Here is a 230,686-nt window from a genome sequence, read left to right as displayed (position 1 = left end):
ACGCGCCGAAGTGATAAAGCGCAGTATTGCACAAGCAAAAACACAGGCAGGCGGAGAAACTGTTAAACTTGGCGTTAACGTGACGTTATCGCCGCAGGCGACTAATGCTTTGCCGCCGCAGGGGACGCTGGTAATCTCGGTGACCGATGGTGCCAATCCGGTGCCGGTGGCGGTAAAACAGCTGCCTTTAAGCCGTTTCCCGCTATCATTCTCTCTGGATGACAGTAATGCCATGATGCCTGAGCGGCTGCTTTCGGCCCAGCATCAGGTCAAGGTGCGGGTGCGGATTTCTCAGGACGGTCTGGCCACGCCACAGGCGGGTGACTGGTTCGGTGAGAGTGCGCTGCAGAATTTCAGCGGTAAAGAGCAGATTGACGTTCAGATAAACAAACAGGTCCCCTGAATAAAAAGACCGAACGTGTTTTCATGGAGAAGAATATGAACTTTCGCCTGACTGGGCTGGCTTTCACAACGGTGTTATTGGTGGGCTGTGCCAGCACGCCACAAGATGAACCACAAGGGCGATCCGATCCTCTGGAAGGATTTAACCGGACGATGTTCAACTTTAACTATAACGTCCTGGATCCGTATGTCCTGCGCCCGGTGGCCGTGGCCTGGCGTGACTATCTGCCGATGCCGGCGCGTAATGGCATCAGCAACTTCACCTCCAACCTGGAAGAGCCGGCCAGCATGGTCAACTCCTTCCTGAAAGGTGATCCGTACAAGGGGATGATTCACTTTAACCGTTTCTTCCTCAACACCCTGTTGGGGATGGGCGGCCTGATCGACGTGGCTGGCATGGCTAACCCGAAACTGGCACGCGAAGAGCCGAACCGTTTCGGCAGCACTCTGGGGCACTACGGTGTCGGCTATGGTCCTTATGTGATGTTGCCGGGCTATGGTAGTTTCACCCTGCGTGAAGAGGGCGGTGACTGGGCAGATGACCTTTATCCGGTGCTGAGCTACCTGACCTTCTGGATGTCGGCAGGCAAGTGGGTGGTTGAGGGGATTGAAACCCGTGCCGAGCTGCTCGATTCCGACGGCCTGTTGCGTAACTCTTCCGATCCATACCTGATGGTGCGTGAGGCCTACTTCCAGCGCAACGATTTCCTGGCGAACGGTGGTTCACTGAAACCGGAAGTTAACCCGAACGCCCAGGCGATCCAGGGTGATTTGGACGAGATCGACTCGCAATAACCTCGGTTAGCGAACAGAAACAACCCGTCGACTGGCGGGTTTTTTTTCGCCCGGCAAATAGTAGGCAATAAAAAAGCGCCCCGCAGGGCGCTTTGGCTTCATCGTCGAAAGGATTAGAAGCGGTAGTTGAAGTTGGCGCCGTACAGCCAGGCCTTGCCCACGGATTCGAAGGTGTATGGACCTTCTTTGATGGTGACTTTCTGGCCGTGCATGTAGGAAACACCGACGTCAACAGAGGCGTCTTTGTTGAATGCGTAGCTGGTACCTGCGCTCAGCCAGAAGCGGTCCTGATCCGGGATAGAGATAGAACGGTTCTGGGCCGGCACCGGGCTGTCATCAAAGGCGATACCGGTACGGAAGGTCCAGTTATCGTCATAGAAGTAGGTGGTACCCAGTGCGATACGGTAAGCGTCTTTAAAGCCTTCATGCTTCTCGAACAGCGTCTGACCGTTGTTTCCGGTAGCTTTCAGCTCCTGGAACTGGCTCCAGCTGGTGTAAGCCAGGCTGTAGTGGATGGCCCACTGCGGTGCAACCTTGTTGTAACCCGAGATTTCCCACATTTCCGGCAGGTTCAAGTCCAAAGAACCGGGGATGGTGGTGCCGTCGGTGCCCATAGGCAGACCGAGAGCGCCCAGCAGCGGGTTATAGGCGGATGGCAGGCTGCTCTTGTAGTCGCCGTCAAACTTGATTTTGACTTCGGAACGGTAGGTGAAACCGTAACGGTTATTTTCATCCACTTCATACAGAATGCCGGCGTTCCAGCCAAAGCCCCATTTGTCACCCTTCAGGTGAGATATTTGGGTATCAGCCGGGATCTGTGATACCGGGCCTGCCAATTGCGGAGGCAACTGGCCAGAGCCTGCGATCAATTTCGGCAATTCGCCAGCATAACGCTCAAGTTTGGCTTTGGCGTAAACCGCATCGAAGCCCAGGCCGAAGCTGAATTGTTGATTGAGTCGATAAGCCCCGCTCAGGTTCAGGTTCACGGTGGTCAGGTCGGTTTTACCACCGTAAGCCCCGGCGGTGTAACCGTCGTTGAATTCGGTCGCCAGGCCATAGTTGCTGGTGACAGAGCCGCCCACGGCAAACTGATCGTTAATCGGTTGAACATAATGCAGGTTTGGCACCCAGGCGGTAGGGGCGATGTTCTTGGAGTCAAGGCTGGCACCGGAAGGTGACTTGCCGGTAATGTCTACGTCCGGATCGATAAATACCGCGCCAAGGGAGAGTTCCGGGCGGGTGTACATCATCAACAGGGCCGGGTTACGGCTGGCGGAAGCCGCAGTATCTGCCATGGCGCCTTCGCCAGAATACGAACGTCCTAAACCAGCTGATGAAAACTCATTCAGCTGGAATCCTGCGGCAGACACGTTTGAAGAAATAATTGCCACTGCAGCTGCGAGAGCTGATTTAGTAAATAGGTTTTTCTGGCTCATGACCAAAACCTCATTATGTGTTTATTATTTAAACATGTTACATAAGGTAACAAGGAAGCGCGCGATTGTAGGGTCCGATCTCATTCAGACAAATCAGACCAGTGGCTGAATTATAGGTCCGACCTGTGAGAATGTTGCAACATTGTTTTTGAAATATTTCCAAATTGATATCAAAAGAGAGATCTGGCTAACAAAAAACCAGTGGTACATAACAAAATTCTTACCATTCCTTAGCAGACAACGATTTTCATTTGTGATTTCCATCACTTAAAACACCTATAAAAAGTAAGTGCTAGTGATCGGTTTCGCCGCAGAGTAAAATAGGCGCAGAACCTTGTATCTTTGCGCCAGCGTTTAAATGGCAATTTGGATGCGCGTAATGGCGGTCCCTGAGGAGAATTAACCATGTCAAATTCACTTAATAAATGTAGCGCCCAGGAAACTGCCGCTTGTTGCTGTGTTGACGTTGGCACCGTCATGGACAATACCGATTGCACCGCGTCCTACAGCCAGGTGTTTAACAATCAGCAGGATGCAGAGAAAATGTTGGCCGCGTTGACTGAAAAAGCCCGGGGTGTGGAATCTGACCCTTGCGACATCAGCAGTAGCATTAAACCGGTTGACGGTGGTGTAGAACTGGTGGCTGATTTCACCTTTGCCTGCCAGGCAGAAACCTTTATTTTCCAGCTCGGCCTGCGTTAATTGCTGCTTTAAAAGGGTGCGGGGCTTACCCGCACCTTCACCTGTCCGATAATCCCTCCCTGGAAAGTTGCTCCTGCTCTCAGTTTTCGCTTCTGACGGTTTGCCAAATGTAAACATTTGGTTAACAATGGCCCCATCAGGTCAGACCTCTTTTGGCCGTTGTGCTGACGTTATTCTCTTCAGGAGCGTTTATGAGTAAGGCACTGCCGTTGGTGACCCGTCACGGTGACCGTATTGCGATTGTAAATGGACTGCGCACCCCCTTTGCCAAACAGGCGACCGCTTATCACGGTATTCCGGCGGTAGATTTGGGTAAAACGGCGGTGAGTGAACTGTTGGCCCGCACTGGCATCGATCCAGCGCTGATCGAGCAACTGGTGTTCGGCCAGGTGGTGCAAATGCCTGAAGCGCCGAATATTGCGCGTGAAATCGTGCTCGGTACCGGCATGAGCGTGCATACCGATGCCTACAGCGTGTCGCGTGCCTGCGCCACCAGTTTCCAGGCGATTGCCAACGTGGCGGAAAGCATCATGGCCGGTAGCATCAGCATCGGTATTGCCGGCGGCGCTGACTCTTCTTCCGTTTTGCCTATTGGCGTCAGCAAAGCGCTGGCACGCACGCTGGTGGACGTTAACAAGGCCCGAACCCTGTCACAGCGCCTCAAATTGTTCAGTCGACTGAAGTTCCGTGATCTGATGCCGGTTCCTCCGGCGGTAGCGGAATACTCTACGGGTCTGCGAATGGGCGATACCGCCGAACAAATGGCGAAAAGCCACGGCATCACCCGTGAAGAGCAGGATGCGTTGGCGCACCGCTCGCATCAGTTAGCGGCCAAAGCCTGGGAACAGGGGCTGCTGCACGATGAGGTGATGACCGCCTACGTGCCGCCGTATCGCACCCAAATTAGCGAAGACAACAACGTCCGCAAAGACTCCAGCCTGGCTTCGTACGCGAAGCTGAAACCGGCATTTGACCGCAAGCATGGCAGCGTTACCGCAGCCAACAGCACCCCCCTGACCGACGGTGCGGCGGCGGTACTGATGATGAGTGAATCGCGGGCGAAAGAGCTGGGCTTACAGCCGCTGGGCTACCTGCGCAGCTTTGCCTTCTCCGCCATCGACGTGTGGGAAGATATGTTGCTTGGGCCGTCCTACGCCACGCCGCTGGCGTTGGATCGCGCCGGTATCGGCCTGGCGGATCTGACGCTTATCGACATGCATGAAGCTTTCGCCGCACAAACCCTGGCCAACCTGAAGATGTTTGCCAGTGACGAGTTTGCCCAGCAAAAATTGGGTCGCAGCCGGGCGATTGGTGAAGTGGATATGGATAAATTCAACGTATTGGGCGGCTCAATCGCCTATGGCCACCCGTTTGCCGCTACCGGCGCGCGCATGATCACCCAAACGCTGCACGAGCTGAAACGCCGTGGTGGCGGGCTGGGGTTGACCACCGCCTGCGCGGCCGGGGGGTTAGGGGCCGCAATGATCGTAGAGGTGGAATAATGAGTTTTGAAAACGCATTGCACGAACAGCGAGCCAAACCCTCAGCCTTTCAGCTGACGATACGTCCGGACAACATAGGCGTGATCACCATTGATGTCCCCGGCGAGAAGGTCAATACGCTGAAGGCCGAGTTTGTCGAACAGGTCAACGACGTACTGATCCGCGCGCAGCAGCATCCAGCGCTGGAAGGGCTGGTGATCGTTTCCGGCAAGCCGGACTCGTTTATTGCCGGTGCGGATATCACCATGATTGCCGCCTGTACCACAGCCAAAGAAGCCGAAACGCTGGCGAAAAAAGGCCAAAGCACCCTGGCACAGATTGCAGCATTCCAGGTTCCGGTCGTGGCAGCCATTCACGGTGCCTGCCTGGGTGGCGGCCTGGAGCTGGCTTTGGCCTGCCACGGCCGCGTCTGCTCACTGGATGATAAAACCGCACTCGGTCTGCCGGAAGTTCAGTTGGGTTTGCTGCCGGGTTCCGGCGGCACTCAGCGCTTGCCGCGGTTGATTGGTGCCAGCAAGGCGCTGGACATGATCCTGACCGGCAAACACATTCGGGCGCGTCAGGCGCTGCGTCTGGGGCTGGTGGACGACGCGGTGCCACAATCGATCTTGCTGCAGACCGCCATCGAACGAGTCAAACAGGGCTGGCAGAGCCGACGCGAATTGCCATGGCAGGAGCGTTTGCTCAACGGCCCCTTGGGTAAAAGCCTGCTGTTCAGCATTGTACGTAAGAAAACGCTGGCGAAAACGCACGGTAACTATCCGGCGGCGGAGCGCATTATTCAGGTGGTGCGTACCGGCTTGGATAGTGGTAGCGCCAGCGGTTATGAAGCCGAGGCCAGAGCCTTCGGCGAGCTGGCTATGACCCCGCAGTCAGCGGCGTTATGCAGCCTGTTCTTTGCCTCTACCGCGTTGAAGAAAGAGCGCGGTGGCAATGCGCAACCTCACGCATTGCATCGTATCGGTATCCTCGGTGGCGGCTTGATGGGCGGAGGGATTGCCTGCGTGACCGCTACGCGCGGCGGCCTGCCGGTACGAATTAAAGACGTTAACGAAACGGGCATTAACCACGCATTAAAATACAGCTGGGATGTGCTCAGCAAACGGGTTCGCAGCAAACGCATGCGCCCGGCAGAGCGACAAAAACAGATGATGCTGATCTCCGGTTCGACCGATTACACCGGTTTTGATCAGGTGGACGTGGTGATTGAGGCGGTGTTTGAAGATTTGTCGCTCAAGCAGCAGATGGTGGCCGAAATCGAACAACACGCGGCCCCGCACACTATTTTTGCCTCCAATACGTCATCGCTGCCGATTGGCCAGATTGCCGCCAAGGCGCAGCGGCCGGAGCAGGTGATCGGCCTGCATTATTTCAGCCCGGTCGATAAAATGCCGCTGGTGGAGGTGATCCCCCATGCCACGACCAGCGAAGAAACCATTGCCACCACCGTGGCGTTGGCGCACAAGCAGGGCAAGACGGCGATTGTGGTTGCCGATCGCGCCGGTTTCTACGTTAACCGCATTTTGGCTCCTTATATAAATGAAGCGGCGCGTTGTCTGTTGGAAGGCGAGCCGATCGAATCTCTGGACAAGGCGCTGGTCGATTTCGGCTTCCCGGTCGGGCCAATAACCCTGCTCGATGAAGTGGGTATTGACGTCGGTACCAAGATAAGTCCGGTACTGGTGGAGCAGTTGGGTCCGCGCTTTGCCGCCCCGGCGGCCTTCGATGCGGTGCTGAAAGACGGACGTAAAGGGCGCAAGAACGGCCGTGGCTTCTATCTGTATCCGAGCGAAGGCCAGCAACGTCAGCGGCACAAACGCGCCGATACCTCGGTATATGTTCTGCTTGGCATTACACCGAAGTCGCATTTGCAGCAGGCGGTTATTGCCCAGCGCTGCGTGATGATGATGCTGAACGAAGCGGCGCGCTGTCTGGATGAAGGTGTGATCCGTAGCGCACGCGACGGTGACATCGGCGCAGTGTTCGGTATTGGCTTCCCACCGTTCCTTGGCGGGCCATTCCGTTATATGGATCAGCTGGGTGTCGAGAAGGTGGTTAAAACGCTGGAGTACCTGCAGCGCCAGCACGGGGAATATTTTGCGCCCTGTGAACGTTTGCAGCGCATGGCCCAGCAGGGCGAGCGCTTCTATCCGCAGGGGTCTTGAGCAGCGCGGTGACGTGATTTGTACTAGAGTAGGATCAAGGGGCTTTGTGATCGTTATCACTCCTTGCACTACCGGCAATTCCACTCGCTGTACAGGGGGATAGGGACGAGGTAACGTAGCCCGATGGCGGTGTAAAACTTGCCGCCATCAATAAAATTCATGTTGAGAAGGTTAAAATTTAACCTGTTGAATTGGTTGTTATGTGAGCATTGAATTCGTGTCGAGACGCCTTTGATGTAAAAAACAGCGTTTTCTTTACGTGAACTTTCAGGCAAAATGCCCGGCCGCCATAGAGAGACGGCGCGTTATCGTTTCAAAGCTTTTGCTTTGGGGTTGTAAAACTCGGCGATACAGCACGCTCGGCGTTTCTGTATAGCGTTATTTTGTCAACAACAGCGGTGCAATATGCAAGTTTTGATTATGCGTCACGGAGAGGCGGCACTCGATGCGGCCAGCGATTCGGTAAGACCTCTTACTGTTTGTGGCCGTGATGAGTCACGTCAGATGGCGGCCTGGTTAAATACCAAGTCTGTGGATATTGAACGAGTGCTGGTCAGCCCCTATCTGCGGGCCGAGCAGACGCTGGCCACGGTGCGCGAAGCCTTGACCTTGCCGGCGAGCGAAGAAGTGCTGCCTGAGTTGACGCCGGGCGGGGACGCCAGCCTGGTGGGCAGTTATTTGCAGGTGCTGGCACAGCAGGGGATCAGCTCGGTGCTGATTGTCTCTCACTTGCCGCTGGTGGGTTACCTGGTGGCTGAGCTTTGCCCGGGTGAATGTCCACCGATGTTTGCCACCTCGGCAATCGCCAACGTTGATTTGGCGGCAGACGGTAGCTACGGTAAATTTGAATGGCAGGTCAGTCCGTCGCAGGTGATGGCTAAAGTGTAGGGGCCGCAGGCCGGTTCCAAACAAAAGGGCGATGTTAAATATCGCCCTTTTGTCATTTCTGCAGTTTACTCGGCCAGTTCGACCAGCAGCAAGATGGCCGCGGTCCCGCCCCATTCCTTGGGAGCCTGGTGGAACACCAATACGTCGGGATGCTGCGCCAGCCACAGCGGTGTTTGCTGTTTAAGGATATGCTTGCCGTGGCCGTGCATCACACAGGCACAGTGCACGTGTTCGCGGCGGCAAGCGGCGATCAGTGCGCCCAGTTCCTGCTTGGCCTGCATTTGGGTCAGGCCGTGCAAATCGAGAAACAGCTCCGGTGAATAGTCACCGCGGCGCAGTTTTTTCAGCTCAAAAGCACTGTAACCGGGGCGAACATAGCGCGTCGGGCCTTCCTCTTCCAACTGCGGTTGGTATTCATCCGAGAAATAATGACTGGCGTCCACCTGTTCCTGCAGCAGGCGCTGCGGGGCAATCTGTTTGGTTTTTGGCTTGGGTTTACGGTGGACAATGGTGTCCTGACGCAGCTTTTTTGCGTCTACTACCGACTCTCTGAAGAGCTGCAATTCATCTTTGCTCAGAGGGTGCTTGTTCTTCATTTTTCATTCACCGGAAATCATTTATCGCGGTAGTTTACCGTGTCGCGGGTATCTGTCGACGCAAAATTCGCGCCAAAATGAAAAGCGCAAGGGGTTAGCGTGATTTGTCGCGGGCTTCATGGCAAACTATGCGGCTAAATCATGAATCACAGTGCCTGCCGGAGGGCAAATTGGACAAAATTTTCGTCGAGGAAGCAGTGAATGAACTGCACACCATTCAAGATATGCTGCGTTGGACAGTAAGCCGTTTTAACGCCGCCGATATCTACTATGGTCACGGAACCGATAATCCGTGGGACGAAGCGGTGCAATTGGTGCTGCCAAGCCTGTTCCTGCCGCTGGATATTCCAGAGGACATGCACACTGCACGTTTGACCTCCAGCGAACGCCACCGCATCGTTGAACGCGTGATCCGCCGCGTCAACGAGCGCATTCCGGTAGCCTACCTGACCAACAAAGCCTGGTTCTGCGACCTGGAGTTTTATGTCGATGAACGCGTGCTGGTACCGCGTTCCCCGATTGGCGAATTGATCAACGATCGCTTCAGCGCACTGATCCCTCATTCGCCGAGCCATATTCTCGACATGTGTACCGGCAGCGGCTGTATTGCCATTGCCTGCGGCTATGCTTTCCCGGATGCGGAAGTGGACGCGGTAGACATCTCCGCCGACGTGCTGGCGGTGACCGAGCGCAATATTCAGGCGCTGGGCGTTGAACAGCAGGTGACTCCGATCCGTTCCGATCTGTTCCGCGATCTTCCGGCGATCCAGTACGATCTGATTGTCACCAACCCACCGTACGTTGATGCAGAAGACATGTCCGATCTGCCGGAAGAGTTCCGCTTTGAACCTGAACTGGGTCTGGCGGCGGGTAGCGACGGTCTGAAGCTGGTGCGTCGCATTCTGGCCTGTGCGCCGGATTACCTGAGCGACGACGGCGTGCTGATTTGTGAAGTGGGTAACAGCATGGTACATCTGATGGAACAGTATCCGGATATTCCGTTCAGCTGGCTGGAGTTTGAAAACGGCGGTGACGGGGTGTTCATGCTGACCAAACAGCAACTGGTAGATTGCAAAGAGCATTTCAGCCTCTACCGCAGCTAAGCATTCTCCGGGCCTGTCCTCGCGGGCCCAACAAAGATAATAATTAAGGGTAAGGATCCGCGATGGCAGGAAACAGTATTGGGCAGATTTTCCGCGTCACCACATTTGGTGAATCTCACGGTGTGGCGCTGGGCTGTATCGTAGACGGTGTGCCACCGGGCATTCCGCTTACCGAAGCTGATTTGCAGCACGATCTGGACCGCCGCCGTCCAGGCACCTCGCGTTATACCACCCAACGCCGCGAGCCGGATCAGGTCCGTATTCTTTCCGGCGTGTTTGAAGGTGTGACTACCGGTACCAGCATCGGGCTGATAATCGAAAACACCGACCAGCGCTCGCAGGACTACGGTGCCATTAAAGACGTGTTCCGTCCGGGGCATGCAGACTACACCTACGAACAAAAATACGGCGTGCGCGACTATCGTGGCGGCGGCCGTTCTTCGGCGCGTGAAACCGCCATGCGTGTTGCAGCGGGGGCGATTGCCAAGAAATACCTGCAGCAGAAATTTGGCGTACAGGTGCGTGGCTATCTGGCGCAGATCGGCGACGTGGTCTGCGAGCTGAAAGACTGGGAGCAGGTCGAACAGAACCCGTTCTTCTGTCCGGATCCGGACAAGCTGGAAGCCCTGGACGAACTGATGCGCGCATTGAAGAAAGAGGGCGACTCCATTGGCGCCAAGGTCAGCGTAGTGGCAGAAAACGTGCCGGTAGGCCTTGGTGAACCGGTGTTTGACCGCCTTGACGCGGATTTGGCACATGCGCTGATGAGCATCAATGCGGTAAAAGGCGTGGAAATTGGCGACGGCTTTAGCGTTGTGACCAAACGCGGCAGCGAAAACCGCGATGAAATCACCCCGGAAGGTTTCCAGAGCAACCATGCGGGCGGCATCCTCGGCGGTATCAGCAGTGGGCAGGCGGTGATCGCCCATCTGGCGCTGAAACCGACCTCCAGCATCATGGTGCCTGGCAGAACCATCAATCGCCAGGGCGAAGCGGTGGAAATGGTTACCCGTGGTCGCCATGACCCTTGCGTAGGCATCCGTGCGGTACCAATTGCCGAAGCGATGATGGCGATTGTGCTGATGGATCACCTGTTGCGCCAACGTGCGCAGAACGGTGATGTAGTTTCTAACGTCCCACGCTGGTAATCACCATGAAAAACTGGATGTTGGGCATCCTTGCCCTGATGGCTTCGGGCTCCGCCATGGCGTTGACGCCGTGGCAGAAAATCGAGAACCCGGTGGCCGGTTCACCGCAGGCGGTGGGTGGTTTTGCCAATGGTTGCATTATCGGTGCCCAGCCGCTGCCGTTGAACTCGCCGGATTATCAGGTGATGCGCCCCGATCAACGCCGCTATTTCGGCCATCCGGATCTGCTGGCGTTTATCCAGCGCCTGAGCAGTAAGGCGAACCAAAAAAACCTCGGTACGGTACTGATTGGTGATATGGCGATGCCGGCCGGTGGCCGCTTCAGCAGTGGCCATGCCAGCCATCAGTCAGGGCTTGATGTCGACATCTGGTTACAGTTGCCGCGTCAACGCTGGAGTGCACAGCAATTGCTGAAGCCGCAACCGATCGACTTGGTTTCCAGTGACGGCAAGCAGGTGGTCGCACGCCAGTGGCAGCCGCAGATTGAAACCTTGATCAAAGCGGCGGCGCAGGATCAGGAAGTGACGCGGATCTTCGTCAACCCGGCGATCAAGCAGCGCCTGTGCCTGGATGCCGGTGCCGATCGTGACTGGTTGCACAAGGTGCGGCCGTGGTTTGGCCATCGTGCGCACATGCATGTGCGCCTGCGTTGTCCGGCCGGTAGCCTGGAGTGTAAAGAACAGGATACCCCACCGCCGGGCGACGGCTGTGGTGCCGAACTGGCAAGTTGGTTCATTCCGCATCAGCCGAGTGCCAAGCCGGGTAAACCGGTACCGCCGCCATTACCGCCTACCTGTCAGGCTTTGCTGAATAACCATTTCGCTGCGGAATAATAAATGGATTGGTTCGTCGTTGGCCCCGAGATGCTCGGGGTTTTGTTTGTGGTGGCATTGCTGGCGGGCTTTATCGACTCCATTGCCGGTGGGGGTGGGTTGTTGACCGTACCGGCACTGCTGGCGGTGGGAGTGTCTCCCGCGCAGGCGCTGGCAACCAATAAACTGCAGTCGGTGGGTGGTTCCTTATCCGCCAGCCTGTACTTCATCCGCCGACGAGCCGTTGATCTCAACGATCAAAAACTGACAATTCTGTTGGCGCTGATCGGTTCTGTCGCCGGGGCGATCCTGGTGCAGCACATGCGTGCCGATCTGCTACGGCAAATGTTGCCGTTACTGGTGATCGGCATCGGCCTGTACTTTCTGCTGACCCCACGTCTGGGGGAGAGTGACCGACAGCGTCGTTTGAGCGCCTTGCCGTTCGGGCTGGTGGCCGGGGGCTGCGTGGGCTTTTATGACGGCTTCTTTGGCCCTGGCGCCGGTTCCTTCTACGCGCTGGCCTATGTGACGCTGTGCGGCTTTAACCTGGCCAAATCCACCGCTCACGCCAAGGTGCTGAACTTCACTTCCAATTTTGGCAGCCTGGTGTTGTTTATCATCGGCGGCAAGGTGGTGTGGAGTATCGGTCTGGTGATGTTGGTAGGGCAGGTGCTGGGGGCGCGCCTCGGGGCGCATATGGTGATGACCCGTGGGCAAAAGCTGATCCGCCCGATGATCGTCATCGTTTCTCTGGTGATGAGCTGCAAGCTGTTGTACGACAATCACGGTACGGAAATTCAGCAGTGGCTGGCGCTGCATTTTTAGCATGCCAAGCGAGCGGTAACATGAAATAATTACCGCTTTATTTTTGTGGTTATTGGATTTGTTTATGTCAGACACACAGGCTACCCATCAATACGAACAGCTGATTGATATCTTTAATCAGTGCTTCAGCGATGATTACAACACCCGGCTGGTTAAAGGCGACGATGAGCCGATTTATTTGCCGGCCGACGACCAACTGCCGTACCACCGCATTGTCTTCGCTCACGGCTATTACGCCAGCGGCATGCATGAGATTTCTCACTGGTGCATTGCCGGTGAGCAGCGCCGTAAACTGGTCGATTTCGGTTACTGGTACTGCCCGGACGGGCGCGACGCACAGACGCAAAGCGAATTTGAAGCGGTAGAAATTAAACCGCAGTCGTTGGAGTGGATGTTCTGCGTGGCGGCGGGATTCCCGTTCAACGTCAGTTGCGACAACCTGAACGGTGACTGCGAACCGGATCGCATCGCCTTCCAGCGTAAGGTACGCGAACGGGTACTGTTGCTGTTGGAACAGGGAATACCCACAAGACCTGCGCGCTTTATTCAGGCGTTACAATCGTTTTACAATACGCCACCGCTGACGGCTGAGCTTTTCCCCTATCCGGAAGATCTCAACTGACCGTCAGTTTGTTATTTAATGAGGAAATTTGATGATCGCAGAATTCGAAGCGCGCATTTTGGCGCTGATTGATGACATGGTAGAGCACGCCAGCGATGATGAACTGTTTGCCGGTGGCTACCTGCGCGGTCATCTGACGCTGGCGGTTGCCGAAGTGGAAGAGCTGGGCGAACACAGCGCCGAAGCGCTGAAAACGCAGGTGGAAAGCAGCCTGCATAAAGCCATTGCTGCCGGTGAGCTGTCGCCGCCGGACCAGGTGTTGGTGTATGGCATGTGGGAAAATCTGTACCAAACCGCACTGCCGACCGCCTGATCCGTTTTACGAGGCGCTGATAACAGCGCCTCGTAACACCGCCATTAAACCGCACGTCCCTTCAGTAGTTTCCTTACCCACATCCGATTAGGATTCAATGCTGCCAGCATGTCTGCGTCGCCCGGCAAGGGTTCGCCGAACAGCTGCGCCGCCAAAATTTCCGCCGCCAGCGGTGCTGAGCACAGCCCACGCGAACCCAACGCGCCAATCACAAACAGATTGGGATAGCTCGGTGCATTGGCGATAGCCTCGCCGCGTTGATGCTGGCGCTGCAGATGCTGATACTGCGTCAGCGTAGCCTGATAGTCCGGTACTGCGCCGATCATCGGTAGATGATCGCGGGTGGCGCTGCGCACGCCGCAGCGGGCCTGCTGACCGCTGACATCAACCTGTGCTGGCCAACTCTGCTCCGGCAGGCAGCGCAGCAGGCGAGCACGGTTGTCCTGCTGTTCTTCCTCGCGGTATTCGGTGGCGGTTTCGCCGCGCTGGTAACTGGCACCGATGCAGTGCTGTTGGTTGTTGACATTGACCGGCGTCAGATAGCCGTCGTAACACAGCACCTGTTTCAATTCGCTCAGCGCTGGGGTGGTGGGAATATGGGAGACTTGACCGCGCACCGCATAAACCGGCAGCGCTTCGCTGGGCGCCAGTTCGCCAAGCCGGTGGCCGTTGGCCAGGATCACCGTCGCATGCTGTCGGGTTTCCCCCTGGTTGAAACTGAGCTGCCAGCCGGTGTCGGTGGCGGCCAGGGCTTGGACGTCAGACTCATAGTGACAGCTTAACCCCTGATGTTGCGCCAGGGCTATCGCATTGCGCGTCAGCTCGGCCGGGCACAGCCAGCCACCCTGTGGGTAGTTAATGCCGCCAAAACCACTGTCGATACCGCACAGGGCGCTGAGCGTGGTGCGATCGGCCGCCACGGCCAGTTGTTGTGGCCATTCAACTGCCAGCATATTGGCAATCTTCCCGGCACTTTTTTCATCATAGGCCAATTGGCTGACGCCACACCACTGGTGGTCAAACGTCACGCCCTGTTTTACCAGCGCATCGTACTGGCGGCGGGCAAAAAGGAAAGCGGCGCTGAAGAAGTTTTCCAGTGCATCTCCCCGACCGTTCAACAACGGATAAAGCGCTCCCTGACGGTTGCCCGATGCCCCTTCGGCCGCCTGAGGATCGGCACAATACAGCGTGACCTTCGCACCACGGCGCAGCAAGGCGAGGGCAGTCAAGGCGCTGGCAACGCCGCCGCCAATGATAGCAATATCGTCGGTATTGTCGGCTGCCGGGCGCAGTAACCAGGGCGTGGGATGGGCCACCGCTGGTGCATCGGCAGGCAACTCGCCAATCAGCATTTCACGTTTCTGGCCGAAACCTTTGCTTTTTATGACTTCAAATCCGGCCTGCTGCAGCCCGCGCCGAACAAAACCTGCTGCGGTGAAGGTGGCCAGGCTGCCCCCCGGCCGGGCAAAGCGCGCCATGGCGGCGAACAATTGCTCGGTCCACATATCCGGATTTTTCGACGGGGCGAAGCCGTCGAGGAACCAGGCATCGATTTGGCGGTGCATGCTGGCGTCGAAGTGCGGTAGCAATTCGTTCACGTCACCGAACCACAGATCCAGCGTAATGCGGCCTTCCGCCAGCAACAGGCGGTGGCAGCCCGGCAGCGGCAACGGCCATTGGGCGCGTAACTCGTCGGCATAGGGAGCCAGCTCTGGCCAACGGGCATGTGCCGCCGCCAGATCGGCCTGCAGCAGCGGGAATTTTTCAAAGCTGATAAAGTGCAGCCGCTGCAGCGTGGCATCCGGCGTTGTGGCATGAAAATCGGCATAGGCCTGCCACAGGGTTAAAAAATTAAGTCCGGTGCCGAAGCCGGTTTCCGCCACGATAAACAGCGGGCGAGGGTGTTCGGCAAAACGTGACGGCAGCCGGTTGCCCTTGAGAAACACGTAGCGGGTTTCTTCCAGCCCATCCTGATTAGAAAAGTAGACGTCATCAAACTGTTTCGAAACAGGTGTACCCTGTTCATTCCAGGATAACGCTGCGGTTTGGATCGGGGCGTGGCTCACGGTTGGTTGCTCGTAACTCAAGGGGTGACGGGATTCTAACGGCGCTGGCGCTATGGCGCAAACTGGATAAGAATAAAGCTGAAAAACGCTGATCGGACTTGTTCGGCGTACATCTGTACGCTAAAGTGCGATGCAAAATCCCGAATGTAAAAATGTGGAAGAGGTACTGAATGAAACGTGCAGTGATTACTGGCCTGGGAATCGTCTCCAGCATTGGTAACAACCAGCAGGAGGTCCTGGCGAGCCTGCAGGAAGGACGTTCTGGGATCACTTTCTCCCAGGAACTGAAAGATTCCGGCATGCGTAGTCACGTATGGGGCGATGTTAAACTGGACACCACCGGTCTGATCGACCGTAAAGTGATGCGCTTTATGAGCGATGCGTCCGTTTATGCCTATCTTTCCATGGAAGAAGCCATCAAAGACTCAGGTCTGGCTGCCGATCAGGTTTCCAACGATCGCACCGGTCTGGTAGTTGGCTCAGGTGGCGGCTCTCCGCGCAACCAGGTTGCCGGATCCGACGGCATGCGTGCCAAAGGCCTGCGCGGCGTTGGCCCGTACATGGTGACCAAAGCCATGGCTTCAGGCGTTTCCGCCTGCCTGGCAACCCCGTTCAAAATTCGTGGCGTTAACTATTCCATCAGCTCTGCCTGCGCAACCTCTGCACACTGCATTGGCCACGCGGTTGAACTGATCCAACTGGGCAAGCAGGACGTAGTCTTTGCCGGCGGCGGTGAAGAACTGTGCTGGGAAATGGCCTGTGAGTTCGATGCGATGGGCGCTCTGTCCACCAGCTACAACGACACCCCGGAAAAAGCTTCCCGTACCTATGACGCAGCGCGTGACGGTTTCGTCATCGCCGGCGGCGGCGGTATGGTGGTAGTAGAAGAGCTGGAACATGCTCTGGCGCGTGGCGCACACATCTACGCTGAGATCATCGGCTACGGTGCGACCTCCGACGGTGCCGATATGGTTGCGCCATCAGGCGAGGGCGCAGTGCGCTGCATGAAGATGGCAATGCAGGGCGTTGACACCCCAATCGACTACATGAACGTGCACGGGACTTCTACGCCGGTTGGCGATGTGAAAGAACTGGGCGCTATTCGTGAAGTGTTTGGCGACAACACCCCGGCAATCTCCTCCACCAAGGCCATGACCGGTCACTCACTGGGCGCCGCCGGCGTGCAGGAAGCGATCTACAGCCTGTTGATGGTTGAGCACGGCTTTATTGCGCCGAGCATCAACATCGAAAACCTGGATGAGAAAGCCGCAGGCATGAACATCGTGACTCAGCCGACTCAACGCGAGCTGACTACCGTGATGTCCAACAGCTTCGGTTTCGGCGGCACTAACGCCACGCTTGTAATGCGTAAGCTGCAGAAGTAACTCCGGCTTCAAGATTGTGGATCAAGCCCGCGCTTTTCGCGGGCTTTTTAATGCCTGTCGATCCTGCCGGTTGGCCGCTCGGAGTTATCTCAAATTACATCTTCTGACGGATCATTAACGCTTCGTTCAGCCTTTTGCGCATACAATGGCTCAATAGCGCGAATATCACTCGGCGTAGCATTTCAGAGTGACCGAACATTGAGGCAATAGTATGAAAAAGTTAATTGCAGTTGGGCTGCTGTCGGTATTTTTGGCTGGGTGCGCGACTGAATCACCTTGTGTCCCGGTCTATGACGATCAGGGGCGTTTGGTGCACACCAACACCTGTATGAAAGGCACCACTCAGGATAACTGGGAAACCGCAGGCGCTATCGCCGGTGGTGCAGCGGCGGTTGCCGGTCTGACGCTGGGTATTATCGCGTTAACCAAATAACCTTCCGTCGGTGAGTTTCCCCGTATAAAACCCAGCCTCCGCGCTGGGTTTTTCTTTGGCTGAGACACCGCCGGTTGATTGATATCAAAGTATTTTTATTTCCAGTCAGTTGGCAAACACGGCTTTGTCAGCGGGTGTAAATTCCATTCCTGCGCAGGCACTTGGCCGATATACTCCGGCTATCCCACACTCTGGAATCACCTGATGTCGGCTTTGGCGTCCATCTCTTTATCCATGCACCGTTTGCGCTTCGCTAAAAAGCGGGCCTGTGCATGGCTATTGGTCGTCAGTTGGCTGTTGTTGAATACCCAATTGGCGTTGGCCAGCCATAATTGCAACCTGCAGTTCAGCGGTGAAGCCCCCATGGCCCAGCATATGATGCATATGCAAAACAGCCTGCCTTCGTCAGACCAGATGCAAACCCAGGGGCCGCTGTGCGAGAAACATTGTGTCCCTGAGTCCGCCCAACAGGATCATGCCAGCCTGACGTTAGCCGCCCTGCCGGTCAGCAGCGAATTGGCCGTTATTGCTCCTTCCCCGTCACTTTCTATCCCACTTAACACCTGGCAAACGCCACCGATAACAGGCCCGCCGGCGGAGATTGTTTTCTGCCGGTTCCGTGAATAGCTCTGACAACCGTTTTGCCGTCCCTGACGGCCACCCGCGTTTGTTAACTATTAAATGGAGTACCCGTTATGCGTAATTTATTTGCCGCTGTACTGATCACCCTGTTTTTCTCCTCTGCCGTCAGCGCCGCTGATATGGCGATGCAGCATTCTGCCGTAAAACCTACCGTCGAAATCCATAGCCAGGGCGTCATCAAGGCCTGGGATGAGCGCAAGGTATCCATCGCCCACCAGGCCATTCCGGCGCTCAACTGGCCGCCCATGACCATGAGTTTCCAGCTCCCCTCATCGCCATCGCTCACCGTACTGCCTGTGGGAACGGCGGTTGATTTCAGCTTCCTGCCGGTCGACGGCGGTTATCGGCTGATTGCTATCGCAACCGCTCGGCAATAACGGAGGCGTCATGACCATTATCTTTTCTCACCCATTACGGGTGGGCTGGCTGCTGCTTGCCTGTTGGGCTCCGGCCAGCCTGGCAGCGGAATTGACGCTGCAACAATCGTTGACGGCGGCTGAACGTTATTCGGCGGAACTTTCGGCCAATCGGCATCAGGTGAATGCCCTGGAGAACATGGCGGATTCGGCGATGCAATTGCCCGATCCCAAGTTGAAGTTCGGGATTGAAAACGTGCCGGTACAGGGTGGCAACGCCCGGCGACTCACCCGCGAAGGCATGACGATGGGGCGGGTCGGCATCATGCAGGATTACGTCAGCAGTACCAAACGCCAGCGCAAGGCGGATACCCTGCGTGCCGAAGCCAGCCAGACGGATGCCGGCAGCGCTACCATCCGTGCCCGTTTGCAGCAGCAAACCGCGCAGGCGTGGCTGGAACTGGCACTGAGCCGGCAAACCTTGCGTGACGCCACCGCACTGGTTACGGAGAGTGAACGTCAAATTGCCACTCAGCATGCCGGTGTGGCCGGTGGCGGCACTCCTGCCAGCGGCGTGCTGGACGCCAGATTGACGCTACTGGCCATGCAGGACCGCATCAGTGAGGCACAGCGCGACGTTGCGGTAGCGCAGGCACGCCTGACTCAACTGACCGGTCAGGCAACCACGGATACTGCCGGGGCGATGCCACGCTTTGAACGTTTGCCGGCCGACAGCGACGTCTTGCGCCAGGCGATCAAACAACATCCTGAGGTGCAGCAGGCCAGTCGCGAGGCCGACGTGGCCAGGGCGCGTTCGGCACAGTCAGAGGTGGCGGCCATACCGGACGTGGGGGTTGAGGTGTATTACGGCAAGCGCGCCGACGATTATGAGGATCTGGCCGGGGTGATGTTTACCGTTGATCTGCCGCTGTTCCGTTCGCAGCGGCAGGATAAAGACTATGCCGCTGACGTGTCCCGCAACATGGAGGCCAACGATCGGCTGACGTTGCTGATCCGCGATCATCAGGCGCAGCTCGACACGCTGTTGGCACAGTACCAGGCGGCGCAGGCGCAATGGCAGCGACAGCAGCAACAAGCGATCCCCCTGCAGCAACAGCGAGTGACTTTGCTGTTGGCGCAATATCGCAGTGGAAAAAGCGACTTGTCTGCGCTGCTGGAGGCACGGCGGGCGCTGCTCGACAGCCGCCTCAGCGCCGGTAAAGCCGCCCGTGGACTGGCGCAGATTTGGGCTGCCATCCGCTATCTCACCCCTCAGGAGGCAATGTAATGAGAATGCCATTTAAGCTGGCGCTGTTAGCGGCGTTAATCGGCGGTGGGCTGGCCGGATATGGGTTGGGTTCAGCGGGGGAGGCCGCGCCGCAGCCAGACAAAACGGAACGACAGGTACTGTATTGGTACGATCCGATGATGCCTGCCCAGCGCTTTGATAAGCCGGGGAAATCCCCCTTTATGGATATGCAACTGGTGCCGCGCTATGCCGATGAGGCCGAGACGCAGGGCGGTGTGACCATCAGCGCGCGCCAGCAGCAGAATCTGGGGGTACGTATTGAGACCGCTCAGTTGCGCGCGTTGGATCAGCAGCTTGACGCTTTTGGCAGCGTAGCGACGGATGAGCGTGGGGTGCAGATTATTGCCGCCCGTGCCAATGGGCTGGTGGAAAAACTCTATGTCCGTGCCAGCCAGCAGCAGGTGCAAAAAGGCCAGCCGCTGGCACAGTTGTGGATCCCGGAGTGGAGTGCGGCGCAGCAGGAGTATTTGGCGATACGGCAACTGGGCGATCGCGCATTGACCGCCGCCGCCCGCCAGCGGTTGCAGCTGTTATTTATGCCCGAGGCGGTGATACGGCAGGTTGAGCGCACGGGCAAGCCCGAGCCACGTATTAAGATAGTGGCGCCGGAGAGCGGATATGTGAACAAGCTAAGCGTGCTTGAGGGCGCTCAGGTGACCGCGGCGCAGGGGTTGTTTGAGCTGGCGAGGCTGGATCCGGTGTGGATCGTGGCCGACTATCCGCAGGCGCGGGCCGGGTTACTCAAGGTGGGTGACAAGGTGCAGGCCGCCTCTGCCAGCTGGCCGGGGGAAAGGTTTGCAGGCGAGGTGAGCGAACTGCTGGCCAATGTCGATCCGCTAACCCGCACCTTCAAAGCGCGCATCCTGTTAAAGAATCCTCAGCAAAAGCTGCGGCCAGGCATGTACCTGCAACTGACGCTATCGCAGAACGCCGTCGGCAAACCGGTGCTGGCAATCCCGCAGGAGGCGCTGATAGATAACGGCGATCGTAACCGGGTATTGGTTGCCGAAGGTAACGGCCATTTCACGCCGGTGGAGGTGGTGGCCGGGCGCGTACAGGATGGCTGGGTGGAGATCAAACGCGGGCTGAGCGCCGGGCAACAGGTGGTGACCTCCGGTCAGTTCCTGATCGACTCCGAGGCCAGTATGCGCAGTGCCTTGCCGCAGATGGCGGCACAAACCGAAGTTAAACAGTATCAGGCCGAAGGGGTGATTGAGGCACTCAATGGCGACACCATGACGTTGTCCCACGGACCAGTGCCTGAATTGCAGTGGCCGGCGATGACCATGGATTTTGCTCTGCCGCCGGGGGGATTACCGGCAGGCATCAAGCCTGGCGACCGGGTAAAAATTCACTTTAGCGTCGACGACAGCGGTTCACATATCAGCCAGGTTCTGCCGATCAATGCCGGGCACGGAGGCCACTTATGATTGCATTCGTGATCCGCTGGTCGCTGCGCAACCGGCTGCTGGTGTTATTGGCCTCGGTGTTGTTGGCCGGTTGGGGTGTGTGGGCACTGCAGAAAGCGCCGCTGGATGCGCTGCCGGACCTGTCCGACGTTCAGGTCATCGTCCGTGCCACTTACCCTGGCAAGGCACCGCAGGTGATTGAAGATCAGGTCACCTATCCGCTGACCACCACGTTGTTGACGGTGCCGGGGGCCAAAACGGTGCGTGGTTTTTCCATGTTTGGCGATGCCTACGTCTATGTGCTGTTTGAGGACGGCACCGATCTTTACTGGGCGCGTTCGCGGGTGCTGGAATCGCTCAGTCAGGTGCAATCTTCATTGCCTGAGCAGGTGAAGGTGGCGCTGGGGCCGGATGCCACCGGTGTGGGCTGGGTTTACGAATATGCCCTGGTGGATAAAACCGGCAAGCACAGCCTGGCCGACCTGCGTGCATTACAGGACTGGACGTTGAAGTTTGAGCTTAAAACCGTCCCTAACGTGGCAGAGGTGGCCAGCGTGGGCGGTATGGTGCGCCAATATCAGGTGGTGTTGGACCCACAAAGCCTGCGTGCGTTGAATATCACCCATCAACAGGTGGTGACGGCCATTCAGGACGCCAACCAGGAAGGCGGCGGGGCGCTGCTGGAAATGGGCGAGGCGGAATACATGGTGCGCACCTCGGGCTACCTGAAAAAACTGAGTGATTTTGCCAATGTGGTGATCACCGTGCGCGATGGTGTGCCGATCCTGCTGTCGCAGGTGGCGACGCTGCGCGAAGGGCCGGAGATCCGCCGGGGCGTGGCGGAACTGAACGGGGAAGGGGAAGTAGCGGGCGGCATTGTGGTGATGCGCTACGGTAAAAATGCGCTGGAAACCATTAACGCGCTGAAGGTGAAACTGCAGGAGGTTCAGCGGACGCTGCCGCCGGGAGTGGAAATCGTTACGGTTTACGATCGCTCTCAGCTGATTGAACACGCCATCGAAACCCTGTCCCACAAGCTGCTGGAAGAGTTTATCGTGGTGGCGCTGGTCTGCACTCTGTTTCTGTTCCATTTCCGTTCGGCGCTGGTGGCGATGATCACGTTGCCGCTGGGTATTCTCGGTGCCTTTGTGGTGATGCATTATCAGGGAGTGAACGCCAATATCATGTCGTTGGGCGGGATAGCCATCGCGATAGGGGCGATGGTGGATGCGGCGATCGTGATGATCGAGAACATGCATAAGGTGCTGGAACAGTGGCGACAGCGTCATCCAGGACAACAACCGACGTCAACGGATTACTGGCGCATTTCGGAGCAGGCGGCGGTGAAAGTGGGGCCGGCGCTGTTTTGCAGTTTGCTGATTATCACGTTGTCCTTCATTCCGGTCTTCACCCTGCAGGCGCAGGAAGGGCGGATGTTCTCTCCGCTGGCCTACACCAAGACCTACGCCATGGCGGTGGCGGCCGGGCTTGGCATTACGTTGGTGCCGGTGTTGATGGGTTACTTCATCCGTGGCCGCATTCCCGATGAGCATGCCAACCCGATCAACCGCTGGCTGATCCGTTGCTACCAGCCGGTGCTGGCGGCGGTGTTGGCACGCCCGAAAACCACGCTCGGGGTTTCGTTACTGTTGCTGTTGTTGACCCTGTATCCGCTTAGCCGGTTGGGCAGCGAATTTATGCCTCAGCTCGATGAAGGCGATCTGTTGTATATGCCATCGTCATTGCCGGGCATGTCGGCACGCGAAGCCAGCAGGCTGCTGCAACTGACCGACCGGTTGATCAAAACCGTGCCGGAGGTGGCGACGGTATTCGGCAAGGCAGGGCGGGCGGAAACCGCTACCGACCCGGCGCCGCTGACCATGCTGGAAACCACCATTCGCTTCAAGCCGCGTGACCAATGGCGGCCGGGCATGACCATGGACAAACTGGTGGCGGAGCTCGATAGCGTGGTCAAGGTGCCGGGCATCGCCAACGTCTGGGTGCCACCCATTCGAAATCGGCTGGATATGTTGGCCACCGGCATAAAAAGCCCGGTCGGCATCAAGGTCAACGGCAATAACATGGCCGATATCGAACGGATTTCCGGGCAGATTGAACAAGTGGTGAAACGGGTGCCGGGCGTCACCTCGGCATTAGCAGAGCGCATCACCGGTGGGCGCTATGTGGATATTGATATCGACCGTCAGCGGGCTGCGCGCTATGGCGTCTCGGTGAAGGAACTGCAATCGATGGTGGCGACGCTGGTGGGCGGTGAAAACATTGGCGAAACCATTGAGGGGCGGGCGCGCTATCCGATCAATGTGCGTTACCCACGCGAAATCCGTGATTCGGTGCAACAACTGCAGGCATTGCCGGTACTCACGGCCAGTGGAGGTCAGGTGCCGTTGTCGATGTTGGCGGATATTCGGGTGACCGAAGGGCCGCCAATGCTGAAAAGTGAAAACGCACGGCTCTCCAATTGGATTTATGTCGATCTGCGCGGACGCGATCTTAAATCGGCGGTGGAAGAAATGCAGCAGGCGGTCGCGCAGCAGGTCAGGTTACCGGCCGGTGTCTCTTTGAGCTGGTCCGGACAGTTTGAATATCTGGAACGCGCCAGCGCCCAGTTGAAAATCGTGCTGCCGGTGACGCTGGCGATCATTTTCGTGCTGCTGTTTGTCACCTTCAGCAACGTGCGCGATGCGCTGTTGATCATGGCGACGCTGCCTTTTGCGCTGATCGGCGGCGTGTGGCTGCTGTACCTGCTGAACTACAATCTTTCGGTGGCCGGGGCCGTCGGCTTTATTGCCCTGTCGGGCGTGGCGGCGGAGTTTGGCGTGATCATGGTGTTGTATTTGAACCATGCGCTGGAAAAACACCGTCAGCCGGGGCAACCGTTAACCCAACAACAGCTGATGGCGGCCATTAGCGAGGGGGCGGTACTGCGCGTGCGGCCGAAAGTAATGACCGTCGCCACCATTATGGCCGGGTTATTACCGATTATGTGGGGCGATGGTGCCGGCTCGGAGGTGATGCGGCGCATTGCGGCACCGATGATTGGCGGCATGGTCAGTGCACCGCTGCTGTCGATGCTGGTGGTGCCGGTGGTGTATTTGTTGTTGCACCGTAAGGGATGATGGAGCGGGGGCGCGGTATGCTGCGCCCCCGAGATTGATGACAAAGTGTTTTCTAGCTCGAGATACCCGGGCCTAGCGCACCGAGGGGCACTCCGACGGCCAAGGCCGTTACGACCCCTTCGGCACGCTCTCCCTAATAACGGGCTTTGTCAGTCGTTCAAGGGGCGCGGTATGCTGCGCCCCTTAATACCGAACCAGAAATTACTTTACCAGGAAGGCTTTAAACTGCGGTGTCATCACGGCGCTGAATCCCTCGTCGGTTTTGCTGATCAGATAGACCGCCAGCCCTTTTTCCTGCGCCAGTTTCAGGGCCTTTTCCGTCCCCAACACCATCAGTCCGGTATCCCAACCGTCGGCTTCCAGCGCGGTCGGGGCGATCACCGTGGCGGACACCAGACGGTGGGTTATCGGCCGGCCGGTGGTGGGATCGATGACGTGCGAATAGCGCTGGCCATCCTGTTCGAAATAGTTGCGGTAACTACCGGCGGTACTGATGCCATAACCCTGTAAATCCACCAAAGCCTGTACTGCATTTTCGCGGTCGGTAGGCTTTTGGATCGCCACCCGCCAGGCTTTGCCCTGGCCGTTAACGCCGCGGGAGGAAACCGCACCGCCAACCGAGACCAGATAGTTGGTGATGCCGTTGCGCGCCATCAATTGCACCAACTGGTCAACGCCATAGCCTTCACCCAGCGTTGAGAGATCAACATACATTTCAGGCAAGTCTTTTTGCAGCCATTCGCCGTGGTTGTCAGCGATCAGTTTGAGGTGCCGCAAGCCGACGTTCTTTTGCGCCGCTTCTATTTGTTGTTGGCTCGGTACCTTGACCACTCGCTTATCCGGGCCGAAGCCCCACAAATTGACCAGCGGGCCGACGGTAATATCCATTGCGCCCTGAGTGTCGCGGCCGATGCGTTGGGCCATCAGGATAATGTCCGCCATGCCGCGTGGGATCGGCTGTGGCTCTGTGCTGCTGCTCTGATTAAAGCGCGACAGCACCGAATCATTGCGGTAGGTGGAGATATCGTCGTTGGCGCGTTCCAGCACGGCATCGATCTGCTGCTGTAACTGTTGTTTATCGACTGCCACATCACCGCTGACCTTGACGCTGTAGAAGGTGCCCATGGTTTTGCCGTCGATGTCCATCTGCGGGCGGGTATTCTGGTCATTACAGGCGGTCAGCAAGCCGAGCGTCATGCTCAGTAACAGCCCTTTGGCGAAAACGTTAGCCATAAAGAAATCCTTCAAATCTGGGAAAGGCGCTACAAATAAAGCAAAGTGCGGCGAATGAAAAGCAGATAAAGGTAAAAGAGCATTTTACTGGCGTTGCCGTCGCGCTTGGGCTAACTTCTGGCTCCTGATCCCCGGTTGTTTTTTAGAAGCGCTCAACATGAGTTCAAATTCCCTGGTCCGGCTGTTCCAGCCGTTCCTGAAAGATCGTTTTTTACATATTCTGCTGGTGGCCGGCGTGTTGATGCTGGCTATTAATCCGCAACAACTGCCTGCGCTCAGCGGTTTTATCGACTGGCGCACCATTATTACCCTGCTGGGACTGATGCTGCTGACCAAGGGGGTTGAGGTCAGCGGCTATTTTGACTTTATTGGCCGCAAGATAGTCAATACGTTGCATAGCGAACGGCGGCTGGCGCTGTTTCTGGTGTTTTCAGCCGCGCTGTTGTCGTCATTCCTGACCAACGACGTGGCGCTGTTTATCGTTATTCCGCTGACCATCACGCTGAAAAAACTGTCTTCGCTGCCGATTAGCCGGCTGATTATCTTTCAGGCGCTGGCGGTCAATGCCGGTTCGCTGCTGACGCCGATTGGTAACCCGCAGAATATTTTGCTGTGGAGTAAATCCTCGCTGTCGTTTCTGGCCTTTATTGCCCAGATGGCGCCCTTTGGCGCAGCGATGCTGGCCAGCCTGCTGCTGTTAACCTGGTTCAGTTTCCCGGCGCGGGAGATCGTTAAAGCTCCACATACCGAAGGTTATCCTTACCAGCGACGCCTGTTGCTGAGCTGCGTGGCACTGTACGTGATTTTTCTGCTGTGTCTGGATATCGATCTGCCGCTGTACGGCCTGTTGGCGGTGTTCGCCGGTTTTTTACTGTTGGCACGCCGGGTGTTGTTGCAGATTGACTGGAGCCTGATTTTTGTCTTTATCGCCATGTTTATCGATGTGGGGCTGTTCACCCGCCTTGAGGCGGTTCAGCCCTGGTTTGCTGACATCGCCAGGCTGGGCGAGGGCGGTATTTATGCCCTGGGGATCGGCCTTTCGCAGGTGATCAGCAACGTGCCGGCGACCATTTTGCTGCTTAACTACGTGCCTTCCAGCCAACTGCTGGCCTATGCGGTCAACGCCGGTGGCTTTGGCTTGGCGATCGGTTCACTGGCTAACCTGATTGCACTGCGGATGGCGGGTGAGCGAAAAATCTGGCTGAAATTCCATTACTACTCGCTGCCACTGCTGGCATGGAGTGGTTTGCTCGGCTGGTTGCTGGCTTAAGAGCGATATTTCTACTTGAAATACCGCTCTCCTCTGGCGCGTCCGTTAGCCGCGTGCGGCCAGCAAACAGATGCTGCGGGTGACCTGATAGGACTTCACAAAGGCGCTGACCGGTAGAAATTCAAAGCGCGAATGGAAATTGTGCGCACCGGTGAAGTAATTGGGGGTCACCAGCCCGCGGCTGGATAACGCCGCACCGTCGGTACCTCCGCGCATTGGGATCACCTTTGGTGGAATACCATGGGCGGCGAGGGCGCCGAAAATCAGTTCGATGGCACGTTTATCTTCGCCGATAGAGTTACTGATATTGCTGTAGATATCCGTGACGCTACAGCTTACCCTCGCACGCGGATAGTTTGCCGCCACCTGCCGGACCACCTCCTGAATACGCTCTTTACGCGCATTGAAACTCGCCAGATCAAAATCACGGATCGACACTTTTAGCGTGGCGAGGTTGGCGTTGGCCGTCAGGTCGTTGAACCAGAAATAGCCTTCTCGGCCCTCGGTATGCTCCGGCGTATCCCGGCTGTCGAACTGATTGATGATGTCGTTGGCGATAAGAATCGGGTTGATCAGCACATTCTTGGCCGACATCGGGTGAGCGGTCACCCCCTCGATGCGGATTTCCGCTGCCGCGGCGTTGAAGTTTTCATACACCACTTCGCCCAGTTCGCAGCAGTCGATGGTATAGGCGAAGTCTGCGTCAAAGCGTGCCAGATCCAGCGCCTTGGCACCGCGCAGACCAATCTCTTCATCCGGCACAAAGGCCACCAGGATATCGCCGTGACGGTCGGTGGCACTCAGGTTAGCCAGCAGGGTCATCACTACCGTCACCGCCGCCTTGTTATCGGCGCCGAGTACGCTGGTACCGTCGCTGAAAATAATCTCTTCATTCGGGTAGGCCAGGATCTCCGGGTGCTCGGCAGTGCGCAACCAGATGTCATGCTCTGCGTTCAGGCACAGATCCTGGCCGCTAAAGCGCAGGCGCTGTGGGTGAATATCTGCCGACAGGCCGACGTCAACGGTATCAATATGGGTAATAAAACCGATGCGCGGCGCACCGGGCTGGTTGCCGGGTTTACGTGCGGTTACGGTGGCGTGCTCATCAATTTGCACATCAGTCATCCCCAATTCGCGCAGTTCGGCTGCCAGCAGTTTGGCCATATCGTGCTGACCCGGAGTACTGGGCAGGGCCGTGGCGGCGGCATCGCTCTGGCTGGTTACCGCCAGATAACGGAAGAAACGTTCGGTGAGCTGTTCGGCTATGGCGCTGGTCATGCGGGATCCTCTCGGTAAGCGGTCTATCGGTTTTAATGGTAAATCAGCCGGTTGTCCAATGGTGCAATGCTTTAGCCGTCGGAATGCGAGACACCGCGCAGAATAAAAAAATAGCGGGGCAACTAGGAAATAGTCGCGGGTAACTACGGCAAAATCGTTGTTAGCTCTGGGGTGCGGATGCCCCAACAACAATCTGAATGCTAAAGGAGAATTCATGCGCTCACGTCACGCTTTGCTTATTTCTTTGTTATCCCTGGGAATCTCTCAGACTGCCTGGTCCTCCACCGACGGTGGCCATGCCAACAGCAACGCCAATAGCCGCGAAGTGGCCAGCGCACTTGGCGGCCTGAAGAACAAAACCTATAGCCTGGAGCAGGCACCGAAGATCCGCGTAGCCAGCTTCAATATTGCCGCCGGTAAAGTCAGTGATATGACCGCCATCGCCAAGGCGATCAAGGCGATGAACGCTGACGTGGTGGCGCTGCAGGAAGTAGACAAGCTGACCGGCCGCAGCGGCAAGCTGGATCAGGCTGAGGAACTGGCCAAACTGACCGGTATGCACGTGGTATTTGGCCGCGCGATTGATTATGACGGCGGTGAATATGGCCTGGCGTTCCTGTCAAAATATCCGCTGCATGACAGCAAGATTTACCCGCTGCCCTCCGGTCAGCGTGAACAACGCATCGCCTTCAGCGCCCAGACCGACGTGCCCGAGTTTCCGGCGCCGATTACGCTGATCAACACTCATTTGGATACTAAAGAAGATCCGGCCATGCGTTTGGAGCAGGTGCGCGAGTTGAACGATCGCACCATCGAAATGCGCGGAATCAAGCTGCTGTTTGGCGATATGAACGACGTTCCGGGCAGCGTTACCTGGACCGAACTCAGCCGCTACTGGAACGACATTATGCCTGCCGCGCAAGATGGCCGCAGCTGGCCGGCGGAAAATGCCGAAATCAAGGTCGACTACATCTTTAGCGGCAATGCCCAGCGCTGGCATCTGGACAGCCTGACGGTGCCGAACGCCAGCGGCGACTGGAACGGCATTCACTGGCCGGCGGTCAGCGATCACCTGCCGGTGGTTGCCGAACTGCGGCTGACCGAGCAGTAATTTAATCAAAAGCAGTATTGTCAGCTTAAACGGGTGAGATCCGTGCCAGTCGTTCGATGGCGGCGCGGATTTCACCGGGTGTCAGGGCCGAAAAGCCCAACAGCCAACCGTCGCGCCGCCCGGCTGACGTGAGATACTGGGCTGCCAGCCCTGGCGTCACGACACCCAGGCCTTGCGCCTGACGAGAGAGAGCCACTTCCTGACCGGGTGGCAGCCAAACGCTGAGTTGCAATCCGCCACTTGCCGGTTGTGGGGTGGCAAAATGCCCCAGTTTTTCCTGCACCTCCTCCAATAACCGGTCACGACGACTGCGGTACAACTGACGCATATAGCGGATATGAGCGGCAAAATGCCCCTGCTGGATAAACTCGGCGGTTACCGCCTGCGTCAGTTGGGCGCTGTGGCCGTCGTAAACCGTGCGTGCGGTGGTAAAGGGTTCCGCCAACGCAGGGGGCACCACCAAATAGGCCAGCCTCAGTGAGGGAAACAACACCTTGGAAAAGGTGCCAAGATAAAGCACGTTGCCGCGTCGGTCCAATCCTTGCATCGCAGGCATGGGCTGGCCGTCATAGTGAAATTCGCTGTCATAATCGTCTTCAATAATCCAGGCCCGCTGGCGTTGCGCCAGTGCCAACAGTTCGAGACGGCGTGCCAGACTGAGCGCCACGCCGGTGGGGTATTGATGCGAAGGTGTCAGATAAATCAGCCGCGGTGTCGGAAGTTGTTCATCCTGCCGTATCCCGGCTTCATCAACGCTGACCGGTACCAGCTCGGCGCCAGCGCTGGTAAAGGCGTTCCTGGCTCCGCGATAACCGGGCTCTTCCATCCAAACCTTATCACCGTGATCCAACAGCAGGGTGGCAATCAACTGCAGGGCCTGCTGTGAGCTGGTCAGTACCAGCACTTGTTGTGCATCACAATTAACGCCACGCGCTTGGCTGATATAACCGGCTATGGCCTCGCGTAACGGCAGATAACCTTGTGGATCGCCATAGCGCATCAGGGTTTCGCCCCGCAGGCTTAACTGCCGTGCGGTGAGCTGTTTCCACAGTTTTAGCGGGAAGGCGCGGAGATCCGGCGAACCGGCGGCAAAGGGCAAGGGCTGTTGGGGATCGCGACAGCCCCCGGTTTGTACGATCTGTCGGCCGCGCAGTGACAGACGCGGCTCGCCGCTGACTTTGGCTACAGGCACTGATTTGACGATGCCAGCCGCCACGAAGGTGCCTTGACCCACCCGGCGCTGTAGATAGCCCTCGGCCTCCAGTTGGCCGTAGGCCGCCTCGGCGGTCACGCGTGAGATCGCTAAATCTGCCGCCAGTACTCTGGATGAGGGCAAACGTTGCCCGCTGATCAACGTCCCGTTATGGATAGCCCGGCGCAGCGTGCTGCATACGCGCTCACGTAAGGTCCCGTTGGCGTGTTCCGGCAGGTGAAAAAGAGTGAGTAGCGTGCTGGCCATAATGGGACTTATCAATGGGCGAAAATGGGTATCAATCATAAGACCAAAATCAGGCAATATTGTCATCAGTGTTTATCAACAGGAGTGAATTACATGGCGGTATCTTCATTGGTTTTGGCCTTTCCACCGGGGACGGCGGCGCAGAGTCTGGATTATCTGGCCGCGAAGCTGAGTTATTACGCAGATGCGTGGGACGTGGCGGAAGATCTGCGCAACGGCGTCAGTGAGATCCTGGTGATTGATACCCGTGCGGAAGCCCTATACGCGGCCGGACATATTCCTGGTGCCATCAGTTTGCCCCATCGCCAGATTGACGAGGCCGGTACGGCGCATCTGGCGCGCGATAAAGTCTATGTCACTTATTGCGATGGCATTGGCTGTAACGGCTCCACCAAGGGGGCGTACAAGCTGGCGCTGCAAGGATTTCGGGTGAAGGAGTTGATTGGTGGTTTGGACTTCTGGCTACGCGATGGCCATCCATTGGCCACCGGTGAACAGCCGGGCTCGCTGCAGGGAAGTGCTATTGGCGAAGACTGCGGCTGCGCTTGATGCGGTAAAAGAGTCGTTCTGGTTGGGCGACACAAGGGGAGGTTACCCTTGTGTTGTCTCGAGCAGCGTTATTTGAATAAAGTATAAGATAATCCCCATCATTTAATCGTAAACCAATGATATGTTAAAATTTATTTAACTTTCATCTTTGTTTTACCTCTCATTACCCATTTAATAAAATCAATTTTTAACGATGAAACTGGCTATCTAATATTAGTCAACCCCTCCCTCAATGGCGGCGGCGAGCCCATTATCGACAGTGCTGAGGATGCCATTACTTTCTTTAGGCATAATGATGAAGTCGATTTATTACTTCTGGGAGATCGCCTTATATCCAGAAATAAAACCAATTGGTTGCGGATTTTTAAGGCAGGACATACAATTAAACTGAGTGATGGCACATTAACCAATGTTGTTTTTTCTAAGGGACAGCGATATGTTTTCTTTATCAAAGGCCGGCTGTCTGCGAGTGTGAGTGTGAGTGTGAGTGTGAGTGTGAGTGTGAGTTTGGATATCTTTGATTCAATAAACAAGAATGGTGGTTCGTTGTCTTATGACTTACTCGAAAATAACAGTAATTCTGTCATTAAATCTCTGTTTACAGCCATGATGTTAGGGTTAATGGAGTTCGAATCGTGAGCTTTAAACTAATTGAATCTATAACATCAGATTTATATATATTGGAACCATTAGAAAAATGGCATGCGCATGGCATGTATGCGGGGTTGTGTATTGAGGATGATTATAAGTTTATACCTTCCGAACCCCCGAAAACGTTGGGTGAACTGGAGTCTCGCTATGAGCGAGTATCTCAACGCTATTCGGCGGATAAAAAGGAAATATGGTTAAATTGGGTCATTATAGATCGTGAGTCTGGTCAATATCTGGGGTATGTCCAGTCGACAGTTATGATTGATAAAGGCTGGGCATATATTGCTTACCATGTATTTAGTCAATATCAGAAAAAAGGCGTGGCAAAACAGTGTGTGTCTATGCTGGTGGATTTCTTATTCAATAATTATAAACTGTCTCATGTCGATGCATTGATAGATACGCGCAATATTGCTTCCATTGGTTTAGTGGAGTCTCTGGAACTTAAGAAGATTAATGAATTGAAAAATGCAGATTTTTTCAAAGGATCTACAAGCGACGAGTTTCATTATAGAGTGTTTGATAGGGAATGGGCTACGAAGAACTAAGACTTTAACGTTAATGAATATAGCTATGGGAATATTATGAAAGAGAAAATATCACTATGGCAAAATGGAACATTCAATAAGCTATGGATTTCTCAAATACTAACTCAAGTAGGCGCTGAGGTTTCCCTGTACGCCTTGCCCATTTTTCGATAACGCAATTGTATATAACGCCAATAAAAATGGGGTATTTAGTGTTTTCAGAGCAGTTAGCGCCGATCGTATTAGGGGGGGGCTGGCATTTTACTTTTCTCATGCAAATTTTTATACTTTGGCTATCTCTGCATTCCTGTTGGGTACGGGTAAGTTGTTTTTTGATGTTTCGTACCGCAAGCTGATTCCGCGCGAGGCGATATTTATCGCCACATTGGGCCTGATGTTTTCAGCCTTTATTCTTGCACTGCCGCAGGTGCGTCAATTCAAGCTTGAAGCCTCCGAGCACCATACCCAGTCTGGCCTTGGATAAGGGTTATCCGCTGGCCAGTAAATCGGTTGCCAGGAAGTCAAAAAGTTAAAACACCAGCGCCAGTACCAGGGCCAGCACCAGAATAAACAGGATCAACGCCACGGCCGGTTTGCTCAGCGCTTTTTGCAGCGGTTGGGGCAGGGCGGCAATCAGTGGGTTGAGCAACGGCTGCGGTTCGGCGTGGCTGCCGGACAGCGGCTGTGCCGGGCCGGTCTTTTCCAGACGACGCGCAAACAGCTGGTTGATCAGGTCGCTCATCTGCGGATGGGTCAGCGGTGCGCCGGCATTGCAGTGAAAACGTGACTTACAGTAGTCATTCAACTGTTGCTGCTCCTGCGGATCCGCAGGATGTTTCAGTGCGGCCAACAGATTGTTCAGCGTCGGTGCGGTTTGTGGACTCAGCGCTACCTTCACCTGCAAAAACTGATTCAGCAGTTGGAAATGGCGAGCCGGCAGCGGATCGTTGGTTTTGACCCCGCTGAGATCAAACAGCGTCTGCCAAATTTTGACCGGTGATTCGCCGGTGGCGGCGCTCAGCTTGGTCACCTGCAGCTGCAGGCTCTGATGTTCGGCAGGCAACAGCGGACGATCGCTGGTGGTGGTTTGTTGCGGGAGCGGGATGGTCAGGCTGCCGGTCTGCAACAGGTTCAGTACCTGCTGCAACTGCGGGTGGCTCAATTGACTCAGCACCGTATGGCCAAACTGCTGGCGAATAAAGTCGCTGACGGCCTGGCGGTTATTGCCCTGCGGCAACAGATCGGTGAGTTGCTGCAACAATTGGCGGTTGGCATGGCTTTGCTGCACCTGTGCCAGACGGTTTTGCAACAGTTGCTCGGCCGGTTGGAAATGGCGTGCCAGTAGCTCACTGTTGTTGTCCGTTTGCAGGTCATGACGCAGCGTGACCCAGATCTCTGCGGACTTGGCCGGGCTGAGCGCCATGATCTTGACGACCAGCTTCTCCAGCGTCGTGCGTTGTGCCGGGGAGAGCGGGCTACCGTCAGTGGTGGTGGTTTTGTCCGGGCTAGGGGAACGATCGCTGGCGATCGGGGTGCCCGGTCCACTCAAAGGTTGCATATCACCTGTCCTTCGCTGTGTAGAAAATCGTCGTACCCGGCGAAAAGCGCAGGATTGTTCTTATGATACCTGTAAACGGCCGCGACCAATACCGTCCTCAGACATTTCTTTACAGGCAAAACATTGCTAAAAGCGTCTGCGCCGCTAAGATAAGCGCAGACTTGGAATTGAGGACGGCATGGTTAAACAGCAGCGGATTGCGAAATGGTTTTTATGCCTGGCTTGCCTGGTGGTGCTGACCTGCATGACTCAGCGCATGGCGAGCCTGCATGCGTTGCAGCAAGTGATGGGCCTGCCTGTCGCCAGCACTCTCACCTCCGCCACCGATGACGCCGCCGAACTGCAACCCACTCCCTGCGAACTGAGTGCCAAATCCCTGTTGGCCTCGCCGCCGGTAATGTTCGAAACCCTGCTGTTCGGCCTTGGCATGTTGCTGGTGCTGTTGGCACCGACCGTGGCCGCGCGTCTGCGCATTCCCCCTCCCAGAGTTATTTCCCCCACCACCCTCAGGGTACATCTGCGATTATGCGTATTCCGTGAATGAGTTCATCGCCCGTCTGTTTTGGTGATTGATTCATTTATGGAGAAAAAACATGTTAAATATCATCAGGTCGGCATTAGCCTGCCTGTTACTGCTGTGGCTTCCTGTTTTGCAGGCTGCGGACAGCGGCTGGCTACAAAGCCCGACTAACGATCACGCCAAGGTGCGGCTGCGCGCCGATACCTCGCACAGCGGGGAAACCCGTTTGCTGCTGGGCATAGAGCTGCAAAAAGGTTGGAAAACCTACTGGCGTTCGCCGGGGGAAGGCGGAATTGCGCCGACCATCGCCTGGCAGGGTAATCCACCGCCGGCAACCTGGTTCTGGCCAACGCCGCAGCGTTTTGACGTTGCCGGTATCTCCACCCAGGGTTATCACGACCGGGTTGAGCTGCCGATGGTGATGAAAGGCGCGGTACCACGCCAGTTGGCGGGCACCTTGACGCTGTCTACCTGCAGCAACGTCTGCATTTTGACCGACTATCCGTTCAGTCTGGATCTGGACGCGCCGTCCGACGCGCAGTTTACCCATGACTTTGCCCAGGCAATGGGGCAGGTACCTATTGCCGATGGGTTGGTAGAGAGCATTAAAGCCGGTTATCAGAACGGGGAGCTGCAGATCAGCGCCGAGCGTGCCGCCGGTTGGCAGCAGCCTGAGTTGTTCTTCGATACGCTGGAGGATGCTGATCTCGGCAAGCCGAAGGTCAGCAGCGACGGAACCCGGATGTTCGCGCGGGTGCCGGTGAGTGATGGCTGGGGCGATAGCGCACCGGATCTGCGTGGCAAAACCCTGACGTTGGTGATCGGTGACGGCGGCGTGGCGCAACAGGTGACGTTACCTATTGAAGGGCCACTGGCTTCACCGGTTGCGGCGAGTTTCTCGCTGTGGCAGGCGGTGCTGATGGCGCTGGTCGGTGGCCTGATCCTCAACCTGATGCCGTGCGTGTTGCCGGTATTAGGCATCAAACTGGGCTCGATTTTGCAGGTCGAACAGCGTGATCGGCACAGTATTCGGCTACAGTTCCTGGCCTCGTCGTTCGGCATTGTGGCGTCATTTATGGCGCTGGCGTTGCTGATGACGCTGCTGCGACTGAGCAACCAGGCGCTTGGCTGGGGCATTCAGTTCCAAAACCCGTGGTTTATCGGTTTTATGGTGCTGGTGACGCTGTTATTCAGCGCTAACCTGTTCGGCTTGTTCCATCTGCAACTTTCCTCTTCGCTGAACACTAAACTGGCGACCCATAACGGCCGTGGCCTGAGTGGGCATTTCTGGCAGGGCGCTTTCGCTACCTTGCTGGCGACGCCGTGTTCCGCGCCCTTCCTGGGTACCGCTGTGGCCTTTGCTCTGGCAGCACCGCTGCCGGTGCTGTGGGGCATGTTTGTCGCGCTGGGCATCGGGATGAGCCTGCCCTGGCTGTTGATTGCCGCCTGGCCGGCGTTGGCACTGCGTTTACCTCGTCCGGGGCGGTGGATGAACAGCCTGCGGCTGGTGATGGGGTTGCTGATGCTGGCTTCTTCGTTGTGGCTGCTAAGCCTGATGGCCAACCATATCGGTGGCGTCCCGACACTGGTGGTGGGTGTTCTCGCGCTGTTGGCCCTGTTGCTGGCGGTCGGTTGGCAACATGGGGTTCGCCTGGCGGCCAAGTTGGCAGCTGGTACCCTGGTGCTGGTTGGGCTGGTGCTATTGGCCGGTTCGCTGACCGCCGGGCTGTGGCGTCAGCCGCTGCACGACAATGTGGCCTGGCAACCGCTGAGCGAGGAGGCGATCACCCAGGCGCTGGCCCAGAACAAACGGGTGTTTGTCGACGTCACCGCTGACTGGTGCGTGACCTGTAAAGCCAACAAATTCAACGTACTGCTGCGCGATGACGTGCAAAAAGCGCTGAGCGCCGAGGACGTTGTCGCCCTGCGGGGGGACTGGAGCCGTCCATCGGCCGAAATTAACGCCTTCCTGCAACAACGCGGCAGCGTCGCCGTGCCTTTTAATCAAATTTATGGCCCCGGCAGCCGCGACGGCGTGGTGTTGTCCCCACTGTTGACCCGCGATGCCGTATTGCAAACCCTGTCCGCCGCCAAAGGAAATTCACAATGAAAAAATTAATGATTTTACTGATGTTGATCGCCACCCCTGTCTGGGCCGCTGCCCCGTTTACTCCAGAACAGGAAGTCCGCATTAAAGAGCTGATCCGCGAAACGCTGGTGTCGAACCCGGATATTCTGGCGCAGGCGGTCGATGCCTGGCAGCAGCAAACCGCCGGCCAGCAAATCAGCCAGGCGATCAAGCAAAACGCCAAAGCCCTGTATGAAGACCCGGCCAGCCCGCGTCTGGGGGCGACCAACGCCAAACTGACGCTGGTGACCTTTACCGATTACAACTGCCCGTACTGCAAGCGTTTTGATCCGATGCTGGAGAAGATCGTCAAACAATACCCGGACGTCGCGTTGGTGGTGAAATTATTGCCGTTCAAGGGCGAAAGCTCGGTCAGTTCGGCACGGGTGGCATTGACTGCCTGGCAGCAGCATCCGGACCAGTTTTGGGCGTTACACCAGCGGCTGATGGCGAAAAAAGGTTTCCACGACACCGCCAGCATTGCCGCTGCCCAGCAGAAAACCGGAGTGAAAGAAGTAGCACCCAGTGAGCTGAGCATGACCACGCTGCGCACCAACATGGAACTGGCTGAAAAATTGGGCGTGCAGGGGACGCCGGCGACGCTGATCGGCGATCAGATGTTGCCGGGGGCTGTGTCTTACGAGGAGCTGGAGGCGATGGTGAAACAGCAATTGGCGAAGGTCAAAAATGGCTAGGCTGCGGCGTTGGACGCGGGAACTGCTGATCCTGTTGTTGATTGTCCTGGTAGCGGCGTTCGGCATGGACTGGCTGCGTGCACCGCAGGCTCCGCCAGCCTTCGATTCGCAGGTCCTGACGACGCTGAGTGGTGAGCAGGTGTCACTGGCGCAGCTCAGTCAGGATAAACCCTTGCTGGTCTATTTCTGGGCCAGCTGGTGCGGTGTTTGCCGCTTCACCACGCCCTATGTCGCCAGACTGGTCGGCGAGGGGGACAACGTGCTGACCGTAGCGCTGCGCTCCGGTGACGATGCTCAGGTGGCGAGGTGGCTGGCAGGCAAGAGGGTGACCTTGCCGGTGGTTAACGACCCGCGTGGCGAGCTGTCGGCGCAGTGGCAAATCGGCGTTACCCCGACGCTGGTGATTATCTCCAAAGGCCAGGTGGTGCAGAGCACCACCGGCTGGACCAGCTATTGGGGCATGAAGCTGCGGCTGTGGTGGGCCGGGCTGTAATCACCGGTTTATTCTGCTGCTATCACCTGACTAATCGCCCGGCACAGCCGGGCGATACCTTCTTCAATCAGCGGCGGCGTGTTGGCGGCGAAATTCAATCGCAGGCCGTGCGCGCCACGCTGTTCCTCGGCATAAAAACATTCTCCGCGTGCAAAAGTCACGCCTTGTCGCCAGGCCACCGGCATCAGTGCTTCGGTGCTGACGGCGGCGGGCAGCGTCAGCCAAATAAACAACCCGCCCTCCGGCGTTTCAAACCGGCAGCCTGGCGGCAGTTGCTGCTGTAATGCAGCGACCATCACATCTCGGTGCTGGCGATAGACTCGTCCGGCACGCCGCAGTTGCTTGTCGTAGCGCCCGATGGTGACGAAGGCGTCCAGCGCGCGCTGGATCAGGTTGGAACTGGTAAAACTGTCGACGTGTTTCAATCGGGCGATGCGTTGATAGTGTTCGCTGTCCGCCACCAGATAGCCGATGCGCATGCTGGGCAACAGCATTTTGGAAAATGTGCTGACATAAATCACCGCCCCCGGTTGCGCAAGGGCCCGCAGCGAGGGCAATTGCTTGCCGTTGTAGCGCAAATCGCCGACAAAATCGTCCTCGAGGATCACCACCCCGGCATGCTGAGCCAGTGCCAACAGGCGACGCCGCCGGGCTTCACTCATGCAGCGCCCGGTAGGGTTATGGAAATTGGGTATGGTGTAAATCAGCTTCGGCCGGTGTTTTTCCAGCAGGGCGGGCAGTTGGTCAACCAGCATGCCGTGCCGATCGCTGGGAATGGTGACGATATTGATGCGGTGCAGGCGCAGTAGCCCCAGGGCTTCGGCGTAGGTCGGCTGTTCGACGATCACCGTATCGCCCGGCTCCAGCAGGCTTTGCACAATCAGGCTGATGGCGTGTTGTGAACCGTTGGTGATCAGCAATTGTTCCGCATGGGTCGGAATGCCCTGCGCGGTGAGGATCCTTCCCAGCGTATCGCGCAGCGGGTAGTAGCCACAGTATTCGCCATAGCTGAAAGCCTCTTCCGCATGGCGGCTGAGCACCGACAGCAAGATCTTGCGGAACTCTTCCTGCGGGAAAACTTTCGGACTGCCGACACCGGCAGCAAAGTTGATGATGCTGTCCGGCAGCGGGATATCGGGGTAACCATCCAGCCGTGAGGTCAGGGTGGTAAAACGCTCCGCCGGGAAAGGGACATCGGTTGCCGGTTGTGGCTGTGCGGGCTGTGTCAGCGGGTGCTGGACATAGGCACCGCTGCCGCGTCGCTGGCGTAAAAAGCCTTTGGCTGCCAATTCGGCATAGGCGCTGTCCACCGTCAACCGGCTGACGGCCAATTCGCCGGCAAGCTGGCGTGTGGAGGGCAGTTTGTCACCATCAACAAATACGCCGCTCAGGATTGCCCGCCGCAACGCCTCCTCAATTTGCAGATACAGCGGAACATCCTGCTGACGGTCTAACGGAATATGCATGCAAAATTGGCTCGGTAGTTGGTGGCACTTTTTACTATACCCCATAGCAGCAGGCCTTCAAGCGGATAAAAGTGGCCTGTATAACATCGGGGGAAAGTGGCTCTGGCGGCAAAATAGCGCGGCGTTAGAATCTCTGCCTGAGTCTATTACTGCCGTTTTTTGAGGGTGTCATGTCATTACCATCGGGTGTTTCAGTCAGGCCGGTTTTCCCCGGCGCGCGCATTTTACAGGGCAGCAGTCAGGGTTATGTGATTGCCATTATCAGCGCCATGTTGCTGGCCTTTACCGCCATTATTATCCGCGTGCTGACGCAGTATTATCACCTGCCGACCTTTGTGCTGGCCTTTTGGCGAGCGGCATTGGTGGCGCTGGTTTTATTACCGGCGTTGTTGCTGTTCAAGCCTGAGTGGGCACGCTTACGGCGTTCCCAGATCCCGTTTTATGCCTGTTATGGCCTGCTGTTGGCGGTATTCAACAGCCTGTGGACGCTGTCGGTGGCGCTGAACGGCGCGTCGGTGGCGACCATCCTGACTTACTGCTCGGTGGGTTTTACCGTTTTCCTCGGCTGGATGATCTACAGCGAACGCCTGAACCTGCGCCAGTTGGTGGTGATTGTGGTCAGCCTGGGCGGCTGTTTTCTGGTCAGCAACGGTGACAGCATGGGCAACAGTCATTTCAACCTGCTGGGGTTGTTGGTCGGTATGCTGTCCGGCATCGGTTATACCCTCTACACGCTGGGCGGACGGGTGGCGACTGAACGCCATTATCCGGTGTGGAATACCATTTTGTACGTGTTCGGTTTTTCCGCCGTCTATCAGTGGCTGTTCAACATTGCGCTGACGTTATACCCGCTGGCGGCATTCCACGGCATGACCGGTTCTTTGTGGTTCCTTTCCGAGGGCGTTCAGGGCATCGAGTGGCGCGGTTGGTTGTTGCTGTTGACGCTGGCCGCAGGCCCGACGCTGTTGGGGTTTGGTTTGTACAACATCAGCCTGAAAACCCTGCCGCTGGCGGTAGCGAACCTGATTTTGTCGCTGGAGTTGGTGTTCACGGCGGTGATCGCCTATTTCCTGCTGGGGGAAAACATGAACTCGTTACAACTGCTCGGCAGCGCCCTGGTGATGGGCGGGGTGCTGATGTTGAAAAGCAAGACGGCCGAGGCCTGATTTGTTAGCATTATGCCGAGATTTGGAGGCAATAATGACCAATAACCCAAGATTAAAACGGGCGTTAATCGCTTAAAACGGCAGTGTTTTGCGACCAAAAAACACTGCCACAGACTTTAGGCTGTGGCTCTTGCAATGAATATAGAGAAAGCGCCATGACTGAAAAACACTGGTCAAAAACAGAACTGCTGCACCAAACGGTGACCAACCCCAATATTATCGTCAAAGGGACCCACAGCTATTACAGCGACTACCTGGATGACGGTTTTGAACGCTCCGTGGTGCGTTATTTGCACGGGGACGAGGTCAGCCAACAGTGGCAGCCGCTAGGAGTGATAGACCAATTGCTGATCGGCGATTATGTCTGCATTGCCGCCGAGGCCGTGATCCTGATGGGGGGTAATCATACTCACCGTGCCGATTGGTTCTGCCTGTACCCGATGATGGAAAGCATTCTGGCTTCCTATCAGCCGAGGGGCGACACCCGGTTAGGGGACGGTTGTTGGATCGGGATGCGGGCGATGCTGATGCCGGGTGTGAGCATTGGGGAAGGGGCGATAGTGGCTGCAGGCAGTATTGTGACCAAGGATGTTGAACCTTACACCATCGTGGGCGGCAATCCGGCACGGCCAATCAAGCTGCGGTTTAGCCCGCAGACCATCGCCCGGTTATTGGCTTTGCGTATTTATGATTTGTCGACCGAGGAGTTTGCCCGCGTGCAGCCCTTGCTGGCCGATGATGATATTGCGGCCCTGGAACGGGCGATAGCTGAAATTAAGCGTTAACTGAAAAGGGCGGGAATAACCCGTAATGCCGGTCAGTTAAGCAAAGTTCTGAATAATAATGTACGACTTTGCTAAAGTGATAGTCCCCCTCTCCAGAGGGAGAGGGCCGGGGTGAGGGGCTTTCGCGTCAATATGTATCCCCTCACCCTAACCCTCTCCCAAAGGAGAGGGAACAATACACCTTAACTGACAAGCATTACGGGAATAACCCCGCCCTTTGACTTATTCGGCCTTGGCCGCTTCCACCGTTTGGCGACGTTTGCGCACTATGCGCAACACCAGCGGCAGTACCAGCACGGCTACCGCCAACACCAGCAAGGTTTGCGCGATGCTGCTGCTCCACAGGATGCCAAACTGTCCGTTGCTGATGGACAGCGCGCGGCGCAGGTTCTGCTCCAGCATCTCTCCCAACACGAAGCCCAGGATCAACGGCGACATCGGGAAGTGCATTTTCCTCAGGATGTAGCCAAACACCCCCAGTCCGACCATCAACAGCAGGTCAAAGGTGGTGCTGTGCACCGCATAAACACCGACCGCCGACACTGCGGCAATCGCCGGTACCAGGAACCACAGCGGAATGGTCAGCATGCGGGTGAACAGACCAACCAACGGCAGGTTCATAATCAACAAGATGACGTTGGCAATCAGCAGTGCGGCGATCAGCCCCCAGACAATATCCGGCTGCTCGGTGAACATCGCCGGGCCAGGTGTGATGTTGTACAGAGTCAGTGCGCCCATCATCACCGCCGTGGTACCGGAACCCGGCACGCCCAGCGTCAGCATCGGAATGAACGAGCCGCAGGCCGAAGCGTTATTGGCCGCCTCAGGAGCCGCCACGCCGCGAATATCCCCTTTACCGAAGGTATCGCTGTTGCCGCTGATTTTCTTTTCGGTCATATAGGTCAGCGCACTGGCGATGGTGGCACCCGCACCCGGCAGAATGCCGACGAAGAAACCGATCACCGAAGAACGCAGCGTTGGGCCAACGCATTCGGCAGCCTCTTTACGATTAAACAGTAAGCGACCGGTTTTGCGCACCAGCTTCTGCCCGGTGCTGGTGCTTTCCAGCATCAGCAGGATTTCACTGACCGAGAACAGGCCGATCACCACCACGATAAACTGCACGCCGTCGGAGAGATGAACGCTGTCGAAGGTGAAGCGATAAACGCCGGTGTTGGCATCGACCCCGACCGTCGCCAGCCCCAGGCCAATCAGCGCCGCCAGCAGCGACTTCAGCGGGTTCTGGCTCATCATGCTGCCCAGGCAGGCGATGGCGAACACCATCAGGGCAAAATATTCCGCCGGGCCGAACGCCAGCGACCAGCGTGCCAGCAGCGGGGCGAACAGGATAATGCCGCCGATGGCGATCATCGAACCGACGAAAGAGCTGACCGCCGAGATCGACAGCGCCACACCGGCGCGCCCCTGTTGCGCCATCGGATAGCCGTCCAGGGCCGTCATGATCGCCGCCGCGTCACCCGGCACGTTGAGCAGTATCGAGGAGATGCGACCGCCGTATTCGCAGCCGATATACACCGTCGCCAGCAGGATCAGTGCGGACTCTGCCGGCAGTTTGAGAGCGAACGCCAATGGCAGCAAAATAGCCACGCCGTTGATCGGCCCCAACCCCGGCAGCAGGCCGACAATGGTGCCAACGAAGCAGCCGATCAGGGCGATAATCAGGTTCTGTGGCACCAATGCCACCTCGAACCCTTGAGACAAATACATCCAGGTTTCCATCATCGCCCCCGTTAGCTCAGCCAAACGCCGAGTGGCAGTGTCACATCAAGTAAGCGGTCAAAGGCGTAATACAGCGCCACGCCCATCACCACGCCGGACACCAATGCCGCTTTCAGGCTGGCCTGGAACAGCAGGCCAATGCTGAAGGTCAGCAGTGTGGTTGCCAGCGGGAAGCCCAGCCATTCGAAGCCCCAGGCGTACAGCACCAGCGTAATGACCAGCACCAGCAGGCGTTGCATCACTTTGTTATGCGGCCATTCAACCACCTGCGGCTTGTTCAGCAGCAGTAACGCCGCGCACAGCGCCATCAGGCTGAGAATCGCCAGCGGGAAGGGACGGGGGCCCAGCGGTTCGTAGCTGTATTCGCTCTGAATACCCCAGCCGATAAACAGGCCGCCAATGCACAGCAGCAGCCAGAAACCGGCGAAAATGCGATCGCTCATGGTAGCCTCCGGTTACTTGGCCAGGCCGAAAACTTTGGCCTGTTCGCGGTACTGATTGACCTGGTTTTTCACGTAGGCATCCAGTTCCTTGCCGGCCAGGTTGAATTCAAACAGACCACGCAGATCGCGCTGTTTTTTGAACTCGTCGGTTGCCATCATTTTTTGGAAGGTGTCGAGCCACCACTGGTACTCCTCTTCGCTGACCTTCGGGCCAACGTAGAAACCGCGGATAATCGGCCATACCAGATTGAAGCCTTGCTCTTTGGCGGTCGGCACATTGGCTAACTGGCCCGGCAGGCGTTGATCCGAGTACACCGCCAGCACGCGAATTTTGTCGCCCTGCAGGTAAGGCACCATTTCGCTCAGATCGCCGGAAACTGCCTGAATGTGGTTGCCGAGCAATGCGGTAACCGGCTCGCCGCCGCCTTCGAATGCCACGTAACGCATCTTGTGAGGATCGACCCCGACCTCACGCGCCAGCAGGGCGGTTTTCATCCAGTCCTGGCTACCGATCGAGGCACCCGCGCCGAACACCACGCTGTTCGGATCTTTTTGGAAGGCGTCCATCAGGTCTTTCAGGGTTTTGTATGGCGAGTCGGCACGGACCGCGATCATGCCGTAGTCGGTACCGACGGCGGCCAGCCATTTCACGTCGTCCACGTTGTAGCGGCCGAATTTCCCTTGTGACAGGTTCAGCAACGAGCCACCGGAGAAGGCGACAACCGTGCCGAACTCTGCCGGACGTTGGGCAACGATGGCGTTGTAGGCTACTGCGCCAACGCCGCCGGGCATGTAGGTAACGCGCATCGGTTTATCGATGGCTTTGGTTTCCTGCAGCGAAACCTGAATCAGCTTGCAGGTCAGGTCGAACCCTCCGCCGGGCTTGGCAGGGGCGATACATTCGGTGCGTTTCGGTGCTTCGACGGCAAAGGCCTGATTGGCTGCCAGCAGCAGGGCGGTGGCGGTCAGAGTGCGGGTGATTATTTTTTTCATTGCTTTCCCCAAGGTATTTTTCAGTCGGTGCGGATCCCCGCCGATACGGGTTGCTGGATTGTTAAATCAACAACCTTTCATTTACCTTTCAACCGGCGGAAAAGTTTCCGGGATGTGATACGCATCTCCTGCCTGGAGTTATAATGTCGTACTGAGTGGCCAAATTGACTGTTGCGCTAACACATGCCACGGGGCAATAACAGCCCGTAAACCTTGCTTAAAGTCTGCGTAATATCATTTTTGCCTTTTCGACCTTGGGATAAAATGGCTAAAAATAAAATCATGACAGGTGTGCGTTTATGTTTTCATTAGGGAAGTTATTCGGTGGCAGGGACAGCGATAAAGTTAAAGCTATCAAGATGTTGCCGTCGGTGTATGCCGACATTTATGGCGATGAAGGTGAGTGCCGGCTGAAACGTCTGCGCCCGGAGCTCGGCGTTTTTGAGCTGCATTTCGCCGATCCCAAAGGCGATAAATACGTTTGCCATATGACTGCCTGTATTACCGGCATTGATATTGTTTTTGCTGCCAATAATCGCTCGGTCTTGGTTTCCCCTCCGTTCACGCCAGCCAAATTGCAGCCGGTGTTGGATATCGCCCTGGCTGATAGAAAAAAATAACGGCGAACCAACGCAATAAACCGCAGTTGCTGGCCGACTGTGGTTTATTCCATGTTGCAATTGTGCCCCAGCTCCCAAAACTGGCCCGGCGTAACCCTTCTTTCCCCGCGTTTTCCATGCCATCCTGCTGTTATAAATATGTTAATTGGCCGTCATCCTGGCCTGGTGGTTATTTCACCTAGGGCATAGGCATAGATAAATCAATGGAATGGAAATATGCGTCTGTTATTGGTTGAAGACCATCCCGAGTTATCCCACTGGCTGCAAAAGGCGCTGACCGGCGTCGGTTTTGCTGTCGACGTCGCGCCTGACGGGCTGGCGGCCGACCACATGTTGTTAAACGAGAGCTATGCGCTGGTGGTACTGGATGTAGCGCTGCCGCGGCTGAATGGTCTGGAACTGTTGGCCCGGCTGCGCAAGCGCGGGCAGGATTTGCCGGTGCTGTTGCTGACGGCCAGAACCGACGTTGCCGATCGCGTCAAAGGGCTGAATCTGGGGGCCGATGACTACCTGACCAAGCCGTTCGAACTCGATGAATTGGAAGCGCGTATTCGGGCATTGCTGCGCCGCAGCGTCGGCGTCACCCAGCAGGCGCTGCAGTATGGTGCGCTGACCTATCACGATGAAGGTTATTTCCAACTCGACGACAAACCGCTGCAGTTGACGCCCCGAGAGTTGGCGGTGCTGACCGCCTTGATCCACCGGCGTGGCCGCCCGGTTGCCAAACAGCAACTGTTTGAACAGGTATTTACCCTGTCTGATGAAGCCAACCCGGAAAGCATCGAACTCTACGTTCATCGGCTGCGGAAAAAGCTGCAGGGCAGCAATGTGGCGATCATCACCCTGCGTGGTCTGGGCTACAGCCTGGAGCTTTGCAATGAGGTGGTTTAACGCGCCACGCTCACTGTTTTATCAACTGTTGTTGTTCTTTGGCCTGCCGCTGCTGGTGCTGGGCGGCATCTCGATATATACCCACTACTTTAGCGCGATGAATGCTGCCACGCTGGCCTACGATCGCACGCTGCTGGCTTCGGCGCGCACCGTGGCGGAGCGGCTGGTGGTGCGCAATGGTCGGCTGGAAGCGGACGTGCCCTATGTGGTACTCGACAGTTTCGAGCGCAACATGAACGATCAGCTTTATTACGAAGTGATCTCCCCGCAGGGCGACAGTATTTCAGGCTATAACGATTTGCCGCCGATGCCACCCCATATCCTGCGTTCCAGTCTGTATCCGGCACTGGTGCATTTTTATGATGCCCAATATCGCGGCCGGCCGATCCGCGTGGCCGCGCTGTATCAGCCGGTCAACGAGTCGGGTGTGATGGGCATGGCGACCATTCTGGTGGCGGAGACGCTGGAATCGCGCCGCTATCTGGCGCGGCAAATGATGCTTTCCGCCTTGCTCAGCCAGGGAACGGTGGTGGTGTTGACCATGATCCTGGCCTTTGCGCTACTCAAACGGGTGCTTAAGCCGATGCGTAAGCTTTCCGGCATTATGCTGCGACGCGATCCGGGCGAACTGACGCCGTTGCCGATGGTGTTGCCCTGGTCGGAAATGCAGCCGCTGTTGCTGGCATTCAACCGTTATATTGAACGACTGCGGCTGATGGTGGCGCGTCAGGAACGTTTCAGCGCCGACGCTTCGCACCAGTTACGCACCCCGTTAACCGTGCTGAAAACCCAGGTGGGGGTAGCGCTGGCCAGTGATAAACCGGAGCAGTGGCGGGAAAGTCTGTTGGCGATGAGCACCACGCTGGATAACACCGTGGCGCTGACCGATCGTCTGCTCTATCTCTCCAGGCTCAAAGCCCATGAACATCTTGCCGACCACAAGTTGCAGCCGGTGAATCTGGCGCAGGTACTGCGCGATGCCTGTTTTTCGCGGTTACCGCAGGCACGCAGCAAACGTATTGATCTGGGATATGAGGGGGAATCCGTCTGTTGGGTTGGAGGGGAGGCACTGCTGCTGACCGAACTCTGTGCCAACCTGCTGGACAATGCGCTGAAATACACCCCGAATCAGGGCACGGTCACGGCCCGGTTAAGCATCGATAAACTGGCTGGGGAGTGCGTACTGGAAATTGAAGACAGCGGCCCGGGCATTGCCGAACAGGATACGGCGCAGGCGCTGCAGCCGTTTCATCGGCTCGATAACGTGGGTAATCAGCCCGGTGCCGGTTTGGGGCTGGCGCTGGTCAGCGACATCACCCGTTATCACGGCACCCGCCCGGAACTGTTGACCTCGGCCACCCTGGGAGGCCTGTTGGTGCGGGTGCGTTTTCAACTGCTGCCTTAACACTAAAGCCACAAACTCTCGGCCAAATAGATGTCGAGCCAGGAAAGATAATTTCACTACGCTGAAAGAAGGATAAGTTTGAGGTCAATAGATGCAAAAAAGCCCCTTTCGGGGCCCTTTTTAGATTTCCTGGAGCTCTCGTTCGAGAGTTGTCTGATTCAACTTGCGGCGTAGCAACGTGGCAGAGGATTTTTTCTGCCTATCCTGAAAGTCATGACGGAAGACATCGCTTGCCCCTTGAATACTAACAGTAGACAGAACATCATCAGAGACGGTCGCAGCAAGTCCCTGCAGCAATCGTTTCTCGTCATTTTCTGCTTGCAAGTACATGGTTTTACGGCGTAACGACATAATAAGCCCTCCCGGTCGAATCGTTTTTGAAAGCTTTCAAGTAATCTGGCAGTAGCTTTCTGGGTTTCCCTTTTGGTAAACCCGTTTCTTCATTGTATCGCTGTTCGTCTTTTAACCCAAGAATATAATCGTACGTCTCTTCGAGCGATATACTCCTTCCAAAATCGGCAATAGCACCGCCCGCCGCCTGAAATACAAAACCACCTATGTTAAAGGTTTGATAGTGCTGGAGCATAGCCAATGCAACCTGCTCTAACACAACGCCGCCAGCAAGGCCTTTAAATTTGACATGCCGGAAGTCACCAAAAGACTCTCTATCTATCCAGAGGTCAAAGTAAACTTCAGACATACCATTTTGTGGAAAAGGTATATTTAACGGCATCGTGTAACCAATGTCCGTAAATTTCTGCAGTTCCTTCAAACTGCCAAAAACCACAGTGTAAAGCTTACCGCCAGCGATAAAAATGTAACTATGATGGACTCGTCTATCGTAGGTAAATCTTTTGCGCCGAAACCCTGATTCATCCAGGCGAATATCTTCTTCTATTGGCAGTTGAAAACTCATGGGCACCTTCCTTGGTTGATGGATAGTTATTGTCCTACATATACAACCTTTTAAAGGAACGTGCCCGTTTCCCCGAATTCAAGCGTAAGTACGGAGAATACCGGCGATGCGGCTGAGCTATCACTTTTTGCACGGTGCCGCTGTGGGAGTAGGGACTGGTACCTTACGGCCCAGCGGCGTGCGCAGACGCTGCGACAGGATCACACCCAACAGGGTAATGCCGCCGCCGATCAAGTGGTAGCTGTGCAGATGTTCATGCAGGAACACCACCGCAATGATGGCGGTAAATACTGGAGCCAGATTCATAAAGATCGACGCGGTATTGGCACCCAGACGCATCACTCCGTGGATCCACAGATATGGCGCGACGATCGAGGCCGGGATACCGGCGAACAGCACCAGCGGAATATTTTGGCTGGTCAGCGCAACGTCCTGCGCCATCAGGAAGTTCGGCAGCAGCAACACCACGCCGAACACAATCTGTACATACAATGACTGCCAGTTCGGCAGCGCAATCGCCCAGCGCTTGGTCAGTACGCCGTACAGCGCATAAGCGGCGGTGGCGGCAAACATCATCAACTCGCCTTTGCCGATGCCATGTTGCAATAACTCGCCTGGATTACCGGCGCTCACCAGCCAGATCAAACCGGCCAGCGACAGCAGGCTGCCGATCGCGATGCCCACCGTAGGAGCCACTCGCAGCAGCACTATGCTGATCAGAATAGTCAGTAACGGGATCAGGGAAACAATAATGCCCATAAACAGCGCGCTGACGCTGTGCGCCGCGTAATAAGCCAGACTCTGATACAACACCATCCCCAGCATGCCGAGAACCATTAATTTCCACCAGTTGGCGCGTATTGCCGCCCAGTGACGGATCACGCCGGGCAGCACGAAAGGCGTCAGCGTGATCAGCGCCAGTAACCAGCGATAGAAGGAGATGGCGGCCGGATCGATGGCGGTAGCAGAGAGTTTGCTGACCACGGCATTAATTGACCAAATCAACACCGCCAGCAGAGGGAACAGCATATTCATGATAATTATTCTCATTAACAACGGACATGCTGGCTAGTTTACCCGTGTCCGGTTTATTATATATAGTGATATCCAGACAATATTTGCCCTAAACAAGACAAGTCACGGGACGAAACCATGCCAGAAATCCGTCATTACCCCGAAGCACTGATCCCGGCACCACGACCGGTGCAGTTCCGCTGCGAGGAGTTCAACGCCCGCACGGAGTTCCAGCCGCATCGGCACAGTTGGGGGCAACTGATGTGGGTCAAGGCCGGTGTTATGGTGCTGCGCATCGGCGGTCAGCGTTTTCTGGCACCGCCGGAATTTGTGCTGTGGGCGCCGGCAGAAATTGAACACTCTTGTTATAACCAGCGCCTGGCGCAGTGCCGCATGGTCGATATTGCGTTGCCGCTGTGCGCCGGGATGCCGGTCGATCCCTGTCTGGTCAGTGTGACGCCCATTTTCCGCGCCATTGCCGAAGATTTTTACGCACGCAAACAATATATCCCGCAGAGCAAACAGGACCTGCGGCTGTGCCGGGCGCTGATCGACCAACTGCATCTGTCGCCGGTTCAGCAAACCTACCTGCCGTCATCCGAAGACAAATTCCTGGCACCGGTGCTGGAGGCGCTGGAACACTGTCCTTCGGACAATACATCGCTCGCCGCCTGGGCTGCCCGGGTCTATACCACCGAACGTACGCTGTCGCGCCGTTGCCAGCAGGATCTGGGCATGTCATTTAGCGAATGGCGCCAGCGTTTGCGTTTCCTGCATGCCGTGTCCCTGCTGGAACAGGGCAAAACCGTGCAGGAGGTGGCGCTGGAGGTAGGGTACAGCTCGGCCTCGGCGTTTATTGTCATGTTTCAGCAAATCGCCGGTACCACCCCCGAGCGCTTTCGCCGGGCATGATTCAGTGGCACACTATTTCCCAGCGAAATAGCCGTAAACCGTCGGAGCAATAAGTGAAAATCCTGGTTGATGAAAATATGCCGTACGCGACTGAGTTGTTCAGTCGTTTGGGGAATGTGCAGGCGGTGCCTGGCCGCCCGATTCCGAGTGATGCGCTGGCCGATGCCGATGCGCTGATGGTGCGTTCGGTGACTAAAGTGAATGAAGCCTTGCTGGCCGGTACCCGCATTGGTTTTGTCGGCACCGCGACCGCCGGTACCGACCACGTAGACGACGTTTGGCTGCAACAGCAGGGCATCGGTTTTTCTGCCGCACCGGGCTGTAACGCCATTGCGGTGGTGGAATATGTGTTCTCCGCGCTGATGCTGCTGGCCGAACGTGATGGTTTCCAACTGCGGGATAAAACCGTCGGTATTATCGGTGTTGGCAACGTAGGCTCACGCCTGGATGCCCGGCTGAAAGCCTTGGGCGTCCGTACCTTGTTATGCGATCCGCCGCGGGCTGAACGCGGTGATGCCGGTGAGTTTTGGCCATTGGAAAAGCTGGTGGCGGAAGCCGACGTGCTTACTTTCCATACGCCATTGAATAAATCCGGCCCTTACAACTCGCTGCATCTGGTGGACGCGGAACTGCTGGCGGCGTTGCCGGACAATCGCATTCTGATCAACGCCTGTCGCGGTGCGGTGGTGGACAATGCTGCGCTGTTGCAGGCACTGGAGAAAGGCAAAAAACTGAGTACCGTGCTGGACGTGTGGGAGCCGGAACCGGAGCTTTCGCTGCCGTTGCTGGCGCGGGTGGATATTGGCACCGCGCATATTGCCGGTTACACGCTGGAAGGCAAGGCACGCGGCACCACTCAGGTGTTTGAGGCCTTCAGCCGCCACCTGGGCCAGCCGCAACAGATAGAGCTGGCCTCGCTGCTGCCGGTGCCCGAATTCAGCCAGATCCAACTCAATGGGCCGCTGGATGAAGGCAAATTAAAACGATTGATGCACTTGGTGTATGATGTGCGCCGCGATGATGCGCCGCTGCGCAAAGTGGCCGGGCAACCGGGCGAGTTTGATCGTCTGCGCAAGCATTACCAGGAACGCCGCGAATGGTCTTCATTACGCGTCCAGTGCGATGACAGCGCCAGTGCGGAGCTGTTGCACAAGCTGGGTTTCCTGACGGCATAAGGCTTTCTTAAGCCACGGCGACTAATTTTGTTATCAGGGCGGTGCAGTAGCCGCCCATCTGCATTTGAATAAATACTCTGGAGAAACCCAATGTCTGACGGCTGGAATATCGCTCTGCTTGGCGCCACTGGCGCGGTAGGTGAAGCGTTGCTGGAATTATTACAGGAACGCCAGTTCCCGGTGGGCGAACTCTATCCATTGGCAAGTGAACGCAGTGCCGGTGCCACGGTGCGCTTCAACGGCAAATCGGTACTGGTGCAAAACGCGGAAGAATTTGACTGGTCACAGGCGCAGTTGGCGTTCTTCGTCGCCGGAACCGAGGCTTCGGCCCGCTACGCGGAAGAAGCCGGCAACATGGGCTGCCTGGTGATCGACACCAGCGGCCTGTTTGCGCTGGAGCCGGACGTGCCGCTGGTGGTTCCTGGGGTGAACCCACAGGTGCTGGCGGATTACCGCAACCGCAATATCGTTGCCGTGGCCGACAGCATGGTTAGCCAGCTGCTGACCGCGATCAAACCGCTGACCGAACAGGCCGGGCTTTCCCGTCTGCACGTCACCACCCTGATGTCGGTATCGGCACGCGGCAAAGTGGCGGTCGACGATCTGGCCGGTCAAAGTGCACGCCTGCTGAACGGCATTCCGGCTGAAGCGGGCGTTTTCGCCAAGCAGTTGGCGTTCAACCTGCTGCCGTTGCTGGCCGACGAACAGGGCAGCGTGCGCGAAGAGCGTTTGATTGTCGATCAGGTGCGTAAAGTGCTGCAGGACGAAGGGTTGCCGATTTCCGTGAGCTGTGTGCAGTCGCCGGTATTCTACGGCCATGCGCAGGTGGTTCACCTGGAAGCGTTGCGCCCGATGTCTGCGGAAGAAGCGCGCAGCGAGCTGGAACAGGTGGATGATATCCAACTGAGCGAAGAAGACGACTACCCGACCCAGGTGACGGAAGCCTCTGGCAGCGATGCGCTGAGCGTCGGCTGTTTGCGTAATGACTATGGTATTCCGGAAATCCTGCAGTTCTGGTCGGTGGCAGACAACGTGCGTTTCGGCGGCGCGCTGATGGCGATCGAAACCGCAGAGCGTCTGGTGCAGGAGCAGATGTACTGATGTCTGAAGTTGTCTTGCCCACCCAGCCGACGTTGAAAATCGCGCTGGGGATTGAATATGACGGCAGCCAGTATTACGGCTGGCAGCGTCAGCAGGAAGTCGCCAGCGTGCAGGCCTGTCTGGAACAGGCGTTGAGCAAGGTGGCGGATGCGCCGATCAACGTGTTGTGCGCCGGACGTACCGACGCCGGAGTGCATGCCACCGGTCAGGTGGTGCATTTCGAAACCACCGCGCAACGCAAGGACGCGGCCTGGACGATGGGTGTCAACACCCATCTGCCGCCGGATATCGCCGTGCGTTGGGTGACTGGCGTGAATGAAGATTTTCATGCCCGTTTCAGCGCGACTGCGCGTCGGTATCGCTACATTATTTATAACCATCGCTATCGTCCGGCGGTATTGCAGAAGGGAATGACCCACTTTTATCACCCGCTGGATGCCGAACGGATGGAAAGGGCGGCGCAGGCGCTGCTGGGCGAGAACGACTTTACTTCGTTCCGCGCCGTGCAATGTCAGTCACGCACGCCGTGGCGTAACGTAAAACACGTTAAGGTTACGCGCTATGGCGAATATATTGTGGTAGATATCAAGGCGAATGCCTTTGTGCATCATATGGTTCGCAACATTGTCGGTAGCCTGATGGAAATTGGCTGCGGCAATCAGGATGAGAACTGGATGGCCGAATTACTGGCGCTGAAGGATCGTAATCTGGCTGCGGCGACGGCGCGGGCCGACGGGTTATACCTGGTTAGCGTTGATTACCCTGAGCACTTTGCCATACCCCGGCCGGCAATGGGGCCGCTGTTTTTACCCGACGACTAAATACTGGCGCGCCCGACGCGTTACTCCCTTGTGTAGCTGCCGGGTGGGTGAGACACCCGGTAAAAGAGAGAACCTATGGACATCATCAAGTTTGTAATTGATTTTATTTTGCATATTGACGTGCATCTGGCCGAGCTGGTGGCGCAATACGGTATGTGGGTGTACGCCATTTTGTTCCTGATCCTGTTTTGCGAAACCGGGTTGGTGGTGACGCCGTTCCTGCCGGGTGATTCTCTGCTGTTTGTTGCCGGTGCGCTGGCGGCATTGCCGACCAACGATCTGAATGTACATACCATGGTTGCGTTGATGATAGGCGCGGCGATACTGGGCGACGCGGTGAACTACACCATTGGGCGGCTGTTCGGGGAAAAGCTGTTCAGTAACCCGAATTCGAAAATTTTCCGCCGTAGCTACCTGGATAAAACCCACCAGTTTTATGAAAAACACGGCGGGAAAACGATTATTCTGGCGCGATTTGTGCCGATCGTGCGTACTTTTGCGCCGTTCGTCGCCGGTATGGGGCATATGTCCTATCGCCATTTTGCAGCCTACAACGTGATTGGTGCACTGGTTTGGGTGCTGCTCTTCACTTATGCTGGCTACCTCTTCGGCGATCTGCCGATCGTGCAGGAAAACCTGAAACTGTTGATCGTGGCTATCATCATTGTTTCAATTCTGCCGGGCATCATTGAAATTTGGCGCCATAAACGCGCGGCTGCCCGCCAGCAAAAACAGTAAAAACATCGCTTAACCTGTCGGTTCGACCAGTTTTTTATCCACAGTGTCGGGCCGATATGGTTTAATGAGCGACATTTATGGTCTGTTCCTGTTAACAACCTTGAAACCAGTGCCTCGCGCGCGCTAGCCGCGTTTTGCTCAGGCATTTTTCATTAGGGGTGTTTTCGGGGGGATTGTTAAAGCATGAACAGCGGACTGGCATTTGCCAGGTTCAAACAGAAAGGTCATCGATGAGCTGGATTGAACGAATTCTTAACAAGAGCAACATCACCCAAACCCGCAAGGCAAGTATTCCTGAAGGGGTCTGGACTAAATGCGATAGCTGCGGCCAGGTTCTCTACCGCGCCGAGCTGGAGCGTAATCTGGAAGTATGCCCAAAATGCGACCACCACATGCGCATGACTGCGCGTATGCGTCTGCATACTCTGCTGGATGAAGGCAGTGAAGTGGAGCTGGGCAGCGAACTGGAGCCGAAAGACGTTCTGAAGTTCAAGGATTCCAAAAAGTATAAAGACCGCCTGGTTGCCGCACAGAAAGCGACCGGTGAAAAAGACGCGCTGGTAGTAATGAAAGGCACGCTGTACGGCATGCCGATTGTCGCTGCTTCGTTCGAATTCGCCTTTATCGGCGGTTCCATGTCGTCCGTGGTCGGTGCGCGTTTCGTGCGTGCGGTTGAGCAGGCGCTGGAAGACAACTGTCCGCTGGTGTGTTTCTCAGCCAGTGGCGGTGCCCGTATGCAGGAAGCGCTGATGTCGTTGATGCAGATGGCGAAAACCAGTGCCGCACTGGCGAAACTGCAGGAGCGTGGTCTGCCGTACATTTCGGTACTGACCGATCCGACCATGGGTGGCGTTTCCGCCAGTCTGGCGATGCTGGGTGATATCAATATCGCCGAGCCGAAAGCGCTGATCGGCTTTGCCGGCCCACGCGTTATCGAACAGACGGTGCGTGAAAAACTGCCGCCGGGCTTCCAGCGCAGTGAGTTCCTGATTGAAAAAGGCGCGATCGACATGATCGTACGCCGTCCGGAAATGCGTCAGACCCTGGCGAGTATCCTTTCCAAGCTGACCAACCAGCCGCAGCCGCATTTCGATGAAGCCGCGCCGGTGTCCGAGCAGGAAAATCAGGCCGACGCCTGAGATCAATAGGTTCCCCGCGCCGGTAGCCATCGGCGCGGGGTTCAGCCGCCATTTTGTGGCTAAATGACGGTTGATAACGGAGAGCATCGCCTTTACCGCGGTGAGGGTGGTGCCCTGATGGATTAATGAACCCAAGTTCAGTGACGGGACTCATGCAAAACCACCAAATTCCCCAAGCCACGTCGCCATTGAGCTCGTGGCTTTTCTATCTGGAACGTCTGCACAGCCAGGCGATCGAACTCGGCCTGGAACGCGTACAGCGCGTTGCGGCGCATCTTGATTTACTCACTCCTGCACCGACGGTATTTACCGTAGCCGGTACCAATGGCAAAGGCACCACCTGTCGCACCCTGGAAACCATCCTGATGGCGGCCGGTTTGCGGGTTGGCGTCTACAGCTCGCCGCACCTGGTGCGTTATACCGAGCGGGTGCGCATTCAGGGCGATGAACTGAGTGAGGCCGAACACTGCCGCTCGTTCGCCGCCATTGAAGCGGGCCGGGGTGAAACTTCACTGACCTACTTCGAATTTGGCACCCTGTCGGCGCTGCAACTGTTCAAACAGGCTAAGCTTGACGTGGTGATCCTGGAAGTCGGGCTGGGTGGCCGCCTGGATGCGACCAACATCGTCGATCCGAGCGTGGCAGTGGTGACCAGCATTGCGCTGGATCATACCGACTGGCTGGGCAACGATCGCGAAAGCATTGGTCGTGAAAAGGCTGGGATCTTCCGCAGCGGCAAACCGGCGGTGGTGGGGGAACCGGATATGCCGGCCACCATTGGGCAGGTGGCGGAAACGCTGGGTGCCCAACTGTATCGCCGCGGCGATGCCTGGAGCTTCAGCGAACAGGGCGAACGCTGGCAGTGGCAAGGCGGCGGTACCTTGCTGACCGATTTGCCGATGCCCAACGTGCCGTTAGCCAATGCGGCGACGGCACTGGCTGCACTGCATTTTTCTGCGTTGGAAATTGATGAGCGGGCAATCTTTACCGGCTTGCAGCAGGCGACATTGCCTGGACGTTTCCAGATTGTGCGACGCGATCCGATGCTGATCCTCGACGTGGCGCATAATCCCCACGCGGCAGGTTACCTGGCCGGGCGTCTGGCGAGCTTACCGCGTAATGGCGGCAAGGTGCGAGCGGTGGTGGGGATGTTGTCGGATAAAGACATCGCCGGCACCCTGGCCTGTTTGAGTGAGCAGGTCGATGAGTGGTATTGCGCGCCGCTGGACGGGCCGCGCGGGGCCAGCGTCGAACTGTTGGCGCAATATTTGACGGAACCGCGGCAGTTTGCCGATGTCGAAACTGCCTGGCGTCAGGCTATGCAGGACGCAGATATTCAGGATATTGTGATCGTCTGTGGATCGTTCCACACCGTTGCACAGGTTATGGCGGCGTTAGACGAGCGGGGAGTGTGAGTGGCAAGTAAATTTCAAAACCGATTGGTCGGTACCGTGATTTTGGTCGCGCTGGGAGTGATTATCCTGCCAGGGCTGCTGGACGGTAAAAAGAAACATTATGAAGACGAATTCGCCGCCATTCCATTGGTGCCGAAGGCCGGTGATGTGGAAGAAAACGACGTGGTGCCACCGGTAAGCCAACCGCTACCGGCACAGCCGCCGGAAGGCGCGGGCGCTCTGGTTGAGCAGCAGGCGGCCAATGAGGCAGCAGCGCAGCAGGCAGTTCGCCAACCGACGCAGCAGCCGACGCTGGTGACCCCGCCGGTCGAATCCCGTCCACAACCGACGCCGCAGCCGCAGGTGAAGCCTAAACCGGTAGAAACCAAACCGGTGGAAGTGAAACCAAAACCGGTACCGCAACCGAAACCGGTGGAGACGAAGCCGGTGGTGAAACCTGAGCCAACGCCAGTACCCAAGCCTGAGCCTGCACCCGTGCAGAAACCGGCGGAAGAGAAAGCGCCGGCAGGGCAGGCTTATGTGGTGCAGCTCGGTGCGCTGAAGAACGCCGCCAAGGTGAACGAGGTGGTGGCATCGCTCAGGCTGTCCGGTTACCGTGCCTTTACCGTGCCATCAACGCCGGTACAGGGCCAGATCACTCGGATCTACGTCGGCCCGGATGCCTCAAAACAGAAGCTGCAGTCTTCTCTGTCCGCGTTGAACTCGATCAGTGGTTTGAGCGGTCAGGTGAAGCCATACGGCGTACGTTAAGTTTATGGGGTGCAGCATGCTGTGCCCCATAATCGAGTCATGCCGATATAATCATTAAAAATAATGTGCCTTTCGTAGCTGAAATGGCCTATGTAGGCGCGGCGATTGGGAATTTTTTTATCGCCGCTTTTTATTTGTAGCGGGGCAGGAAAACCCCTACGCAAACGTTTACGTTTTCTGTTAGAATTCGCCGCGAAATGGATGCAGGGGCGATTCATCATTGGAATAGTTCATGGTCTGGATTGATTACGTCATTATAGCGGTGATTGGATTTTCGGCTCTGGTGAGCCTGATCCGAGGGTTTGTTCGCGAAGCATTGTCACTTGTGACATGGGGATGTGCGTTTTTTGTTGCCAGCCATTTCTACTCTTACCTTGCGGTCTACTTCACTCGTTTTGAAGATGAACTGGTGCGAAACGGCATCGCGATTGCCATCTTGTTTATCGCGACCCTGATCGTAGGCGCTATTGTTAACTATGTGATTAGCTCACTGGTAGAGAAAACCGGGTTATCAGGCACCGACCGGGTGCTGGGCGTCTGTTTTGGCGCACTGCGCGGCGTGTTGATCGTTTCGGCGATACTGTTTTTCCTGGATACCTTTACCGGCTTCTCACAAAGTACCGACTGGAAACAGTCGCAGCTGATCCCCCAGTTCAGTTATATCATCAGGTGGTTCTTTGACTACCTGCAGAGCACGTCGAGTTTCTTGCCGACCCATTTACCGGGGCGGTAGCGCTGATGAGGAAAAGACAACATGTGCGGTATTGTCGGTATCGCCGGTTTTATGCCGGTAAACCAGTCGATTTATGATGCGTTGATGGTGCTTCAGCACCGTGGCCAGGATGCCGCAGGCATCGTCACCATAGATGCCCACAATGGGTTCCGTCTGCGTAAGGCAAACGGTCTGGTGAAGGATGTGTTTGAGGCACGCCATATGCAGCGCTTGCAGGGCAACATGGGTATTGGCCATGTGCGCTACCCAACGGCTGGCAGCTCCAGTGCCTCAGAGGCTCAACCCTTTTATGTAAACTCGCCGTTCGGCTTGACGCTGGCACACAACGGCAACCTGACCAACGCCCATGAGCTGCGCCAAAAGCTGTTTGAAAGCGGCCGCCGCCATATCAACACCACCTCCGATTCCGAGATCCTGCTGAACGTACTGGCCAGTGAGCTGGATCGTTTCCAACATTATCCGCTGGAATCCGACAACATTTTCACCGCCGTTGCCGCCATGCATCAGCAACTGCGTGGCGCTTACGCCTGCGTAGCGATGATCATCGGTCACGGTCTGCTGGCATTCCGTGACCCTAACGGTATCCGCCCGCTGGTGATCGGCAAGCGTCAGCTTGAAGATGGCCGCAATGAATATATGGTGGCTTCCGAGAGCGTCGCACTGGACACGCTGGGCTTCGAATTCCTGCGCGACGTAGCGCCGGGCGAAGCGGTGTATATCACCGAGAAGGGCCAACTGTTCACTCGCCAGTGTGCAGAGAACCCGAAAACCAACCCGTGCCTGTTCGAATACGTCTACTTCGCTCGCCCAGACTCCTTTATGGACAAGATTTCGGTCTACAGCGCCCGCGTGCGTATGGGGCAGAAGTTGGGTGAGAAGATTGCCCGCGAGTGGGAAGATTTGGACATCGACGTGGTGATCCCAATCCCGGAAACGTCCTGTGATATCGCGTTGGAAATCGCGCGCATCCTGGATAAGCCGTACCGTCAGGGCTTTGTGAAGAACCGCTATGTTGGCCGTACCTTTATTATGCCGGGCCAACAGGCGCGCCGTAAGTCGGTACGTCGTAAGCTGAACGCCAACCGTGCCGAGTTCCGCGACAAGAATGTGCTGTTGGTGGATGATTCCATCGTGCGCGGCACCACTTCAGAGCAGATCGTAGAGATGGCGCGTGACGCCGGGGCGAAACGAGTTTACCTGGCTTCCGCTGCGCCGGAAATTCGCTTCCCTAACGTCTACGGCATCGACATGCCGAGTGCCAACGAACTGATCGCCCACGGCCGTGAAGTGGATGAAATCCGCCAGATCATCGGTGCCGATGGTCTGATCTTCCAGGACCTGGACGATCTGATTGAAGCGGTACGCGAAGAGAACCCGGACATCACCCAGTTCGAATGCTCGGTATTCAACGGTATCTACGTCACCAAAGACGTCGACCAGAGCTACCTCGAGTATCTGGAATCTCTGCGTAATGACGACGCCAAAGAAATTCGTGGTCAGACCGAAGCCGAAAATCTGGAAATGCACAACGAAGGTTAAGTTTCATTCTTGACCAAAACAGTGCACCGCGGTGTTCGCTGCGGTGCATTATTCCTCCCTGACTTGCTTATGTAGCCCCATTGCGGCAAAGTCTGCCTGATCCTATTTTTCCTTGGCAGAGGCCAGCTTTATGAAACGACTCATCATCGGTATTTCCGGCGCCAGCGGCGCAATCTACGGCGTGCGCCTGCTACAGGTATTGCGTGACGTCGCAGAGGTGGAAACCCATTTGGTGATGAGTAATGCGGCGCGACAGACGCTGTCGTTGGAAACCGATCTCAGCCTGCGTGAAGTGCAGGCGCTGGCCGATGTGGTGCATGACTCGCGCGATATTGGTGCCAGCATTTCTTCCGGCTCGTTCAAAACGGCCGGTATGGTGATTTTGCCCTGTTCAATCAAAACCTTATCCGGTATTGCCAATAGCTACAGTGACGGCCTGCTGACGCGTGCCGCCGACGTGGTGCTGAAAGAACGCCGCCGGCTGGTGCTGTGCGTGCGCGAAACCCCGTTGCATATCGGCCATCTGCGTCTGATGACCCAGGCGGCGGAAATGGGCGCGGTGATCATGCCGCCGGTACCGGCGTTTTATCATCGTCCTGCCAGCGTAGAAGACATCATCGATCAAACGGTAAACCGGGTGGTCGATCAGTTTGACATTGAATTACCGCAAGATTTATTTGCCCGCTGGCAAGGTGCCAATTAACAAATTTCTCCCCAATTTAGCACATTTGTGCAACACCGCACTGAATTAGGGCGGCGCATGCACCATAATGATCCCACTTCATCACGCTCACTGTTTCAAGGCTCTGGTATTTATCCATTGCCCGTGGCGCGGCCAACACTGGCCGATTTAATTTTGCGGTTATCGTCCCAGGAAACAGTTTTGTGAAGGCCGGAGCCGTTCCCTCCGCCTACAGCAACAAATGTGGCACGATTACTGCAAATTGATTTGGTGGAAAAGTAATGCCCGCAGTGGCATCAAAAAATCAATTTGAGGGTGATTTATGAAAAAGCTGGTTAAGGTTCTTCCTTTAGTCTTGGCTTTAAGCGCGGCAAGCAGCGCATTTGCCGCAGTACCATCAACGCTGAAGATCGGCACCGATCCGACCTATGCACCCTTTGAATCCAAAAATGCCAAGGGCGAGTTGGTCGGTTTTGATATCGATCTGGCCAAAGAGCTGTGCAAACGCATAAATACTAAATGTACCTTTGTGGAAAGCGATTTTGACGCGCTGATCCCTTCCCTGAAGGCGAAGAAAATTGACGCCATCATCTCTTCTCTGTCGATCACCGAAAAACGCCAGCAGGAAATTGCCTTCACCGACAAGCTGTATGCCGCTAACGCCCGCCTGATCGCGCCGAAAGGTTCCAAGCTGCTGCCTACCGTAGACGCGCTGAAAGGCAAGAGCGTCGGCGTGCTGCAGGGGACTACCCAGGAAGCCTATGCCAATGCCATGTGGCAGCCTAAGGGCATCACCGTCGTACCTTATCAGAACCAGGATTTGGTGTATGCCGACCTGGCATCCGGCCGTATCGATGCCGCCTTCCAGGACGAAGTGGCGGGCAGCGATGGCTTCCTGAAACAGCCTCCAGGCAAGGATTATGCTTTTGCCGGTGAATCGGTGAAGGATGACAAATTCTTCGGCGTGGGGACCGGCATGGGCCTGCGCAAGACCGATACCGAGCTGAAGGCGGCGCTGGATAAAGCCTTTGCCGAAATGCGCAAAGACGGCACTTACGACAAGTATGCGAAGAAATATTTCGACTTTGACGTCTACGGCGGTTAATGCCGCTTACCGTTCCATGTTGTGACTACGGGGCTGGCCCGCCGGCCCCGATGGTTCGGGATCCAATGACGACAGGGTGAAGTAAATGCTGCAAGGCTATTCCCAATTGATATTAGAGGGGGCTCTGGTGACGCTGGAGCTGGCCCTCAGTTCCGTACTGCTGGCGCTGGTCATCGGTTTGATCGGTGCCGGCGGCAAGCTTTCCCAAAATCGCCTGCTTTCTACCGTGTTTGGCGCTTATACCACGCTGATCCGTGGCGTACCCGATCTGGTGCTGATGCTGCTGATTTTCTACGGCCTGCAAATTGCGCTCAACAACCTCACCGAACTGCTTGGCTTCGCGCAAATCGATATTGATCCGCTCAGCGCGGGCATTATCACCCTCGGGTTTATCTACGGCGCTTATTTCACCGAAACCTTTCGCGGTGCCTATATGGCGGTGTCGAAGGGGCAGATTGAAGCGGCAACGGCCTACGGCTTCACCGGTTCACAAATTTTCCGCCGCATTCTGTTCCCTGCGATGATGCGCTTTGCCCTGCCGGGCATTGGCAACAACTGGCAGGTGATCCTGAAGGCCACGGCGCTGGTGTCTATTCTTGGCCTCAATGACGTGGTGAAAGCCACTCAATTGGCCGGCAAAGGCACCTATCAGCCGTTCTTCTTTGCGATCGTGGCCGGTGTGGTTTATCTGGTTTTCACTACCGTTTCCAATGGTGTGCTGCTGTGGCTTGAACGGCGTTATTCCCTGGGCGTCCGGAGGGCTGAGCTATGATCGAGATTTTACAACAGTACTGGCAATCGCTGCTGTGGAGCGACGGTTACCGTTTCACCGGGGTCGCCGTCACCCTGTGGCTGCTGATTTCCTCGGTGGTGATGGGCGGTTTGCTGGCGATCCCGATGGCGGTGGCACGCGTTTCCTCCATCACCTGGGTGCGTTTCCCGGTTTGGCTCTACACCTATATATTCCGTGGTACGCCGCTGTACGTGCAGCTGCTGGTGTTTTACTCCGGTATGTACAGCCTGGAAATCGTGCGTGGGACGGACTTCCTCAACGCTTTCTTCCGCAGCGGGCTAAATTGCACCATTTTGGCGCTAACGCTGAACACCTGTGCTTACACCACCGAGATCTTCGCCGGGGCTATACGCTCGGTGTCGCACGGTGAAATCGAAGCGGCCAATGCTTACGGTTTCTCACGTTTCAAAATGTACCGCTGTATCATTTTGCCTTCAGCACTGCGCACCGCGCTGCCGGCCTACAGCAATGAAGTGATCCTGATGCTGCACTCGACCGCGCTGGCGTTCACCGCCACCGTGCCGGACCTGCTGAAGATAGCGCGAGACATCAATGCGGCGACCTACCAGCCGTTCTATGCCTTTGGCATTGCAGCGGTGCTGTATCTGATCATCTCTTACGGATTAATCAGCCTGTTCCGCAAGGCGGAAAAGCGCTGGATGGCACACGTTAATCACTGATAATGACGGGAACCTACTATGTCTGAGAATAAATTAGCCGTCACCGAACTGCATAAACGCTATGGCGAACACGAAGTGCTGAAAGGCGTCTCGCTGGCGGCCAACGCAGGGGATGTGATTAGCATCATCGGGTCTTCCGGCTCCGGTAAAAGTACCTTTTTGCGCTGCATTAACTTCCTGGAGAAGCCAAGTGAAGGCGCCATCAGCCTGAACAATGAAGATATTCGCATGGTGCGCGACAAGGATGGCCAGCTTAAGGTCTTCGATAAGAAACAGCTGCAATTGCTGCGCACTCGCCTGACCATGGTGTTCCAGCATTTTAACCTGTGGAGCCACATGACGGTGCTGGAGAACGTGATGGAGGCACCGGTGCAGGTTCTGGGGCTGAGCAAGACCGAGGCGCGTGAGCGCGCGATACGTTACCTGGACAAGGTGGGTATCGACGAGCGTGCCCGTGGCAAATACCCGGTGCACCTGTCTGGCGGCCAGCAACAGCGTGTGTCTATCGCACGGGCGTTGGCGATGGAGCCGGAGGTGTTACTGTTTGACGAACCGACCTCGGCACTGGATCCGGAGTTGGTGGGCGAAGTGCTGCGCATCATGCAGAAGCTGGCGGAAGAGGGCAAAACCATGGTGGTGGTGACGCACGAAATGGAGTTTGCACGCCATGTTTCCAGCCACGTGATCTTCCTGCACAAAGGGCTGATCGAAGAGCAGGGGCCACCGGCTGAGCTGTTCGGCAATCCGAAAAGTCCTCGCCTGCAGCAGTTTCTTTCCGGCGCGTTAAAATAACGGGCTTTTGGGGCCAGATCTTTCTGGCCCCGATCGGATCCTCAGCGGGCTGCTCCCCGCTGATTAATCACATCATCCAAGGCCTGTTCCAACTCCAAAAAGCGGAAGCTGAAACCGGCTTCTTCCAGCCTTTTCGGTACCGCTCGCTGTCCACCCAGCACCAATACCGCCGCTTCCCCCATCAATAAACGCATGGCAAAGGCCGGCACGCGTAAAAACGCAGGTCGGTCGAGCACGTTGGCGAGCTGAGCGGCAAACTGTTCGTTGTGAACCGGGTAAGGGGCCACCATATTAAATGGCCCTTGCAGGGTTTGGTGATCCAGTAAATAAACGATGCCATCAACCATGTCTTCCAGGTGGATCCACGGCAGATATTGGCGGCCGTCACCTATCGGCCCACCCAGCCCAAGGCGGAATGGCGGTAACATTTTAGCCAACGCGCCGCCTTTGGCCGCCAGCACCACGCCGGTACGCAGCAAACAGACGCGAGTGGCGTCGCTTTGCGCTTGCAGAGCCAGAGACTCCCAGCGTTGGCATAGCTGATGGGTGAACTCGTCATGCGGGGCTTCGTCTTCGGTGACCACCGCCTGGCCCTGATCGCCATAGTAGCCGGTTGCGGAACCGGAAATCAGCACGCCGGGCGGAGTGCTGCTGGCATTAATCAGTTTGACCAACTGTTCGGTCAGATCCCAGCGGCTGTGGCACAGGCGTTCTTTCTGCGCTTTACTCCAGCGTTTGTCGGCGATAGGCTCACCGGCCAGGTTGATTACGGCGTCAAAACCGTCCAGCGAGGGCTGATCCTGCAGCGTTGACCAATAGCTGACCTGCTCGCCAAAGCGCTCACGTGCGCGTTGCACGTTGCGGCTCAGCACCGTAATTTGATGAGAAAGGCCCAGCAGCCGTTGCGTCAGGCTGCTCCCTATCAATCCTGTGGCGCCGGTTATCAGGACTCGCATGGTCGATTCTCCCTGAAACGGTGGTTTTCAGGCCCGGCGATAGCTCATGGTCATCGAAACCGAGTCGGCGTAGCGCAGGGCCAATAGTTTATCTATCTCCACTTCAGCATAGGTTACCCAGGCGTGTTGTTTCACGATATCGAGCACATCCTGAGTTAATTTTTCCAGCAGGGCGAAGCGGTTATCTTCCACGTGACGAATGATGGCCTTGGTGATGGTGCGGTAGTTGAGCGCGTCGTCGATGTTTTCACTGTCGCGCGCCTTATCCGCCGGGTAGTGGATCACCACGTTAATCAGGATGTCCTGACGGTTGTTGATTTCTTCTTCCTTGATACCGATGAATGTACGCAACCGCAGATTTTTTATACGAATAATGGCGTCGGGTTGACTGAATGACATCAGAGAATCTCCACAGGTCTGATTATTGGTGCTCAGAATACACGGAAAGCAGGGAAATGATAACGAGCCGGGGGAAACTCCCCGGAGGCCGGGGAGTCGGAAAATTAACCCTGCTCAGCCAGCTTGTAGGCACGCTCGGTGGCCGGGCGGTTGCTGATGCGTTCGAACCAGTTGCGTACCGCCGGATAATCCGCCAGATCGATGCGCTGACGCGGGTGTGACACTACCCAGGGATAAGTGGCGATATCGGCAATGCTGTAGTTGTCACCGCCCAGATAAGGGTGCTTTTGCAGCTCGGCTTCCAGCACCGCATACAGACGTTTGGTTTCCAGGTGATAACGTTCGATGGCGTAGGGCACCGGCTGCGGCGCGTAGTGGTTGAAGTGGTGGTTTTGCCCCAGCATCGGCCCAAAGCCCGCCACCTGCCAAAACAGCCACTGTAGCGTGGCTGCACGCTCGCGTAGCCCTTTGCTCAGCAACTTGCCGGTTTTCTCCGCCAGATACAGCAGAATTTCGCCGGACTCGAACAGACTGATTGGCGCACCGCCATCAACCGGCTGCTGGTCGACGATGGCCGGGATTTTGTTGTTGGGTGAAATGCTCAGAAAATCCGGCTTGAACTGATCGCCGGCGCTGATATTTACGCGGTGGATACGGTAGGGTAAGCCAACCTCCTCCAGAAACAGGGTAATTTTGTGACCATTGGGAGTAGGCGCGTAATACAGGTCAATCATGTTGCCTCCTGCGGTAAGGTGATCTGTAAGCCATTACACGTTGTTGCGGTCTTCGCCGCGCACAAAGGTATATCAGAGATCTTTCTATAGGGTTACCAACAATAGCAGCTAAGAATAGCAGGCTATGTGAGATTCGTCCGATGCTATCACCACAAGATGCATTACAATTTTCCGCATGTACATCTGTGGGTTGTCGCGCAGCGATGGCGCGCTAAAATAGGGCCTATTTGCTTATCAGGGACAAGGTTATGAAGCTGATATTTGCCTCGGATATACATGGTTCGCTTCCCGCCACCGAAAGCCTGTTGGCGCATTTTGAACAAAGCGGTGCCGACTGGCTGATCCTGTTGGGTGATTTGCTGAATCACGGGCCACGCAATGCGCTGCCGGTGGGGTATCAGCCGGCGCAGGTTGCCGAACAATTGAATCGCTATAGCGACAAGATCATCGCCGTTCGCGGCAACTGCGACAGTGAAGTCGATCAGATGCTACTGTCCTTCCCTATCACCGCGTCCTGGCAGCAGGTGCTATTACAAAAAAGACGATTGTTTTTAACCCACGGTCACCTTTATCATCCTTCGGCACTGCCGCCGTTATCTGCCGGAGATGTGCTGGTCTATGGACACAGCCATTTGCCGCAGGCGGAACGGCAGGGGGATATTTACTGCTTTAATCCAGGGTCGGTCAGCATTCCGAAGGGGGGCTTTCCTGCCAGCTATGGCATACTGGAGGACGGCGTTTTAAGTGTGGTCACTTTGCTCGGCGGCAAGGCTGTTGCAGAGGTGGCATTAACGCACTAATTTATACACACACAATAAAAATCTTTGAAAAACACTCATTGATTAACCAGTGCGCGGGATGCATCGCGCCAAAATAGAAGGTTTTAGAGGATGGCGGAACAGGATCAGGCTGCAGATACCGAGTGGGTTGATATCGTCAACGAGCAAAACGAAGTGATTGCTCAATCCAGTCGCCAACAGATGCGTGCCCAACGGCTGCGTCATCGTGCTACCTATATTGTGGTGCATGATGGAATGGGAAAAATTCTGGTGCAGCGTCGCACCGATATTAAAGATTTTTATCCGGGCTGGCTGGACGCCACTGCGGGTGGGGTGGTGCAGAGCGGGGAGAACGTGCTGGATTCCGCCCGTCGCGAAGCGGAAGAGGAGCTGGGCATTGCCGGCGTGCCTTTCGCCGAACACGGCCTGTTCTACTTCGAAGAAGATCAGTGCCGGGTGTGGGGCGCATTGTTCAGTTGCGTATCGCACGGCCCGTTTGCGCTGCAGGAAGAGGAAGTGGTTGAGGTGAGCTGGCTGACGCCGGAAGAGATCACCGCCCGCTGCGACGAATTCACGCCGGACTCGTTAAAAGCGTTGTCGCTGTGGTTGACGCGTAACAACGAGCAGGCTTATGGCAAGCCGCTACGCGATAGCGATGAAAATGCCTGATGTGTTCGCGCAAATAAAAAAACCGGTCAATTGACCGGTTTTTTTTATCTGATAATTCAGGAATTATCAGGCTTTGACTGCTGCAGCATCAGCCTGGGAAGACTGGATGGCGGTCAGCGCCACGGTGTAAACGATGTCGTCTACCAGTGCGCCACGCGACAGGTCGTTCACCGGTTTGCGCATGCCTTGCAGCATTGGCCCGATGGACACCAGGTCAGCAGAGCGCTGTACCGCTTTGTAGGTGGTGTTACCGGTGTTCAGATCCGGGAAGATGAACACGGTAGCCTGGCCTGCAACCGGCGAGTTAGGTGCCTTGGACTTGGCTACGTCGGCCATGATCGCGGCGTCATACTGCAACGGACCGTCGATGATCAGGTCAGGACGTTTTTCCTGCGCCAGACGGGTTGCTTCGCGCACTTTCTCAACGTCGCTGCCCGCACCTGAGTTGCCGGTGGAGTAGGAGATCATCGCTACGCGTGGTTCGATACCGAAGGCGGCAGCAGAGTCGGCTGACTGAATGGCGATCTCGGACAGCTGCTCGGCGGTTGGATCCGGGTTGATCGCACAGTCGCCGTACACCAGAACCTGGTCAGGCAGCAGCATGAAGAACACGGAGGACACCAATGAGCTGCCCGGTGCGGTTTTGATCAACTGCAGCGGTGGACGGATGGTGTTGGCGGTGGTGTGAACCGCGCCGGAAACCAGCCCGTCAACTTCGCCTTTCTCCAGCATCAGGGTGCCGAGAACCACGTTGTCTTCCAGTTGCTCACGCGCAACCACTTCGGTCATGCCCTTGCTCTTGCGCAGCTCAACCAGACGCGGCACATACTGTTCGCGGACGGCGACCGGATCAACAATCTCGATGCCTTTGCCCAGTTCAACGCCCTGAGCGGCAGCAACGCGCTGGATCTCTTCTGGATTACCCAACAGCACGCATTCAGCGATACCACGTTCGGCACAGATAGCCGCCGCTTTCACGGTACGTGGTTCGTCGCCTTCAGGCAGTACGATGCGTTTGCCGGCTTTACGTGCCAGTTCGGTCAGCTCGTAACGGAACGCTGGTGGCGACAGGCGACGTGAACGCTCGGAGGTGGCGGTCAGAGACTCGATCCACTCGGCGTTGATGTGGCTGGCCACGTAGTTCTGCACTTTCTCGATGCGCTGGTGGTCATCCGCCGGCACTTCGAGGTTAAAGCTTTGCAGGCTGAGCGAGGTCTGCCAGGTGTTGGTTTCAACCATAAATACCGGCAGGCCGGTCTGGAAGGCACGTTCACACAGTTTTCTGATAGGTTCGTCGATGGCGTAGCCACCGGTCAGCAGGATGGCGCCGATCTCTACGCCATTCATCGCTGCCAGACAGGCAGAAACCAGCACGTCAGGACGGTCTGCCGAAGTTACCAGCAGTGAACCCGGACGGAAGTGTTCCAGCATGTGCGGGATGCTGCGCGCACAGAAAGTCACGGACTTCACGCGGCGGGTCATGATGTCGCCTTCATTGACCACGGAGGCCTTCAGGTGACGGGCCATGTCGATAGCGCGGGTGGCGATCAGATCGAAGCTCCACGGCACGCAACCCAGCACCGGCAACGGGCTGTTGGCGAACAGTTGCGCCGGGTCAACGTTGGTCACGCTGGCCTTGGTGGAATCGTCGAAGATTTCGGACAGGTCAGGACGGGTGCGGCCCTGCTCGTCAACCGGAGCGTTCAACTTGTTGATGATCACGCCGGTGATGTTTTTGTTTTTGCTGCCGCCGAAGCTGCTGCGTGCCAGTTCGATACGCTCTTTCAACTGTGCAGGGGAATCGTTGCCCAGCGCCAGCACGAAGACGATTTCTGCATTCAGCGTTTTGGCGATTTCATAGTTCAGCGCGTTGGCGAACTGGTGCTTACGGGTCGGCACCAGGCCTTCGATCAGCACCACTTCTGCGTCTTTGGTGTTCTCGTGGTAGCGAGCCACGATCTCTTCCATAAGCACGTCTTGCTGGTTGGAGCTCAATAGGCCCTCAACGTAGCTCATGCGCAGTGGTTCTGCCGCCGTGATGGTGGAGTTGCTGCTGCGGATGATGGTGGTGGTCTGGTCGAGCGAATCGCCGCCAGTACGTGGCTGTGCGATAGGTTTGAATACGCTCAGGCTAACGCCTTTTTGCTCCATGGAGCGAATGACACCCAGGCTGACGCTGGTCAGGCCGACGCTGGTGCCAGTGGGGATCAACATAATAGTACGTGACACAGAATAGTCCTCTTCACGATTTAACATGAGGCTAAAACAGCACCGTCAGCCTGGGCTGACGGTGTCGGAGAGCGTTACGCGGTCAGACGGGATGCGTCTTGCGCGATGACCAACTCTTCGTTGGTCGGGATTACCAGCGCCAGGCGGCTGCCGTCTTTGGTGATGGCACCGGATTTACCGAAGCGAGCAGCCATGTTGCGCTCGTGGTCAATCTCGAAGCCCAGCAGGCCCAGTTTGTTCAGGGTCAGCTCACGCACCATACCGGCGTTTTCACCGATACCGCCGGTGAAGATGACCGCGTCCAGACGGCCGTCCATCAGCGCGCTGTAGGCACCGATGTATTTGGCCAGGCGGTGGCAGAATACGTCCATCGCACGCTTGGCGTCGGCTTTGCTTTCGTAGTTGTCTTCAACATAACGGCAGTCGCTGGTGACTTCGGTCAGGCCCAGCAGGCCGGACTCTTTGGTCAGCATTTTGTTGATTTGATCAACGCTCATGCCCAGGGAGTCGTGCAGGTGGAAGATGATGGCCGGATCGATGTCACCGCTGCGGGTGCCCATGACCAGACCTTCCAGTGGGGTCAGACCCATGGAGGTGTCAACGCATTTGCCGTTGCGCACTGCGGTAACGGAACCGCCGTTGCCCAGGTGGCAGGTGATCAGGTTGACTTCTTCAACCGGCTTGTTCAGGGCCTTGGCCGCTTCCTGGGTTACATAGAAGTGGCTGGTGCCGTGTGCGCCATAACGACGAACGCTGTGGTCGCGGTACAGGCTGTACGGCAGGGCGTACAGGTAGGATTCTTCAGGCATGGTCTGGTGGAATGCGGTGTCGAACACGGCAACGTTTTTATCCGCCAGTTTAGGGAAGGATTTCAATGCTTCAGCGATACCGATCAGGTGCGCCGGGTTATGCAGTGGTGCAAAAGGCACCGAATCTTTGATACCCTGCAGAACTTCGTCGTTGATCACGGCAGAGGCGGTAAACTTCTCGCCGCCGTGCACAATGCGGTGACCGATAGCGGTCAGCTGTGCAGAAAGCTCCGGTTTTTGTGCCAGAATAGTATTAACAATGTAGTTCAGTGCTTCGCTGTGCGCAGCGCCGGCACCCAGAGCCGCTTCGTGTTTGGCGCCGTCCATCTTCCATTTGAGGCGAGCCTCAGGCAGGTGGAAACATTCGGCCAGGCCGGAGAGGTGTTCTTCACCGTTGACAGCATCGATGATAGCGAACTTCAGGGAAGAACTGCCGCAGTTCAGGACCAGTACTAGCTTACTCGACATGGAAGTACCTACTTAAATAGTTCGTGTTGTTAAAGGAAAGACCAAAACACGTGGTGAATTAATCGTCAATCAGACAACAAGCGTAGCGCATAATGCCGTTGACATTTATGATTAACATCATGTGAATTGAACAAACCACATGACGATGAAAAAACCGATGATTTCTCTGCGGTTTAAATAATCTTGATTTTTATAGGGCTAAAAGTTGACAGAATTCTTGTCATCTTCTACCGGCCAAAAGGCCGGCTTAGGATACCGATAGCCTGAGGCAAACACAAAATAAATTTAAAGCTTCAACTTTTTTAGTATTGTGTTGGCTGTGTCCTTATTTTCTTTGTGACGTTGAGGTACGCGATGACGAGCAAACCGTCCGGTTCCGTAAGCTGGTTTCAGGTGTTCCAGCGCGGGCAGCATTATATGAAAACCTGGCCGTCAGACAAACGTCTGGCTCCGGTCTTTCCGGAGAATCGCGTTGCGAGTGCCACCCGTTTTGCCGTCCGCTTTATGCCGCCGCTGGCGGTGTTTACCCTGACCTGGCAGATTGCCCTGGGCGGCCAGCTTGGCCCGGCGATCGCCACTGCGCTGTTCGCCTGCAGCATGCCGATGCAGGGGTTGTGGTGGTTGGGGCGCCGTTCGGTCACCCCGTTGCCGCCAACGCTGCTGCAATGGTTCCATGAAGTGCGTAACAAGCTGACGGAAGCCGGCCAGGCTGTCGCGCCGGTAGAAGGTACGCCGACCTATCAGGCGTTGGCGGATCTGCTGAAACGCGCGTTCAAGCAGTTGGATAAAACCTTCCTGGATGATCTGTAACTGCAAAAATGGCCGCATTGATTGCGGCCTTGTTACCTGTTCCGGCCAATAACCCCGGTTTAAATCAAAGAACCGGTGAGTTGTGATTTCCTGCGATATTGCGCTGTGCGATGCTTCCGCCATAAGTAATTTATCGAGGAAATTATGATGGAAATGACCCACGCCCAACGGCTGATCCTGTCGAACCAATACAAGATGATGACCCTGCTGGATCCGGATAACGCCGAGCGTTATCGCCGCCTGCAAACTATTATCGAACGTGGTTTTGGCCTGCAGATGCGCGAGCTGGACCGCGACTTTGGCGAAATGAGCGAAGACGTGTGCCGCAGCATTATCAACGTGATGGAAATGCACCATGCGTTGCAGGTTTCCTGGGACAACCTGAAGGAAAAACAGGGGATTGAGGCGCGCCGCCTGGCGTTTCTCGGCTTTGATGCCGCAACTGAAGCGCGTCATCTGAGCTACGTGCGTTTCCTGGTGACCACGGAAGGGCGCTATACTCATTTCGATTCCGGCAGCCACGGCTTTAATGCCCAAACCAAAATGTGGGAAAAGTACCAGCGGATGTTGGCCATCTGGCTGTCATGCCCACGCCAGTATCATCTGAGCGCCGTAGAGATAGCGCAAATTATCAATGCCTGATTAAAAGAGGTTTCCTGTGGAGTGTAAGGGTTTTCTGTTCGATCTTGATGGGACGTTGGTTGATTCACTGCCGGCGGTAGAGCGCGCCTGGATTAACTGGGCCAAACGCCGCGGCATTAATCCGCAGGACGTACTGGATTTTATCCACGGTAAACAGGCCATTACCTCGTTGCGTCACTTTATGCCGGGAGAAAGTGAGTCGGCCATTCAGCAGGAATTTCTGCTGCTGGAGCAGGTAGAAGCGCAGGACACCGACGGCGTCACGGCATTACCGGGGGCCGCTGCCTTGCTCGATTGCCTGAATCGCCTCGACATCCCTTGGGCGATCGTTACCTCAGGGTCGATCCCGGTTGCCAGCGCCCGTCGTAATGCCGGTGGTTTGCCGCAGCCGGAGGTGTTCATTACCGCCGAGCAGGTGAAGCATGGCAAGCCGCAGCCGGACGCGTATTTGCTGGGTGCCGAGCGCCTGGGGTTGGCACCACAGGATTGTGTGGTGGTGGAAGACGCCGCCGCAGGCATTCTTTCCGGGCTGGCCGCGGGCTGCCAGGTGATTGCGGTCAATGTACCGGCCGATGCACCCAAGCTGGAGCAGGTTGATCTACTGTTAACCTCGCTTGAACAGATTGCGGTAAGTAAAACCGAGCAGGGCGCGACGATTAGCCTGGTGGCATAACCGGCCTATCTTCACCCGAATTGATTAGACCCCGCATCGGCGGGGTTTTTTTATGCTAATTTTTAAGGCCCTAGATATCTCAGTTGGATGAGGCCGTTTTGAACAGCGAATTACTGTGGGTGCTAAGTTTACTGTTGATTGCCATAGTGCTGTTCACCACCAACAAACTGCGTATGGACGTAGTGGCGTTGCTGGTGATCATTGCCTTTGTGCTGAGCGGCACGCTGACCCTGTCGGAGGCCACGGTGGGCTTCAGCGATCCCAACGTGATCCTGATCGCCGCGCTGTTCGTGATTGGTGAAGGGTTGGTGCGTACCGGCGTGGCATATCAGGTCGGTGACTGGCTGGTGAAGGTGGCCGGCAGTAGCGAAACCAGGATGCTGATGTTGTTGATGGTCACGGTGGCCGGCCTGGGGGCTTTTATGAGCTCGACCGGCGTGGTGGCGATCTTTATCCCGGTGGTGCTCAGCGTGGCGGCGCGGATGAAAATCCCCCCCGGCAGATTGATGATGCCGCTGAGTTTTGCCGGTTTAATTAGCGGCATGATGACGCTGGTGGCGACGCCGCCGAACATGGTGGTGAACAGTGAACTGGTGCGCGAGGGTATTGGCGGCTTTGGCTTCTTTGCCGTGACGCCGGTCGGCCTGGCGGTGCTGGTGCTGGGCGTGGGTTATATGCTGGTGGCCCGGCGCTGGCTGGGCAATGACGACGGTGATAAAACGCGTGAAACCTGGCAGCGACGTACCTTCCGCGATCTGATCCGCGACTATAAGTTGACCGGCCGTGCCCGCCGACTGGCGCTGCGCAGTGGCTCGCCGCTGGTTGGGCATTCACTGGACGAATTGCATCTGCGCGCCCGTTACGGTGCCAACGTGGTGGGGATTGAACGCTGGAAGCGCTTCCGGCGGGTGATGGTTAGCGCGTCCGGCAGCACCGAGCTGCGCGAAGGGGACGTACTGTTGCTCGACATGTCGGACAGCCAGGTCGATCTGCGTGAGTTCTGCAGCGAACAGCAGCTGGAGCCGATGGTTCTGCGCGGTGATTATTTCTCCGAACAGTCGCGCAACGTCGGCATGGCGGAAGTCTCGCTGATTCCCGATTCAACGTTATTGGGCAAAAGCCTGCGCGAATCCACTTTCCGCAGCCGTTATGATTTGAACGTGGTCGGTATTCGCCGCAATGGCGAAACCCTGCCGGGCAAACTGGTGGATGAGCCTCTGGCGTTGGGCGATATTCTGTTGGTGATCGGCGACTGGAAGGCGATCCGCCAACTGCAGGCGAAAACCCATGATTTTATCGTACTCAATCTGCCGGCCGAGGTTGACGAGGTGGCGCCGGCCATCACTCAGGCACCGCACGCCTTGTTCTGCCTGGCGCTGATGGTGGCGATGATGCTGACCGATGAAATCCCCAACCCGATCGCCGCGCTGATTGCCTGCCTGCTGATGGGCAAGTTCCGCTGCATCGACATGGAAAGCGCTTATAAGTCGATTCACTGGCCGAGCATTATCTTGATTGTCGGCATGATGCCGTTCGCTCAGGCGCTGCAAAAAACCGGTGGGGTGGATTTGATCGTGCGCGGGTTAATGGACGTCGCCGGAGATGCCGGGCCGCGGGTGATGCTGGTGTGCCTGTTTGCGCTGTGCGCGACTATTGGCCTGTTTATCTCCAATACCGCCACCGCCGTATTAATGGCACCGATCGCCATTGCCGCTGCGCGTGAAATGGGCGTTTCGCCGTATCCCTTCGCCATGATTATTGCCATCGCCGCTTCGGCCGCGTTTATGACGCCGGTTTCTTCGCCGGTGAACACGCTGGTACTGGGGCCGGGGAATTATAAGTTCGGGGATTTCGTGCGTATCGGCGTGCCGTTCACGCTGTTGGTGATGTTGGTCAGCGTGATTATTGTGCCCTGGCTATATGCATTTTGATTAACGGCGCAGCGTGCTGCGCCATGAAAATTACAGGGAAGAGTCCAGGCTGATTTCATCCAGCGACAGGCTGAAGCTGGGGATAAACACCTTCATGAAATAATCCATCTCCGGGCTGCTGCGCTGTTGCAGGGTCTTTTCCAGCCGCGCTTTTGCCAGTTTGAATTCGTTATTGCCGGCAGATAACTCCTCCAGACATTTCAGGTAGGCGCACAGCGCATCGGCCTGTTTAACCACCAATTTTTCGTCTTCGGTGTAATAGTGTTCATCGAGGATCGAGCGGAAATCGTTACGCAATTCTTCCGGGATCATATCCAGCAGTTTCTGTTGGGCGATCTTTTCGATCTTCTTATACTCGTGGGCGATCTGCGGATTGTAGTATTTGATTGGCGTCGGCATGTCGCCGGTAATCACTTCGCTGGCATCATGGTACATCGCCAGCAGGGCGACGCGATCGGCGCTCAGGTTACCATTGAACTTGCGGTTTTTGATCACCGCCAGCGCATGGGCAACGAATGCCACCTGCAGGCTGTGCTCGGAAACGTTCTCGGTGCGGACATTGCGCATCAGCGGCCAGCGGTTAATCAGTTTCAAGCGGGACAGATGGGCAAAAAAGTGGCTCTGGCTCATGGTGCTCTCTTTTACAACGGCAAGTGAGAACTCCATTGTGAGCAGTGATGGCGGGTTATGCAACTCGGGCCGTGCGGTTAGGATTCGGCGGAGGGGAAGGGGCGCAGCATGCTGCGCCCACAGAGACTACTGGCGATAACCTTCCAGGAAACGCCCCAGTTTGCCCACCGCCATTTCCAGTTCATCCACACGCGGCAGCGTTACTATGCGCACGTGGTCCGGGTACGGCCAGTTGAAGGCGCTGCCCTGCACCAGCAGCACTTTTTCCTGCAGCAGCAGATCCAGCACCATTTTCTGATCATCATGAATATTAAAGCGCTTGGCATCGATGCGCGGGAACATATACAACGCGCCCTGAGGTTTCACGCAGGAAACCCCTGGGATCTGGTTCAACAGCTCCCAGGTGCGGTTGCGCTGTTCATACAGACGGCCGCCGGGTTGAATAAATTCATTGATACTCTGGTAACCGCCCAACGCCGTTTGGATCGCGTGCTGCATCGGCACGTTGGCGCACAGACGCATCGACGCCAGCATTTCCAGCCCTTCGATATAGCCCTTGGCATGTTTCTTCGGCCCGTTCAGAACCATCCACCCCTGGCGGAAACCGGCCACGCGGTAAGTTTTGGACAGCCCGTTGAAGGTGACGGTCAGCAGATCCGGCGCCAGCGCCGCGATCGAATGGTGCTCGGCTTCGTCATACAGGATCTTGTCGTAGATCTCATCGGAGAAGATGATCAGGTTGTGCTGACGGGCGATCTCAACAATCTGCTCCAGCAGTGCTTTGCTATAGACCGCGCCGGTCGGGTTATTCGGGTTGATGATCACAATGCCACGGGTGCGTGGGGTGATCTTGCTGATGATATCATCCAGATCCGGGAACCAGCCGGCTTCTTCATCACACAGGTAGTGCACGGCTTTGCCGCCGGACAGCGAAACCGCCGCGGTCCACAGCGGATAATCCGGTGCCGGCACCAGCATTTCGTCGCCGCTGTTGAGCAGCGCCTGCATGGATTGCACGATAAGCTCGGAAACCCCATTGCCGATGTAGATATCCTCAACGGTCACGTCACGTATGTTGCGCGCCTGGTAGTGCTGCATGATCGCTTTACGTGCCGAGAAGAGCCCTTTGGAGTCGGAATAGCCTTGCGCCGTGGGCAGATTGCGGATCACGTCGACCAGGATTTCGTCAGGGGCGTCAAAACCAAACGGGGCAGGGTTACCAATGTTCAGTTTGAGGACTTTATGGCCTTCTTCTTCAAGACGTTTAGCTTCTTTGAGCACCGGGCCGCGAATGTCATAGCAGACGTTGTCCAGTTTGCTGGATTTCTCAATGGGGGACATAGAAAGTTGAGCCTTTTGCTGGGATGGGGGCGTTCCTACCGTGGAACACCGCAACCTGCCCAATGTACTCCTGGCGCTGACGCTTTTGAAGGGTTGTGCACGCCTTTGGTGCAAACGAAGGGCTCAGAGGTTGATTTCAGGGATGATAAACAATGTTAAAGTATTTTTCTGGTGTTTAATTCTTGTTTTTGTTTTATTTGTAGTTATTTAATCTGATTTGATGCGGGTGAGCAGAGCTATAAAGGCCCATGCCATCGACGCTGAGCTAACTGAAGGGACTTTACTGTTAAGCCACAGAGGGGATTTAACGGAGTTAAAATGTAAAGAAATGATAATGCCAGAGTCGTCTGATGGCCGCTTGTCCATCGGCGATCCAAACTGAATCATAAGAAAATTCACATTAGCGCTATTTTAGTTTCTCTGTTAAGCCGCATTTAAGTAGTTATTCCTTAGTTATTGACGGGATAAATGTTACTGATTGAATTTATTAAAATCATTAAAAAATGTACCGGCCGTTACAACAGAAACTTCTTACTCTTTCGCGTATAGGAAGACGCTCAGGCCAGTCTGGCTGCGGAGGTTGTGCAGCACAATTGGTGTGGTAATCCCGCTATCTGAGTGAGTAAAATATATTGTTCGGTAAAAATGAAACAATTGCACCACTTATAACGTCAGTCGTTGTATAAGCATTCTCGATAGATCACATTTTAAAAGGCGATAGAGGTAACGAAATAAAAGTAATTTTTTTGCCCTCCACTAATGAGTGGGGTACTGTCATGTCTGACATCGTCCCTTTTAAACGATGTCTTAGAAACACACCAGGGTAGTTTGTAAATTAGAATTTAAAAAGTGAAGAAAACACTATGACAACTGCAAATCGTCCGATACTCAATCTCGACCTCGATCTGCTAAGAACCTTTGTAGCTGTTGCTGATTTGAATACTTTTGCGGCGGCGGCAGTCGCCGTTTGTCGTACTCAATCAGCCGTCAGCCAACAAATGCAGCGGTTAGAGCAACTGGTTGGCAAAGAGTTGTTTGCCCGTCATGGGCGCAACAAATTACTGACCGAACACGGTATTCAGCTTCTCGGCTACGCCAGGAAAATCCTGCGCTTCAACGACGAAGCCTGTACTTCTCTGATGTACAACAATATTAAAGGTGTTCTGACTATTGGCGCTTCTGATGATACCGCCGATACCATCCTGCCTTTCCTGCTTAATCGCGTCACTTCGGTGTATCCAAAACTGGCGATTGATGTCCGGGTGAAACCCAGCTCGTTCATGATCGACATGCTGGAAAACGGTGAAGTCGATCTGGCTATTACCACTATGGCTACCGCGGATCGCCCGCACATTGTGCTGCGTACTTCGCCAACCCTGTGGTATTGCGCGGCAGATTACCATTTCCAGGCCGGCGAACCGATCCCGTTGGTGGTGATGGACGAACCCAGTCCGTTCCGCTCGATGGCGATCAAACATCTGGATGAAGCCGGGATCCCATGGCGGATTGCTTATGTGGCTTCGACGTTGTCCGCCGTTCGCGCAGCCTGCAAGGCCGGATTGGGCATCACCGTTCGGCCGATTGAAATGATGAGCCCGGACCTGCGGGTGCTCGGTGCAATGGAAGGGCTACCGGCCCTGCCAGATACTCAATATAGCCTGTGCCAGGATACCCAGTGCGGCAATGAGCTGGCGATGGCGATATTCAGCACCATGCAGAACGGCAACGACAACTACAGTTTCAGTGGGCCGAGTCCCTCGCTGGAAGATGACGCCTGTCTGGTTGACGATGAGGAATAACGCCCAAAAGCGTTAAACCGGGTAATAAAACCTCTGCTTCGGCGGAGGTTTTTTTTGCCCTGAATTCGATGAAAGTTAGATTTATGAGGGTTTAGATTGGTTTTAAAAGTGAAGGTGTTATTTGTTGGGCTTAAAGATTGTTAATGAGAACGGTTATCAGACGAAAAAATAGTCTTTCGGTCATTTATTGAACGAATAATTATAAAGGTAAAGGCCTGGAATCAATATGGTTATTTTGGTAGTTTGTGGCGGGCCGATTTGACCGGCGGGATTGACAAAAATTATTAAAGGGCCACACTTTTTTTGAGGGTTTATGCTGAAAACGTGTCCTGGATCAAAAAAATACCCCTAGGTAGTGAGTGGAAGAACAGGAGATTCCTGAGACAATGGTATAGTAAAACTGAAATGAGCATGTTGGTTTATATCTATCTGTTTCTACACATCAATTAACTGACACGATTTAGCCTAAGCCGGTCGCATCAAATGTTAATTAAATGATGAGTATGTAAACTAGTGTGTAGATACTTTTGTCAAAGTTGACAAAAGGTTATAGAAAGGAGTAAAAAGCCCACAGTAAAACGCTGGCTAACTTGCTGTAATAGCAGTTTGTTTGTGTGGTTTATTTATCCTTCCCTTAAATCGATGTGGTGCACTAACTGCCAGAAACAAGAGCAGAGCGATCGACGCCACTTTTGATGAGTAAGCATAGAGTATGTCAACAACCACTGAAGTTATCGCTCATCACTGGGCGTTCGCCGTATTTTTTGTCGTGGCAATCGGGCTTTGCTGTTTAATGCTGATGGGCGCGTTCTTCCTGGGTGGGAGAGCCCGTGCGCGCGCCAAACATACCCCGTTTGAATCAGGCATCGACTCGGTCGGCACGGCGCGCATGCGTCTGTCCGCCAAGTTCTACCTGGTCGCCATGTTCTTCGTTATTTTCGATGTTGAAGCCTTGTACCTTTACGCCTGGTCGGTCTCCATACGTGAGAGCGGTTGGGTAGGCTTCATCGAAGCCGCCATTTTCATTTTGGTGTTATTGGCTGGGCTGGTTTATCTGGTGCGTATTGGCGCATTGGATTGGACTCCGGTGCGCTCCAGGCGCCAGAGCAAGCCAGGCACAATCAAAAACGCCACCAACAGTCACCCGCAGTAGTCGGTTAAAAACGAGGCATTAAGATGGACTATACGCTCACCCGCATAGACCCGAACGGTGAGAACGACCGTTACCCCCTGCAAAAACAGGAGGTCGTCGCCGATCCCCTGGATCAACAGGTTCACCGCACGGTTTACATGGGTAAACTCGAACATGCATTGCATGACATGGTGAACTGGGGGCGTAAAAACTCTATTTGGCCGTATAACTTCGGTCTTTCGTGCTGCTACGTGGAGATGGTGACGTCGTTTACCGCCGTTCACGACGTGGCCCGCTTTGGTGCCGAAGTTCTGCGTGCATCGCCACGTCAGGCAGACCTGATGGTGGTGGCCGGTACCTGCTTTACCAAGATGGCCCCGGTTATTCAGCGTCTGTACGAACAGATGCTGGAGCCAAAATGGGTGATCTCCATGGGTGCCTGCGCCAACTCCGGTGGCATGTACGATATTTATTCCGTAGTACAGGGCGTGGACAAGTTCCTGCCGGTCGACGTGTACATTCCTGGCTGCCCACCGCGCCCGGAAGCTTACATGCAGGCACTGATGCTGTTGCAGGAATCTATTGGCAAAGAACGCCGCCCTCTGTCCTGGGTTGTCGGCGATCAGGGTGTTTACCGCGCCAACATGCAGTCTGAAAGAGAGCGTAAACACGGCGAGCGTATCGCGGTGACCAACCTTCGGACGCCTGACGAGATTTAAGACGTTCATTTAACGTCCATCTTAGTGCGCTATTGGTTAACACAGCGAAAAGTGAACTTGCGGCGAAATAACCCTTCAGTGTGGTGAAAAAAATTATGACAGATTCAACGACGCACGACGCATTGCCGGCCTGGCAAACCAGAGATCACCTTGACGACCCGGTGATTGGCGAACTGCGCAACCGTTTTGGGCCGGAAGCCTTTACTGTTCAGCCCACCCGTACCGGAATGCCCGTGGTATGGGTCAAACCTGACCAGTTACTGGAAGTAATGACGTTTTTGAGAAAACAGCCGAAGCCTTACGTCATGCTGTTCGATCTGCATGGCGTGGACGAGCGTCTTCGCACCCACCGCGACGGTTTGCCGGCTGCGGATTTTTCTGTTTTCTATCATCTGATTTCTATCGAACGCAACCGCGACATCATGCTGAAAGTGGCGCTGTCTGAAAAAGACCTGCACGTGCCCACAGCGACCAAGGTTTTCCCTAATGCCAACTGGTATGAGCGTGAAACCTGGGAAATGTTCGGTATTACCTTCGACGGCCACCCGCACCTGTCGCGCATCATGATGCCGCAAACCTGGGAAGGCCACCCGCTGCGTAAAGACTACCCGGCACGCGCCACCGAGTTCGATCCCTTTGTGTTGACCAAACAGAAAGAAGATCTGGAAATGGAAGCGCTGACCTTCAAACCGGAAGACTGGGGCATGAAGCGCGGCACCGAGAACGAGGACTTCATGTTCCTTAACCTCGGCCCGAACCACCCGTCTGCGCACGGTGCATTCCGTATCATTCTGCAGCTGGATGGCGAAGAGATTGTCGACTGCGTACCGGATATCGGTTACCACCACCGTGGCGCCGAGAAGATGGGTGAGCGTCAGTCCTGGCACAGCTACATTCCGTACACCGACCGTATCGAGTACCTCGGCGGCTGCGTGAACGAAATGCCTTACGTGCTGGCGGTTGAGAAACTGGCCGGTATCAAGGTGCCGGATCGCGTTGATACCATCCGCGTGATGCTGTCCGAACTGTTCCGTATCAACAGCCACCTGCTGTACATCAGTACGTTCATTCAGGACGTCGGCGCCATGACCCCGGTGTTCTTCGCCTTTACCGACCGTCAGAAAATCTACGATCTGGTTGAAGCGATTACCGGTTTCCGTATGCACCCGGCCTGGTTCCGTATTGGCGGTGTCGCACACGACCTGCCGCGCGGTTGGGACCGTCTGTTGCGCGAGTTCCTTGAGTGGATGCCAAAACGTCTGGATTCCTACGTCAAGGCTGCGTTGAAGAACAGCATCCTGAAGGGCCGTTCCGTCGGCGTGGCATCCTACAATGCTAAAGAAGCGTTGGAGTGGGGCGTCACTGGTGCAGGCCTGCGCGCCACCGGTATCGAGTTCGATGTGCGTAAATGGCGTCCGTATTCCGGCTATGAGAATTTCGACTTCGAAGTTCCGGTCGGTGACGGCAACAGCGACTGTTACACCCGCGTAATGCTGAAGGTGGAAGAGCTGCGTCAGAGCCTGCGCATTCTCGAACAGTGCCTGAACAACATGCCGGAAGGCCCGTTCAAGGCCGATCACCCGCTGACCACGCCGCCGCCGAAAGAGCGCACGCTGCAGCACATTGAAACGCTGATCACCCACTTCCTGCAGGTTTCCTGGGGCCCGGTGATGCCAGCCAACGAATCATTCCAGATGATTGAAGCCACAAAAGGGATCAACAGCTACTACCTGACCAGCGACGGCAGCACCATGAGCTATCGCACCCGGGTACGTACGCCAAGCTTTGCGCACCTGCAGCAAATCCCAGCGGTAATCCGTGGCAGCCTGGTCTCCGACCTGATCGTCTATCTGGGTAGTATCGATTTTGTAATGTCAGATGTGGACCGCTAACTATGCATGATCAAAAAGACAATCACGCGAATAACCAAGCGCTTGAACCTATCAATGCGGCCGCTCCCCAGAGCGGCGTTGATGCATTTGAGCTGAGTGCGGAAGAACGTGATGCGATCGAGCACGAAAAGCACCATTACGAGGATCCACGCGCTGCCTCCATTGAAGCACTGAAAATTGTGCAGAAGCAGCGTGGCTGGGTTCCGGATGGGGCGATTCATGCCATCGCGGAGCTGCTGGGCATTCCTGCCAGCGACGTAGAAGGCGTGGCCACGTTCTACAGCCAGATTTTCCGTCAGCCAGTAGGGCGCCACGTGATCCGTTATTGTGACAGCGTTGTTTGTCACATCACCGGTTACCAGGGTATTCAGGCCGCCATTGAGAAGAAGCTGAGCATCAAACCGGGTCAAACCACCTTTGATGGCCGTTTCACTCTGCTGCCAACCTGCTGCCTGGGCAACTGCGATAAAGGGCCAACCATGATGATTGATGAGGACACTCACAGTCAGCTGAAGCCTGAAGATATCGAGACGCTACTGGAGCAGTATCAATGATTAAAGACATTGTACGCACTCCCGAAATGCACCCGCTGACCTGGCGGCTGCGCGATGACAAACAGCCGGTCTGGCTGGATGAATATCGCAGCAAGAACGGCTATGCCGGTGCTGAAAAGGCGATTAAAGGCCTGGCTCCGGACGAGATCGTCACCCTGGTGAAAGACGCCGGGCTGAAAGGTCGCGGCGGTGCAGGTTTCTCCACCGGTCTGAAGTGGAGCCTGATGCCGAAAGACGAATCCATGAACATCCGTTACCTGCTGTGTAACGCCGATGAAATGGAGCCGGGCACCTATAAAGACCGCTTGCTGATGGAGCAACTGCCGCACCTGTTGGTGGAAGGCATGCTGATTTCGGCGTTCGCGCTGAAGGCTTATCGTGGCTACATCTTCCTGCGCGGTGAGTACATCGAAGCTGCGGTGCATTTGCGCCGAGCGATCGCCGAAGCCACCGAAGCCGGTTATTTGGGCAAGAACATCATGGGCAGCGGCTTCGACTTCGAGCTGATTGTTCATACCGGTGCCGGTCGTTACATCTGTGGCGAAGAAACCGCCCTGATCAACTCGCTGGAAGGCCGCCGTGCCAACCCGCGTTCCAAGCCACCTTTCCCGGCTTCCTCCGGCGTTTGGGGCAAACCGACCTGCGTCAATAACGTAGAAACCCTGTGTAACGTTCCGGCGATCCTGGCGAACGGCGTTGAGTGGTACAAGGGGATCTCCGCCGGCAAGAGTAACGATGCCGGTACCAAACTGATGGGCTTCTCCGGCCGGGTGAAAAACCCAGGCGTTTGGGAGCTGCCGTTTGGTACCACCGCACGTGAAATTCTGGAAGATTACGCCGGTGGTATGCGTGACGGTCTGCGTTTCAAAGCCTGGCAGCCAGGCGGCGCGGGCACCGACTTCCTGACTGCCGATCACCTCGATCTGCCGATGGACTTCGAGAGCATCGGTAAAGCCGGTAGCCGTCTCGGCACTGCACTGGCGATGGCAGTAGACCACGAGATTGGCATGGTTCCGCTGGTGCGCAACCTGGAAGAGTTTTTCTCTCGCGAGTCCTGCGGCTGGTGTACGCCATGCCGTGACGGTCTGCCGTGGAGCGTGAAGATCCTGCGTGCGCTGGAAAACGGCGAAGGGCAGCCGGGGGATATCGAAACCCTTGAGCAGCTGTGCCGTTCTCTCGGCCCGGGCAAAACCTTCTGCGCCCACGCGCCAGGTGCCGTAGAGCCACTGCAAAGCGCAATTAAATATTTCCGTGAAGAGTTCGAAGCGGGCATCAAAGTGAAGCACTTCAGCAACGCGCATGCGATTGGCGGTATTCAGGCCAATAATCTGCTGAAGCAACGCTGGTAAGCCGACTCGCCCCGACGACACGGCCAGAATTTTTGATTAACGCCTGCCGCAAGGCAGGCCACTTGGAAGCATGCTGACTATGGCTACGATTCATGTAGACGGCAAAGAATACGACGTAGATGGGGCTGACAACCTGCTGCAGGCTTGTCTCTCCCTCGGGCTCGATATTCCTTACTTTTGCTGGCATCCGGCGCTGGGAAGCGTCGGCGCTTGCCGCCAATGTGCGGTAAAGCAATACCAAAACGCGGAAGATACGCGTGGCCGTTTGGTGATGTCTTGTATGACACCGGCATCCGATGGAACCTTTATTTCCATCGACGATGGCGAAGCCAAACAGTTCCGCGAAAGCGTGGTTGAGTGGTTGATGACCAACCACCCGCACGACTGTCCGGTATGTGAAGAAGGCGGTAACTGTCACCTGCAGGATATGACAGTAATGACCGGCCACAGCTTCCGTAAATACCGTTTCAGTAAGCGTACTCACAACAACCAGGAGCTGGGGCCGTTTATCTCGCATGAGATGAACCGCTGTATCGCCTGTTACCGTTGCGTGCGCTACTACAAGGATTATGCGGACGGCACCGACTTCGGTGTGTACGGCGCGCACGACAACGTCTACTTCGGACGCGTCGAGAGCGGCACGCTGGAAAGTGAGTTTTCCGGCAACCTGGTGGAAGTGTGCCCGACTGGCGTGTTCACCGACAAAACCCACTCCGAGCGCTATAACCGTAAGTGGGACATGCAGTTTGCACCGAGCATCTGCCAGCAGTGCAGCATCGGCTGTAACACCAGCCCGGGCGAGCGCTATGGCGAACTGCGGCGTATCGAAAACCGTTATAACGGCAGCGTGAACCACTACTTCCTGTGTGACCGCGGCCGCTTCGGTTATGGCTACGTGAACCAGAAAGATCGTCCACGTCAGCCACAGCAACTGCGTGGCGACGACTGGATCACCCTGAACGCCGAGCAGGCGATGCAGGGCGCGGCGGATATTCTGCGTCAGGCGAAGAAAACCATCGGCATTGGCTCACCACGCGCCAGCCTGGAAAGTAACTTCGCACTGCGTGATTTGGTGGGTGCCGAGAACTTCTATACCGGTATCTCGCAGGCCGAACAGGGCCGTCTGGACCTGATGCTGAACGTGCTGCAAAACAGTGGCGTTCACACGCCTGCGCTGCGCGAAATCGAAGGCTATGACGCCGTGCTGGTGTTGGGTGAAGACTTGACCCAGACCGGCGCACGTATTGCCCTGTCGGTACGTCAGGCGGTGAAGGGCAAGGCTCGCGCCATGGCTGCGGCCCAACGCGTTGCCGACTGGCAGATTGCTGCGGTGCAGAACATTGGCCAGCACGCCAAACACCCGCTGTTCGTTACCAACGTGGATAACACTCGTCTGGACGATATCGCGGCATGGAACTACCGTGCACCGGTGGATGAGCAGGCGCGCTTCGGCTTCGCCATCGCCCATGCGCTGGACAACGCGGCTCCGGCAGTCAACGATTTGGCTGACGGCCTGAACAAGAAAGTCGATATCATCGTGCAGGCGCTGACCGACGCGCGTAAACCGTTGATCATCACCGGCAGCAACGCCGGTAGCGAAGCCATCATCGAAGCGGCGGCCAACATCGCCAAGGCGCTGAAGGATCGCGGTTCTGACGTCGGCATCACCTTCGTAGCCAGCGCCGCCAACAGCATCGGTTTGTCGATGATCGGCGGCGGTTCGCTCGATCAGGCGCTGATCCAGTTGGAAAGCGGCGAAGCCGACACGGCCATCGTGATGGAAAACGATCTCTACCGGCATGCGCCGGCGGCGAAAGTGGACGCTGCACTGGCCAAGGTCAGTAACCTGATCGTGGTCGATCATCAGCGCACCGCCATTATGGATAAAGCTAATCTGATCCTGTCGGCGGCCAGCTTCGCGGAAAGCGACGGTACTCTGGTCAATCAGGAAGGCCGCGCTCAGCGTTTCTTCCAGGTTTACGATCCGGCGTACTACGACGACGCGAAGAAAGACGTTTACACCGTAATGCTGGAAAGCTGGCGTTGGATGCACTCGCTGCATTCCACCTATACCAGCCGCCACGTGGACTGGACGCAGCTTGATCATGTGATCGAAGCCTGTGTTACCGCGTTGCCGCAGTTGCAGGGCATTGTGGACGCCGCACCGGACGCGAGTTTCCGTATCCGCGGTCAGAAACTGGCGCGTTCTCCGATTCGCTCCAGTGGCCGTACGGCGATGCGCGCCAATATCAGCGTGCACGAACCGCGTCAGCCGCAGGATAAAGACACCATGTTCGCCTTCTCAATGGAAGGGAACAACAGCCCGTTCGCCGACCGCCAGCAGATCCCATTTGCCTGGGCACCAGGTTGGAACTCACCGCAAGCATGGAACAAGTTCCAGGCCGAAGTGGGCGGCAAGCTGCGTCATGGCGATCCGGGCGTGCGTTTGATCGAAGCGGGGGAGGGCAAACTGGGTTACTTCGACCGCGTGCCTGCCGCCTTTGGTCAACAGCAAGGCTGGCGTGTTGCGCCTTATTACCACCTGTTCGGCAGTGATGAAATGTCACAGCGTTCCGGGGTGATCCAGCAGCGCATGCCGGATGCCTATGTGATGGTCAATCCGACCGATGCGGCTGCGCTGGGCGTCAATGCCGGTGCGCTGGTGGAGTTCAGCTGTGCGGGCCAGACCCTGCGTCTGCCGGTGCGTCTGAGTGAAACCCTGACCCAGGGCCAACTGGGCTTACCGCTCGGCTTGCCAGGGATCCCGCCGGTACTGGTGGGTGCAACGGTTGAAAATCTGCGGGAGGCGACACGATGAGCTGGTTTACCCCTGAGGTGATCGACATTCTGATCTCCATTGTTAAAGCGGTAGTGATCCTGCTGGTCGTAGTCACCTGTGGGGCATTCATGAGCTTCGGCGAACGCCGTTTGCTCGGTCTGTTCCAGAACCGTTATGGACCAAACCGTGTCGGCTGGGGTGGCTCGCTGCAGCTGGTCGCCGACATGATCAAAATGTTCTTCAAGGAAGACTGGGTACCGAAATTCTCCGACCGGGTGATCTTTACCCTGGCGCCGATGATCGCCTTTACTTCCCTGTTGCTGGCATTTGCCATCGTCCCGGTCAGCCCGACCTGGGCGGTGTCCGACCTCAACATCGGTATTTTGTTCTTCCTGATGATGGCCGGCCTGGCGGTATACGCCGTGCTGTTCGCCGGCTGGTCGAGCAACAACAAATACTCGCTGTTGGGGGCGATGCGTGCTTCTGCGCAAACCCTGAGCTACGAAGTGTTCATCGGCCTGTCGCTGATGGGCGTGGTGGCACAGGCGGACTCCTTCAACATGCAGGCGATCGTTGAATCTCAGGCGCATATGTGGAACGTCATCCCGCAATTCTTTGGTTTCATTACCTTTGCGATTGCCGGTGTGGCGGTGTGTCACCGTCACCCGTTTGACCAACCGGAAGCCGAGCAGGAACTGGCTGACGGTTACCACATTGAATATTCCGGCATGAAGTTCGGGCTGTTCTTTGTGGGTGAATACATAGGTATCGTCACCGTTTCTGCCCTGATTGTGACGTTGTTCTTCGGTGGCTGGCAGGGTCCATTCCTGCCGCCATTCGTCTGGTTCGCGCTGAAAACGGCTTTCTTCATGATGATGTTCATTCTGATTCGTGCTGCTCTGCCACGTCCGCGCTATGACCAGGTGATGTCCTTCGGCTGGAAAGTGTGTCTGCCGTTGACGCTGCTGAACCTGCTGGCGACTGCCGCCGTCATTTTGTACAACGCTCAATAAGGGGTGAATAAACCATGACATTGAAAGAGTTATTGGTTGGTTTCGGCACCCAGGTGCGCAGCATTTGGATGATAGGCCTGCACGCCTTCGCCAAGCGCGAAACCCAGATGTATCCGGAAGAACCGGTTTACCTGCCGCCGCGCTACCGTGGCCGCATCGTGCTGACGCGCGATCCGGACGGCGAAGAGCGCTGCGTGGCTTGTAACCTGTGTGCGGTTGCCTGCCCGGTGGGCTGTATCTCGCTGCAAAAAGCAGAACAGAAAGATGGCCGTTGGTACCCGGAGTTCTTCCGCATCAACTTCTCGCGCTGCATTTTCTGCGGCCTGTGCGAAGAAGCTTGCCCAACGACCGCGATCCAGCTGACGCCGGATTTCGAAATGGGTGAGTTCAAGCGCCAGGATCTGGTGTACGAAAAAGAAGATCTGTTGATCTCGGGGCCGGGTAAATATCCGGAATATAACTTCTACCGGATGGCCGGTATGGCGATTGACGGCAAAGCCAAGGGCGAAGCCGAAAACGAAGCCAAACCGATCGACGTCAAAGGTCTGTTGCCTTAAGGAGCCAGCAAGCATGGAAATTGCCTTTTATCTGGCAGGTTTTATTGCGGTGATCGCGACAATTCGCGTGATCTCGCATACCAATCCTGTGCATGCGTTGCTGTATCTGATCGTCTCGTTACTGGCGATCTCTGCAGTCTTTTTCTCACTCGGCGCTTACTTTGCCGCGGCACTGGAAATCATTGTCTACGCCGGTGCCATCATGGTGCTGTTCGTGTTCGTGGTGATGATGTTGAACCTCGGCAACGCGGTGCAGCAACAAGAGCGCGATTGGCTCAAACCGTCGGTGTGGATCGGCCCTGGCATCTTGTCGCTGGCGCTGTTGGTGGTGCTGATTGTCGCTATCCGCAGCGTGTCCGATCAGGGCATCAGCGGTGAGATGGTTGACGCTAAAGCGGTGGGGATCAGCCTGTTTGGTCCTTACGTTCTGGCGGTTGAGCTGGCTTCAATGCTGCTGTTGGCAGGTCTGGTTGTTGCCTTCCACATTGGCCGTGAGCACAAACCGGGTGAGGTGTTGAGCAACGCCCCGGCCGGTAGCGAAATGGCGAGAAGAAAATCGGAGGAGCAAGCATGATCCCTCTTCAACATGGCCTGATCCTGGCGGCAATTCTGTTCGTCCTGGGTCTGACCGGGTTGCTGGTGCGTCGCAATCTGCTGTTTATGCTGATCAGCCTGGAAGTGATGATCAACGCCGCGGCACTGGCGTTTATCGTGGCGGGCAGCTATTGGGGCCAACCGGACGGGCAGGTGATGTATATCCTGGCGATCAGCCTGGCAGCCGCCGAGGCCAGTATTGGTCTGGCATTGCTGCTGCAGCTTTACCGTCGTCGTCATACCCTGAATATTGATACTGTCAGTGAGATGCGCGGATGAACCTATTATATTTAACTATTCTGCTACCGCTGATCGGGTTCCTGCTGTTGGCCTTCTCCCGAGGCCGCTGGTCTGAGAACACCTCGGCAATCGTCGGCGTAGGCTCTATCGGCCTGGCTGCTCTGGTCACGGTCCACGTGGGTATGGACTTCTTCGCCCAGAAAGCCACGGGTGTGCAGCTGTTTGAGCAAAACCTGTGGAACTGGATGAGCGTCGGTAATTTCAATATCGGCGTGACCCTGACGCTGGACGGCCTGTCGCTGACCATGCTGTCAGTGGTGACCGGCGTGGGCTTCTTCATCCACATGTTCGCTTCCTGGTACATGCGCGGTGAAGAGGGCTACTCACGCTTCTTCGCGTACACCAACCTGTTTATCGCCAGCATGGTGGTATTGGTGCTGGCAGACAACCTGTTGCTGCTGTACCTGGGTTGGGAAGGCGTGGGCCTGTGCAGCTACCTGTTGATCGGTTTCTATTACAAGGATCCGGCCAACGGTGCGGCGGCAATGAAAGCCTTCATCGTGACCCGCGTCGGTGACGTGTTCCTGGCATTTGCGCTGTTCATCCTCTACAACGAGCTGGGCACGCTGAACATCCGCGAACTGATGATCCTGGCACCGCAAAAACTGGCGGTCGGCGATACGGCGATCACCTGGGCTACGTTGATGTTGCTGGGTGGTGCGGTCGGTAAATCGGCGCAGTTGCCGTTGCAGACCTGGCTGGCAGACGCGATGGCGGGTCCAACCCCGGTTTCTGCACTGATCCACGCAGCAACCATGGTGACCGCGGGCGTTTACCTGATTGCCCGTACTCACGGCCTGTTCCTGATGGCGCCGGAAGTGTTGCATCTGGTGGGCATTATCGGGGCGGTGACCCTGGTGCTGGCCGGCTTTGCCGCGCTGGTGCAGACCGATATCAAGCGCGTGCTTGCCTACTCCACCATGAGCCAGATTGGCTACATGTTCCTGGCGTTGGGCGTGCAGGCGTGGGATGCGGCTATCTTCCACCTGATGACCCATGCGTTCTTCAAGGCGCTGCTGTTCCTCTCCTCCGGTTCGGTGATCCTGGCCTGCCACCACGAGCAGAACATCTTCAAGATGGGCGGCCTGCGCAAGAGCATTCCGCTGGTTTACGTCTGCTTCCTGGTGGGTGGCGCTGCGCTGTCGGCACTGCCGCTGATCACCGCAGGCTTCTTCAGTAAGGATGAGATCCTGGCCGGTGCGATGGCTAACGGTCACATCAACCTGATGATTGCCGGTCTGGTCGGTGCGTTCATGACCTCGCTGTACACCTTCCGTATGATTTTCATCGTGTTCCATGGCGAAGAGAAAATCAAAGCGCATGCCGGTAAAGGCATCACTCACCACCTGCCGCTGTTGGTTCTGCTGGTGCTGTCCACCTTCGTTGGCGCGATGATTGTTCCGCCATTGCAGGGCGTACTGCCAGACACCACCGAGCTGGCGCACGGTAGCGTGCTGCAACTGGAGATTACCTCCGGCGTAGTGGCTATTGTCGGCATCCTGCTGGCGGCGGCGCTGTGGCTGGGCAAACGTAGCCTGGTGACCCGCATTGCCAATAGCGCACCGGGGCGTTTCTTCTCGACCTGGTGGTTCCATGCCTGGGGCTTCGACTGGCTGTACGACAAAGTGTTCGTCAAGCCGTACCTGGGTATTGCGAAGTTGCTGCAGCGTGATCCGCTGAACTCGATGATGAATCTGCCGGCCATCTTCTCCCGCTGGGGGAACCGTGGTCTGACAGTGAGCGAGAACGGTCAGGTGCGTTGGTATATAGCGTCTATGGGTGTGGGTGCAGTGGTCGTATTGGCTCTGTTGATTCTGGTTTAATTGAATAATTTAAACAGACGCATTTTTCGGGCGTAGCGCCCTGCAGGGCAGGCGCTACGTACAAAGTTTGAAATTATTCGTATAAGGGACACAAAACGCCATGCTATTACCTTGGCTAATTCTTATCCCCTTTATTGGCGGTCTGCTGTGCTGGCAGTTTGAGCGCTTCGGTACTAAGGTGCCGCGCTGGATTGCGTTGATCGCAATGGGGCTGACATTGGCGCTTTCTCTGTATCTGTGGATGCAGGGTGGCTACACATTGACTACGCCGAAAGGCATTCCGCAGTGGCAGTCTGAATTCCTGCTGCCGTGGATCCCTCGCTTTGGTATTTCCATCCACCTGGCGCTGGACGGCCTGTCACTGCTGATGGTGGTGCTGACCGGCCTGCTGGGCGTGCTGGCCATTCTCTGTTCCTGGCGTGAAATCCAGAAATACCAGGGCTTCTTCCACCTGAACCTGCTGTGGATCCTGGGTGGGGTAATCGGCGTGTTCCTCGCCATCGACATGTTCCTGTTCTTCTTCTTCTGGGAAATGATGTTGGTGCCGATGTACTTCCTGATTGCACTCTGGGGTCACAAGGCGTCGGACGGGAAGACCCGTATCACTGCGGCTACCAAGTTCTTCATCTATACCCAGGCCAGCGGTCTGGTGATGTTGATTGCCATCATGGGCCTGGTGTTCGTGCACTATAACGCGACCGGCGTGTGGACCTTCGATTACGAAGACCTGCTGCAGACGCCAATGTCCCATAACGTGCAATACCTGTTGATGCTGGGCTTCTTCATCGCCTTTGCGGTGAAAATGCCGGTGGTGCCATTGCACGGCTGGTTGCCTGATGCGCATAGCCAGGCACCCACCGCAGGTTCTGTTGATCTCGCGGGGATCTTGCTGAAAACCGCGGCCTACGGCATGTTGCGTTTCAGCCTGCCGCTGTTCCCGGAAGCGTCGCACGAGTTTGCGCCAATCGCCATGTGGCTGGGCGTGGTCGGTATCTTCTACGGTGCCTGGATGGCATTTGCGCAGACCGATATCAAGCGTCTGATTGCTTATACCTCGGTTTCCCATATGGGCTTCGTGCTGATTGCCATCTACACCGGCAGCCAACTGGCTTACCAGGGTGCGGTGATCCAGATGATTGCGCACGGTCTGTCTGCGGCCGGTATGTTCATCATCTGTGGCCAGCTGTACGAACGTCTGCATACCCGCGACATGCGTGAAATGGGCGGCCTGTGGGGGCGTATCAAATACATCCCGGCGCTGTCGCTGTTCTTCGCAGTGGCGACCCTGGGGATGCCGGGTACCGGTAACTTCGTCGGTGAATTCATGATCCTGTTCGGCAGCTATCAGGTTGTGCCGGTGATCACCGTGATTTCTACCTTCGGTCTGGTGTTTGCTTCGGTTTACTCGTTGATCATGATGCAGCGCGCCTATTACGGCAAAGCCAAGTCTGACCAACCGTTACCGGGCATGACCGCGCGTGAGCTGTTCATCATTCTGCTGTTGGTGGTGTTGCTGGTTCTGCTGGGGGTTTACCCGCAGCCGATTCTGGATACTTCCAATGCGGCGATGAGCAACGTGCAACACTGGTTTGGTTCGTCAGTTTCAGCAATTTCAACAACAAGGCCGTAATTCGCCATGACAATAACTCCTCAACAACTGATCGCATTGTTACCACTGTTGATCGTCGGATTGACGGTGGTGGTTGTGATGCTAGGCATTGCGTGGCGACGCGACCACTTTATCAACGCCACCCTGACCGTGATCGGTCTAAACCTGGCGCTGCTTTCGCTGTACTTTGTCGGCCAGGCAGGCCCAATGGACGTCACCCCGCTGCTGCGGGTTGACGGCTACTCGATGTTCTATACCGGGCTGGTGATTCTGGCGAGCCTGGCGACCTGTACCTTCGCCTATCCTTGGCTGGTCGGTTACCCGGACAACCGCGAAGAGTTCTACCTGCTGGTGCTGATTGCTACCCTGGGTGGCATTCTGCTGGCGAGCGCCAACCATCTGGCGTCGCTGTTCCTCGGTATTGAACTGATCTCGCTGCCGCTGTTCGGTCTGGTGGGTTATGCCTACCGCCAGAAGCGTCCGCTGGAAGCGGCCATCAAGTATATGTTGCTGTCCGCTGCCGCGTCGTCATTCCTGCTGTTTGGTATGGCGCTGCTGTATGCCGAGTCCGGCGACCTGTCACTGGCCGGCCTGGGCAAAAGCCTGCAAGAAAACATGATGCACCAGCCGCTGGTCCTGGCGGGTATGGGCATGATGATTGTCGGTCTGGGCTTCAAGCTGTCGCTGGTGCCGTTCCAACTGTGGACGCCGGATGTGTATCAGGGGGCGCCTGCGCCGGTTTCAACCTTCCTGGCGACCGCCAGCAAGATTGCAATCTTCGCCGTGGTGATGCGTTTGTTCCTGTATGCACCGGCCGCCGACAACGAAGCGCTGCGCATGGTGCTGTCGATCATTGCCGTCTGCTCCATTTTGTTCGGCAACCTGATGGCCATCAGCCAGACCAATATCAAGCGTCTGCTGGGTTACTCGTCGATCGCCCACCTGGGTTATCTGCTGGTGGCGTTGATTGCGGTGCAAACCCATCAGCTGTCGTTGGAAACCGCCGGGGTTTACCTGGCCGGTTACCTGTTCAGCAGCCTGGGCGCGTTTGGCGTAGTCAGCCTGATGTCCAGCCCGTACCGTGGCCCGGATGCCGATTCACTGTTCTCCTACCGTGGTCTGTTCTGGCATAAGCCAATTCTGTCTGCGGTAATGACGGTGATGATGCTGTCACTGGCCGGTATCCCGATGACTCTGGGCTTTATCGGTAAGTTCTTCGTTATCGCGATGGGTGTCAGTGCTCACCTGTGGTGGTTGACCGGCGCAGTGGTGCTGGGTAGTGCCATCGGTTTGTACTACTACCTGCGTGTGACCGTCAGCCTGTTCCTCAGCGCGCCGGAAGCGCTGCAGCGCGATACCCCGAACAACTGGGCGTTGACCGCAGGCGGTGTGGTGGTGTTGATCTCCGCCGCGTTGGTGTTGCTGCTGGGGGTTTATCCGCAGCCGCTGATTACGCTGGTGCAGATGGCACAGCCGATGTTCTGATTGGCATCAAGGCAGTAAAAAAGGTCGCTTCGGCGACCTTTTTTTATGGGGATGGGGAACAGATTAAAGCGTCATCTGCGCCGGGCGACAGTGGTACAACTCTGCCAGCTTTTCCCTGGTTTTTTTTTGCGGTTTGGAGTCGATGGCTTCCCACTGAGAAACGGCAGATTGGGTAGTGCCCAGTTTTGTCGCCACATCGTACTGCGAGAAGCCGCGGAAAACTCGCCATGCGGCGATCAGGCTGATGTTCTGATCCAACATGATAGAGACCACTTCGTGAGGAACCGTTTCATCATCGTGCGCGTCGCTATTATAGGGGATAGACTCATAGTCATCTTGCCGGCCTACCAGCTTTTTATATTCATCGAGAGGCAATACCACGTACAGCGGTTTGCCTGATTCATCATGGATATACTGTAACTTCGCCATCTGGCATACCTCTGGTTGTAAATTTCGGCTCAACGCTGTTCAGTACGTTGTCGACGTTCTGCGCTTCACCTGTTGGATCAGACAGACAATGGGTTCATCATCAGTCATCTCAAAAATAATGCGATAGCTGCCGACGCGCAGGCGGAATTGGCTGTCAGCACCCTGCAATTTTTTGATATCCAGTCTGACGGCAGGAAACGTGCTTAACAGCCCAACCTTGTTTTTAATGGCTGAGCGATCCTGTGTAGGTAGCGTCATCAATTGCTTAAGTGCTTTGCGCGACCAGTTAACCTTTGCCATCATTCCCTCGACTGTGGGGGCACGTCCTGTGCGTTAATTAGATAATAAGTTTTTAATCTAATAATGGCAATGCGGTGAAATGAGATAAGAGGGGCGGGTACATCACCCTAACCCCTGAATGGGTGAGATCAGCCGGGATTGTTTTTAAACGAGGTTTCCAACGCCTGCACTACGGCACGTACCCGCGCGGCGCGCTGCAGGTCGGGGTGCAGTACCAGCCAGATATCTACCCAGTCTTTATTCTCCGGGAAGATACGCACCAGATCCGGGTCCTTGTCCGCCAGGAAGGAGGACAGCAGGCCGATGCCCAATCCGTTACGCGTTGCCGAGCGCAACAGCAACTGTGAATTGCACTGCAAAACTACATTGGGGTCGATCAGCGCTTCGCCACAAAAGTCGTTCCAGTGGCGCGGCACCAGCTCGCGTGGAAACATCAGCAGATCATGGCCATTCAGGTGGTCGCCCTTGGTCGGCAGTCCGTGTTTGTCGAGATAGTCCTGAGTGGCATACAGCCCCATTTCGATGGTTGCCATACGTTTGATAATCAGCTCATCGGACTCGGGCCGGGCGCCACGGATCGCCAAATCCGCTCCTCGGTAGGAAATATCAGAGATATTCACCGCCGTCAGCAGGGTGACGGTGATTAACGGATGTTGCTCCCGCAGCGCTTTCAAGGCCGGAATGACAAAGGCCTCGGCCATGGTGTCGGTGGTGGCGATGCGCACGTTACCGCACAGGCTGTCGTCGCCGCTGGTGGCCTTGCGGCCAATCGCCTGCACGGCATTTTCCATATTCATCACGTCTGCCAGCATTTCCTCACCCAAAGGGCTGAGGGAGAATGATTTCGGCGTGCGGATAAACAGCTTGGAGCCCAGGCTCTCTTCAAAAGCGGTAATACGCCGTCCGACGGTGGCCTGGTCGACGTGTAGTTCATTGGCGGCCTTTCGTAAAGTGCCGCAGCGGGCTACTGCCAGGAAGAAGCGTGCGTCATCCCAATTCATCATGCCATTTCCTTTATGCTGGCTTATCGGCCTTGTTGGTGTTCATTCTTGCGCAACCTTACGGGCACGGGTTTAGGCGACAAGTCAGGGCTGGTATCATAATTATTTATTATGTTTCAGGATATGAATAAATGCATTAACGTGAAGCGATTTTGCATCTTTATTTTTACCCGACAATCTTTATCCTTATCAACGTTTATGCTGTGATCTGGCGCACGTTTTGTGCCAATGTTACCCTAAACGCGAAAGCAGATGCGCATGAGAGCCTGTCTCTGTTGGCTAACAGCCTGGTGGGATCGACTCTGAATCAGGTTGGCCAACCACGACTGGACATTAAAAATGGAGTCTCACGCAGAGAAGTTATACACCCCCGTAGCACTGGCAACTGCGGATGGTGTCAGGGTTATTGCCACGCCCGGCACGAAAGCGGCGGAGCAAACAAACGCTGATGTGATTATCCAGGGTCTTGAAGCTCGGGGCATTCAGCATATATTCCTGGTACCCGGCAAGCTGGTGTACCCACTGATTAAATCCATTGAACATTCAGCCATTAGCGGCATCGTCGGCGCTCATGAAACCGCCTGCGGCTTTATGGCCGACGGCTACGCCCGCGCCAGCCGCAAGTTTGGCGTTTGTCTGGGCATCTCCGGCCCCGGCACCATGAATTTCCTGCCGGCAATGGCCGCGGCCCAGGCCGATAAAATCCCGGTGCTGTATCTGGCCGGCGGTATCGCCACTTATCATGAAGCGCAGGGCGCTTTCCAGGACGGCAGCAATAGCGGCATTGATGAGCTGACTATCGTCAAACCGCTGCTTTCCGCCGCGATAGAAGTGAAAAATAATCTTACGTTGCAGCACGAGCTGCGGCGCAGTTTGTCCTGCCTGAACACCCAGCGTAAAGGCCGCGCTTATTTAAGCGTGCCGGTCGATATGCAAAAGAAAACGGTAGCCGGCAATTATGAAGCCAGCCCACAGCGTACGCCACAGTGCCGTGAAGCGGCGATCGACCAACAGGCGCTGGAGCAGGTGTTGGATGATTATCTGCTGCGCGGGCTGAACGTTGCCTGCCTGGTGGGTAACCGCATGAATAATCCGTTGGATGCCGCACTGCTGCTGCGCCTGGCGGAGAAATACCGCTTGCCGGTTGCCACTACGCTGTCCGGCAAGGGCGCTTTTCCCGAAGGGCACGAGCTGGCGCTGGGGCTGTATGGTTTCGCCGGTCATACCCGGGCGGTGGAAACCATCAATGGCGACGAGGTCGACGTGCTGCTGGTGCTGGGCTGCGATCTCAGCCAGCGCGACAGCCTGAACTGGAATTCACGGCTGCATGGCACCAAAACGCTGGTGGTGATCGATGAGGATTTTGACAAGGTCAGCTCGCATTATCAGCCGGACATGCAGATTTTCTCCAGCCTGACCGATACGCTGCGGCACCTGCTGGATGCGGTCAGCGATGAAGATCAGCATCTGGTCGCCATCAAGAGCCTGCGCAATGGCTGGCTTGAACAGGTGCGCCAACTGCCGTTGGAGCAACAGCAGCCCGATTTACAGGCGCGCCTGGCCTTGGGTGAAGCCAATATGTACCCCGGCGACGCCATCAAACGCATTCGCAGCCGAATGGGCCCGGACACCAACGTAGTGGTCGACTCCGGCGCGCACCGCATCTTTATGGCGCACCATTGGCTGGCCAGCGGGCGTGGTGATTACCATACCTCAAGTTCCCTGGCACCGATGGGCTGGGCGATTTGTGCCGGCATTGGTATCAAGCTGGCGGCGCCGCACCGCGACTGCGTGGTGGTCAGCGGCGACGGATGCATGTTGATGCACGGTATGGAGATCCAGACCGCCGCCCGTTATCAGGTCAAAATGACCTTTGTGGTGATGAACAACTGCGCCCACGGGGCGATGCATATCGACACCTTGCAGAACCGCGGCGTCTCGGCGGACTACACGGCGTTGCCAAACCACGACTGGAAGGCCTTCGCCAACAGTCTGGGGGTTTCTTCTGCCAGGGCGTCAACGCTGGAAGAGCTGGATGAGGCACTGGTCGCGGCGGCTGAGCACGAAGGCCCGTTCCTGATAGAAGTGTTGGTAGGAAATCATGTGGCACCTAATCGCTACTATGCCGAGAGCATCGTAGAATACGAGCAGCGTATCAAAGGCTTGTAACGACGTAGCCCTGTTATTGCGGGAGTCGTCATTATTGTCCTTTGTATCACGCCATTCTATTTTACTTACAGTAGTCATGGAGCGATAACGATGTATAAACTGACACTTCTGGCATTAATGATGGCCTTTCAGGGCTATGCACAGGCCGCTGACGACCACGGCGAAGGCATTACCAAAGAAACCCTGCTGAAAACCGAGACCTCGTGGGAAGGTTCGCCGTACCAGCACTATCCGGCCGGTGCTCCGCAGATCACCATGCTGAAAGTCACCGTGGAACCGAACAAGGTGCTGGCCTGGCATACCCATCCGTGCATCAGCGCGGTGTATATGACCGGCGGCAGCGTTTCGCTGACGGTAAAGAAAACCGGTGTGAAGCACACCTTTAAGCAGGGCGACTCCTTTACCGATACGGTAGATATCGTGCATCAGGGCGTTTCCGGCGATAAAGGGGCCGAAATGCTGGTGTTCTTCGCCTGTGCCGATAACAAGCCGTTGACGGTGAAAGCCGCCGAATAATAGCCGTCGTCTTTCACACCGCGATGCTGTTGCCGTAGGGGCGAATAGATTCGCCCCGTTTTATTTTTGTCGCCCATTGGGGCGGCACTCCGAGGAAATCATGGTTGCTTTGTGGATGGTTGTCGCCAGCGGGTTCTTTGCGCTGATGGGGGCCAGCATCAAACTGGCTTCGGCCAAAGTCGGCTTTTTCGACATCATTTTTTATCGCTCTGTGATTAACGTGCTGATCGTTGCCGCGTTAATTCAGGTTAAAAACCTCGGTTTTCGCACCCGCCATCTGGGTCTGCATATGAAACGCGCCGCCATCGGCAATGCGGCAATGTACTGTGGCTTCTACTCGCTGATCCATTTGCCGATCGCCACTGCCACCACGCTGGGCTACACCAACCCGATCTTTCAGTCGGCGATCGCCTTTGTCACCTCCAAAGGCCAGTTGACCGGCAAGCTGCTGTTCTCGGTGCTGCTGGGGTTTATTGGCATTCTGGTGCTGCTGCGGCCCGATACGCCGAACGGTGAGTATGCCGCCACGCTGATTGGCCTGCTTTCCGGCCTGCTGACGGCGCTGGCCTATTTTAACGTCGGCAAGCTGGTGCGCACGGGCGAGCCGGAGCTGCGGGTGGTGTTTTACTTCTCGCTGGTGGGCACGATAGTGGGCGCCGTGATGACCACGGTAGTGGGGTTCAGTACGCTGGATAGCGCCATGATACTGTGCGTCTGCGCCATCGGCGTGTTCGGCAGCCTGGGGCAAATTACCATGACCCGTGCCTATGGCAGCGGTAATGCGGTGATAGTCAGCATTCTTTCCTACAGCACCATCATTTTCTCCACGCTGCTCGGTTATCTGCTGTTTGGCGAGAAACTGTCTTATATTGCCGCGGGCGGCATGGCGTTGATTATTCTTTCCGGTGCGCTGGCTATTTTGAAACGCGCCCCGGCGAAGGTCACCAAAGCTGAAGCCGTGTAATTTTGCATTCAACAGAATGCATTAATGAATCACTATGATGCATTCTTGGCTATTTTGACGGTTATACCCGAAAGGTATGATAAACGCGTTTCCTGATGAATTTGGTTTCAGGGCTTGGTGTTTATCCAGATTGTTTCGGGAGAGAAAAATGTCTGAAGGTGTGGCTGTTGATGAAGCGGCTAAAGCGAATTCGGGCACGTCGCATTTTGCCATTCTGCTGTTTTTAGCGCTGGCATTAATGTCTGCATTGCTCAACAGCAGTGCACCGACGCCGCTTTATCCGCTTTATCAACATGAGTTGGCGTTAAGCTCGGTCAGCCTAACGGTCATTTATGGCGCCTATGCCGCTGGCGTACTGATCTCACTGTTCGGCGTGGGCAACATGGCCGGCAAGGTCAAAGACTTGCGCAGCATGATTGTGCCGGCTTTGCTGGTGGTGCTGGCCGGGGCTTTGCTGTTCTCGATGGCCGATTCGTTTTTGATGATGTTTATGGCGCGTTTGCTGGCCGGGATCGGCACCGGGGCATTAACCGGTGCGGCCAATATTGCGCTGGTGCGTTTTGGGCCGAAAGACGGCGGTAAAAATGCGGCGCTGATTGCTACGCTGTCGTTTACCACCGGCCTGGCGTTGGGGCCGATTTTCAGCGGTGTGGCGCTGCAAACCGGGTTCCATACCACTTCGCTGCCGTTCATTATCATTATGGCGGTGGCGGCAGTGGCCGCGCTGGGCGTGATGCTGAAATGGCCGGTTGAAGTGGTGGTCGCGCCGTTAAGCGGGGCGGCGGCGGTTGATGGCGCAGCGGAAAAAAGCTCATTGGCTGACGGCCTGCGTGCGACCGGTGGCAAGTTCTACCTGTGTGCCGGTGCACTGTTTATCTGTTGGGCGGTGGCTGCCAGCATTTTGGCGATTGGCCCGAGCGTGTCGGAAAAGCTGCTTGGCATGCACAGCCGCGGTATTTATGGTTACGTGATCGCGGTTTACCTGGTGATTGCCGGTATCAGCCAGATCCTCAGCCGTCGTGTTAATGCACGTCACTCGCTGATGTTTGGCTGCTTGGCGCAGGCGTTGTCGGTGGTGGTGTTCGCCGAAGCGATTCAAATTCACTCGTTGGCCCTGGCCAGTGCCGGTATGGTGATTGCGGGTTACGCCTACGGGGCAATTTTTGTCGGCAGCGCCACGTTGGTGAACTTGATTTCGCCGAAGGCCAGCCATGCAAGACTGATTTCGCTGTTTTATGTTATTGCTTATATCGCCAACTGGGTACCGATTCTGTTGGGGGTAGTGATTGACCATGCCAGCCTGCATCTGGCGGTCAACCTGTTATTTATGGTCAGTGCCGTGGTGTGCTTGATTTTGAGCTTTATGGTGACCCGTGCGGGCTTCCCGCGTTGAAATATTCTTGTTCTTTTAAGCGGAAGTCTTGCTGACTAAAACTTGAAATAAATATGTTCTCGCTGCGCAATGTGGCGAGCCGATTTCCCTGGTGTTGTTGTGTGTCATTTCCAGCGTGCTTGCCACGCTGGTTTTTTTTGTGACAAATTCCACATACCTGTAATTATCTTGTTTCTCATTACATATTTTATGTGAAATACATCACATGAAAATGCCGATTTTCGAGTAAACTGCGCGCTTTCTCTGCTGCGGGTCGGTTTATGAACGTTATTTTTGCCATTGCTGTGACAACCGGGATCCTCTCCGGTGTTTGGGGCTGGGTGGCCGTCAGCCTGGGGTTGATTAGCTGGGCCGGTTTCCTCGGCTGCACGGCCTATTTTGCTTGCCCACAGGGTGGGTTGAAAGGCTTGTTGATAAGCTTGCTAACCTGTGGCAGCGGGGTATTTTGGGCAATGGTGATTATTCACGGTAGCGAATTGGCCCCAGGCTTGAGCATAATCGGCTACCTGCTGACCGGCGCCGTGGCTTTCCTGATGTGTATCCAGGCAAAACAGCAGTGGTTGGGGTTTGTGCCCGGCACCTTTATTGGCGCCTGTGCCACCTTCGCCGGTGGCGGCGACTGGCCGCTGGTGAGCCTCTCCCTACTGGTGGGATTGGTGTTCGGCTACGCGATGAAAAACAGCGGTCTTTGGCTGGCGGCACGCAATGAGAAACCCAAACAAGCTGGCGCTGTTACCGAGCATGTTAACCGCTGATTTAAATGGTGCCGCCGAGTGAAATGCGGTAGTGCAGGTCGACGCGCTCGATGCACGGCACCCCTTTGATGCGTTTGAGTAAAATCTCTGTGGCGACTTTGCCCATATCAAACCTTGGGGTGATCACGCTGGCGATGCCCGGCGTGGTGGCCTTGCCAATATCCAGACCGTGAAAACCTGACAGCGCAATGTCCTGTGGCACCTTTAGTCCGAGCCGCAGACACGCCTGCAACACGCCAACCGCCAGATCGTCATTGGTGCACAAGATGCCGTCCAGACTGGGGTAGAGCTGGCGGGCCATGGCCAGCATGTCAGAACCGACCGAGACCGACGAGACCCGATGCGGCGTGATTTGCCGTGGTGTCAGCCCCTGATTTTCCATCGCCCGGCAATAGCCCTGGAAACGTTTGGTGTCGCGTGCGTCGGACATGGCACCAAAGTAAACCACCTGGCGTTTCCCGCTGGCGAGCAGCGCTTCGGTCATGTCAAAACCCGCCTGATAGTTATCAAACCCCACGGCGATCCGCCCCTCGGGCCCTTCAAGACTCATTACCTGCGCCACCGGGATTTTGGTTGCCGCCAGATATTTTTCCGCCCGCAGAGTGTGCTCCGAATCGGTGAGGATCAACCCGGCGATGGGGTAGGCCAGCAGTTGGATAATCTGTTCTTCTTCCCGCTGCCGGCTGTAGTCATAGTTAACCACCAGAGTTTGATAGCCGTGTTCGAGGGTGATGGATTCGATGCCGGCCAACAGATCGGCAAAAATCTGGTTGTTGAAGGAGGGGATCAGCACGCCAATGCGCGGCTTTTGGGATGAACGCGCCTCATCGCTGTCGGTGAAGTTAACTTCTTTCATCACCTGGGCAATTTTCGCAGCCGTTTCGGCAGCCACCTTGTCCGGCGTACGCAGATAGCGGCTGACGGTCATTTTGGTCACACCGGCGAGCAGTGCAATATCCTGCAGCGTGACGCGTTGGTTCTTCATTCTGGGGCCTTAACAGGGTGGGGCGCAAAGATCGCGAATTCTGTCATGTTAACAAATCGATCTGGTGATAACAATCGGCGTTATAAAGTATAAAATCCCTATTTTTCAATGAAGTGTATGAATGGGCTGGCTGGCCGGAATGCGTGGCTTCACGTTAAAGGTAACAGCTTTTAGTAACACGATTTTAAGTGATCTTTATCACGTTTTTACCGGCGATGATCCGCTGAGATAGGCGTCAGTCCTATCCAAATGACATCGCCGGGGAACGTTATGAACAATTTATTTTCACTGGATAACAAAAAAATACTGATTACCGGCGCTTCTCGCGGCATTGGTTTTTTGCTGGCTCGTGGGCTGGCGCAGTATGGCGCCCATATTCTGGTTAATGCCACCACGCAGGAAAACGCCCAGCGCGCCGTTGAAACACTGCGACGCGAAGGTTTTCGCGCCGATGCTGCGGCTTTTGACGTCACCGACTCGCAGGCTATCCATGCCGCCATTGAACGGATTGAGGCGGAAAGTGGCGGCATTGACGTGCTGATCAATAACGCCGGGATCCAGCGGCGTCATCCCTTTACCGAGTTCCCGGAAAAAGACTGGGATGACATTATCGCCGTCAACCAGAAGGCGGTATTTATAGTGTCGCAAACCGTAGCTCGCCATATGGTACAACGCCAAAGCGGCAAAATTATCAATATTGGTTCGATGCAGAGCGAACTGGGCCGCGACACTATCACCCCGTATGCCGCCTCCAAGGGCGCGGTAAAAATGCTGACGCGGGGCATGTGCGTTGAACTGGCGCGTTACAACATTCAGGTTAATGGCATCGCGCCGGGCTACTTCAAAACCGAAATGACTCAGGTGCTGGTGGACAACCCGGAGTTTACCGCCTGGCTGACCAAGCGCACCCCGGCCGCCCGCTGGGGTGACCCGCAAGAGCTGATTGGTGCGGCGGTGTTCCTGTCGTCCCAGGCTTCCGATTTTGTTAATGGCCAGCTGCTGTTTGTCGATGGCGGCATGTCCGCGGCGGTATAGCCGCTTGCCCAGGAGAAATCATGATGAGAATTCAAACCCAATCCTGCGTGGTAAACGGCAAATATGACGTGGCGGTGGTGGAGCAGGAAGTGGATTATCAGGGGATCGGTACGCTGGTGAAAATCACCCGTGGCGGCATCTGCGGTTCCGACCTGCATTATTACCAGGAAGGCAAAGTCGGCAGTTTCCAGGTGCGTCAGCCGATGGTGCTCGGCCATGAGGTGATCGGTGAAGTGGTGGCCAGTGATACTGCCCGCCTGCCGGTGGGTCAGAAGGTGGCGTTAAACCCCAGCAAACCCTGTGGGCAGTGCAAGTATTGCCTGGCAAGTCAGCAAAACCAGTGTACTCAGATGCGTTTCTTCGGCAGCGCGATGTATTTCCCGCATGTTGACGGTGCCTTCACCCAGTACAAGGTGGTCGATAGCGCGCAGTGTATTGCCTTTGACGCCGATCGTGATGAAAAGGTGATGGTATTTGCCGAACCGCTGGCGGTGGCGATACACGCGGCGAAGCAGCCCGGCGAAGTGACAGGGAAAAAGGTGTTTGTTTCCGGCGTTGGCCCAATTGGCTGCCTGCTGGTGGCGGCATTGAAGGCGCTGGGCGCCGGCGAAATTGTCTGTGCCGATCTCAGCCCACGTTGTCTGGATATTGCCCAAAAAATGGGGGCAACCCGTTGTCTGCATGCCGGCAATGACGACTTTAGCCTCTACCAGCAGGAAAAAGGGTACTTTGATATCGCTTTTGAAGTCTCTGGCCATCCGTCGTCGTTGCAGCGCTGCCTGGAAGTCACCCGGGCCAAAGGCACGGTAGTACAGGTGGGCATGGGGGGCAGCTTCCCGGATTTCCCGCTGATGTTGCTGATCGCCAAAGAGTTAAACCTGCTGGGCTCGTTCCGTTTTGTTGAAGAATTTGATTTGGCGGTGGCCTGGTTGGCCGAGGGGACAGTCAATCCATTGCCGCTGCTGTCTGCCGAATTTGATAACCAGCAACTGGCGCAGGCGTTGGCCTTTGCCGGTGACAAGAGTCAGGCGGCCAAAGTACAGCTGGTGTTCTGATTTTAGCCAATAGTCTGATGGCGAAGAGCGGCGATCCTTGTCTATAGTTAAGGACCGTATCATTTTTAATCACGGAGAACTTAACATGGCGAGAAATACGGATAGGGATCAAACCACGCTCGATGACGATCTGAGAATGCTGAGCGACACGCTGGAAGAAGTGTTGAGATACTCTGGCGATCGCGCCGATCAGGCCTATATCGACATCAAGTCACATGCCGAAGAGGCATTGAGCGAGGTTAAGTCGCGACTGGCTGATACTACCGAGTCCTACTATGCGCGAGCCAAGGACGCGGTTTGCCGCACCGACGGTTACGTGCGTGAAAACCCATGGCACAGCGTGGGTATTGGTGCGACGGTCGGTCTGGTACTGGGCTTGCTGCTGTCACGTAAATAAGCTCCCTGGAAGTTGGGCGCGGCCACCGCCGCGCCCCGATGTTTATTGCCCCAGCGTCACCTCTACCTGATGGGTTTTGCCATCGTCTACCAGCGTTATTACCGCCTCCGGCTGTATTTCACCGTCGACAGTTACCTGTGCCGCCCCCTGACCCTGCCGGACGGTCAATTGATACTCGCTGCCGCCTTCCCGATAGTTAAGCGTCACCTGCGGCCAGTCCGCCGGCAGACGGGTGTTGACGGTCAGCCGATCCCCATGGCGCTTCAGCCCCAGCAGTGACTCGACGATCAACCGGTACATCCAGCCGGCGGATCCGGTATACCAACTCCAGCCGCCTCGGCCAACATGGGGTGCTACCGCGTAAATATCGGCGGTAACCACGTAAGGCTCGACCTTGTAGCGTTCGGCTGCGGTGCTGTCCAGGCTGTGGTTGATCGGGTTGATCAGTGCCATCAACTCCCAGGCGCGTTCAATATTGCCCATTTCGGCAAAGGCCATCACGGCCCATACCGCGCCGTGGGTATACTGGCCGCCGTTCTCGCGCACGCCGGGCAGATAGCCGCGGATATAGCCCGGATTCGGGCCGTTGCCGTCAAACGGCGGCGTCAGCAGTTTGATCAGCCCGGCCTGGTCGTCGACCAGATGTTTATCCAGCGATTGCATCGCCTGCAGGCTGCGTGGCTCATCACCGGCTCCGGACAGCACCGACCAACTCTGGGCGATGGCATCGATACGGCACTCTGTCGATTCATGGGAACCCAGCGGTTCCCCGCTGTCAAAATAGCCCCGGCGATACCACTCGCCATCCCAGGCGTGATCGCGCAGGTTATCGCGCAGGGTGGCGGCTTGTTGACGGCACTGCGCGGCCAGTTCGGCGTCGTTACGACGCTGCGCCAGTGCGCCGTAGCGCTGCAAAATATGGAACAGGAAGAAGCCGAGCCACACGCTCTCGCCGCGGCCCTCCAGACCCACCATATTCATACCGTCGTTCCAGTCACCGGCCCCCATCAGCGGCAGGCCATGCTCACCAAAGGTCAGCCCGTGTTTCAACGCCCGCACGCCATGTTGGTACAGCGTCTCCTGTATCGCACTAGGCGCCGGTTGTTCGTAAGAGGATTCCTCGCCCGGCGCCAGTTTGCGCGCCTCCAGATAGCCCACTTGTTCTTCCAAAATGGCTTGATCGTCGGTGGCGTCCAGGTAGTGGCAAATCGCCAGCGGCAACCACAGATAGTCATCCGAACAGCGCGTGCGTACGCCATTGCCCTGCGGTGGATGCCACCAGTGCTGTACGTCGCCTTCGACAAACTGGCGTGAGGCGCACAGCAGGATCTGTTCCCGCAGGCGCTCAGGCGCGGCATGGGTCAGCGCCAGCGTATCCTGCAATTGATCGCGGAAGCCAAAGGCACCGCCGGATTGATAGTAACCGCTGCGTGCCTGAATGCGGCACGAGAGGGTCTGGTACAGCAGCCAGCCGTTGGCCAGCAGGTTGACGGCCGGCTGTGGCGTGGTTATTTGCACCTTGTTGAGAATAGTGTCCCAATGTGCCGCGACCTGCTGCAGTTCATCCTGCAGGCTGTCTTCCCGCAGGTATTTTTGCAACAGCGCCTGGGCCTCATCGGCGTTTTGTCCAAGGCCCAGAGCGAAGACAAAGCTGCGCTGATCGCCGTCGATCAGGCTGATGGCCGACTGGACCGCACCGCAAGAATCCATGCCCGCGCCGGTCTTGCCGGACAGCCGCCGCAGCTTCAGCACAGCCGGGCTGGTCAGCGATCCGTTGCGGCCAACGAATTCACGCCGATCGCCACTGACAGAACAGTGCGCACCGGTCACGCCGAAGAAAGCCGTTCGTTCCGAACCACTGCCGCCGTAATGGTTGGTGGCCAGGATGCCGCAGCCGCTATCGAGCGTAGCCTCCTGGGTGACGATGTGCATAGCCGATTTTTGCCGCAGATCGCCGAGGATAAATTCCACGTAGCCGGTGGCCGACAGCTTGCGGGTACGCCCGGAGGTATTGGTCAGCGTCAGCAGGAACAGTTTTACCGGCGCTTCTTTGGCCACCAGCACGGTGAGCTGGCTGTCGATGCCGCTTTCGCGGTGATCGAACACGCTATAGCCGAAACCGTGGCGGGTCAGATAGTGGCCGCGGCCGCGGGCAGGCAGCGGTGTCGGTGACCAGAAATGCCCGTTCTCTTCGTCACGCAGATAAAAGGCTTCCCCGCTGCGGTCACAGACAGGATCGTTATCCCACGGCGTCAGGCGGTATTCATGGGCGTTTTCGTACCAGGTGTACGCCTGGCCGCTTTCCGAGATCACCGAGCCGAACATTGGGTTGGCGATCACGTTTGACCAGGGCGCCGGGGTGATCTTGCTTTCATTCATCGCGATCACATATTCGCGACCATCCTCCGAGAAACCGCCGAGTCCGTTATAGAACTGCAGTGCGTCGATGGCGGGCAACTGCGGTGAATGCAGGTTACGCGGCAGATTATCCACCGTTGCCAGTTTCGACGAGGCGGTGACCGGCGACAGCGGTTGCTGCAGGACCTGCGGCAGTTGCAGGCGCTGGTTGAGCTGTTCGGTCAGGCCACCGCGTCGATCGTCGAGATAAATCCGCGCCACGCTAAGCAGTAGCCGGTGATCTTCCGGTGACATATGCTCGCTGGTGCGTACGAAGATGCCGCCGGGCTTATCGGTTTGGGTGGACTCCATACCGGCGGCGATCAGGCTCATGATCTGATTTTGCAGCTCCTGGCGGTAGCCGCCGACGTCTTCGTTGAGGATCACCAGATCCACCTGCAGGCCTTTCAGACGCCAGTAGTTGTGCGCCTGGATCAGCTGTTGCACCAGTTCGATATTTTCACCGTCGGTGACGGTCAGCAGGACAATAGGTAGATCGCCGGAGATCGAATGTCCCCACAGCCCTGACTGGCCGCGTCGGTTCTGGATGATTTCGTTGCTGGCGGCGCGCATTTCCTGCGCCGGGAACACCACCGCGCTGGCCAGGCGATTGAACAGGTTGGCATCCTCCTCATTGGCGTTGAGTTGGCGCAGCACTACCTGGCTGTGCGACCAGGCCAGTTCAAACACGCGATCCGCCAGATGACGGTCGCGGTATTTCTCCAGCATTGCCAGGCTGCTGACGCGGTCTTCACAGACGCCGTAGAAAATATCCAGCGTCAGCGGTACGTTCGGCTCCAATACCACGCGCTGGCGAATAGCGATGATCGGGTCAATGACCGGACCGGCGCTGTTGCTCAGCGGCGCATTTTGATACAGCGCCTGCGGGTTGGCCGGGGTACGACCACGGCCGATAAACCTGGCGCGATCGGTTTCAAACGACGTTTGGCTGGTGCGGCCCTGTACCGTCATCATGTGCAGTAGCCACGGGCATTTCTCCTGGGGTTCGCGCGGGCGACGGTGGCACAAAATAGCCTCCTGATCCGGCAGCAGTTCGGTCTGTACGAACAGATTGCTGAAGGCCGGGTGAGCCAGATCGTTACCGGCCGGTGCCAGCACCACTTCCGCATAGCTGGTGATTTCGATAGTGCGCGGCTGTTTCCCGCGGTTTACCAGCGTCACACGGCGTAGCTCGATATCGTCTTCCGGCGAGACCACGATCTGCGTTTTGACCGACAGCGACCCCTGCTGGCGCTGGAACTCGGCACCGGCATCATTGAACACGGCGCTGTAGCCCTTGGCAGCCCCGCCGATCGGTTGCCAGGTATTACTCCATACCTCGCCGGTTTGCGGATCGCGCAGGTAGCAGAAGGCGCCCCAGTTATCGCAGGTGGCATCTTCGCGCCAGCGGGTCAGCGCCAGGTTTTGCCAGCGGCTGTAGCTGCCGCCTGCCTGGGTCAGCATCAGGTGATAATTGACGTTGGACAGCAACTGCACTTCCGGGATCGGCGTGTCCACCCGGTTAAATTCGCGTGCGGCGAAGCTGGCCGGGGTAATGGTGCCTTCGTGCGTTTCGAAGTGGCGGCGGGTGCTGTAAAGCTCAACGGCATCCGGCACCCGTTCCTGCAACAGCAGCCGCGTCGACTGGAATGCCGGATAGTTGGCGAAGCGCGCCACCATCGGCGCATCCAGCAGCAGGTGCGACAGGGCCAGGAAGCTCATGCCCTGATGGTGCGCCATATAAGAACGGATAATCACGTACAGTTGGCCACGGCTGAGGCGAGCGGTGGTGTAATCCAGCGCTTCGTAGAAACCGTAACGGCCTTTGGCGCCATTTTGTTCCAGCGTGACCAGGTTATTGCAGGCGGCGTCCGGGTCAACAATCAGCGCCATCACCGTAGCGTAAGGGGCGACGACCATATCGTCACCCAGCCCGCGCCTCAGGCCCAGCCCTGGCACGCCAAAGGCGTGGTATTGATAGTTTTGATCGGCATCGAAGCCAAAATAGCCGGATTCGGAAATGCCCCAGGGCACGCCGCGCTCCTTGCCCCAGGCAATCTGTCGCTCCACCGCCGCCCGGCACATTTGCACCAGCAGCGAGTCAGGATAGGCGGGCATCACCAACTGGGGCATCAGGTATTCAAACATCGACCCACTCCACGACATCAATGCCGCTTTATGGTCGATCAGGGTGAACAGGCGGCCAAGCGCAAACCAACTGCGTTGGGGTACCTGGTTAGTGGCGATGGCGACATAGTTGGTCAGACGGATTTCCGACGCCAGCAAATCGTACTTACTGCTGTCCATCCGGTTTTGATCGCAGTTAAAGCCGACGGTCAGTAAATGGGTCGATTCGTCATACAGGAAGTTGAAGTCCATCTGCGCCATTTTTTCCAGCCGCTGCTGCAGGCTGTACAACTGAGTCAGTCGCTCCTGTGCCAGGGCGCAGGCCTCGTCGAACGGGCTTTGTTGCTCTGGCGACAGCTTCAATGTTTCCGGTGGGTTTGCCAGCCAGTGCAGGCTGGGCACCTGTTCCAGTTCGGACAGGCCGTCGCTCAGCCAACCGAACCACAGCGCCCATTCGGCACAAAGCTCGTTGAGCTGTTGATGCAGTGCACCGGCCCAGCGCTTGGTTTCTTCATCGTGATTCAGCGCCGGTTCCTGCAGCCCATTGCTGTAATTTCGCATGGCATTCAGCTCCGCCAGCAGGGCGGCGGGATGGCAGTGGTGCGCCTGCTCAAAATGGTTGCGCAGTTTTGGCAGGTTCTTCGGTGCGGCATCACCCCAGTGTTGCTCCAGCAGTTGCAGGCTGTCGCCCAGCCCGGTCAGCACCCGCAGTGGATCAATGACCGGCTGGTGGGCCAGAGCCGGCAGGCCGGCGCTGAGCGTCAGCAGATGACCGGCCAGGTTGCCGCTGTCGACGCTGGAGATATAACGCGGGTTCAGCGGCTCCAGCGTGCGAGTGTTGTACCAGTTGTACAGGTGGCCGCGGTAGTGTTCCATGCGGTCCAGAGTATTGAGCGTCAACTCGATACGCCGTAGTGCTTCACTGAGCGTCAGATAGCCGAAGTCATAGGCAGTGAGATTCGCCAGCAGCGACAGTCCGATATTGGTCGGTGACGTGCGGTGCGCGACGACCGGCTCCGGTATTTCCTGGTAGTTATCCGGCGGCAGCCAGTTTTCCTGCTGGTTGACGAAGGTATTGAAGAAATCCCAGGTCTGGCGGCTGGTATGGCGCAGGAAGCGCCGCTGCTCTTCGTTAATGGCAGTCTTGCTGCGCTGCGGTTCGTGGCTGAGATAGCACAGCAGCCAGGGGGCCAGGATCCACAGGGCGGCGAAGGGCAGTGTGATAAGCAGCGCCATCGGGTTATGCAGTACGGTGAAAAACAGCAGTGCCAGCCCGGCCACCGGGTTGATCCACATGGCGCGATAGAAGTTTTCCAGCGTGACCTGTTGGCGGTTTTTGGATTGATCGTAGCTGGTCCACTCTTGCAGATTGCGTTTAGTGACCAGTAGCCGCCATAGGGTGACAATAATCGCTTTCAGGCTGTACAGCGTTTCATGCGGTAGCGTCGCCAACCGCAGCCCAACCTGTGCCAGGCGGTGCAGCGAACCGTTCAGCGCCAGCCGCAGGTGCTGCAGGAAAGGTCTGCGCGGTGGTTTATGCACAATATCCTGAGCCAGCGCCAGCAGGGTAGGGAGCAGCAGAATAATGGCGAACACTGCCAGCCAATAACGGGTATTCGGCAGCCAGACGAAACCGCAAAACAGCAACAGTAGCAGGCTGGACGCCGTCAGGCTGCGGCGCAGGTTATCGAACAGTTTCCAGCGCGACAGGGTGCTCAGTGGGTTGGCGGTGCGGGTGCCGCCTTCTGTTTTCACTCGTGGCAGCAGCCAGTTGAGCAGTTGCCAGTCTCCACGGATCCAGCGGGTACGGCGCGCGACGTCCACCAGATAGTTGCTGGGATACTGCTCGTACAGCAGCACGTCGCTCAACAGGCCGGAACGGGCATAACAGCCTTCGAGCAGATCGTGACTCAGTACCAGATTCGGTGGGCAGGTTCCCTTCAGGCTGTGCGAGAACACGTCTACGTCGTAGATGCCCTTGCCAATAAACGAGCCTTCGCCAAACAGATCCTGATAGATATCCGAGGCCATTAGCGTATAGGGGTCATTGCCCGGCGTGCTGCTGCACAGTGCGGCATAGCGGCCTTGCCCATAGCTCGGGATCTCTTCGGCCATGCGCGGTTGCAGGATGGCGTAACCTTCCACGACCCGCTGCTGACGGGCGTCATACTGCGGCTGGTTGAGCGGATGCGCCATGGCGGCGATTAACTGGTGGGCGCTTTCACGCGGCAGGACGGTATCGCTGTCCAGGGTGATGACGTATTTGACGTTTTTCAGCACCTCCAGCCCGTCACCAATCTGAGTACAGAAAGCGTTACCGCGGTTTCGCAGCCAGTCGTTCAGCGCGTTCAGTTTGCCGCGTTTACGCTCCAGCCCCATCCACACTCCCTGTTTTTCGTTCCATTCGCGGTTGCGATGAAACAGGAAAAAGTGGCTGGGGCCGTCGCAGGGATAGCGCCCGTTCAGCGCCTCCATCTGTCGGCTGGCATAGGCCAGCAGTTCGGCATCATCCGCATGCTGCTGCTGGGGCGCATCGATAAAGTCGGTAAGCAGGGCAAAGTGCAGATGTTTCATCGCGTTGCCCAGGTAACAAACCTCAAGGGCATTGATCAACTTATCAATGCCGCTTTTGCTGTCGATTAACGTCGGTATTGCCACCAGAGTCCGGAATTCGGCGGGAATACCGCAGGAGAAGTCGAGTCTGGGCAACGGCTGCGGCGTGCGGCTGCGGGTGGTGACCTCGCTGAGCAGGTTGAGTACGAATTGACTGATGACGATCGCCATCGGGAAAAACAACAGCGCCAGCCCCCAACTGATGCCGGTACTGTAAGCGTGGCGCAGCAGTTCGGCGCAGCAGGCGGTGGTGATCAGGCTCAGGCTACCGAGCCAGGAAAGCAACGGTGCCTGATTCAACGCATGGCGCAGCCGGGTAATACGGCCCAGGCGTACGTCAAGCTGCTGCTCCAGCTCTGGGCGACCATCGTCAATCAGGTAGTAACCGATGTGATTGCAACGGGGATCGCTGGACGGAATTTCTGACGCCACGCGCGCCATATTCAGTACCTGTTGGGCGACCTGCACCTCATTGTGCGGGCAGTGCCGCGCCAGCATCTCAATCACGTGGCGATAATTGTCGCGGGTGTTGAAGTGCATCAAAGGGTAAACGCCAGCCGGATCCTCTCGCAGGGTTTGTTCGACCTGACTCATGGTTTCGACAAATTCGGCCCAGTCCATTTCGCTGAGCTGGCGCAGGCCGGAAATGCTGTTGCTGACCGACAGTTGGCTGACGGCGAGCTGTTGGTTAAAACGGTGGATTAATTCATCCGATGTCAGGCTGACCTCGGCCAGACGTTGCTCGACCCAGGTGAGCGGCAGCGCCAGCATGGTGCCGTGCCCTTGCAGGCGACGAACCAGCTCGGCGACAAAGGCGCTGGTGCGTGGGGGATTGGAGCGCGCCATATCGGCAATCACCACGATCAGGTTGGCCGGATCGTTTTCCGCTGACTCCAGCATTTTTGTCACCCAGCTGTCGGCCAGGTTACGTTCTTGCTGGGCCTGGGCCACCTCAATGCTGACGCGCCGCAGGTTTTCGATCAACGCCAGGCGTAGCATGCCGGGCAGCGCCCAAAGCTCGCCCAGCGTCAAATTGACTTCTTTTTGATAGGCGGCGATATAGCGCGTAAGGCTTTCGGCGTCCCAGCGGCCATCTCCGTGTGCAATGGCTTCGGCAGCAATGTCATAGATGCGCGGGCAGTTATGCGGCGCGCCCAGTTGGGGCAGGCCACGGCCGAAGGTTTTCGGCAGATGGTGGCGTACAACGCGGATTTGTTCTTCGATCAGATAGTAGTTGTCCAGCAGCCATTCGCCGGCCGGGGTCATGCTGGCTTTCTTGCCGTTGCTGAGTTGGTGACAGCTTTCAGCCAGAACGCGTTCGTTATCGTCCAGCCGCTTCAGCAAATAGTAGGGAGTTTTGCGTGTCGCCAGCTTGTGGGAGCGCGCCAGACGCTGGCCATAACGCTCCATTTGGTCGACAGAAAACAGCTCGGCCTTGATAGTGCCACCTGTCGGTTCCGGCTCACCTTTGGCACGCCGGACAGGCAACGAATTTACTTTGGTTGTTTTGCGTTTCTTTTTTAACCAATTGATTAGTATTTCTTTCACACAAAAGCTCCTTACATCTGACCCAAAGGACAGCCGGTGAAACCGCTGGGAGATCGTGAATATCCTGTTTTTTTGCGCCGGGTAGATCTGGCTTGGGTTCACAGCAGGCAGGAACATGCTTTCTCAGTATAGCTGCATAATCCCATGCTGGCCGTTTTTTGAACTAATTGTTTAATTTTAATAAACAATTGGCCGCTACTGACGTTGACTCCCAACGCTATTTTTCCGCCGTTCTGGCTTGATTTGCCGTATAATTCCCTACATTAAGCTTGGTTATTGAGGTGGTCGTGGAACAACTTTCGGGATTGCTGAGGCGGTTACGCCAGCAGCTTGAGCAACATTTGCCTTCTGATGGCGGTTTCCTGCAGCTTGCACTGCCCGTACCGGCGCCGTTGGCCACCCGGTTGCTGGAATGGCTGGCGGTGCAACCGGCATTCCCGCAGTTTTACTGGCGTCATCGCGACGGGCATGAGGAAGCGGCGGTCTGCGGCTCTGTGCGTCAGTTTACCCAGCCACGACAGGCACAGGCGTTTCTCAGGACGCATGAGGGAGCGCGAGTCTGGGGACTGAATGCTTTTGACGGCGTGGCGCATTTATTTTTGCCCCGTCTGGAAATTCTGAGCCGTGACGGTGAAACACAATTAACGCTGAATCTGTTTTCTGAAAGCTCGCTGCGTGAAGATGCGGCGTTTGCCGGCCGCTGGCTGGAGCAGGTATCGGCTGCAAGGTCCATCACGCCATTAAAGGCGCAGGTGGCAAAGGTGCAGCATCGACCGGAACGGGCTGGATGGGAAATCATGCTGCAAGACGCGCTGAAAGCGATAGGCCGGCAACAGATGGAGAAGGTGGTGTTGGCGCGCAGTACGTTACTGACGCTGGATTGTCCGCTGTCTGCACCGGCGATGATGGATGCCAGCCGCAGCGTGAACCACCGATGCTACCACTTTATGCTGCGCTTTGATGCACATTCCGCATTTCTCGGCTCCAGCCCGGAAAGACTGTATCTGCGAAACGGCCGCCATCTGCTGACCGAAGCGCTGGCGGGCACCGTCGCCAATCACCCCGATCGGCCGCAGGCCCAGGCGCTGGCGCAGTGGTTACTGCAGGACGGCAAGAACCAGCATGAGAATCTGCTGGTGGTGGATGATATCTGCCAGCGTCTGCAAGGCGGTGCCGACGCGGTGGATGTGTTGCCGCCCGAAGTGGTGCGCTTGCGTAAGGTGCAGCATTTGCGGCGGCGTATTGAAGGCCGGCTCAACGATAACGACGATGCCGATTGCCTGCAGCGGTTACAGCCCACGGCGGCGGTGGCCGGGTTGCCGCGTCAGGCTGCGCGCGAGTTTATTTTGCAACATGAGCCTTTCCCCCGTGGTTGGTATGCCGGATCTGCCGGCTATCTTTCCTCCTCCCGCAGTGAGTTTTGCGTAGCGCTGCGCTGCGCGCAAATTGACGACCAGGAATTACGACTCTATGCCGGTGCCGGCATTGTGGCCGGTTCTGACGCCGAGGCAGAGTGGCAGGAAATCGAAAACAAGGCCGCCGGGCTGCTGACTTTACTGCTGCCAGAGCCATTGCGTTGAATTTCCCTGCTTATGCTCCGGATTTATTGAGCGAATGGCGCGGTGAGTGTAAACTGCTTGTGATTTTTATGTTTATTTTTTGTTCTAAATCAATTAATTGTCTACCATAAAGTCACCGGGATATACGGCGTTTTTGCGCTGGCGCAAAAGTCGTAAAGATAACTACTCATATAATGCAGAACATCATTTTTGGCATGCCGTCGATTGGCGGGCGCCAGGGGACGATTCTGTTAACCGACTTGTGAGCGAATTATGTCGACAAGTGTTTTTAATCGCCGGTGGGCGGCGTTGCTGTTGGAAGCGCTGGCCCGCCATGGAGTGCGACATGTCTGTATCGCTCCGGGATCGCGCTCTACGCCGTTGACGCTGGCCGCGGCGGCCAACAAGTCTTTTATCTGCCATACCCATTTTGATGAGCGCGGGCTGGGCCATTTGGCGCTTGGCCTGGCGAAGGCGTCGCGCGAACCTGTGGCGGTGATCGTCACTTCCGGCACCGCCGCCGCTAACCTTTATCCCTCTTTGATCGAAGCCGGGCTGACCGGTGAACGGCTGGTGTTTCTCACCGCCGACCGGCCGCCTGAACTGATCAACTGCGGTGCCAATCAGGCGATCCGCCAAAACGGCCTGTATGCCAGCCATCCGGCGCTGAGTATTGATCTGCCGCGGCCGACGACGGACATCCCCGCTCGCTGGTTGGTGTCCACCGTCGACAGCGCGATGGCACGCCTGCAGCACGGCGCTTTACACATTAATTGCCCGTTTGCCGAACCCTTGTACGGCGGTGATGAGCAACAGTATGCCGACTGGTCGGCGACGCTCGGCGACTGGTGGCAAGGCAGCCACCCCTGGCTGCGTGAAATGGATCCGCACCAGGTGCTCAAGCAACCGGACTGGTTCTTCTGGCGGCAAAAGCGCGGCGTGATAGTGGCGGGGCGGATGAGCGCGGAAGAGGGCGAACATCTGGCGCAGTGGGCCGAGATGCTTGGCTGGCCGCTGATTGGTGATGTGCTGTCCCAGACCGGGCAGCCTCTGCCTTGTGCCGATTTATGGCTGGCCCAGCCGCAGGCGCAAAAACGGCTGGCCGAGGCACAATTGGTGGTGCAGTTTGGCAGCAGCCTGACCGGCAAACGCCTGCTGCAGTGGCAGGAACAGTGCCAGCCGCAAGAGTATTGGCTGATCGACGATTTACCGGGGCGTCTCGATCCGGCGCACCATCGCGGGCGGCGGATCCGTTCCAGCGTGGCGCAGTGGCTCGAACTGCATCCGGCTCAGCCGCGAACCCCGTGGGCGGATGAGCTGACGATGTTGGCGGACAACGCGCTGGATGCGGTTTCCGGCCATTTGGTTAACCGCTTTGGCGAGGCGCAGTTGGCGCATCGCCTGCCGGAACTGCTGCCGGAAAATGGCCAACTGTTCCTCGGCAACAGCCTGATCGTTCGTCTGATTGATGCGCTGACCCGCTTGCCGGCCGGTTACCCGGTATTCAGCAACCGCGGGGCCAGCGGTATCGACGGTCTGATCTCCACTGCCGCAGGCGTACAGCGGGCTACCGCCAAACCGACGCTGGCGGTGGTGGGAGATTTATCGGCACTGTATGACCTGAACGCGCTGGCGCTGCTGCGCCAATGTTCTGCGCCGACGGTGCTGATTGTGGTCAATAACAATGGCGGCCAGATTTTTTCACTGTTGCCGACGCCGGAAGAAGATCGGCAGCGGTTCTACTGCATGCCGCAGAACGTAGAGTTCAGCCATGCGGCGGCGATGTTCCAGCTGGCTTATGCCCGCCCGGAAAACTGGGGGCAATTGCTGCAGGCGGTGGAACAGGGCTGGCGTCACGGTGGCGCTACGCTGATTGAGCTGCAGGTGCCGCCGAGCGATGGTGCGCAGACGCTGCAGCATCTGGTGCAACAGATGACGGAGCAATGATGCTGGCGACAAAAGTATTGCAACAGGGCGAAGCCGATCGCCCATGGCTAATCTGGTTACACGGCCTGTTGGGCAATAATAATGAATGGCGAGTGATCGCTTCGCGTTGTCCTGAATGGCCGTCGTTGGCCATAGATCTGCCCGGCCACGGCGATTCCGTTGCGGTCGTCTGCACGAGTTTTGACGATATCAGCGCGCAGATCAGCGCCACTTTGCAGATGCATGGCATCGAACGCTATTGGCTGGTGGGGTATTCGCTGGGCGGACGTATTGCCATGTATCACGCCTGTCACGGTGAACCCCGGGGCCTGCAGGGCGTGATTATCGAAGGTGGCAATCCAGGACTGGCCGATGCCGCACAGCGCGAACAGCGCTTGGCGCATGATACGGCCTGGGCTGAACGTTTCCGCCGAGAACCCCTCGCTCAGGTGCTGGCGGACTGGTATCAACAGCCGGTGTTCGCCAATCTCAGTGCGGTGCACCGTGATGCGCTGATCGATGCCCGCTCTGACAACGCTGGCGCGGCCGTGGCGGACATGCTCGAAGCCACTTCGCTGGGCACGCAGCCCTGTCTGGTGCCGCAGCTGCAACAACTGGCTGTGCCGCTGGTGGTGTTATGCGGCGCCGACGATCACAAATTTCAGCAGCTGACGCGCGACGCCGGGTTGCCGTTGCGCATCGTGCCGCAGGCCGGGCATAACTCGCACCTGGCCAATCCGCAGGCGTTCGCCGCCGAGCTGCGCAATTTTCTCGTTAACCCTGGTTAAAGGAACCGAACATGCTCTATCCAAATGAAGAACAGCTGTATGCCGCTATCGAATGGCAGGATTGCTCCGGTGATTTCGAAGATATTCTGTATCACAAGTCCAGCGACGGCATCGCTAAAATCACTATCAACCGTCCACAGGTACGTAATGCCTTCCGCCCGCATACGGTAAAGGAGATGATTGAAGCGCTGTCCAATGCCCGTTACGACGACGGCATTGGCACCATTATCCTCACCGGTGCCGGTGACAAAGCCTTCTGCTCCGGCGGCGATCAGAAAGTCCGCGGCGACTACGGCGGCTATCAGGATGACAGCGGTGTACATCACCTGAACGTGCTCGACTTCCAGCGCCAGATCCGTACCTGTCCGAAGCCGATAGTGGCGATGGTGGCCGGCTATTCAATCGGTGGCGGCCACGTACTGCACATGATGTGTGACCTGACCATTGCGGCGGACAACGCTATTTTCGGCCAGACTGGCCCGAAAGTGGGCTCTTTCGACGGCGGCTGGGGCGCTTCCTACATGGCGCGCATCGTGGGTCAGAAGAAGGCTCGCGAAATCTGGTTCCTGTGTCGTCAGTATGACGCCGCTGCGGCTTTGGACATGGGCCTGGTCAATACCGTGGTGCCTTTGGCCGATCTGGAGAAAGAAACCGTGCGTTGGTGCCGTGAAATGCTGCAGAACAGCCCGATGGCGCTGCGCTGTCTGAAAGCGGCCCTGAACGCCGACTGTGACGGTCAGGCCGGTCTGCAGGAGCTGGCGGGTAACGCCACCATGATGTTCTACATGACTGACGAAGGCCAGGAAGGGCGCAACGCGTTTAACGAAAAGCGCCAGCCGGACTTCAGCAAATTCAAGCGTAACCCGTAATGAACACAACCCCCCGTAACGCGGCCCTTTACCGTTACAGCCTGCCAATGGACGCGGGCGTTGTGCTGCGCAATCAGCGGCTAAAAACCCGCGATGGTTTGCTGATCCATCTGCAGCAGGGTGAGCAAGAAGGCTGGGGCGAGATTGCGCCGTTGCCTGAATTCAGCCAGGAAACGCTGGCGCAGGCTGAACAGGCCGCGCTGAACTGGCTGCAGAGCTGGCAAAGTGGGGTATTACCACCCGAAAGCCCGTTACCCTCGGTGGCGTTCGGCACCAGTTGCGCGGTGGCGGAGCTGGAACAGCGGCTACCGCAGCAGGCTAATTATCGTAAAGCGCCGTTGTGCACCGGCGACCCTGATGAGCTGTTCGAGGTATTGACTGCTTTGCCGGGTGAGAAGGTCGCCAAGGTAAAGGTTGGGCTGTATGAAGCGGTGCGTGACGGCATGGTTGTCAACGTGCTGCTGGAGGCACTGCCGGATCTCAGGCTGCGGCTGGACGCTAACCGCAGTTGGACACGCGCCAAAGCGGATGGGTTTGCCAAATACGTCAATCCGGCTGTGCGCGATCGCATTGCTTTCCTTGAAGAACCTTGCAAAACCCGCGATGAATCACGGGATTTCGCTCAGGCGACGGGCATTGCCATTGCCTGGGACGAAAGCGTGCGCGAGGCGGATTTTGTGGTGCAGGCGGAGCCGGGCGTGGCAGCGATAGTGATTAAGCCGACGCTGGTCGGCAGCCTGGTCCGTTGCCGTTCGTTGGTGGAGCAGGCCCATGCGGTGGGATTAACGGCAGTGATCAGTTCCAGCATTGAGTCCAGCCTGGGATTGACGCAGTTGGCGCGCATCGCGCACTGGCTGACGCCGACGACCGTTCCTGGGCTAGACACGCTGGATTTGATGCAGGCGCAATTACTGCGACGCTGGCCGGATAGCCGGCTGCCGTTATTGGAGACGCAAGAGTTGGAGTGTTTATGGCGCAGTTGAATGACTGGCCGTGGCGACATTGGGCGCAGCGGCGTCCGCAGGCGGCGGCGCTGGTTGTCGGCCATCAGCCGGTGAGTTGGCTGGTGTTACGCCGTCAGGTGGATAAGCTGGCGGCGGATTTTCAGCACCAGGGGGTGGAGCCAGGCTGTGGCGTGGCGTTGTTCGGCAAGAACAGTTATCCCTTGTTGCTGGCCTATCTGGCGCTGTTGCAGTGTGGTGCGCGGCTGCTGCCGCTGAATCCGACGTTACCCGTTTCTCTGTTGGCGACGCTGTTGCCCGAGCTGGATATCGATTTTGCCTTCAGCCCGGATCAACTGCCAGCCTTGCCGACCAGGATCATCCGTTTAAATCCCCCGTCTACCGAATCCCGCTGGCTGAATCCGCCGCGCTGGGATCCTCAGCGGTTGGCGACCCTGACCCTGACTTCCGGTTCCAGCGGCAGACCGAAAGCGGCCGCACACAGTTACGCCGGCCATTTGGCCAGTGCCGAAGGCGTACTGCAGTTGATGGATTTCCAGGCGCAGGATCGCTGGTTGCTGTCATTACCCTTATTTCACGTTTCCGGACAGGGCATTGTCTGGCGCTGGTTGCTGGCAGGGGCCACGCTGGTGGTCCGTGATATGCATCCGTTGGCCGATGCTCTGGCGGGCTGTACTCATGCATCCCTGGTGCCTACGCAACTCTGGCGCCTGCTGGCACAGCCGCTGGCAGCCCTGACGTTGAAAAAAGTGCTGCTGGGGGGCGCGATGATCCCGGTAGAACTGACCAAACAGGCAGAGGCTGCGGGTATCCGCTGCTGGTGTGGCTATGGCCTGACCGAACTGGCTTCCACGGTGTGTGCCAAGCGTGCCGATGCACGGCCGGGCGTTGGGCTGCCGCTGGCCGGTCGGGAAATTAAACTGGTGAATGAAGAAGTGTGGATCCGCGGGCGGAGTCTGGCGCTGGGATACTGGCTGCAGGGTTGCTTGCTGCCGATTGTCGATGATCAGGGCTGGTTCCATACCCGCGATCGTGGCGTCATGGAGCTGGGTGAGCTGCGAATTATCGGCCGTTTGGACAACCTGTTTTTCAGCGGCGGAGAAGGTGTTCAGCCAGAAGATATTGAGCGCGTATTAGCGGCCCATCCGCAGATTTCACAAGTAGTGGTGGTGCCGGTGGATGACGCCGAGTTTGGCCAACGGCCGGTGGCGGTGATCGACAGTGAGGAGCCTCTGTCGCTGGACGAGCTGCTGGCCTGGTCGCAAGACCGGCTGGTGAACTTCCAGCGGCCAATGGCGCTGTTGGTGATGCCGAATGAGTTGAAAGCCGGGGGCATCAAGATTTCGCGCCGTCAGTTGCAGCAATGGGCGGCGGAGCAGATCTCGGCTCAATAAAAAAGGCCGCTTGAAGGCGGCCTTGAGGGTAACGCGGGTTATTTCAGACCTAATGCCTTGGCTACGCCGGCACCGTAATTCGGGTGCACTTTGGTAAACAATTCAACCTGACGACGCTGGATCTGTTCCGGCACCTGCGACAGCTCACCTGCGATGCGGGTGAACATGCGTTGGTGTTCTTCGGCACTCAGCAGGTTGAACAGCGCGCGCGGCTGGCTGTAGTAATCATCGTCTTCACGGTGATTCCAGTGGTCAGCGGCACCTTCAATGCTCAGCGGCGGTTCGCTGAAGTCCGGTTGTTCCTGGAACAGGCCGAAACTGTTTGGCTCGTAGGTGGCTCCGTTGCCGCTGTTACCGTCCACGCGCATCGCACCGTCACGATGATAGTTGTGGAACGGGCATTTTGGGCTGTTCACCGGGATTTGATGGTGATTTACGCCCAGACGATAACGGTGCGTATCCCCGTAGGAGAACAGACGCCCCTGCAGCATCTTGTCCGGCGAGAAACTGACGCCAGGTACCACGTTGGCCGGGTTCATCGCCACCTGTTCCACTTCTGAGAAGTAGTTTTCCGGGTTGCGGTGCAGTTCGAAGAAACCCACGTCGATCAGCGGATAGTCGCCGTGTGGCCATACCTTGGTAAGATCGAACGGGTTGTATGGCGTCTGAGAGGCTTCGTGTTCCGGCATGATCTGGATTTGCAGCTTCCAGCGCGGGAAATCACCCCGTTCGATGGCCTCATACAGATCGCGTTGTGAGCTTTCACGGTCTTTGGCGATAATCGCTTCTGCTTCATCATCCATCAGGTTTTCAATGCCTTGCTCGCAGCGGAAGTGGAACTTCACCCAGAAGCGCTCGTTGTTGGCATTGATAAAGCTGAAGGTGTGGCTGCCGAAGCCATGCATATGGCGATAGGATTTCGGAATGCCGCGGTCACTGAAGTCTATGGTCAGCTGATGCAGAGTTTCCGGTGACAGCGAGAAGAAATCCCACTTGTAAGTTGGGTTACGCAGATTGGTGCGCGGATCGCGTTTGACCACGTGGTTTAGATCGGGGAATTTCAGCGGATCGCGCAAATAGAAGATTGGCGTATCGTTACCCACCAAATCCCAGTTGCCTTCCTCGGTATAAAACTTCATGGCGAAACCACGAATGTCGCGTTCGGCGTCGGCGGCCCCGCGCTCACCGGCTACGGTGGAGAAGCGGATGAACATGTCAGTTTGCTTGCCGATTTCAGAAAAGATTTTTGCGCGGGTGTACTGGGTAATATCGTGGGTAACAGTGAAAGTGCCGTAGGCGCCGGATCCCTTGGCGTGCATGCGACGCTCGGGGATCACTTCACGGTCGAAATGGGCCATTTTTTCCAGAAACCAGACGTCCTGTAACAACATCGGGCCACGTTTGCCTGCGGTGATCACGTTATTATTATCGACAACCGGGGCGCCGGCTGCGGTGGTCAGTCCTTTCTTGCTCATCACTTGCTCCTTATTGTATTGCAATCGAGTTAAGATTCTGGCGGCTTAAGCGTTCATCATCATAATCCAGCAGGGAGTTGTTACCCTGACTTGGGTCAATGCCACTACTAGTTGTAGACCTATTGAACGGCTGCGGCAAATAGGTCTGAGTTATCGTTGCCATTACCTCAGGGTATGAGTTCTTTGCTTGCAAAACTTTACATTTCTTTGATTAATTAGGGATTTATCCCTTAAAGACCGGTTGTGCTTTGGTATAGACTTGTGACGGTATTATTACGGGTTAATTCATATCATTCGTAATGGATGAAGCAGCAAGAGGGATAGATGATGAAAAAGACTTTGGTCGCCTGCGCAGCAAGTATGCTGTTTGTGACCGGTGCGGCGAGCGCACTCAGCCTGTCGGGCGAGGCCGGGCAGCATTACACCAATCTTGGTTTCGGCCAGGATACCGGCAATTCCGGCTTGGGAATAACCGGCAACTGGGCGCGCAGCGATCATGACGGCAACGTCGGTAGCCTGGGGCTGAGTTTCGGTGTGCCGCTGGGGCCGTTGACCGCCACTGTGGGCGGCAAGGCGTTGTATCTAAGCCCGAAAGACGGCAGTGACGGTGGTGCATTGGCGTTGGGCGGCGGCCTGGACTGGGCTATCTCCCGTTACTTCAGCCTGCATGGCGAAGGTTACTTTGCCCCGGATTCGCTGACCAGCGGCGTGAAGGCGTATAACGAGGCCAGCGGCGGCCTGCGTTGGAATATTTTCCGCCCGCTCAGCGTGGATGTAGGTTATCGCTACATGAAGATGGAAGGGAAGGACGGACGTCGTGACAACACCCTGGCCGATGGCCCGTATATTGGTGTTGGTCTGAGTTTCTGATGCAAATAACAAAGGGGCCAAGCGGCCCCTTTGTTTTATCGTTCAATCTATTACCCAACCGCCGGCAGAATGCCGCTGGCAATGCCCAACTGAATGGCAATCACCGTTATTCCGCAAACAAACACCAGTGCCAGTGCCGGTGTGCCGCCCCAGACGCGGTATTTTGCCTGATGCTGCTGACGTGTTTTCCACACCAATAATGATGGCAGCAACAGCGCCAGCACCGCCAGCGCAATGGCGGCAAAACCCAGAGCTAACACAAAGCCACGTGGGTAGAACAGAGCGAAAGCCAACGGCGGCAAGAAAGTGATGGCACCGGTCTGCAGACGACCCCGCACGTTGTCCTGGCGTTTAAACAGATCGGCCAGGAAATCAAACAGCCCGAGCGCGACACCAAGGAACGAGGTTGCCAGCGCCAGATCGGCAAACAGATGCACCGCCAGTTCGACGTGTGGGGACGCCACGACGTCGCGTACCGCCTGCAGCAGACCGTTCAGACCGGCTTGCTGTGCCAGAATGCCGACGAAAGTGGTGGAGCTGATGCTGCCTAGCGTCGCCAACTGCCAGAAAATATAGGCCACCAGTGGAATGGCGCTGCCGATAATGAACACCCAGCGCAGTTTACGGATATTGCCGCCCATGTAGTTAACAATGCTGGGCACGCTGCCGTGGAAGCCGAACGAAGTGAAAATCACCGGAATGGCCGATAGCGCCAGCCCTTGCTCCAGCGGTAGGGTCATCAGGTTGGTCTGGTGGATATTGGGCAACATCAGACCCAGCATGACAATCAGGAACACCACTTTGGCGCTGAACAGGATACGGTTAAACAGATCGACCGAATGGGTGCCGATGCAGACGACGCCGCCCGCCACCAGAGTAAACAGCAGCACGCCGAGCGTGGTGGGGAAATCCTGCGAGGTCCATTGACTGATGCTGGCCGCCAGTAATTCGCCGGCACCGCTGATATAGGCCGCGGTCAGGGCATACATCAGGAACATCATGCTGAAACTGGTCAGCCATTGGCCGCCGCCGCCAAGATAGCGTTTTGCCAGAGTCCCGAGGCCGGTATCCGCCTGTTCATGCTGATAAACCTCGACCAACAGCAGCGCGGTATAACACATCAACAGCCACAGTCCGACCAACAGACCCAGCGTGACGCCAAAGCCGACACCGGCCGCCGCCAGTGGCATCGCCAACATCCCTGCGCCAATGGTGGTTCCTGCCACGATAAAAACACTGCCAAGCGTGCGATTCTTCACGTTTTTCTCTACCAGCCAAAGATTTTGGAAAATTATAGGTAACTCATTCTAAGTGCGGCAGGATAGTTGATGGATTATTTTGTGTCAAACAGGCGTTACGGGTGGTGTTAACTTAAGTTTACGCATTGGTGGGCCGCGTGATGTCGCAAAAAAGTGCCTTCGACAGAAATTAACCGGCAATGCGTAGTGAAAACTTATTTACAGGCTTCTATAGTGGAATGATCAGAAAATGTGGGAGAGATCAATGTTAAGGGTGGAGATGCTCAGCACCGGTGATGAGGTGCTGCACGGGCAAATTATAGATACCAACGCCGCCTGGCTGGCTGATTATCTGTTCCAGCAGGGTATGCCGATGAGCGGCCGTGAAACGGTGGGGGACAGCCTCTCCTCTTTGATTGAAACATTACTGGAGCGTAGCCACATTGCCGATGTGTTGATTGTTAACGGCGGTCTGGGGCCGACCAGTGACGATCTCAGCGCGCTGGCGGCGGCTAGCGCTTGTGGCGTTGAGCTGGTGGAACATGCTGAATGGTTGGCGCGTATGGAGGCTTATTTTGCCGAACGTGGTCGGCCGATGGCGGCTTCAAACCGTAAACAGGCGCAGATCCCGGCAAACGCCGAGATGCTCGACAACCCGGTGGGTACTGCCTGTGGTTTTGCGTTGAAGCTCAATCGGTGCACGATGTTTTTCACCCCCGGTGTCCCTTCTGAATTTAAAGTGATGGTCGAGCAGCAAATCGTCCCGCGCCTGCGCGAGCGCTTTACCTTGCCGGCAGCGCCGCTGTGTTTGCGTTTAACCACCTTTGGTACCTCCGAGAGCGATCTGGCCGCCGAACTTGATGGCATGCCGCTACCGCCGGAAGTGGTGCTCGGTTACCGCTCTTCCAGCCCGATCATTGAGCTGAAGCTGACCGGCCCGGTCAGCCAGCGTGCGGCGATGGAGCAGGCCTGGGAACGGGTACGCCAGGTGGCGGGTGACAACACCCTGTTTGAGGGCACTATTGGCCTGCCGGCAGCACTGACGCAACGCTTGAACCAGCAAGGGTTGAAGCTGGCGCTGAGCGAACAGTTCAGCGCCGGATTGATCAATCTGCAGTTGCAGACCGAAGGCGCACCGCTGGCCGGTGGCGAGCTGCTACCGTCGCACTGTGTGGAAACACTGGAAACCACGCTGGCCCGCGCTCGTTCTCTGGCGGAACTGACCGGGGCACAACTGGCGCTGGCGGTCAGTGCCATGAGCGGTGACCAGGTGAGCGTGGTGCTGCACACGCCGAAAGGCGGTATCGGGCAGACGGTTCGTTACCGGGCAGCGCGTCATGGTTTACGGCTACGGCAAGAGTCGGTAGCAATGCTGGCATTGGACATGCTGCGGCGCTGGCTGAACGGTGGGCCAGTGTGTGGGCAAAACGGCTGGCTGGAGATCGTCGAGATTATCGAGTAGAGAATGCTTGATGGTAGTGATATATCCCTTATTAATCATAACATTATAAGGGGTTATCGCGTTGAAGATAGGCTGTTACAATCGCTGCGGGTGCTTGAGACTATTCGTCTTGGGCATTGTGTGGCAAGGCGGATAGATGAAAGCCCCAAACTGACTATCAATCAGAATGGGGCTGCCCTAACGCCTAGACACCGTTATGGTAGCCCCTTCACAGCAAGGAGGCAAGCATGCGGTTAAAGCATGTGTTTCACTCGTTAACTGTTGTATGTATTACTATTTTGATATTCATTTGGATGATAAGAGACTCACTGTGTGAGCTGACAATCTATCAGGAAAATATCACTATATTGATCAGGTTAGCTTGTGATGTGAAGCGGTAATCATAGGGCGGGGGAAACCCCGCCTTCTGGTCTTCAGGCGTGGTTTCAGGCACCCAACTCTTCAAATTTCCAGCTCGATATCGGTCAGTGGCATACAGCAGCAGGGCAGGATTTCACCGGCGTTGATAAATGCCAATGGCGGCTGTCGGTAAACCACATCACCTTTCACCAACTTCAGGCGGCAGGCGCCGCAATAACCGGAACGGCACTGGTATTCCACCTCAACGTCGTGCAATTCCAGCACGTCGAGCAGACAGTTTTCACTTTTGGGGCAGGATAGCTGCGTACCACTGGCACGCAGCGTGACGATTGATGATGCCATCGCTTAGAGTTCGAAGTCGCTCAGGTCGTCGGCATGCACTTCCGAGTCGATCTGACCGACCAGGTAGGAGCTGACTTCCACTTCCTGCGGCGCAACCTGCACGTTGTCTGACACTAACCAGGCGTTGATCCATGGGATCGGATTAGAGCGGGTGGCGAACGGCAGGCCGAGACCCACCGCCTGCATGCGGATATTGGTGATGTATTCCACATACTGGCACAGAATGTCTTTGTTCAGGCCGATCATCGAGCCGTCACGGAACAGGTATTCCGCCCACTCTTTTTCCTGCTCGGCAGCCAGCACAAACAGGTCATAGCACTGCTGCTGACACTCAACGGCGATTTCCGCCATCTCCGGGTCATCTGCACCGGAACGCATCAGGTTCAGCATGTGCTGGGTACCGGTCAGGTGCAGCGCTTCGTCACGGGCAATCAGCTTGATGATTTTGGCATTGCCTTCCATCAGTTCACGTTCCGCGAAGGCAAATGAACAGGCAAAGCTGACGTAGAAGCGGATGGCTTCCAGTGCGTTAACGCTCATCAGGCACAGATAGAGCTGTTTCTTCAGCGCGCGCAGGGTAACGGTTACTGTCTTGCCGTTGACCTGATGGGTGCCTTCACCTAACAGATGATAGTAGCCGGTCATCTCGATCAGATCGTCGTAGTAGCCGGAGATGTCTTTCGCGCGCTTGAGGATCTCTTCGTTAGTGACGATGTCGTCAAACACGATCGCCGGATCGTTGACGATGTTACGGATAATATGGGTGTAAGAACGGGAGTGGATGGTCTCAGAGAAGGACCAGGTTTCTATCCAGGTTTCCAGCTCCGGGATCGAGATCAGCGGCAGCAGCGCGACGTTCGGGCTGCGTCCCTGGATCGAGTCGAGCAGCGTCTGATATTTCAGGTTGCTGATGAAAATGTGTTTTTCATGTTCCGGCAGCGCCTGGTAGTCGATACGGTCGCGGGAAACGTCCACTTCTTCCGGACGCCAGAAGAAGGACAGTTGCTTCTCAATCAGTTTTTCGAAAATCTCATGTTTTTGCTGATCGAAACGCGCAACGTTAACCGACTGACCGAAGAACATCGGCTCCAGCAATTGGTTGTTTTTATTCTGAGAAAATGTGGTGTAAGCCATAAGCCTGAATCCATTAGTGCCGTGCTGAATTAGAAGGGGCCGGAAGAGTTCCGGCCCGCTGTGTCAAACTTTAGATCTTGCAGGCGCCGCTTTCGCAGTCATCATCGCCGCCCTTTGCCGGCAGCAAATCTTCCTGAATATCATCGGCACCGTCGCGGGTGTTCTGATAGTACAGCGTCTTGACACCAAACTTGTAGGTAGTCAGCAGGTCTTTCAACAACTGCTTCATTGGCACCTTGCCGCCCGGGAAACGGGTTGGGTCATAGTTGGTGTTGGCAGAGATCGACTGGTCGATAAACTTCTGCATCAGACCGACCAGTTGCAGGTAGCCGTCGTTGTTCGGCATTTCCCACAGCAGTTCGTAGTCGTTTTTCAGACGCTCATACTCTGGCACCACCTGGCGCAGAATGCCGTCTTTCGACGCTTTGATACTGATGTGGCCACGTGGTGGCTCAATGCCGTTGGTAGCATTGGAAATCTGCGAAGAGGTTTCCGAAGGCATCAGCGCCGACAGGGTAGAGTTGCGCAGACCGGTTTCCTTGATCTCTTTACGCAGGGTTTCCCAGTCGTAGTGCAGAGGCTCCTGGCAGATGACATCCAGATCTTTCTTGTAGGTATCGATCGGCAGAATACCCTGTGAATAAGTGGTTTCATTGAACCACGGGCAGGCACCCTGTTCCTGAGCCAGACGGTTCGAGGCTTTCAGCAGGTAATACTGAATGGCTTCGAAAGTCTTGTGGGTCAGGGCATTAGCGCTGCCGTCGGAGTAGCGTACGCCGTTCTTCGCCAGGTAATAAGCGTAGTTGATCACGCCAATACCCAGGGTGCGACGGCCCATGGCGCCACGATGAGCGGCTTTGATTGGGTAGTCCTGGTAATCCAGCAGGGCATCCAATGCACGTACCGCCAGGGTAGCCAACTCTTCCAGATCGTCCAGGCTTTCGATGGCGCCGAGGTTAAAGGCGGACAGCGTACACAGGGCGATTTCGCCGTTTTCGTCGTTGACGTCATCGAGTGGCTTGGTCGGCAGGGCGATTTCCAGGCACAGGTTGGACTGACGTACCGGTGCGATCTGCGGATCAAACGGGCTGTGAGTGTTGCAGTGGTCGACGTTCTGGATGTAGATACGGCCGGTAGAGGCGCGTTCCTGCATCATCAGCGAGAACAGCTCAACCGCTTTCACGCGTTTCTGGCGAATGCTGTCGTCTTGTTCGTACTGGGTGTACAGACGTTCGAATTCGTCCTGATCGGCGAAGAACGCGTCATACAGGCCCGGGACGTCAGACGGGCTGAACAGGGTGATGTCCTGGCCCTTGATCAGGCGCTGGTACATCAGGCGGTTCAACTGCACACCGTAGTCCATGTGGCGTACGCGGTTGCCTTCAACGCCGCGGTTGTTTTTCAACACCAGCAGGCTTTCAACTTCCAGATGCCACATTGGGTAGAACAGAGTGGCCGCACCGCCACGCACGCCGCCCTGGGAACAGGACTTCACCGCGGTCTGGAAATGTTTGTAGAACGGGATACAACCGGTATGGAAGGCTTCACCGCCACGGATCGGGCTGCCCAGCGCACGGATGCGGCCGGCGTTGATACCGATACCGGCACGTTGCGAAACGTATTTCACAATGGCGCTGGAGGTGGCGTTGATTGAATCCAGGCTGTCGCCGCACTCGATCAGCACGCAAGAGCTGAACTGGCGGGTTGGGGTGCGCACGCCGGACATGATTGGCGTAGGCAGTGAAATCTTGAAGGTGGAGATCGCGTCGTAGAAACGTTTAACGTAGTCCAGACGGGTATCACGCGGATAGTTGGAGAACAGGCACGCGGCAACCAGGATATACAGGAACTGAGCGCTCTCGTAGATCTCGCCGCTCACGCGGTTCTGCACCAGATACTTCCCTTCCAGCTGTTTAACGGCTGCGTAGGAGAAGTTCATATCACGCCAGTGATCGATAAAGGAGTCCATCTGCTCGAACTCTTCAGTGGTGTAGTCTTCCAGCAGATGCTTATCGTACTTGCCCATTTCTACCATGCGCGTTACGTGAGCGAGCAGCTTCGGCGGTTCGAATTGACCGTAAGCTTTTTTGCGCAGATGGAAGATGGCCAGGCGTGCTGCCAGATACTGGTAGTCCGGCGCGTCGCGGGAGATCAGATCGGCTGCAGCTTTGATAATGGTTTCATGAATATCAGCAGTTTTGATGCCGTCATAAAACTGAATATGAGAACGCAACTCTACTTGAGAAACCGAGACGTTGTTTAACCCTTCCGCGGCCCAGTCGATGACACGGTGGATTTTGTCGAGGTTGATGCGCTCTTTACGGCCATCGCGTTTAGTTACAAGCAGACTTTGGTTCATGTGGTGTTTTACCTGTCCGTATGGTGCCCCTAAGCAGAAGTGTAGTAGCTCTGCTCAGTATGTAAACACTATATATAGGGGTTGTATGTCGGTGAGGTAACAAGATAGTGAGAAAACAGGGCGTTTGCAAGTGAACAAAAGTGGCCTAATTTGTGGATAACTTGGGGGTGAAATGTGACTTGTCTTTCGCAGTGCGCGCTGTGACTGGCGCGACAAGCTTGTCAATAAGCGGGATAAGAATTTCCCTAGAATCAGAAAAACGTGATCGTTTGCCGCTTTATTAAACGTTAGAAAAAAACGGCATATTGATCTGATTTAATATTCTTAAAAACTGTTTACAACGACGATTTTGATCGAAAGCGGAAGAATTAGGTATTTATCCTAATGTTATCGGCGCACCGGGCCTGACAGGCCAGTCCCGGCGCACTCGGGGAGCCTCAACCTTCGTGCTGAGTATGTACCATATAGTTCACATCAACGTTGCGGCCAAGCTTGAAATGGTCGGTGATTGGGTTGTAATGCAGGCCGATCATATGCTTTTCGCGCAGTGGCGTGCCGTCAACCCAACCGATCAGTTCAGAAGGGCGGATGAACTTCTTATGGTCATGGGTGCCCTGTGGCACCATCTTCAGAATATATTCCGCACCGACCACTGCCATCAGCCAGGCTTTGGTATTGCGGTTAATGGTGGAGAAAAACACGTGGCCACCCGGTTTGACCAGGTGAGCACAGGCGCGTACCACCGAGGCCGGGTCGGGAACGTGCTCCAGCATTTCCATGCAGGTCACTACGTCATAGCGCTGCGGGTTGGCCTGTGCATGGCTTTCTACCGTTTCCTGGATGTAAGCCACATTCACGCCGCTTTCCAGCGCGTGCAACCGGGCAACCTGCAGCGGCTCGGCGCCCATGTCCAGCCCGGTGACCTGTGCGCCTTCGCGCGCCATGCTTTCCGCCAAAATGCCGCCGCCGCAGCCCACGTCGAGGACGGTTTTGTCAAAAATGCCGCCGGCACGCTGCAGGATGTAGTTCAGACGCAGCGGGTTGATACGGTGCAGCGGCTTGAATTCACCTTCCAAATCCCACCAGCGTGAGGCCACGGCCTCGAACTTGGCGATTTCATGATGGTCTACGTTTTGCGCTTGGCTGGATGATTCTGCATTCATGGGCGTATTTGGCTCCTGGTTCTCGTTGCGCGGATTATACATGTTCCGGCGCAGCACCGTCTGTGCCGATGCATTTTTACTGCACATATATGCACAATTTAAGTTAAACAGCGGCGGTTATTTTCCCGTAAAGCGTGCTTTGTGATATAGTTTTACACCTTTGCCACTATGGCAGCGGGCAGATGAATCATTAGTAGAGGGATAGCAGCTCCATGAGCGACCTTGCCAGAGAAATCACACCGGTAAACATCGAAGACGAGTTGAAAAACTCGTATCTGGACTACGCGATGTCCGTAATTGTCGGACGTGCGCTGCCAGATGTTCGTGATGGACTGAAGCCGGTGCACCGTCGCGTTTTGTTCGCGATGAGTGTATTGGGTAACGACTGGAATAAACCATACAAGAAATCGGCCCGTGTCGTTGGGGACGTAATCGGTAAATATCACCCACACGGTGACAGCGCGGTTTACGACACCATCGTGCGTATGGCCCAACCGTTTTCACTGCGCTATATGCTGGTGGACGGTCAGGGTAACTTCGGTTCTGTCGATGGCGACTCCGCCGCGGCGATGCGTTATACCGAAGTGCGCATGTCCAAAATTGCTCACGAACTGCTGGCGGATCTGGAAAAAGAAACCGTCGACTTCGTGCCTAACTACGATGGCACCGAGCAGATCCCGGCCGTCATGCCAACCAAGATCCCTAACCTGCTGGTAAACGGTTCGTCGGGCATCGCCGTGGGTATGGCCACCAACATTCCGCCGCATAACCTGTCAGAGGTTATCAACGGCTGCCTGGCCTATATCGATGATGAAAACATCAGCATCGAAGGTCTGATGGAACACATCCCGGGGCCGGACTTCCCGACTGCGGCGATCATCAACGGCCGCCGCGGCATCGAAGAAGCCTACCGTACCGGGCGCGGCAAAATCTACTTACGCGCACGCGCCGAAGTAGAAGCCGATGCCAAAACCGGCCGCGAAACCATCATTGTTCACGAGATCCCGTATCAGGTGAACAAGGCGCGTCTGATCGAGAAGATCGCCGAGCTGGTCAAAGAAAAACGCGTGGAAGGCATCAGCGCGCTGCGTGATGAGTCCGACAAAGACGGCATGCGCATCGTAGTTGAAATCAAACGCGACGCGGTCGGCGAAGTGGTGCTGAACAACCTGTATTCGCTGACGCAACTGCAGGTCACCTTCGGCATCAACATGGTGGCATTGCATCAGGGCCAGCCGAAATTGCTGAACCTGAAAGACATTCTGCAGGCGTTTGTTCGCCACCGCCGTGAAGTGGTGACCCGCCGTACCATCTTCGAACTGCGTAAAGCCCGTGATCGCGCCCATATCCTGGAAGCGCTGGCCATCGCACTGGCGAACATCGATCCGATTATCGAGATGATCCGCCGTGCGCCAACCCCTGCGGAAGCGAAAGCCGCGTTGGTTGCTCAAGCGTGGGATCTGGGTAATGTGGCAGCCATGCTGGAGCGCGCCGGTGACGACGCCGCTCGCCCTGAGTGGCTGGAGCCGGAGTTCGGCATCCGTGACGGTAAATACCATCTGACCGAGCAGCAGGCTCAGGCGATCCTGGATCTGCGCCTGCAGAAACTGACCGGCCTGGAGCATGAAAAGCTGCTGGACGAATATAAAGAGCTGCTGACGGCGATTGCCGCGCTGATCTTTATTCTGGAAAACCCAGACCGTCTGATGGAAGTGATCCGCGAAGAGCTGGTGGCAATCAAAGAGCAGTACAACGATGGCCGCCGCACCGAGATCACCGCCAATACTTCAGATATCAATATCGAAGACCTGATCAACCAGGAAGACGTGGTCGTTACGCTGTCGCACCAGGGCTATGTGAAGTATCAGCCTCTGACCGACTATGAAGCGCAACGTCGTGGTGGTAAAGGCAAGTCAGCGGCACGTATTAAAGAAGAAGACTTTATCGATCGTCTGTTGGTGGCCAACACCCACGACACGATCCTGTGCTTCTCCAGCCGTGGTCGCCTGTACTGGATGAAGGTGTATCAACTGCCTGAAGCCAGCCGTGGCGCGCGCGGCCGTCCAATCGTCAACCTGCTGCCGCTGGAAGCCAATGAGCGTATTACCGCCATTCTGCCGGTACGCGAGTATGAAGAAGGGCGTCACGTGTTTATGGCTACCGCCAGCGGCACCGTGAAGAAAACCGCATTGACCGATTTCAGCCGCCCACGCAGCGCTGGCATCATCGCCGTTAACCTCAACGAGGGTGACGAGCTGATTGGTGTTGACCTGACCGACGGCAGCAATGAAGTCATGCTGTTCTCCGCCAATGGTAAAGTAGTGCGCTTCCCGGAAACGCAGGTGCGTTCTATGGGTCGTACTGCCACCGGCGTACGCGGTATCAACCTGGGCGAAGGCGACAGCGTTATTTCCCTGATTGTGCCACGCGGTGAAGGCGACATTCTGACCGTTACCCAGAATGGCTACGGTAAACGTACCGCAGTCACCGAATATCCGACCAAGTCACGCGCTACCCAAGGGGTTATCTCCATTAAGGTGAGCGAGCGTAATGGTCAGGTAGTGGGTGCGGTTCAGGTGGATACCACCGACCAGATCATGATGATTACCGATGCTGGCACGCTGGTGCGTACCCGCGTATCGGAAGTTAGCGTGGTGGGTCGTAATACCCAGGGTGTTACGCTGATCCGTACTGCGGAAGACGAGAACGTCGTCGGTCTGCAGCGTGTAGCCGAGCCGGTGGAAGACGAAGAGCTGGACAGCCTCGAACCGGGTGCGGAAGTTGCAGAAGAAGACGCTGCACCGCTGGACGAAGGCGATGATTCTGAAGCGCCAGACGACGCGGAAGAAGACAACGCCTAAGCCATAGGGGCCGGCACATGCCCCTATCGCACTGAGGTAACAAGGGCCTGGCAGCGATGCTAGGCCCTTTTTCAGTTCTATGGTTTAATTGCCGGACCCAAGCCTGAGCTCCCGGCTTTGCTATGAACGCGCTGGTCGCCACTGATATTCGTATGGTATCCGATTGAAATATTTAGCTTCTTTTCGCACCACGTTAAAGATATCCCGCTATTTGTTCCGGGTGCTGGCGATCATGTTGTGGTCGTTGGGGGCGTTGCTCACCACCTTCTATATCCTGAATATCCTGCATCAGAAAGAGTCTGATATTCGGCAGGACTACAATCTGAACTTCGATCAGGCTCAGGGCTATATCCGCCATTCGGCCGATATCATGCGTGATATCAAGTACATGGCGGAAAACCGTCTCAACGGTTCAGTCAGTAGCATGGACATGTTTAGCGGCATCTTTCCCGGCAAAAACAGTCCGCTGGAGTTTGTACCGCTGTACCCAGAGTCCAGTTGTTCACTTAACACCACCTACCGCAGCTCACTCAATTCTCTGAGTGGGTTGATCCAGTATTGGAAAGAGAACTTCGTTGCGGCCTACGATCTCAACCGGGTGTTTTTCATCGACGGCGATACGCTGTGCATGGCGGAGTTTGGCGGCAGCGGCAGCGGCGTAGCCAATCGAGCCGACGCGCTGAAAACTCTGCATGAGCGTATCCTTAAATACCGTAATGCCAAGAATCAGGACAAAGACAATAATCTGTACTGGATCAGCCCAAGCCAGCAACGGCCGGATGTCGGTTATCTGTATGTACTGACGCCAATTTATATTGGTAACAAGCTGGAGGCGTTGCTGGGTATTGAGCAAACCATTCGCCTGGAGGACTTTGTTTCCGCCGGCAGCTTGCCGACCGGCGTAACCCTGTTGGATGAGAATAACCAACCGATACTGCGGCTGGCCGATGATGGGCGAGATGCGAACGCTCCCAGCAGCTATCCTGACGAGCCGGCTTACTTCGGCTATGTAGATAATTACCGCGACCTGATCATGAAAAAAGCGCTGCCGCCGTCATCGCTCAGTATTGTTTATTCTGTACCGGTGAAGACGGTGGTTGAACGCTTCAGGATGCTAATCCTCAATGCGGTGCTGTTGAATATGTTGTCTGCCATTGTGTTGTTCAGCCTGGCCTGGCTGTTTGAGCGCAAAATGTTCCTGCCGGCAGAAGACAACGCCTTCAGGCTGGAGGAGCATGAACAGTTCAACCGCAAGATTGTCGCCTCGGCACCGGTGGGTATTTGTATTTTGCGTATCAGTGACGGCACCAACATTCTGAGTAATGAATTGGCGCATAACTACATCAACCTGCTGACCCACGAAGACCGTGACCGCATTACGCGCATCATCTGCGAACAGCAGGTGAACTTTGTGGATGTGATGACCAGTAATAACAATAACCTGCAAATCAGCTTTGTTCATTCCCGTTACCGTAACGAGGATGTGGCGATCTGTGTGCTGGTGGACGTCAGCGCCCGCGTGAAGATGGAAGAGTCGCTGCAGGAGATGGCGGCGGCGGCAGAGCAGGCCAGCCAATCCAAGTCGATGTTCCTGGCGACCGTCAGTCACGAATTGCGTACGCCGCTGTATGGCATCATCGGTAACCTCGATTTGTTGCAAACCAAGGCGTTACCGCAGGGCGTTGACCGACTGGTCAATGCGATGAACAACTCGTCCGGGCTATTGCTGAAGATCATCAGCGACATACTGGATTTCTCCAAAATCGAATCCGAGCAACTGAAGATTGAACCGCGCGAGTTCTCCTGCCTGGAGGTGATCACCCACATCGCCGGCAACTATTTGCCGCTGGTGGTGAAGAAGCGGTTGGGGTTGTACTGCTTTATCGAACAGAACGTCCCGGAGCGCATTTCCGGCGATCCGGTACGGCTGCAGCAGGTGCTGTCCAACTTGTTGAACAACGCGATTAAGTTTACCGATACCGGCTGCATCATTCTGCAGGTGTGTACGCGCGGCAGCTATTTGGAGTTTAGCGTTCGTGATACCGGGGTCGGCATCCCGGAGAAAGAAATTACCCGCCTGTTTGATCCGTTCTTCCAGGTGGGTAGCGGCGTGCAACGCCATTTCCAGGGCACCGGGCTGGGGTTGGCGATATGCGAAAAACTGATCAACATGATGGATGGCGACATTGCCGTTGAGTCTGAGCCGGGATTAGGCAGCCTGTTCACCATCCGCATTCCGCTGTTTAACGCTCAGTTCCCGATCCCGCAGCCCAGCGATACCTGGCAAGGTAAAACTCTGTGGCTGGCTATCCGCAACCAGCGGTTGGAAAGTTATCTGATGGAGGTTCTTGGCGGCTATGGCGCGACGGTACTGCGTCATCAGGGGCAAGAGACTGCGGCAGGGGATGTGATGCTCAGCGATCACCCGCTGATGATCAATACACCGCTGCTGGCGCAGATCCAGTTCTCAATTGAGCATATTGGCCCGTCGCAGGAAACCCGGCCGGGCTATTGGATGCACAGCACTTCGACGCCGCGTGAAACCCTGGCGCTGCTCAACCGCTTGTTTGGTACCCGTGATGAAAGCGGCAATACTTTGATGCAATTGCCGTTGCCGGCCAAGGCCAACAGGGTAGACAACGGGGATATTCATTTGCTGGTGGTGGATGACCACCCGATTAACCGCCGGTTGCTGTCCGACCAGCTTGGCTCACTGGGCTATCAGGTAGTGACTGCCAATGATGGGGTTGATGCGCTCGACGTGTTGAATCGCAATACCGTCGACATCGTGCTGACCGACGTCAACATGCCTAATATGGATGGCTACCGTTTGACCCAGCGCCTGCGCCAGTTGCACTTTACCGCTCCGGTAATCGGCGTGACGGCGAATGCCCTGGCGGAAGAAAAACAGCGCTGTATTGAGGCCGGGATGGATAACTGCCTGTCTAAGCCGGTGACCCTGGAAACGCTGGAACAGACATTAGGGTATTACAGCCAACAGGTTCGCCGCATGCGCGCCGAGTCTGAAGATGCCTGAAAGCAAAAGGGCGCGGCATAATGCCGCGCCCTCTGTTAACTACCGGGGATTTTATTCTTTGTCCAGCGGTGCCATGCTGACGGAAGAGAGGTAGTTGAGCAGCGCAATATCGTTCTCGACACCCAACTTCATCATCGCCGATTTCTTCTGGCTACTGATGGTTTTGATGCTGCGATTGAGCTTCTTGGCGATCTCGGTCACCAGGAAACCTTCGGCGAACAGGCGCAGTACTTCGCTCTCTTTTGGTGACAGACGCTTGTCACCGTAACCACTGGCGCTGATCCTCTCCAACAGTTTGGAAACGCTTTCCGGCGTGAATTTCTTGCCTTTTTGCAATGCGGCCAGCGCTTTCGGCAGGTCGGTTGGCGCACCCTGTTTCAGTACTATGCCTTCGATATCCAGATCCAACACGGCGCTGAGAATGGCCGGGTTGTTGTTCATGGTCAGAACGATGATCGACAACTGCGGATAATGGCGTTTGATGTATTTGATCAGCGTAATGCCGTCGCCATACTTATCACCCGGCATCGAAAGGTCGGTGATCAGGACGTTTGCATCCAGTTTGGACAGATTGTTGATCAGTGCTGTTGAGTCTTCAAACTCCCCAACGACATTCACCCATTCAATTTGCTCAAGTGACTTCCGGATGCCAAACAGTACGATAGGATGGTCATCAGCAATAATTACGTTCAGGTTATTCATGTTGTTGGCTACCTTGCTGCAGCAGTCTACTGACGAAAAAATCAATCTGACTGATGTTATTCTCGATCTTGAGCGCATCACCGTCTGCGATGTGCTGTTCTAACGATTCACACAGTTGCTTGCCGGGAAGCAGATTTAACATGGCAAACACGCCTTTCAGGCGGTGTGCTGTCTGTGACAGAGCATTGAAATCACTGCTGCCCGCCTCAGTATACAGTTTTTTGACATCGTCGGGTACTGTATCAATAAATAGGCCATAGTAATCACTTGATTTCAATTGTTTTTCATAGAGTTGGATGTCATCTGCGGTCAGTGATAATGCACTTTCCTGCTGTTCCAACGCGGCCATTTGCTGCTCAATCAGCATCAATACGGCGTCGATCATGGCACCACTCAGGTTATAGTTTACCCGAATATACCGTTTTTCAAGCTGTTGCCATCCGGCCTCATCGCTGGTCAGCAGCAGGGTATAATCATCAGCTCTTTGCGGGTTATCGGTCAACAATACGTCGTAGTCGCGATTAATCTGACGTTCGTCAGCAACGATGCAGCTCGCGCCATAGGCATGTAGCAGGCGGGTGACAATGCTCCGTATTTCCTCAGAAGTAATGTCCAGCAATGCGGTCACACCGTCGAGCAATTTTTCTTGCGCTTCCGCCTCTTTTTTCTCCATCTCCATAGGCACGCGGATGGTGTAGCGGGTACCGATGTCTATCTTGCTGCGGATATCCAACTGGCCGTTAAGCTTTTTGCACAGTTGATTACACAGGAAGAAGGTGAGACCGGAGCCATGATCAAAGCGATCCACCAGCGTTTGGCTGAGGAACGGGTAATTCAGGTTGCTGATTTCTTCGTTGGAAATGCCCGAACCGGTGTCATTGATATGGAATACCAGGCGATCGGGGTGATCCGGTTCATGATCGACAACCAGCGAAATCTTGCCACAGGCAGTAGTGATAATGGCGTAATGCACCAGCAGTGAGATCACCTTGCGCAGTGCATTGGCATCGCCGATATATTGCTGTTCAACGTCAAGATGGAAATGGTTGAACAGCGACAGGCCTTTTTGATTGATGGACGGCAAGGCTTCCTGCAGCAATTCATCTATCAGGGTCGATGGGCTGAAGGGATGACGCGAAGGCTGCCAGTCCTGGGTTTCCAACCGGGTGAGCAGGGTGATATTTTCAATCAGCCCCAACACCGTTGACGATTGAACCGCCAGTTGCTTTTGCAGCGCTTGCTGTTGTTCCTCATCCGCTTGTGTGCGCAGACGATCGACCAAATCGTGCATTTGCCGGACCGGTTGATTCAGCTCAATGCCCAGATTATGCAACATCAGTTTGCGTGCCTGTACGTTCTTGTCGTACTCGCGCTGTGCCTGCTGCAAACGTTTATTGACCATCACTTCCTTGTCCTGATCGTTAAGCAGGAACAGGTAGGTTTCCGGCGACAGCTGGCTGCGGAAGATGCGGATCTCATACACTTCATTGTTTACCGTTGCCTGAATCACGCCGTGATGCTGTTCGGCCATGTGGGCGATTTTCTGCAGGCTGAGGTGCGGCAGCAGGTGCTGGGCAATCTTGTTACTGGCTATTACCGTATTGCTGGCGAAATTGTACACCAGCAGGCCTGAAGGCAGGCTGGCGATGATTTCCTGATTCAGTGCTCGTTCGGCTTCCAGCTCAACCGCCATGTTTTCGCTCGGGCGGATATATTGGCGACGGATAAAGTAAATGCCCACCAATGACAGCGCCAACAGCAACAGATTAATGGCGATCAGCCAGATATTGTTTCGCAGCAGATCAATTGCCAGGCTGATAGCCGAGACGCGGTAAACCACTTTCAGTGGCGCATTAGGCAACGGGGCGCTGAACTCCACCCAACTACCGCTCATCGAAATACCGGTGCTGGTTGTGGCATCCAACGGCAAGGTACCGTCGTCCATGCTGCTATCGTCAGGCTGCAGCATAAAGTTGGACCGTGCCATATTAATGGGGATGATGTCGTTAATCGGCAAATCGAAGGCGATCACCGTAGCCAAATGCCCCGGTTGGTTAAAAGTGGTGCGGATAGAAAACGAATAGGTGTTCTGGAAGCGCTGTTTGCGTAAGGCAGAGAAGCTTTCACGCTCATCGAGCATATTGGCCTGTTGCAGCATTTCGGCCCGGCGATCCTCTGCCGAGGTCGTCAGATAGCTTTCCTTGAACCTAGAGGCCAGCTCTTTTAACGGCTGGGTGGTGATTAGGCTCAGGCTGTTATCCTGACCGTTGAGGTAATACATGGCGTAATTTTCAGTCTTGGCCCCCCAGCGGGTATCCAGATAGTCTGAAATATTGGCGATCATCGCCAGGGTGCCTTCTTCATGACTGCCAAAAATAACCGCGTCGGTTTTTTTATGCGGTTTCTCCAGGTAGTAAATGTCCGGGCGCAGTCGGGTTTCCTGCAGGCTGGGATCGACATTCAATGAAGGTGCATTACCGAACTTGTCGTAAATCTGATAGGTGACGTAACGGTAGTTGTCGATGCGCTTTTGCAGGCCGTTGGCGATGCTGTTCAGGGCGTATTTTTTTTCCGCCAGCCAGGCGTTGGTATAGTTGTAGCCGTACAGGCCGATAGCAATCGTCAGCAGCACGGAAAACAGCAGGAAGCAGCGAGTAATATTGCTTGAGCTGATGGTCAGTTGTTTATTTTGCATAGTTGACTGCGCATTCCTGAATCAACGGGTTATCGCCCGGGCGCTGGCGGTAACCACCAGGAGTAAAACTGCAACGCAGGCAAATGCCGCCGTCAGGCTGGAGAACTGAGCGATAAAGCCAATCAGCGCCGGTCCGGCGAGGATGCCGGCGTAGCCGACGGTGGTCACTGAGGCGATGGCCAGATTGGCCGGCATATCCTGCTGGTTGCCGGCAGCACTGAACAGGATCGGTACCACGTTGGAAGCGCCGAGGCCCACCAGCATGAAACCAATCAGCGAAACCATGGCGTTGTTGAAGATAATAGCCAGACTCAGGCCAATGGCCGCACACAGGCTACCCAGTAACAACACCTTATATCTGCCCAGCGTATTCACCACCCGATCGCCGTTTAGTCGCCCAAGGGTCATGGTGATGGAGAACAGCGCATAGCCCAATCCGGCCTGGCTGTGGTCAACGCCTCGCAGGGTGGTGAGAAACAGGGCGCTCCAGTCGAGCATCGAGCCTTCTGCCAGGAACATAATGAAGCACAGGATGCCAATGAACATCACCCAACCGCGTGGCAGCACAAACATCGGGCCACCTTCGTCACCGCCGCTTTCACGCAGCAAATTGCGACTGGCCAGCATCAGCAATGCGGCAATGGTCAATACGGCGACCCATGTTGCCAGCAAAGGAGACAGCCCCAGCCACAGCATCACACTAACACCGCCGGCACCGGCAATGCCGCCAACGCTGAAGAAACCGTGAAAACCGGACATCATTGCCTTGCCGCTGGCGCGCTCGACCACTACCGCCTGTATGTTCATCGCCACATCGATCATGCCGATTGCCGCACCAAACAACAGCAGGGCCAGTGCCATACCGGTGGTGGTGTCCATCAGGACCAGCAGGGGTAAATCAATACACAGTGCCAGCCCGGCCAGCAGGATCACCGGGCGACAGCCCAACCTGCCGGTCAGGAAGCCGGTAAGCGGCATCGCCAACATCGAACCTGCGCCAATACACAGCAGCAGCAGACCCAGGGAGCCGTCATCAATGCCGATACGCGCTTTGGCGAAAGGGACCAGGGGAGCCCAGGCAGCCATGCCGAAGCCGGCGACAAAAAAGGCCAAACGCGTTGCGATCTGTGCCGGGACGCCGGGTTTCTGCTGTTCATTACACAAGGTGGATGTCATGTGGGAATCAGGATCTATTGTGGAAATGCGGGCTGAAAGTTATGGAGTGTTTTTATCACAATCCGCGATCCGGGTCGAAAGGATTTGCGCTCGCTCGCGCTTCTGGTCACAAGGCAATGACCTGAGCAAGGGATTCTGGATATTTTTCCAGACTATCAAAATAGAAGGGACGACCAATATTGCCACACCGAACAGAATGTCGGCCCAGGCAGCAGTAACTTAAGCAATAAAATGCTTTTCTAATTAATGCGTTCGATCTGCAGACTGATATCGGTTAATAAATTAGCAATTAGTGCGGAAATCAATTATTGAGATAATATCGTGGCGTGATTATTTTTTGGCAAAAAGTGCGCATTATGGTGAATGGTGGGGAAGCTTTCAGGCAATAAAAAACCGGCCAGAAGCCGGTCGAAGTGTACAAAAATTATCTTACAGATAATGAAGGTAATAATGAAAATAATGATGATAGCGGGATTATTATAACGTCAGCGTTATGAGAATATTTTGGCACAATGTGCTTATTGAGCGTGACTTTTGTATGGCTGTCTTTTTTTTCTTAAAGTTTTGTATAACCGCATGATTTTATATCTATAAATGTATTTTTTGTCATTGCGTGCCTTATTTTATCTGTCTGTAATGTTTTGTGGAAGTTCGCGCAAATTTACATTTTGAAACCTTTATTAATCATAGTGAAACACTATCGGATACTTGGTATCATTTTCTTTCTGGATTAATATAACCCTTGTTACCAGAATGGTAATGCACAGTCGTGCTAATAATGCTCAAAAGGGCAGTGGCCATAGCTCGACATAATTAATGAGGATAATAACGATGAAACTTCGAGTACTCTCCCTGATAGTACCCGCACTGCTGGTTGCAGGCACAGCAGGCGCGGCGGAAATCTACAACAAAGACGGTAATAAACTGGATTTGTTCGGTAAAATCGATGGTCTTCACTATTTTTCCGATGATAAAGGTTCTGATGGCGACCAGTCTTATATGCGTTTTGGCCTGCGTGGCGAAACACAAATCAGTGACCAACTGACCGGCTACGGTGAGTGGGAATATCAGGCAAACCTCAACCATGCGGAAAGCCAGGACAACAAAAACTTCACCCGTGTTGGCTTTGCAGGTTTGAAATTCGGCGATTACGGTTCATTGGATTACGGCCGTAACTACGGCGTGCTGTACGACATCGGCGCATGGACCGACGTGCTGCCAGAGTTCGGTGGCGATACCTACGGTGCGGACAACTTCATGTTCCAGCGTACCAACGGCGTGCTGACTTACCGTAACTCAGACTTCTTTGGTCTGGTTGACGGCCTGAACTTTGCTCTGCAATACCAGGGCAAAAACGACAGCGCTACCGAATCCAACAACGGTCGTGACGTGTTGGCGCAGAACGGTGACGGTTACGGCATGTCCGCGTCTTACGATCTGGGCTACGGTATCAGCGCTGCAGCGGCGTACTTCTCTTCCGACCGTACCAACGATCAGAACGGCAATAACAACGCCGGCATTCTGGGCCGTGGTGACAAGGCAGAGGCTTACAGCGGCGGTCTGAAATATGACGCCAACAACGTTTACCTGGCAGCGATGTATACTCAGTCTTACAACGCAACCCGTTTCGGCAGCAGCAACAGCAGCACTTACGGTTACGCCAACAAAGCGCAAAACATGGAAATCGTTGCCCAGTACCAGTTCGATTTCGGTCTGCGTCCTTCCGTGGCTTACCTGCAGTCTAAAGGCAAAGACATCGAACGCGGTTACGGCGATCAGGATCTGATGAAGTATGTTGATGTGGGCGCGACCTACTACTTCAACAAAAACATGTCTACCTACGTTGATTACAAAATCAACCTGATGGACGAGAGTGATTTCACCAAGTCTGCCGGTATCAACACCGACGACGTGGTTGCCGTGGGCCTGGTTTACCAGTTCTAAGCAACAGAGTGTGAATCTGATCACGCGGCCTTCGGGCCGCGTTTTTTTTGCCTGCGGTTTGGCACAAATTGGCATTTTCGCGGCACGGATTGCCATTCTGATGTGCCGGGGTTTAACTAAACTTTCGCCGTATATACCCGTCATCTTTCAAGTTGCAGCGTTGTTACCTGCACTTGCTCACCCCAGTTACTTACTAAAGTAAGCGCCTGGGGATGAGCAAGCTGGCCGCCTAGCTGCAACTTGAAAGCTATAGGGTATAGAGAAATCCGGAGGTGAATATGGAGCTCAAGATAGATCGGGTGATTGAAACGGTGCTGTACGTCAAGGATATCGAGCGGGCCGCGGCTTTTTACCAGCAGGTATTAAAACTGCCGGTGATGGTGGCCAATGAGCGTTTTCGCGCCTATGACGTGAGCCAGCAAAGCGTCTTGCTGCTGTTTATTGAAGGTGACTCGGTCAAAGGAGCACATTACCCGGAAGGCTATATCCCCCCGCATGATGGCAGCGGACCGTTGCATATCGGGCTGGCCGTCACGAAAGAACAGCTGCCGTATTGGGAACAGCATCTGGCGGCACATGGCATAGAGATAGAAGGGCGCATGAGCTGGGAGCACGGTGGCGAGAGTATTTATTTCCGCGATCCCGATAATCATCTGCTCGAACTGGTAACTCCGGGGATTTGGGCCAATTACTGATGCTTCCAGGCGGCAGCCAGTGTCTTCAGCATTTCACTTAGCAGCAGCAGCGCGTTCTGGGCTTGCTGCTCAATTTGTACCTTGACGATGGCTCCGTCGATCAGCATCGACAGCATCTCCGCTCGCTGTTCCCGCTCAGGGCTTGTGGGCAGGTGGCTGGCAATGACTTCGGCCATCTGCTTCTTATGCCGGCGTGCGATTTTTAGGCTCTCCGGTAACATATCCGCCAGCTCCACCGCCGTATTGATAAAAGCACAGCCGCGGTAATGCGGGCTGCTGAACCATTCCTCAAGGCAGGGCACCAAAGCGAGCATCACATCTCCTCGTCGGGTGGCATGCTGCTCCAAAGACCGACTGAACCAGCTCAGCCACTGATCATGACGGTAGGCAAGAAACGCCTCAATCAGCTCATTTTTACTGGGGAAATGACGATAAAACGTGACCTTGGCTACGCCTGACTCGCTGATGATGCGATCAATGCCGGTCGCGCGTATGCCATCGCGGTAAAACAAATCATGCGCTGTCAGCAGGATGCGCTGACGTGGTGGCAAAGTGTTGGGGGCAACAGACATTAAAACATCTCCTGAAATATCGTTTGGAATGATTGTAGACAAGTCTGTCTACATGCGCTAGCTTAATTGTGTAGACAGTTCTGTCTACCTAATGACAACCCAGCAGAGGTGAGCTATGAGCATTAAACCCCCGTTACCGCCGTTTACCCGAGAGTCGGCGATTGAGAAAGTCCGTCTGGCGGAAGATGCCTGGAACAGCCGCGATCCTGAACGCGTCTCGCAGGTCTATTCCGTTGATACCCACTGGCGTAACCGGGCGGAGTTTGTTGATGGTCGCGAGGCCGTTTGCGCATTCTTGCAGCGTAAATGGGCGAAAGAGCTGGAGTATCGGCTGATTAAGGAGTTATGGGCGTTTGATGGGGCGCGTATTGCGGTGCGTTTTGCCTATGAATGGTGTGATGATTCGGGCAACTGGTACCGTAGTTTTGGCAACGAGAATTGGGAGTTTAACCCGGACGGTCTGATGATCAACAGACACGCCTGCATCAACGATATGCCGATCCGCGAGCAGGATCGGCAGTTCCATTGGCCGCTTGGCCGTCGTCCGGATGATATTGCGGCACTGAGTGAATTTGGCTTCTGATTGTCGTTACTGATAATAAGGCCGCAGTTCCGCATGAAGCGCGGAAATAAGACGCTTTTTCCACTCAACTTCTCCCTGCCGATAGTGTGAAAACAGATGGCCAATTGCCAGGTTGTCCAGGATGGGCAGGGTGAATAACCCTCGTTTATCGGGTTGTGCACTGAACCAGGGCTGCGGAACCACCGCCATCAGCGGGGCCGCCCGCAGCACTGGTGGCAACTGGGCATAATCGGCACAGCTGAGCTGGATCCTGCGTTGTAAACCCTGGCGTTCTAACTGACGATCCAGCTCATTTTCCGCCTGTGGCCAAGGGTGACAGTAATAGTGCGCATAGTTTGCCAGTTCGCTGAAGGCCAGAGCGCTCTTGTGCTGCAACCTCTGCTGCAAGGGGGCTCCATATACTGCGACCAGGCGAGTGCTGCCAATCAGTGCATAACGCAGTGCGCTGGTACGCTGTTGATGATCGCCCACTGCGATCACCATATCGATGCTGCCTTCCAGCAGATCGTTCCGCCATGAGCGCCGCTCAAAGTTCTGACAACGGATATCCACATTGGCGAGTGTGCTTTTCTGTGCCAGCAGCGGCAGCAATATCGGATGCAGTGCCGGCGGTGCAACCAGGTTGAAATGTCGTGGTGCGTCCTGCAAATGGCCGAACAGTTCACTGTCCAGCGAAGAGAACAATGGCGTTAGTTTCTCTTTAAGCGACAGGGCAAACAGCGTCGGCACCTGGCGATGCCCCTCCCGACGAAATAAAGGCTCATTGAGCACTTCACGCAGGCGGGCCAATGCATGGCTGACGGCCGAAGTGCTGATGCCCAACTTGTCCGCCGTTTTCTGGCTGGAGCCGGTGCTGGTCAACAGATAGAGCACTTTCAGCAGGTTCATGTCCATTTGCAGGATGTTCATTAACGGCCTTCTTAATTGAATACGTTTCAATATTGGGCTGAGTATACTTCAGCCCCGTTTACCTCCATAGAATTGGAACATGAAAAAAAACCTTGGTTATCTGACGGCTATGACGGTTGCTCTGTGTTTCGGCGCTCAGGCGCAGCTTAATCCGGCACAGCCGTTGTCCAGTGCGCCGCCTTATTCGCTTTTTGAACAGTGGGCGCAGCCGGTCGCGCCATTTCAGATGTTCCCGCATGTTTATTACGTGGGCACCCGCAACCTATCGTCCGTGCTGCTGAGCACGCCGGAAGGACTGATTCTGATCGACGCCGCGCTGGACGCCAGCGCTCCGGCGATAAGAGCGCACATAGAGGCTTTGGGTTTTAACATCAAGGATCTACGCTATATCCTCAATAGCCACGCGCGTCTCGATCAGGCGGGTGGCATTGCGCGTCTGCAAGCCTGGAGCGGGGCAAAAGTTGTCGCCAGCGCTGCCAATGCCCAACAGTTGGCGCTTGGCGGCAAACAGGATTTTGCTCTGGGAGATGCGCTGAGCTTCCCGCCGGTGAAGGTCGATATTATCGTCGGGGAGGGGGACAGCATTACCCTGGGCGACCTGAAATTAACGGCATTGATGACGCCAGGCCATTTGCCGGGGGCCACCTCGTGGCTGACCACGCTACATCAGGGAGGGCAAAGTTACCGACTGGTCTATGCCGACAGCCTGGCAACGCCGGACTACTATCTGATCGACAACAAAAACTACCCCAGTCTGGTGCAGGATATCCGTGGCAGTTTTGCTCGGTTGGCTCAGCAGCAGGCGGATATTTTTATCGCCAATAAGGGAACGCGCTTCGATCTGGATAATAAAATGAAACGCCTGCAGGCCGGCGATCTGGATGCCTTTGTTGATCGTCAGGGGTTGCAGCAATATGTGCAACAGTCACAACAGACATTTGAGGCGCAGTTAAAACAGCAACAAAGTAAAATGTGAATTGCGCTGGTTGGCTACCGTGGCCTGCTGAGGATATTGGCGCGAACCGCACCTATCGACAAAGTGAAATTTGTAGAAAAGCCTTCTCTCTTCTAGACTTAGAGGACAATAGACGTACTCAAAGAGGACAAACCATGACGAATAAGCTGGTTTTAGCCATTTGCACTGCAGCGACTTTCACCCTTCTTGCCGGTTGTACGGCTTATGACAGGGCCGCCAGTTATGTTCAGGAGCCTGTGGTCAGTGATGTAAAAGTAGGAATGACCAAACAGCAGGTACGAGCCATTGCAGGTCCACCGTCAACTACAGCTACTCTGGTTCATGCTCAGGGTACCTGCGACACCTACGCGGTGGCGCCACGTGACGGGAAAGTACAAACCTATTTTGTCAGCTACAGCGATACAGGTCATGTGATGAACAAAGGTTATCAGACTTGTTCAGACTACGACTCCCAGCCTAAATAACGGCTGTTATGTTGAGCAATCTGGCCCCGCTTCAGCGGGGTTTTTCATTTTTTAACCGCCAGTGGCATGAAGTTTAACCAAACGCACTTTTTCCTGCTTTTTTTTGCATGAAACGATAGACATTTCATAACGGTAGCGCTAATATCTGCGCCCATTGGAAGGATGGCCGAGTGGTTTAAGGCAACGGTCTTGAAAACCGTCGAGTGTAACAGCTCCCAGAGTTCGAATCTCTGTCCTTCCGCCAAATTTAGCCGGCTTAGCTCAGTAGGTAGAGCAACTGACTTGTAATCAGTAGGTCACCAGTTCGACTCCGGTAGCCGGCACCATACAGTTGTACAGACGGTTAATCCCGTCTACGAACCCCAGCAATCTTAATGATCGCTGGGGTTTTTCGTTTTCCGCCCGCGCCGACCGGGTCCTTAAAGGGCATTGTCAGGCGCAAGATGTTAATCTGCATAAATTGCAACCGGAGGTAGTTATGGGCAGCGGCTTCGAAGATTCAAAAGCTTTGTATATCGGCATATGTACAGTGATAGGCGATGCGGTTTTGGTGTTAATTAATGAAGAACGCGCCACGGAAAAGGCCGATATCATTGATGTGTTGAAAACGGCAATCACCAGAGAAGGCAGGGATGTCAGTCTGGATGAGGCTCGTATCCTGGCCGTTGAATGGCTGGAGCGTTAAGCGCTAAAAGCCTATGCTCGCCGGTATTTTCACGAAAAGTGACAGTTTGTTGAAAGACAGTGAGCCATGAATAAGATATAACCAGATAGCGAAAAGATAAGGAGTGTTGGATGAAAAGGGCATTGTTTCTTTTGGTTATTTTAACCCTATCTGGGTGTACAGGCTCTTTGGGCTCAATATTGGGTGTTATTCCGCAAAGTTCCGACGTTTGCCCCCAGGGGAAAAACTCAATCACGGGTGAATGCCGAGTTTAATCATAAAAAAACCAACCGCTAAAGGTTGGTTTTTAAAGGGATTATTGGTCGGCATGAGAGGATTCGAACCTCCGACCCCCGACACCCCATGACGGTGCGCTACCAAGCTGCGCTACATGCCGACGCTGTGACAAATTATACTACCCGTTCCCAATCTCAAATCAAGAGTGCCCCTAACTGACTGATTGTATTTTAAGCAGTTAGTTGGCGATAAAGCGTTTCACATCGGTCAACACCTGCAACAGCAGGGCCAGCTGCGGCTTCTCGTCTTTGATCTCTTTGTCGTTCTTATCGTATGCACGGTAGTTACCGCTGCTATCCAATACCAAAGTTTGCGTAGGAGTGGTGATCACTAACAGGCTGTTGTCGCCGGTCGCGACCCAGTTATTCCTGCGCTGGGCGGTAAACAGATCTTCACCCTGCGAATAATCATTAGGGTTGGTTTTCACGTGTAGCAAACGCTGCATCAGCGTACGCATCACGTCGTTATGACCGGTCAGTTTACTGATGGTCTGTGCCGGGGTGCCCGGCCAGTGGATAACCAAGGGGACCTGCAACTGTTGCTGGTTGAAACTGGTACCCGCACCCCAGTAGCCTTTGCCGGTGTCATTAAATTCAACGCCGTGCTCTGCGGTTATCACCACTACGGTTTTATCCAGAACACCACGTTCTTTCAGCGTGCTGAGCACCTGAGCAATTTGCGCATCTACATCCTGCGCACCTGCGCGGTAGCGCTGAATAAAATCGGCCGGGGCTGGTGTTTTCTCATTGGCCCCAGGTTCAGTACCACGGTAATTGATATAGGAGAACCACGGACCGTTACTGTTTTGGTCAGCCAGCCAGCGTTGCCATTGTTGCGTGGTCGCCGCATCATTTTGCTGTTTTGCTGCCGGCAGCGTGAAGTCGGTCAACAGGGCCTGGCGATACAGGCTGGCGTTAAAACCGTCAGACGAGAACAAACCAAACTGATAACCCTGGGCGCTGAGAGCACTGACCAGAGCGGAAGGTTTGCGCGCGGCAAGAACGCTGTCCAGATAGGTAGGCGAAATACCGTAGAACAGGCCAAACAGGCCGGTATCCGCATGATTACCGGAACTGTAGTGATCGCTGAAGCGAACATTTTCCTGCGCGAAACGGGTCAGGGCAGGCATATCCTGTTTCATATCCTGCTCGCGAACGCCGTCCACCACGATCATCAGCAGGTTATAGCCGCTGCCTTTGTCGCTGTAGCTAAGATCGTTCAGCGGATATTCCACCGCAACGGCTTCGGGATTCCCTTGCTGCACCAGGCGGCGTTCATATTCCTGCGAATCGAGCAGGCCGTGTTTTTCAAGGAATTTACGTGCGGTCATCGGGTACGACAACGGCAGGTTGGCCCGCTGCATGGTGATCGGACGGTAGAAGTTGGCGTCGGCCCAGATATAAATCAGGTGCGAGGCGAAAAAGGCACTGATGAACAGTGCGGCCAGCGGCTTGCCGAATCGTTGACGGTTCAGACTGCGCAGCTTTTGCCAGCTCCAGGTACCAAACAGCATCTCCACCAGGAAGATAACCGGCACGCAAATGAACATCAGCTGCCAGTCGCGCGCCAGTTCACTTTGATCCGGGTTGATCACCAGTTCCCACACCACCGGGTTAAGGTGAAGATGGAAATGCGTGAACACTTCACTGTCTACCAGCAATAGCGTTAACCCGGCGGTAGCCAGGGCGGCGGAAATAAATCGCAACAGCCGCTGCGACATCACCACAAAGGTGAGCGGGAAAATTACCAGCAAGTAGCCGGCGAAAACGATAAAGCTGAAATGCCCCAGCAGGCTGACCAGCGCATAAACCCGACCCAACAGGGAAGAGGGCCAGTCGGTGACAAACAGGTAGCGGCTACCCAGCCCGAGGGCAAGCAGGATATTGAATAAGGCGAACCAGTGCCCCCAGCTAATCATCTGGGAGACTTTTTCACGATAACGCTGACGGTTTGTCACCATAATTAATTATTAATGCGCTTTATCTTCACGAATAGAAGCTTGCAGAGCTTCTGCAAACGATTTTGCCAATGTTTTCCGCTGCGCGGGAGCCACACTGGTATTGATCAGATTAGTTACCATGTTGCCCAGCACCATCAGAGAAAGATCGGTGGGAGTATGGTGTTTTTCCAGAACATTAACCAGCTCGGAGAGCAGCTGTTCAACGTGTTCGTCACTGTAACGGGATGATTGTGGCATAAAAATTGCGCTCAAAGCCTGACAAAGTCCCATATCTTACCGTATAGGACAGTGATTTTCCGCTCTTTTATCGATTCCCTTTCTCTTTCAAACCGCAGCGTAGCGGGGCTCCCTTTACGGGGGCTGGGCAACTCTCGTTGTGTCACCTGAAATCCATCGGTTCTGTCAGCCATTTACGACCTGAATGGGCGCTGGAAATTTATTGATGTCTGGTGATGAGATCACTGCTTTAAAGTTGCAGCACGGTAGCCTTCAGTGTTTGAATACGCGCCTAAAGAACAGGAGGATTTACCATGAGTCTGGATATCGACCAGATCGCTCTGCACCAGTTGGTCAAACGCGACGAACAAACGCTGGATGTGGTGCTGCGCGATTCTCTGCTGCCCACCAATGCGGCGGTGGAAGAGATGATGGAAGAGCTGCATCGTGTCTATAGTGCCAAGAGCAAGGCTTACGGCCTGTTCAATGAAGGCAGTGAGCTGGCGGACGCGCTGCGTACCTGCCGCAAGGAAGATAAGGACTTTCTGGCATTCAGCCGTGCGGCGACTGGTCGCCTGCGCGATGAGCTGGCCAAGTATCCCTTTGCCGAAGGCGGCGTGGTGCTGTTTGGTCAGTACCGCTACCTGGCGGTGGAGTATTTGCTGATTGCGGTGCTGAACAGCCGCAACAGTTCGCGCGTTAACGAAGAGCTGGATATCAATACCACTCATTATCTGGATATCAACCACGCCGATATCGTGGCACGCATCGATCTGACCGAGTGGGAAACCAATCCGGAGTCGACCCGTTACCTGACTTTCCTGAAAGGGCGGGTGGGCCGCAAGGTGTCCGATTTCTTTATGGATTTCCTGGCGGCGGCCGAAGGTCTGGATACCAAGGCGCAAAACCGGGGCTTGCTGCAGGCGGTTGACGATTACTGCGCCGATGCCCAACTGGACAAGAATGAGCGCCAGTCGGTACGTCAGCAGGTTTACAGCTATTGCAACGAACAGCTGCAGGCCGGTGAAGAAATTGAACTGCAGGAACTGTCGAAAGAGATTGCGCCCGTAGGCGAGAAAGATTTTCTGCAGTTTTCCAGCGAACAGGGTTATCAACTGGAAGACAGTTTCCCGGCCGATCGTGGCACGCTGCGTCAGTTGACCAAGTTTGCCGGCAGCGGTGGTGGCATCAGCATGAACTTTGATGCCATGCTGTTGGGGGAGCGAATTTTCTGGGATGCGGCTACCGATACGCTAACCATCAAAGGGACGCCACCGAACCTGCGTGACCAGTTACAACGTCGCCAGAACAGCGGCAACAAGTAATTTCACCGGATCGCAGACAATAAAAAACGCCGCAATTGCGGCGTTTTCTACTTCGGCGTCCCGAAAGGTTCGATTTCGTTGCGATTAAACGCGACGGAAGTCGATGTGAGCCAGTTTCGGCTTGAACGGGTGACGCTGTACAGCCTGAACTTTCACTTTGGTTTCTTTACCGTCGATAACCAGAGTTACTGCTTCGCTGTAGAATTCTGGTTTGGATTCCATGTTCTTAACAGAATCATGGTCCAGTTCGATGGAAACTGGAGCTTCTTCGCCACCGTAAACGATAGCTGGGAATTTGTTGGCAATACGCAGGCGGCGGCTCGCACCCTTACCCTGGTCTTTACGTACTTCTACATTGATAGTGAACATTGTTTTTTCTCTTAAAAGAAAATTTACCCTGCTACAGGCGACCCAGTAGCAAGTTCGATAACCTGCTTTAGCACCGGGCGAACCCAGGCAAAGCGGGCGGCAGTTTAACGGAAAGCCGTCCGCAGGGCAATGGAAACCTGCCCGATTTGCCGGCTGTCAGGATCAAGACAGCTCGTTGGCACGGCGGAAGCGGCCTTGATAATCGAACACTTTTTCCCGTATCTGCCAGAACTGCCCGCGTTTGCGTGCCACTACAAAATCCGGATGGCGCAAGGCCGCTTGCTGGGCCAGCACGTCGGCAGCGGTTTGCCAGGCAAAAGGGACTCCTGGCGCACGCTGATGCGGGCGCAGGAACAGCATTTCGAAGGCTTTGCGCTGCGCCGGGGTCTGTAGCCGGAAACGTTCACTGGTGCTGGTGCCGTCTTCGTCGTAATAAGTGGCTTTCAGCCACTCGCCTTTTTCATCACGGCCGCTTTGCAGCTCCATGCCGCCACAGCGCAATACCAAAGCGTCTTTCAACTTCAGCGCCGCCTTTAGCATATCGTCAGGATCGACCAAGACTTCCTGACACTGATGACAGCGGCGGGCGGCAATGTCATTCTCAGCGCCGCAATGCGGGCAAATCTTGAAGCGGAAGCGGTAATCGCACTGCTCGCGATGGCCTTCATCATCCTCCAGCCAGCCCTGACAACGGCGACCATAGTGTTCGATGATATCGCCGTTCTCGGTGCATTTGCCCCAAAACAGGTTGGCGAAGCCGCAGCCGGGGCAGAACACCTGTACCGGCTGACTGTCGCCGTGTGGCTTACTGACCCCGACCTCTGGGGTAAACAGGTCGTGCGGGTTACCGGCGTAGTCGAGGATCAGGCAATCTTCCTTGCCGGGGGCCAGCCGCAGCCCACGCCCGACGATTTGCTGATACAGGCTGACGGATTCGGTTGGGCGCAGAATAGCGATCAGATCGACATGCGGTGCATCAAAACCGGTGGTCAGCACCGCCACGTTGACCAGGTAGCGCAATTGCTGTTGTTTGAAAGCCTCAATCAGCGCATCGCGTTCGGCAGCGGGCGTTTCGGCGCTGACCAGCGCGGCTTCTCTGGGCGGCAGCAGGCCGTGAATTTCACGGGCGTGCTCAACGGTGGAGGCGAAAATCATCACTCCCTTACGCGTTTCGGCATATTCAACGATCTGGCTGATGATGTGCGGCGTAATGCGATTTTGCTGCTTCAGCTCACGGTTCAGGTCGACCTCACTGAACAGGCCGTTGCTTCTGGCCTCCAGACGGCTGAAATCATACTGCACAATAGGCATATCCAGCCTTTCCGGCGGCACCAGGAAGCCGTTTTTGATCATGTAGCGCAGCGGCAGTTCATAGATGCAGTCACGAAACAGACTGTTGGCATCGCCACGGGTAAAACCGTGATAGTGATACTGATAAATCCAGCCTTTGCCCAGCCGGTAGGGCGTGGCGGTCAGGCCCAGCAGCCGCAACTGCGGATTGGTTTTTTGCAGATGCTGAATAATCTGCTGGTACTGGCTGTCGTCATCGTCGCTGATGCGGTGGCATTCGTCGATAATCAACAGTGAAAACGCACCGTCAAACAATGGCAGGTTACGCGCCACGGATTGTACGCTGCCGAATACCACCTTGCCGGCGCTGTCTTTTTGCTGCAGTCCGGCGGCAAAGATATCGGCTTCCAACCCGTAGGCGCGGTATTTGGCGTGGTTTTGCGCCACCAGTTCTTTCACATGAGCCAGCACCAATACCCGGCCACGCGCGCGCTTCGCCAACTCGGCGATCACCAGGCTTTTACCGGCCCCGGTCGGCAGCACGATCAGCGCCGGTTGTGGGTGCTGACGGAAATGTTTGATGGTGGCTTCGACCGCTTCCAGTTGGTAGGGGCGTAGAGTAAAGGCCATAAATTAACGCCGTGGGTTGAGAAGGGCCGTCAGGAACAGGTTTTGTAACATCTGATCCCACAAAAACAGTGACATTTTACTCCCCTGACGGCTAAAAAATTTCTATTATTATGCCTTCTGAGCGCCGATGGTGCGAGAAGCGTGGAAATTACCTCTGTCAGGGGGCCGTTTCCACCGCTATACTTGCGTGACAGTAATCGCTGTTTCCCCCTCTTCGAACCTGCCCTGTTGCACCTGTTGCAACGGTGGGTGTCATATTTTAGCAATACGATCAATGCGATCATAACAACGACAGGCAAAGCAGATTCAATGCGACTGGACAAGTTTTTATCTCAGCAGTTAGGTGTTAGCCGTGCGCTGGTAGCGCGTGAACTTCGGGCAAAACGCGTCACCGTAGACGGTGAAGTGGTGAAGAGCGGGGCACTGAAACTGACTCCGGAGCAGGAGGTGACGTTTGACGGCAACCCACTGCAACGCCAAAACGGCCCGCGCTATTTTATGCTCAATAAACCGCAGGGTTACGTTTGCTCCACGGACGATCCCGATCATCCGACGGTGCTGTATTTCCTCGATGAGCCGGTGGCCTACAAGCTGCACGCCGCCGGTCGCCTGGATATCGATACCACCGGCCTGGTGCTGATGACCGACGACGGCCAATGGTCGCACCGCATCACTTCACCCAAGCATCACTGTGAGAAAACCTATCTGGTGACGCTGGAGCATCCGCTGGCGGAAGATACCGCGCAGCAATTTGCCGAAGGCGTGCAGCTGCATAACGAAAAAGATCTGACCCGACCTGCGCAACTGGAACAAATTGAAGACAAGCTGGTACGCCTGACCATCAGCGAAGGGCGTTATCACCAGGTGAAACGCATGTTCGCAGCGGTCGGCAACCGGGTTCTCGAGCTGCACCGCGAACGTATTGGTGCCATCGTGATGGATGAGGATCTGGCAGAAGGCGAATACCGTCCGCTGACAGAAGAAGAAATCGCCAGCGTTGGTGCTCCGCACCTGCAAGATTAATTCATTACAAGACTACGGCTGATGAAGGAGTCGTCGAACGTGTTACAGAACCGGTCATCTCACCTCGGTTTGATTTTTATTCTGGGCCTGCTTTCCATGCTGATGCCGCTGGCTATCGACATGTACCTGCCCAGTATGCCGGTGATTGCCAAACAGTTCGGCGTCGAGTCGGGCAGCGTGCAGATGACGCTCAGCGCCTATATGCTCGGCTTTGCCCTGGGGCAGTTGTTCTACGGGCCGATGTCGGACAGCATTGGCCGCAAGCCGGTGATCCTGTGGGGAACGCTGATCTTCGCTATTGCCGGTGGTGCCTGTGCGATGGCGCAGTCGATTGACCAATTGATCAATCTGCGTTTCCTGCATGGGCTGTCGGCGGCGGCGGCCAGCGTAGTGATTAATGCCCTGATGCGCGATATGTTCACCAAGGACGAGTTCTCGCGCATGATGTCGTTTGTCATCCTGGTGATGACCATTGCGCCCTTGCTGGCACCGATGATTGGTGGCGCGCTGCTGCTGTGGTTCAGTTGGCATGCGATTTTCTGGACCATGGGCGGCGCTGCGCTGATCGGTTCATTGCTGGTAGCGTTCTTTATTAAAGAGACGCTGCCGAAAGAGCGGCGGCAAAAATTCCATCTGCGTACCACGCTGGGTAACTTCGCTTCCTTGTTCCGCCATAAGCGCGTGTTGAGCTATATGCTGGCCAGCGCCTTCTCCTTCGCCGGTATGTTCTCGTTCCTCAGCGCCGGGCCGTTCGTGTATATCGAACTGAATCATGTTTCACCGCAGCACTTTGGTTACTATTTTGCGCTGAATATTGTTTTCCTGTTCCTGACCACGCTGGTTAACAGTCGTAATGTACGGCGGTTGGGCGCGATCAAAATGTTCCGTCTGGGGCTGTTTGTGCAGTTGGCGATGGGGCTGTGGTTACTGGCAGTGAGCGCTATTGGCCTGGGGTTCTGGGCGTTGGTGTTGGGCGTGGCCGTTTATCTGGGGTGTATCGCCATGATTTCCTCAAACGCCATGGCCGTGATCCTGGACGACTTCCCGCATATGGCAGGTACGGCATCCTCTCTGGCAGGTACCTTGCGTTTCAGCATCGGTGCGTTGGTGGGGGCGATACTGGCAATGGCGCCCGGCAAAAGTGCCTGGCCGATGGTTTCCTCAATGGTGCTGTGTAGCATTGTTGCGGTGTTGTTCTATCTGTATGCCAGTCGGCCACGACAAAAATCCTCGTCTGATACCCCCTAGTCTTTTCTTCCTGATCCAGGCTCAGCGTGATGTTGGGCCTGGGTGAAGTATCCCCTCCGGCCCAAGCCCGCTCTGAAACCCAATGGCAATGAAGACTTTGTTGCTAAACATAAGTGCGCTAATTAAATCCCCTGCGCACTATCTGTATTCTTTTTGTTAAAAAAATGCTCTGCCCGCTCAGGCAGATAACCCGGCTATCCGTTATTTTCCTGGACTAATACCGGTGAGTGATTTGTTTTAAGGCCATTTATAGTCAATGAGTTAGCTTGTAAGTCACCGTTGTGGTGCGAGGCTAAATGTTTCCTCAATGTAAAATTATGCCGAGCAATAAGTAGCCGTATTGCAAGAAAAAAGAGTTGAGATCGCGGCGGGAAAGGGTTACATATAACGCAAAAATGCGAGCTGAGTCGCAAAATGCCGTGAAATGACCCCGCAGGGCGTCACTAAAACCGCAGGACATCAGCGAGCGCAGGGAATGAGTTAACCGCTTGTGATGTTTTTTACATTTAAATAACATTCATAAGGGGCAGAGTCGAGCGTCAACGGCTATAACTTAGTTACCCTGTCAGGTAAAAGAGTTTCATTTTTTCAAACTAGGGATTTCATGTGGAAAGTATCCAACTTTCGGTAGTGCATCGCTTGCCGCAAAGTTATCGTTGGCTATCAGGTTTTACCGGCGTCAAGGTTGAACCGATTCCGCTCAGCGGAATAGACGAAGATAACAACCTGATTGGTCTGAAACTGCTCAGTCATGAGGGTGCTGACGCCTGGCAGGTGATGCAACAGCTTAAATTGTCGTTGCAGGAGATCCAGGTCGACTGCGCCATCGTAGAGTGGGAAGGGGAACCTTGCCTGTTTGTGCATCGCTGCGATGAAAGCGCCACCATGTGTCGGCTAAAAAACGTGGGTGCCGCTATTGCCGAGCCGATGAGCGCTCAATATCCTTTCTGAATCCCGTCGCTAATCCGCCAGCTGTAACAACTGCTGGGTATAAGCGGCGGCCGGTGAGTTAAAGACTGTCTGGCAATCACCTTGTTCAACCACTTCCCCCTGTCGCAGCACAATCACCTGATGACACAGTGAACGCACCACCTGCAAATCATGGCTGATAAACAGATAGGCCAGCCGGTGGCGCTGTTGCAGTGATTTAAGCAGCGTCAGGATTTGCGCCTGTACCGATTTATCCAGTGACGAGGTCGGTTCATCGAGGATCAGCAACTGAGGTTGTAAAATCAGCGCACGTGCGATGGCGATGCGTTGGCGCTGACCGCCGGAAAACTCGGTAGGGTAACGGTGGCGCAGGGCGGGATCCAGCCCCACCTCCTGTAGTACTTCGATCACCCGCTGTTCTCGCTGCTCAGCGCTCAGTTTCTGGTGAACCTCCAGCCCCTCGGCAATGATTTGCAGCACATTGAGCCGGGGATTAAGCGCGGAGTAAGGGTCCTGAAACACAATCTGCATCTGGCTGCGGTACGGCAGCATCTGCTTCATACTGAACTGGTGCAACGGCTGGCCTTTAAACCACATCGCCCCCCTGGCATTAAGCAAACGTAGCAATGCCAGCCCGGTGGTGCTCTTACCGGAGCCGGACTCGCCCACCAATCCGACGCTTTCCCCGGCCTTCAGCTCAAAGCTCAAATCTTTCAGCGCATAATGCTGACCCACGGTGCGGCGCAGTAAACCACGCCTGATCGGGAAACTGACCTGCAGGTTTTCCACCTTCAGTAACGGGGCGGCGTCAGCAGGTAGCGGCAGCGGATCGCCTACGTTCTCTGCCGCCAGTAATTGTTGGGTATAGGGGTGTTGCGGCCGGCTAAACAGGTTGCTCCGGCTGCTTTGCTCAACGCATTGCCCCTGGCGCATGACCGCTACGTTATCCGCCAGGCGGCGTACAATATTCAGGTTATGGGTGATAAACAGCAGCCCCATGCCCATTTCTTGCTTCAGTTCTTTCAGCAACAGCAGAATTTGCGCCTGAATGGTGACATCGAGCGCCGTCGTGGGTTCATCGGCAATCAGTAGCTTGGGCTGGGTTAACACCGCCATGGCGATCATCACCCGCTGGCGTTCGCCGCCGGAGAGCTGATGTGGGTAGTCTTTCAACCGGCCCTTGGCGTTGCGAATACCTACGCGATCCAGACACTGAATAATCTCACTGCGTGCCGCGTCGCGCCGCATACCGCGATGCAGCGCCAGGACTTCCGCCAGCTGTTTCTCAATGGTATGCAAGGGATTGAGTGACACCATCGGCTCCTGGAAGATCATCGAAATCTGGTTGCCGCGCACCTTGCGCAGCTCAGCCTCAGGCGCATGCAGCAACGAATTGCCGTTGAACTGGATATCACCGCCGGTATAGACCACCGGTGGTGAAGGCAGCAGGCGCAACACCGACAGTGCAGTGACGCTTTTTCCCGAACCGGACTCGCCCACCAGTGCCAGCGTTTCTGCCTTTTCTATCTGCAGTGAAAGCCCACTGACGACCTGGTTCAGTTGGTCACCCTGGCGGAAAGCAACGCCGAGATCCTGAATTGAAAGCAAAGGAGTGCTAGCCATATCAATGCGCCTTGCTGGGGTCAAAGGCGTCGCGTACCGCTTCGCCAATAAAAATAAGTAAAGACAGCAACACCGCCAACACCAGGAACGCGGTAATACCAAGCCACGGTGCCTGCAGGTTGTTTTTGCCCTGCAATAGCAGCTCGCCGAGCGACGGAGAACCGATCGGCAGGCCAAAGCCCAGGAAATCGAGGGAGGTCAGGGTGGTGATGGATCCGCACAGGATAAACGGCAAGAAGGTCAGCATCGCCACCATGGCATTGGGCAGCATATGCCGGTACATAATGACCCGGTCCTGCACCCCCATGGCACGTGCGGCGCGGATGTAATCGTAGTTACGGGTGCGCAGGAACTCGGCGCGTACCACGCCCACCAGGCTCATCCAGCCAAATAAAATGGTGATGCCGAGCAGCCACCAAAAATTGGGTTGTACGATGCTCGACAGCAGAATAATCAAAAATAGCGTCGGCATCCCTGACCACACCTCAATAAAGCGCTGGCCCCATAGATCCACGCGCCCGCCGTAGTAGCCCTGCATGGCGCCGGCGCAGACGCCAATCACGCTGGAAAACAGCGTTAGCGCCAGCCCGAACAGCATCGAAATACGAAAGCCGTACAGCACGCGGGCCAGCACGTCGCTGCCGTTACTGTCGGTACCTAATAAATTTTGCTGTGAAGGGGCCGAAGGGAAGGGCACCTCGGTGGCGAAGTTGATGGTGTTATAACTAAAGCGGATCGGTGGCCAAACTGCCCAGCCGTGGCTGTCGATCTGCTTTTTAACAAACGGATCCTGATAGTCGGTGGCGGTATTGAGCTCACCGCCGAAGGTGGTCTCGCTGTAGTCGATAATAAATGGCAGGTACAGGCGGCCCTCGTAGCGCACCAGTAGCGGCTTGTCGTTAGCGATCAGGTTGGCCCCCAGGCTGAGGATAAACAGCACCAGAAAAATCCACAGCGACCAATAGCCACGGCGGTTGCTGCAAAAACGTGCCCAACGAGCCTGATTAATCGGGCTTAAGCGATTCATTGGCGGGCCTCGAAATCAATGCGCGGATCGACCAGGGTATAGGTGATATCGCTAAGGATATTCAACAGCAGGCCAATCAGGGTGAAGATATACAGCGTGCCGAACATCACCGGGTAATCGCGCTGCAGGGTGGCGTCATAGCCCAGCAACCCCAGCCCGTTGAGCGAGAACATCACCTCGATCAACAATGAGCCGGTGAAAAACATGCTGACAAAGGTCGCCGGGAAGCCGGCGATCACCAGCAGCATGGCGTTGCGGAACACGTGGCGGTAAAGGATCTTGTTCTCGTCCAGCCCTTTGGCGCGTGCGGTGACCACATATTGTTTGCGGATCTCATCGAGGAATGAGTTTTTGGTCAGCATGGTCAGGGTGGCGAAGCCACCAATCACCGTCGCCAGCACCGGCAGCGTGATATGCCACAGGTAATCGGTGATTTTGCCATACCACGGCAGGGTATCGAAATTGCTGGAAACCAGACCGCGCAACGGGAACCAGTCGAGGTAGCTGCCACCGGCGAACAGCACAATCATCAAAATCGCGAACAGGAAGGCCGGAATGGCATAGCCAATGATAATCAGAGTGCTGCTCCAGGTATCGAAGGCGCTGCCGTTATGCACCGCTTTGCGGATCCCCAGTGGGATCGACACCAGGTAGATAATCAGCGTGCTCCACAGCCCCAGCGTGACTGATACCGGCAGACTATGACCCACCAGTTGCATCACCGATGCACCACGGAACAGACTGTCACCGAAGTCGAGGCGCATGTAGTTCCACAACATGGTGAAATAGCGCTCATGTAGCGGTTTGTCGAAGCCATAGCGTTTGGTGATCTCGGCGATCACCTCCGGATCCAGCCCGCGTGAGCCACGGTATTGGCTATCTGTCGCACTGCCAACACCAATACGTGCGTGCCCCAGACCTTCACCGGCACCGCCACCGCCGAAGCCGCTGCTCTGGCCCATTTCGATAGTGGCAATCGCCTGGTCGACCGGGCCACCGGGGGCGATCTGCACAATAAAAAAGTTAATGGTGATGATCGCCCACAGGGTGGGGATAATCAGCAACAGTCTGCGAATCAAATAAGCCGCCATCGCAAACCCCTTATTGTTGTTGAGCCGGCAAACGCGCCGCCTTGTTGACGTCAAACCACCAGTTATCGAAACCAATCACGTAGGCCGGACGGATCGACGGCGTAGAGAATTTGTCCCAGTAGGCATAGCGGTCGTGGTTGGAATACCACATCGGCAACATATACCTGTTCCAGGTCAGTACCCGATCCAGTGCGCGGCCCAGCGGCAGCAGGGCTTTTTCGTCGCCCTGATGCGCGGCGATCTGCCTGACCAGGCTATCGACGGCCGGATCGGTGACGCCGGGAGTATTCCAGCTGGAGTTAATGTATTTGGAGTCCCAGAGCGTCTCAAGACTTGAACCAGGGAAAGGCATTGCCATATAAACCGTCGGCATCATATCGAAATCGCCGTCGCGCATGCGCTTGGTGAATTGGGATATGTCGATTTCACGGATCTGCATATCAATGCCCAGTCGTTTCAGGTTGTGCTGAAACGGCAAGACGTACTGGAAGTTGCTGCCGCTCAGCAACATCAGTTCGAAGCTGAATGGCTGGCCGGTTTTACTGTTTACCAACTTTTGGTTTTTGACCTCCCAGCCGGCCTGTTTCAGCAACTGAGTCGCTTTCAGCAGATTTTGCCGATCGTTACCGCTGCCATCGGAGGACGGCGGCTGGTAGATACTGGTGAATACCTCCGCCGGTACCTTGCCCTTTAGTGGGCCCAGCAGCGCCAGTTCGGCCGCATCCGGGTAGCCGCTGGCTGCGTAGGGGGTGTTCTGGAAATAGCTATTGGTTCGTTGGTAGGCGTTGTAATACAGCGCCTTATTCATCCAGTCGAAATCGAAAGCCAGCGTGAGCGCTTCGCGCACCCGAGGATCGGCGAACAGAGGGCGCCGCATATTGAAGGCCATCCAGCGGGTGTTTTGCGCCGACTGATTGGTTTCATCCTGTTTGATGATGTAATTGCGAGCGAAATTTCCGCCCTGGTACTGCGTCGCCCAGCTTTTTGGCGAACCTTCGATGCGGAAGTCATAGGCACCGGCCTTGAAGGCCTCCAGCGCCACTTTGTCGTCCAGATAGTAGTCGTAGCGGATGCTGTCGAAGTTAAAGCGGCCGCGGTTGACCGGCAGGTTGGCGGCCCAATAATCGCGTACCCGTTGATAGGTAATGTATTGGCCCAGTCGATAACTGGCGATCTTATAGGGGCCACTGCTCAGCGGTGGGGTGCTCAGTGGCTCGTTCAACTTGTGATCTTTCCAGAAGCTCTGCGGCAAAATGGGCAGGCTGAACAACCCGAGCAACTTGTCTTTATCCGGCTGTGGAAATTCAATGCGCACCGTCAGGCGTGAAATGGCCTTGACCGATATGCCCTTATACGCCACGCGAAACTGCGGTACGCCTTCGGTCATAAACTTGGTAAAGGTAAAGGCCACGTCGGCGGCGGTAATGGGCGTGCCATCGTGGAAGCGGGCGCGCGCGTTAATATCCACTTCTACCCAGCGCATGTCGGCCGGGAAGCGGGCAGACTCGGCAATCAGTGGATAGTAGCTGCCGATTTCATCGTCTGAGGTGGTGAACAGGGTATCGTACAGCGCATCGGTACGCTCGCCGGGAACGCCACGTTGTGCATAGCGGTTAAAGTTATCGTAGGTGCCAATGGCTGCCAGGCGCACGTCGCCGCCCTTTGGGGCCGCCGGGTTGACGTAGTCATAATGGCTGAAATCGGTGGCGTATTTCGGCTCACCGAGCTGGGCGAAAGCGTAACTTTCATTGAGGGTTTCGGCCTGCAGGCCAAAACTCAGTGCCGAGAGCACCAGGGCAGCAAAAACGCGCACGGACATCTTGACGGTAAGCTCCTGCTGTTAAGTCGATTAAATCTGGGTCAGCATAACATTTACTGCCGCGCCGCAGAGTAAAGAAGTTAAAAGATTCAGTCCGTTAGCGCCTGATGGTCCATGACCGTATGGGCGTTGCAGAAGGCGACAAAATTGTCGATGCTCAACGGTTTGCTGTAATAGTACCCCTGCATAAAATTAACGTCCTGTTCCTGCAGGAAGCTCACCTGTTCTGCGGTTTCTACGCCCTCCGCCACGGTTTGCATTTTGAGTTTTTTGGCCAGTGAAATGACCGCGTCCAGTACCGGGGCGGTGACCGTATCCCGGCCGATGGAGTTGACGAAACCGCGGTCGATTTTCAGATAGTCCATGCTAAAGCGTTCCAGATAGATCAGTGCGCTGTGGCCGGTACCGAAGTCATCGATGGCAATTTCAATGCCTTGTTTATGCAACCAGTCGAACTCCGCCAGCGCGTTGCCTTCCTCCACCATGCCGCGTTCGGTAATTTCAAACACCAGCGTAAAGTAATCGCCCGGCAATTGCGCCAGCAGTTCGTACACGTCGTGGTGGAAGGAGGGCGCACTGAGATGAGAAGGGGAGATGTTCAGGCCAAGTTTTGCACCCTGCGGCAGCGCCGTCGCCAGCCTGGGGGCGTCTTCGGCAATCAGGCGGAACAGGTGACGTGTCAGCGGCACTATCAGCCCTTCGCTTTCGGCGTAGGGAATAAACAGGTCCGGCGGAATACGTCCTTCGATTGGGTGCTGCCAGCGGATCAGCGCTTCCAACCCAGCGATGGTGCCGGTTTTGGTATGAAATACCGGTTGATACTCGATAAAGAACTCGTTGCGTTTGATGCCGCGCATCAGGGCGCGCTCCGGGCTTTGGCGCAGCAACAGCATGTAGTAGCACAGCACGCCGATCATTAAGGACAGCACCAGGCTACCCAGCAGAGTCAGGCGGATATCGTTGGGCGTCAGTTTTTGGTTATAAAACATAATGATCATCGGGGTGCCGGCGATGGAAATGCGGTCGGCCTTTTCGTCCGGCAACTGGTTTACCGGCATCAGATTCGGACTAAAACTGGTCAGGGCGCGATCGCCCAGAATAATGGCAACTCCCTGGGTCTGATCGGTATTGGAGCTAAACATCTGTTGGGGCATCAGGCCAATATCCAGGGTGGCCAGTATGCCGGTGTCTTCTTTGCCTTGCTGACGCAACCAAACGGCAACCGCCGGTTTTCCGGGAACCAGTGGGGTGCCCTGCTGCAGTTTGAGATCCAGCCGCTGCTGTTGATTAATTTCCGGGTAGATGTTTTTTAACGCCAGCATCATGTTGCCGGTAGCGGAAGAGCAATAGGCAAAGCCGTTTTTTACCAGCATAAAGGTGCGCACGCCGGAGTGAAATGCCGCCTGATAGGTAATTTCCGGCTGACTGGTTGCGCAGGAGCGTTCGGTCAACGGCATCAACTGTTGCATGATTGCCGTCAGACTATTAAAGGTCTCTAGGGTGAGTTTCTGCGTCCGTTGCTCTACTGCGCGTTGATATTGCGTGCGCTGGTGGCTAATCAAGGAAAGTGTAATTGCCATAAACAGGATAAAAAATACCAGGGCCACGATGCCGCTTTTAGCCAGGCTACGTCGTCTGTGCGAGACGTGGCGTGCAAATGCCCTTTTCAAGCCCATAAACCTGCCCCCTGAACCCGGCGTATCAATTTGTTTTTGTTATAGAGTGACTGGCTAATATATCGCAATGACGGTGTTGTCGTCATTATTCATCGTTTATCTAATGGCTGATAATAGTTTAAATGCGGCATTATCGCTGTTTTCCCATTTGACGATAATAGGTGAGTTTTTCATCGTCGGCGTAGTTCACTCCAATAATTTTGTGAAATATAAAGTGGCAATGTTGAAAATACCGCGAATTTATAATGGGGGAGGGCGGTGGCGCAAAAAAAAACGCTGCCCGGAGGCAGCGTTCTATCGCTCGTTTGGTCTTCAGGACAATCAAGGTTGCGCCGTCAACTGCTGGTTAGCACTCGGCGGGCTTCGCGATAACGTTTATTCCAGTAGTTATCGCTCAGTTTCGAAATCATCACGCCGCTGCTGGTAGAGGCATGAACGAATTGATCGTTACCTAAATAGATGCCGACGTGGCGTCCGGTAGAACCGGCGCGGAACAGCACCAGATCGCCAGGACGCAGTTTGGTACGCAAGATTTTCTTGCCCATGTCTTCCTGTTCGTAGGTAGAACGAGGTAAGTCCATGCCAAACTGTTCGCGGAAGGTGCGCTGTACAAACGCTGAGCAATCGATGCCGCGCTTGGTTTCACCGCCTAAACGGTAGCGAACGCCTTTCCAGTCTGCATACTGATCCATAATTTTTGACTTAACGTCAACGTTACGGACCATTGCTTCGAATTCATCCTGAGAGGCTTGCAGTAAAAGACCATCTTTGTCATTAACTGCACGCATCTCAGTTTGTGCGTTATTCAAGTTCGAAGTGTGAGTCGTGCTACATGCGGAGAGCATTACCGCTGCGGCAATTGCAGGTACTACCCGCAAAAAATATCTCAGAAACGGTTGAGATTTGACCATTGTTATTGTTTTCCCTTGAAGTCCTTAACGACGTCAGTCGCTACCTGAAAAATGCCAAACGGAACGAGACTAATCTGCACCTGCTTTATCGACAATCAGATACCGCTGAAAATGTGCTGGAACGCACATATTTAGAGGATTTGATGCTGAGTCGAGTTAAACCAGGCACAAACGCATCCGAGATTACCGTAACGGATTGGTGATTGCGAGCCTTTTTCCACCCTTTTATATATGAATTTGTGATGTAACATAATGTAAATCTTCATATAAAAAACGCTGATGGTCCGTTGTGTTGGTTTTGCGTGAAATTAGGTGACAGAAGCGTTAACGCGGTGATGTGGAAACAAACAGCAGGCGGCGAGGAAATTATCAGGAGGCCAGCAGCCTCCTGCAGGTCATAACTGTGGGTTATAACTACGCTGGTCGGTGCTTGCCGGGCAGCATACGGTTCAGGCGCAGGATCAGCCTATCGCTGAGTGGGGTCATCAGGCACCAACTGGCACCCACCAGTACCACCGACAGCGAACCTACGGCGATATCTGTAAACCAGTGGGCGCCAATCATCACCCGCGGCAATGAAAACACCACCGTAATCAGCAGCGCGACGGCAAACGCGCGGCGGTTAAAGTAGCGCAGCATAAAACAGGAGAAAATCATCAGCATCATGCCATGGTCGCCAGGGAAACTGTCGCTGGAGGCGTCTTTGGTCGGAATGCCGGTCAGTTCACTGACACGGTTAACATTCTCAAAGCTCAGCGACGGGCTGGGGTGCTTGACCGGAAGCAGGTGCCCAAGCTGGTTCAGCACCACGCCGGTCAGCAGCATGACAACGCCGGTTACCAGCAAACGACGACGGCCGGCGGCATCCTGTTGCAGATAAAAGCACAGGTACAGCAGCCCCATGGCAATCAGTGAAATCACGTCAAATGCACGGCTATTGGTGATGGCCACCAGATGCAAAAAACCGGGGTCAGTCGCCAGATGACGATTAAAAAAGAAGAAAATCGATGAGTCCAGAGTAAACCAATAGCCGTGGTTAACCGGCAGGTACCAGGACAGAAACAGCGCAATGCCCAGTAAATTGAAGAAAATGATGAAGGGTAAATTGCGGCGAGTCATGGCATAACCTGTTTTAAGTCTAAAAATAAAAAGAGGCTAACGGTAAAGTTCTCAACTTAAACGAATGTTAAACAGCTTGGATTGCAGCGCGTTCCAATCCGCATTCCCGCTGTGAATCAGTTCAATTCGGCTGTCCAGCGGCGCGACAGGACGCGTTTCGATATTGAGATCCTGCCCCTGACGGTTGATCAACAGAGTGCCTTCAGCAATGCGCACTACGCCTTTGGCGCGTTCGACCGGTGCCAGCCGTATCCACTCCATGATGCCAACGGTATCGAACACCGTGTCGGCGTCAAAGATCCAGCCACAGCTGGTGAATCCCTGGCCCTGATTGAGCGCCCGCCGCCAGCGCGAAGTTTCCGGCAGCCGCAATGCGGCCAAGCCCTGTGTTTTGCTGTGGCTATGATGATGCTGGGCATTCGGTAATTCTGTGCGATTCGTGCGAGGCAGGTCCAGCAAGGTGACATCCGCCTGGCCCTGTTGAATGTGATAAAGCGGCCGCTGCAGGGAGTCCTGCTGCGCCCATTGCTGCAGGGCCAGTAGATCCTGCGGCTGATAGGTGTCGCTTTTGCTGGCCAGAATAACGTCGGCCGCCGCCAGTTGATCGCGGAAGTTTTCGTTTTCTACATAGCGCGGTTCGCTGAGCTGGCGTGCGTCCAACAGGCACAGGGTGGCCTGTAGATCGATCCAGCCGGCATAGCTGTCCTGCGTCAGCAATGACAGGATCTGTTTCGGGTGGCCCAGGCCGGTAGGTTCGATCAACAGACGGTCGGGTTTACTCTGTTGCAGCAGCATATTCAGCCCGACCTGCATCGGCAAGCCGTTCACACAACACATGCAACCGCCAGGGATCTCCTTTAACACCGCACCGCTGTCTGCCAGCAATGCGCCATCAATACCAATTTCACCAAACTCGTTTACCAGCACTGCCCAACGCTCATGTTCCGGTTTGTTAGCCAGCAAGTGACGAATGGTGGTGGTTTTACCGCTGCCGAGAAAACCGGTGATCAGGTTAGTTTTGGTCATAAATTATTCCTGATGTTAATAATGTCTATTGGTCAATAAATAAGCAACCCTGCTTTGCCTTAGCACTTGAGGTTGCTCAACCTGCGTCAGGTCACAAATTTTGCAGGTTAAGATGCGGCATTTAATCGGACAAATCCACGCCAAATGGTCAGAAAATTCTTATATAAAACCATGGATTAACCAGGGTGGTGATCTTTAGTAGCTTGTTTTCCTTTGTTAATTGCCAGATTAACCGCCAAATAATTCCCCTGACCTTGCGATTATTCTTAAGAAAATCCTCTATGGTTAAATTGGCTTAACAAAAAATGAGGTTGCCATGAATGTCTTCCGGTTATTTTTGATCGCAGGAATGTTGTTTTCATGGACGGCAGCAAGCTATGCAGGAACCACTGGCGGGGTAATTCGTTTTGTTGGCTCTATTGTGGAAAGCCCCTGTACGGTGAACATCGCTGATTCAACGGCCAATACCCAATGTTACCGTAATGGGCGGCACTATCAAGACCAACAGACGCTGTCAAAATTTGATGCTACACGCAAAGAATTGCCACTGAATTTAGGTTCGACCGAGATGAAGTGGGTAGATCAGCAGAAAAAACTTGCAGTAATGACGGTAGTTTATCGTTAAGTCGTTCGGCCATGCCGGACATCCGGCATGGCCATTTTCCCCCTGGCCTTTCAAGTCAGGGTCTGGTTTAACCGGGTATCAAGCCAACTGAGTCGAAACCCAATTCTGCACCGTTTGGCGCGCCCCGCGATCGCGCAGGGAAATATAGGCGCGGGTCACCGCCGCCACAAACGCCTCATTTGCCGGCAGTTGTTCACCAAAAACGGCTTTCAACGCCAACAGGGCTTTAACGCGTTGTTCATCGTCCGGCGTTGCGGCCACCGTCTGTTGCAGCGTTGTCAGCAGCGGATCGCGAATATCAATCGGTTGACCGGCATCATCTACACCGCCGACATAGCGCATCCAGGCTGCCACGCCCAGCGCCAAACCGGCATAGCTGCCGCCATGCTGCAGATGCCAACGAACCGAATCCAGCATCCGCTGTGGCAATTTTTGTGTGCCATCCATGGCAATTTGCCAGGTGCGATGTTGCAGCGCCGGATTGCTGTAGCGTTCAATCAACTGCGCGGCATAGGCGGCCAGATCGATACCGCTGACGCTGAGCGTCGGTGCCTGCTCGGCCAGCATCAGGTGGTGTGCCGCTTGGCGATAAGACTCGTCGGCCATACAGTCGTTTATATACTGATAACCCCCCAGATAACCCAGGTAGGCCAGGAAGGAATGACTGCCGTTCAGCATACGCAGCTTCATTTGTTCAAAAGGCAGTACGTCATTTACCAACTGCGCACCGGCCAGTTCCCAGGCCGGACGGCCTGCGACAAAATTATCTTCCACCACCCATTGGATAAAGGGCTCGCAGGCGATGGCGCATTCATCACGTATGCCGCCCAGTGCGGCAGCCACTTCGTCGAGCGTTTCCGCGGTGGCGGCTGGAACAATGCGGTCGACCATAGTACTGGGGAAACTGACCTGCTGGGCAATCCAATCTGCCAGGGCGCCGTCACGCGCCTGCGCCAGGCCGATGATGGCGTTGCGCAGTACATGGCCGTTTTCGGGAATATTATCGCAAGAGAGCAGGGTAAAGGCGGGCAGACCGCGTTCCAGGCGCAGGCGCAGGGCTTCGACCAGAATGCCGGGTACCGTAATGGGTTGAGCGGGGTTGGCAAGATCGGCGCGGATCCCCTGGTGTTGCAGATCCAGTTTCCCGCTACCGGGTTCGATGCAGTAGCCTTTTTCGGTGATGGTCATTGAGACGATGGCTACCTGCGGTTCCGCCAGTTTTTCCAGCACGGCACCGATCCCTTCCAGTTTGCGGTGTACGCTTTCATGCACGGCCCCGATCACTATCGCCTGATCCCCCTCAGCGCCTTTTTCCAGCACGCTATAAAGATGGTCTTGCTGACGCAGCGTCTGGAACAGAATGTCGCCACCGAACAGGCTGATCTCACAAATCCCCCAGTCTCCCCCCTGGCGGTTCAATACCCGGTCGGTCACCAGTGCCTGATGGGCGCGGTGAAAGGCCCCGAATCCAATGTGCACCATGCGGCTTTGTAATGTGCTGCGGTCATAGCGCGGTTGCTGGACGGCGTCGGGAAGCGGTGAGTTGGCGATAGTCTTCATGCATGGCTCCAAGCTGGGTAAAAGGTGCTGGCCGGGAACTTTTAAAAAGTTAGCAGACCAGTTTTGCGAATGGAAAACGGCACGGCGCTTACCTTTTTCGCATCAGTTCTCTGCCGCCAGTGTAAGGCTGGAAGGGGGTTAATAACATTGCCAAACTCAAAATAAGCCAGAACCGTGAAGTGGATCAACCAATCAGGGTTTCGCTTTTGACAGTCAGGTGCGAAAGAGTAAGGTGAAAGATAACCGATATCTATTTAAATTTGGTATAACAAGATTGTCGAAACGGTGCAATCTTGATCACCACCACAATACTGGGCGATTTTTACAAGGATAAATAATGGAACAAACATGGCGTTGGTATGGGCCGAACGATCCTGTCTCTCTTGACGATGTGCGCCAGGCCGGCGCCACTGGCGTAGTCACCGCCTTGCACCATATCCCGAATGGCGAGGTGTGGCCGATCGAAGAGATCAAGGCTCGTCAGGCGTTGTTGGCGGAGAAAGGCTTGGTGTGGTCGGTGGTGGAAAGCATCCCGGTACATGAAGAAATCAAAACCCACAGCGGTAATTACCAACAGCACATCGCCCATTACCAGCAATCGTTGCGTAACCTGGCGGCCTGCGGTATCGACACCGTGTGCTACAACTTTATGCCGATCCTCGACTGGACGCGTACCGATCTGGAGTATTTGCTGCCCGACGGGTCAAAGGCGTTACGTTTTGATCAAATCGCCTTTGCGGCCTTTGATTTGCATATTTTGCAACGTGCAGGGGCAGAGCAGGATTACACGCAGGAAGAGCAACAGCAGGCCACCGCGCGCTTTGCTGCCATGAGCGAGGCGGATATCGCCAAATTGACCGGTAATATCATCGCCGGGCTGCCGGGGGCTGAAGAGGGGTATACGCTTGATCAGTTCCGCGCCCGTCTGGCTGAGTACGACGCCATCGACAAGGCGCAACTGCGTGAGAATATGGCGGTGTTTCTGCGCGCCATTGTGCCGGTAGCGGAAGAGGTCGGCGTGCGGCTGGCGGTACATCCGGACGATCCACCACGGCCGCTCCTGGGTCTGCCACGCATTGTTTCGACCATTGAGGATATGCAGTGGTTCAAGCAGACGGTCGACAGCCTGCATAACGGTTTCACCATGTGTACCGGCTCCTATGGGGTACGTGAGGATAACGATCTGGTGCGGATGATTGAAACCTTCGGCGATCGCATCCATTTCACCCATCTGCGCGCAACCTGCCGTGAAGATAACCCTAAAAGTTTCCATGAGGGCGCGCACCTGCAAGGCGACGTCGACATGGTGGCGGTGATTGAGGCGATCCTCAGCGAGGAGCAGCGCCGTCATCAGGCGGGTGATACCCGGCCGATACCAATGCGTCCCGATCATGGGCATCAGATGCTGGATGACTTGAAGAAAAAAACCAATCCGGGTTATTCGGCAATTGGTCGTTTGAAGGGGCTGGCGGAACTGCGCGGTGTCGAGCTGGCGCTCAAACGCCGTTTCTTCCCTGAATTGCCGTCGTAAATATTTTCAGACGACGGGCAGTGCCAAATATTAGGGAGAGCGTGCCGAAGGGGTCGTAGCAGCTTTAGCTGCCGGAGCGCCCCTCGGTGCGCTAGGCCCGGGTATCTCGTGCTAATAAACCACTTTGTTATAAAACACAGGGGCCATAATCGGCCCCTGAATTTCAACTAGTCGGCGCGGCTCATATAGCGGCGTTCGGCAATATGAATGCGGATTTTGTCACCGGCGCTGAGGTATTCCGGCACCTGAATGGTCAGGCCGGTCGCCATGGTAGCCGGCTTGTTGCGGGCACTGGCGGAGGCACCTTTGATGCCCGGCGCAGTGTCGACAATTTCCATATCCACGGTTTGTGGCAATTCCAGCGCCAGCACCTGGCCTTCCAGCGTCAGCACCTGCATGCCTGGCAGACCGGCTTCAGGGATGAACAGCAGTTCGTCTTCGATCTGGTCTTTCTTGAAGATGTAAGGGGTGTAATCCTCGTCATCCATAAACACGTATTCTTCGCCGTCGATGTAAGAGAAGTTCACCTTACGGCGGGACAGGCTAATGGTGTCCAGAATATCGTCGCCCTTGAAACGCTCTTCTACCTTCAGCCCGGTGCGGACGTCAGAGAAACGCATTTTGTATAGGGTGCTGGCACCGCGTGCGCTTGGGCTTTGTACATCAATGTCTCTCACCAGCAGCAGTTTGCCGTTGTAGCTGATCGCCATGCCACGCTTAATTTCGTTAGCCTTTGCCATATAAAATAACCTGCAATAAAGAGTTTTTGGGAAGTTGCGACAAGTTACTCGCGCCGATGATTTCAGGCAAGCAGATCAAGCAAAAACAGTGGCGGAAAAAGGGATGGCGAGCGCCATCCCCTGCGGTATTACTTGAAGACCGGCAACAGACCCAGCAATGCCAGCACGTGTGCGACGGCGTTGATCACCCCGAACAGAATGATAAACAGGATCATCCCCCGGCCACCGGGAGCGCGATATTGCGCCTGGGCAAAGCGACGACGACTGGCGCGTGCCATCATGGCCGGTACGATCACCGCCCAAACGGTGGCCGCCAGCCCGGCGAAGCCGATGGCGTACAGGAAGCCGTTCGGGAACAGCAGGGCGGCTATGGTCGGTGGTGCAAAGGTCACCAACGCGGTTTTACTGCGCCCGGTGGTGTCATCACTGAATTTGAAGAAGTCAGCCAAATAATCAAACAGGCCCAGCGAAACCCCGAGGAACGAACTGGCCAGTGCCATATAAGAGAAAGCGTTCAGCAGTTGGCCAACGGTCTGGCTGCTGGAAACGTTGCCCATCTGCTTAAGCAGGCTGCCGATATTGCCGCCTTCGGCAATCACCTGGCGGAAGGCATCGCGGGCGATATTGCCCTGAATCACATACTGCCACAGGATATAGATCGCCAGCGCCAGCAGCGTGCCGTATACCAGGCTGCGCACCACGGCACCGCTATCCTTGTGATAATACTTCACCAGTCCCGGCACATTGCCGTGATAGCCGAACGAGGTCAGCAGATAAGGCAGCGCCGCCAGGGCGTAAGGCAGATAGCTGGCCTGGCTGTCGCCCCGGTTGAACAGCACTGCCGGTTGCACATGAGTGAACATATCGCCCACCGACATCACAAAGGTGATCACCATACCGCCGATCAAAATGGTGCTCAGACGATCGACCGCGCGGGTGGACAACCAGACGATAAACGCCACCACGATGGCAAACACCAGCCCGGCGGTGGTCTGCCCGACGCCGACGATGCCTTCCAGCGTGTGGGCGATAATTGAGCCACCGGCGGAAATATAGGCATAGGTCAGAATGTACAGCACAAAGGCGATGGAAATGCCGTTAATGGCGTTCCAGCTTTTACCCAGCAGATCCTTGACGATGGTATTGAAGCTGGCACCGCTTGGGTAATGCAGTGCAGCTTCGAGGATCATCAGGCCAGAGATCAGCATACAGGCCCAGGTATAAATCAGCAGCGCGACCGAGCCGCTGAACCACACGCCAGAAGTCACAATAGGAATGGAGAACATACCGGCGCCGACGGCGGTGCCTGCAATGATCATCGCGCCGCCAAGGACCGAAGGGCGGGAAAGCTTCTGGATAGTGTCCGCGGACATTTTTGCTCCTGAGTGGCCATGGCGGCCGCAAGTTCTTTTGTACTAGCTCAATGGTACAGGTGCGGTCGACGCATGTAAAGCCGTGAAGATGCTTGTTTCATGCATTAATCGGTGTGAATAGGGCGATTTGAGGCGTGTTTTAGCCCGGCATGAATGCAAACGTTTAGCGGTTATAAGGGCGCGATGTAAAGATTGTTGGGCAAGCCCGGATTCTGCTGGCGGCGGATGAGCGCTACTGATATTGTCGCGCTTCACTTCTGCCAGCCCACCGAGAGACTCGCTGATGGACTGCCGTGCCGACTGTGGCGCCTGTTGTATTGCGCCTTCAATATCCAGCCCGATCCCCGGCATGCCCAATGGCAAGCCTGCCAATACCCGCTGCATTCATCTGAGCGAGCAGCTACGCTGTGGTCTGTTTCACTCGCCATTGCGGCCCAAAGTCTGTGGCAGCCTGCAGGCCAGCCGCGAAATGTGCCACGACCACCGTGACGACGCGCTAATCTATTTGGCCAAGCTGGAAGCGGATACGGCACCCTAAGCCGGTTTTACGCGTCTTTAAGCTTCCACAAGCACAGCACTGCGCCAACAACCATCGCCAGAGCGGAATAAAACACCGCGTGATAATTCCAGACTTCCGCCACTACGCCAGCGATGGAACCGGCTAAAATCCAACCCACGCGAGTGGTGTTGGTAAACAGGGTGGTTGCGGCACCGGCCTGTCCAGGCATCAAATCCTGAAAATAGAGCATACCGATCCCCGCGAGTACGCCGATAAACGCCGCGTTAAGCAGTTGCAGGGCGATCAGTGGCCAGGTGCCGGTGATAAACAGCAGACCGAAGTAAAACAGCAGGCCCGCCACCACCGCCCAACGCATTAAAAAGCGCTTGCCGAAGCGTTTCGCCACCATGCCGGCAATCAGCATGGTCGGTATCTCCAGCCCGGCCGCCGTACCCATTAATATCCCGGCCAGCCTTTCCGGCAGATGCAGCTCATGCACCATATACAGCGGCATATTGATCAGATACATGCTGTTGGCGGTCCACATAAAGGTGCAGGCCATAAACAGCAGCAGCGTATCGCGACGGTTTTGTCGTGGGGCCTCCAGTGTGGTGCTGGTGGCTACCGGCGTTTTGCGCATCGAGGGCAGCATTTTCCACACCAGCACGCCACACAGGATGAACGCTGCCGCGGCGGCCAGATACATCACTTTAAAACCGAACCCCAGGGCCAGTGCAAAGGCGATGGGCGGCCCTATGACCCAGGCGAGGGAAACCTGCGCCCGCAGGATTGAACTGAACATGACGGCTTCGCGACCGGTGCGATCGGCATGTTCGCGCGCCAGGGCGAACATCTGCGGGTTAGCGGTGGAACCGAAGCTGGTCAACATCACGCCGACCGCCAGTAACAGGTAATAATTGCGGTTCCAGGCGAACAGCACGCAGCCCAGCGCACCCAGCATGCAGCAGAGGAAAATCAGCGTTTTGCGATCGCCTTTTTGATCCGAACGGCGAGCGAGAAACTGGCTGACCAGAATGCCAATCACCGCGCTACCGGTGAAAAACAGCCCAACCATCGAGGGGCGCACCTTCACTTCCGTCGCCAGGAACAGGCTCAACGTAGGGGTCTGTAGCGCCCCGGCAATACCGGTGAGAAACGCCACCACTAAAAAAGCCAGTGAAGTGAGGTCGGGCGAGCGTCGCGTTGCCGCAGATGATGTAGACATAGAGGTCAGAAAATAGCCGTCAATGAGGGATCCGGCGCATAATACGCCCATTTATTTGTAAAAAAAAGAAATGAACCGAAACCGGTTTCATTCCTTTTGCTGGTAAAGTTTTTTTCCGGTATAAGGGCATAAAAAAGGGCGATGTCACCATCGCCCCGGTATTACGCTATGACCCGTTACGCGCCGGCAGGCACGTCGTGCGCGGTGTTTTTCAGCACCTCACCCTGATACTTCTCGATCTGCAACTGGGCCATCTGGCCACAGTTCCCCTGCGCCAGGCTGGAGGAGCCGACGTCGAAGGTCAGGCAGTTGACGTTACCGTTCTTGCACAGCGAGCCAGGCTGAGAAGGATCGGCCGGATCGAACCAGGCCCCTTCGCTGATCCGTACCACGCCAGGGCGCACGTCTTCACTGACGACTGCACCGACCAGGATCTGGCCGCGATCGTTAAAGGCGCGCACCAGATCGCCGCTGGCGATACCGCGTGACTTGGCGTCCTGCGGATGGATCACAATCGCTTCCCGGTCTGCTACCGCATACTTTTTACGCAGCGGCGTATTGTCGAGCTGCGAGTGCAGACGGTTGATCGGGTGCGCGGTGTTCAGCGACAGCGGATATTTAACCGCCTCTGGCCCGCGATACCATTCATGCGGCGGCATCCAGGTCGGAATGCCCGGGCAATCCTGATACTTCATTTTGGCAATGGCGTCGGAGTAGATCTCGATCTTACCGGATGGCGTACCCAACGGATTGAGCAGCGGGTTTTCGCGATAGTCGGCGAAACGTACCCATTGGGTATTGGCCTCGGGCACCGGGAAACGCACATAGTTGTTGGATGCCCAGAACATATCGAATGGCGGCAGGGCCACCCGGGCGGCGCGCGCCTGGGTTTTCATGTCGTCGTACATGCCTTTGAGCCACTGAGTCTCATCTTTGCCTTCGGTAAAGGCATCCTGCACACCCAGCTTGGCCGCCATGGCCGCGAAGATATCGAAATCGCTGCGCGACTCATGCTGCGGCTCCACGCACTGATGCATTGGGAACACATACAGTTGCGAGTAGTCGCCGCCCATTTCCAGATCGTTACGTTCATAGCTGGTGGTGGCCGGCAGCACGATATCGGCGTGTTTGGCGGTGGCGGTCCAGTAAGGTTCGTTCACCACGATGGTGTCCGGCCGTTGCCAGGCCTTGACCAGATTGTTGGTGTCCTGGTGCTGGTGGAAGGTGTTGCCACCGGCCACATACACCATTTTCACTTCGGGGTAGGTGACCTGTGTGCCGTTGAAATTAATGGTCTTGCCCGGATTGCTCAGACATTCGGCGATGCGTGCCACCGGGATCGGAGCCGGTGAGTTCTTCGGCGCATTACCGGCAGAAATACCGGAAATGATGCCGCCTTTCGCCGTCGGGCTACCGCCGGAAGAGTAGTGATAGCTGAAGCCGAAGCCGCCGCCCGGCAGGCCAATTTGGCCGAGCATCGCCGCCACGGTGACCAACAGCCAGTGCTGCTGCTCGCCATGATGCTGACGTTGAATACCCCAACCGCCCATGATCATGGTGCGATTTTTCGCCATGTCGCGTGCCAGTTGGCGCAATACGTCGGCATCGACGCCGCAAACATCGGCGGCCCATTCGGCAGTTTTCGGTGTGCCATCGGTTTCGCCCAGCAGATAAGCCTGGAACTTGTCGAAGCCGGCGGTGTAGGTTTTCAGGAAGTCCGGGTTATGCAGTTTCTCTGTCAGCAGCGTGTGAGCGATGCCGATCAACATGGCGCCATCGGTATAAGGGCGTGGAGCGATCCACTGCGCATCGATAAATTTGGCGCTGTCGTTATGCACCGGGTCGATGCTGATCACGCGGGTGCCTTTCTTCTTCAGCGCCTCAAAGCCGGTCTGGCCGTAGTGGTCCGGCACGTTCCAACTGTTTTTCAGCGTGATCATAGGGTTACAGCCCCACAATACTACCAGTTGGCTGTTTTCAATCACGTTCGGCCAGGCGGTTTGCTGTTCGTAAACCTCCATGGAGCCGACCACGTGTGACATGATCACCTGTGCAGCACCGGTGGAATAGTCACCGGCATAACCGAGGAAGCCACCGGTCAGGTTCATCAGGCGTTGCAGCAGCGTGCGGCTGTTATGCAGCATGCCGACGCTCTTCCAGCCATAGGAACCGGCATAGATTGACTGCGGGCCGTGATCTTTTTGCAGACGGGTGATCTCGCCACAAACCAGTTCAATCGCCTTGTCCCAGCTGACGCGCACCCATTCGTCGCGGCCGCGCAGTTCGGTATGGCTGCCGGGGCCGCCTTCCAGCCAGCTTTTACGCACCATCGGATATTTGATGCGGTTTTCGGCATGTACCTGGTAGGGCGCCATGGTGATCAGTTCGTTCGGGTAAGGATCGTCCTTGACCGGCTGCACGCCGACCATTTTGCCGTCCTGCACTATGGCTTCAAAAGCGCCCCAGTGTGCGCCGGTCAGAATGCCTTTTTGCGCCTGACGCAGCACCACAAATTGCGGCAGCGCCTGGCTGATGGCCTGCGCCAGCGCTGACTTGGGCCACAGGCCTGCCAGCAACGGGGCGGCGGCCAATGCGGTAGCACCGGTCAGGAAGCGGCGGCGGCTCATTTTTAACGCTTGTTGTTGATATTTGCTCATTTCGCTTCTCCCTTAAAGCTTGGCAGGTTTGGTTGGCTGCATGTCACTGGCGTGTTTCTGCACGTATTGTGTCAGAACGCGCAGTTGTTCCTGCGTCAGCGAGGTGCGTGGAGCCATGCCTTTAATTACGCCGATCCACTGGTTGGCGTTGAAGCGATCTAGGGCGGTCAGGCCGTGACAGCCGGTACAGTTGGCCGACATCATATCTGCGGTGTAGCGCCAGATTTTTTGCTGATCGTCGATCAGTTGTTTGCGCGGCAGCCAGACCTGCAGGGAAACCTGGTGCCATACCAGGCCGGTTTCGGCATCGGTCATGGTGGTGCCGGTTTTCAGCAGTTTGCGAGCGTCTTCACCCAGCAGCACGCTAAGGATACGTTTGCCCTGTGCGGCATAGAACACCTCACTGACGCCGTCCTGCTGCCAGCCGGTGACGTTGGCCAGCACCTTGTCGCCTTCCTGTTTCACCACCTGAACTTCGGTGGATGGCATCAGGTTGCCGGCATTGTGGCTGTCGTCCGGTTTCAGGAAGAAGGGTTCAGTGGCAATGGTGTACAGCGTGGTGGCGGTAGGTGAGGTTTCAGCCGCGGCCTTCGCCAGTTCGGCTGCACCGGCCTGGGCGGCACCGCTCATGTCCGGCAGAATGTGCGCGACTCCTTTATGGCAATCAATACAGGTTTCGCCCTGCTTGATAGCCACCGGATGCTGAATGCGTGCTTCAGGCCGTTGGGCGGTGATGTCCATGGCATCAAAGCTGTGGCATGAACGGCAGGTGGCGGAATCGCTTTCTTTCAGCGTTTTCCAGACCGACTGGGCCATGGCCAGCTTATGTGCCTCATATTTTTCTGGCGTATCGATAGTGCCCACCATCTCGCCATAAATATCTTTTACCGCGCGGATCTTGGTCCACAGGTAATCGAGCGGTTCGTGTGGGACGTGGCAGTCGGCGCATTCAGCGCGGATGCCCTTGGTATTCTGGAAGTGAATGCTGCCCTGATATTCGGCCAGCGGTTGTTGCATGGTATGACAGGACACACAGAAGGCGGTGTCGCTGGTTTTGTGGAATACCGTGGCGGTACCCGCCAATAATGCTGCTCCGAGGATAATCCCCAACAGCAAAAGCCACAGCCATCCCCAGCGGTGCTTTTTTATCAAGCCAGTGAATTTATTGGTCATATTGAACCCACTTATAATTATGAAATACCAAGGAAAACCTTGCCAAAAAAAGTGCCGGCCGAGCGCCGACATACTTGAGGAAGTATAGGTAACATTAGCAATGACATCTAATACTATAGGGTTATTTTTAGCAGAAAAATGGCCATTTGAGGGATTTTACAGCGTTATATTCTGGCTTATATAACGCATTTTTTATGTGTCTTTATCAGCCCATGATTCAGATCACGGACAGATATAAAAAATACTGAACGAAAAGGCTATTTCGTCGGCTGGTAGGCCTGGCCTGTTTGCCAGAGGTTAATGGCGTTACGGCTGGCTTCGAAGTGGGGTTCCGGTAACTTATTCGGAGAGCACCAACGCCATTCTGCACATTTTTCCGGTTCTTTGAGTTCTGGGGTGCCACCGGGATGCTGCGTCAGTAAACAGACGGATATCGTATGCTTTCCCTCGGCGCGCCAGGTTTGCAGATTATTGCTAATACCGATAAAAGTGGGTGGGGCGATCATCAGCCCGGTTTCTTCGGCAATCTCACGCTGAGCGCACTGTTCAAAGGTTTCACCGGCATCCAGATGCCCGCCGGGAATCGACCAGAAAGGCGCGTGCTGACCGCAGCGTTTTCCCAGTAATATTTCCCCTTGTGCATTTACGATGATCACCCCTACGCCCGCCACTACAGTCATGCTTGTCTCCGTCAGCAAAATTTCAGCTTAGTATGTCATTTTAGCGCCGCGACGGATAACCCTTCGGGAAAAGTGTGCGTGAGGTCAAAAATCTATCACATCAATTTTGAGAAAACTTGCTTTCAGCCGGTGCTGCTCACACACTCCTTGAAACGTTTCAGCGTTATGGGCGCGATGATTCCGTACCGATAACGCTCCTTTTTCCCAATAAAGCTGAAACGATTCAATTCAGCAGGAGAGGAAAATCATGTTCCAGTTGTCACCGCAAGATATTCACCTGGGCGCAACTGCCGGCAGCAAGCAGGCAGCCATCCAGCAGGTTGCCGCCGCACTGACCGAAGCCGGCTGCGTCAGCGCCGCCTATGTGGACGGCATGCTGCAGCGCGAGCTGCAAACCTCCACCTATTTGGGTAACGGCATCGCCATCCCGCACGGCACTACCGATACCCGTGAACTGGTGCTGAATACCGGCGTACAGGTATTCCAGTTCCCGCAGGGCATTGAGTGGGGCGAAGGCCAAACCGCCTTTGTGGTGATCGGCATTGCCGCCCGCTCCGACGAACACCTGGCGCTGTTACGCCAGCTGACACACGTGCTGAGTGACGACAGCGTAGCCGAACAGTTGGCGAAAACCACCTCGACAGAAGAGCTGCGCAGCCTGCTGATGGGCGAAAAGCTGACGGCAGAATTCAAATTTGACGCTTCTCTGATCGCGCTCGATGTGGCCGCCGACAGCCTGATGACGCTGCAGGCGCTGAATGCCGGTCGTTTGCAGAAGATCGGTGCGGTCAACGCCCAGTTCGTCAGCGACGTCATTACCCGCAAGCCGCTGAATTTGGGGCAGGGCATTTGGCTGAGCGACAGCACCGAAGGCAATCTGACCAGCGCGGCCACCCTGAGCCGTCCGGTGCAGGCGTTTGACGAAGACGGCGAGAAAGTTGCGCTGCTGCTGACGCTGTCGGTGGCTGACCAGCAACCGCTGGCGGTGCTGAACTACCTGAGTGACCTGCTGTTGGCGAATAAAGCTGAACGCTTGCTGAACGCCGATGCCATCACCGTGCTGGCATTGCTGACCAGTGAGGTCGAAGAAGAAAATACCACCCTGAGTGCCGAGTACGTCATTCGTAACGAACACGGCCTGCATGCCCGTCCGGGGACGGCGCTGGTCAACGTAATCAAGAAGTTCGAGAGCGAAATTACCGTCACTAATCTGGATGGCAGTGGCAAACCGGCCAACGGACGCAGCCTGATGAAGGTCGTGGCGTTGGGCGTAAAAAAAGGACATCACCTGCGCTTTACCGCCAAGGGTGAAGATGCTGAAACGGCGCTGAAGGCGATCGGTGAGGCCATTAACGAAGGACTGGGCGAGGGCGCAGCATGAGCAGAAGAGTAGCAACAATTACCCTGAATCCGGCTTACGATCTGGTGGGTTTTTGCCCGGAGATCGAGCGCGGTGAAGTTAATCTGGTCAAAACCGCCGGTCTGCACGCCGCCGGAAAAGGCATTAACGTCGCCAAGGTGCTGAAAGATTTGGGCATTGATGTCACTGTGGGCGGTTTCCTGGGCAAAGATAACCAGGATGGCTTCCAACTGCTGTTCAGCGATCTGGGCATTGCCAACCGCTTCCAGGTGGTACCGGGCCGCACCCGCATTAACGTCAAGCTGACGGAAAAAGACGGTGAAGTGACAGATTTCAACTTCTCCGGCTTTGAGGTGAGTGGTCAGGATTGGGAACGTTTCGTGACCGACTCACTGAGCTGGCTCGGCCAGTTCGATATGGTGGCAGTGAGCGGTAGTCTGCCGGCCGGGGTTGATCCCGATGCCTTTACCGACTGGATGATCCGCCTGCGCGCTCAGTGCCCGTGCATCATTTTCGACAGCAGCCGTGAAGCCCTGGTTGCCGGCTTGAAAGCCGCGCCATGGTTGGTGAAACCCAATCGTCGCGAGCTGGAAATCTGGGCCGGTCGTCCATTGCCACAGTTGGCTGACGTGGTTGAGGCCGCACATGCGCTGCGCGATCAGGGCATTGCTCACGTGGTGATTTCTCTCGGTGCCGAAGGGGCGCTGTGGGTCAATGCTTCCGGCGCCTGGATCGCCAAGCCACCGGCCTGCGAAGTGGTCAGTACTGTCGGTGCCGGCGACTCGATGGTCGGCGGCCTGATTTATGGCCTGCTGATGCGCGAATCCAGTGAACATACTTTGCGTTTGGCTACCGCCGTAGCTGCGCTGGCCGTCAGCCAGAGCAACGTTGGCGTGACCGACCGTCCACAGTTGGCCGCGATGATGGCGCGTGTCGACCTGAAACCTTTTAATCAATAGCGGGAGGCAGAATGAAAACACTGCTGATGATAGACAGTTCGCTGGGGCAGGCGCGTGGGCACCTGGCGAAACGCATGCTCGGCGCTGCTGTGGCGAAGGCCGGCCTGACGCTGGTGGAGTCCCCGGATGAGGCTGAACTGGTGGTGGTGGCGGGGCAATCTGCGCCTGCTGACGCCGCGCTGAACGGCAAGCGGGTTTATGTGGGCGATGTGGAGCACGCGGTGCGTGAGCCGGAAGCCTTCCTGACGCAGGCTATCGCCGAGGCAAAAACCTGGCAGGCACCGGCAACGGCTGAACCGGTCAAAGCGGCGGGTCAAAAACGCATTGTGGCGATCACCGCTTGTCCAACCGGTGTGGCGCATACCTTTATGGCGGCCGAGGCGATTGAGAGCGAAGCCAAAAAACGCGGCTGGTGGGTAAAGGTTGAAACCCGCGGTTCCGTGGGTGCCGGTAATGCCATTACGCCAGAAGAAGTGGCGGCGGCGGATCTGGTGATTGTGGCGGCCGACATCGAAGTGGATCTGGAGAAATTTGCCGGCAAGCCAATGTATCGCACCTCTACTGGGCTGGCGTTAAAGAAAACCGCGCAGGAACTGGACAAGGCGCAGGCCGAAGCCGAGATTTTCCAGCCCCAGAAAAGCGGTGCTCCGGCCGCGGCCGGCAAGAAGAAAGAGAGTGCCGGGCCTTATCGTCATCTGTTGACCGGTGTGTCTTATATGCTGCCAATGGTGGTGGCGGGCGGTCTGTGTATCGCACTGTCGTTCGTATTCGGTATCAAGGCGTTCGAAGTCAAAGGCACGCTGGCGGCGGCACTGATGCAGATCGGTGGCGGATCGGCCTTTGCACTGATGGTGCCGGTGCTGGCTGGTTTTATCGCTTTCTCGATTGCTGACCGTCCGGGCCTGACGCCGGGGTTGATTGGCGGCATGTTGGCAGTAAGCACCGGAGCCGGTTTCCTCGGCGGTATCATTGCCGGTTTCCTGGCGGGTTATGTCGCCAAATTTATCAGCACCAAACTGCGTTTGCCGCAGAGTATGGAAGCGCTGAAGCCGATCCTGATCATTCCGCTGGTTGCCAGCCTGATCGTGGGTCTGATCATGATCTTCATCGTCGGCACGCCGGTGGCGAAAATCATGGAAGGTCTGACCCATTGGTTGCAGTCACTGGGTACCGCTAACGCGGTGCTGCTGGGCGCAATCCTCGGTGCCATGATGTGTACCGATATGGGGGGCCCGGTCAACAAGGCGGCCTATGCTTTTGGCGTGGCGTTGCTGAGTTCTTCGGTGTATGCGCCGATGGCGGCGATTATGGCTGCCGGTATGGTGCCACCGCTGGCGATGGGGTTGGCAACGCTGCTGGCGCGTCGCAAGTTCGACAAGTCACAACAGGAAGGCGGGAAAGCGGCGCTGGTGTTGGGCCTGTGCTTTATCTCTGAAGGCGCGATCCCGTTCGCTGCCCGTGACCCGATGCGCGTGCTGCCATGCTGCATCGCTGGTGGCGCGCTGACCGGTGCGCTGTCCATGGCGTTTGGTGCCAAACTGATGGCGCCGCACGGCGGGTTGTTCGTGCTGCTGATCCCGGGCGCAATCACTCCGGTACTGCTGTATCTGGTGGCGATTATCGCCGGTACGCTCTTGGCGGGCGTGTCTTACGCGCTGCTGAAACGTGCTGACGTCCCGGCGGCCAGCGTAGCTTAAGATTAGCGTTGGTAATAAAAAAACCGGAGTCCAGGCTCTAATGCTTGTCAGTTAAGGTGATATGGTTTCCTCTCCTTTGGGAGAGGGTTAGGGTGAGGGGATACATACTAACGCGAAAGCCCCTCACCCCGGCCCTCTCCCTCGGGAGAGGGGGATGCCCACTTAAACAACGTCGTACATTCTTATTCAGAACTTTGCTTAACTGACCGGCATTAGAGTCCAGGCTCCGGTTTTTTATTGCGACAACTACTGCTGGGCTTTTAGCCAGGCGATCTCTTCCGCCCAGATATCCGGGTTCACCGTTTCCAGGATCAGCGGGATTTTGTCGAAGCGCGGGTCGCGCATGATGTAGCTGAACACCGTTTTACCGATGTTGCCCTCACCCAGGCTGTGGTGACGGTCAACGCGACTGCCGAATTCGCTTTTGGCGTCGTTCAGGTGCATACCGCGCAAATAGTTGAAGCCCACCACCTCACCGAGTTCCTTAAAGGTCTGTTCGCAGGTTTCCTCGGTACGCAGATCGTAACCGGCGGCAAAGGCGTGACAGGTGTCGATGCAGACGCCGACGCGGCTTTTGTCTTCCACGCCGTCGATGATCGCCGCCAAATGTTCAAACTTAAAGCCCAGATTACTGCCCTGACCTGCGGTATTTTCGATCACCGCTGTCACACCGCTGGTTTTATCCAGCACCAGGTTGATGGATTCAGCGATGCGTGCCAGGCATTTGTCTTCGTCAATTTGCAGCAGATGGCTGCCAGGATGGAAGTTCAGCAGCGTCAGCCCCAGTTGCTCACAACGCTGCATCTCATCAAGAAAGGCTTCGCGGGATTTTTCCAATGCCTCGGTCACCGGGTGGCCGAGATTAATCAGGTAGCTGTCGTGCGGCAGGATCTGTCCTGGGCCGTAACCGTATTGCGCGCAGGCGCTCTTGAATTTATCAATCACATCGGCAGGCAGCGGGGCGGCCTTCCATTGACGCTGATTTTTAGTGAACAGGGCGAATGCGGTCGCCTCTAATTCGTGCGCGCGGATAACCGCCTGATCCACGCCGCCTGACGCGCTGACATGTGCACCGACAAACTTCATTTTCATTCTCCTGTGTAATCGGCGTCATTATGGCATTGATAGCGGAAGGATTGAATGGCTGAAAAAGTTCAGGCCCGCGATGGCGGGCCTGAGGTAGTGGAATAATCGCGGGGTGAATCAGAGGAAGTGTTGCACCAGCAGGTTAATCGCACCGCCGCCGACAATCAGCCAGATGAACAACAGGGTGGCCAGCAGAATCGGTTTTACCCCCGCCTGGCGCACTGCGCTGATGTGGGTGGTCAATCCCAGCGCCGCCATGGCCATCGCCAGCATCCAGGTATCCGCAGTAATCAGATGTTTTACCAGCGTAGCCGGGATCAGGTTGAACGAGTTCAGCCCGGCGACGGCGATAAACAGCACGGCAAACCAGGGAATGGTAATGGCAGATTTTTCTGCTTTCTCACCGCTGTTGCCAGTGCTACGGCTGCGGCTGATAAACCCTGAAAGTACGACCAGGAAGGGTGCCAGCATCATTACGCGGATCATTTTGGAGATTACCGCAGCGTTTTCAGCATCCGGCCCGATGGCATGCCCGGCGGCGACGACCTGTGCTACTTCGTGGATGGTCGAACCGGTGAAGATACCGAAAGTTTCCTGATTAAACGGCAGCCACTGGAATTGTTCGTTCAGATGGTACAGCCAAGGGTAGGCAAAGATCGCCAGCGTACCGAACACCACCACGGTGCTCACGGCGACCGCCACCTTATTGGCATCGGCTTTCAGTACCGGTTCGGTAGCCATGACCGCAGCCGCACCGCAGATGCTGCTGCCGGCACCGATCAGCATGGTGGTATGAGTGTCGAGGCCAAACACTTTCTTGCCCAACCAGCAGGCGAGCAGGAAAGTGGTGGTGAGCGTTAACGCATCAATGATGATACCGGTAGTGCCCACGTCGGCAATTTGCTGAAACGTCAGGCGGAAGCCGTAAAGGATAATGCCCAACCGCAGCAGGCGCTGTTTGGCGAACTGAACGCCGCTGTGAGAGCTCGGTTGTAACCAAGGGTACAGCGTATTACCTACCACAATGCCGAGTAAAATCGCCAGCGTCAGCGCTCCCAGCCCCAGTCCGGCCACCCATGGAATATCACCAATCCAGACGGCTAACGCGGTGATAGCCCCGGTCAACAGCAGCCCTGGGATCAGGTGAGGTAAACCGAACAGGGCAAATTGCCGAGTGGGGAAATTATGTGTGGTATTGGTCGCCATAAGTCAGCCCTTTTAATCAAAATCTTGAGCACAGACTACGTTCTGGCTGCATAAAAGAGAAATTGATTATATGGTTATAACCTATCTGAATAAGTGGTTAATCGACACGGGCGGCTTTCATGCTGATTTCTGCAAACGTGGTACCATTAATAGTATTCACCCTGTGCGTTGTTGCCGGTCAGCAGCGCAGATTTTGCATTAATTTCAGTGACTTTTTTCGATGTCACCTTTGCTTAAAACCGAGACGCTATGCATATCACCTTACGTCAATTGGAAGTGTTTACCGAAGTGCTTAAGAGCGGTTCGACCACGCAGGCTTCGGTAGTTCTGGCGTTATCACAGTCGGCGGTCAGCGCCGCGCTGGCCGATCTGGAAGGGCAATTGGGCGTGCAGTTGTTTGACCGCGTGGGCAAGCGTTTGGTCATTAATGAACATGGCAGGTTGCTGTACCCGAAGGCGCTGGCACTGCTGGAGCAGGCAGGGGAGATTGAACAACTGTTCCGCCATGACGGCGGTGCATTGCGCATCAGTGCCAGCAGCACCATCGGTAACTATATGCTGCCGGAGATGATCGCCCATTATCGGCATGATTTCCCCGCTTCACCGTTGGAACTGAACGTCGGCAACAGCCAGGACGTGATCGGCGCTGTGGCGGATTTCCGTGTCGATCTGGGACTGATTGAAGGCCCTTGCCATATGCCGGAACTGATCACTCTGCCGTGGCTGGAAGATGAATTGGTGGTATTTGCCGCGCCGGACAACCCGTTGGCCGGGCAACCGCTGACCCTGGAAATGCTGGCCACAGCCCCCTGGATCCTGCGTGAGGGTGGCTCGGGGACGCGCGAGGTGCTGCATCATCTGCTGCTGGCGCACTTGCCGCACTTCCAACTGGTGATGGAACTGGGTAATTCGGAAGCGATCAAACATGCGGTTCGCCACGGCATGGGGATCAGTTGTCTGTCGCGGCGTGTGATTGGCGAACAGTTGGCCAGTGGCGTGCTGGTGGAGCTGAATATCCCGTTACCGCCGTTGATGCGCACCCTTTATCTGATCCATCACCGGCAAAAGCATATCTCCAACGCGCTGCAGCGTTTTCTCGGATACTGTGGGTTTCAGCCTCAATAGCGTCTCCGAAAGCAGTAAAAAAGCATAAAAAGCTGCTCCCTGTCACATTAATGACAGTAAGTAAGGTATTCTGGCCTGTCGCTAATAATTAGCCCTGAATTATGAAGCTATCTTATATCAGTGGAATGTTATTAGTTCGCCGGCGGGTATTTGTTACAATCCGCCCTCATTTTTTTTGACCAGCAGATAGGGTAAGAATGGCTCAGCAGGATATAAAAACAACATCGGAGCAAGCAGTGCCCGGATTACGCCGCGAGCTGAAAGCTCGGCACTTAACCATGATTGCTATTGGTGGCTCTATCGGCACCGGTCTGTTTGTCGCCTCTGGCGCTACGGTTTCTCAGGCCGGTCCGGGCGGGGCACTGCTGTCTTACGCGCTGATCGGACTGATGGTTTACTTCCTGATGACCAGCCTGGGCGAATTGGCAGCCTTTATGCCGGTGTCCGGCTCTTTCTCCACCTACGGTGCCAAATACGTAGAAGAAGGCTTTGGTTTCGCGCTGGGCTGGAACTACTGGTACAACTGGGCGGTGACCATCGCCGTTGACCTGGTGGCCTCGCAGCTGGTGATGACCTATTGGTTCCCGGATACGCCGGGCTGGATCTGGAGCGCACTGTTCCTTGGCCTGATGTTCCTGTTGAACTACATCTCGGTCAAAGGCTTCGGTGAAGCGGAATACTGGTTCTCGCTGATCAAAGTGACCACCGTCATTATCTTTATCGGTATCGGCGTGCTGATGATCTTCGGCATCCTCAAGGGGGGCGAGCACGCGGGCTGGCAGAACTGGACTATTGGCGATGCGCCGTTTGCCGGGGGCTTCTCGGCGATGATAGGCGTGGCGATGATAGTCGGCTTCTCGTTCCAGGGGACCGAGCTTATCGGCATCGCGGCCGGCGAGTCGGAAAACCCGGGCAAAAACATCCCGCGCGCTGTGCGTCAGGTGTTCTGGCGTATCCTGCTGTTCTATATCTTCGCCATTTTGATTATCAGCCTGATCATTCCTTATACCGATCCGAGCCTGCTGCGTAACGATGTGAAAGACATCAGCGTCAGCCCGTTCACGCTGGTCTTCCAGCACGCCGGCCTGCTGTCGGCGGCGGCGGTGATGAATGCGGTGATCCTGACGGCGGTGTTGTCCGCCGGTAACTCTGGAATGTACGCATCCACCCGCATGCTGTTTACTCTGGCATCGGAAGGCAAAGCGCCGCGTATTTTCGCCAAACTGTCGAAGGGTGGGGTGCCACGCAACGCGCTGTACGCCACTACCGTGGTGGCGGGCCTGTGCTTCCTCAGCTCAATGTTCGGCAACCAGTCGGTTTATCTGTGGCTGCTGAACACCTCGGGGATGACCGGCTTTATCGCCTGGTTGGGGATTGCCATCAGTCATTACCGTTTCCGTCGCGGCTATATGATCCAGGGGCGTGATCTGAACGATTTACCTTACCGTTCCGGTTTCTTCCCGCTGGGCCCGATCTTTGCGTTTGTCCTGTGCCTGATTATCACGCTGGGGCAGAACTATCAGGCGTTCCTGCAAGACCGCATCGATTGGTACGGCGTGACCGCAACTTATATCGGTCTGCCGCTGTTCCTGATTATCTGGTTCGGCTACAAGCTGACGCGCGGCACCCGTGTCGTGAAGTACAGCGAAATGGAATTCCCGAAAATGGACGTGAAGTAATCCCTGTCTATACCCGTTAAATTTCAGGCTGCAGCTGACCCTTTGGCTGCAGCCTGAAACTAATCCTTTCCTTTTATCCCCAGCGCTTGCTGCGCCGCCGTCATCAGGCTTGCTACCGTTTTATAATCCTGGGTTAACGCCAGTACTCCGGTATTCAACCGCAACGTCACCTCACCGAATGCGCCAAAGTCGTAAGGCACCTCCAACGGTGGAACGATACGCGCCAAAAATTCGCCTTCGGAACCGTAAGGCAGGCCGTGCACCAGGATCAGAAACTGACCACCGCTATAGCGGCAGACAAAATCACTCGGGCGCACCAGCATTTTCAGGCGCTCGCCGATGGTGCGTAACACGTCATCGCCGATCAACACCCCGTGGCTCTGGTAGAGCGCCGCCAGTGGCGTAAATTCAATAATAAACAGGTGTGAAAGGGGATGCTGTGTCGAGGAGGGGCGACAAATATCCTGCATTACCGCTTCCCCGCCTGCACGGTTAAGAAAGCCGGTTAAATGGTCTCGATGGGCCGCCTGTTGTTTTTCCGCGGTTAAAGTGACCTGTTGCGCCACCTGTTGATGGTAAAACGCGATCAACCCATGGGCCAGCAGCAGCCACAGCGGGATGATATCCGCCAGTAAAAACAGATTTTGTACGCGTGACAGCGGTGCGGCCAACAGATAGGGCAGGGTCAGCAGCATAATTTCCAGCAGGGCAAAACGCGGGGCGGCGGCATGACGCTGCATCAGCCAGAATGCCAGCGCGGTGATCAACAGGCCGGCGGACAGGATCAGTAGCATACGGCCTGAAAGCATCGCCAGCAGTGCAATTGCGCCCACCAGTGCACACCACAGCAGTACCGTCACCAGCATGGCTGTTGGCCTGATAGGGGGAGTGACGCGCGCCAGCCACCAGCGCCCGGCGGTCAGTAATGCCAGCAATGCCAGCAGTGCAGCCGCGATCGCCAGGTTGCTCAGCCAGCCATACGCCAGCAGCAGCAGTGCCACACCGGCGGCATTCAGCCAGGGAGTGGCGGGGGATGGCACCAGCGTAAGCCGCATTTGGCGCTGAAATTGGGCGTTATCAGCCTGATGCGAACTTTGTAGCAGCCAATTCAGTAGCGCAGGTTTTTTAGGCGTTAACGTTGGGGAGCGACTTCTCATGGCGGCCTCTTTAGTAAAGGGCCCGCTAACGGGCCCTAAATATCCGGCATAAGGTGCCTGGTACACCCTTTGCCGGTCTGGCTTTGGATTCTATGTGGTTTTGTTGCAATTTGTCATAGTCGGGCGCGGGGCGGCCAAACTTTCGGAATTATTAACCCTGTACGCCATCGGAAGCTTGTCGGACCTGATTGGCTAATAGTCTTATAAAATAAAGCGTTACACATTAACATGGCAGGTAATAGCTATTGGTATGATTGATAAGTATTATCGTTTGCTTTATTGTTATCGGCTGCTTATCCCGTTCAAGCGGCCGTCTGGCGCGCCGCCATGGTCATTGTCGTAACAGGTATCCGAAATAATGAGCGTATCCACCGATCCTCTGTCTGACGCCAAGGGGCAACCCGACGTCAACGTTATGGGGCGTTATCACCATATTCTCCGCCACCGTTTATTGATGATGGGGGTGTTGGCATTGGCAATTTTGGGTTCGCTGCTGCTGGATTTTACCCTGGGGCCATCCGGACTTTCGCTGTCCTCTCTGTGGCAAACGCTGATTGATCCTGCGGCTGCAGATGCCGGTACGCGGGTGATTGTCTGGGATATCCGTTTGCCTTATGCCTTGATGGCCGTGGTGGTGGGGTTTGCGCTTGGCCTGGCCGGGGCAGAAATGCAAACCATCCTGAATAACCCGCTTGCCAGTCCCTTTACCCTCGGGGTTTCTTCTGCCGCCGCTTTCGGCGCGGCACTGGCCATTGTGCTGGGGATTGGCGTGCCGGGCATTCCTGACCAGTGGTTTATTTCCGCCAATGCGTTTATTTTCGCCTTGTTTGCCGCATTGATGCTGGACGGCATTACACGCTGGACGAGGGTTGCCACCTCTGGGGTGGTGCTGTTCGGGATTGCGCTGGTGTTCACCTTTAACGCGCTGGTCTCCATGATGCAGTTTATTGCCAGCGAAGATACGCTGCAGGGGCTGGTGTTCTGGACGATGGGTAGTCTGGCCCGCGCCTCCTGGGACAAACTGGGCATCCTGCTCGGCGTATTTGCCGTGCTGCTGCCGTTGTCGATGATGAGCTCGTGGAAGTTGACCGCGCTGCGTCTGGGTGAGGATCGGGCGGTGAGCTTCGGCATCGACGTGCGCCGCCTGCGCCTGACCACCTTGCTGCGTATCAGTATTCTTTCCGCATTGGCGGTGGCATTTGTTGGCCCTATTGGTTTTATCGGCCTGGTAGCGCCACATATCGCCCGTATGATTTTCGGTGAAGATCATCGTTTCTATCTGCCGGCCAGTGCGTTGATTGGCGCACTGGTGCTGTCGATGGCCTCAGTGGCCTCGAAAAACCTGATCCCGGGGATCATCATTCCGGTCGGTATCGTCACTTCGCTGGTGGGGGTGCCGTTCTTCCTGAGTATTATTCTGCGTCATCGGGGGAATGTATGAGCCAGGGATTGCGTATCGAGCATTTCTCCGCCGGTTATCCGAAGCGTCAGGTGATCGGCAATTTGGCGGTGCCAATGTTGCCACGTGGCCAAATCACCGTGCTGCTGGGGCCGAACGGCAGCGGCAAGTCGACGCTGCTGCGCTCGCTGGCCGGGCTGAACCCGGCGCAGGGGCAACTGTGGCTCGATGATATCGATCTGATGCAGATGCCCTTTGCCCGTCGGGCCGAGAAAGTGGTGTATTTGCCGCAATCGTTGCCTGCCGGAGTGCATTTGCACGTGCTGGAGTCGATCATCGTGGTGCAACGCGCCTCGGGCGGCCGCAGCAACGCCGGCAGTGAGTCGGAGGTTATGGCATTGCTGCAGCAGCTTGGCATCGCACATTTGGCGCTGAGCTACCTCGACCAGCTTTCCGGCGGCCAGAAACAGCTGGTTGGCCTGGCGCAATCACTGATCCGTCAGCCTTCACTGCTGTTGCTGGATGAACCGCTGAGCGCGCTCGATCTTAACTACCAGTTCCACGTGATGGATTTGGTGCGCAAAGAGACGCGTAAACGCAATATCATCACAGTGGTGGTGGTGCATGACATCAATATAGCCCTGCGCCATGGCGACCATGTGTTGATGCTGCAGGACGGTGAATTGATTGCCGACGGTGCGCCGGAAGAGGTGATCACGCCGCAGAGTTTGGCGCGGGTTTATGGCGTTCGCGGACGTATTGAGCGTTGTTCGCAGGGCACCCCGCAGGTGTTGATCGACGGATTGGTGAACCAGCCGGTGGTTTGAATTGTTCCCTCTCCTTTGGGAGAGGGGTAGGGTGAGGGGATACATACTTACGCGAAAGCCCCTCACCCCGGCCCTCTCCCTCGGGAGAGGGGGACGCCCACTTAAACAACGTCGTACATTCATATTCAGAACTGTACTTAACTGACCGGCATTACCCGATCTCGGGGCCTTTTTTATCGCATCAGAAGTTGTAGGTCATGCCGACGGTGTAACGACGGCCATCCAACACGGTATTGTAGTTATCGTAATCGACGGTTTTATCGAGGATGTTGTAAACCCCACCGGTAACCTGCAGGTTTTTATTCGCCTGGTAGCTAAGGCCAGCGTCAACAAAGGTGTAAGACGGCGTGCTCTTGGCCATTGATGCTCGGCTCATGTAGTCCGATGTCTTACTGCGGAAGTTAACGCGGGACCACAGGCTGACATCGTGAGTTGCCTGCCAGTCCAGCACGCTGTTAACCATATGCTTCGGCATCTGGTTCAGTGGTTTGCCCTGGAAATCCCCACTTTTTTGCTCTGATGAGGTATAGGTGTAGTTGGTGTTCCACTTCCAGTCTTTGCTGATTTGCCAGCCAAAGGTGGCCTCTACGCCACGCATATTGGCTTTATCGACGTTAGTACGGTCGCTGATAAAGTAATAAGGCGTGTCGCCGATCATGCATTGCGCGTCGCCGTCGCCGCTGTCGCAGCGGCGCACTTCGGTAATTTTATCTTTGAAGTCGGTGTTAAACAGGGTAACGCCGGCGTTCAGGTTTTGCTGGTTATCCCACATCACCCCGATCTCTTCGCTCAGGCTTTTTTCTGGCTGCAGGTCCGGATTGCCGATGATGATTGAAGTGCGGCCACCGCCGGTGATTTGCCCCCAATTGGCTGAGGATTGACGCAGATCCGGTGAACGGTAACCGGCAGAAACGCCGCCTTTCAGCGTCCATTGCTCGGCCAGGTGCCAGACGCCGTACATGCGCGGTGTCCAGTGGTTGCCGTAGTTCTGGTCCTGATCCATACGGATGCCGCTGGTCAGGCTGAAATCGTTGGTCATCGCCCATTCGTCTTCGGCAAACAGCGCCCAGCTCCAGCGCGTCAGTTTGTTCAACCCATCCGCTGCTGCCAACTGATTGCCACCGTCGCTCAATTTTTCGTAACGGTACTGGCCGCCGAGATTCAGCATATGGTCGCCGAGGTCAAACTGGGTTTGCGTATTGAAGATAGTGTTGTACATCTTCATGTCGCGGCCCGGGTTATTAGTTTCTTCGCGCTGAATGTAGCTGGTGGTATTGCCGAAGTCGTAATAACCGTTATGGGTTACGGCGTAGTTGGTCCGGGTGTAGAGGCTGTCGCTGGCGCTGTTAGCCGTGCATTTATTGTTACGGCAGTTTTCAGTCGCCATGGATTTGCCCGGCGTACTGTCACGATCCTGCAAAGAGCGGCCAATTTCGAAATCAAAATCGTTCTGTTCGTTTGGCGTCAGGTTGAATACCGCGGTGCCGCTGCGCATGCGCTGCTCGCTGTAGCCATTGAGGATTTGGTCCTCGGCGCGGCGGGACAGCAGGCCATTGACCCGCAGACCCAGCAGGCCTTCAATCAGCGGACCGGAAGCGTAGGCGTTAGTCTGGAACAGATCGCCGGAGTTGCTGTTCTCCTGGAAGGTGGCATCGCCGTGCAATGAACCTTTCCAGCCCTGGGTATTGGAGGTTTTGCGGGTGATCACGTTGATCACGCCGCCCATGGCGTCAGAACCGTACAGCGAAGACATCGGGCCGCGCACCACTTCAATGCGCTCAATGGCTTCCAGCGGCGGCAGCCAGCCCTGCTCAATACCCGAGTTATCGCTGTTCGGGCGGGTGCCACGGGTGTCCACGCGTTTGCCATCGACCAGAATCAGGGTGTATTTAGAGGACATGCCGCGGATGCTGATATCGCTGTTGCTGGCCCCGCCGGTTACCACCACGCCCGGTACGTCTTTCAACGCGTCGGTAATGTCGCGGTAGGCTTTGTCTTCAATCTGTTGGCGCGGGATCACCGAGATAGAGGCGGGGGAGTCCTGGATTTTTTGCTGGAAACCGGAGGCGGTCACCACCATGGTGTCCTGAGCGTCATTCTGTGGTGCGGCGAACGCGCCGGCGCTGCCGAGTGAGGCAATAATCAGTGCGGTGAGCTGGTTATAACGTGGCTTTTCCATGAGGCAAACCTTTCCTGGTCTGATGTAAATCGACAAAGTGTCGCTTTAACGTTTTGAATAATAAGTAGAAACGGAGTCTCGTCGTTGCGAGATTCGTCGTTCCGGCAGTATTTCGTCAGGCCATTGTAAGGATTTCAAACAAAATGTAAACGCAAATGATAATTCGTATCATTTGTATGCTTATAAAAGGAAAGGGGAACTAACGTATGAAGTGATGAATTGAGGGGAAAACCGGCGCAGCAGGGCGTGCGCCGGGGAGAATCAACGTTTCTGGATGTAGGTGATCGCCAGTGCCAGGGCCAGCACCAGGCCTTTGATAATGTCCATCGCGTAGTAGGGGACGGAGAGCATTACCAGGCCGTTTTGCAGTACGCCGAGGATCACCGCACCGACCAGCGTGCCGAGCGCGTTCGGTTTGCCGGAGCCGGCCAGCGAAAAACCAATGTAGGCGGCGGCGACCGCATCCATCAGATAACCGCCACCGGCATTGACCTGCGACGAACCAATACGTGACGCCAGCAGTATGCCGCCAAGCGAGGCCAGCAGGGCAGAAATGACATAGGCAGCAACCCTGTAACGTACGGTGCGAATGCCCGACAGGCGTGCCGCTTCCGGATTACCGCCGATGGCGTACATACGGCGACCATGCTTGGTCAGCGACAGAAACAGCTGCACCACAACGGTGACCGCCAGCATAATCAGCACGATCACCGGTACCTGGCCCAAAGACGAGAAAATCTCTGGGATCAGGCCTTCTGCCATGTCACCGTTCGGCAGCAGCATATTTTGGGTGATAGATCCGCCGTAGCTGTAGGTCATCGCCACGCCCTGGATCACAAACAGGCTGGCCAGGGTTGCCAGCATATCGGGAATTTTCAGCACCACGATCAGGAAAGCGTTGAACAGACCGACCAGCGTGCAAATCAGCAACGTCAGCACAATCGCGCCGGTAGTGCCGAAGCCATACCAGACAAACAGCGAAACCACCAGGGCGTTGGCCAGTGACGCGGTAGAACCGACGGAAAGGTCAAATCCGCCGACCGACAGTGAGATGGAGACCCCGATGGCGATCACCGTGACGATGGCTATCGAGCGTAGGATATTGATGATGTTGTTGGGATCGAGAAAGTTGTCCGACGCCAGCCCGAACAGGGCTATCAGCGCAACAACGGTGAGTAACATCCCCCACTTGTAGAGAAACTCAAACAGCTGATGGCGCCAGGGTTGCGCATTCTGCAGGGATAATTCTTTACTCACGCTGGGGTTCCTCCGGTGGAATACAGTAATAGGGTTTCTTCATCAATCTCGGCGGCGTCAAGTTCCGCCACTACCCGGCCATCCCACAGCACGCAGATGCGATCGCATAAACCGACCAGCTCCGAAAACTCGCCGGAAGCATAGATAATGCCTTTGCCGTCGCGGGCCAGCCCGTCGATCAGGGTGAATAATTCCTGTTTGGCCTTGATATCCACGCCCTTGGTGGGTTCATCGAAAATCAGCACTTTGGCGTCGCCACGTAACCATTTGCCAATGGCCACTTTTTGCTGGTTGCCGCCGGAAAGCCTGGCCAGTCGCTGCTGTGGACCGGAGGCGCGAATATTCAGGCGCTGCATGATATCCCGCGCCCAGCGCAGTTCCTGACGACGGCTGAACAGGCTCCAGCGTGAGAAGCTATCGTCGGCGCTGACGCTCAGATTCATCGGGATGGCTTCATCAATAAAAATGCCTTCTTTACGCCGCTCTTCCGGCACCAGTGCCAGCCCTTGTTCGACGCTAAGGTGCGGCGCACGCGGGGCCCAGGGTTTACCCAGCAGTTCGCCTTGTTCAACCCGTGCCGGCGTGGCGCCAAACAGCGCCTTGCACAGTTCGGTTTTGCCTGCCCCGGCCAGTCCGGCAATGCCGAGGATTTCCCCCTGATACAGCCGCAGGCTGACGTCGCGCAGTTTGTGACGATCGTTCAGACCCTCCACCTGCAGCAGCGGGCGGGAACCGTGCGGTGGGCGCGGCGGCGGGAAGATATCATTCAATTGATGACCGAGCATTTTCTCGACTATCTGCTCACCGCTCAGTCCCTGCATGGCGTCTTCGCTGACGTGGCGACCATCCCGCAGCACCGTCAGGCGGTCGCAAATTTCGCTCAGTTCATGAATGCGGTGTGAAATAAACACCACGCCAATACCTTCGGACTTAAGGCGGCGTACCACGCGAAACAGCCGTTCGCTTTCGGCGCGATCGAGCGGGGCGGTAGGTTCATCGAGCACCAGGAAACGGCAGCGGTGGGACAACGCACGCGCCAGCAGCACCTGCTGTTTTTCCGCCAGCGTGCACTCTGTCAATCGCTGACGCAGGTTAATGGTTAGATCCAACTGGGCCAGTAACTGCGCCGCCTGGCGGTACAGTTGCGCCCAGTTCAGCAAATGCCCCGGCTCATTTAGCCAGTCGAGCATGATATTTTCCGCCACCGACAGCGTGGGGATCAGCGCCACATCCACTTCCTGCTGAACCACATGGATCCCATATTGGCGCGCCTGCAGCGGCGAATGAATATCCACTTTTTGCCCGTCGATAAAGATCTCGCCGCGGTAATGATTGTGCGCGCCGGAAAGTATCGCCATCAGCGTGGACTTACCCGCACCGTTAGCGCCGACCAGCGCATGGGTAGAGCCGCCCTGCAGGGTGAAGTCGACGTTTTGCAGTGCGTTGAAGCCGGCAAAGGCGATCGAGATATTGCGCATCTCGAGGCGTGAGGGCGTATGGGTTGGCATAGTGTGATTAAAAGACGTTTAGGTGTTTAGATGGCTAAAGTGAGTATTTTGTAACACAGATTTTGTTTTTCTCAACAAACTAAATGGCATAACCAGGATGAAAATAATCTTTCGCCGATGAGGGCGCCCGTTCAGAGGCGATGGCAAAACTGAACGGGATGCCGCGGAAAGGGAATCGCTGATAGCGCCATCCCCTGGTCCGGTTTATCAGAAGGTCGTCGGGGTATGGGCGCTGACGATGCGACAGACGCGCGCCGAGGTATTGCTGAAACTGTGGGGAATGCCGGTGTTGATGGCATAGCTCTGACCGGCGGTCAGGCAGTGAGTCTGACCGTTGATGGTCAGCATAATCTCGCCTTCCAGCAGGGTACCGATCTCCTCGCCCTGGTGCTTGATTTTCTCTCCGGTGGTGGTGCCGGGCTGGTAGGTTTCCAGCATCATTGCCAGATTGCGGGTTGGGTTGCCGTTGTGTACCAGCTTCATCGAGACACCCTGACTGCCGATTTCGATCAGGTCTTCGGCCTCGATCACCACTTTGGGTTCATTGGCGGCCTCTGGCTCGGCAAAGAATGCAGACAGCGACAGTCCATAGACCTTCAGCAACTTTTGCAGCGTACTGATGGCCGGACTGACCTTGTCCTGCTCGATGGTGCTGATTGCGCTGTGGGTTAACCCGGACAGTTCGGCGACCCGGCGCTGAGACAAACCCAATTGCAGACGGATCTGTGACAGGCGCTTACCCGGCGCCAAGCTGACTTCGCTCATAGAGGGACTTCCTTCTGGTAGGGACGACAGGCTGAAATGAATATCGGTGTCAGGTACCTGTTCGAGTGGCTTCGACACAACATGATATCGGTAGTTGCGACCAATTTGGAAAATATATTGCCCATCACCACCCCCGTTCTGGCGGAAGAAATTCTGCACACAAAAAAGCAGTTAACGCCTTTTCGGTCAATATTTTATCAATTTAGCAGTCGGTGGCGAATAATCAAACAGGATTGTAACATTTGCAAACCATTTGTGTTAAGGCTATGTTTCATATTATGGATGTTATTTTGAGCGCCAGTTCTGGCGCAGTCTACAGAGAAATCAGACCATGTGTTGAACCTATCGGCAGGTGAACGCGAACGCGTTCTCAGAGCATAATGGCGGGTGATGTATGCAAACCAATATCGCAGCAGTTGAAAATTTTGCACAGCATAATGAAGAGAGGCGAAGTAGCGCGTTCCAACGTGAGGTTGCTCATTATTTGGAACGCCACCCCTCAACGCAGTATATCGATATCCTTCTCACTGATCTGAATGGTTCCTTCCGCGGTAAACGCATCCCTGTCTCCGGACTGAAAAAATTGGAAAAAGGCTGTTACTTCCCCGCCTCGGTATTCGCTATGGATATTTTGGGCAATGTGGTGGAAGAGGCGGGCCTGGGCCAGGAACTGGGTGAACCGGACCGTGTATGCATGCCGGTGTCGGGTTCACTGACTCCCTCAGCGGCGGACCCGGATAATATCGGTCAGGTATTACTGACCATGCTGGATGAAGATGGCACTCCCTTTGACGTTGAACCCCGTAATGTCCTGAATCGAGTGTGGCAGGCGTTGCGCCAGCGCGGCATGTTCCCGGTGGTAGCGGTAGAGTTGGAGTTCTATCTCATTGACAGGCAGCGAGACTCTGAGGGGTATTTGCAGCCCCCCTGTGCGCCCGGTACCCAGGAGCGCAACATGCAGAGCCAGGTTTATTCGCTGGATAACCTGAATCATTTTGCCGAAGTGCTTAACGACATCGACACACTGGCGCAGATGCAAGGCTTACCGGCAGACGGTGCGGTGGCGGAGGCGTCCCCCGGCCAGTTCGAGGTGAATCTGCAGCATACCGATAACGTGTTGCTGGCCTGTGACCATGCGCTGGGGTTAAAGCGACTGGTGCGGATGGTGGCGGAAAATCATCATTTGCACGCCACTTTTATGGCCAAACCCTATGAAGAATACGCCGGTAGTGGCATGCACGTGCATATCAGCATGCTGGACGGCAACGGCAACAACCTGTTCGCGCAAGCGGATGGCGAAGATTCACCCTTGCTGCACCGCGCGCTGGCCGGGATGATCACCCTAATGCCGGCCTCCATGGCGCTGCTGGCGCCCAATGTGAACGCTTTTCGCCGTTTCCAGCCGGGCATGTATGTGCCTACCCAGGCCTCCTGGGGGCACAACAATCGCACCGTTGCACTGCGCATCCCGTGTGGCGAACCGGAAAATCATCGGGTGGAATACCGCGTTGCGGGTGCCGATGCCAACCCTTATCTGGTGGTGGCGGCGATACTGTCAGGCATTCTTTACGGCCTGGACAACGAACTGCCCTTGCCTGAGCCGGTGACCGGCAACGGGCTGGAGCAGGAAGGGCTGCCGTTCCCGATCCGTCAAAGCGACGCCCTGTACGAGTTTGAGCACCAGCATGAACTGACGCAGTATCTGGGCGAACGTTTTGCCCACGTTTACCACGCCTGCAAGCTGGACGAACTGATGCAGTTTGAGCGACTGGTGACGGAAACCGAGATTGACTGGATGTTGAAAAATGCCTGAAGCGGCGTAAAATGTGCGTCATTAACTTGATAGGCGATAGAACGATAGCGGATTAATTCACCTGTAAGGGTTGTTTTCCGAACGATCGCGAAAAGAATTTGTGTAACGGGCCTTCCTGATCTTGTCATCAGGAGGGTTTCTGGTGCAAAATATCCTTAATGCAGATAGCCGACGTTTTAACGCGTCGGTTATTTTTTTTGCATTTGTGTTTTACAAACTGTGCGTTTCATACACCAAGCGAGGCCGGACACCGATCCGGATAGATAAATAGTTTCGTGCGCGATCAAATAAAACTTTATGGTCGTGACTCATGAGGATAAGAAAGATGGGGCAATTTTTCACTTTAGCACCGGTGCCCGCCGGTTTCCGCTGCGGTCGCAGCGATTATGGAGCAGCCAAGGCCGCCTTGACTCGTTATCCAGCTTCCAATCCCCTTCTTTTTGAATTCAGTCGCAAGTTGCGAAGTTTCCCCGCAACCTTAAGTCTTGGCGTGTCTACGCTCCGCAAGACCGAAGGTAAGGGGGGGCTGCGTCATGTCCGATAACATCATCAATGCCGCTCCGGCTGAACGCGCACAGCTGCGTAAAACCCTGACTTTAGTTCCGGTAGTGATGATGGGGCTGGCTTATCTGCAGCCAATGACCATCTTCGATACCTTTGGCATCGTATCCGGCCTGACCGATGGTCACGTCGCCACTGCGTACGCCTTTGCTCTGCTGGCGGTTCTGTTTACCGCACTGAGCTACGGCAAACTGGTACGGAAATTCCCGTCCGCCGGTTCTGCCTATACCTATGCCCAGAAAGCCATCAGCCCGCACGTCGGCTTTATGGTGGGCTGGTCGTCGCTGCTGGACTACCTGTTCATGCCGATGATCAACATCCTGTTGGCCAAGATTTACCTGGAAGCCATTTTCCCGGGTGTGCCTTCGTGGATCTTCGTGGCGGCACTGGTCGCGCTGATGACGCTGTTCAACCTGCGCGGCATCAAGCTGGTGGCGAACCTGAACTCCATTATCGTGGTGGTGCAGGTGGCGATCATGATCGTGTTCCTGTTCCTGGTAGTGAACGGCATTTCACATGGTGAAGGTGCCGGTACGCTGATCAGCAGCCGTCCGTTCTGGTCTGAGGGTGCGCACGTGGTGCCGATGATTACCGGTGCGACCATTCTGTGCTTCTCGTTCCTCGGTTTTGACGGCATCAGTTCGCTGTCTGAAGAAACCAAAGACGCAGAGAACGTGATCCCGAAAGCCATTTTCCTGACGGCGTTGATCGGCGGTATCATCTTTATCGTGGTGTCCTACTTTGTGCAGTTGTACTTCCCGGACATTTCACGCTTTAAAGATCCCGATGCATCCCAGCCAGAAATCATGCTGTACGTGGCCGGCAAGTTCTTCCAGTCGGTGATCCTGGTGTTCTCCTGCGTGACCGTGCTGGCTTCTGGCATGGCATCTCACGCCGGTGTTTCGCGCCTGATGTATGTGATGGGTCGTGATGGCGTATTCCCGGAGCGTTTCTTCGGTTATGTGCACCCGAAATGGCGTACCCCGGCACTGAACGTGCTGCTGGTCGGCGTGATTGCGTTGTCTGCAGTTTCGTTTGATCTGGTTACCGCAACGGCGCTGATTAACTTCGGTGCGCTGGTGGCGTTTACCTTTGTGAACCTGTCGGTGATCTCGCAGTTCTATATTCGCGACAAGCTGAACCGTACCGTTAAAGACACCTTTAACTACCTGATCCTGCCAATTATGGGTGCGCTGACCGTGGGTGCGCTGTGGCTGAATCTGGAAGCCAGCTCAATGACGCTGGGCCTGGTGTGGGCAGCAATTGGCCTGATCTATCTGGCCTTTGTCACGCGCAGCTTCCGCCTGCCGGTACCACAGGCTAGCGAAGACGTAGCCTAAGCTTTATTCAGTAAGTATTAAGAAGGGCGCCTTGGGGCGCCCTTTGTTGTTTTTGTCAGCCGACCAACTCTTTGCCGTATTCAAACAGCGCTTTCAACAGCGCGGTCTTCTCTTGATCGCCTTCATGCAGGTTATACAGCGACTCCAGTTGCAGGACATAGCTCTGCACCCGCTCGGCGCTTAAGGCTTCCTGACGATGCTGTAACCAGCGGCGTTGCTCGGTGTCATCGAGCGTATTGGGGTAATTGCGGGCTCGGAAACGGAACAGCAGCTCTTTCAGACGGCCATCGTTGAAGGTCAAATCCAGCGCCGGCAGGTTCTGCGGCTTGGTTTGCTGGATAATTTTCATCGTTGCCTTATCGGCATCGCTGAAGAAACCGTCGTACAGCCGCGCATCGACATCATCAGAACCCTTGAAAGGCTCGGCATCGGCGAACAGTGCGACCACTTTTTCGCGCACTTGCGGATGCTGGCGCAACAGCTGCAGGTTTTGCAGGCAGGCCTGACGATCGATACCCAGCCGCTCGGCGTTTTCCGGCAACAGGGTTTTCGCCGGTGCCAGCACCGGACATTTGTTGATATGTACCAGTTTGATCGGCACCGGCGATTGGCCGGGGGCCAGATCCTCGCGGCGGGTATACAGCCGTTCACGCAGCTCGTCGGCGCTCAGCGTCAGCAATGGCGTCATATCACCGGCCAAATCGCACATGATCACCGCATTCTTGTTGTCCGGGTGCCAGGCCAGCGGCGATACCCAACTGGTGTTGCCACGTGCCGCGCCGAACATGCCGGAAACGTGTACCAACGGCGTCATTTCTGCGATGTCGATCAGCGCGTTCAGCTTATGTTTGTTGCGGTGCTGCAACAGGAAATCAAATAACCGTGGCTGCGCCTGCTTGACCAGTTTGGCCATGGCAATGGTGGCGTAAACGTCCGACATGGCGTCATGGGCATGTTCATGTTCGACGCCGTTGGCGCGGGTCAGGTGCTCCAGACGGAAGCTGGGGAAGCCATCTTCGTTCTCCGGCCAGACGATGCCGTCCGGGCGCAGTGCATAACAGGCACGCATAACGTCGAGCAGATCCCAGCGTGAGTTGCCATTCTGCCAACTGTAAGCATAGGGATCGTAGAAGTTGCGGTAGAAAATATTGCGACTGACTTCGTCATCAAAGCGGATATTGTTGTAACCCAGAATACAGGTGCCGGGCACGCTGAATGCCTGATGAATTTGCCGCGTAAACTCGGCTTCGTTAACGCCCTTGGCCAGTGCCAGTTGCGGCGTAATACCGGTGATCATCACCGCTTCGGGATCGGGCAGGTAGTCATCGGCCGGGGTGCAGTAGATGACCAGCGGCTCTTCGATAATATTGAAATCCATATCGGTACGCACGCCGGCAAACTGCGCCGGGCGGTCCATCGATGGGCTTATGCCGAAGGTCTCGTAGTCGTGGATGTAGAATGTGGCCGGTGCCTTGCTGCTCAAAATCGCATCTCTCGCGTGCGTAGGGAATATGCCCCTATTGTAACGGCGAGATGAACGATGCCAAGCGGTCGTTAGTGTTAATCACCGAAATGCGCTGTATTACGCACCGCGATAGTAGTTCAGGCGTAAATGAAAGTAGGGGCGTAAATAATCGGGCACCTGTTGTTCGGCATTGCTGGCGTCATTGACGGTAATGCCATAGCGTTCGTTGTAAATGACGCTGAGGGCCAGTAAATCGACTTCAATTTTTTCACGTTCTGCTTGCGGTAAGCTATCCAGCTTTCGACCCATATTATTCTCCCTGTGATTCCTGGGGCATCATAGGATCGTTAGCCGCGCTTGTCCCTACCCCATTCTGGGGGGAGCCTCAAGATGTGGGCGACTGTGCCTGGAGGCCGTGGCCTGGAGCCGCTGCACCCTGAACATGTTGCGAGTATCTGACCGTAAATTCCTGCCGGTTTTGCAGATTAGCGTGCTCGAAGGCCCTGTGGGCCGAGAAAACGCTGCCGATCACCGCCAGCCAGAAAACGCTGCACAGCACCAGGATGCCCAACCAGACTTTTTGGTTATAGCTCATAAATACTCCGGATGAGAAAAGGTAATAGAATTTGCCAGGAAATTAAATCAGAGTTTCTCTCAATGGAATGTCAACGGCCACATTATTATGGTTTGTTTTTGGGTTAATGTGTTACCAAATACCTTCGTGATGTTTCAGAACATTCCTTAAGATAATATTAAGAAAAGATAAGTAGATGCCACTGAGTTTTATTTAGTATTCGTTTAATTGTTTCCACATACAATCAGCAGCATTCAATACCAATGTGGATACGTATTATGAAAACTCTGCTGTTAACCGGTGCTACCGGCTTTCTCGGTGGTGCAGTTCTCGAGAAACTAATTAAAGAAAATCAGTCTATTAACTATCTTCTGTTAGTGCGGGCTGAAAATGCACAGCAGGGACTGGAACGTATTCGATTGAATATGGAAAAGTTTAATATTGATGCTGATTTATTTTCAAAGATCACGATAGAAAATATATTGTTGGGCGATTTAGGTGAGCCTGCTGAGTTTTTGGCAGACACACGAATTAACAATGTAACGCACGTTATTAATTGTGCCGCAGTAGCCTCGTTTGGCAACAACCCTCTTATTTGGAAGGTGAACGTCGAAGGTACGCTGGCCTTTGCCGAGAGAATGGCGCAGGTGTCTGGATTAAAACGTTTCCTGCACGTGGGTACCGCAATGTCCTGTGCGCCGGAACCTGGCTCTCTGGTGGCAGAGAGCGGTGAATTTGAAGAAACCGCTGAGCATTTGGTGGAATACACCCGCTCCAAATCGACCATCGAGCAGCTAATGCGCCAACGCTGTCCGCAGCTGCCGCTGGTGATTGCCCGTCCTTCGATCGTGGTGGGGCATACTCGCCTGGGTTGTCAGCCTTCCAGCAGTATTTTTTGGGTGTTCAGCATGGCGCTGATGCTGCGCAAGTTTATGTGTTCACTGCAGGACAACATCGACGTGATCCCGGTTGATTACTGTGCCGATGCGCTGGTGATGCTGTTGAACAGCGAAACGCTGGATAATGACGTTTATCATATCTCGGCCGGTGAAGAGAGCAGCGTCAGCTTTGCGGATATCGACCGGGCCATTGCCGCCGCGCTGGAAAAACCGCCGCTTGGCGATCATTACGCGCAGGTCAGTTACGAAGCGCTGCTGAAGATGCGTAAACAACTGAAGGATATTTTCGGGCCTTGTAACGAACGACTGATGCTGAAGGCGATGCGCCTGTACGGATCCTTCGCCATGCTTAACGTGCGTTTCAGTAACGATAAAATTCTTAAGCTGGGCATGCCGAAACCCCCGCGTTTTACCGACTACATTGACTGTTGCGTACAGTCGACCCGCGGTTTGTCTATCCAGCAGCAAATGGTGGTAGATTTCAAATAACAGCACGGTGCCGATTGGCGGCGCCTGACTGTATCCGCCTCATTACCAGGACGAAGACGACCAGAAAACGCGGCCCAGCACCACCAGTTGGTCTTTGCGCTGCGGGTAACTCAGGTGTTCGTCCTGGTACTCTTCCCGGTTCAGGGAGCGAATAGTGACCCCGCCGTCGGGCTGTTCGATCAACACTTTTACCCGCAGCAAATTGCCATGACGAATAGCGTAGGTTTTACCTTCGCGAATACGTGTGTCATCGGTATTAATCCCTACCACATCACCGTCTTGCAGGCGCGGTTCCATACTGGAGCCGGAAATGCGGATGATGCGTGCGGCATTCACCGCTACCCCCATCTTGTGCAGATAGTAGCGACGGAAGATCAGCGAAAATTCTTCACGATCGACGATTTCATAACAGCCATCGCCGGCCGAGAAATTAATATCCAGCAGGGGAATTTCCACAAACTCTTCCTTGTCCTGTTCGGTGTCTTCCCATACCACCGGCTTGAGGCGGGCGGGTTGAAAATCCGACTCTGCCGCTACGTTATCAAACGGCCGCACCAGCTGTTTTTCATGGAAAACGTCAAACCAGCCCTTGGGCAGGTTCAGTTTGGCCTCGATCCGCCTGGCGAGGTTATCACCCAGGTTGCGGGAAGACTTTTCACCGCTGATTTGGCTCAGCGTCGGCGAAGAGGACTCTACCAGCAGCGCAAACTCGTTCTGGTTGACACCCTGTCGGGCGTAGCTGGCCATCAGCTCGCGCAAATTATTGCGTCTTATTTCTTTGGTTTCCATCGTCGGATGATCGCACTCTTTAGCAAAAAGGTAAATATTGCTTTCACTAAATATTTCTTGCTTTAACTTTAGCAATTAGCTAAACATGAACGGGTGGACATGGTCCGCAAAGACATTGTAGGGTCGCTGTACGTTGCGGCCGTTTGAGCGGAACGGATCCAGCAATGCTGTGGCACGCGAGTTTAACCAACAAGGAATCTATTATGTTCAGTATGGATTACAACAGCTACCGTTCGGTAGCCAGCTTTGGCCACCGGGTGCGTTTTCTGGTGCTGCATTACACGGCGCAAAACTTTGCCGATTCGGTGCAGTCACTGACCGGCAAGTCGGTCAGCGCTCATTATCTGGTGCCGGATCCTGAAGATCAAAGCTATCAGGCCGCCGGTTTCAACGGCGTGCGCATTTTCAACCTGGTCGATGAAGTGGAACGCGCCTGGCATGCCGGGGCCAGTCAATGGGACAATCGCAATAATCTTAACGATACGTCCATTGGCATTGAGATCGTCAATCTGGCCAGCGGCGATGGCGAAGACATTACCTTCCCGCCGTTTAACCCGCAGCAGATTGCCGCGGTCAGCCAACTGGCGCAGAACATTCTGCAACGCTATCCGGACATCACGCCGGTCAACGTGGTGGCGCATTCCGATATTGCTCCGGGTCGCAAAAGTGATCCAGGTCCGAAGTTTCCGTGGCACCAGCTATATCTGGCAGGTGTAGGCGCCTGGTATGACGAAGCAGTAAAGCATCGTCACCAGCATGAATATCAGTGCCAGGGCCTGCCGGCGCAGCCTGATTTGCTGGCGCTGTTCGCTAAATACGGTTACGACACCTCGGCAGCGACCAATGCCGAAGGTTATCGCCAACTGGTGCGGGCCTTCCAGCTGCATTTCCGTCAACGAAAGTATGACGGAGTGATGGATGTGGAAACCGCCGCCATTTTGCGTGCGCTGGTGGATAAATATGCCGCTTAACGTCTGACTGCGGATAGGGGACGCCTTATCCGCCTTTTTCTGCCTGCCTTCCTCCGCTAAACTGATGTTCTTTCTCGCCATCGATAACGGGATGCATTGTGCGCCTCGACAGAAAAATATCGTCGTTTGAACGTCTGACTTACCGCCATTACCGCATTGTGCATGGTGTACGCATTGGGCTGGCGTTTATCCTGACCTTCCTGCTAATCCGCCTGCTTGAAGTGCCGGAAGGCACCTGGCCGTTGATTACGCTGGTGGTGGTGATGGGGCCGATTTCATTCTGGGGCAACGTGTTGCAAAGGGCGCTGCAGCGTATTGCCGGCACGGTGTTTGGTGCCGCCTCTGGTCTGATTGCCCTGTATCTTGAACTGTATTCGCTACCGCTAATGCTGGCGTGGTGTGGCGTCGTGATGTTTTTCTGCGGCTACCTGACGCTTGGCAAACGGCCCTATATGGCATTGCTGGTGGGCATTACGCTGGCGGTGGTTTGTGGCGCGGGTGCCGGTGATATGCATACCGCGCTGTGGCGCAGTGGCGACGTGATTTTTGGCTCATTACTGGCGCTGTTGTTCACCAGCATTTACCCGCAGCGGGCCTACATTCTGTGGCGCATGCAGATGGCCGATTGCCTGCAAAGCGCGGGCAAGATCTACGGCGCGTATCTGTCCCCGAATATGATCGAAAGACCACGGCTGGAGCCGCAGCTGAAAGACTTGCTGAATCAGGTGGTCAAATTGCGCGGGCTGATTGTGCCCAGCAGCAAAGAAACTCATATTCCCAAAGCAGTATTCGAAGCGGTGCAGACGCTGAGCCGCAATCTGGTCTGTACCCTGGAGCTGTTGGCCGACGCTTACTGGGCCTCGCGCGAAACCCATTTTATTATGCTGAATGCCAAAACCCTGCGCAGCGCGCAACTGTTGACGCTACGCTCATTGGAAGCGCTGGCGGAGACAATGCGTAACGGCCCGCAGGCTCAGCAGGCGATGGCGGCAGGGGAACTGAGCGAAATCGCTGCGGAGCTGAAAACCCTGATGCAGGAGGCCAGCGTCAGCCAGCATGGTGAAGCGCCGATCTACGGCTACGTATGGCTGAGCATGGAACTGACGCAGCAGTTGGAAGAACTGGGTGACTTGCTCAAGGTGTGTACCGCCGGCGAGCGTGAATAGGGGGCCAGATCATGAAGCAGGCGCTTCGGGTTTTTGTCGTGGCGGTAAAGTGGGTAAGATAGGGCGATGAGTGTTGTGTCTGAGCGCCACAAACCTGTATCTTGGTCTCATTGTGGCCGTAAGCCAATGAATCTGTGTATTACTAAAGCAAGGGTATGAAGATGGAAAATGCAAATAAGCCGAGTTTCCAGGACGTTCTGGAGTTTGTGCGTATGTTCCGACGTAAAAATAAGCTGCAACGCGAAATTATCGACAACGAGAAGAAAGTCCGCGACAACCAAAAGCGCGTGCTGCTGCTCGATAACCTGAGTGAGTACATCAAACCGGGCATGAGCATTGAAGATGTTCAGGGCATCATTGCCAACATGCGCAGCGACTATGAAGATCGCGTTGATGACTACATCATCAAAAATGCCGATCTGTCTAAAGAACGTCGCGAACTGTCCAAAAAGCTGAAGGCTATGGGCGAAGTGAAGTAACCGTTTTTATCGGGCCAGGCGCTCGCCTGGCCCTTTTAATCTGCCCCTCAGTTACTACCCTTTACCGTACATATCAAAATCAAAGTATTTATCGTTCACCTTCTTATAGGTGCCGTTGGCGATAATGGCTTTCAGCGCCGCGTTGAAGGCATCAAGTAATGCGCGGTCCTCTTTACGCACGCCAATGCCATCGCCAATCCCAAAATATTTGCTGTCGCTCAGTTCCGCGCCGGTAAAGGCAAAATCCTTGCCGCCGGGCGTTTTGAAAAATTCGCTGGCGCTGACGCTGGCCAGCAGCGAAGCGTCCAACCGGCCGTTGGCCAGATCCTCATTCACTTCCTGTTGGCTCTGATAGGCAATCACGTTGACGCCGGCCTGGCGCCACATTGCGTTTGCGTAAGCTTCCTGGCTGGAGCCTTGTTGCACGCCAATCGATTTGCCTTTCAGCGAAGCCGCCGTGGGCTGCAGGTCGCTACCCTTGCGGGCCACCAGGCGTGCCGGGGCGTTAGACACCTTGTTCGAGAAGGAGATCTGCTTTTCGCGCTGCGGCGTAATGGTCATTGACGAGGCGATGGCGTCAAACTTTTTTGCCTGCAACCCCGGGATCATCCCGTCCCAACTGCTTTCGACCCACACGCACCTGGCCTGCATCTCATTGCAAAGCGCCTGAGCGATATCCACACCGAACCCGGTCAGGGTTCCTTGCGCAGTTTTGTATTCCAGCGGCGGGAAGGTGGGGTCTATGCCCAACTTAATCACCTTGCCGCTGAACTCCCCGCCAAGGGCGGCGAAACTGAATGCCAGTGGCAGCAATAAAACCAGGCTACTTTTTGTTTTCATTTTTTTTCCTCAGCGTAGTGGTGTTCAAAAAGGGATTAAGCTAGGAAGCGTTCTGCCAGCTTGACCCAGTAAGTGGCGCCAAGCGGCAAACACTCGTCGTTAAAATCGTAACCGGCGTTATGCAGCGAGTTACCGGGCGTGCTTTCCCCGTTGCCAATCGAGATATAACTGCCGGGGCATTTCTCCAGCATAAAAGCGAAGTCCTCACTGGCGGTTATCGGGCGCAGGTTGGCGATAACCCGGCTTTCACCGGCCCACTCCAGCGCGACCGAACGCGCCAGTTCGGTTTCCGCCGCGTGGTTTACCAGCACCGGATAACCCTGTTGGTAATCAATCTCTGCCCGGGCGCCAAAACTGACGGCCTGCGCTTCCACCAGTGCCGTAATGCGGTCTTCCAACCGTTGACGGACATCGGCATTCAGCGCACGCACGCTCAGCGTCATGGTGGCGGTCGAGGGAATGACATTGCTGGCATGACCGGCCTGGATCGCGCCCACGGTCACAATTGCCGTTTCCTGCGGATCGATATTTCTGGAGACGATGGTCTGCAGGCTCATCACGATGGCGGCACAGACCACCACCGGATCGACGGTGTGCTGTGGCACCGCGCCATGCCCGCCGTGCCCATGCAGGGTGATGTTGACGGTATCGGCCGAACACATGAAAGGGCCGCTGGCAAAGCCCAGTTGGCCGACCGGGAAGCCGGGCACGTTGTGCATGGCGAACACCGCGTCACAGGGAAAACGCTCGAACAACCCGTCTTCCATCATTACCCGGGCACCGCCGCCGCCTTCTTCCGCTGGCTGAAATATTAGCCGCAATGTACCGGTAAAGTCAGACCGCTGCGCCAGATAACGCGCCGCCGCCAGCAGCATGGTAGTGTGGCCATCATGACCGCAGGCGTGCATCACGCCGCTGTGGGTACTGGCATAGGGCAGTCCGCTGGTTTCTTCAATCGGCAATGCATCCATATCGGCTCGCAGGCCAAGCGTTTTCCCCACGCCGCGTTGCAGCGTGGCGACAACCCCGGTTTGTCCTATATGGCGCGTGACCTGATAACCCCATTCGGTCAGCAGTTTTGCCACCAAATCGCTGGTGGCAAACTCATTGAACCCCAGTTCTGGATGCGCATGAATATGGTGGCGAATGGCGACCATTTCGTGTTGAACGGCAGCTATTTCAGGTAAAACAAGTGGATTGCTCATCGCGATATCCAAAGTGAATTTTCGGTTCCCGACGCGATCGATAACCGGGAACAAGGTACTTCGGAGACTAACAAACAACCTTTTGCCCGGGGAGCCGCCGTTCGGTTATGCTGACAACTTATGATTGTCAGGGGGCGTGATGAAACTACATCAGTTACAGGCCTTGGTCGCCAGTGCCGACGGTGGCAGCATCCGCGCCGCCGCACGCCAACTGGGGCTTTCACAGGCGGCGGTCACGCGGGCCTTGCGCGAGCTGGAGCAGCAGCAGGAACTGCCATTGCTGATCCGCACGCCGGCCGGACTGGGTTTTACACCTTACGGGAAAACGCTGCTGGCACATGCCCGGTTAGTGTTGAACCAACTGGAACAGGCCAACAATGAAATGGCGGGCCTGCGCGGGCTGGCGCAAGAGCAGGTGAAGGTGGCGATCACGCCCTGGCTGATGTTGACGGTGTTACCGGCGGCGGTGGTGGCCTTTCGAAAAAAGATGCCGAGAGTAAAACTGGAGCTGTTTGAAAGCCTGATGGCCAACGCCCAATCCCAACTGCGAGAGGGCACGATGGATTTTGCCATCACGCCGCTTCCGGCTTCGATGGCACCGCAGGAGTTTCATTGTGAGCCGTTGCTGGACTATGAAACGGCGGTGATGGTGCGCCACGGCCATCCGTTGGGCCAAAGTACCTCAGTCCACCAATTGCTGGAGCAGGACTGGGTGCTGAATTACACCCCAGAAAATTATGACGATTTAATCCAGCAACTGTTCAGCCGACACGGCGCTCAGCTTGATCCGAACCGCATTATTCATGCGCATTCCCTCGGCATGCTGCAAGCAATGGTGGAGTCGGCAGACATGTGCACCTGGTGCCCGGCACCGTTGCTCGGGTTACCGCAGTTTGCCGGACGCCTGCAACCGCTGGCGCTACAGGAAGGCTGTGACCTGGCGCGGTTGAATATCGTCACCCGGCGTAACAGCATACTCAGCACTGCCGCCCATGCGCTGATCGATAACCTGATCCGCACCCTACGACAGCACGCTCGCTCCGCTCGGCTCGAGGATCGACTGATTTATGATCGGGTGAAGTTGTTGATTTAGGGGAGGGGGCGTTCGGAGTTGTTGGGATAGTTTTGGTTATTGTGGGGACCTCCTGGCCGTCGGCTTTGTGCCAGATATAGTCATTCGCACCCTGAGAGTTACACTTTTAAGTGATTCAGGGTATGCGCTTATTGGTTACGAATATTGTGCCAGAATCATGTGATTTGATGATTGCCGCTTTGCTTTCGAGCCAGTAAGTGCTCCACGTTCGCTAACGAATACTCAGGGCATGCAGAAAACTGCTGACTATATTTCTTTCGAAGAGCGTGGAATGCATACCAATCCCCGATAAAAAGGAGTTGGTGATGACTGCGATTAATCAGTTTGCTGCTCATGTTGGTCTGGACTGGGCGGATAAAAAACACGATGTCTGCGTTCAGTTTAAAAACGGTGAACGCGTATTCCATGTGATTGAACATACACCAGAAGCGCTTGATGTCTGGCTTACCGAGTTACACCAGAAAGTAAAAGGCAGAATCGCCATAGCTCTCGAGCTGAAGAAGGGCCCCGTGGTATATGCTCTTCAAAAATATCCCTTTATCACCGTTTTCCCCGTCCACGCTTTGTCCCTGGCTCGTTACCGGCAAGCCTTCTCGCCCAGCGGCGCTAAAGATGACCCGCAGGATGCAGAGCTGGCATTAGAGTTAATGCTGCGTTATCCCCAAAAGATAAAAGCTATTGAACCCGACAATGCGGATATTCGCTTACTTCAGCAACTGGTTGAGCAACGTCGTCAACTGGTTGAAGATAAACGCCGTTTTGTGAACCGGATAATCAACACTCTTAAACAGTATTATCCTCAGCCCCTGGAGTGGTTCTCACATCGGGGGAGCTTACTGTTGTGTGAACTGATTATACGATGGCCCAGTCTGCAACAACTGAAGCGAGCCAGGCGCGACACGATCCGCAACTTTCTGAATGCCAAAGGTGGTCGCGCAGTGGCCCTTACCGAGCAGCGTGTTTTGAGTATTGATAACGCGATCCCATTGACGACAGACCCGAGTGTTATAGAGGCTAATGCTTTGATGGCAACAGCACTGGCGACACAAATTAAAGTCGTGAGTGAAATCATCAAAACCTATGACGAACGAATCGAAACGCTGTTTGACACGTTGCCAGATGCGGGGCTGTTCAAATTACTTCCGGGCATGGGGCCGTGTATGGGCCCACGGATGCTTGCTGCGCTTGGTGATAACCGTGATCGGTTTAACAGCGCTGAAGAAATTCAAAACTATGCAGGTATTGCACCGGTGACCGAACGAAGTGGCCAGAAATCATGGGTTCACTGGCGATGGCAATGTGCCAAGTTCGTCAGGCAGACCTTTGTTGAATGGGCTGCCAAGACGGTTAATTCATCATACTGGGCCAGACTTTATTACCAGGGGCAGCGAGAAAAAGGGAAATCACATCAATCAGCCATCCGGGCTTTGGCGTTTAAATGGATAAGGATCATTTACCGCTGCTGGAAAACCAGAACCCAGTACGACGAAGCGAAATATTTGCTGGCTCTCGAAGCGCGACACTCGCCCTTACTGAAGCCATAAAAAGCTTGTCGAATGTCTCAGGGCGTGAAGCGGACGTTGCTAAAACCAGTCTGTACTTACCAATGGGGGCTGATGCGTTTGAGATCTCTGAGTCGATTGAAGTCTAAGATTGTCAGGGCTGCGACAACTGCCCTGTGCCAGTGAAGAGGATAAGAGATCGTTAACGTTTAACAACTGTGATTGCCAAAGGTGGAGGAGAATCTGAAGTTTTGTTGCGCATGAACTAAAGCGTCCTATCGACAATACTTAGAATAGCTATTTTGGATGTTCTTTAACCACTTGCTGTACGTTTAAGATTACGTATTACTCACTCAGGAAAAAACATACAGCAACGATAATTTAACTATGCTACATAGGTCATTCATCTTAGTGATAACTTGTTTTGTGCCCACACCTTGATCTCTACCGTAACCGCATTAAAGGGACTGTAATGAAAAACACGGAGGCTCAATCCCAGCTGTCAAAACACGTACAACCTGAAAAAAATGATGAGCAAAACAGGAAAAAATCTGCAGCGGGAGGGAGTGCTGCGGAGCGCGGGTTGGACTACCAAGCTCGGGTTGCGGCTATTGCTCTTACGCATATCCTTTTAGAACAAAAAGTCAGCTGGATAGATGATGTTTTCAATGGTGTTCCTGTTTTGGTTGATGCTGAAACGGGGGGGCCCGGTGACGACATTTCATTAGCAACGAATACGGGTAAATTGGTAGAGGTCCAGGTTAAGCGTGGCTTGAAACGTGGCACTAATTTATGGGATGCACTATGTGCGTTGGCAAAAGGCATTCGCGATAACAGTATTGCTTGTGGAATATTAGTTGTTTGTCCCAACAGCAGTGTAACCATTCGCTCGAATTTGGCTGAGAATATCGTCCGTATCGGGACCGGAAGAACCGATGGGATCCATGCAATAGGTGATGAATTCATCAAGAGAGTTGGGCTTGAACCCTCGGAATTATACCGAGTGTGTAGTTCGCTTCGAATTGTCACCGTCGATGCAATAGATGGAAATAATAGTGCCGAAATCAATGCCATCAACCAACTAAATCATTTATTCCACGAACCACTTCGAGCATGGTGTGTGCTGATTGAGCAAGCGCGCAAACTCATCAGAATTAGAGGCAGGGCAACAATAACCTCGTTGCTTAATGAGTTCAGGAGTGTCGGTATCGGCATCAAAATGGATACAACAGAAAGTGGTATCCAGCTCAGAGCTGTTGTCTGCAAGTGGCTTGAGAAAAGTTATTCTCAGTTCACTATTCCAGGGCAAGCCAAGCCTGTATCACTTCAGAAGTGTTGGATCCCACTGAAAGCCTCAATCATTAAAGATTTAGAGAATTTCCCTGATGATTTATCTGAAGCTCTAAGTAGTTATCACCAATATGCAGCAAATCGCACGAGTAACATCGACAAGTTCGATGCTTATACACTTGGTCGATATGTTACCCGGGGCATTATTATTGGTGGACCAGGCATCGGAAAATCAGTCCTTCTTCGCCGCATAGCTCTAACTTATGCTGCTGAAGGCCATATGGTGTTACTGGCACAACTTTCGCAAGTTGTCTCTCTTATCAGCCATAAAGGTATTCGTTTTGAGGAAGCCCTGAATGATGTAGCGCTAAGTTGCTCGGGATTGAGATACAAATCACTCGACCTGCAGGATGCTGTCATTTTATGCGATGGTCTTGACGAGTGTGGTGTCAATCAGCACCTTGTTACCGATGCTATTCACAGATTTGCGGTTGCGCATCCCAAAACGAGGATATTACTCACCAGTCGGCCCGTAGGCTACCGACCAGGCCTGCTGGGAAACTGGAGACATTATGAGCTTCTTCCACTGGAGGAATCTCAGGCCGACGATGCACTGATACAAGTGATGGAAGCCTTGCCTTTTGAAAGTCCAGAGGCGCGAAACCAAACCCTTAATGTCGCGAAAGAGCAACTGAAATCATTGCATCTCAAAGGTATCGCGTCGAGAAGCCCACTGATTTTAACTATGCTTGCATCCTTATCTTCCAAAGGCATTGAGCCAGATAGCTCGAGAATCTCATTATATCGGCAGTTGTTTAAGTTGTTAGAAACCGCTTATCCATCTGCACGTTTAGAAGGTTCAGTACCAACTGAACCTGAACGAAATTGGTTCATCTTCTTGCTGGGCTGGATACTATTTGAGCACGGGACTGAACCTTTTGAATTGACGTTCAAGCACTGTGTTTCTGAATGGCAAAAAGAAACGCAAGACGGGTATCTCGCTTGCAGTAATAAGGTCCAGGCTTGTTTTGATTTCTGGGAAAATGTAGGTGTCATTGAGCACATACACACTCTTGATCAGGAGGCTGTAACCTTCATTCATAAAACTTTTGCTGAGTATGCCGCAGCTGTCTTTATTGAACGGCAACCACATAACCTGAAACGTAACTTGCTCATCAAAGTTATTCAGGGGGACTCCAGTCGTGGGACACTTTCTTTTGTAAGCCACCTTGGTTTGGTAGATGAAATTATTGATGTATGGAGCGAATTAATACTCCGAGGGGAAACCACACCAACTAGAGAGTTGAATCAGGTCATAAACTTGATTATTGAAGCCGGAATCCCCGTTAACAAAGATGCACTGCGCACCTTTGCAGACTGTTGCTGGAAAGCCATATCTTCATCATCAAGTATGTTCTCAGCAGGAGAGGCACTTTGCCAAGTATCGATATATAGCTGGGATATCGTAAGCGATAATGTAAGAGCTAACCTTAATTCAAATGATAACTGGCTTTGGTTGGTCTCCTGGGCATGTACCCTCGCAGGTAACCCCGAAGAAGTCAGCTACCAGGATGCAATAATTGCATTGAAGAGTATTCATTCAAAGTGGCCCAAGCGATTGAAACAAAGGAATTCTCTATTTGACTTCACTAATGGTAGGAAGATACAGGATAGTATCATTCTGGGAGCTGCTGAAATTATCCTTCAAAGCCCTGAGGATATTGGACTTGGTACTCTTAATGCCATTATTGATAAAGGCAAGGGAGTATCAGCCAACTGTTTTCTTAAGATTTCGAAACTTTATACACAAGCAGGTATCAAGTTACAGGATGAAGTAAATCGCTCCCCGTATACAGAACAAGATTTTTTAAGATCTTACGATAAAATCAATGCGAAATGGCTCGTTCTTATCTCTGTTTTAGCTGGTGACTATAATACTTCGGGGCAGGACGACATTTTACCTGAAAATATGATAGAACTCGGCGCTTTTTTGAGTGCAAGCGGTTTTCATCACCTCAGTTTGAGCGATCTACGATGCCTTGAGGAGACCGATGAAAAATTCATTCATCGAAGCAAGTTCCTTTATAAGATAGCTAAATCTGCAGGTATCGAACTAGATAAACTGAGGCACCAGTCCGCCATTTTGAAAAGGCAATGTCAGGGAAACCTATCTGTACTTTTTGAATATTCTTGTAGGCTGCCCGTAGTTGATGCGTTCGTAAAACCTGAAAATATCAAAATCAATCCCGAGGATTTCGATGATTTGCTTGCGACTATTTTGTACGGAAGTCAGTTTTACAGTTCTTTAGCAGCCATTATTCTTTATGAGCACAGAAATCACCCAAGGGTTATGGAAGGAATTAAACGAATCCTAATGGAAGGTGAAGGAGCAGCATTGCACATAGGTACTCAGTTCATAAAGGATATGCCGGGTCAAAATTGGCAGCAATTACTCCTTCAAAGACTGCAAACAACCATTCCTGAACAGGGCTCTTCATATTTGTTTGGAGCTCTAACTCAACCTTTTAATTCACAACATGAAAGTGTTGTAACGCTGGGGCTCCGTAATGAATTTCTGAATGTAGTCCTTGCCGCAGCCTCATTTGCAACCAAACTCCCCCAAACAGATGAGTTGCTGCATGAGCTTGGTCTTATATATGAAGAGTGGAAACAGCGGGAGGAACCCTATCCAGAGGATTATGGGGTTATCCCGGACAGTCCGCGTGATGACCTTTCTGGTATTTTGGTCAAGAATAAAGATGTGGTAAATAATGTGGCGCTTATTCTTGATATGGTGCAGGAAAAACGAACGAAAATTCGTGAAACTGGTGAACAGGCTCTCTTGAATGCACTCAATGAGTATGTCGGATTACAGATGAAAATATCTGTATGGGCAAGATATGGCGTGTGCAAACCCAGGCTATTACGACAGATTATCACTGTAGTTCACTTGCATCCTGAAGCCGTTATGTCGCTCATACCTTTCCTCAAAGATGAGTCAGCCGAATTACGATATGCCGCAACAGCACTTCTTAACACGCGGTTCATAGAGCGAGAGAAAATTGAATTGTTCGCCCGTGAGCTTTTAAATGATACTGAAGTCGAGATCAGAGAAAGTGCATCTATAGCACTCGCATCACTTCACTCGGGACAAAGGTACGATTAAGGCTTTATTATCGATAAGAGCAACTGCGAGCGTCCGCTCCTCGCTCAAGGCCGACTGTCAGATAAGATAGCGTTCTATCCGCGGAAACTGTTAGTTCAGGTTTGAGCTAATACAGCTTAAGCCTGCGGATTTTCACGTAGATCTTAATTCGAACTAGCAAAGATAACAAATCCGGCCGTGCCAGCGGCCTTTTTCATGCTCGCCCGGCTGGCACGGCCACAAACCTAACCCTGTAAGGTGACACTTAAGCGTGTCAGAACTGCGCAATAATCACTTTCACTTTTCCTTCCGCATCTTTAGATTCCAGATCGGTTTTCACACCCAAAGGATTATTTATGTAGCAATCCGGGTCATATACAAACAAGATCAGCGTATCGCAGTCCTGGTGAGCGCGGTAGCGTGCCATATCAATAAGCAACTCCCCGCCAACTTTACCGGCTCCCAGCGATTCACGGGTTTTCTTCACCTCGATCACAATTTTCTCTTTTTTCAAAAGAAAGTCCTGTCTTGAGGCTGCGCCCGCAAAGCTGGGGGTATACTCTTCTGCCCTTATATCATTAAAGTGAAGCGTCAGCAGCGCATAAACCATATCCTGTACGTCATACTCATCATTAACTTCAAGCGGTGCACGGCCGCTGTGCCGTCTCTTTAACTGGCGAACAAAGGCCGGAAACCTGTTAAGAATATTAAGCACGAGGCTCAGCGCTGAACTTTCTTGAGGCGCATTCGTACTGACAGCAGAGTGCGCAAGATCATCTCTCGCCGCATCAAACAACGGCTTATAACTTCTTATCAGGGTTTTGTAATTAGTAGACCAACTGCTGTTTACAGTATTGAAGTCATTGTAATAATCAGACTCTTTTCCGTAGCTGTCCTCTATTAACTTTTTCACTCTGGCGATCCAGTTTTTATATTTACCGGAATCAACATAGGTTTCCATAATGTGAGTGAGAGCGCTCTGCTCAGTATATTTTGTGGAAATGAGCGTCTCATAATCTTTCTCAAGCGCCTTAAATCTTTCTTCCAGTTGTTGGTTTGTCATGGTGCCTTCCGGGCTGCATAGTTGGGTAACAAAGTATGTACGTATAGAAATTCTACCATACTTAACTTTCTTTCCTTCACACTGGACGTAACAGTCATTCTGTCCAGTACCCCCCGTGATCCTGCCCGCTGCGGCATTCCGCTGTCCGATCGCCAGAATGAGACAGGACAAAACCGCCCGGAAATGCAAAACTGTCCAGTACTGTACGCGCCCCAATCCGATTTATTTACTTCATAGCTTTTCAGTAGAATGAATAAATTTTTTAATTTCTGCGGTGATTAGTATCGGACGGTACTATGTCTGCTTATCGCTCATAGCCGCCATCCACCAAAACAAAAGCAAAAAGCCCGCTCAGGTTTCCCTGAGCGGGCTTCTCTAATATGGCTCCTCTGACTGGACTCGAACCAGTGACATACGGATTAACAGTCCGCCGTTCTACCGACTGAACTACAGAGGAATCGTGTGAACGGGGCGAATAATAGCGGGGTGGTGCGGCTTTGTCAAAGCACTAAACTGCAAGAAAAGCGCGTTTGCTGATGGAATGAGCATGTTGCGTTGTTTTTCGGCACTCATCCTGTTCAATCACGCTGTTTATCACCACAAAATCCCCGACTTCCTGGTTGCACCTGCCATTGCACGCTTCTGGTGCGCAAGGGGAGAGGCACCTGGCGAGCAGCAGAAAGATTTTGCCGCGAATTTGCCACTTGATCCCCCCGCTGCGCCTTCTGACGGCAGCAAACCTCCGCGTTTTGCCTCTGATATGTAGGATGAATGAACAGAAAATATGTATTGGCCGTCACAATGGCTGGATTTTTGCTTACCTAAATTCGGGTAATGCGACTGCGCTCTCGCGCAAATTATTTTCCCCGTCTACACATAAAGTGACTGCTCCACGCCCCTGGGCGTTTCGCTAAAACAGTGCTGAGGAATACAACAATGTCATCGAAATTGATTAAAAGTCCGCTCGCTGCTCTGCTTATCGGTTGTTTAGGTTCTGCTTTTTATGCTCAGGCGGATATTGTTATTGGCGTCGCCGGGCCGTTCTCCGGGCCGAATGCGACCTATGGCGATCAGTACTGGCGTGGTGCCTCGCAGGCGGCAGCGGATATCAACGCCGCCGGTGGGATTAAAGGGGAAAAAATCAAACTGGTGCAGGGGGATGACGCCTGCGAACCCAAACAGGCGGTCTCGGTCGCCAACCGGTTAGTGGATCAGGACAAGGTCGCGGCGGTGGTCGGGCACTTCTGCTCCTCCTCCACCATGCCGGCCTCCGAGGTGTATGACGAAGCCGGAATTATCGCCATCACCCCCGGATCCACCAACCCGCAGATCACCGAACGCGGCATGACCAACATGTTCCGCATGTGCGGCCGTGATGACCAGCAAGGGGTGATAGCCACCAACTACATGCTCAATACCCTGAAAGCCAAACGCATTGCGGTGATCCACGACAAAGACACCTACGGCCAGGGGCTGGCAGATGCCGCCAGGGCCGAGATGAACAAGCGCGGCGTGAAGGAAGTGCTGTATGAAGGGTTGTCACGCGGTGAAAAAGACTTCAACGCGCTGGTGACCAAAATCGCCTCGGTCAAACCTGACGTGGTCTATTTCGGTGGTTGCCATCCAGAGGCTGGGCCATTGGTGCGCCAGATGCGTGAGCAGGGTGTGACCGCCAAGTTCTTCTCCGGTGACTGCATCGTGACCGAAGAGCTGGTGACCGCTGCCGGTGGGCCGCAGTACACCAACGGAGTGCTGATGACATTCGGCAACGATCCGCGCCAAATTCCTGAGGGCAAGGCGGTGATCGCCAAGTTCCGCGCCAGCGGTTTTGAGCCGGAAGGCTACACCCTCTACTCCTATGCTTCAATTCAGGCAATCGCCGCAGCCTTCAGCGCTACCGGCGGCAAAGACAGCGCCAAGGCCAGCGAATGGCTGAAATCGCATGATGTGGATACCGTGATGGGCAAAAAGGCCTGGGACAAGAAAGGCGACCTGAAGGTATCGGATTACGTGGTCTATCAATGGGACGATAAAGGCAAATATCACCAACTCTAATCAGCCCGAAGGCTCAGGTTTTTCCTGCCCGCATGGGGCTGGATTGACATGATTGACAAGCGGATCCGCGTGTTCGGCGGATCCGCGCCGATACTTCCCTTGGGCCGCGTCTGCACTAGTTTGCGGTCCCACCAGGCGAGACTGCTCATTATGGATGTTTTCTTTCTGCAACAGTTGATCAACGGCCTGACGCTCGGCGCGGTTTACGGCCTGATCGCCATCGGCTACACCATGGTTTACGGCATTATCGGCATGATTAACTTCGCCCACGGCGAGGTGTACATGATCTCCGCCTACCTGTGTGCTATCGGGCTGGCGCTGCTGTCGTTCTTCGGCCTGCAATCCTTTCCGCTGCTGATCCTCGGCACGTTGGTGTTTACCATCGTCGTCACCGGGGTGTATGGCTGGGTGATAGAGCGGATCGCCTACAAACCCTTGCGCAATTCCACTCGTCTGGCACCGCTGATCTCCGCCATCGGCATGTCGCTCATTTTGCAAAACTACGCGCAAATCAGCCAGGGGCCGCGCCAGCAAGGGATCCCGACGCTGCTGGACGGCGTGTTCCGCCTCAACTTCGACGGTGGGGTGATCCAAATCACCTACACCAAGGTGTTTATCCTGGTCGCCTCACTGCTGGGCATGGCCATCCTCACTTACATCATTCAGCACACCCGTCTGGGGCGTATCTGCCGCGCCACCCAGCAGGATCGCAAGATGGCGTCCATTCTGGGCATCAATACCGACCGGGTGATCTCCCTGGTGTTCGTGATTGGTGCCGCCATGGCCGGGCTGGCGGGGGTGTTGATCACCATGAACTACGGCACCTTTGATTTTTACGTCGGCTTTATTATCGGCATCAAGGCCTTTACCGCCGCGGTGCTGGGGGGCATTGGTTCGTTACCCGGCGCGATGCTGGGCGGGCTGCTGCTGGGCGTGGCGGAGGCGCAGTTTGCCGGCATGGTGAACTCCGATTACAAAGACGTATTCTCCTTCGGTTTGCTGGTGGTGATCCTGATTTTCCGCCCTCAGGGCCTGCTCGGTCGGCCAATGGTCGCTAAGGTTTGAGGGGAAAACTATGTCGCAATCTATGGTTCACCCTGGGCTGAACGTTAAACGCAGCCTGCTGGATGCGGTGCTGGCCGGGCTGATCGCCCTGATCGTCTTCGGGCCGATCGTCGGTATTGTTCTCAACGGATACAGTTTTAACTTTGAACCGCGCCGCCTGGCGTGGATTATCGCCGCGGTAATGGCCGGGCGGCTGTTGCTCAGCCTGTTCCTGCAAACCGCGCCGGGGCGGAAATTGTTGACGCGTTTTGACGGCGGCAATGACGGGGTGTATGTCCGGCCGATAGGGGCCAAAACCAGTCTGCGATGGATCATCCCGTTAATGGCGGTGATCGCGCTGCTGTTTCCGTTTGTCGCCACCAAGTACCTGCTGACGGTGGCGATCCTGGGGCTGATTTACGTGCTGCTTGGGCTGGGGTTGAACATTGTTGTCGGGCTGGCCGGGCTGCTGGATCTCGGTTATGTGGCGTTCTACGCCATTGGCGCTTATGGCCTGGCGCTGGGTTATCAGTATCTCGGGCTGGGGTTCTGGGCGATGTTGCCGCTGGGGGCGCTGATGGCCGCGCTGGCCGGTGCGCTGCTGGGGTTCCCGGTGCTACGCATGCACGGTGACTATCTGGCGATCGTCACGCTGGGGTTCGGGGAAATTATCCGCCTGGTGCTGAATAACTGGATGTCGCTGACCGGTGGCCCCAACGGCGTCTCGGTGCCTGCGCCGACGATTTTTGGCCTGGAATTTGGCCGACGGGCGAAGGACGGCGGGGTGCCGATCCACGAATTCCTCGGTATCGCCTATAACCCCAACCTGAAATTTATCTTTATCTATGCGGTGCTGTTCCTGGTGGTGCTGCTGGTGCTGTACATCAAGCACCGGCTGACGCGCATGCCGATCGGCCGCGCCTGGGAGGCACTGCGCGAGGATGAAATCGCCTGTCGCTCGCTCGGGCTGAACCACGTTCTGGTGAAGCTGTCGGCCTTTATGATGGGCGCCTCTACCGCCGGGCTGGCCGGGGTGTTTTTCGCCACTTATCAGGGCTTCGTCAATCCCACCTCATTCACCTTCTTTGAGTCGGCGCTGATCCTGGCGATCGTGGTGCTGGGCGGCATGGGCTCGACCATCGGCGTGGTGCTGGCGGCGTTTGTACTCACGGTGGCACCTGAGCTGTTACGAAGTTTTGCCGAGTACCGGGTACTGCTGTTCGGCGTGTTGATGGTGGCGATGATGATCTGGCGGCCGCGTGGGCTGGTGCGCATCAGTCGTTCCAGTTTTGCTCCGCGCAAGGGGGTAGAGCCATGAGCGACGCTATCTTGCAGGTTGAGCATCTGATGATGCATTTTGGCGGTATCAAGGCGCTGAATGACGTGAATCTGGCGGTAGAGCGCGGTTCCATCACCGCGCTGATCGGCCCCAACGGTGCCGGTAAAACCACGGTATTCAACTGTCTGACCGGTTTTTATCGCGCTACCGGCGGCGCGATCCTGCTTAATACCCATAAGCGGCCGACCGACGTGATCCAGGTGCTGGGGCAGAAATTCCACGCCGGTGACTGGGTTAACCCGAAACGCCTGGGCTCGCGCGTTTACTACAAAATGTTTGGCGGCACCCATCTGGTCAATCGCGCCGGGCTGGCGCGCACCTTCCAGAATATCCGTTTGTTCCGCGAAATGTCGGTGGTGGAGAACCTGCTGGTGGCGCAGCACATGCTGAGCAACCGCAATCTGATCGCCGGCGTGCTCAATACGCCGGGTTACCGCCGCGCAGAAAACCAGGCGCTGGATCGCGCCTTTTACTGGCTGGAAGTGGTGGAGCTGGTGGATTGCGCCAACCGGCTGGCGGGGGAGATGTCCTACGGCCAACAGCGGCGGCTGGAGATCGCCCGGGCAATGTGCACCACGCCGGAAATGATCTGTCTCGATGAACCCGCCGCCGGGCTAAACCCGGTAGAGACGGCGACGCTGAGCCGCATTATCCGTTTTCTGCGTCAGCACCATGGCATCACGGTGCTGTTGATTGAACACGATATGGGCATGGTGATGGAGATCTCCGATCGGGTGATTGTGCTCGATCACGGTGATGTGATCGCCGAAGGCACACCGAAAGAAATTCAGCACAACGATACGGTGATCGCCGCTTACCTTGGCGCGGATGAAGAGGAACTGGCGGGATGAGCAATGTGATGTTGGAGTTTCGCAACGTAGACGTGTTTTATGGCCCGATCCAGGCGTTGCAGCAGGTCTCGCTACAGGTGAATGAAGGGGAAACGGTGGCGCTGATTGGCGCCAACGGCGCGGGCAAGTCGACGCTGCTGATGTCCATCTTCGGCCAGCCGCGTATCAGCGGCGGGCAGATCCTGTTTCGTGGCGAGGATATCAGCCAGCGTTCCACCCATTACGTTGCCAGCAGCGGCATCGCTCAGGCACCTGAGGGGCGGCGTATTTTCCCGGACATGAGCGTGGAGGAAAACCTGTTGATGGGCACCATTACCATTGGCAATCGCTATGTGGATGAGGATTTGCAGCGCATGTTCGATCTGTTCCCGCGCCTGAAGGAACGGCGCAACCAGCGGGCGATGACCATGTCCGGCGGCGAACAGCAGATGCTGGCGATTGCCCGGGCGCTGATGAGCAGGCCCAAACTGCTGTTGCTGGACGAGCCGAGCCTGGGGCTGGCGCCGATCATCGTCAAACAGATCTTCAGCATTTTACGGGAGCTGACCCGTGGCGGCATGACGTTGTTTCTGGTGGAGCAGAATGCCAACCACGCGCTCAAACTGTCCGATCGCGGCTATGTGATGGTTAACGGCCAGATCCGCCTGACCGGCAGTGGTTCGGAGTTGTTAAACGATCAGGAGGTGAGGAAAGCCTATCTGGGCGGGGCCTAGAACTGGCGCTGGATCCAGCGCACGTTCAGCCGCACCAGTGCAATAATGCCGTTGGACAACATCCGCAGCCCGGTGGGTAAATCGCGGCGGCGGATATCCAGCAGCAACACGGTGCGCACCTGGTCGCTGTCGTTCCACACCTCGTGTTCGAAGGTATCGTCCCACAGCATAAATCCCCCCTCATTGAGCCGATATTCTTGCCCGTCGACTTTCAATACGGCGGCGGGCAGACCATCGGCACCCTTGGGCATCGACAGCACCAGATAACCGCGCAGAATGCCACGGAACGGGCCACGGTGCGCCGGCACCTGTTTACCGGGGGCCAGGAAAGACAGCGAGGCGGAAAGCACATCCGGAGAGGAAGCGATCAGGCTGGCCAATAAGGGGCAGCGTGCAAGGTTGCGCGTTATCGGCTGGCCGTAGGCCTGCATGATGAACATGCGCCAGTCACGCGCGTCATTGGCGGAGATCGACGCCTGTTCACTCATAATTTCGTGAAATCGCGGAATATTGTGCAGATCTTGCGCCAGGGTCAGTGCCTCATCACGGATCTGCGGCCACTGGGCGGTAAAACGCTGTGCGTCGGGGAACAGTTGGGCGCTGTCGAGCACCGGCGCACCGCTGATGCGGCGATCGTAAATACGGCGTAATGCCAACACCGACCAATCATAGATAGCTGACATGTGACCTCTATTAGCGTGACCCAAGCTCTCGCCGACCGTTGATATTATTATTGTTTAATATGCGACCGCCGGACGATTAATTCACCGTTATATAAACGTTGGCCGCCCGGTTCGAAAGCCTGCGTCAGGCAATGAATGCCATCGGCAATCAGCGACTGCATCGGCTGGCGATAAGTGGTCAATTGGTAACTGGGGGAGGCGGCCAGTTCAATGTCATCAAAGCCCACCACGGCAATCGGTGTACAGCCCGGTGTGGCGCGGATGGCGTCGATAACCCCCACTGCCAGAATATCGTTCTCACAAAAAATCGCCTCAACCCGTTGTTCCGCCGGGGTGGTTGCCAGGTAGGCCGCGAAGGCTTCCATGCCGCACTGACGTTGATAATGCGGGGCCTGCAGCACCACGCTGACGTCGCGTTGTTTTTCCGTCAGCGCGGCGCGGAAACCGTCAAGGCGGCGTAGCTGGGTGGATTCGCTCACCGGCCCAGCCAGATAGCCCATGCGCTGATAATTTTGCGTCAGCAACAGTTCGCCAATTTCACGCCCGGCCTGATAACCGTTGGTGGCCAACACCTGGATATAGGGGCTTTCGCTATAGCGATACAGCACCACCAGCGGAATATGGTGAATATCCTGTGCCAGCGTGATCAGCCGATCGTTGAGCAGGGTGCCGAGAAACAGCAGGCCATCCACCTGCATTTGATCGGCCAGCGTCAGCACCGATTCATAGTCGTGTTCCGAGGTGATATTCAGCAGCAAGGCCATATAGCCGCGGCTTTGCAACTGGCGGGTGACTTCGTCCAGCAGCGTGAAAATATGCGGGTTTTTTAGCTCGTCCGCCACCAGCCCGATGATGCGGGTGCTTTTTTTCGACAGGCTACGCGCCAGCAGATTAGGGCGATAGCCCAATTCTCTGGCCGCGGTCTGAACGCGCAACATCGCATGGGGCGAGATCGACGCACCGTCGGTAAAGGCACGCGATACCGTCCATTTGGACACGCCGGCGCGGGCCGCCACATCACTGGCCGTCGCTTTGCGTGCAGTGGGCGCGGGGATCGCGCCGGGTTTCTTCGCCATCATCTTTGCTCGTGATGAAAAAACGGTATGGGTTCAACAGATTAGCACAGCCTTGCCGGATGCGGGAGTTGCTGCCGTCAGCGGTGGGATCCCTGGTGCAGGACAGGGTGCCATATTGATCCTTTGATCGGTAAATTGTGATCCTGAGCGGCAGATTTATCATGGCACATTTGACTTATTTTTAACCCTCTCCAATAGTCCATCGCAAGTGGCATTTGTTTTGCGGTCAAGTTGCCACTCAATTTTGCACCCGGGTGCATTTTAAATTTGCACCCGGGTGCAATGTGGCGGAAATATCAGAAACTTTGAGCTTCGGGAGTAACTATGTTGAATGGTGAAAGAAAAACGCCACGGCCTCTGCGTTGGGCGATGGTCGGCGGCGGGCGGTTGGGGCAGGTGGGTTATAAACACCGTTGCGGTGCATTGCGGGATAACACCGCCTTTGCGCTGGTGGCAGGGGCATTTGATATTGTGCCGGAGCGCGGCCGCGAATTCGGCGTCAATCTGGGGGTGGATGCCGATCGCTGCTATGACGATTACCGCACGCTGTTTGCTCAAGAGGCCAGGCGAGAAGACGGCATAGAAGTGGTGTCGGTGGCCACGCCGAATGGCACCCATTACCAAATTACCCGTGCGGCACTGCTGGCAGGGCTGCACGTGATTTGCGAAAAACCGCTGTTTTTCACCAGCCGGGAAGCCTACGAAATCAAGGCACTGGCGGCGGAAAAAAACCGCATTGTCGGCGTGACCTACGGTTTCTCCGGCCATCCGTTGCTGCTGCAGATGCGCGCCATGATTGCCAACGGGCAGATCGGTGAAGTGCGCATGGTGGATCTGCAATATACCCACGGTTTTAATGCCACCGACGAGGTCGATCGTCTCAGCGACGCGCAGAAATGGCGCATTGATCCCCAAATCTCAGGCCCGAGTTTTGTACTGGGCGATATTTCCACCCACACCTATTACCTGTCCCAACTGGTGATGCCGCAGATGCAAATCAGCGAACTGATTTGCGATCGGCAGAGCTTTATTCCCTCGCGTGCGCCGCTGGAAGACAACGCGCTGGTGATGATGCGCTATGCCAACGGCGCGGTGGGGCGCATGTGGGCCTCATCGGTCAATGCCGGTGCCATGAGCAGCCAGCGTATTCGCATCGTCGGCTCGAAGGCCAGCCTGGAATGGACCGATGTCAACCCCAGCGAGCTGAGTTACCAGGTGCAGGGGCAACCCAATCAGACGCTGTATCGCGGCATGCCCTATCTGGACGAAACCTGCAACGCCTGGGAGCGGCTGGGGGCGCTGCATACCGAGGGGCTGACCGAGTCCTGGGCCAACATCTACCTGAAATTCGCCCTGGCGATTGATGCCTGCAACCGGGGCGATCGGCAGGCGTTGGATCAACTGGTGTATCCGGACATCGACGCCGGGATCGACGGTGTGCGCTGGATTGAAAACTGCGTGCGCTCAGCCGATCAGGGTGCTCGCTGGGTAGCCTTTGAATGAACCTTTTTGCGGAGACATAACATGAAGCTTTCTTTCTGTACCGATAGTCTGGGCCACCTGCCGTTTGAAGCCATGTTGGATCGATTGGGCGAGTTAGGGGTGTTTGGTGTGGAAATGACCACCGGCGGCTGGTCTTCGGCACCGCATCTGGATACCGTGGCGTTATTGCAGGACGCCGGTAAGCGCCGACGGTTACTGGCGGCACTGGAAAGCCGCGGCATGAAGATTGCCGCACTGAACGTTTCCGGTAACCCGCTGGAGCCGGGCGTGTTGGGGGAAAAGCATCGCCACGATACCGACAACACGCTGGCGCTGGCCGCTGGCCTGGGGGTGAAGAAAATCGTCATGATGAGCGGATTGCCCCCTGCGGCGCCCGGCGACAGTATCCCCAACTGGATCACCTATACCGTCAGTTGGCCGCCGACGCTGAAAAACTGCCTGGATTATCAGTGGAACGAAGTGGCAATCCCCTACTGGCAACGGCTGGTGGAAAAGGCACAGGCGTTTGGCATCGAGAAATTTGCACTGGAGAACTTTAGCTCGATGCTGGTGTGGAACCCCGACACCTTGTTCAGGCTGCGTGACGCGGTGGGGCCGATGGTCGGGCTGAATCTTGATCCCAGCCACCTGATTTGGATGGGGGCCGATCCGATTGCCGTAGCCCGCCGTTTGGGGGACGCCATCCACCACGTGCACGGCAAGGACGTAAGGCTGGAAAGGGGCGTGGTGGCAGTCAACGGGCTGCTGGAAACCCGGCCGGTGGAGCAGGTGGCGGAGCGCGCCTGGAATTATGTGGCGGTCGGCTGCGGGCAGGATCTGCAGTGGTGGAAAGAGTTTTTCTCGGTGGTACGCATGATGGGCTATAACGACTGGGTGTCGCTGGAGATGGAGGATCTGACCATGTCGGTCGATGCCGGCATCAATACCTCGGTCGAGGCGTTAAAGCACTGTATCAGTCAGTAAACGGCATCCGTTGCTGTCCAGGGTCTGCCATTGTGCAGGCCGTGGATGGCAAAAGGCTGGCGAAAAAAACAGGTTAATAAAAGTGTGACGCATGTCGCATTTACCCTACCGATTGGTTAAAATATCGCTACTTCCCGCACCCGTCCGGATCCCGTTTAACATGGAACAAACTCAGGTCTCTCGCTCAACTGCCTGGTTGCGCGTGGTCATTCTTGCCGTTTCGGCCTTTATCTTCAATACCACCGAGTTCATTCCGGTCGGGTTGCTGAGTGATATCGCCCAAAGCTTCTCGATGCAGACCGAGCAGGTGGGGTTGATCATCACTATTTATGCCTGGATCGTCGCCGCCAGTTCGCTGGTGTGTATGCTGCTGACCAGCCGGATTGAGCGGCGCAAACTGCTGATCGGGGTATTTATCCTGTTTATCGCCAGCCATGTGTTGACCGCCGTGGCATGGAACTTCACCACGCTGGTGATTTCCCGTGCCGGTGTGGCGCTGGCCCATGCGGTATTTTGGTCGATCACCGCCTCGCTGGCGATCCGGGTCGCCCCCGCGGGTAAAAAGGCGCAGGCATTGAGCCTGTTGGCGGGGGGAACCGCGCTGGCGATGGTGCTCGGCCTGCCGCTGGGCCGTATCGTGGGTCAAATCCTCGGCTGGCGCATGACCTTTATTGGTATCGCCGTCTGTGCCACGCTGGCGTTGGTGCTGCTGTGGCGCTTGTTGCCGGTGCTGAAAAGCGAGCATTCCGGCTCGCTGGCCAGCGTGCCAATGCTGTTTAAGCGCCCGGCGTTGGTCAGCCTGTATATGCTGACCATCATTGTGGTGACGGCCAATTTTACCGCCTACAGCTATATCGAACCCTTTATTCAGACCGTGGCTGGGCTGTCGGAAAACTTCACCACCCTGATGCTGTTGCTGTTCGGTGCCGCCGGTATCATCGGCAGTCTGCTGTTTAGCCGTTTCAGCGAGCGTTTCCCGTCGGGCTTTTTCATCGGCGCCATCGCCTTATTGATGCTGAGCCTGCTGCTGCTGTTACCGGCCTCCGGTGATGAAAACC

198 protein-coding genes and 4 tRNA genes (2 of these 202 running past the window's edge) are annotated in these 230,686 nt (G+C 55.5%); 128 read left to right on the top strand and 74 right to left on the bottom strand.

Annotated features, from left to right (window positions below; translation table 11 throughout):
- Both ccmI and mlaA read left to right on the top strand, forming a co-directional pair.
- Nucleotides 1-403 carry the final stretch of a c-type cytochrome biogenesis protein CcmI gene (gene ccmI, locus ACSOSI_RS18130; protein WP_012146096.1) on the top strand. Its footprint begins 809 nt before the window's first position, so 403 of the gene's 1,212 nt are visible here — the last part of the coding sequence; the start codon falls outside the window, past its left edge; it ends in the stop codon at nucleotides 401-403.
- Nucleotides 404-438: 35 nt separating this feature from the next.
- Complete coding sequence (gene mlaA / locus ACSOSI_RS18125; protein WP_012146095.1) at nucleotides 439-1,197, top strand: phospholipid-binding lipoprotein MlaA; 759 nt, start codon at nucleotides 439-441, stop codon at nucleotides 1,195-1,197.
- 113 nt (nucleotides 1,198-1,310) lie between these two features.
- Here the strand turns inward: mlaA and fadL are convergent, their stop codons facing one another.
- Nucleotides 1,311-2,633 (bottom strand): long-chain fatty acid transporter FadL, encoded by a 1,323-nt coding sequence (gene fadL, locus ACSOSI_RS18120; protein WP_012146094.1) that lies wholly within the window; start codon nucleotides 2,631-2,633, stop codon nucleotides 1,311-1,313.
- A 405-nt stretch (nucleotides 2,634-3,038) separates the two neighbouring features.
- Here fadL and ACSOSI_RS18115 point away from each other — a divergent pair, with 405 nt between their 5' ends.
- The 4 genes from ACSOSI_RS18115 to sixA all read left to right on the top strand — a co-directional run bounded on the left by ACSOSI_RS18115 (nucleotide 3,039) and on the right by sixA (nucleotide 7,890).
- The gene (locus tag ACSOSI_RS18115; protein WP_026142466.1) at nucleotides 3,039-3,335 is read left to right on the top strand and encodes a YfcZ/YiiS family protein; all 297 of its coding nucleotides are present in this window, start codon (nucleotides 3,039-3,041) and stop codon (nucleotides 3,333-3,335) included.
- A gap of 191 nt (nucleotides 3,336-3,526) precedes the next feature.
- Complete coding sequence (gene fadI / locus ACSOSI_RS18110; RefSeq protein ID WP_012146092.1) at nucleotides 3,527-4,837, top strand: acetyl-CoA C-acyltransferase FadI; 1,311 nt, start codon at nucleotides 3,527-3,529, stop codon at nucleotides 4,835-4,837.
- Entirely contained in the window at nucleotides 4,837-7,002 is a 2,166-nt protein-coding gene (gene fadJ, locus ACSOSI_RS18105) for a fatty acid oxidation complex subunit alpha FadJ (RefSeq protein ID WP_476705899.1), read from the top strand. Before fadI ends, fadJ begins: the two co-directional genes overlap by 1 nt.
- Nucleotides 7,003-7,407: 405 nt before the next feature.
- Nucleotides 7,408-7,890, top strand: coding sequence for a phosphohistidine phosphatase SixA (gene sixA / locus ACSOSI_RS18100; protein WP_012146090.1), 483 nt, complete (start codon nucleotides 7,408-7,410; stop codon nucleotides 7,888-7,890).
- Between the two features lie 65 nt (nucleotides 7,891-7,955).
- On the opposite strand, the gene smrB is transcribed toward sixA, so the two are convergent.
- The gene (smrB, locus tag ACSOSI_RS18095; RefSeq protein ID WP_012146089.1) at nucleotides 7,956-8,486 is read right to left on the bottom strand and encodes an endonuclease SmrB; all 531 of its coding nucleotides are present in this window, start codon (nucleotides 8,484-8,486) and stop codon (nucleotides 7,956-7,958) included.
- 170 nt (nucleotides 8,487-8,656) lie between these two features.
- Between smrB and prmB the strand changes: the two genes are divergently transcribed.
- The 6 genes from prmB to ACSOSI_RS18065 all read left to right on the top strand — a co-directional run bounded on the left by prmB (nucleotide 8,657) and on the right by ACSOSI_RS18065 (nucleotide 13,309).
- Nucleotides 8,657-9,589: a 50S ribosomal protein L3 N(5)-glutamine methyltransferase gene (gene prmB / locus ACSOSI_RS18090; RefSeq protein ID WP_037410747.1), complete on the top strand. Its 933-nt coding sequence runs from the start codon at nucleotides 8,657-8,659 to the stop codon at nucleotides 9,587-9,589.
- Between the two features lie 62 nt (nucleotides 9,590-9,651).
- Nucleotides 9,652-10,737 (top strand): chorismate synthase, encoded by a 1,086-nt coding sequence (gene aroC / locus ACSOSI_RS18085; RefSeq protein WP_012146087.1) that lies wholly within the window; start codon nucleotides 9,652-9,654, stop codon nucleotides 10,735-10,737.
- Nucleotides 10,738-10,742: 5 nt separating this feature from the next.
- Nucleotides 10,743-11,570, top strand: a complete 828-nt coding sequence (gene mepA, locus ACSOSI_RS18080) for a penicillin-insensitive murein endopeptidase (protein WP_012146086.1) — start codon at nucleotides 10,743-10,745, stop codon at nucleotides 11,568-11,570.
- A 3-nt stretch (nucleotides 11,571-11,573) separates the two neighbouring features.
- A complete protein-coding gene (locus ACSOSI_RS18075) occupies nucleotides 11,574-12,374 on the top strand; it encodes a sulfite exporter TauE/SafE family protein (protein WP_012146085.1) in 801 nt (266 codons plus the stop codon).
- A gap of 64 nt (nucleotides 12,375-12,438) precedes the next feature.
- A complete protein-coding gene (locus ACSOSI_RS18070) occupies nucleotides 12,439-12,996 on the top strand; it encodes an elongation factor P hydroxylase (protein ID WP_012146084.1) in 558 nt (185 codons plus the stop codon).
- Between the two features lie 31 nt (nucleotides 12,997-13,027).
- Nucleotides 13,028-13,309, top strand: coding sequence for a YfcL family protein (locus ACSOSI_RS18065; protein WP_012146083.1), 282 nt, complete (start codon nucleotides 13,028-13,030; stop codon nucleotides 13,307-13,309).
- A gap of 44 nt (nucleotides 13,310-13,353) precedes the next feature.
- Here the strand turns inward: ACSOSI_RS18065 and mnmC are convergent, their stop codons facing one another.
- Complete coding sequence (gene mnmC, locus ACSOSI_RS18060) at nucleotides 13,354-15,375, bottom strand: bifunctional tRNA (5-methylaminomethyl-2-thiouridine)(34)-methyltransferase MnmC2/FAD-dependent 5-carboxymethylaminomethyl-2-thiouridine(34) oxidoreductase MnmC1 (protein ID WP_476705898.1); 2,022 nt, start codon at nucleotides 15,373-15,375, stop codon at nucleotides 13,354-13,356.
- 170 nt (nucleotides 15,376-15,545) lie between these two features.
- Between mnmC and fabB the strand changes: the two genes are divergently transcribed.
- The 7 genes from fabB (at nucleotide 15,546) to ACSOSI_RS18025 (ending at nucleotide 24,046) form a co-directional block, all read left to right on the top strand.
- Nucleotides 15,546-16,760, top strand: coding sequence for a beta-ketoacyl-ACP synthase I (gene fabB, locus ACSOSI_RS18055; RefSeq protein WP_012146081.1), 1,215 nt, complete (start codon nucleotides 15,546-15,548; stop codon nucleotides 16,758-16,760).
- Nucleotides 16,761-16,971: 211 nt separating this feature from the next.
- A complete protein-coding gene (locus tag ACSOSI_RS18050; RefSeq protein WP_004947462.1) occupies nucleotides 16,972-17,193 on the top strand; it encodes a putative periplasmic lipoprotein in 222 nt (73 codons plus the stop codon).
- Between the two features lie 204 nt (nucleotides 17,194-17,397).
- Nucleotides 17,398-17,820: a hypothetical protein gene (locus ACSOSI_RS18045; RefSeq protein WP_112363890.1), complete on the top strand. Its 423-nt coding sequence runs from the start codon at nucleotides 17,398-17,400 to the stop codon at nucleotides 17,818-17,820.
- A gap of 68 nt (nucleotides 17,821-17,888) precedes the next feature.
- The gene (locus ACSOSI_RS18040) at nucleotides 17,889-18,212 is read left to right on the top strand and encodes a copper-binding protein (protein ID WP_012146079.1); all 324 of its coding nucleotides are present in this window, start codon (nucleotides 17,889-17,891) and stop codon (nucleotides 18,210-18,212) included.
- Between the two features lie 10 nt (nucleotides 18,213-18,222).
- Entirely contained in the window at nucleotides 18,223-19,479 is a 1,257-nt protein-coding gene (locus ACSOSI_RS18035) for a TolC family protein (protein ID WP_476705897.1), read from the top strand.
- Nucleotides 19,479-20,930 carry an efflux RND transporter periplasmic adaptor subunit gene (locus ACSOSI_RS18030; protein WP_476705896.1) on the top strand — a complete coding sequence of 484 codons (1,452 nt, stop codon included), beginning with the start codon at nucleotides 19,479-19,481 and terminating at the stop codon, nucleotides 20,928-20,930. The genes ACSOSI_RS18035 and ACSOSI_RS18030 overlap by 1 nt, the downstream gene beginning before the upstream one ends.
- Nucleotides 20,927-24,046 (top strand): efflux RND transporter permease subunit, encoded by a 3,120-nt coding sequence (locus ACSOSI_RS18025; RefSeq protein ID WP_476705895.1) that lies wholly within the window; start codon nucleotides 20,927-20,929, stop codon nucleotides 24,044-24,046. The genes ACSOSI_RS18030 and ACSOSI_RS18025 overlap by 4 nt, the downstream gene beginning before the upstream one ends.
- 201 nt (nucleotides 24,047-24,247) lie before the next feature.
- On the opposite strand, the gene apbE is transcribed toward ACSOSI_RS18025, so the two are convergent.
- Entirely contained in the window at nucleotides 24,248-25,279 is a 1,032-nt protein-coding gene (apbE, locus tag ACSOSI_RS18020) for an FAD:protein FMN transferase ApbE (protein ID WP_476705894.1), read from the bottom strand.
- Nucleotides 25,280-25,436: 157 nt separating this feature from the next.
- Here apbE and ACSOSI_RS18015 point away from each other — a divergent pair, with 157 nt between their 5' ends.
- Nucleotides 25,437-26,549 (top strand): SLC13 family permease, encoded by a 1,113-nt coding sequence (locus tag ACSOSI_RS18015; protein WP_112363893.1) that lies wholly within the window; start codon nucleotides 25,437-25,439, stop codon nucleotides 26,547-26,549.
- Nucleotides 26,550-26,594: 45 nt separating this feature from the next.
- Here the strand turns inward: ACSOSI_RS18015 and pepT are convergent, their stop codons facing one another.
- Nucleotides 26,595-27,827 carry a peptidase T gene (pepT, locus tag ACSOSI_RS18010; RefSeq protein ID WP_476705893.1) on the bottom strand — a complete coding sequence of 411 codons (1,233 nt, stop codon included), beginning with the start codon at nucleotides 27,825-27,827 and terminating at the stop codon, nucleotides 26,595-26,597.
- A 214-nt stretch (nucleotides 27,828-28,041) separates the two neighbouring features.
- Here pepT and ACSOSI_RS18005 point away from each other — a divergent pair, with 214 nt between their 5' ends.
- A complete protein-coding gene (locus ACSOSI_RS18005; RefSeq protein ID WP_112363895.1) occupies nucleotides 28,042-28,938 on the top strand; it encodes an endonuclease/exonuclease/phosphatase family protein in 897 nt (298 codons plus the stop codon).
- Between the two features lie 25 nt (nucleotides 28,939-28,963).
- On the opposite strand, the gene pdxR (ACSOSI_RS18000) is transcribed toward ACSOSI_RS18005, so the two are convergent.
- Nucleotides 28,964-30,397: a MocR-like pyridoxine biosynthesis transcription factor PdxR gene (pdxR, locus tag ACSOSI_RS18000; protein WP_476705892.1), complete on the bottom strand. Its 1,434-nt coding sequence runs from the start codon at nucleotides 30,395-30,397 to the stop codon at nucleotides 28,964-28,966.
- A 93-nt stretch (nucleotides 30,398-30,490) separates the two neighbouring features.
- Here pdxR (ACSOSI_RS18000) and ACSOSI_RS17995 point away from each other — a divergent pair, with 93 nt between their 5' ends.
- From ACSOSI_RS17995 to ACSOSI_RS17980, 4 genes are all read left to right on the top strand, one after another.
- A complete protein-coding gene (locus ACSOSI_RS17995) occupies nucleotides 30,491-30,946 on the top strand; it encodes a rhodanese-like domain-containing protein (protein ID WP_476705891.1) in 456 nt (151 codons plus the stop codon).
- A gap of 129 nt (nucleotides 30,947-31,075) precedes the next feature.
- Nucleotides 31,076-31,585, top strand: a complete 510-nt coding sequence (locus tag ACSOSI_RS17990; RefSeq protein ID WP_476707278.1) for a carbamoyltransferase C-terminal domain-containing protein — start codon at nucleotides 31,076-31,078, stop codon at nucleotides 31,583-31,585.
- The gene (locus ACSOSI_RS17985; protein ID WP_261137199.1) at nucleotides 31,582-32,145 is read left to right on the top strand and encodes a GNAT family N-acetyltransferase; all 564 of its coding nucleotides are present in this window, start codon (nucleotides 31,582-31,584) and stop codon (nucleotides 32,143-32,145) included. The genes ACSOSI_RS17990 and ACSOSI_RS17985 overlap by 4 nt, the downstream gene beginning before the upstream one ends.
- 268 nt (nucleotides 32,146-32,413) lie before the next feature.
- Nucleotides 32,414-32,608, top strand: coding sequence for a hypothetical protein (locus ACSOSI_RS17980; protein ID WP_017893519.1), 195 nt, complete (start codon nucleotides 32,414-32,416; stop codon nucleotides 32,606-32,608).
- 45 nt (nucleotides 32,609-32,653) lie between these two features.
- On the opposite strand, the gene flk is transcribed toward ACSOSI_RS17980, so the two are convergent.
- A complete protein-coding gene (flk, locus tag ACSOSI_RS17975; protein WP_476705890.1) occupies nucleotides 32,654-33,682 on the bottom strand; it encodes a flagella biosynthesis regulator Flk in 1,029 nt (342 codons plus the stop codon).
- 178 nt (nucleotides 33,683-33,860) lie between these two features.
- On the opposite strand from flk, the gene ACSOSI_RS17970 reads away from it, so the two are divergent.
- The 4 genes from ACSOSI_RS17970 to ACSOSI_RS17955 are packed head-to-tail and all read left to right on the top strand — an operon-like array spanning nucleotide 33,861 to nucleotide 37,518.
- Complete coding sequence (locus ACSOSI_RS17970) at nucleotides 33,861-34,226, top strand: copper resistance protein (protein ID WP_112363897.1); 366 nt, start codon at nucleotides 33,861-33,863, stop codon at nucleotides 34,224-34,226.
- A 49-nt stretch (nucleotides 34,227-34,275) separates the two neighbouring features.
- Complete coding sequence (locus tag ACSOSI_RS17965; protein WP_476705889.1) at nucleotides 34,276-36,312, top strand: protein-disulfide reductase DsbD family protein; 2,037 nt, start codon at nucleotides 34,276-34,278, stop codon at nucleotides 36,310-36,312.
- Entirely contained in the window at nucleotides 36,309-37,025 is a 717-nt protein-coding gene (locus ACSOSI_RS17960; protein ID WP_261408633.1) for a DsbA family protein, read from the top strand. The genes ACSOSI_RS17965 and ACSOSI_RS17960 overlap by 4 nt, the downstream gene beginning before the upstream one ends.
- A complete protein-coding gene (locus ACSOSI_RS17955; protein WP_261434188.1) occupies nucleotides 37,018-37,518 on the top strand; it encodes a protein disulfide oxidoreductase in 501 nt (166 codons plus the stop codon). Before ACSOSI_RS17960 ends, ACSOSI_RS17955 begins: the two co-directional genes overlap by 8 nt.
- A gap of 8 nt (nucleotides 37,519-37,526) precedes the next feature.
- Here the strand turns inward: ACSOSI_RS17955 and pdxR (ACSOSI_RS17950) are convergent, their stop codons facing one another.
- Nucleotides 37,527-38,984 (bottom strand): MocR-like pyridoxine biosynthesis transcription factor PdxR, encoded by a 1,458-nt coding sequence (gene pdxR, locus ACSOSI_RS17950; protein WP_476705888.1) that lies wholly within the window; start codon nucleotides 38,982-38,984, stop codon nucleotides 37,527-37,529.
- Nucleotides 38,985-39,154: 170 nt separating this feature from the next.
- Here pdxR (ACSOSI_RS17950) and ACSOSI_RS17945 point away from each other — a divergent pair, with 170 nt between their 5' ends.
- Nucleotides 39,155-40,150, top strand: a complete 996-nt coding sequence (locus tag ACSOSI_RS17945) for a DMT family transporter (protein ID WP_476705887.1) — start codon at nucleotides 39,155-39,157, stop codon at nucleotides 40,148-40,150.
- Nucleotides 40,151-40,305: 155 nt separating this feature from the next.
- Nucleotides 40,306-40,935: a CatB-related O-acetyltransferase gene (locus ACSOSI_RS17940; protein WP_454889743.1), complete on the top strand. Its 630-nt coding sequence runs from the start codon at nucleotides 40,306-40,308 to the stop codon at nucleotides 40,933-40,935.
- Between the two features lie 222 nt (nucleotides 40,936-41,157).
- Here ACSOSI_RS17940 and ACSOSI_RS17935 read toward each other — a convergent pair whose 3' ends face one another.
- From ACSOSI_RS17935 to ACSOSI_RS17925, 3 genes are read right to left on the bottom strand one after another with little or no spacing between them, the layout of a single operon-like run.
- Nucleotides 41,158-42,675: a tripartite tricarboxylate transporter permease gene (locus tag ACSOSI_RS17935; protein WP_012146058.1), complete on the bottom strand. Its 1,518-nt coding sequence runs from the start codon at nucleotides 42,673-42,675 to the stop codon at nucleotides 41,158-41,160.
- Between the two features lie 11 nt (nucleotides 42,676-42,686).
- Entirely contained in the window at nucleotides 42,687-43,118 is a 432-nt protein-coding gene (locus tag ACSOSI_RS17930) for a tripartite tricarboxylate transporter TctB family protein (protein ID WP_012146057.1), read from the bottom strand.
- A 12-nt stretch (nucleotides 43,119-43,130) separates the two neighbouring features.
- Nucleotides 43,131-44,111: a Bug family tripartite tricarboxylate transporter substrate binding protein gene (locus ACSOSI_RS17925; protein ID WP_012146056.1), complete on the bottom strand. Its 981-nt coding sequence runs from the start codon at nucleotides 44,109-44,111 to the stop codon at nucleotides 43,131-43,133.
- A gap of 299 nt (nucleotides 44,112-44,410) precedes the next feature.
- Here ACSOSI_RS17925 and ACSOSI_RS17920 point away from each other — a divergent pair, with 299 nt between their 5' ends.
- The 3 genes from ACSOSI_RS17920 (at nucleotide 44,411) to ACSOSI_RS17910 (ending at nucleotide 47,027) form a co-directional block, all read left to right on the top strand.
- A complete protein-coding gene (locus ACSOSI_RS17920) occupies nucleotides 44,411-44,731 on the top strand; it encodes a hypothetical protein (RefSeq protein WP_454889741.1) in 321 nt (106 codons plus the stop codon).
- 216 nt (nucleotides 44,732-44,947) lie between these two features.
- On the top strand, nucleotides 44,948-45,622 hold the full coding sequence (gene tctD, locus ACSOSI_RS17915) for a transcriptional regulator TctD (protein WP_115184154.1): 675 nt from the start codon (nucleotides 44,948-44,950) through the stop codon (nucleotides 45,620-45,622).
- A complete protein-coding gene (locus ACSOSI_RS17910) occupies nucleotides 45,609-47,027 on the top strand; it encodes a sensor histidine kinase (RefSeq protein ID WP_012146053.1) in 1,419 nt (472 codons plus the stop codon). Before tctD ends, ACSOSI_RS17910 begins: the two co-directional genes overlap by 14 nt.
- 120 nt (nucleotides 47,028-47,147) lie before the next feature.
- Here the strand turns inward: ACSOSI_RS17910 and ACSOSI_RS17905 are convergent, their stop codons facing one another.
- The 3 genes from ACSOSI_RS17905 to ACSOSI_RS17895 all read right to left on the bottom strand — a co-directional run bounded on the left by ACSOSI_RS17905 (nucleotide 47,148) and on the right by ACSOSI_RS17895 (nucleotide 48,978).
- Complete coding sequence (locus tag ACSOSI_RS17905) at nucleotides 47,148-47,378, bottom strand: hypothetical protein (protein WP_041418638.1); 231 nt, start codon at nucleotides 47,376-47,378, stop codon at nucleotides 47,148-47,150.
- A complete protein-coding gene (locus ACSOSI_RS17900) occupies nucleotides 47,362-47,943 on the bottom strand; it encodes a hypothetical protein (protein ID WP_261408638.1) in 582 nt (193 codons plus the stop codon). The genes ACSOSI_RS17905 and ACSOSI_RS17900 overlap by 17 nt, the downstream gene beginning before the upstream one ends.
- Nucleotides 47,944-48,063: 120 nt before the next feature.
- Nucleotides 48,064-48,978, bottom strand: a complete 915-nt coding sequence (locus ACSOSI_RS17895; protein WP_411226890.1) for a DMT family transporter — start codon at nucleotides 48,976-48,978, stop codon at nucleotides 48,064-48,066.
- Between the two features lie 117 nt (nucleotides 48,979-49,095).
- On the opposite strand from ACSOSI_RS17895, the gene ACSOSI_RS17890 reads away from it, so the two are divergent.
- The 15 genes from ACSOSI_RS17890 (at nucleotide 49,096) to hisP (ending at nucleotide 63,332) form a co-directional block, all read left to right on the top strand.
- Nucleotides 49,096-49,869 carry an AraC family transcriptional regulator gene (locus ACSOSI_RS17890; protein ID WP_012146051.1) on the top strand — a complete coding sequence of 258 codons (774 nt, stop codon included), beginning with the start codon at nucleotides 49,096-49,098 and terminating at the stop codon, nucleotides 49,867-49,869.
- Between the two features lie 53 nt (nucleotides 49,870-49,922).
- Nucleotides 49,923-51,044, top strand: a complete 1,122-nt coding sequence (pdxB, locus tag ACSOSI_RS17885; protein WP_012146050.1) for a 4-phosphoerythronate dehydrogenase PdxB — start codon at nucleotides 49,923-49,925, stop codon at nucleotides 51,042-51,044.
- Nucleotides 51,045-51,134: 90 nt separating this feature from the next.
- Entirely contained in the window at nucleotides 51,135-52,145 is a 1,011-nt protein-coding gene (locus ACSOSI_RS17880) for an aspartate-semialdehyde dehydrogenase (protein ID WP_017893505.1), read from the top strand.
- A complete protein-coding gene (truA, locus tag ACSOSI_RS17875) occupies nucleotides 52,145-52,966 on the top strand; it encodes a tRNA pseudouridine(38-40) synthase TruA (protein ID WP_261131630.1) in 822 nt (273 codons plus the stop codon). Before ACSOSI_RS17880 ends, truA begins: the two co-directional genes overlap by 1 nt.
- 75 nt (nucleotides 52,967-53,041) lie before the next feature.
- Entirely contained in the window at nucleotides 53,042-53,704 is a 663-nt protein-coding gene (locus ACSOSI_RS17870) for a DedA family protein (RefSeq protein WP_012146047.1), read from the top strand.
- Between the two features lie 230 nt (nucleotides 53,705-53,934).
- Nucleotides 53,935-54,843, top strand: a complete 909-nt coding sequence (gene accD / locus ACSOSI_RS17865) for an acetyl-CoA carboxylase, carboxyltransferase subunit beta (protein ID WP_012146046.1) — start codon at nucleotides 53,935-53,937, stop codon at nucleotides 54,841-54,843.
- 152 nt (nucleotides 54,844-54,995) lie between these two features.
- Complete coding sequence (folC, locus tag ACSOSI_RS17860) at nucleotides 54,996-56,258, top strand: bifunctional tetrahydrofolate synthase/dihydrofolate synthase (protein WP_368453705.1); 1,263 nt, start codon at nucleotides 54,996-54,998, stop codon at nucleotides 56,256-56,258.
- Complete coding sequence (gene dedD / locus ACSOSI_RS17855) at nucleotides 56,259-57,008, top strand: cell division protein DedD (RefSeq protein WP_115184156.1); 750 nt, start codon at nucleotides 56,259-56,261, stop codon at nucleotides 57,006-57,008.
- Nucleotides 57,009-57,240: 232 nt separating this feature from the next.
- On the top strand, nucleotides 57,241-57,741 hold the full coding sequence (cvpA, locus tag ACSOSI_RS17850) for a colicin V production protein (RefSeq protein ID WP_012146043.1): 501 nt from the start codon (nucleotides 57,241-57,243) through the stop codon (nucleotides 57,739-57,741).
- A gap of 21 nt (nucleotides 57,742-57,762) precedes the next feature.
- On the top strand, nucleotides 57,763-59,280 hold the full coding sequence (purF, locus tag ACSOSI_RS17845; protein WP_012146042.1) for an amidophosphoribosyltransferase: 1,518 nt from the start codon (nucleotides 57,763-57,765) through the stop codon (nucleotides 59,278-59,280).
- Nucleotides 59,281-59,410: 130 nt separating this feature from the next.
- Nucleotides 59,411-59,983, top strand: coding sequence for a UbiX family flavin prenyltransferase (locus ACSOSI_RS17840; protein ID WP_017893500.1), 573 nt, complete (start codon nucleotides 59,411-59,413; stop codon nucleotides 59,981-59,983).
- A 301-nt stretch (nucleotides 59,984-60,284) separates the two neighbouring features.
- Complete coding sequence (gene hisJ / locus ACSOSI_RS17835) at nucleotides 60,285-61,067, top strand: histidine ABC transporter substrate-binding protein HisJ (RefSeq protein ID WP_012146040.1); 783 nt, start codon at nucleotides 60,285-60,287, stop codon at nucleotides 61,065-61,067.
- An 85-nt stretch (nucleotides 61,068-61,152) separates the two neighbouring features.
- Nucleotides 61,153-61,839 (top strand): histidine ABC transporter permease HisQ, encoded by a 687-nt coding sequence (gene hisQ / locus ACSOSI_RS17830; protein WP_012146039.1) that lies wholly within the window; start codon nucleotides 61,153-61,155, stop codon nucleotides 61,837-61,839.
- Complete coding sequence (locus ACSOSI_RS17825; RefSeq protein ID WP_012146038.1) at nucleotides 61,836-62,540, top strand: ABC transporter permease; 705 nt, start codon at nucleotides 61,836-61,838, stop codon at nucleotides 62,538-62,540. Before hisQ ends, ACSOSI_RS17825 begins: the two co-directional genes overlap by 4 nt.
- Before the next feature lie 18 nt (nucleotides 62,541-62,558).
- A complete protein-coding gene (gene hisP / locus ACSOSI_RS17820; protein ID WP_012146037.1) occupies nucleotides 62,559-63,332 on the top strand; it encodes a histidine ABC transporter ATP-binding protein HisP in 774 nt (257 codons plus the stop codon).
- 41 nt (nucleotides 63,333-63,373) lie between these two features.
- On the opposite strand, the gene ACSOSI_RS17815 is transcribed toward hisP, so the two are convergent.
- The 3 genes from ACSOSI_RS17815 to yfcG form a co-directional block, all read right to left on the bottom strand.
- A complete protein-coding gene (locus tag ACSOSI_RS17815; RefSeq protein ID WP_261423517.1) occupies nucleotides 63,374-64,288 on the bottom strand; it encodes a TIGR01777 family oxidoreductase in 915 nt (304 codons plus the stop codon).
- Between the two features lie 27 nt (nucleotides 64,289-64,315).
- Nucleotides 64,316-64,687: a dihydroneopterin triphosphate 2'-epimerase gene (folX, locus tag ACSOSI_RS17810; RefSeq protein ID WP_012146035.1), complete on the bottom strand. Its 372-nt coding sequence runs from the start codon at nucleotides 64,685-64,687 to the stop codon at nucleotides 64,316-64,318.
- A 104-nt stretch (nucleotides 64,688-64,791) separates the two neighbouring features.
- Nucleotides 64,792-65,421, bottom strand: coding sequence for a GSH-dependent disulfide bond oxidoreductase (yfcG, locus tag ACSOSI_RS17805; RefSeq protein WP_012146034.1), 630 nt, complete (start codon nucleotides 65,419-65,421; stop codon nucleotides 64,792-64,794).
- Nucleotides 65,422-65,669: 248 nt separating this feature from the next.
- On the opposite strand from yfcG, the gene yfcE reads away from it, so the two are divergent.
- Both yfcE and yfcD read left to right on the top strand, forming a co-directional pair.
- Nucleotides 65,670-66,221 carry a phosphodiesterase gene (gene yfcE, locus ACSOSI_RS17800; RefSeq protein ID WP_012146033.1) on the top strand — a complete coding sequence of 184 codons (552 nt, stop codon included), beginning with the start codon at nucleotides 65,670-65,672 and terminating at the stop codon, nucleotides 66,219-66,221.
- Nucleotides 66,222-66,311: 90 nt separating this feature from the next.
- On the top strand, nucleotides 66,312-66,869 hold the full coding sequence (gene yfcD, locus ACSOSI_RS17795) for an NUDIX hydrolase YfcD (RefSeq protein WP_012146032.1): 558 nt from the start codon (nucleotides 66,312-66,314) through the stop codon (nucleotides 66,867-66,869).
- A 66-nt stretch (nucleotides 66,870-66,935) separates the two neighbouring features.
- Here yfcD and pta read toward each other — a convergent pair whose 3' ends face one another.
- Together pta and ackA are read right to left on the bottom strand one after the other, a co-directional pair.
- Nucleotides 66,936-69,098, bottom strand: a complete 2,163-nt coding sequence (gene pta / locus ACSOSI_RS17790; RefSeq protein ID WP_026142463.1) for a phosphate acetyltransferase — start codon at nucleotides 69,096-69,098, stop codon at nucleotides 66,936-66,938.
- A gap of 74 nt (nucleotides 69,099-69,172) precedes the next feature.
- Nucleotides 69,173-70,375, bottom strand: a complete 1,203-nt coding sequence (gene ackA, locus ACSOSI_RS17785) for an acetate kinase (protein ID WP_012146030.1) — start codon at nucleotides 70,373-70,375, stop codon at nucleotides 69,173-69,175.
- Between the two features lie 354 nt (nucleotides 70,376-70,729).
- Between ackA and yfbV the strand changes: the two genes are divergently transcribed.
- The 4 genes from yfbV to ACSOSI_RS17765 all read left to right on the top strand — a co-directional run bounded on the left by yfbV (nucleotide 70,730) and on the right by ACSOSI_RS17765 (nucleotide 74,431).
- Nucleotides 70,730-71,185: a terminus macrodomain insulation protein YfbV gene (gene yfbV, locus ACSOSI_RS17780; protein WP_153859660.1), complete on the top strand. Its 456-nt coding sequence runs from the start codon at nucleotides 70,730-70,732 to the stop codon at nucleotides 71,183-71,185.
- Nucleotides 71,186-71,332: 147 nt separating this feature from the next.
- The gene (locus tag ACSOSI_RS17775; RefSeq protein WP_017893495.1) at nucleotides 71,333-71,827 is read left to right on the top strand and encodes a YfbU family protein; all 495 of its coding nucleotides are present in this window, start codon (nucleotides 71,333-71,335) and stop codon (nucleotides 71,825-71,827) included.
- 16 nt (nucleotides 71,828-71,843) lie between these two features.
- Nucleotides 71,844-72,500, top strand: coding sequence for a sugar phosphatase (locus ACSOSI_RS17770; protein WP_476705886.1), 657 nt, complete (start codon nucleotides 71,844-71,846; stop codon nucleotides 72,498-72,500).
- A gap of 98 nt (nucleotides 72,501-72,598) precedes the next feature.
- The gene (locus tag ACSOSI_RS17765; RefSeq protein WP_115184936.1) at nucleotides 72,599-74,431 is read left to right on the top strand and encodes an SLC13 family permease; all 1,833 of its coding nucleotides are present in this window, start codon (nucleotides 72,599-72,601) and stop codon (nucleotides 74,429-74,431) included.
- Between the two features lie 30 nt (nucleotides 74,432-74,461).
- On the opposite strand, the gene yfbR is transcribed toward ACSOSI_RS17765, so the two are convergent.
- Together yfbR and ACSOSI_RS17755 are read right to left on the bottom strand one after the other, a co-directional pair.
- Nucleotides 74,462-75,061, bottom strand: a complete 600-nt coding sequence (gene yfbR / locus ACSOSI_RS17760) for a 5'-deoxynucleotidase (protein WP_017893493.1) — start codon at nucleotides 75,059-75,061, stop codon at nucleotides 74,462-74,464.
- Nucleotides 75,062-75,187: 126 nt separating this feature from the next.
- Nucleotides 75,188-76,402 carry a pyridoxal phosphate-dependent aminotransferase gene (locus ACSOSI_RS17755; protein WP_476705885.1) on the bottom strand — a complete coding sequence of 405 codons (1,215 nt, stop codon included), beginning with the start codon at nucleotides 76,400-76,402 and terminating at the stop codon, nucleotides 75,188-75,190.
- 863 nt (nucleotides 76,403-77,265) lie between these two features.
- Here ACSOSI_RS17755 and lrhA point away from each other — a divergent pair.
- The 14 genes from lrhA (at nucleotide 77,266) to nuoN (ending at nucleotide 94,007) form a co-directional block, all read left to right on the top strand.
- Nucleotides 77,266-78,201, top strand: coding sequence for a transcriptional regulator LrhA (gene lrhA / locus ACSOSI_RS17750; protein ID WP_261131637.1), 936 nt, complete (start codon nucleotides 77,266-77,268; stop codon nucleotides 78,199-78,201).
- A 712-nt stretch (nucleotides 78,202-78,913) separates the two neighbouring features.
- Nucleotides 78,914-79,354 carry an NADH-quinone oxidoreductase subunit A gene (locus ACSOSI_RS17745; RefSeq protein ID WP_012146022.1) on the top strand — a complete coding sequence of 147 codons (441 nt, stop codon included), beginning with the start codon at nucleotides 78,914-78,916 and terminating at the stop codon, nucleotides 79,352-79,354.
- A 23-nt stretch (nucleotides 79,355-79,377) separates the two neighbouring features.
- Complete coding sequence (locus ACSOSI_RS17740; protein ID WP_012146021.1) at nucleotides 79,378-80,052, top strand: NuoB/complex I 20 kDa subunit family protein; 675 nt, start codon at nucleotides 79,378-79,380, stop codon at nucleotides 80,050-80,052.
- Nucleotides 80,053-80,147: 95 nt separating this feature from the next.
- Entirely contained in the window at nucleotides 80,148-81,944 is a 1,797-nt protein-coding gene (nuoC, locus tag ACSOSI_RS17735; RefSeq protein ID WP_012146020.1) for an NADH-quinone oxidoreductase subunit C/D, read from the top strand.
- Nucleotides 81,945-81,946: 2 nt separating this feature from the next.
- Nucleotides 81,947-82,498, top strand: a complete 552-nt coding sequence (nuoE, locus tag ACSOSI_RS17730; protein WP_012146019.1) for an NADH-quinone oxidoreductase subunit NuoE — start codon at nucleotides 81,947-81,949, stop codon at nucleotides 82,496-82,498.
- Complete coding sequence (gene nuoF, locus ACSOSI_RS17725; RefSeq protein WP_012146018.1) at nucleotides 82,495-83,847, top strand: NADH-quinone oxidoreductase subunit NuoF; 1,353 nt, start codon at nucleotides 82,495-82,497, stop codon at nucleotides 83,845-83,847. Before nuoE ends, nuoF begins: the two co-directional genes overlap by 4 nt.
- A 79-nt stretch (nucleotides 83,848-83,926) precedes the next feature.
- A complete protein-coding gene (gene nuoG, locus ACSOSI_RS17720) occupies nucleotides 83,927-86,665 on the top strand; it encodes an NADH-quinone oxidoreductase subunit NuoG (protein WP_476705884.1) in 2,739 nt (912 codons plus the stop codon).
- Nucleotides 86,662-87,639 carry an NADH-quinone oxidoreductase subunit NuoH gene (gene nuoH, locus ACSOSI_RS17715; protein ID WP_012146016.1) on the top strand — a complete coding sequence of 326 codons (978 nt, stop codon included), beginning with the start codon at nucleotides 86,662-86,664 and terminating at the stop codon, nucleotides 87,637-87,639. The genes nuoG and nuoH overlap by 4 nt, the downstream gene beginning before the upstream one ends.
- Nucleotides 87,640-87,653: 14 nt before the next feature.
- Nucleotides 87,654-88,196 carry an NADH-quinone oxidoreductase subunit NuoI gene (nuoI, locus tag ACSOSI_RS17710; RefSeq protein ID WP_004947256.1) on the top strand — a complete coding sequence of 181 codons (543 nt, stop codon included), beginning with the start codon at nucleotides 87,654-87,656 and terminating at the stop codon, nucleotides 88,194-88,196.
- A 13-nt stretch (nucleotides 88,197-88,209) separates the two neighbouring features.
- A complete protein-coding gene (gene nuoJ / locus ACSOSI_RS17705) occupies nucleotides 88,210-88,770 on the top strand; it encodes an NADH-quinone oxidoreductase subunit J (protein ID WP_012146015.1) in 561 nt (186 codons plus the stop codon).
- Complete coding sequence (gene nuoK, locus ACSOSI_RS17700) at nucleotides 88,767-89,069, top strand: NADH-quinone oxidoreductase subunit NuoK (RefSeq protein ID WP_012146014.1); 303 nt, start codon at nucleotides 88,767-88,769, stop codon at nucleotides 89,067-89,069. The genes nuoJ and nuoK overlap by 4 nt, the downstream gene beginning before the upstream one ends.
- Nucleotides 89,066-90,913: an NADH-quinone oxidoreductase subunit L gene (nuoL, locus tag ACSOSI_RS17695; protein ID WP_012146013.1), complete on the top strand. Its 1,848-nt coding sequence runs from the start codon at nucleotides 89,066-89,068 to the stop codon at nucleotides 90,911-90,913. The genes nuoK and nuoL overlap by 4 nt, the downstream gene beginning before the upstream one ends.
- 100 nt (nucleotides 90,914-91,013) lie before the next feature.
- Nucleotides 91,014-92,543 (top strand): NADH-quinone oxidoreductase subunit M, encoded by a 1,530-nt coding sequence (gene nuoM, locus ACSOSI_RS17690; protein WP_012146012.1) that lies wholly within the window; start codon nucleotides 91,014-91,016, stop codon nucleotides 92,541-92,543.
- Between the two features lie 6 nt (nucleotides 92,544-92,549).
- Nucleotides 92,550-94,007, top strand: a complete 1,458-nt coding sequence (gene nuoN, locus ACSOSI_RS17685; protein WP_012146011.1) for an NADH-quinone oxidoreductase subunit NuoN — start codon at nucleotides 92,550-92,552, stop codon at nucleotides 94,005-94,007.
- Nucleotides 94,008-94,070: 63 nt separating this feature from the next.
- Here the strand turns inward: nuoN and ACSOSI_RS17680 are convergent, their stop codons facing one another.
- The 3 genes from ACSOSI_RS17680 to ACSOSI_RS17670 form a co-directional block, all read right to left on the bottom strand.
- Nucleotides 94,071-94,436 carry a helix-turn-helix domain-containing protein gene (locus ACSOSI_RS17680; RefSeq protein WP_261277588.1) on the bottom strand — a complete coding sequence of 122 codons (366 nt, stop codon included), beginning with the start codon at nucleotides 94,434-94,436 and terminating at the stop codon, nucleotides 94,071-94,073.
- Nucleotides 94,437-94,475: 39 nt separating this feature from the next.
- Nucleotides 94,476-94,736 carry a type II toxin-antitoxin system RelE family toxin gene (locus ACSOSI_RS17675; RefSeq protein ID WP_261277587.1) on the bottom strand — a complete coding sequence of 87 codons (261 nt, stop codon included), beginning with the start codon at nucleotides 94,734-94,736 and terminating at the stop codon, nucleotides 94,476-94,478.
- 128 nt (nucleotides 94,737-94,864) lie between these two features.
- The gene (locus ACSOSI_RS17670) at nucleotides 94,865-95,740 is read right to left on the bottom strand and encodes a LysR family transcriptional regulator (RefSeq protein ID WP_261277586.1); all 876 of its coding nucleotides are present in this window, start codon (nucleotides 95,738-95,740) and stop codon (nucleotides 94,865-94,867) included.
- Nucleotides 95,741-96,076: 336 nt separating this feature from the next.
- Between ACSOSI_RS17670 and ACSOSI_RS17665 the strand changes: the two genes are divergently transcribed.
- The 5 genes from ACSOSI_RS17665 (at nucleotide 96,077) to ACSOSI_RS17645 (ending at nucleotide 101,534) form a co-directional block, all read left to right on the top strand.
- Nucleotides 96,077-97,906 (top strand): thiamine pyrophosphate-binding protein, encoded by a 1,830-nt coding sequence (locus ACSOSI_RS17665; protein WP_476705883.1) that lies wholly within the window; start codon nucleotides 96,077-96,079, stop codon nucleotides 97,904-97,906.
- 90 nt (nucleotides 97,907-97,996) lie between these two features.
- Nucleotides 97,997-98,422, top strand: a complete 426-nt coding sequence (locus tag ACSOSI_RS17660; RefSeq protein WP_017893486.1) for a cupin domain-containing protein — start codon at nucleotides 97,997-97,999, stop codon at nucleotides 98,420-98,422.
- A 100-nt stretch (nucleotides 98,423-98,522) separates the two neighbouring features.
- Entirely contained in the window at nucleotides 98,523-99,386 is an 864-nt protein-coding gene (locus ACSOSI_RS17655) for a DMT family transporter (protein WP_012146007.1), read from the top strand.
- A 148-nt stretch (nucleotides 99,387-99,534) separates the two neighbouring features.
- On the top strand, nucleotides 99,535-100,779 hold the full coding sequence (locus ACSOSI_RS17650) for an MFS transporter (protein ID WP_261434195.1): 1,245 nt from the start codon (nucleotides 99,535-99,537) through the stop codon (nucleotides 100,777-100,779).
- 260 nt (nucleotides 100,780-101,039) lie between these two features.
- Nucleotides 101,040-101,534, top strand: coding sequence for a DUF1097 domain-containing protein (locus ACSOSI_RS17645; protein ID WP_261421854.1), 495 nt, complete (start codon nucleotides 101,040-101,042; stop codon nucleotides 101,532-101,534).
- A gap of 1 nt (nucleotide 101,535) precedes the next feature.
- On the opposite strand, the gene ACSOSI_RS17640 is transcribed toward ACSOSI_RS17645, so the two are convergent.
- Entirely contained in the window at nucleotides 101,536-102,519 is a 984-nt protein-coding gene (locus tag ACSOSI_RS17640) for a substrate-binding domain-containing protein (protein ID WP_012146004.1), read from the bottom strand.
- 270 nt (nucleotides 102,520-102,789) lie between these two features.
- Here ACSOSI_RS17640 and idnO point away from each other — a divergent pair, with 270 nt between their 5' ends.
- From idnO to elaB, 3 genes are all read left to right on the top strand, one after another.
- Entirely contained in the window at nucleotides 102,790-103,554 is a 765-nt protein-coding gene (gene idnO / locus ACSOSI_RS17635; protein ID WP_135345123.1) for a gluconate 5-dehydrogenase, read from the top strand.
- A 23-nt stretch (nucleotides 103,555-103,577) separates the two neighbouring features.
- Nucleotides 103,578-104,609: an L-idonate 5-dehydrogenase gene (gene idnD, locus ACSOSI_RS17630; RefSeq protein ID WP_026142459.1), complete on the top strand. Its 1,032-nt coding sequence runs from the start codon at nucleotides 103,578-103,580 to the stop codon at nucleotides 104,607-104,609.
- 85 nt (nucleotides 104,610-104,694) lie between these two features.
- The gene (elaB, locus tag ACSOSI_RS17625) at nucleotides 104,695-105,006 is read left to right on the top strand and encodes a stress response protein ElaB (protein ID WP_012146001.1); all 312 of its coding nucleotides are present in this window, start codon (nucleotides 104,695-104,697) and stop codon (nucleotides 105,004-105,006) included.
- 42 nt (nucleotides 105,007-105,048) lie between these two features.
- Here elaB and ACSOSI_RS17620 read toward each other — a convergent pair whose 3' ends face one another.
- Complete coding sequence (locus tag ACSOSI_RS17620; protein ID WP_476705882.1) at nucleotides 105,049-113,691, bottom strand: glycoside hydrolase family 94 protein; 8,643 nt, start codon at nucleotides 113,689-113,691, stop codon at nucleotides 105,049-105,051.
- 287 nt (nucleotides 113,692-113,978) lie between these two features.
- On the opposite strand from ACSOSI_RS17620, the gene menF reads away from it, so the two are divergent.
- From menF to menE, 6 genes are all read left to right on the top strand, one after another.
- On the top strand, nucleotides 113,979-115,271 hold the full coding sequence (gene menF / locus ACSOSI_RS17615) for an isochorismate synthase MenF (RefSeq protein ID WP_476705881.1): 1,293 nt from the start codon (nucleotides 113,979-113,981) through the stop codon (nucleotides 115,269-115,271).
- 252 nt (nucleotides 115,272-115,523) lie between these two features.
- Nucleotides 115,524-117,197, top strand: a complete 1,674-nt coding sequence (gene menD / locus ACSOSI_RS17610) for a 2-succinyl-5-enolpyruvyl-6-hydroxy-3-cyclohexene-1-carboxylic-acid synthase (protein ID WP_476705880.1) — start codon at nucleotides 115,524-115,526, stop codon at nucleotides 117,195-117,197.
- Entirely contained in the window at nucleotides 117,194-117,964 is a 771-nt protein-coding gene (menH, locus tag ACSOSI_RS17605) for a 2-succinyl-6-hydroxy-2,4-cyclohexadiene-1-carboxylate synthase (protein WP_476705879.1), read from the top strand. The genes menD and menH overlap by 4 nt, the downstream gene beginning before the upstream one ends.
- Before the next feature lie 11 nt (nucleotides 117,965-117,975).
- Nucleotides 117,976-118,833 carry a 1,4-dihydroxy-2-naphthoyl-CoA synthase gene (menB, locus tag ACSOSI_RS17600; RefSeq protein ID WP_476705878.1) on the top strand — a complete coding sequence of 286 codons (858 nt, stop codon included), beginning with the start codon at nucleotides 117,976-117,978 and terminating at the stop codon, nucleotides 118,831-118,833.
- On the top strand, nucleotides 118,833-119,816 hold the full coding sequence (gene menC, locus ACSOSI_RS17595; protein WP_476705877.1) for an o-succinylbenzoate synthase: 984 nt from the start codon (nucleotides 118,833-118,835) through the stop codon (nucleotides 119,814-119,816). Before menB ends, menC begins: the two co-directional genes overlap by 1 nt.
- Entirely contained in the window at nucleotides 119,804-121,189 is a 1,386-nt protein-coding gene (menE, locus tag ACSOSI_RS17590; RefSeq protein WP_476705876.1) for an o-succinylbenzoate--CoA ligase, read from the top strand. Before menC ends, menE begins: the two co-directional genes overlap by 13 nt.
- Before the next feature lie 38 nt (nucleotides 121,190-121,227).
- Here menE and katA read toward each other — a convergent pair whose 3' ends face one another.
- Nucleotides 121,228-122,664, bottom strand: coding sequence for a catalase KatA (gene katA / locus ACSOSI_RS17585; RefSeq protein ID WP_261137172.1), 1,437 nt, complete (start codon nucleotides 122,662-122,664; stop codon nucleotides 121,228-121,230).
- Nucleotides 122,665-122,991: 327 nt separating this feature from the next.
- Between katA and ACSOSI_RS17580 the strand changes: the two genes are divergently transcribed.
- Complete coding sequence (locus tag ACSOSI_RS17580) at nucleotides 122,992-123,534, top strand: YfaZ family outer membrane protein (RefSeq protein ID WP_012145992.1); 543 nt, start codon at nucleotides 122,992-122,994, stop codon at nucleotides 123,532-123,534.
- Nucleotides 123,535-123,584: 50 nt separating this feature from the next.
- On the opposite strand, the gene tyrP is transcribed toward ACSOSI_RS17580, so the two are convergent.
- A complete protein-coding gene (gene tyrP / locus ACSOSI_RS17575) occupies nucleotides 123,585-124,793 on the bottom strand; it encodes a tyrosine transporter TyrP (RefSeq protein ID WP_012145991.1) in 1,209 nt (402 codons plus the stop codon).
- A 244-nt stretch (nucleotides 124,794-125,037) separates the two neighbouring features.
- On the opposite strand from tyrP, the gene ACSOSI_RS17570 reads away from it, so the two are divergent.
- On the top strand, nucleotides 125,038-126,234 hold the full coding sequence (locus tag ACSOSI_RS17570; RefSeq protein WP_135345130.1) for a nicotinamide mononucleotide deamidase-related protein YfaY: 1,197 nt from the start codon (nucleotides 125,038-125,040) through the stop codon (nucleotides 126,232-126,234).
- Nucleotides 126,235-126,461: 227 nt separating this feature from the next.
- On the top strand, nucleotides 126,462-126,614 hold the full coding sequence (locus ACSOSI_RS17565) for a Hok/Gef family protein (RefSeq protein WP_012145989.1): 153 nt from the start codon (nucleotides 126,462-126,464) through the stop codon (nucleotides 126,612-126,614).
- 61 nt (nucleotides 126,615-126,675) lie between these two features.
- Here ACSOSI_RS17565 and yfaE read toward each other — a convergent pair whose 3' ends face one another.
- The 4 genes from yfaE to ubiG form a co-directional block, all read right to left on the bottom strand.
- A complete protein-coding gene (yfaE, locus tag ACSOSI_RS17560; RefSeq protein WP_261277574.1) occupies nucleotides 126,676-126,936 on the bottom strand; it encodes a class I ribonucleotide reductase maintenance protein YfaE in 261 nt (86 codons plus the stop codon).
- Nucleotides 126,937-126,939: 3 nt separating this feature from the next.
- Nucleotides 126,940-128,070, bottom strand: a complete 1,131-nt coding sequence (gene nrdB / locus ACSOSI_RS17555) for a class Ia ribonucleoside-diphosphate reductase subunit beta (RefSeq protein WP_012145987.1) — start codon at nucleotides 128,068-128,070, stop codon at nucleotides 126,940-126,942.
- Nucleotides 128,071-128,140: 70 nt separating this feature from the next.
- Nucleotides 128,141-130,429, bottom strand: a complete 2,289-nt coding sequence (gene nrdA, locus ACSOSI_RS17550; protein WP_012145986.1) for a class 1a ribonucleoside-diphosphate reductase subunit alpha — start codon at nucleotides 130,427-130,429, stop codon at nucleotides 128,141-128,143.
- Between the two features lie 437 nt (nucleotides 130,430-130,866).
- Nucleotides 130,867-131,592 (bottom strand): bifunctional 2-polyprenyl-6-hydroxyphenol methylase/3-demethylubiquinol 3-O-methyltransferase UbiG, encoded by a 726-nt coding sequence (gene ubiG / locus ACSOSI_RS17545; RefSeq protein WP_012145985.1) that lies wholly within the window; start codon nucleotides 131,590-131,592, stop codon nucleotides 130,867-130,869.
- 212 nt (nucleotides 131,593-131,804) lie between these two features.
- On the opposite strand from ubiG, the gene gyrA reads away from it, so the two are divergent.
- Nucleotides 131,805-134,453: a DNA topoisomerase (ATP-hydrolyzing) subunit A gene (gyrA, locus tag ACSOSI_RS17540; RefSeq protein WP_153859691.1), complete on the top strand. Its 2,649-nt coding sequence runs from the start codon at nucleotides 131,805-131,807 to the stop codon at nucleotides 134,451-134,453.
- A gap of 163 nt (nucleotides 134,454-134,616) precedes the next feature.
- Nucleotides 134,617-137,490, top strand: a complete 2,874-nt coding sequence (gene rcsC / locus ACSOSI_RS17535) for a two-component system sensor histidine kinase RcsC (protein WP_012145983.1) — start codon at nucleotides 134,617-134,619, stop codon at nucleotides 137,488-137,490.
- Between the two features lie 51 nt (nucleotides 137,491-137,541).
- Here the strand turns inward: rcsC and rcsB are convergent, their stop codons facing one another.
- From rcsB to ACSOSI_RS17520, 3 genes are read right to left on the bottom strand one after another with little or no spacing between them, the layout of a single operon-like run.
- Complete coding sequence (gene rcsB, locus ACSOSI_RS17530) at nucleotides 137,542-138,192, bottom strand: response regulator transcription factor RcsB (RefSeq protein ID WP_004947156.1); 651 nt, start codon at nucleotides 138,190-138,192, stop codon at nucleotides 137,542-137,544.
- Nucleotides 138,185-140,887: a phosphotransferase RcsD gene (gene rcsD, locus ACSOSI_RS17525; RefSeq protein WP_476705875.1), complete on the bottom strand. Its 2,703-nt coding sequence runs from the start codon at nucleotides 140,885-140,887 to the stop codon at nucleotides 138,185-138,187. The genes rcsB and rcsD overlap by 8 nt, the downstream gene beginning before the upstream one ends.
- Nucleotides 140,888-140,908: 21 nt before the next feature.
- Nucleotides 140,909-142,063, bottom strand: coding sequence for an MFS transporter (locus tag ACSOSI_RS17520; protein WP_115184173.1), 1,155 nt, complete (start codon nucleotides 142,061-142,063; stop codon nucleotides 140,909-140,911).
- An 831-nt stretch (nucleotides 142,064-142,894) separates the two neighbouring features.
- Here ACSOSI_RS17520 and ACSOSI_RS17515 point away from each other — a divergent pair.
- Complete coding sequence (locus ACSOSI_RS17515; RefSeq protein ID WP_261413428.1) at nucleotides 142,895-144,007, top strand: porin OmpC; 1,113 nt, start codon at nucleotides 142,895-142,897, stop codon at nucleotides 144,005-144,007.
- A gap of 278 nt (nucleotides 144,008-144,285) precedes the next feature.
- Entirely contained in the window at nucleotides 144,286-144,702 is a 417-nt protein-coding gene (locus ACSOSI_RS17510) for a VOC family protein (protein WP_476705874.1), read from the top strand.
- Here ACSOSI_RS17510 and ACSOSI_RS17505 read toward each other — a convergent pair.
- The gene (locus ACSOSI_RS17505; protein WP_411226895.1) at nucleotides 144,696-145,274 is read right to left on the bottom strand and encodes a TetR/AcrR family transcriptional regulator; all 579 of its coding nucleotides are present in this window, start codon (nucleotides 145,272-145,274) and stop codon (nucleotides 144,696-144,698) included. The genes ACSOSI_RS17510 and ACSOSI_RS17505 overlap by 7 nt on opposite strands.
- Before the next feature lie 115 nt (nucleotides 145,275-145,389).
- Between ACSOSI_RS17505 and ACSOSI_RS17500 the strand changes: the two genes are divergently transcribed.
- Nucleotides 145,390-145,857 carry a nuclear transport factor 2 family protein gene (locus tag ACSOSI_RS17500; protein WP_476705873.1) on the top strand — a complete coding sequence of 156 codons (468 nt, stop codon included), beginning with the start codon at nucleotides 145,390-145,392 and terminating at the stop codon, nucleotides 145,855-145,857.
- Between the two features lie 6 nt (nucleotides 145,858-145,863).
- On the opposite strand, the gene ACSOSI_RS17495 is transcribed toward ACSOSI_RS17500, so the two are convergent.
- Entirely contained in the window at nucleotides 145,864-146,766 is a 903-nt protein-coding gene (locus tag ACSOSI_RS17495) for a LysR family transcriptional regulator (protein WP_476705872.1), read from the bottom strand.
- Nucleotides 146,767-146,845: 79 nt separating this feature from the next.
- Here ACSOSI_RS17495 and blaSPR point away from each other — a divergent pair, with 79 nt between their 5' ends.
- The 5 genes from blaSPR (at nucleotide 146,846) to ACSOSI_RS17470 (ending at nucleotide 148,891) form a co-directional block, all read left to right on the top strand.
- A complete protein-coding gene (blaSPR, locus tag ACSOSI_RS17490) occupies nucleotides 146,846-147,742 on the top strand; it encodes an SPR family subclass B3 metallo-beta-lactamase (RefSeq protein WP_476705871.1) in 897 nt (298 codons plus the stop codon).
- Nucleotides 147,743-147,876: 134 nt separating this feature from the next.
- A complete protein-coding gene (osmE, locus tag ACSOSI_RS17485) occupies nucleotides 147,877-148,206 on the top strand; it encodes an osmotically-inducible lipoprotein OsmE (RefSeq protein WP_012145974.1) in 330 nt (109 codons plus the stop codon).
- Between the two features lie 156 nt (nucleotides 148,207-148,362).
- Nucleotides 148,363-148,450 (top strand) — tRNA-Ser (locus tag ACSOSI_RS17480).
- 6 nt (nucleotides 148,451-148,456) lie between these two features.
- Nucleotides 148,457-148,532, top strand: a tRNA-Thr gene (locus ACSOSI_RS17475).
- A gap of 152 nt (nucleotides 148,533-148,684) precedes the next feature.
- Nucleotides 148,685-148,891 carry a DUF2767 family protein gene (locus ACSOSI_RS17470; protein WP_017893457.1) on the top strand — a complete coding sequence of 69 codons (207 nt, stop codon included), beginning with the start codon at nucleotides 148,685-148,687 and terminating at the stop codon, nucleotides 148,889-148,891.
- Nucleotides 148,892-149,190: 299 nt separating this feature from the next.
- Here ACSOSI_RS17470 and ACSOSI_RS17465 read toward each other — a convergent pair.
- The 3 genes from ACSOSI_RS17465 to ACSOSI_RS17455 form a co-directional block, all read right to left on the bottom strand.
- Nucleotides 149,191-149,267 (bottom strand) — tRNA-Pro (locus ACSOSI_RS17465).
- 78 nt (nucleotides 149,268-149,345) lie between these two features.
- On the bottom strand, nucleotides 149,346-151,127 hold the full coding sequence (gene yejM / locus ACSOSI_RS17460; protein ID WP_476705870.1) for an LPS biosynthesis-modulating metalloenzyme YejM: 1,782 nt from the start codon (nucleotides 151,125-151,127) through the stop codon (nucleotides 149,346-149,348).
- A 9-nt stretch (nucleotides 151,128-151,136) separates the two neighbouring features.
- Complete coding sequence (locus ACSOSI_RS17455) at nucleotides 151,137-151,364, bottom strand: YejL family protein (RefSeq protein WP_017893455.1); 228 nt, start codon at nucleotides 151,362-151,364, stop codon at nucleotides 151,137-151,139.
- 293 nt (nucleotides 151,365-151,657) lie between these two features.
- Here ACSOSI_RS17455 and yejK point away from each other — a divergent pair, with 293 nt between their 5' ends.
- Nucleotides 151,658-152,668, top strand: a complete 1,011-nt coding sequence (yejK, locus tag ACSOSI_RS17450; RefSeq protein ID WP_476705869.1) for a nucleoid-associated protein YejK — start codon at nucleotides 151,658-151,660, stop codon at nucleotides 152,666-152,668.
- Between the two features lie 84 nt (nucleotides 152,669-152,752).
- Here the strand turns inward: yejK and rplY are convergent, their stop codons facing one another.
- Together rplY and radD are read right to left on the bottom strand one after the other, a co-directional pair.
- Entirely contained in the window at nucleotides 152,753-153,037 is a 285-nt protein-coding gene (gene rplY, locus ACSOSI_RS17445) for a 50S ribosomal protein L25 (protein ID WP_012145970.1), read from the bottom strand.
- Between the two features lie 162 nt (nucleotides 153,038-153,199).
- Nucleotides 153,200-154,957, bottom strand: coding sequence for a DNA repair helicase RadD (radD, locus tag ACSOSI_RS17440; protein WP_476705868.1), 1,758 nt, complete (start codon nucleotides 154,955-154,957; stop codon nucleotides 153,200-153,202).
- Nucleotides 154,958-155,266: 309 nt separating this feature from the next.
- Here radD and rsuA point away from each other — a divergent pair, with 309 nt between their 5' ends.
- The 3 genes from rsuA to ACSOSI_RS17425 all read left to right on the top strand — a co-directional run bounded on the left by rsuA (nucleotide 155,267) and on the right by ACSOSI_RS17425 (nucleotide 158,179).
- Nucleotides 155,267-155,980, top strand: coding sequence for a 16S rRNA pseudouridine(516) synthase RsuA (rsuA, locus tag ACSOSI_RS17435; RefSeq protein WP_017893452.1), 714 nt, complete (start codon nucleotides 155,267-155,269; stop codon nucleotides 155,978-155,980).
- A 39-nt stretch (nucleotides 155,981-156,019) separates the two neighbouring features.
- Entirely contained in the window at nucleotides 156,020-157,228 is a 1,209-nt protein-coding gene (locus tag ACSOSI_RS17430; protein ID WP_476705867.1) for a Bcr/CflA family multidrug efflux MFS transporter, read from the top strand.
- 606 nt (nucleotides 157,229-157,834) lie between these two features.
- Entirely contained in the window at nucleotides 157,835-158,179 is a 345-nt protein-coding gene (locus ACSOSI_RS17425) for a YejG family protein (protein WP_012145966.1), read from the top strand.
- Between the two features lie 9 nt (nucleotides 158,180-158,188).
- Here the strand turns inward: ACSOSI_RS17425 and yejF are convergent, their stop codons facing one another.
- From yejF to ACSOSI_RS17385, 8 genes are all read right to left on the bottom strand, one after another.
- A complete protein-coding gene (yejF, locus tag ACSOSI_RS17420; RefSeq protein WP_259190878.1) occupies nucleotides 158,189-159,781 on the bottom strand; it encodes a microcin C ABC transporter ATP-binding protein YejF in 1,593 nt (530 codons plus the stop codon).
- A gap of 1 nt (nucleotide 159,782) precedes the next feature.
- Nucleotides 159,783-160,808 carry an ABC transporter permease gene (locus tag ACSOSI_RS17415; RefSeq protein WP_218216814.1) on the bottom strand — a complete coding sequence of 342 codons (1,026 nt, stop codon included), beginning with the start codon at nucleotides 160,806-160,808 and terminating at the stop codon, nucleotides 159,783-159,785.
- Nucleotides 160,805-161,899, bottom strand: a complete 1,095-nt coding sequence (locus ACSOSI_RS17410; protein ID WP_012145963.1) for a microcin C ABC transporter permease YejB — start codon at nucleotides 161,897-161,899, stop codon at nucleotides 160,805-160,807. Before ACSOSI_RS17410 ends, ACSOSI_RS17415 begins: the two co-directional genes overlap by 4 nt.
- A gap of 10 nt (nucleotides 161,900-161,909) precedes the next feature.
- Nucleotides 161,910-163,718, bottom strand: coding sequence for an extracellular solute-binding protein (locus ACSOSI_RS17405; protein WP_012145962.1), 1,809 nt, complete (start codon nucleotides 163,716-163,718; stop codon nucleotides 161,910-161,912).
- An 89-nt stretch (nucleotides 163,719-163,807) separates the two neighbouring features.
- Nucleotides 163,808-165,394, bottom strand: a complete 1,587-nt coding sequence (locus tag ACSOSI_RS17400; RefSeq protein WP_476705866.1) for a cyclic di-GMP phosphodiesterase — start codon at nucleotides 165,392-165,394, stop codon at nucleotides 163,808-163,810.
- 335 nt (nucleotides 165,395-165,729) lie between these two features.
- Nucleotides 165,730-166,305, bottom strand: coding sequence for a bifunctional murein DD-endopeptidase/murein LD-carboxypeptidase (gene mepS / locus ACSOSI_RS17395; protein ID WP_012145960.1), 576 nt, complete (start codon nucleotides 166,303-166,305; stop codon nucleotides 165,730-165,732).
- A 414-nt stretch (nucleotides 166,306-166,719) separates the two neighbouring features.
- Nucleotides 166,720-167,424 (bottom strand): phosphatase PAP2 family protein, encoded by a 705-nt coding sequence (locus ACSOSI_RS17390; protein ID WP_476705865.1) that lies wholly within the window; start codon nucleotides 167,422-167,424, stop codon nucleotides 166,720-166,722.
- 51 nt (nucleotides 167,425-167,475) lie between these two features.
- Nucleotides 167,476-168,450 carry a CobW family GTP-binding protein gene (locus ACSOSI_RS17385; protein ID WP_112364098.1) on the bottom strand — a complete coding sequence of 325 codons (975 nt, stop codon included), beginning with the start codon at nucleotides 168,448-168,450 and terminating at the stop codon, nucleotides 167,476-167,478.
- Nucleotides 168,451-168,766: 316 nt separating this feature from the next.
- Between ACSOSI_RS17385 and ACSOSI_RS17380 the strand changes: the two genes are divergently transcribed.
- Nucleotides 168,767-169,075 carry a type 1 fimbrial protein gene (locus tag ACSOSI_RS17380; protein ID WP_017893444.1) on the top strand — a complete coding sequence of 103 codons (309 nt, stop codon included), beginning with the start codon at nucleotides 168,767-168,769 and terminating at the stop codon, nucleotides 169,073-169,075.
- Between the two features lie 78 nt (nucleotides 169,076-169,153).
- On the opposite strand, the gene ACSOSI_RS17375 is transcribed toward ACSOSI_RS17380, so the two are convergent.
- Nucleotides 169,154-170,635: a mannitol dehydrogenase family protein gene (locus ACSOSI_RS17375; RefSeq protein WP_476705864.1), complete on the bottom strand. Its 1,482-nt coding sequence runs from the start codon at nucleotides 170,633-170,635 to the stop codon at nucleotides 169,154-169,156.
- A 337-nt stretch (nucleotides 170,636-170,972) separates the two neighbouring features.
- Between ACSOSI_RS17375 and uxuA the strand changes: the two genes are divergently transcribed.
- Nucleotides 170,973-172,166 (top strand): mannonate dehydratase, encoded by a 1,194-nt coding sequence (gene uxuA / locus ACSOSI_RS17370; protein ID WP_476705863.1) that lies wholly within the window; start codon nucleotides 170,973-170,975, stop codon nucleotides 172,164-172,166.
- Between the two features lie 167 nt (nucleotides 172,167-172,333).
- Here the strand turns inward: uxuA and yeiP are convergent, their stop codons facing one another.
- Both yeiP and mtr read right to left on the bottom strand, forming a co-directional pair.
- Complete coding sequence (yeiP, locus tag ACSOSI_RS17365) at nucleotides 172,334-172,906, bottom strand: elongation factor P-like protein YeiP (protein ID WP_012145953.1); 573 nt, start codon at nucleotides 172,904-172,906, stop codon at nucleotides 172,334-172,336.
- A gap of 128 nt (nucleotides 172,907-173,034) precedes the next feature.
- Nucleotides 173,035-174,279 (bottom strand): tryptophan permease, encoded by a 1,245-nt coding sequence (gene mtr, locus ACSOSI_RS17360; protein ID WP_017893441.1) that lies wholly within the window; start codon nucleotides 174,277-174,279, stop codon nucleotides 173,035-173,037.
- Nucleotides 174,280-174,562: 283 nt separating this feature from the next.
- On the opposite strand from mtr, the gene ACSOSI_RS17355 reads away from it, so the two are divergent.
- Nucleotides 174,563-174,817: a YkgJ family cysteine cluster protein gene (locus ACSOSI_RS17355; protein WP_017893440.1), complete on the top strand. Its 255-nt coding sequence runs from the start codon at nucleotides 174,563-174,565 to the stop codon at nucleotides 174,815-174,817.
- 7 nt (nucleotides 174,818-174,824) lie between these two features.
- Here the strand turns inward: ACSOSI_RS17355 and setB are convergent, their stop codons facing one another.
- From setB to ACSOSI_RS17335, 4 genes are all read right to left on the bottom strand, one after another.
- On the bottom strand, nucleotides 174,825-176,003 hold the full coding sequence (gene setB, locus ACSOSI_RS17350) for a sugar efflux transporter SetB (protein WP_261097885.1): 1,179 nt from the start codon (nucleotides 176,001-176,003) through the stop codon (nucleotides 174,825-174,827).
- A gap of 176 nt (nucleotides 176,004-176,179) precedes the next feature.
- Nucleotides 176,180-178,660, bottom strand: coding sequence for a trimethylamine-N-oxide reductase TorA (torA, locus tag ACSOSI_RS17345; RefSeq protein WP_012145949.1), 2,481 nt, complete (start codon nucleotides 178,658-178,660; stop codon nucleotides 176,180-176,182).
- Between the two features lie 12 nt (nucleotides 178,661-178,672).
- On the bottom strand, nucleotides 178,673-179,833 hold the full coding sequence (locus tag ACSOSI_RS17340; RefSeq protein WP_476705862.1) for a NapC/NirT family cytochrome c: 1,161 nt from the start codon (nucleotides 179,831-179,833) through the stop codon (nucleotides 178,673-178,675).
- Nucleotides 179,834-180,090: 257 nt separating this feature from the next.
- On the bottom strand, nucleotides 180,091-180,513 hold the full coding sequence (locus tag ACSOSI_RS17335; protein WP_476705861.1) for a nucleotide triphosphate diphosphatase NUDT15: 423 nt from the start codon (nucleotides 180,511-180,513) through the stop codon (nucleotides 180,091-180,093).
- A 247-nt stretch (nucleotides 180,514-180,760) separates the two neighbouring features.
- Between ACSOSI_RS17335 and fruB the strand changes: the two genes are divergently transcribed.
- From fruB to fruA, 3 genes are read left to right on the top strand one after another with little or no spacing between them, the layout of a single operon-like run.
- Nucleotides 180,761-181,894: a fused PTS fructose transporter subunit IIA/HPr protein gene (fruB, locus tag ACSOSI_RS17330; protein ID WP_017893436.1), complete on the top strand. Its 1,134-nt coding sequence runs from the start codon at nucleotides 180,761-180,763 to the stop codon at nucleotides 181,892-181,894.
- Nucleotides 181,891-182,832, top strand: a complete 942-nt coding sequence (gene fruK, locus ACSOSI_RS17325; RefSeq protein ID WP_012145945.1) for a 1-phosphofructokinase — start codon at nucleotides 181,891-181,893, stop codon at nucleotides 182,830-182,832. Before fruB ends, fruK begins: the two co-directional genes overlap by 4 nt.
- Nucleotides 182,833-182,843: 11 nt before the next feature.
- Nucleotides 182,844-184,529: a PTS fructose transporter subunit IIBC gene (gene fruA, locus ACSOSI_RS17320; RefSeq protein ID WP_476705860.1), complete on the top strand. Its 1,686-nt coding sequence runs from the start codon at nucleotides 182,844-182,846 to the stop codon at nucleotides 184,527-184,529.
- A gap of 246 nt (nucleotides 184,530-184,775) precedes the next feature.
- Here the strand turns inward: fruA and nfo are convergent, their stop codons facing one another.
- Together nfo and ACSOSI_RS17310 are read right to left on the bottom strand one after the other, a co-directional pair.
- Nucleotides 184,776-185,615: a deoxyribonuclease IV gene (gene nfo / locus ACSOSI_RS17315; protein ID WP_261131702.1), complete on the bottom strand. Its 840-nt coding sequence runs from the start codon at nucleotides 185,613-185,615 to the stop codon at nucleotides 184,776-184,778.
- A 117-nt stretch (nucleotides 185,616-185,732) separates the two neighbouring features.
- Complete coding sequence (locus ACSOSI_RS17310; protein ID WP_261131704.1) at nucleotides 185,733-186,821, bottom strand: YeiH family putative sulfate export transporter; 1,089 nt, start codon at nucleotides 186,819-186,821, stop codon at nucleotides 185,733-185,735.
- Between the two features lie 249 nt (nucleotides 186,822-187,070).
- Between ACSOSI_RS17310 and yieE the strand changes: the two genes are divergently transcribed.
- Both yieE and ACSOSI_RS17300 read left to right on the top strand, forming a co-directional pair.
- Nucleotides 187,071-187,946 carry a DNA-binding transcriptional regulator YeiE gene (gene yieE, locus ACSOSI_RS17305; protein WP_012145941.1) on the top strand — a complete coding sequence of 292 codons (876 nt, stop codon included), beginning with the start codon at nucleotides 187,071-187,073 and terminating at the stop codon, nucleotides 187,944-187,946.
- 197 nt (nucleotides 187,947-188,143) lie between these two features.
- Entirely contained in the window at nucleotides 188,144-189,625 is a 1,482-nt protein-coding gene (locus ACSOSI_RS17300; protein ID WP_012145940.1) for an amino acid permease, read from the top strand.
- A gap of 59 nt (nucleotides 189,626-189,684) precedes the next feature.
- Here ACSOSI_RS17300 and ACSOSI_RS17295 read toward each other — a convergent pair whose 3' ends face one another.
- Nucleotides 189,685-190,782, bottom strand: a complete 1,098-nt coding sequence (locus ACSOSI_RS17295) for a GGDEF domain-containing protein (protein WP_476705859.1) — start codon at nucleotides 190,780-190,782, stop codon at nucleotides 189,685-189,687.
- A gap of 358 nt (nucleotides 190,783-191,140) precedes the next feature.
- Here ACSOSI_RS17295 and ACSOSI_RS17290 point away from each other — a divergent pair, with 358 nt between their 5' ends.
- Together ACSOSI_RS17290 and ACSOSI_RS17285 are read left to right on the top strand one after the other, a co-directional pair.
- On the top strand, nucleotides 191,141-192,223 hold the full coding sequence (locus ACSOSI_RS17290) for a FecCD family ABC transporter permease (RefSeq protein ID WP_012145938.1): 1,083 nt from the start codon (nucleotides 191,141-191,143) through the stop codon (nucleotides 192,221-192,223).
- The gene (locus ACSOSI_RS17285) at nucleotides 192,220-193,008 is read left to right on the top strand and encodes an ABC transporter ATP-binding protein (protein WP_476705858.1); all 789 of its coding nucleotides are present in this window, start codon (nucleotides 192,220-192,222) and stop codon (nucleotides 193,006-193,008) included. The genes ACSOSI_RS17290 and ACSOSI_RS17285 overlap by 4 nt, the downstream gene beginning before the upstream one ends.
- Nucleotides 193,009-193,189: 181 nt before the next feature.
- Here the strand turns inward: ACSOSI_RS17285 and ACSOSI_RS17280 are convergent, their stop codons facing one another.
- From ACSOSI_RS17280 to puuR, 4 genes are all read right to left on the bottom strand, one after another.
- Nucleotides 193,190-195,187, bottom strand: coding sequence for a ligand-gated channel protein (locus ACSOSI_RS17280; RefSeq protein ID WP_012145936.1), 1,998 nt, complete (start codon nucleotides 195,185-195,187; stop codon nucleotides 193,190-193,192).
- 261 nt (nucleotides 195,188-195,448) lie between these two features.
- Nucleotides 195,449-196,444, bottom strand: a complete 996-nt coding sequence (locus ACSOSI_RS17275; RefSeq protein ID WP_012145935.1) for an ABC transporter permease — start codon at nucleotides 196,442-196,444, stop codon at nucleotides 195,449-195,451.
- Entirely contained in the window at nucleotides 196,441-197,952 is a 1,512-nt protein-coding gene (locus ACSOSI_RS17270) for a sugar ABC transporter ATP-binding protein (RefSeq protein ID WP_261421889.1), read from the bottom strand. Before ACSOSI_RS17270 ends, ACSOSI_RS17275 begins: the two co-directional genes overlap by 4 nt.
- Nucleotides 197,953-198,159: 207 nt before the next feature.
- Nucleotides 198,160-198,717 carry an HTH-type transcriptional regulator PuuR gene (gene puuR, locus ACSOSI_RS17265; RefSeq protein ID WP_012145933.1) on the bottom strand — a complete coding sequence of 186 codons (558 nt, stop codon included), beginning with the start codon at nucleotides 198,715-198,717 and terminating at the stop codon, nucleotides 198,160-198,162.
- 394 nt (nucleotides 198,718-199,111) lie between these two features.
- Here puuR and ACSOSI_RS17260 point away from each other — a divergent pair, with 394 nt between their 5' ends.
- Entirely contained in the window at nucleotides 199,112-200,530 is a 1,419-nt protein-coding gene (locus ACSOSI_RS17260; RefSeq protein ID WP_259190832.1) for a glutamine synthetase family protein, read from the top strand.
- Nucleotides 200,531-201,063: 533 nt separating this feature from the next.
- Nucleotides 201,064-202,431, top strand: coding sequence for an APC family permease (locus ACSOSI_RS17255; RefSeq protein ID WP_012145931.1), 1,368 nt, complete (start codon nucleotides 201,064-201,066; stop codon nucleotides 202,429-202,431).
- Nucleotides 202,432-202,486: 55 nt separating this feature from the next.
- Here the strand turns inward: ACSOSI_RS17255 and sbcB are convergent, their stop codons facing one another.
- The 3 genes from sbcB to ACSOSI_RS17240 all read right to left on the bottom strand — a co-directional run bounded on the left by sbcB (nucleotide 202,487) and on the right by ACSOSI_RS17240 (nucleotide 204,491).
- The gene (gene sbcB / locus ACSOSI_RS17250) at nucleotides 202,487-203,914 is read right to left on the bottom strand and encodes an exodeoxyribonuclease I (protein WP_012145930.1); all 1,428 of its coding nucleotides are present in this window, start codon (nucleotides 203,912-203,914) and stop codon (nucleotides 202,487-202,489) included.
- Nucleotides 203,915-204,013: 99 nt separating this feature from the next.
- Nucleotides 204,014-204,205 carry a DNA polymerase III subunit theta gene (locus ACSOSI_RS17245; RefSeq protein ID WP_012145929.1) on the bottom strand — a complete coding sequence of 64 codons (192 nt, stop codon included), beginning with the start codon at nucleotides 204,203-204,205 and terminating at the stop codon, nucleotides 204,014-204,016.
- A gap of 76 nt (nucleotides 204,206-204,281) precedes the next feature.
- Nucleotides 204,282-204,491 carry a hypothetical protein gene (locus tag ACSOSI_RS17240; protein WP_017893428.1) on the bottom strand — a complete coding sequence of 70 codons (210 nt, stop codon included), beginning with the start codon at nucleotides 204,489-204,491 and terminating at the stop codon, nucleotides 204,282-204,284.
- A 257-nt stretch (nucleotides 204,492-204,748) separates the two neighbouring features.
- On the opposite strand from ACSOSI_RS17240, the gene ACSOSI_RS17235 reads away from it, so the two are divergent.
- Nucleotides 204,749-205,858 carry an SDR family oxidoreductase gene (locus ACSOSI_RS17235; RefSeq protein WP_112364108.1) on the top strand — a complete coding sequence of 370 codons (1,110 nt, stop codon included), beginning with the start codon at nucleotides 204,749-204,751 and terminating at the stop codon, nucleotides 205,856-205,858.
- Between the two features lie 42 nt (nucleotides 205,859-205,900).
- Here the strand turns inward: ACSOSI_RS17235 and ACSOSI_RS17230 are convergent, their stop codons facing one another.
- Nucleotides 205,901-206,647 carry a S24 family peptidase gene (locus ACSOSI_RS17230; protein ID WP_012145927.1) on the bottom strand — a complete coding sequence of 249 codons (747 nt, stop codon included), beginning with the start codon at nucleotides 206,645-206,647 and terminating at the stop codon, nucleotides 205,901-205,903.
- 203 nt (nucleotides 206,648-206,850) lie between these two features.
- Here ACSOSI_RS17230 and ACSOSI_RS17225 point away from each other — a divergent pair, with 203 nt between their 5' ends.
- From ACSOSI_RS17225 to tmaR, 3 genes are all read left to right on the top strand, one after another.
- Complete coding sequence (locus tag ACSOSI_RS17225) at nucleotides 206,851-207,618, top strand: N-acetylmuramoyl-L-alanine amidase (RefSeq protein ID WP_476705857.1); 768 nt, start codon at nucleotides 206,851-206,853, stop codon at nucleotides 207,616-207,618.
- Nucleotides 207,619-207,716: 98 nt separating this feature from the next.
- Nucleotides 207,717-208,784: an FUSC family protein gene (locus ACSOSI_RS17220; protein ID WP_012145925.1), complete on the top strand. Its 1,068-nt coding sequence runs from the start codon at nucleotides 207,717-207,719 to the stop codon at nucleotides 208,782-208,784.
- A gap of 161 nt (nucleotides 208,785-208,945) precedes the next feature.
- Entirely contained in the window at nucleotides 208,946-209,263 is a 318-nt protein-coding gene (tmaR, locus tag ACSOSI_RS17215) for a PTS system regulator TmaR (protein ID WP_012145924.1), read from the top strand.
- A gap of 54 nt (nucleotides 209,264-209,317) precedes the next feature.
- Here tmaR and ACSOSI_RS17210 read toward each other — a convergent pair whose 3' ends face one another.
- Together ACSOSI_RS17210 and ACSOSI_RS17205 are read right to left on the bottom strand one after the other, a co-directional pair.
- On the bottom strand, nucleotides 209,318-210,103 hold the full coding sequence (locus ACSOSI_RS17210; protein WP_017893424.1) for an ABC transporter substrate-binding protein: 786 nt from the start codon (nucleotides 210,101-210,103) through the stop codon (nucleotides 209,318-209,320).
- A gap of 35 nt (nucleotides 210,104-210,138) precedes the next feature.
- On the bottom strand, nucleotides 210,139-211,308 hold the full coding sequence (locus ACSOSI_RS17205; RefSeq protein WP_476705856.1) for a M20 aminoacylase family protein: 1,170 nt from the start codon (nucleotides 211,306-211,308) through the stop codon (nucleotides 210,139-210,141).
- 139 nt (nucleotides 211,309-211,447) lie between these two features.
- On the opposite strand from ACSOSI_RS17205, the gene ACSOSI_RS17200 reads away from it, so the two are divergent.
- The 3 genes from ACSOSI_RS17200 to ACSOSI_RS17190 all read left to right on the top strand — a co-directional run bounded on the left by ACSOSI_RS17200 (nucleotide 211,448) and on the right by ACSOSI_RS17190 (nucleotide 218,359).
- Nucleotides 211,448-212,401 carry a LysR family transcriptional regulator gene (locus ACSOSI_RS17200; RefSeq protein ID WP_017893422.1) on the top strand — a complete coding sequence of 318 codons (954 nt, stop codon included), beginning with the start codon at nucleotides 211,448-211,450 and terminating at the stop codon, nucleotides 212,399-212,401.
- A gap of 305 nt (nucleotides 212,402-212,706) precedes the next feature.
- Nucleotides 212,707-213,945, top strand: coding sequence for an IS110 family RNA-guided transposase (locus tag ACSOSI_RS17195; RefSeq protein ID WP_476705855.1), 1,239 nt, complete (start codon nucleotides 212,707-212,709; stop codon nucleotides 213,943-213,945).
- Between the two features lie 430 nt (nucleotides 213,946-214,375).
- Nucleotides 214,376-218,359, top strand: a complete 3,984-nt coding sequence (locus tag ACSOSI_RS17190; RefSeq protein WP_476705854.1) for an NACHT domain-containing protein — start codon at nucleotides 214,376-214,378, stop codon at nucleotides 218,357-218,359.
- Between the two features lie 253 nt (nucleotides 218,360-218,612).
- Here ACSOSI_RS17190 and ACSOSI_RS17185 read toward each other — a convergent pair whose 3' ends face one another.
- Nucleotides 218,613-219,401, bottom strand: a complete 789-nt coding sequence (locus tag ACSOSI_RS17185) for a PD-(D/E)XK nuclease domain-containing protein (protein WP_135344622.1) — start codon at nucleotides 219,399-219,401, stop codon at nucleotides 218,613-218,615.
- Between the two features lie 381 nt (nucleotides 219,402-219,782).
- A tRNA-Asn gene (locus ACSOSI_RS17180) sits at nucleotides 219,783-219,858 on the bottom strand.
- 90 nt (nucleotides 219,859-219,948) lie between these two features.
- Between ACSOSI_RS17180 and ACSOSI_RS17175 the strand changes: the two genes are divergently transcribed.
- The 6 genes from ACSOSI_RS17175 (at nucleotide 219,949) to ACSOSI_RS17150 (ending at nucleotide 225,403) form a co-directional block, all read left to right on the top strand.
- Complete coding sequence (locus ACSOSI_RS17175; RefSeq protein WP_041418622.1) at nucleotides 219,949-220,167, top strand: hypothetical protein; 219 nt, start codon at nucleotides 219,949-219,951, stop codon at nucleotides 220,165-220,167.
- 170 nt (nucleotides 220,168-220,337) lie between these two features.
- Nucleotides 220,338-221,456 carry a branched-chain amino acid ABC transporter substrate-binding protein gene (locus ACSOSI_RS17170; RefSeq protein WP_012145919.1) on the top strand — a complete coding sequence of 373 codons (1,119 nt, stop codon included), beginning with the start codon at nucleotides 220,338-220,340 and terminating at the stop codon, nucleotides 221,454-221,456.
- A 150-nt stretch (nucleotides 221,457-221,606) separates the two neighbouring features.
- Complete coding sequence (locus ACSOSI_RS17165) at nucleotides 221,607-222,521, top strand: ABC transporter permease subunit (RefSeq protein ID WP_017893418.1); 915 nt, start codon at nucleotides 221,607-221,609, stop codon at nucleotides 222,519-222,521.
- A gap of 10 nt (nucleotides 222,522-222,531) precedes the next feature.
- Nucleotides 222,532-223,818, top strand: coding sequence for a high-affinity branched-chain amino acid ABC transporter permease LivM (livM, locus tag ACSOSI_RS17160; protein WP_012145917.1), 1,287 nt, complete (start codon nucleotides 222,532-222,534; stop codon nucleotides 223,816-223,818).
- Nucleotides 223,815-224,690 carry an ABC transporter ATP-binding protein gene (locus tag ACSOSI_RS17155; protein ID WP_012145916.1) on the top strand — a complete coding sequence of 292 codons (876 nt, stop codon included), beginning with the start codon at nucleotides 223,815-223,817 and terminating at the stop codon, nucleotides 224,688-224,690. Before livM ends, ACSOSI_RS17155 begins: the two co-directional genes overlap by 4 nt.
- A complete protein-coding gene (locus ACSOSI_RS17150; protein ID WP_261277551.1) occupies nucleotides 224,687-225,403 on the top strand; it encodes an ABC transporter ATP-binding protein in 717 nt (238 codons plus the stop codon). Before ACSOSI_RS17155 ends, ACSOSI_RS17150 begins: the two co-directional genes overlap by 4 nt.
- Here ACSOSI_RS17150 and ACSOSI_RS17145 read toward each other — a convergent pair.
- Both ACSOSI_RS17145 and ACSOSI_RS17140 read right to left on the bottom strand, forming a co-directional pair.
- Nucleotides 225,400-226,086 (bottom strand): aspartyl/asparaginyl beta-hydroxylase domain-containing protein, encoded by a 687-nt coding sequence (locus ACSOSI_RS17145; protein ID WP_476705853.1) that lies wholly within the window; start codon nucleotides 226,084-226,086, stop codon nucleotides 225,400-225,402. The two genes, ACSOSI_RS17150 and ACSOSI_RS17145, sit on opposite strands and share 4 nt — an antisense overlap.
- 47 nt (nucleotides 226,087-226,133) lie before the next feature.
- Nucleotides 226,134-227,165 (bottom strand): LacI family DNA-binding transcriptional regulator, encoded by a 1,032-nt coding sequence (locus ACSOSI_RS17140; protein ID WP_476705852.1) that lies wholly within the window; start codon nucleotides 227,163-227,165, stop codon nucleotides 226,134-226,136.
- A gap of 321 nt (nucleotides 227,166-227,486) precedes the next feature.
- Between ACSOSI_RS17140 and ACSOSI_RS17135 the strand changes: the two genes are divergently transcribed.
- The 3 genes from ACSOSI_RS17135 to ACSOSI_RS17125 all read left to right on the top strand — a co-directional run.
- Entirely contained in the window at nucleotides 227,487-228,665 is a 1,179-nt protein-coding gene (locus tag ACSOSI_RS17135; protein WP_476705851.1) for a Gfo/Idh/MocA family protein, read from the top strand.
- Nucleotides 228,666-228,686: 21 nt separating this feature from the next.
- Entirely contained in the window at nucleotides 228,687-229,628 is a 942-nt protein-coding gene (locus tag ACSOSI_RS17130) for a sugar phosphate isomerase/epimerase family protein (RefSeq protein ID WP_012145911.1), read from the top strand.
- A 160-nt stretch (nucleotides 229,629-229,788) separates the two neighbouring features.
- Nucleotides 229,789-230,686: the 5' portion of a sugar transporter gene (locus tag ACSOSI_RS17125; protein ID WP_041418615.1), read on the top strand. 293 nt of this gene lie beyond the right edge of the window; 898 of the gene's 1,191 nt are visible here — the first part of the coding sequence; the start codon lies at nucleotides 229,789-229,791; its stop codon lies off the right edge, out of view.

The organism is Serratia sp. AR11, from assembly GCF_056376275.1.
This window is presented reverse-complemented; position numbering and strand designations above follow the sequence as displayed.

Coding starts and splice junctions, on each gene's coding strand:
- mlaA (WP_012146095.1), top strand. CDS start 439: ATGAACTTTCGCCTGACTGGGCTGGCTTTCACAACGGTGTTATTGGTG.
- fadL (WP_012146094.1), bottom strand. CDS start 2,633: ATGAGCCAGAAAAACCTATTTACTAAATCAGCTCTCGCAGCTGCAGTG.
- ACSOSI_RS18115 (WP_026142466.1), top strand. CDS start 3,039: ATGTCAAATTCACTTAATAAATGTAGCGCCCAGGAAACTGCCGCTTGT.
- fadI (WP_012146092.1), top strand. CDS start 3,527: ATGAGTAAGGCACTGCCGTTGGTGACCCGTCACGGTGACCGTATTGCG.
- fadJ (WP_476705899.1), top strand. CDS start 4,837: ATGAGTTTTGAAAACGCATTGCACGAACAGCGAGCCAAACCCTCAGCC.
- sixA (WP_012146090.1), top strand. CDS start 7,408: ATGCAAGTTTTGATTATGCGTCACGGAGAGGCGGCACTCGATGCGGCC.
- smrB (WP_012146089.1), bottom strand. CDS start 8,486: ATGAAGAACAAGCACCCTCTGAGCAAAGATGAATTGCAGCTCTTCAGA.
- aroC (WP_012146087.1), top strand. CDS start 9,652: ATGGCAGGAAACAGTATTGGGCAGATTTTCCGCGTCACCACATTTGGT.
- mepA (WP_012146086.1), top strand. CDS start 10,743: ATGAAAAACTGGATGTTGGGCATCCTTGCCCTGATGGCTTCGGGCTCC.
- ACSOSI_RS18075 (WP_012146085.1), top strand. CDS start 11,574: ATGGATTGGTTCGTCGTTGGCCCCGAGATGCTCGGGGTTTTGTTTGTG.
- ACSOSI_RS18070 (WP_012146084.1), top strand. CDS start 12,439: ATGTCAGACACACAGGCTACCCATCAATACGAACAGCTGATTGATATC.
- ACSOSI_RS18065 (WP_012146083.1), top strand. CDS start 13,028: ATGATCGCAGAATTCGAAGCGCGCATTTTGGCGCTGATTGATGACATG.
- fabB (WP_012146081.1), top strand. CDS start 15,546: ATGAAACGTGCAGTGATTACTGGCCTGGGAATCGTCTCCAGCATTGGT.
- ACSOSI_RS18050 (WP_004947462.1), top strand. CDS start 16,972: ATGAAAAAGTTAATTGCAGTTGGGCTGCTGTCGGTATTTTTGGCTGGG.
- ACSOSI_RS18045 (WP_112363890.1), top strand. CDS start 17,398: ATGTCGGCTTTGGCGTCCATCTCTTTATCCATGCACCGTTTGCGCTTC.
- ACSOSI_RS18040 (WP_012146079.1), top strand. CDS start 17,889: ATGCGTAATTTATTTGCCGCTGTACTGATCACCCTGTTTTTCTCCTCT.
- ACSOSI_RS18035 (WP_476705897.1), top strand. CDS start 18,223: ATGACCATTATCTTTTCTCACCCATTACGGGTGGGCTGGCTGCTGCTT.
- ACSOSI_RS18030 (WP_476705896.1), top strand. CDS start 19,479: ATGAGAATGCCATTTAAGCTGGCGCTGTTAGCGGCGTTAATCGGCGGT.
- ACSOSI_RS18025 (WP_476705895.1), top strand. CDS start 20,927: ATGATTGCATTCGTGATCCGCTGGTCGCTGCGCAACCGGCTGCTGGTG.
- apbE (WP_476705894.1), bottom strand. CDS start 25,279: ATGGCTAACGTTTTCGCCAAAGGGCTGTTACTGAGCATGACGCTCGGC.
- ACSOSI_RS18015 (WP_112363893.1), top strand. CDS start 25,437: ATGAGTTCAAATTCCCTGGTCCGGCTGTTCCAGCCGTTCCTGAAAGAT.
- pepT (WP_476705893.1), bottom strand. CDS start 27,827: ATGACCAGCGCCATAGCCGAACAGCTCACCGAACGTTTCTTCCGTTAT.
- ACSOSI_RS18005 (WP_112363895.1), top strand. CDS start 28,042: ATGCGCTCACGTCACGCTTTGCTTATTTCTTTGTTATCCCTGGGAATC.
- pdxR (WP_476705892.1), bottom strand. CDS start 30,397: ATGGCCAGCACGCTACTCACTCTTTTTCACCTGCCGGAACACGCCAAC.
- ACSOSI_RS17995 (WP_476705891.1), top strand. CDS start 30,491: ATGGCGGTATCTTCATTGGTTTTGGCCTTTCCACCGGGGACGGCGGCG.
- flk (WP_476705890.1), bottom strand. CDS start 33,682: ATGCAACCTTTGAGTGGACCGGGCACCCCGATCGCCAGCGATCGTTCC.
- ACSOSI_RS17970 (WP_112363897.1), top strand. CDS start 33,861: ATGGTTAAACAGCAGCGGATTGCGAAATGGTTTTTATGCCTGGCTTGC.
- ACSOSI_RS17965 (WP_476705889.1), top strand. CDS start 34,276: ATGTTAAATATCATCAGGTCGGCATTAGCCTGCCTGTTACTGCTGTGG.
- ACSOSI_RS17960 (WP_261408633.1), top strand. CDS start 36,309: ATGAAAAAATTAATGATTTTACTGATGTTGATCGCCACCCCTGTCTGG.
- ACSOSI_RS17955 (WP_261434188.1), top strand. CDS start 37,018: ATGGCTAGGCTGCGGCGTTGGACGCGGGAACTGCTGATCCTGTTGTTG.
- pdxR (WP_476705888.1), bottom strand. CDS start 38,984: ATGCATATTCCGTTAGACCGTCAGCAGGATGTTCCGCTGTATCTGCAA.
- ACSOSI_RS17945 (WP_476705887.1), top strand. CDS start 39,155: ATGTCATTACCATCGGGTGTTTCAGTCAGGCCGGTTTTCCCCGGCGCG.
- ACSOSI_RS17940 (WP_454889743.1), top strand. CDS start 40,306: ATGACTGAAAAACACTGGTCAAAAACAGAACTGCTGCACCAAACGGTG.
- ACSOSI_RS17935 (WP_012146058.1), bottom strand. CDS start 42,675: ATGGAAACCTGGATGTATTTGTCTCAAGGGTTCGAGGTGGCATTGGTG.
- ACSOSI_RS17930 (WP_012146057.1), bottom strand. CDS start 43,118: ATGAGCGATCGCATTTTCGCCGGTTTCTGGCTGCTGCTGTGCATTGGC.
- ACSOSI_RS17925 (WP_012146056.1), bottom strand. CDS start 44,111: ATGAAAAAAATAATCACCCGCACTCTGACCGCCACCGCCCTGCTGCTG.
- ACSOSI_RS17920 (WP_454889741.1), top strand. CDS start 44,411: ATGTTTTCATTAGGGAAGTTATTCGGTGGCAGGGACAGCGATAAAGTT.
- tctD (WP_115184154.1), top strand. CDS start 44,948: ATGCGTCTGTTATTGGTTGAAGACCATCCCGAGTTATCCCACTGGCTG.
- ACSOSI_RS17910 (WP_012146053.1), top strand. CDS start 45,609: ATGAGGTGGTTTAACGCGCCACGCTCACTGTTTTATCAACTGTTGTTG.
- ACSOSI_RS17905 (WP_041418638.1), bottom strand. CDS start 47,378: ATGTCGTTACGCCGTAAAACCATGTACTTGCAAGCAGAAAATGACGAG.
- ACSOSI_RS17900 (WP_261408638.1), bottom strand. CDS start 47,943: ATGAGTTTTCAACTGCCAATAGAAGAAGATATTCGCCTGGATGAATCA.
- ACSOSI_RS17895 (WP_411226890.1), bottom strand. CDS start 48,978: ATGAATATGCTGTTCCCTCTGCTGGCGGTGTTGATTTGGTCAATTAAT.
- ACSOSI_RS17890 (WP_012146051.1), top strand. CDS start 49,096: ATGCCAGAAATCCGTCATTACCCCGAAGCACTGATCCCGGCACCACGA.
- ACSOSI_RS17880 (WP_017893505.1), top strand. CDS start 51,135: ATGTCTGACGGCTGGAATATCGCTCTGCTTGGCGCCACTGGCGCGGTA.
- truA (WP_261131630.1), top strand. CDS start 52,145: ATGTCTGAAGTTGTCTTGCCCACCCAGCCGACGTTGAAAATCGCGCTG.
- ACSOSI_RS17870 (WP_012146047.1), top strand. CDS start 53,042: ATGGACATCATCAAGTTTGTAATTGATTTTATTTTGCATATTGACGTG.
- accD (WP_012146046.1), top strand. CDS start 53,935: ATGAGCTGGATTGAACGAATTCTTAACAAGAGCAACATCACCCAAACC.
- folC (WP_368453705.1), top strand. CDS start 54,996: ATGCAAAACCACCAAATTCCCCAAGCCACGTCGCCATTGAGCTCGTGG.
- cvpA (WP_012146043.1), top strand. CDS start 57,241: ATGGTCTGGATTGATTACGTCATTATAGCGGTGATTGGATTTTCGGCT.
- purF (WP_012146042.1), top strand. CDS start 57,763: ATGTGCGGTATTGTCGGTATCGCCGGTTTTATGCCGGTAAACCAGTCG.
- ACSOSI_RS17840 (WP_017893500.1), top strand. CDS start 59,411: ATGAAACGACTCATCATCGGTATTTCCGGCGCCAGCGGCGCAATCTAC.
- hisJ (WP_012146040.1), top strand. CDS start 60,285: ATGAAAAAGCTGGTTAAGGTTCTTCCTTTAGTCTTGGCTTTAAGCGCG.
- hisQ (WP_012146039.1), top strand. CDS start 61,153: ATGCTGCAAGGCTATTCCCAATTGATATTAGAGGGGGCTCTGGTGACG.
- ACSOSI_RS17825 (WP_012146038.1), top strand. CDS start 61,836: ATGATCGAGATTTTACAACAGTACTGGCAATCGCTGCTGTGGAGCGAC.
- hisP (WP_012146037.1), top strand. CDS start 62,559: ATGTCTGAGAATAAATTAGCCGTCACCGAACTGCATAAACGCTATGGC.
- ACSOSI_RS17815 (WP_261423517.1), bottom strand. CDS start 64,288: ATGCGAGTCCTGATAACCGGCGCCACAGGATTGATAGGGAGCAGCCTG.
- folX (WP_012146035.1), bottom strand. CDS start 64,687: ATGTCATTCAGTCAACCCGACGCCATTATTCGTATAAAAAATCTGCGG.
- yfcG (WP_012146034.1), bottom strand. CDS start 65,421: ATGATTGACCTGTATTACGCGCCTACTCCCAATGGTCACAAAATTACC.
- yfcE (WP_012146033.1), top strand. CDS start 65,670: ATGAAGCTGATATTTGCCTCGGATATACATGGTTCGCTTCCCGCCACC.
- yfcD (WP_012146032.1), top strand. CDS start 66,312: ATGGCGGAACAGGATCAGGCTGCAGATACCGAGTGGGTTGATATCGTC.
- ackA (WP_012146030.1), bottom strand. CDS start 70,375: ATGTCGAGTAAGCTAGTACTGGTCCTGAACTGCGGCAGTTCTTCCCTG.
- yfbV (WP_153859660.1), top strand. CDS start 70,730: ATGACGAGCAAACCGTCCGGTTCCGTAAGCTGGTTTCAGGTGTTCCAG.
- ACSOSI_RS17775 (WP_017893495.1), top strand. CDS start 71,333: ATGGAAATGACCCACGCCCAACGGCTGATCCTGTCGAACCAATACAAG.
- yfbR (WP_017893493.1), bottom strand. CDS start 75,061: ATGAGCCAGAGCCACTTTTTTGCCCATCTGTCCCGCTTGAAACTGATT.
- ACSOSI_RS17755 (WP_476705885.1), bottom strand. CDS start 76,402: ATGTCCCCCATTGAGAAATCCAGCAAACTGGACAACGTCTGCTATGAC.
- lrhA (WP_261131637.1), top strand. CDS start 77,266: ATGACAACTGCAAATCGTCCGATACTCAATCTCGACCTCGATCTGCTA.
- ACSOSI_RS17745 (WP_012146022.1), top strand. CDS start 78,914: ATGTCAACAACCACTGAAGTTATCGCTCATCACTGGGCGTTCGCCGTA.
- ACSOSI_RS17740 (WP_012146021.1), top strand. CDS start 79,378: ATGGACTATACGCTCACCCGCATAGACCCGAACGGTGAGAACGACCGT.
- nuoC (WP_012146020.1), top strand. CDS start 80,148: ATGACAGATTCAACGACGCACGACGCATTGCCGGCCTGGCAAACCAGA.
- nuoE (WP_012146019.1), top strand. CDS start 81,947: ATGCATGATCAAAAAGACAATCACGCGAATAACCAAGCGCTTGAACCT.
- nuoF (WP_012146018.1), top strand. CDS start 82,495: ATGATTAAAGACATTGTACGCACTCCCGAAATGCACCCGCTGACCTGG.
- nuoG (WP_476705884.1), top strand. CDS start 83,927: ATGGCTACGATTCATGTAGACGGCAAAGAATACGACGTAGATGGGGCT.
- nuoH (WP_012146016.1), top strand. CDS start 86,662: ATGAGCTGGTTTACCCCTGAGGTGATCGACATTCTGATCTCCATTGTT.
- nuoI (WP_004947256.1), top strand. CDS start 87,654: ATGACATTGAAAGAGTTATTGGTTGGTTTCGGCACCCAGGTGCGCAGC.
- nuoJ (WP_012146015.1), top strand. CDS start 88,210: ATGGAAATTGCCTTTTATCTGGCAGGTTTTATTGCGGTGATCGCGACA.
- nuoK (WP_012146014.1), top strand. CDS start 88,767: ATGATCCCTCTTCAACATGGCCTGATCCTGGCGGCAATTCTGTTCGTC.
- nuoL (WP_012146013.1), top strand. CDS start 89,066: ATGAACCTATTATATTTAACTATTCTGCTACCGCTGATCGGGTTCCTG.
- nuoM (WP_012146012.1), top strand. CDS start 91,014: ATGCTATTACCTTGGCTAATTCTTATCCCCTTTATTGGCGGTCTGCTG.
- nuoN (WP_012146011.1), top strand. CDS start 92,550: ATGACAATAACTCCTCAACAACTGATCGCATTGTTACCACTGTTGATC.
- ACSOSI_RS17680 (WP_261277588.1), bottom strand. CDS start 94,436: ATGGCGAAGTTACAGTATATCCATGATGAATCAGGCAAACCGCTGTAC.
- ACSOSI_RS17675 (WP_261277587.1), bottom strand. CDS start 94,736: ATGGCAAAGGTTAACTGGTCGCGCAAAGCACTTAAGCAATTGATGACG.
- ACSOSI_RS17670 (WP_261277586.1), bottom strand. CDS start 95,740: ATGATGAATTGGGATGACGCACGCTTCTTCCTGGCAGTAGCCCGCTGC.
- ACSOSI_RS17665 (WP_476705883.1), top strand. CDS start 96,077: ATGGAGTCTCACGCAGAGAAGTTATACACCCCCGTAGCACTGGCAACT.
- ACSOSI_RS17660 (WP_017893486.1), top strand. CDS start 97,997: ATGTATAAACTGACACTTCTGGCATTAATGATGGCCTTTCAGGGCTAT.
- ACSOSI_RS17655 (WP_012146007.1), top strand. CDS start 98,523: ATGGTTGCTTTGTGGATGGTTGTCGCCAGCGGGTTCTTTGCGCTGATG.
- ACSOSI_RS17650 (WP_261434195.1), top strand. CDS start 99,535: ATGTCTGAAGGTGTGGCTGTTGATGAAGCGGCTAAAGCGAATTCGGGC.
- ACSOSI_RS17645 (WP_261421854.1), top strand. CDS start 101,040: ATGAACGTTATTTTTGCCATTGCTGTGACAACCGGGATCCTCTCCGGT.
- ACSOSI_RS17640 (WP_012146004.1), bottom strand. CDS start 102,519: ATGAAGAACCAACGCGTCACGCTGCAGGATATTGCACTGCTCGCCGGT.
- idnO (WP_135345123.1), top strand. CDS start 102,790: ATGAACAATTTATTTTCACTGGATAACAAAAAAATACTGATTACCGGC.
- idnD (WP_026142459.1), top strand. CDS start 103,578: ATGAGAATTCAAACCCAATCCTGCGTGGTAAACGGCAAATATGACGTG.
- elaB (WP_012146001.1), top strand. CDS start 104,695: ATGGCGAGAAATACGGATAGGGATCAAACCACGCTCGATGACGATCTG.
- menD (WP_476705880.1), top strand. CDS start 115,524: ATGTCGACAAGTGTTTTTAATCGCCGGTGGGCGGCGTTGCTGTTGGAA.
- menH (WP_476705879.1), top strand. CDS start 117,194: ATGATGCTGGCGACAAAAGTATTGCAACAGGGCGAAGCCGATCGCCCA.
- menB (WP_476705878.1), top strand. CDS start 117,976: ATGCTCTATCCAAATGAAGAACAGCTGTATGCCGCTATCGAATGGCAG.
- menC (WP_476705877.1), top strand. CDS start 118,833: ATGAACACAACCCCCCGTAACGCGGCCCTTTACCGTTACAGCCTGCCA.
- menE (WP_476705876.1), top strand. CDS start 119,804: ATGGCGCAGTTGAATGACTGGCCGTGGCGACATTGGGCGCAGCGGCGT.
- katA (WP_261137172.1), bottom strand. CDS start 122,664: ATGAGCAAGAAAGGACTGACCACCGCAGCCGGCGCCCCGGTTGTCGAT.
- ACSOSI_RS17580 (WP_012145992.1), top strand. CDS start 122,992: ATGAAAAAGACTTTGGTCGCCTGCGCAGCAAGTATGCTGTTTGTGACC.
- ACSOSI_RS17570 (WP_135345130.1), top strand. CDS start 125,038: ATGTTAAGGGTGGAGATGCTCAGCACCGGTGATGAGGTGCTGCACGGG.
- ACSOSI_RS17565 (WP_012145989.1), top strand. CDS start 126,462: ATGCGGTTAAAGCATGTGTTTCACTCGTTAACTGTTGTATGTATTACT.
- yfaE (WP_261277574.1), bottom strand. CDS start 126,936: ATGGCATCATCAATCGTCACGCTGCGTGCCAGTGGTACGCAGCTATCC.
- nrdB (WP_012145987.1), bottom strand. CDS start 128,070: ATGGCTTACACCACATTTTCTCAGAATAAAAACAACCAATTGCTGGAG.
- nrdA (WP_012145986.1), bottom strand. CDS start 130,429: ATGAACCAAAGTCTGCTTGTAACTAAACGCGATGGCCGTAAAGAGCGC.
- ubiG (WP_012145985.1), bottom strand. CDS start 131,592: ATGAATGCAGAATCATCCAGCCAAGCGCAAAACGTAGACCATCATGAA.
- gyrA (WP_153859691.1), top strand. CDS start 131,805: ATGAGCGACCTTGCCAGAGAAATCACACCGGTAAACATCGAAGACGAG.
- rcsB (WP_004947156.1), bottom strand. CDS start 138,192: ATGAATAACCTGAACGTAATTATTGCTGATGACCATCCTATCGTACTG.
- rcsD (WP_476705875.1), bottom strand. CDS start 140,887: ATGCAAAATAAACAACTGACCATCAGCTCAAGCAATATTACTCGCTGC.
- ACSOSI_RS17520 (WP_115184173.1), bottom strand. CDS start 142,063: ATGACATCCACCTTGTGTAATGAACAGCAGAAACCCGGCGTCCCGGCA.
- ACSOSI_RS17515 (WP_261413428.1), top strand. CDS start 142,895: ATGAAACTTCGAGTACTCTCCCTGATAGTACCCGCACTGCTGGTTGCA.
- ACSOSI_RS17510 (WP_476705874.1), top strand. CDS start 144,286: ATGGAGCTCAAGATAGATCGGGTGATTGAAACGGTGCTGTACGTCAAG.
- ACSOSI_RS17505 (WP_411226895.1), bottom strand. CDS start 145,274: ATGTCTGTTGCCCCCAACACTTTGCCACCACGTCAGCGCATCCTGCTG.
- ACSOSI_RS17500 (WP_476705873.1), top strand. CDS start 145,390: ATGAGCATTAAACCCCCGTTACCGCCGTTTACCCGAGAGTCGGCGATT.
- ACSOSI_RS17495 (WP_476705872.1), bottom strand. CDS start 146,766: ATGAACATCCTGCAAATGGACATGAACCTGCTGAAAGTGCTCTATCTG.
- blaSPR (WP_476705871.1), top strand. CDS start 146,846: ATGAAAAAAAACCTTGGTTATCTGACGGCTATGACGGTTGCTCTGTGT.
- osmE (WP_012145974.1), top strand. CDS start 147,877: ATGACGAATAAGCTGGTTTTAGCCATTTGCACTGCAGCGACTTTCACC.
- ACSOSI_RS17470 (WP_017893457.1), top strand. CDS start 148,685: ATGGGCAGCGGCTTCGAAGATTCAAAAGCTTTGTATATCGGCATATGT.
- yejM (WP_476705870.1), bottom strand. CDS start 151,127: ATGGTGACAAACCGTCAGCGTTATCGTGAAAAAGTCTCCCAGATGATT.
- ACSOSI_RS17455 (WP_017893455.1), bottom strand. CDS start 151,364: ATGCCACAATCATCCCGTTACAGTGACGAACACGTTGAACAGCTGCTC.
- yejK (WP_476705869.1), top strand. CDS start 151,658: ATGAGTCTGGATATCGACCAGATCGCTCTGCACCAGTTGGTCAAACGC.
- rplY (WP_012145970.1), bottom strand. CDS start 153,037: ATGTTCACTATCAATGTAGAAGTACGTAAAGACCAGGGTAAGGGTGCG.
- radD (WP_476705868.1), bottom strand. CDS start 154,957: ATGGCCTTTACTCTACGCCCCTACCAACTGGAAGCGGTCGAAGCCACC.
- rsuA (WP_017893452.1), top strand. CDS start 155,267: ATGCGACTGGACAAGTTTTTATCTCAGCAGTTAGGTGTTAGCCGTGCG.
- yejF (WP_259190878.1), bottom strand. CDS start 159,781: ATGGCTAGCACTCCTTTGCTTTCAATTCAGGATCTCGGCGTTGCTTTC.
- ACSOSI_RS17415 (WP_218216814.1), bottom strand. CDS start 160,808: ATGAATCGCTTAAGCCCGATTAATCAGGCTCGTTGGGCACGTTTTTGC.
- ACSOSI_RS17410 (WP_012145963.1), bottom strand. CDS start 161,899: ATGGCGGCTTATTTGATTCGCAGACTGTTGCTGATTATCCCCACCCTG.
- ACSOSI_RS17405 (WP_012145962.1), bottom strand. CDS start 163,718: ATGTCCGTGCGCGTTTTTGCTGCCCTGGTGCTCTCGGCACTGAGTTTT.
- ACSOSI_RS17400 (WP_476705866.1), bottom strand. CDS start 165,394: ATGGGCTTGAAAAGGGCATTTGCACGCCACGTCTCGCACAGACGACGT.
- mepS (WP_012145960.1), bottom strand. CDS start 166,305: ATGGTCAAATCTCAACCGTTTCTGAGATATTTTTTGCGGGTAGTACCT.
- ACSOSI_RS17390 (WP_476705865.1), bottom strand. CDS start 167,424: ATGACTCGCCGCAATTTACCCTTCATCATTTTCTTCAATTTACTGGGC.
- ACSOSI_RS17385 (WP_112364098.1), bottom strand. CDS start 168,450: ATGACCAAAACTAACCTGATCACCGGTTTTCTCGGCAGCGGTAAAACC.
- ACSOSI_RS17380 (WP_017893444.1), top strand. CDS start 168,767: ATGAATGTCTTCCGGTTATTTTTGATCGCAGGAATGTTGTTTTCATGG.
- ACSOSI_RS17375 (WP_476705864.1), bottom strand. CDS start 170,635: ATGAAGACTATCGCCAACTCACCGCTTCCCGACGCCGTCCAGCAACCG.
- uxuA (WP_476705863.1), top strand. CDS start 170,973: ATGGAACAAACATGGCGTTGGTATGGGCCGAACGATCCTGTCTCTCTT.
- yeiP (WP_012145953.1), bottom strand. CDS start 172,906: ATGGCAAAGGCTAACGAAATTAAGCGTGGCATGGCGATCAGCTACAAC.
- mtr (WP_017893441.1), bottom strand. CDS start 174,279: ATGTCCGCGGACACTATCCAGAAGCTTTCCCGCCCTTCGGTCCTTGGC.
- ACSOSI_RS17355 (WP_017893440.1), top strand. CDS start 174,563: ATGGACTGCCGTGCCGACTGTGGCGCCTGTTGTATTGCGCCTTCAATA.
- setB (WP_261097885.1), bottom strand. CDS start 176,003: ATGTCTACATCATCTGCGGCAACGCGACGCTCGCCCGACCTCACTTCA.
- torA (WP_012145949.1), bottom strand. CDS start 178,660: ATGAGCAAATATCAACAACAAGCGTTAAAAATGAGCCGCCGCCGCTTC.
- ACSOSI_RS17340 (WP_476705862.1), bottom strand. CDS start 179,833: ATGACCAATAAATTCACTGGCTTGATAAAAAAGCACCGCTGGGGATGG.
- ACSOSI_RS17335 (WP_476705861.1), bottom strand. CDS start 180,513: ATGACTGTAGTGGCGGGCGTAGGGGTGATCATCGTAAATGCACAAGGG.
- fruB (WP_017893436.1), top strand. CDS start 180,761: ATGTTCCAGTTGTCACCGCAAGATATTCACCTGGGCGCAACTGCCGGC.
- fruK (WP_012145945.1), top strand. CDS start 181,891: ATGAGCAGAAGAGTAGCAACAATTACCCTGAATCCGGCTTACGATCTG.
- fruA (WP_476705860.1), top strand. CDS start 182,844: ATGAAAACACTGCTGATGATAGACAGTTCGCTGGGGCAGGCGCGTGGG.
- nfo (WP_261131702.1), bottom strand. CDS start 185,615: ATGAAGTTTGTCGGTGCACATGTCAGCGCGTCAGGCGGCGTGGATCAG.
- ACSOSI_RS17310 (WP_261131704.1), bottom strand. CDS start 186,821: ATGGCGACCAATACCACACATAATTTCCCCACTCGGCAATTTGCCCTG.
- yieE (WP_012145941.1), top strand. CDS start 187,071: ATGCATATCACCTTACGTCAATTGGAAGTGTTTACCGAAGTGCTTAAG.
- ACSOSI_RS17300 (WP_012145940.1), top strand. CDS start 188,144: ATGGCTCAGCAGGATATAAAAACAACATCGGAGCAAGCAGTGCCCGGA.
- ACSOSI_RS17295 (WP_476705859.1), bottom strand. CDS start 190,782: ATGAGAAGTCGCTCCCCAACGTTAACGCCTAAAAAACCTGCGCTACTG.
- ACSOSI_RS17290 (WP_012145938.1), top strand. CDS start 191,141: ATGAGCGTATCCACCGATCCTCTGTCTGACGCCAAGGGGCAACCCGAC.
- ACSOSI_RS17285 (WP_476705858.1), top strand. CDS start 192,220: ATGAGCCAGGGATTGCGTATCGAGCATTTCTCCGCCGGTTATCCGAAG.
- ACSOSI_RS17280 (WP_012145936.1), bottom strand. CDS start 195,187: ATGGAAAAGCCACGTTATAACCAGCTCACCGCACTGATTATTGCCTCA.
- ACSOSI_RS17270 (WP_261421889.1), bottom strand. CDS start 197,952: ATGCCAACCCATACGCCCTCACGCCTCGAGATGCGCAATATCTCGATC.
- puuR (WP_012145933.1), bottom strand. CDS start 198,717: ATGAGCGAAGTCAGCTTGGCGCCGGGTAAGCGCCTGTCACAGATCCGT.
- ACSOSI_RS17260 (WP_259190832.1), top strand. CDS start 199,112: ATGCAAACCAATATCGCAGCAGTTGAAAATTTTGCACAGCATAATGAA.
- ACSOSI_RS17255 (WP_012145931.1), top strand. CDS start 201,064: ATGTCCGATAACATCATCAATGCCGCTCCGGCTGAACGCGCACAGCTG.
- ACSOSI_RS17245 (WP_012145929.1), bottom strand. CDS start 204,205: ATGGGTCGAAAGCTGGATAGCTTACCGCAAGCAGAACGTGAAAAAATT.
- ACSOSI_RS17240 (WP_017893428.1), bottom strand. CDS start 204,491: ATGAGCTATAACCAAAAAGTCTGGTTGGGCATCCTGGTGCTGTGCAGC.
- ACSOSI_RS17235 (WP_112364108.1), top strand. CDS start 204,749: ATGAAAACTCTGCTGTTAACCGGTGCTACCGGCTTTCTCGGTGGTGCA.
- ACSOSI_RS17230 (WP_012145927.1), bottom strand. CDS start 206,647: ATGGAAACCAAAGAAATAAGACGCAATAATTTGCGCGAGCTGATGGCC.
- ACSOSI_RS17225 (WP_476705857.1), top strand. CDS start 206,851: ATGTTCAGTATGGATTACAACAGCTACCGTTCGGTAGCCAGCTTTGGC.
- tmaR (WP_012145924.1), top strand. CDS start 208,946: ATGGAAAATGCAAATAAGCCGAGTTTCCAGGACGTTCTGGAGTTTGTG.
- ACSOSI_RS17210 (WP_017893424.1), bottom strand. CDS start 210,103: ATGAAAACAAAAAGTAGCCTGGTTTTATTGCTGCCACTGGCATTCAGT.
- ACSOSI_RS17205 (WP_476705856.1), bottom strand. CDS start 211,308: ATGAGCAATCCACTTGTTTTACCTGAAATAGCTGCCGTTCAACACGAA.
- ACSOSI_RS17200 (WP_017893422.1), top strand. CDS start 211,448: ATGAAACTACATCAGTTACAGGCCTTGGTCGCCAGTGCCGACGGTGGC.
- ACSOSI_RS17195 (WP_476705855.1), top strand. CDS start 212,707: ATGACTGCGATTAATCAGTTTGCTGCTCATGTTGGTCTGGACTGGGCG.
- ACSOSI_RS17190 (WP_476705854.1), top strand. CDS start 214,376: ATGAAAAACACGGAGGCTCAATCCCAGCTGTCAAAACACGTACAACCT.
- ACSOSI_RS17185 (WP_135344622.1), bottom strand. CDS start 219,401: ATGACAAACCAACAACTGGAAGAAAGATTTAAGGCGCTTGAGAAAGAT.
- ACSOSI_RS17175 (WP_041418622.1), top strand. CDS start 219,949: ATGTTGCGTTGTTTTTCGGCACTCATCCTGTTCAATCACGCTGTTTAT.
- ACSOSI_RS17170 (WP_012145919.1), top strand. CDS start 220,338: ATGTCATCGAAATTGATTAAAAGTCCGCTCGCTGCTCTGCTTATCGGT.
- ACSOSI_RS17165 (WP_017893418.1), top strand. CDS start 221,607: ATGGATGTTTTCTTTCTGCAACAGTTGATCAACGGCCTGACGCTCGGC.
- livM (WP_012145917.1), top strand. CDS start 222,532: ATGTCGCAATCTATGGTTCACCCTGGGCTGAACGTTAAACGCAGCCTG.
- ACSOSI_RS17155 (WP_012145916.1), top strand. CDS start 223,815: ATGAGCGACGCTATCTTGCAGGTTGAGCATCTGATGATGCATTTTGGC.
- ACSOSI_RS17150 (WP_261277551.1), top strand. CDS start 224,687: ATGAGCAATGTGATGTTGGAGTTTCGCAACGTAGACGTGTTTTATGGC.
- ACSOSI_RS17145 (WP_476705853.1), bottom strand. CDS start 226,086: ATGTCAGCTATCTATGATTGGTCGGTGTTGGCATTACGCCGTATTTAC.
- ACSOSI_RS17140 (WP_476705852.1), bottom strand. CDS start 227,165: ATGATGGCGAAGAAACCCGGCGCGATCCCCGCGCCCACTGCACGCAAA.
- ACSOSI_RS17135 (WP_476705851.1), top strand. CDS start 227,487: ATGTTGAATGGTGAAAGAAAAACGCCACGGCCTCTGCGTTGGGCGATG.
- ACSOSI_RS17130 (WP_012145911.1), top strand. CDS start 228,687: ATGAAGCTTTCTTTCTGTACCGATAGTCTGGGCCACCTGCCGTTTGAA.